The sequence below is a fragment of the Vibrio sp. MEBiC08052 genome, from assembly GCF_001506075.1.
GTDB lineage: Bacteria > Pseudomonadota > Gammaproteobacteria > Enterobacterales > Vibrionaceae > Vibrio.
In genome coordinates, this window is record NZ_KQ947475.1 from 777,142 (window position 1) to 1,007,827 (window position 230,686).

The 230,686-nt window shown below is 46.3% G+C and carries 182 protein-coding genes, 2 tRNA genes, 1 other RNA gene and 4 pseudogenes (1 of these 189 cut by a window edge); 80 read left to right on the forward strand and 109 right to left on the reverse strand.

From position 1 onward, the window contains the following. The 5 genes from VRK_RS03625 to VRK_RS03645 form a co-directional block, all read right to left on the reverse strand. Positions 1-107, reverse strand: the beginning of a protein-coding gene (locus VRK_RS03625; protein ID WP_059120136.1) for a 3-keto-L-gulonate-6-phosphate decarboxylase UlaD. 541 nt of this gene lie to the left of the window's left edge; only the first 107 of its 648 coding nucleotides appear in the window; the start codon lies at positions 105-107; its stop codon lies off the left edge, out of view. 5 nt (positions 108-112) lie between these two features. Further along, entirely contained in the window at positions 113-934 is an 822-nt protein-coding gene (locus tag VRK_RS03630) for a pyridoxal phosphatase (RefSeq protein WP_059120137.1), read from the reverse strand. Between the two features lie 6 nt (positions 935-940). Next, positions 941-1,651, reverse strand: a complete 711-nt coding sequence (locus VRK_RS03635; RefSeq protein WP_059120138.1) for an L-ribulose-5-phosphate 4-epimerase — start codon at positions 1,649-1,651, stop codon at positions 941-943. Between the two features lie 9 nt (positions 1,652-1,660). After that, positions 1,661-2,140 carry a PTS sugar transporter subunit IIA gene (locus VRK_RS03640; protein ID WP_059120139.1) on the reverse strand — a complete coding sequence of 160 codons (480 nt, stop codon included), beginning with the start codon at positions 2,138-2,140 and terminating at the stop codon, positions 1,661-1,663. A gap of 101 nt (positions 2,141-2,241) precedes the next feature. Continuing rightward, entirely contained in the window at positions 2,242-4,002 is a 1,761-nt protein-coding gene (locus VRK_RS03645) for a PTS ascorbate-specific subunit IIBC (protein WP_059120140.1), read from the reverse strand. 379 nt (positions 4,003-4,381) lie between these two features. On the opposite strand from VRK_RS03645, the gene ulaR reads away from it, so the two are divergent. From ulaR to VRK_RS03670, 5 genes are all read left to right on the forward strand, one after another. Further along, entirely contained in the window at positions 4,382-5,137 is a 756-nt protein-coding gene (ulaR, locus tag VRK_RS03650) for an HTH-type transcriptional regulator UlaR (RefSeq protein WP_059120141.1), read from the forward strand. A 126-nt stretch (positions 5,138-5,263) separates the two neighbouring features. After that, positions 5,264-6,331, forward strand: coding sequence for an L-ascorbate 6-phosphate lactonase (gene ulaG, locus VRK_RS03655; RefSeq protein ID WP_059120142.1), 1,068 nt, complete (start codon positions 5,264-5,266; stop codon positions 6,329-6,331). 230 nt (positions 6,332-6,561) lie between these two features. After that, positions 6,562-7,599: a hypothetical protein gene (locus tag VRK_RS03660; protein WP_059120143.1), complete on the forward strand. Its 1,038-nt coding sequence runs from the start codon at positions 6,562-6,564 to the stop codon at positions 7,597-7,599. A 139-nt stretch (positions 7,600-7,738) separates the two neighbouring features. Continuing rightward, positions 7,739-8,044 (forward strand): PTS fructose transporter subunit IIB, encoded by a 306-nt coding sequence (locus VRK_RS03665; RefSeq protein WP_059120144.1) that lies wholly within the window; start codon positions 7,739-7,741, stop codon positions 8,042-8,044. Next, complete coding sequence (locus VRK_RS03670; protein WP_059120145.1) at positions 8,041-8,826, forward strand: PTS sugar transporter subunit IIA; 786 nt, start codon at positions 8,041-8,043, stop codon at positions 8,824-8,826. The genes VRK_RS03665 and VRK_RS03670 overlap by 4 nt, the downstream gene beginning before the upstream one ends. A gap of 56 nt (positions 8,827-8,882) precedes the next feature. On the opposite strand, the gene VRK_RS03675 is transcribed toward VRK_RS03670, so the two are convergent. Continuing rightward, entirely contained in the window at positions 8,883-9,731 is an 849-nt protein-coding gene (locus tag VRK_RS03675; protein ID WP_059122631.1) for a helix-turn-helix transcriptional regulator, read from the reverse strand. Positions 9,732-10,152: 421 nt separating this feature from the next. Between VRK_RS03675 and VRK_RS03680 the strand changes: the two genes are divergently transcribed. Continuing rightward, positions 10,153-12,045: a PTS fructose transporter subunit IIABC gene (locus VRK_RS03680; protein ID WP_059120146.1), complete on the forward strand. Its 1,893-nt coding sequence runs from the start codon at positions 10,153-10,155 to the stop codon at positions 12,043-12,045. A 52-nt stretch (positions 12,046-12,097) separates the two neighbouring features. On the opposite strand, the gene VRK_RS03685 is transcribed toward VRK_RS03680, so the two are convergent. The 6 genes and pseudogenes from VRK_RS03685 to VRK_RS03710 all read right to left on the reverse strand — a co-directional run bounded on the left by VRK_RS03685 (position 12,098) and on the right by VRK_RS03710 (position 14,742). Continuing rightward, positions 12,098-12,385 carry a putative quinol monooxygenase gene (locus tag VRK_RS03685; protein ID WP_059120147.1) on the reverse strand — a complete coding sequence of 96 codons (288 nt, stop codon included), beginning with the start codon at positions 12,383-12,385 and terminating at the stop codon, positions 12,098-12,100. 441 nt (positions 12,386-12,826) lie between these two features. Further along, a complete protein-coding gene (locus tag VRK_RS03690; RefSeq protein ID WP_157371843.1) occupies positions 12,827-13,258 on the reverse strand; it encodes a hypothetical protein in 432 nt (143 codons plus the stop codon). A gap of 284 nt (positions 13,259-13,542) precedes the next feature. Next, a pseudogene (locus VRK_RS03695) lies at positions 13,543-13,722 on the reverse strand (Fic family protein); the annotation flags it as partial. 217 nt (positions 13,723-13,939) lie between these two features. After that, complete coding sequence (locus VRK_RS03700) at positions 13,940-14,239, reverse strand: type II toxin-antitoxin system RelE/ParE family toxin (protein ID WP_059120149.1); 300 nt, start codon at positions 14,237-14,239, stop codon at positions 13,940-13,942. Beyond that, the gene (locus VRK_RS03705; RefSeq protein ID WP_059120150.1) at positions 14,236-14,478 is read right to left on the reverse strand and encodes a type II toxin-antitoxin system ParD family antitoxin; all 243 of its coding nucleotides are present in this window, start codon (positions 14,476-14,478) and stop codon (positions 14,236-14,238) included. Before VRK_RS03705 ends, VRK_RS03700 begins: the two co-directional genes overlap by 4 nt. A gap of 72 nt (positions 14,479-14,550) precedes the next feature. Continuing rightward, positions 14,551-14,742 carry a hypothetical protein gene (locus tag VRK_RS03710; RefSeq protein WP_059120151.1) on the reverse strand — a complete coding sequence of 64 codons (192 nt, stop codon included), beginning with the start codon at positions 14,740-14,742 and terminating at the stop codon, positions 14,551-14,553. A gap of 235 nt (positions 14,743-14,977) precedes the next feature. Here VRK_RS03710 and VRK_RS03715 point away from each other — a divergent pair, with 235 nt between their 5' ends. From VRK_RS03715 to VRK_RS03725, 3 genes are all read left to right on the forward strand, one after another. After that, positions 14,978-15,334, forward strand: coding sequence for a toxin-antitoxin system TumE family protein (locus VRK_RS03715; RefSeq protein ID WP_059120152.1), 357 nt, complete (start codon positions 14,978-14,980; stop codon positions 15,332-15,334). Between the two features lies 1 nt (position 15,335). Further along, positions 15,336-15,737 carry an HVO_A0114 family putative DNA-binding protein gene (locus VRK_RS03720; RefSeq protein ID WP_059120153.1) on the forward strand — a complete coding sequence of 134 codons (402 nt, stop codon included), beginning with the start codon at positions 15,336-15,338 and terminating at the stop codon, positions 15,735-15,737. A 226-nt stretch (positions 15,738-15,963) separates the two neighbouring features. Further along, on the forward strand, positions 15,964-16,341 hold the full coding sequence (locus VRK_RS03725) for a hypothetical protein (RefSeq protein WP_059120154.1): 378 nt from the start codon (positions 15,964-15,966) through the stop codon (positions 16,339-16,341). 364 nt (positions 16,342-16,705) lie between these two features. Here the strand turns inward: VRK_RS03725 and VRK_RS03735 are convergent, their stop codons facing one another. Continuing rightward, a complete protein-coding gene (locus VRK_RS03735) occupies positions 16,706-17,608 on the reverse strand; it encodes a HEPN domain-containing protein (RefSeq protein ID WP_059120156.1) in 903 nt (300 codons plus the stop codon). Positions 17,609-17,832: 224 nt separating this feature from the next. Here VRK_RS03735 and VRK_RS03740 point away from each other — a divergent pair, with 224 nt between their 5' ends. Beyond that, entirely contained in the window at positions 17,833-19,497 is a 1,665-nt protein-coding gene (locus tag VRK_RS03740; protein ID WP_059120157.1) for a ParB N-terminal domain-containing protein, read from the forward strand. Beyond that, the gene (locus tag VRK_RS03745; RefSeq protein ID WP_059120158.1) at positions 19,494-20,480 is read left to right on the forward strand and encodes an HNH endonuclease domain-containing protein; all 987 of its coding nucleotides are present in this window, start codon (positions 19,494-19,496) and stop codon (positions 20,478-20,480) included. Before VRK_RS03740 ends, VRK_RS03745 begins: the two co-directional genes overlap by 4 nt. On the opposite strand, the gene dndE is transcribed toward VRK_RS03745, so the two are convergent. Genes dndE through dndB form a run of 4 tightly spaced genes read right to left on the reverse strand, consistent with a single transcriptional unit; the run spans position 20,475 to position 25,876 of the window. Continuing rightward, a complete protein-coding gene (gene dndE, locus VRK_RS03750; protein ID WP_059120159.1) occupies positions 20,475-20,843 on the reverse strand; it encodes a DNA sulfur modification protein DndE in 369 nt (122 codons plus the stop codon). The two genes, VRK_RS03745 and dndE, sit on opposite strands and share 6 nt — an antisense overlap. Then, a complete protein-coding gene (dndD, locus tag VRK_RS03755; RefSeq protein ID WP_059120160.1) occupies positions 20,840-22,813 on the reverse strand; it encodes a DNA sulfur modification protein DndD in 1,974 nt (657 codons plus the stop codon). Before dndD ends, dndE begins: the two co-directional genes overlap by 4 nt. Continuing rightward, entirely contained in the window at positions 22,810-24,759 is a 1,950-nt protein-coding gene (dndC, locus tag VRK_RS03760) for a DNA phosphorothioation system sulfurtransferase DndC (protein WP_059120161.1), read from the reverse strand. Before dndC ends, dndD begins: the two co-directional genes overlap by 4 nt. Before the next feature lie 37 nt (positions 24,760-24,796). Next, positions 24,797-25,876 (reverse strand): DNA sulfur modification protein DndB, encoded by a 1,080-nt coding sequence (gene dndB / locus VRK_RS03765; RefSeq protein ID WP_059120162.1) that lies wholly within the window; start codon positions 25,874-25,876, stop codon positions 24,797-24,799. A gap of 124 nt (positions 25,877-26,000) precedes the next feature. On the opposite strand from dndB, the gene dndA reads away from it, so the two are divergent. Further along, the gene (gene dndA / locus VRK_RS03770; RefSeq protein ID WP_059120163.1) at positions 26,001-27,125 is read left to right on the forward strand and encodes a cysteine desulfurase DndA; all 1,125 of its coding nucleotides are present in this window, start codon (positions 26,001-26,003) and stop codon (positions 27,123-27,125) included. A 2-nt stretch (positions 27,126-27,127) separates the two neighbouring features. Here the strand turns inward: dndA and VRK_RS03775 are convergent, their stop codons facing one another. The 3 genes from VRK_RS03775 to VRK_RS03785 form a co-directional block, all read right to left on the reverse strand. Further along, a complete protein-coding gene (locus tag VRK_RS03775) occupies positions 27,128-29,110 on the reverse strand; it encodes a DNA phosphorothioation-associated putative methyltransferase (RefSeq protein ID WP_059120164.1) in 1,983 nt (660 codons plus the stop codon). Between the two features lie 288 nt (positions 29,111-29,398). Beyond that, complete coding sequence (locus VRK_RS03780; protein WP_059120165.1) at positions 29,399-30,076, reverse strand: type 1 glutamine amidotransferase domain-containing protein; 678 nt, start codon at positions 30,074-30,076, stop codon at positions 29,399-29,401. A gap of 59 nt (positions 30,077-30,135) precedes the next feature. After that, positions 30,136-31,599: a coniferyl aldehyde dehydrogenase gene (locus VRK_RS03785; protein ID WP_082671300.1), complete on the reverse strand. Its 1,464-nt coding sequence runs from the start codon at positions 31,597-31,599 to the stop codon at positions 30,136-30,138. A gap of 198 nt (positions 31,600-31,797) precedes the next feature. Here VRK_RS03785 and VRK_RS03790 point away from each other — a divergent pair, with 198 nt between their 5' ends. The 9 genes from VRK_RS03790 to VRK_RS03830 all read left to right on the forward strand — a co-directional run bounded on the left by VRK_RS03790 (position 31,798) and on the right by VRK_RS03830 (position 42,841). Then, positions 31,798-32,694 (forward strand): LysR family transcriptional regulator, encoded by an 897-nt coding sequence (locus VRK_RS03790; RefSeq protein WP_059120166.1) that lies wholly within the window; start codon positions 31,798-31,800, stop codon positions 32,692-32,694. Between the two features lie 241 nt (positions 32,695-32,935). Further along, entirely contained in the window at positions 32,936-33,361 is a 426-nt protein-coding gene (locus VRK_RS03795) for a YbaN family protein (RefSeq protein ID WP_059120167.1), read from the forward strand. Between the two features lie 326 nt (positions 33,362-33,687). Continuing rightward, a complete protein-coding gene (locus VRK_RS03800) occupies positions 33,688-35,364 on the forward strand; it encodes a cyclic peptide export ABC transporter (protein WP_082671301.1) in 1,677 nt (558 codons plus the stop codon). Next, positions 35,358-37,193 (forward strand): extracellular solute-binding protein, encoded by a 1,836-nt coding sequence (locus tag VRK_RS03805; protein WP_231735732.1) that lies wholly within the window; start codon positions 35,358-35,360, stop codon positions 37,191-37,193. Before VRK_RS03800 ends, VRK_RS03805 begins: the two co-directional genes overlap by 7 nt. Continuing rightward, positions 37,190-38,245, forward strand: coding sequence for an ABC transporter permease subunit (locus tag VRK_RS03810; RefSeq protein ID WP_059120168.1), 1,056 nt, complete (start codon positions 37,190-37,192; stop codon positions 38,243-38,245). The genes VRK_RS03805 and VRK_RS03810 overlap by 4 nt, the downstream gene beginning before the upstream one ends. Then, complete coding sequence (locus tag VRK_RS03815; protein WP_082671302.1) at positions 38,242-39,396, forward strand: ABC transporter permease; 1,155 nt, start codon at positions 38,242-38,244, stop codon at positions 39,394-39,396. Before VRK_RS03810 ends, VRK_RS03815 begins: the two co-directional genes overlap by 4 nt. Then, positions 39,389-40,930: an ATP-binding cassette domain-containing protein gene (locus VRK_RS03820; protein WP_059120169.1), complete on the forward strand. Its 1,542-nt coding sequence runs from the start codon at positions 39,389-39,391 to the stop codon at positions 40,928-40,930. The genes VRK_RS03815 and VRK_RS03820 overlap by 8 nt, the downstream gene beginning before the upstream one ends. Positions 40,931-40,932: 2 nt before the next feature. Further along, the gene (locus tag VRK_RS03825; RefSeq protein WP_059120170.1) at positions 40,933-41,532 is read left to right on the forward strand and encodes a nitroreductase family protein; all 600 of its coding nucleotides are present in this window, start codon (positions 40,933-40,935) and stop codon (positions 41,530-41,532) included. Between the two features lie 352 nt (positions 41,533-41,884). Next, on the forward strand, positions 41,885-42,841 hold the full coding sequence (locus tag VRK_RS03830; protein WP_059120171.1) for a transposase: 957 nt from the start codon (positions 41,885-41,887) through the stop codon (positions 42,839-42,841). A 12-nt stretch (positions 42,842-42,853) separates the two neighbouring features. Here VRK_RS03830 and VRK_RS03835 read toward each other — a convergent pair whose 3' ends face one another. Together VRK_RS03835 and VRK_RS03845 are read right to left on the reverse strand one after the other, a co-directional pair. Next, entirely contained in the window at positions 42,854-43,489 is a 636-nt protein-coding gene (locus VRK_RS03835; protein WP_197413051.1) for a thioesterase II family protein, read from the reverse strand. 297 nt (positions 43,490-43,786) lie between these two features. Continuing rightward, positions 43,787-46,081 (reverse strand): TonB-dependent siderophore receptor, encoded by a 2,295-nt coding sequence (locus VRK_RS03845; RefSeq protein WP_059122635.1) that lies wholly within the window; start codon positions 46,079-46,081, stop codon positions 43,787-43,789. A gap of 319 nt (positions 46,082-46,400) precedes the next feature. Here VRK_RS03845 and VRK_RS03850 point away from each other — a divergent pair, with 319 nt between their 5' ends. From VRK_RS03850 to VRK_RS03865, 4 genes are read left to right on the forward strand one after another with little or no spacing between them, the layout of a single operon-like run. After that, a complete protein-coding gene (locus VRK_RS03850; protein ID WP_059120174.1) occupies positions 46,401-47,327 on the forward strand; it encodes a TauD/TfdA family dioxygenase in 927 nt (308 codons plus the stop codon). Between the two features lie 36 nt (positions 47,328-47,363). Beyond that, complete coding sequence (locus VRK_RS03855; protein WP_059120175.1) at positions 47,364-54,038, forward strand: non-ribosomal peptide synthetase; 6,675 nt, start codon at positions 47,364-47,366, stop codon at positions 54,036-54,038. Further along, positions 54,035-61,336: a non-ribosomal peptide synthetase gene (locus VRK_RS03860; RefSeq protein ID WP_059120176.1), complete on the forward strand. Its 7,302-nt coding sequence runs from the start codon at positions 54,035-54,037 to the stop codon at positions 61,334-61,336. Before VRK_RS03855 ends, VRK_RS03860 begins: the two co-directional genes overlap by 4 nt. Then, positions 61,333-76,020, forward strand: coding sequence for a non-ribosomal peptide synthetase (locus tag VRK_RS03865; protein WP_059120177.1), 14,688 nt, complete (start codon positions 61,333-61,335; stop codon positions 76,018-76,020). The genes VRK_RS03860 and VRK_RS03865 overlap by 4 nt, the downstream gene beginning before the upstream one ends. 126 nt (positions 76,021-76,146) lie before the next feature. Here the strand turns inward: VRK_RS03865 and VRK_RS03870 are convergent, their stop codons facing one another. Next, entirely contained in the window at positions 76,147-76,689 is a 543-nt protein-coding gene (locus VRK_RS03870; RefSeq protein ID WP_059120178.1) for an RNA-binding S4 domain-containing protein, read from the reverse strand. A 203-nt stretch (positions 76,690-76,892) separates the two neighbouring features. Here VRK_RS03870 and VRK_RS20830 point away from each other — a divergent pair, with 203 nt between their 5' ends. Continuing rightward, a complete protein-coding gene (locus tag VRK_RS20830; RefSeq protein WP_157371844.1) occupies positions 76,893-77,039 on the forward strand; it encodes a hypothetical protein in 147 nt (48 codons plus the stop codon). A gap of 95 nt (positions 77,040-77,134) precedes the next feature. On the opposite strand, the gene VRK_RS03875 is transcribed toward VRK_RS20830, so the two are convergent. Beyond that, positions 77,135-78,679 (reverse strand): methyl-accepting chemotaxis protein, encoded by a 1,545-nt coding sequence (locus tag VRK_RS03875; protein ID WP_059122636.1) that lies wholly within the window; start codon positions 78,677-78,679, stop codon positions 77,135-77,137. Positions 78,680-78,999: 320 nt separating this feature from the next. Here VRK_RS03875 and licT point away from each other — a divergent pair, with 320 nt between their 5' ends. Continuing rightward, the gene (licT, locus tag VRK_RS03880) at positions 79,000-79,854 is read left to right on the forward strand and encodes a BglG family transcription antiterminator LicT (RefSeq protein WP_231735733.1); all 855 of its coding nucleotides are present in this window, start codon (positions 79,000-79,002) and stop codon (positions 79,852-79,854) included. An 18-nt stretch (positions 79,855-79,872) separates the two neighbouring features. Continuing rightward, positions 79,873-81,897: a beta-glucoside-specific PTS transporter subunit IIABC gene (locus VRK_RS03885; RefSeq protein WP_157371845.1), complete on the forward strand. Its 2,025-nt coding sequence runs from the start codon at positions 79,873-79,875 to the stop codon at positions 81,895-81,897. Positions 81,898-82,243: 346 nt separating this feature from the next. Here the strand turns inward: VRK_RS03885 and VRK_RS03890 are convergent, their stop codons facing one another. Continuing rightward, positions 82,244-83,167 carry a DMT family transporter gene (locus VRK_RS03890; RefSeq protein ID WP_197413052.1) on the reverse strand — a complete coding sequence of 308 codons (924 nt, stop codon included), beginning with the start codon at positions 83,165-83,167 and terminating at the stop codon, positions 82,244-82,246. Positions 83,168-83,344: 177 nt separating this feature from the next. Here VRK_RS03890 and VRK_RS03895 point away from each other — a divergent pair, with 177 nt between their 5' ends. Then, complete coding sequence (locus tag VRK_RS03895) at positions 83,345-84,214, forward strand: AraC family transcriptional regulator (RefSeq protein WP_059120182.1); 870 nt, start codon at positions 83,345-83,347, stop codon at positions 84,212-84,214. Between the two features lie 102 nt (positions 84,215-84,316). Here VRK_RS03895 and VRK_RS03900 read toward each other — a convergent pair whose 3' ends face one another. From VRK_RS03900 to VRK_RS03930, 7 genes are all read right to left on the reverse strand, one after another. Then, on the reverse strand, positions 84,317-84,880 hold the full coding sequence (locus VRK_RS03900) for a P-loop nucleotide/nucleoside kinase family protein (protein ID WP_059120183.1): 564 nt from the start codon (positions 84,878-84,880) through the stop codon (positions 84,317-84,319). Continuing rightward, positions 84,877-85,314: a PTS sugar transporter subunit IIA gene (locus VRK_RS03905; protein ID WP_059120184.1), complete on the reverse strand. Its 438-nt coding sequence runs from the start codon at positions 85,312-85,314 to the stop codon at positions 84,877-84,879. The genes VRK_RS03900 and VRK_RS03905 overlap by 4 nt, the downstream gene beginning before the upstream one ends. A 12-nt stretch (positions 85,315-85,326) precedes the next feature. After that, positions 85,327-85,590 carry a hypothetical protein gene (locus VRK_RS03910; RefSeq protein WP_059120185.1) on the reverse strand — a complete coding sequence of 88 codons (264 nt, stop codon included), beginning with the start codon at positions 85,588-85,590 and terminating at the stop codon, positions 85,327-85,329. A gap of 58 nt (positions 85,591-85,648) precedes the next feature. After that, complete coding sequence (locus VRK_RS03915) at positions 85,649-86,491, reverse strand: class II fructose-bisphosphate aldolase (RefSeq protein WP_059120186.1); 843 nt, start codon at positions 86,489-86,491, stop codon at positions 85,649-85,651. Next, positions 86,478-87,851 carry a PTS sugar transporter subunit IIC gene (locus VRK_RS03920; protein ID WP_059120187.1) on the reverse strand — a complete coding sequence of 458 codons (1,374 nt, stop codon included), beginning with the start codon at positions 87,849-87,851 and terminating at the stop codon, positions 86,478-86,480. The genes VRK_RS03915 and VRK_RS03920 overlap by 14 nt, the downstream gene beginning before the upstream one ends. A gap of 98 nt (positions 87,852-87,949) precedes the next feature. After that, positions 87,950-88,243, reverse strand: a complete 294-nt coding sequence (locus VRK_RS03925) for a PTS sugar transporter subunit IIB (protein WP_059120188.1) — start codon at positions 88,241-88,243, stop codon at positions 87,950-87,952. Positions 88,244-88,292: 49 nt separating this feature from the next. Next, positions 88,293-89,273 (reverse strand): 6-phosphofructokinase, encoded by a 981-nt coding sequence (locus tag VRK_RS03930; protein WP_059120189.1) that lies wholly within the window; start codon positions 89,271-89,273, stop codon positions 88,293-88,295. Between the two features lie 340 nt (positions 89,274-89,613). On the opposite strand from VRK_RS03930, the pseudogene VRK_RS03940 reads away from it, so the two are divergent. Next, positions 89,614-90,739 (forward strand): annotated as a pseudogene (locus VRK_RS03940) (IS3 family transposase). Positions 90,740-91,174: 435 nt separating this feature from the next. Here the strand turns inward: VRK_RS03940 and VRK_RS03945 are convergent. The 4 genes and pseudogenes from VRK_RS03945 to VRK_RS03965 form a co-directional block, all read right to left on the reverse strand. Then, complete coding sequence (locus VRK_RS03945; RefSeq protein ID WP_059120191.1) at positions 91,175-91,657, reverse strand: helix-turn-helix transcriptional regulator; 483 nt, start codon at positions 91,655-91,657, stop codon at positions 91,175-91,177. Further along, a pseudogene (locus tag VRK_RS03950) lies at positions 91,642-93,007 on the reverse strand (type II toxin-antitoxin system HipA family toxin). The gene VRK_RS03945 and the pseudogene VRK_RS03950 overlap by 16 nt, the downstream one beginning before the upstream one ends. A gap of 496 nt (positions 93,008-93,503) precedes the next feature. After that, positions 93,504-94,286, reverse strand: a complete 783-nt coding sequence (locus VRK_RS03955; RefSeq protein ID WP_059120192.1) for a metallophosphoesterase — start codon at positions 94,284-94,286, stop codon at positions 93,504-93,506. 652 nt (positions 94,287-94,938) lie between these two features. After that, positions 94,939-95,292, reverse strand: coding sequence for an HVO_A0114 family putative DNA-binding protein (locus VRK_RS03965; protein ID WP_231735734.1), 354 nt, complete (start codon positions 95,290-95,292; stop codon positions 94,939-94,941). 1,558 nt (positions 95,293-96,850) lie between these two features. Here VRK_RS03965 and VRK_RS03970 point away from each other — a divergent pair. Further along, positions 96,851-99,313 carry a toll/interleukin-1 receptor domain-containing protein gene (locus tag VRK_RS03970; protein ID WP_059120193.1) on the forward strand — a complete coding sequence of 821 codons (2,463 nt, stop codon included), beginning with the start codon at positions 96,851-96,853 and terminating at the stop codon, positions 99,311-99,313. Positions 99,314-99,524: 211 nt separating this feature from the next. On the opposite strand, the gene abiEi is transcribed toward VRK_RS03970, so the two are convergent. Continuing rightward, positions 99,525-100,052 (reverse strand): type IV toxin-antitoxin system AbiEi family antitoxin, encoded by a 528-nt coding sequence (abiEi, locus tag VRK_RS03975; protein WP_231735735.1) that lies wholly within the window; start codon positions 100,050-100,052, stop codon positions 99,525-99,527. 693 nt (positions 100,053-100,745) lie between these two features. Between abiEi and VRK_RS03980 the strand changes: the two genes are divergently transcribed. Beyond that, a complete protein-coding gene (locus tag VRK_RS03980; protein ID WP_059120195.1) occupies positions 100,746-101,033 on the forward strand; it encodes a hypothetical protein in 288 nt (95 codons plus the stop codon). Positions 101,034-101,648: 615 nt separating this feature from the next. Beyond that, positions 101,649-102,236 carry a recombinase family protein gene (locus tag VRK_RS03985; protein WP_059120196.1) on the forward strand — a complete coding sequence of 196 codons (588 nt, stop codon included), beginning with the start codon at positions 101,649-101,651 and terminating at the stop codon, positions 102,234-102,236. A 311-nt stretch (positions 102,237-102,547) separates the two neighbouring features. Here the strand turns inward: VRK_RS03985 and drt2 are convergent, their stop codons facing one another. The 4 genes from drt2 to VRK_RS04005 form a co-directional block, all read right to left on the reverse strand. Then, positions 102,548-103,849: an antiviral reverse transcriptase Drt2 gene (drt2, locus tag VRK_RS03990; RefSeq protein WP_231735736.1), complete on the reverse strand. Its 1,302-nt coding sequence runs from the start codon at positions 103,847-103,849 to the stop codon at positions 102,548-102,550. Positions 103,850-104,470: 621 nt separating this feature from the next. After that, positions 104,471-105,466 carry a hypothetical protein gene (locus VRK_RS03995; protein ID WP_059120198.1) on the reverse strand — a complete coding sequence of 332 codons (996 nt, stop codon included), beginning with the start codon at positions 105,464-105,466 and terminating at the stop codon, positions 104,471-104,473. A 2-nt stretch (positions 105,467-105,468) separates the two neighbouring features. Further along, positions 105,469-107,241, reverse strand: a complete 1,773-nt coding sequence (locus VRK_RS04000) for a restriction endonuclease subunit S (RefSeq protein ID WP_059120199.1) — start codon at positions 107,239-107,241, stop codon at positions 105,469-105,471. Continuing rightward, the gene (locus tag VRK_RS04005; RefSeq protein ID WP_059120200.1) at positions 107,241-108,731 is read right to left on the reverse strand and encodes an N-6 DNA methylase; all 1,491 of its coding nucleotides are present in this window, start codon (positions 108,729-108,731) and stop codon (positions 107,241-107,243) included. Before VRK_RS04005 ends, VRK_RS04000 begins: the two co-directional genes overlap by 1 nt. Positions 108,732-108,897: 166 nt before the next feature. Between VRK_RS04005 and VRK_RS04010 the strand changes: the two genes are divergently transcribed. Next, positions 108,898-109,296, forward strand: a complete 399-nt coding sequence (locus VRK_RS04010; protein WP_059120201.1) for a hypothetical protein — start codon at positions 108,898-108,900, stop codon at positions 109,294-109,296. Between the two features lie 129 nt (positions 109,297-109,425). Here the strand turns inward: VRK_RS04010 and VRK_RS21190 are convergent, their stop codons facing one another. Next, positions 109,426-109,575 (reverse strand): hypothetical protein, encoded by a 150-nt coding sequence (locus VRK_RS21190; protein ID WP_000031102.1) that lies wholly within the window; start codon positions 109,573-109,575, stop codon positions 109,426-109,428. 110 nt (positions 109,576-109,685) lie between these two features. Between VRK_RS21190 and VRK_RS04015 the strand changes: the two genes are divergently transcribed. Both VRK_RS04015 and VRK_RS04025 read left to right on the forward strand, forming a co-directional pair. After that, positions 109,686-110,015 (forward strand): hypothetical protein, encoded by a 330-nt coding sequence (locus VRK_RS04015; RefSeq protein ID WP_059120202.1) that lies wholly within the window; start codon positions 109,686-109,688, stop codon positions 110,013-110,015. A gap of 673 nt (positions 110,016-110,688) precedes the next feature. Further along, positions 110,689-111,345: a DNA-methyltransferase gene (locus tag VRK_RS04025; RefSeq protein WP_059122637.1), complete on the forward strand. Its 657-nt coding sequence runs from the start codon at positions 110,689-110,691 to the stop codon at positions 111,343-111,345. 67 nt (positions 111,346-111,412) lie between these two features. On the opposite strand, the gene hsdR is transcribed toward VRK_RS04025, so the two are convergent. The 6 genes and pseudogenes from hsdR to smpB all read right to left on the reverse strand — a co-directional run bounded on the left by hsdR (position 111,413) and on the right by smpB (position 119,585). Further along, a complete protein-coding gene (gene hsdR / locus VRK_RS04030) occupies positions 111,413-113,857 on the reverse strand; it encodes an EcoAI/FtnUII family type I restriction enzme subunit R (protein WP_059120203.1) in 2,445 nt (814 codons plus the stop codon). Positions 113,858-114,026: 169 nt separating this feature from the next. Then, a complete protein-coding gene (locus VRK_RS04035; RefSeq protein ID WP_059120204.1) occupies positions 114,027-116,447 on the reverse strand; it encodes a hypothetical protein in 2,421 nt (806 codons plus the stop codon). Between the two features lie 137 nt (positions 116,448-116,584). Next, on the reverse strand, positions 116,585-116,863 hold the full coding sequence (locus VRK_RS04040; RefSeq protein WP_000115789.1) for a helix-turn-helix transcriptional regulator: 279 nt from the start codon (positions 116,861-116,863) through the stop codon (positions 116,585-116,587). 397 nt (positions 116,864-117,260) lie between these two features. Then, positions 117,261-118,488: pseudogene (locus VRK_RS04045) on the reverse strand (integrase domain-containing protein). A 183-nt stretch (positions 118,489-118,671) separates the two neighbouring features. After that, positions 118,672-119,037: a transfer-messenger RNA gene (ssrA, locus tag VRK_RS04050) on the reverse strand. Between the two features lie 68 nt (positions 119,038-119,105). After that, positions 119,106-119,585 (reverse strand): SsrA-binding protein SmpB, encoded by a 480-nt coding sequence (gene smpB, locus VRK_RS04055; RefSeq protein WP_059120205.1) that lies wholly within the window; start codon positions 119,583-119,585, stop codon positions 119,106-119,108. Positions 119,586-119,805: 220 nt separating this feature from the next. On the opposite strand from smpB, the gene VRK_RS04060 reads away from it, so the two are divergent. After that, the gene (locus VRK_RS04060; RefSeq protein WP_059120206.1) at positions 119,806-120,237 is read left to right on the forward strand and encodes an SRPBCC family protein; all 432 of its coding nucleotides are present in this window, start codon (positions 119,806-119,808) and stop codon (positions 120,235-120,237) included. After that, the gene (locus VRK_RS04065) at positions 120,234-120,581 is read left to right on the forward strand and encodes an RnfH family protein (RefSeq protein WP_059120207.1); all 348 of its coding nucleotides are present in this window, start codon (positions 120,234-120,236) and stop codon (positions 120,579-120,581) included. Before VRK_RS04060 ends, VRK_RS04065 begins: the two co-directional genes overlap by 4 nt. A gap of 71 nt (positions 120,582-120,652) precedes the next feature. On the opposite strand, the gene bamE is transcribed toward VRK_RS04065, so the two are convergent. The 4 genes from bamE to nadK form a co-directional block, all read right to left on the reverse strand. Further along, a complete protein-coding gene (gene bamE / locus VRK_RS04070; protein WP_059120208.1) occupies positions 120,653-121,015 on the reverse strand; it encodes an outer membrane protein assembly factor BamE in 363 nt (120 codons plus the stop codon). 504 nt (positions 121,016-121,519) lie between these two features. After that, positions 121,520-122,089, reverse strand: a complete 570-nt coding sequence (locus tag VRK_RS04075; RefSeq protein ID WP_157371847.1) for a BUD32 family EKC/KEOPS complex subunit — start codon at positions 122,087-122,089, stop codon at positions 121,520-121,522. 390 nt (positions 122,090-122,479) lie between these two features. Beyond that, complete coding sequence (gene recN, locus VRK_RS04080; protein ID WP_059120210.1) at positions 122,480-124,147, reverse strand: DNA repair protein RecN; 1,668 nt, start codon at positions 124,145-124,147, stop codon at positions 122,480-122,482. Positions 124,148-124,322: 175 nt separating this feature from the next. After that, a complete protein-coding gene (nadK, locus tag VRK_RS04085) occupies positions 124,323-125,207 on the reverse strand; it encodes an NAD(+) kinase (RefSeq protein ID WP_059120211.1) in 885 nt (294 codons plus the stop codon). Positions 125,208-125,342: 135 nt separating this feature from the next. On the opposite strand from nadK, the gene grpE reads away from it, so the two are divergent. Further along, positions 125,343-125,954, forward strand: coding sequence for a nucleotide exchange factor GrpE (gene grpE, locus VRK_RS04090; protein ID WP_059120212.1), 612 nt, complete (start codon positions 125,343-125,345; stop codon positions 125,952-125,954). A gap of 108 nt (positions 125,955-126,062) precedes the next feature. On the opposite strand, the gene VRK_RS04095 is transcribed toward grpE, so the two are convergent. Both VRK_RS04095 and VRK_RS04100 read right to left on the reverse strand, forming a co-directional pair. Continuing rightward, positions 126,063-127,982, reverse strand: a complete 1,920-nt coding sequence (locus VRK_RS04095; RefSeq protein ID WP_059120213.1) for a TRAP transporter permease — start codon at positions 127,980-127,982, stop codon at positions 126,063-126,065. Between the two features lie 110 nt (positions 127,983-128,092). Next, the gene (locus VRK_RS04100; RefSeq protein WP_059120214.1) at positions 128,093-129,022 is read right to left on the reverse strand and encodes a TAXI family TRAP transporter solute-binding subunit; all 930 of its coding nucleotides are present in this window, start codon (positions 129,020-129,022) and stop codon (positions 128,093-128,095) included. A 483-nt stretch (positions 129,023-129,505) separates the two neighbouring features. Here VRK_RS04100 and dnaK point away from each other — a divergent pair, with 483 nt between their 5' ends. The 6 genes from dnaK (at position 129,506) to VRK_RS04130 (ending at position 135,983) form a co-directional block, all read left to right on the forward strand. Next, entirely contained in the window at positions 129,506-131,416 is a 1,911-nt protein-coding gene (gene dnaK / locus VRK_RS04105) for a molecular chaperone DnaK (RefSeq protein ID WP_059120215.1), read from the forward strand. Between the two features lie 200 nt (positions 131,417-131,616). Next, the gene (gene dnaJ / locus VRK_RS04110; RefSeq protein WP_059120216.1) at positions 131,617-132,762 is read left to right on the forward strand and encodes a molecular chaperone DnaJ; all 1,146 of its coding nucleotides are present in this window, start codon (positions 131,617-131,619) and stop codon (positions 132,760-132,762) included. Between the two features lie 225 nt (positions 132,763-132,987). Continuing rightward, on the forward strand, positions 132,988-133,506 hold the full coding sequence (locus VRK_RS04115) for a pilus assembly FimT family protein (RefSeq protein ID WP_059120217.1): 519 nt from the start codon (positions 132,988-132,990) through the stop codon (positions 133,504-133,506). Beyond that, positions 133,500-134,156 (forward strand): PulJ/GspJ family protein, encoded by a 657-nt coding sequence (locus VRK_RS04120; RefSeq protein ID WP_059120218.1) that lies wholly within the window; start codon positions 133,500-133,502, stop codon positions 134,154-134,156. Before VRK_RS04115 ends, VRK_RS04120 begins: the two co-directional genes overlap by 7 nt. Further along, positions 134,153-135,457 (forward strand): hypothetical protein, encoded by a 1,305-nt coding sequence (locus VRK_RS04125; RefSeq protein WP_059120219.1) that lies wholly within the window; start codon positions 134,153-134,155, stop codon positions 135,455-135,457. Before VRK_RS04120 ends, VRK_RS04125 begins: the two co-directional genes overlap by 4 nt. Further along, positions 135,447-135,983: a type IV pilus modification PilV family protein gene (locus VRK_RS04130; protein WP_059120220.1), complete on the forward strand. Its 537-nt coding sequence runs from the start codon at positions 135,447-135,449 to the stop codon at positions 135,981-135,983. The genes VRK_RS04125 and VRK_RS04130 overlap by 11 nt, the downstream gene beginning before the upstream one ends. Here the strand turns inward: VRK_RS04130 and fghA are convergent. Together fghA and VRK_RS04140 are read right to left on the reverse strand one after the other, a co-directional pair. Continuing rightward, positions 135,928-136,779, reverse strand: coding sequence for an S-formylglutathione hydrolase (gene fghA, locus VRK_RS04135; protein WP_059120221.1), 852 nt, complete (start codon positions 136,777-136,779; stop codon positions 135,928-135,930). The genes VRK_RS04130 and fghA overlap by 56 nt on opposite strands. 55 nt (positions 136,780-136,834) lie before the next feature. Continuing rightward, on the reverse strand, positions 136,835-137,968 hold the full coding sequence (locus VRK_RS04140; RefSeq protein WP_059120222.1) for an S-(hydroxymethyl)glutathione dehydrogenase/class III alcohol dehydrogenase: 1,134 nt from the start codon (positions 137,966-137,968) through the stop codon (positions 136,835-136,837). A gap of 133 nt (positions 137,969-138,101) precedes the next feature. Between VRK_RS04140 and VRK_RS04145 the strand changes: the two genes are divergently transcribed. Both VRK_RS04145 and tadA read left to right on the forward strand, forming a co-directional pair. Beyond that, positions 138,102-138,989 (forward strand): LysR family transcriptional regulator, encoded by an 888-nt coding sequence (locus tag VRK_RS04145; RefSeq protein WP_059120223.1) that lies wholly within the window; start codon positions 138,102-138,104, stop codon positions 138,987-138,989. 75 nt (positions 138,990-139,064) lie between these two features. After that, positions 139,065-139,595 (forward strand): tRNA adenosine(34) deaminase TadA, encoded by a 531-nt coding sequence (gene tadA / locus VRK_RS04150; protein WP_059120224.1) that lies wholly within the window; start codon positions 139,065-139,067, stop codon positions 139,593-139,595. Between the two features lie 236 nt (positions 139,596-139,831). On the opposite strand, the gene VRK_RS21555 is transcribed toward tadA, so the two are convergent. Beyond that, the gene (locus VRK_RS21555) at positions 139,832-139,963 is read right to left on the reverse strand and encodes a hypothetical protein (protein ID WP_269431942.1); all 132 of its coding nucleotides are present in this window, start codon (positions 139,961-139,963) and stop codon (positions 139,832-139,834) included. Between the two features lie 188 nt (positions 139,964-140,151). Continuing rightward, on the reverse strand, positions 140,152-141,720 hold the full coding sequence (gene mltF, locus VRK_RS04155; protein ID WP_059120225.1) for a membrane-bound lytic murein transglycosylase MltF: 1,569 nt from the start codon (positions 141,718-141,720) through the stop codon (positions 140,152-140,154). Positions 141,721-142,017: 297 nt separating this feature from the next. On the opposite strand from mltF, the gene purL reads away from it, so the two are divergent. The 6 genes from purL (at position 142,018) to VRK_RS04185 (ending at position 153,044) form a co-directional block, all read left to right on the forward strand. Then, a complete protein-coding gene (gene purL / locus VRK_RS04160; protein ID WP_059120226.1) occupies positions 142,018-145,914 on the forward strand; it encodes a phosphoribosylformylglycinamidine synthase in 3,897 nt (1,298 codons plus the stop codon). 319 nt (positions 145,915-146,233) lie between these two features. Further along, on the forward strand, positions 146,234-147,352 hold the full coding sequence (gene ald, locus VRK_RS04165) for an alanine dehydrogenase (protein ID WP_059120227.1): 1,119 nt from the start codon (positions 146,234-146,236) through the stop codon (positions 147,350-147,352). 311 nt (positions 147,353-147,663) lie between these two features. Then, entirely contained in the window at positions 147,664-147,843 is a 180-nt protein-coding gene (locus tag VRK_RS04170) for a hypothetical protein (RefSeq protein ID WP_059120228.1), read from the forward strand. A gap of 174 nt (positions 147,844-148,017) precedes the next feature. Beyond that, positions 148,018-150,225 (forward strand): catalase/peroxidase HPI, encoded by a 2,208-nt coding sequence (gene katG / locus VRK_RS04175; RefSeq protein WP_059120229.1) that lies wholly within the window; start codon positions 148,018-148,020, stop codon positions 150,223-150,225. 370 nt (positions 150,226-150,595) lie between these two features. Continuing rightward, positions 150,596-152,503 (forward strand): methyl-accepting chemotaxis protein, encoded by a 1,908-nt coding sequence (locus tag VRK_RS04180; RefSeq protein ID WP_059120230.1) that lies wholly within the window; start codon positions 150,596-150,598, stop codon positions 152,501-152,503. A 187-nt stretch (positions 152,504-152,690) separates the two neighbouring features. Next, a complete protein-coding gene (locus VRK_RS04185) occupies positions 152,691-153,044 on the forward strand; it encodes a hypothetical protein (RefSeq protein WP_059120231.1) in 354 nt (117 codons plus the stop codon). Positions 153,045-153,149: 105 nt separating this feature from the next. Here the strand turns inward: VRK_RS04185 and VRK_RS04190 are convergent, their stop codons facing one another. From VRK_RS04190 to VRK_RS04215, 6 genes are all read right to left on the reverse strand, one after another. Then, positions 153,150-153,341 carry a DUF4250 domain-containing protein gene (locus VRK_RS04190; RefSeq protein WP_059120232.1) on the reverse strand — a complete coding sequence of 64 codons (192 nt, stop codon included), beginning with the start codon at positions 153,339-153,341 and terminating at the stop codon, positions 153,150-153,152. Beyond that, the gene (locus VRK_RS04195) at positions 153,338-153,547 is read right to left on the reverse strand and encodes a YaeP family protein (protein ID WP_059120233.1); all 210 of its coding nucleotides are present in this window, start codon (positions 153,545-153,547) and stop codon (positions 153,338-153,340) included. The genes VRK_RS04190 and VRK_RS04195 overlap by 4 nt, the downstream gene beginning before the upstream one ends. A gap of 80 nt (positions 153,548-153,627) precedes the next feature. Then, positions 153,628-155,346 carry a proline--tRNA ligase gene (gene proS / locus VRK_RS04200; protein WP_059120234.1) on the reverse strand — a complete coding sequence of 573 codons (1,719 nt, stop codon included), beginning with the start codon at positions 155,344-155,346 and terminating at the stop codon, positions 153,628-153,630. A 92-nt stretch (positions 155,347-155,438) separates the two neighbouring features. Beyond that, positions 155,439-156,143, reverse strand: a complete 705-nt coding sequence (gene tsaA, locus VRK_RS04205) for a tRNA (N6-threonylcarbamoyladenosine(37)-N6)-methyltransferase TrmO (RefSeq protein ID WP_059122638.1) — start codon at positions 156,141-156,143, stop codon at positions 155,439-155,441. Next, positions 156,143-156,613, reverse strand: a complete 471-nt coding sequence (locus tag VRK_RS04210; RefSeq protein WP_059120235.1) for a YaiI/YqxD family protein — start codon at positions 156,611-156,613, stop codon at positions 156,143-156,145. The genes tsaA and VRK_RS04210 overlap by 1 nt, the downstream gene beginning before the upstream one ends. Beyond that, the gene (locus tag VRK_RS04215; RefSeq protein WP_059120236.1) at positions 156,610-156,906 is read right to left on the reverse strand and encodes a hypothetical protein; all 297 of its coding nucleotides are present in this window, start codon (positions 156,904-156,906) and stop codon (positions 156,610-156,612) included. The genes VRK_RS04210 and VRK_RS04215 overlap by 4 nt, the downstream gene beginning before the upstream one ends. An 804-nt stretch (positions 156,907-157,710) precedes the next feature. Between VRK_RS04215 and VRK_RS04220 the strand changes: the two genes are divergently transcribed. Further along, a complete protein-coding gene (locus VRK_RS04220; protein WP_157371848.1) occupies positions 157,711-158,220 on the forward strand; it encodes a GNAT family N-acetyltransferase in 510 nt (169 codons plus the stop codon). Here VRK_RS04220 and VRK_RS20565 read toward each other — a convergent pair. Together VRK_RS20565 and VRK_RS04225 are read right to left on the reverse strand one after the other, a co-directional pair. Beyond that, positions 158,180-158,473, reverse strand: a complete 294-nt coding sequence (locus tag VRK_RS20565; RefSeq protein WP_082671307.1) for a DUF3301 domain-containing protein — start codon at positions 158,471-158,473, stop codon at positions 158,180-158,182. The two genes, VRK_RS04220 and VRK_RS20565, sit on opposite strands and share 41 nt — an antisense overlap. Before the next feature lie 3 nt (positions 158,474-158,476). Then, positions 158,477-159,517, reverse strand: a complete 1,041-nt coding sequence (locus VRK_RS04225) for a DUF3549 family protein (RefSeq protein ID WP_059122639.1) — start codon at positions 159,515-159,517, stop codon at positions 158,477-158,479. Between the two features lie 137 nt (positions 159,518-159,654). Here VRK_RS04225 and VRK_RS04230 point away from each other — a divergent pair, with 137 nt between their 5' ends. Together VRK_RS04230 and truC are read left to right on the forward strand one after the other, a co-directional pair. After that, a complete protein-coding gene (locus VRK_RS04230) occupies positions 159,655-159,972 on the forward strand; it encodes a YqcC family protein (protein ID WP_059120238.1) in 318 nt (105 codons plus the stop codon). Further along, complete coding sequence (gene truC, locus VRK_RS04235) at positions 159,965-160,693, forward strand: tRNA pseudouridine(65) synthase TruC (RefSeq protein ID WP_059122640.1); 729 nt, start codon at positions 159,965-159,967, stop codon at positions 160,691-160,693. The genes VRK_RS04230 and truC overlap by 8 nt, the downstream gene beginning before the upstream one ends. A gap of 136 nt (positions 160,694-160,829) precedes the next feature. Here the strand turns inward: truC and dxs are convergent, their stop codons facing one another. From dxs to xseB, 3 genes are read right to left on the reverse strand one after another with little or no spacing between them, the layout of a single operon-like run. After that, a complete protein-coding gene (gene dxs / locus VRK_RS04240) occupies positions 160,830-162,692 on the reverse strand; it encodes a 1-deoxy-D-xylulose-5-phosphate synthase (protein WP_059120239.1) in 1,863 nt (620 codons plus the stop codon). Positions 162,693-162,713: 21 nt separating this feature from the next. Continuing rightward, positions 162,714-163,598: a (2E,6E)-farnesyl diphosphate synthase gene (gene ispA, locus VRK_RS04245; RefSeq protein ID WP_059120240.1), complete on the reverse strand. Its 885-nt coding sequence runs from the start codon at positions 163,596-163,598 to the stop codon at positions 162,714-162,716. Between the two features lie 6 nt (positions 163,599-163,604). Then, positions 163,605-163,859: an exodeoxyribonuclease VII small subunit gene (xseB, locus tag VRK_RS04250; RefSeq protein WP_038182060.1), complete on the reverse strand. Its 255-nt coding sequence runs from the start codon at positions 163,857-163,859 to the stop codon at positions 163,605-163,607. Positions 163,860-164,444: 585 nt separating this feature from the next. Here xseB and pomA point away from each other — a divergent pair. The 8 genes from pomA to rlmM all read left to right on the forward strand — a co-directional run bounded on the left by pomA (position 164,445) and on the right by rlmM (position 172,525). Then, positions 164,445-165,209 (forward strand): flagellar motor protein PomA, encoded by a 765-nt coding sequence (gene pomA / locus VRK_RS04255; protein WP_059120241.1) that lies wholly within the window; start codon positions 164,445-164,447, stop codon positions 165,207-165,209. A gap of 17 nt (positions 165,210-165,226) precedes the next feature. After that, positions 165,227-166,201, forward strand: a complete 975-nt coding sequence (locus VRK_RS04260; RefSeq protein WP_059120242.1) for a flagellar motor protein MotB — start codon at positions 165,227-165,229, stop codon at positions 166,199-166,201. A gap of 152 nt (positions 166,202-166,353) precedes the next feature. Next, positions 166,354-167,262, forward strand: a complete 909-nt coding sequence (locus VRK_RS04265; RefSeq protein WP_059120243.1) for an aldo/keto reductase — start codon at positions 166,354-166,356, stop codon at positions 167,260-167,262. Between the two features lie 243 nt (positions 167,263-167,505). Beyond that, entirely contained in the window at positions 167,506-168,954 is a 1,449-nt protein-coding gene (gene thiI, locus VRK_RS04270; RefSeq protein ID WP_059120244.1) for a tRNA uracil 4-sulfurtransferase ThiI, read from the forward strand. A 516-nt stretch (positions 168,955-169,470) separates the two neighbouring features. Beyond that, positions 169,471-170,394: a transcriptional regulator GcvA gene (locus VRK_RS04275; RefSeq protein ID WP_059120245.1), complete on the forward strand. Its 924-nt coding sequence runs from the start codon at positions 169,471-169,473 to the stop codon at positions 170,392-170,394. Then, the gene (locus tag VRK_RS04280; RefSeq protein WP_059120246.1) at positions 170,381-171,049 is read left to right on the forward strand and encodes an alpha/beta family hydrolase; all 669 of its coding nucleotides are present in this window, start codon (positions 170,381-170,383) and stop codon (positions 171,047-171,049) included. The genes VRK_RS04275 and VRK_RS04280 overlap by 14 nt, the downstream gene beginning before the upstream one ends. After that, the gene (locus VRK_RS04285) at positions 171,039-171,437 is read left to right on the forward strand and encodes a DUF423 domain-containing protein (protein ID WP_059122641.1); all 399 of its coding nucleotides are present in this window, start codon (positions 171,039-171,041) and stop codon (positions 171,435-171,437) included. Before VRK_RS04280 ends, VRK_RS04285 begins: the two co-directional genes overlap by 11 nt. Then, complete coding sequence (gene rlmM, locus VRK_RS04290; protein WP_059120247.1) at positions 171,434-172,525, forward strand: 23S rRNA (cytidine(2498)-2'-O)-methyltransferase RlmM; 1,092 nt, start codon at positions 171,434-171,436, stop codon at positions 172,523-172,525. Before VRK_RS04285 ends, rlmM begins: the two co-directional genes overlap by 4 nt. Positions 172,526-172,567: 42 nt before the next feature. Here the strand turns inward: rlmM and xni are convergent, their stop codons facing one another. From xni to queF, 5 genes are all read right to left on the reverse strand, one after another. Beyond that, positions 172,568-173,350 (reverse strand): flap endonuclease Xni, encoded by a 783-nt coding sequence (gene xni / locus VRK_RS04295; protein WP_059120248.1) that lies wholly within the window; start codon positions 173,348-173,350, stop codon positions 172,568-172,570. Between the two features lie 84 nt (positions 173,351-173,434). After that, positions 173,435-174,799, reverse strand: coding sequence for a nucleotide 5'-monophosphate nucleosidase PpnN (gene ppnN, locus VRK_RS04300; protein ID WP_059120249.1), 1,365 nt, complete (start codon positions 174,797-174,799; stop codon positions 173,435-173,437). Positions 174,800-175,018: 219 nt separating this feature from the next. Continuing rightward, positions 175,019-176,284, reverse strand: coding sequence for a GGDEF domain-containing protein (locus VRK_RS04305; protein WP_443083410.1), 1,266 nt, complete (start codon positions 176,282-176,284; stop codon positions 175,019-175,021). Positions 176,285-176,643: 359 nt separating this feature from the next. Beyond that, positions 176,644-178,926 carry a tetratricopeptide repeat protein gene (locus VRK_RS04310; protein WP_059120250.1) on the reverse strand — a complete coding sequence of 761 codons (2,283 nt, stop codon included), beginning with the start codon at positions 178,924-178,926 and terminating at the stop codon, positions 176,644-176,646. Between the two features lie 23 nt (positions 178,927-178,949). Continuing rightward, a complete protein-coding gene (gene queF / locus VRK_RS04315) occupies positions 178,950-179,795 on the reverse strand; it encodes an NADPH-dependent 7-cyano-7-deazaguanine reductase QueF (protein ID WP_059120251.1) in 846 nt (281 codons plus the stop codon). A gap of 192 nt (positions 179,796-179,987) precedes the next feature. On the opposite strand from queF, the gene syd reads away from it, so the two are divergent. Beyond that, positions 179,988-180,536 carry a SecY-interacting protein gene (syd, locus tag VRK_RS04320; RefSeq protein ID WP_059122642.1) on the forward strand — a complete coding sequence of 183 codons (549 nt, stop codon included), beginning with the start codon at positions 179,988-179,990 and terminating at the stop codon, positions 180,534-180,536. A gap of 3 nt (positions 180,537-180,539) precedes the next feature. Continuing rightward, a complete protein-coding gene (locus VRK_RS04325; protein ID WP_059120252.1) occupies positions 180,540-181,316 on the forward strand; it encodes a Zn-ribbon-containing protein in 777 nt (258 codons plus the stop codon). 112 nt (positions 181,317-181,428) lie between these two features. On the opposite strand, the gene VRK_RS04330 is transcribed toward VRK_RS04325, so the two are convergent. The 3 genes from VRK_RS04330 to metN form a co-directional block, all read right to left on the reverse strand. Beyond that, positions 181,429-182,238: a MetQ/NlpA family lipoprotein gene (locus tag VRK_RS04330; RefSeq protein WP_059120253.1), complete on the reverse strand. Its 810-nt coding sequence runs from the start codon at positions 182,236-182,238 to the stop codon at positions 181,429-181,431. 72 nt (positions 182,239-182,310) lie between these two features. Beyond that, positions 182,311-182,988 carry a methionine ABC transporter permease gene (locus tag VRK_RS04335; RefSeq protein ID WP_059120254.1) on the reverse strand — a complete coding sequence of 226 codons (678 nt, stop codon included), beginning with the start codon at positions 182,986-182,988 and terminating at the stop codon, positions 182,311-182,313. Further along, positions 182,978-184,012, reverse strand: a complete 1,035-nt coding sequence (gene metN, locus VRK_RS04340; protein WP_059120255.1) for a methionine ABC transporter ATP-binding protein MetN — start codon at positions 184,010-184,012, stop codon at positions 182,978-182,980. The genes VRK_RS04335 and metN overlap by 11 nt, the downstream gene beginning before the upstream one ends. 320 nt (positions 184,013-184,332) lie before the next feature. On the opposite strand from metN, the gene gmhB reads away from it, so the two are divergent. Further along, positions 184,333-184,881 (forward strand): D-glycero-beta-D-manno-heptose 1,7-bisphosphate 7-phosphatase, encoded by a 549-nt coding sequence (gmhB, locus tag VRK_RS04345; protein ID WP_059120256.1) that lies wholly within the window; start codon positions 184,333-184,335, stop codon positions 184,879-184,881. 237 nt (positions 184,882-185,118) lie between these two features. Here gmhB and VRK_RS04350 read toward each other — a convergent pair. The 3 genes from VRK_RS04350 to VRK_RS04360 form a co-directional block, all read right to left on the reverse strand. Next, positions 185,119-185,203 (reverse strand) — tRNA-Tyr (locus tag VRK_RS04350). 73 nt (positions 185,204-185,276) lie between these two features. Then, positions 185,277-185,361, reverse strand: a tRNA-Tyr gene (locus VRK_RS04355). 226 nt (positions 185,362-185,587) lie between these two features. Then, complete coding sequence (locus VRK_RS04360) at positions 185,588-186,193, reverse strand: YitT family protein (protein ID WP_059120257.1); 606 nt, start codon at positions 186,191-186,193, stop codon at positions 185,588-185,590. A 323-nt stretch (positions 186,194-186,516) separates the two neighbouring features. On the opposite strand from VRK_RS04360, the gene glyA reads away from it, so the two are divergent. Further along, positions 186,517-187,767 (forward strand): serine hydroxymethyltransferase, encoded by a 1,251-nt coding sequence (gene glyA, locus VRK_RS04365; protein WP_059120258.1) that lies wholly within the window; start codon positions 186,517-186,519, stop codon positions 187,765-187,767. Positions 187,768-187,913: 146 nt separating this feature from the next. Here glyA and VRK_RS04370 read toward each other — a convergent pair whose 3' ends face one another. From VRK_RS04370 to ybeD, 4 genes are all read right to left on the reverse strand, one after another. Then, positions 187,914-188,243: a hypothetical protein gene (locus VRK_RS04370; protein ID WP_059120259.1), complete on the reverse strand. Its 330-nt coding sequence runs from the start codon at positions 188,241-188,243 to the stop codon at positions 187,914-187,916. A gap of 205 nt (positions 188,244-188,448) precedes the next feature. Beyond that, positions 188,449-189,414 carry a lipoyl synthase gene (lipA, locus tag VRK_RS04375; protein ID WP_059120260.1) on the reverse strand — a complete coding sequence of 322 codons (966 nt, stop codon included), beginning with the start codon at positions 189,412-189,414 and terminating at the stop codon, positions 188,449-188,451. Further along, a complete protein-coding gene (lipB, locus tag VRK_RS04380) occupies positions 189,411-190,058 on the reverse strand; it encodes a lipoyl(octanoyl) transferase LipB (protein ID WP_059120261.1) in 648 nt (215 codons plus the stop codon). The genes lipA and lipB overlap by 4 nt, the downstream gene beginning before the upstream one ends. A 215-nt stretch (positions 190,059-190,273) precedes the next feature. Beyond that, positions 190,274-190,552, reverse strand: coding sequence for a DUF493 family protein YbeD (gene ybeD, locus VRK_RS04385; protein ID WP_059120262.1), 279 nt, complete (start codon positions 190,550-190,552; stop codon positions 190,274-190,276). 405 nt (positions 190,553-190,957) lie between these two features. Here ybeD and VRK_RS04390 point away from each other — a divergent pair, with 405 nt between their 5' ends. Next, a complete protein-coding gene (locus tag VRK_RS04390; RefSeq protein ID WP_059120263.1) occupies positions 190,958-192,865 on the forward strand; it encodes an ATP-binding protein in 1,908 nt (635 codons plus the stop codon). A 132-nt stretch (positions 192,866-192,997) separates the two neighbouring features. Here VRK_RS04390 and VRK_RS04395 read toward each other — a convergent pair whose 3' ends face one another. The 9 genes from VRK_RS04395 to leuS form a co-directional block, all read right to left on the reverse strand. Next, positions 192,998-194,176 carry a serine hydrolase gene (locus tag VRK_RS04395; RefSeq protein WP_059120264.1) on the reverse strand — a complete coding sequence of 393 codons (1,179 nt, stop codon included), beginning with the start codon at positions 194,174-194,176 and terminating at the stop codon, positions 192,998-193,000. A 98-nt stretch (positions 194,177-194,274) separates the two neighbouring features. Continuing rightward, positions 194,275-195,069 carry a septal ring lytic transglycosylase RlpA family protein gene (locus VRK_RS04400; protein WP_059120265.1) on the reverse strand — a complete coding sequence of 265 codons (795 nt, stop codon included), beginning with the start codon at positions 195,067-195,069 and terminating at the stop codon, positions 194,275-194,277. Then, the gene (rodA, locus tag VRK_RS04405) at positions 195,069-196,190 is read right to left on the reverse strand and encodes a rod shape-determining protein RodA (RefSeq protein ID WP_059120266.1); all 1,122 of its coding nucleotides are present in this window, start codon (positions 196,188-196,190) and stop codon (positions 195,069-195,071) included. Before rodA ends, VRK_RS04400 begins: the two co-directional genes overlap by 1 nt. Then, positions 196,190-198,079 carry a penicillin-binding protein 2 gene (mrdA, locus tag VRK_RS04410; RefSeq protein WP_059120267.1) on the reverse strand — a complete coding sequence of 630 codons (1,890 nt, stop codon included), beginning with the start codon at positions 198,077-198,079 and terminating at the stop codon, positions 196,190-196,192. The genes rodA and mrdA overlap by 1 nt, the downstream gene beginning before the upstream one ends. A gap of 6 nt (positions 198,080-198,085) precedes the next feature. Beyond that, a complete protein-coding gene (gene rlmH / locus VRK_RS04415; protein WP_059120268.1) occupies positions 198,086-198,556 on the reverse strand; it encodes a 23S rRNA (pseudouridine(1915)-N(3))-methyltransferase RlmH in 471 nt (156 codons plus the stop codon). 3 nt (positions 198,557-198,559) lie between these two features. Beyond that, complete coding sequence (gene rsfS, locus VRK_RS04420; RefSeq protein WP_059122643.1) at positions 198,560-198,877, reverse strand: ribosome silencing factor; 318 nt, start codon at positions 198,875-198,877, stop codon at positions 198,560-198,562. Positions 198,878-198,998: 121 nt separating this feature from the next. Next, on the reverse strand, positions 198,999-200,024 hold the full coding sequence (gene holA, locus VRK_RS04425) for a DNA polymerase III subunit delta (protein ID WP_059120269.1): 1,026 nt from the start codon (positions 200,022-200,024) through the stop codon (positions 198,999-199,001). A gap of 18 nt (positions 200,025-200,042) precedes the next feature. Beyond that, positions 200,043-200,663, reverse strand: coding sequence for an LPS-assembly lipoprotein LptE (locus VRK_RS04430; protein ID WP_059120270.1), 621 nt, complete (start codon positions 200,661-200,663; stop codon positions 200,043-200,045). Positions 200,664-200,975: 312 nt separating this feature from the next. Next, positions 200,976-203,549, reverse strand: coding sequence for a leucine--tRNA ligase (gene leuS, locus VRK_RS04435; protein WP_059120271.1), 2,574 nt, complete (start codon positions 203,547-203,549; stop codon positions 200,976-200,978). 121 nt (positions 203,550-203,670) lie between these two features. Here leuS and VRK_RS04440 point away from each other — a divergent pair, with 121 nt between their 5' ends. Further along, a complete protein-coding gene (locus tag VRK_RS04440; protein ID WP_059120272.1) occupies positions 203,671-204,147 on the forward strand; it encodes a zinc ribbon-containing protein in 477 nt (158 codons plus the stop codon). Positions 204,148-204,166: 19 nt separating this feature from the next. Here the strand turns inward: VRK_RS04440 and lnt are convergent, their stop codons facing one another. The 5 genes from lnt to miaB form a co-directional block, all read right to left on the reverse strand. Then, entirely contained in the window at positions 204,167-205,684 is a 1,518-nt protein-coding gene (gene lnt / locus VRK_RS04445) for an apolipoprotein N-acyltransferase (protein ID WP_059120273.1), read from the reverse strand. Positions 205,685-205,732: 48 nt separating this feature from the next. Beyond that, positions 205,733-206,608, reverse strand: coding sequence for a CNNM family magnesium/cobalt transport protein CorC (gene corC, locus VRK_RS04450; protein WP_059120274.1), 876 nt, complete (start codon positions 206,606-206,608; stop codon positions 205,733-205,735). A gap of 78 nt (positions 206,609-206,686) precedes the next feature. After that, positions 206,687-207,148, reverse strand: a complete 462-nt coding sequence (ybeY, locus tag VRK_RS04455) for an rRNA maturation RNase YbeY (RefSeq protein WP_059120275.1) — start codon at positions 207,146-207,148, stop codon at positions 206,687-206,689. Beyond that, positions 207,145-208,242, reverse strand: coding sequence for a PhoH family protein (locus tag VRK_RS04460; RefSeq protein ID WP_059120276.1), 1,098 nt, complete (start codon positions 208,240-208,242; stop codon positions 207,145-207,147). The genes ybeY and VRK_RS04460 overlap by 4 nt, the downstream gene beginning before the upstream one ends. A gap of 69 nt (positions 208,243-208,311) precedes the next feature. Continuing rightward, positions 208,312-209,736 carry a tRNA (N6-isopentenyl adenosine(37)-C2)-methylthiotransferase MiaB gene (gene miaB, locus VRK_RS04465; RefSeq protein ID WP_059120277.1) on the reverse strand — a complete coding sequence of 475 codons (1,425 nt, stop codon included), beginning with the start codon at positions 209,734-209,736 and terminating at the stop codon, positions 208,312-208,314. Positions 209,737-210,033: 297 nt separating this feature from the next. On the opposite strand from miaB, the gene VRK_RS04470 reads away from it, so the two are divergent. After that, a complete protein-coding gene (locus VRK_RS04470) occupies positions 210,034-211,191 on the forward strand; it encodes a 2-octaprenyl-3-methyl-6-methoxy-1,4-benzoquinol hydroxylase (protein WP_059120278.1) in 1,158 nt (385 codons plus the stop codon). A 94-nt stretch (positions 211,192-211,285) separates the two neighbouring features. On the opposite strand, the gene crr is transcribed toward VRK_RS04470, so the two are convergent. The 5 genes from crr to cysZ form a co-directional block, all read right to left on the reverse strand. After that, positions 211,286-211,795 (reverse strand): PTS glucose transporter subunit IIA, encoded by a 510-nt coding sequence (gene crr / locus VRK_RS04475; RefSeq protein ID WP_059120279.1) that lies wholly within the window; start codon positions 211,793-211,795, stop codon positions 211,286-211,288. Positions 211,796-211,898: 103 nt separating this feature from the next. After that, the gene (gene ptsI, locus VRK_RS04480; protein ID WP_059120280.1) at positions 211,899-213,623 is read right to left on the reverse strand and encodes a phosphoenolpyruvate-protein phosphotransferase PtsI; all 1,725 of its coding nucleotides are present in this window, start codon (positions 213,621-213,623) and stop codon (positions 211,899-211,901) included. Positions 213,624-213,762: 139 nt separating this feature from the next. Continuing rightward, positions 213,763-214,020 carry an HPr family phosphocarrier protein gene (locus VRK_RS04485; RefSeq protein WP_021019443.1) on the reverse strand — a complete coding sequence of 86 codons (258 nt, stop codon included), beginning with the start codon at positions 214,018-214,020 and terminating at the stop codon, positions 213,763-213,765. Between the two features lie 232 nt (positions 214,021-214,252). Beyond that, complete coding sequence (gene cysK / locus VRK_RS04490) at positions 214,253-215,221, reverse strand: cysteine synthase A (protein ID WP_059120281.1); 969 nt, start codon at positions 215,219-215,221, stop codon at positions 214,253-214,255. 255 nt (positions 215,222-215,476) lie between these two features. Then, entirely contained in the window at positions 215,477-216,220 is a 744-nt protein-coding gene (cysZ, locus tag VRK_RS04495; protein ID WP_059120282.1) for a sulfate transporter CysZ, read from the reverse strand. Between the two features lie 232 nt (positions 216,221-216,452). Here cysZ and zipA point away from each other — a divergent pair, with 232 nt between their 5' ends. From zipA to cueR, 3 genes are all read left to right on the forward strand, one after another. Beyond that, on the forward strand, positions 216,453-217,343 hold the full coding sequence (gene zipA / locus VRK_RS04500; protein WP_059120283.1) for a cell division protein ZipA: 891 nt from the start codon (positions 216,453-216,455) through the stop codon (positions 217,341-217,343). Between the two features lie 100 nt (positions 217,344-217,443). After that, on the forward strand, positions 217,444-219,462 hold the full coding sequence (gene ligA, locus VRK_RS04505; RefSeq protein ID WP_059120284.1) for an NAD-dependent DNA ligase LigA: 2,019 nt from the start codon (positions 217,444-217,446) through the stop codon (positions 219,460-219,462). Positions 219,463-219,513: 51 nt separating this feature from the next. After that, entirely contained in the window at positions 219,514-219,915 is a 402-nt protein-coding gene (gene cueR / locus VRK_RS04510; protein WP_059120285.1) for a Cu(I)-responsive transcriptional regulator, read from the forward strand. 49 nt (positions 219,916-219,964) lie between these two features. Here the strand turns inward: cueR and VRK_RS04515 are convergent, their stop codons facing one another. The 3 genes from VRK_RS04515 to VRK_RS04525 all read right to left on the reverse strand — a co-directional run bounded on the left by VRK_RS04515 (position 219,965) and on the right by VRK_RS04525 (position 222,939). After that, positions 219,965-220,819: a co-chaperone YbbN gene (locus tag VRK_RS04515; protein ID WP_059120286.1), complete on the reverse strand. Its 855-nt coding sequence runs from the start codon at positions 220,817-220,819 to the stop codon at positions 219,965-219,967. Positions 220,820-221,145: 326 nt separating this feature from the next. Next, entirely contained in the window at positions 221,146-221,973 is an 828-nt protein-coding gene (locus tag VRK_RS04520) for an SDR family oxidoreductase (RefSeq protein ID WP_059120287.1), read from the reverse strand. A 45-nt stretch (positions 221,974-222,018) separates the two neighbouring features. Beyond that, positions 222,019-222,939, reverse strand: a complete 921-nt coding sequence (locus tag VRK_RS04525) for a TIGR01777 family oxidoreductase (RefSeq protein ID WP_059120288.1) — start codon at positions 222,937-222,939, stop codon at positions 222,019-222,021. A 331-nt stretch (positions 222,940-223,270) separates the two neighbouring features. Here VRK_RS04525 and VRK_RS04530 point away from each other — a divergent pair, with 331 nt between their 5' ends. The 4 genes from VRK_RS04530 to VRK_RS04545 are packed head-to-tail and all read left to right on the forward strand — an operon-like array spanning position 223,271 to position 225,549. Beyond that, positions 223,271-224,005 (forward strand): DUF1538 domain-containing protein, encoded by a 735-nt coding sequence (locus tag VRK_RS04530; protein ID WP_059120289.1) that lies wholly within the window; start codon positions 223,271-223,273, stop codon positions 224,003-224,005. After that, positions 224,002-224,799 carry a DUF1538 domain-containing protein gene (locus tag VRK_RS04535; protein WP_059120290.1) on the forward strand — a complete coding sequence of 266 codons (798 nt, stop codon included), beginning with the start codon at positions 224,002-224,004 and terminating at the stop codon, positions 224,797-224,799. Before VRK_RS04530 ends, VRK_RS04535 begins: the two co-directional genes overlap by 4 nt. Then, positions 224,789-225,139: a P-II family nitrogen regulator gene (locus VRK_RS04540; protein ID WP_021019454.1), complete on the forward strand. Its 351-nt coding sequence runs from the start codon at positions 224,789-224,791 to the stop codon at positions 225,137-225,139. Before VRK_RS04535 ends, VRK_RS04540 begins: the two co-directional genes overlap by 11 nt. Next, on the forward strand, positions 225,136-225,549 hold the full coding sequence (locus VRK_RS04545) for a CBS domain-containing protein (protein ID WP_059120291.1): 414 nt from the start codon (positions 225,136-225,138) through the stop codon (positions 225,547-225,549). The genes VRK_RS04540 and VRK_RS04545 overlap by 4 nt, the downstream gene beginning before the upstream one ends. Before the next feature lie 43 nt (positions 225,550-225,592). On the opposite strand, the gene VRK_RS04550 is transcribed toward VRK_RS04545, so the two are convergent. From VRK_RS04550 to VRK_RS04560, 3 genes are all read right to left on the reverse strand, one after another. Continuing rightward, positions 225,593-225,868 (reverse strand): Rdx family protein, encoded by a 276-nt coding sequence (locus tag VRK_RS04550; RefSeq protein ID WP_059120292.1) that lies wholly within the window; start codon positions 225,866-225,868, stop codon positions 225,593-225,595. A gap of 197 nt (positions 225,869-226,065) precedes the next feature. Beyond that, positions 226,066-226,581 (reverse strand): regulatory protein ToxS, encoded by a 516-nt coding sequence (locus VRK_RS04555; protein ID WP_059122644.1) that lies wholly within the window; start codon positions 226,579-226,581, stop codon positions 226,066-226,068. 5 nt (positions 226,582-226,586) lie between these two features. Next, on the reverse strand, positions 226,587-227,468 hold the full coding sequence (locus tag VRK_RS04560) for a transcriptional regulator (RefSeq protein ID WP_059120293.1): 882 nt from the start codon (positions 227,466-227,468) through the stop codon (positions 226,587-226,589). A gap of 264 nt (positions 227,469-227,732) precedes the next feature. Between VRK_RS04560 and htpG the strand changes: the two genes are divergently transcribed. Together htpG and adk are read left to right on the forward strand one after the other, a co-directional pair. After that, entirely contained in the window at positions 227,733-229,637 is a 1,905-nt protein-coding gene (gene htpG / locus VRK_RS04565) for a molecular chaperone HtpG (protein ID WP_059120294.1), read from the forward strand. 314 nt (positions 229,638-229,951) lie between these two features. Then, positions 229,952-230,596 carry an adenylate kinase gene (gene adk, locus VRK_RS04570; RefSeq protein ID WP_059120295.1) on the forward strand — a complete coding sequence of 215 codons (645 nt, stop codon included), beginning with the start codon at positions 229,952-229,954 and terminating at the stop codon, positions 230,594-230,596. Positions 230,597-230,686: the final 90 nt, after the last annotated feature.

Sequence of the window (230,686 nt, forward strand, 5' to 3'; positions counted from 1 at the left end):
GTGCCGACCTCAATCACATCGACAAAACTTTCGACACGGCGTGCCACTTCAATGGCTGAGGTCAGGTCGGTCTGGTCTAAAGCAATTTGAATCATGGGTAGGGTCATGAGATTTATCCTTGAATTTTCTGTCGTATGAGATGGGCAATGCCATCGCTGTTATTATCGGTTTGACAGATCTGTTGTGCGTGAGATTTGACGGTGTCGTCAGCATTACCCATTGCCACGCCTAAGCCTGCATAGGTCAGCATTGAGATGTCATTGTGGTTATCACCGATGGCAATGACGTGATTGGCGTCATATCCCAGATTGGCGACATATTCGGCCAGTCGTTTGCCTTTGCTGTTGCCTTTGGCGGCGAAATCGATGCGATTTGACCAAGAGAATTCACCGTTGAATGTCTCTTTCACCCAAGGGTGTTCCGAGAGCCGTTCGACCGAGCTTGGCACCCCTTCGACAACAAACTTCCACACGTGATCTGCCTGTTCTACTAATTGGTGAAATGAATCAATCCGATGGATCTGAGGACGGATGGATTCCGGGTATTGGTTGGCCCATTTTTCGAGTGCTTCCATATACACAATCGGATTATGTTTGGCATAGTTCATCGTATCGGTGACGTACAGAACCATTTTCATTTGGTATTGTGTCGCGAGATCGATGAACTTCCGCGCATCGTCTTTGGCAATCGCGTCGTATTGCAGGACGGTGTCGTTCTGATAGTCATAGACATACGTGCCGTTGCAGCAAATGATCGGTGTATTCAGCCCCAGTTCGAGATAATAGGGTCTTGCTGCGGTATGATGACGACCGGTGACAATCACCACATGGCACTGTTGCTGCGCCGCCTGAATCGCCTGTTTCACTTCAGGGTGAATGGTGTGGTCGTCCGTGAGTACGGTTCCGTCTAAGTCTAATGCAAGCACTTTATACATGTAAGATTACCTTTGTCCGTAGTAAGCATTTACACCGTGTTTACGCAGGTAATGTTTGTCGGAGAGTTCCTGTTGGATGGTGATCCCTTGATTCAAGGAGCGTGTCGCAATCGCCATCGCCGCAACTTCTTCTAACACCACCGCGTGATGTACGGCGTCGTTTGCATCGGCCCCCCATGAAAATGGTGCATGTCCTGCGACAATCACACTGGGGACAGACATCGGTTCAATATGGCGCATGTGAAACGTTTCGACAATCACCAATCCGGTATTCTTTTCATACCTATTGATGATTTCATCACCGGACAGCCGACGAGTGCAGGGGATGTCGCCATAAAAATAATCGGCATGAGTCGTTCCGAGAGCCGGAATATCCCGTTCAGCCTGCGCCCAGATCGTGGCATGGCGTGAGTGGGTATGCACTATCCCGCCAACTTGCGGAAAAGCCTGATAAATTTCCAGATGTGTGGCGGTATCACTCGACGGATTGAGGGTGCCTTCGACCCGATTCCCGGCCAGATCGACAATCACAATGTCATCAACGGTCATCGCTTCGTATGCCACACCGGATGGTTTGATTGCCACCACACCGGCAGCGCGATCAATCTGAGAAACATTGCCCCAGGTAAATGTCACCAGCCCATAACGTGGCAGTTGCAGGTTGTCGTCCAGCACTTGCTGTTTTAACGATTGGAATGAGTCTGACGGTACTGACATGTTGGTTCCTTAAGCTGACGCTTTCGCCAGTGCTGTATCAATGACTTGCAGCACGTCTTCCTGACAACGGCAACGACGGAGTTTGTCGAGATCCACACCGGTTTCGCTCTCGTCGTCATCTAATATCTGAGTGACTTCCATCAGCCCTTCCATATGTTCGTCAGAACTACTGCCGGCCAGCGTGATCAGCACATCAACCGGCTCATCTTCTCCGGTAAAGTAGATGGGTTTTTCCAGCGTGACTAATGCAAAAGCAGTGCGTACCACGCCATTTTCCGGCCGGGCATGTGGCATTGCCAGCTGAGGGGCAATCACAATATAAGGGCCAAGTGTTTCGACACTGCTGATAATGGCGTCATGGTAAGACGGCAGGATCGCCCCAGATTCGATCAGCAGGTCGGTGCCGATTTTGATCGCTGCACGCCAGTCTGAAGCCGATGCCTGTAGCCGGATTGAATTGTTCTCAATCAGTGACTGTTTCAGTCCCATAATCATCTCCGTGAGGGGGCCGTCCTTTGACTGAGATAGGTGAAAAGGACGGGCCCGTAGTCATAGTAAAATGTTCAATGTTTTATGTGGTCGATGTCACCTTACCGATGAGCGGCAAAGTTGTTATTGATGATCTCCAGCAGCTCATCACCGAAAGAATTGGGATTGAGCATGTTCTGTACGCCAAGGACAAACTTCCCTTCTCCCGGATCCATTTCAGAGGACAGGTGTCTGGATGAAACGATAATATCGGTGGTCGCCAGTTTGGATTTGTAGTCAGACACGGCACAGGAGTCCATGACATGCGGAATGCCTTTTTTCTCCAGATATTTGCCGATCTTCATTTTCATCATCATTGATGACCCCTGACCGTTACCGCACACTGCGAGAATGCTGACCGGACGCTGTCCGTCATGTGTTTTCAGGGCTTGTTCTACGGCTTCGAGGACTTCGGGTTCTTCACTGATTTCAACCATACCCTGAGCATCTTCTTCAGCACGCAGCCGTTTGGCCGCGAAAAACATATAGAGGGCAGCCAACCCGATCAGTGCGAAGAAGAACAGTTTCGACATCGACAGACCTTGCATTATCGGAGGGAAAACCAAGGCCCAGTCGGCCATGCCCATCCAGCCGTTGAATGCGACACCATGTTGACTGAATAAGTGGATTGCCCATGCCGACCCGACCACTTCAATGATGCCCATCACAAAGCAGATCTTCATCACCGCACGCCAGCCACCGAAATGGTTGGCAAAAACCCCGATTGTGGCGTTGGAGAAGAACATCGGGATAAAGCCGGGAATAATCATGATTGGCGCATTGAAAGCGAGCATCGCCAGCACCGCGGTAAACTGGCCGATAGCACCCCACATAAAACCGAATACCATCGCATTGGGAGAAAAGGCATAGATAGCAGCACAGTCAATGGCGAGGACTGCATTGGGAATCACGCGTTCCGAAATACCTTTGAAGGCCTCAGACAGTTCAGCAACGAACATCCGCACCCCGGCGACAATCACCTGAATGGCAACTGCGAATTTCAAACCGGTTTCAAGAATATAAATCGTCCAATGGGTTTTCCCGGCCATCGCTTGGAGGTTATCAAGGCCGAAAGAGAGCAGGATAATGCCGAAGAAAACCGTCATAACAATGGCTGTTGCGGCGATACTGTCGTGAAAAATGTGGAGCCAGCCGGGCAGTTTCAAGTGATCGACACTGTCATTCTTATCCCCGAGTTTGGGGGCAACTTTGGTGGCAATCCAAGAGGCGACTTGCTGTTGGTGACCAATCGAGAATCCGGCACCACCGGTGACCGCTTCTGTCGGCTTAAACATAATATTGGATGAGATACCCCAGTACAGCGCCATCAATACCGCTGAACAGAGGATGGTTTCCCACATACCGGCACCGGTGATCAGGTAAAAGACAGCGATCAGACCGGCCTGTTGGAACATAATATGCCCGGTCAGCATGATGGTGCGAATACCGGTATAACGGCGAAATAGCACCAACACAATATTAATCGCCAGTGCCAGTAATACTGCATAACCGACCCATGAATACCGTTCGCCCATGACCTCCATCGTGGCCATCATCGTTGTATATGGATCAATCACCGAACCTGTCAGTCCGTGGTATTCCGAGAGTTTCGCGATCACTGGCTTAAAGCCTGCGACCAGTGTACCTGCACCGACCTGAACCAGCATAAAACCAACGATGGTTTTAATCGATCCTTTCAAAATGGTCGTTGCATCTCTTTTTAGCAACCAGTAACCGATGAGAGTAACCAAACCGAGGAGTAGCGGGGCTTTGGTCATCACTTGGCTGTAAAAAATATAGAAGATGTTATACAAGAACTCCATATCCTTACCCCTAGATATATTTGTATTTGTCGTTAGATGTAGGTCAGAGGGATTCCGTCATGTGATATGCAGGAATCGATGTGTTTTGCTCACGGAATAGACTTTAAAAAATCATTTGTAATCATTCAATGATTGTTTTTGATTGAATTGATTTATATCAATTTTACATGGCATCCGGTGTTACAAATGCTACGCTGATCACTTGATATAATTTATTTTGTTTAAAAACAATGATTTATTATTTTATGCGATTGGGCATTTAATTTTTCATCTGAATCATTTGACATCAATCGGGATGATTAATAGAATCAAAACAAATCAAATATAATCACAAGTAATCACTCAGTGATGACGCTCAGTGATAAATAGGATGATGCTTATGAATGAAGTCCAGAGACATCATGGCATTCTGTCTTTGTTAGAAGAGAAACAATCGATCAATGTGTCTCATATTATCGACGCCTTTCATGTTTCTCCGGCAACCGCCCGACGCGATATCTCAAAACTTGATGAACTCGGTAAACTGAAGAAAGTACGCAATGGTGCAGAACGGATTGTCGGCAAAAAGAAAAAGTGGACACCGCTGAATATTGATAGCACCGAACACTATCGGGAGAAGTCTCTCATTGCGATGCGCGCTGCCGAGCTCTGTCAGCCGGGGGATAGTGTTGTTATCAACTGTGGTTCGACGGCATTTATGCTGGGGCAACAGCTATGCGGGCAGGATGTCCAAATCGTCACCAATTACTTTCCGTTGGCGAGCTATCTGATCCATGAGGATCACGAAGATGTCATCATTATCGGTGGTCAATACAATAAAGCGCAGAATATTTTCCTTAATCCGGCACCGGATGCATTGGGCGGTTATGCCGGTCACTGGATGTTTACCAGTGGTAAAGGCCTGACGGAAAACGGGTTATACAAGGCTGATATGTTAACCGCTGTCGCAGAGCAACAGATGCTGGAACAGATCGACAAACTGGTGGTGGTGGTTGACAGTTCTAAAGTCGGCCAACGGACAGGCATGTTGTTCTGCCCGAGCAGCAAGATCGATATGGTGATTACCGGTAAAGATGCGCCGACCCACGTTGTGAGTGCATTAGAAGCGCAGGGGACACAGGTCATTTTGGTCTAGCCTGATACCGCGCTGAATCGCGCTCCATTCTGAACTGATCATATTTTTAGGTGCCTGGACTTCGGTCCAAGCGCACGGCTCCCTACATGCAAAATTTATAATAAATCAGAAATAAAAGGTGTTGTTATGAGTAAGGTAAACGAAATTACACGCGAATCGTGGATCCTCAATACGTTTCCTGAATGGGGAACTTGGCTCAATGAAGAGATTGAGCAAACCGTAGTTGAACCGAATACGTTTTCAATGTGGTGGTTGGGATGCACCGGCATCTGGCTGAAAACCGAAGGCAATACCAATCTGTCAATTGATTTCTGGTGCGGCACCGGTAAACGCACCCAAAAAAATGCACTGATGAAGAATCAGCATCAGATGATGCGCATGGGTGGTGTGCGTGAATTACAGCCCAATTTGAGAACCTCTCCGTTTGTGCTGGATCCGTTTGCCATCAAAGAAATTGATGCGGTATTGGCTTCTCATGATCATGCCGACCATATCGATGTGAACGTGGCTGCGGCCGTGCTGCAAAACTGTGGTGAGCATGTGAAGTTTATCGGCCCGCAAGCGTGTGTGAATTTATGGATCAGCTGGGGTGTCCCGCAAGAACGCTGTGTGGTTGCCAAAGTCGGTGATTGTATCGAGATCGGCGATGTGCGCATCAAAGTGCTGGATTCTTTTGACCGGACGGCCCTTGTCACCCTGCCGGAAGGGGTCTCATCTTATGACAAATCGATTCTGGACGGGATGGATGACCGGGCGGTGAATTACTTAATCGAAACAACCGGTGGTTCGGTCTATCACTCCGGTGATTCACATTACTCCAATTACTACGCCAAACACGGTAACGAATACCAGATCGACGTCGCCTTACTCTCATATGGTGAGAATCCACGCGGTGTCACCGATAAAATGACCGCTTCCGATATTTTGCGCGCCGGTGAAGCGCTGGATTGCCAAGTAGTGGTGCCATTCCATCATGATATCTGGGCCAACTTCCAGAATGATCCGCGTGAAATTGAAGTGTTATGGCAGATGAAAAAAGAACGCTTACAGTACGGCTTTGCCCCATTCTTCTGGCAGGTCGGCGGTAAATATACCTATCCGACGGACAAAGGCCGGATGCATTATCAGCATTTCCGGGGCTTCCGCGATATCTTTACCGATGAACCCGAGTTACCGTATAAGGCGTTTTTATAATTTGCTGAATGAAGTCTATTTCCGCCCTGTTGCAGGGCAGAAATAGACCATATTCCATCAAATGTTATTCCTGAATTTTCGCATATAAAATTAGTGCGGATAAATGAACCCGGTTACAAGATGAAGTTGAAATGTTCTTGTGTTCTCTTATATTTAATTTTTGATGATTATTTATAGCATGTGGTTTTTATTGTAAGTCATGAGACTGCATGAGAAGGACATTGATTAAAATGGATAGGATTTATCATGCTGCAATTTTGGAAGGAAGCAGCTTTGTCGGCGGAGAATTATATAGAATACTCAGTGATCACCCCAATATAGCGGTTACTTTTATCTCTTCGGAGTCACAAGCGGGTGAATTGGTTGAACGGTATAATGACCGGTTTCGTTACCAGCGTGATCAGCCTATGCTCCGTTATTTACCTTTGGATGAGTTAAATGACCACTATGATCTGATTTTTTCCTGCCTGCCTCAGGAGCAATTATCAGCACACCTACCTTATCTCAACCAACATAGTACATGGATACTGAATCTCAGTGGCGGAGATGGATTTCAGTCGATGGACAGCAATGGCATCTTTACGCTTCAGTCACCGGCCGACTTAGCCGACAATCTCCGCTGCCAGTTTTTTATCCCGGAACTGACTGCACCGGATCCATCGGTATCGATGATCCAAATCCCCGGGGGGATTGCAGCGGCTGCTATCTACGCATTATATCCGCTGATTCACAATCACATGATTTCAGGTGATATTGTGATTGAAGCGAAGCTCGGTTCAACGTTTAATGAAGATATTTCCGCGGCTGTATATGCAGAGCGACTGAATAACTTTGGTTTACATGACGCTTTTCATCACGTGCAGTTACCTGAAATAGAAACACTGAAACAATATACCGATGAACCGTTGGAGATTATTTTTTCCGCATTTGATCTGGATATTCTGCGTGGTGTGTATATCACGGCCTATAGCACGTTGAATGAAGGATTCACCGTAAGAGATGTGAAGCGCACTTATTTTTCTACCTACAAATATTCTCCTTTTATTTATTACCTCATCAATGGCCAGACACCGATGTTAAAAACAGTTTGTGGCACCAATAATGCGGAAGTGTCTACGGTGGTGAAACAGAACAAGTGCCTCTCTATCTGCTCTCTTGATAATCTGGTCAAAGGTGCTGCCGGTCAGGCAGTTCAGGCTGCAAATTTATATCTGGGCATCAAGTTGTCTGCCGGTCTGGACTACCTGAGTTATATGCCGTGGCCGTAACGGTTCTTTTCCGGCTTTAACGCTGAACAAATAAATGCAGCTCTGATGAGTTATTTGTCAATTGAGTTATACTGGTCAGGAAAACATCTCGGTGATAAGTTGCAACCGATGACTATCAGATAAGGGAAGGAAAGAGATCATGAAGGTGGTTGCCGTAACCGCATGTCCGACCGGAATTGCTCATACTTATATGGCAGCAGAGCAACTCCATAAAGCTGCCAGCCAGCGAGGTTTGGCGATTAAAGTTGAGACGCAAGGAGCGATGGGTATCGAAAATGAGCTGACGGTTGCAGATATTGTTGCTGCCGATATCCGGATGATCGTCTCTGATATCGAAATCGAAGAGAAATCCCGGTTTAAAGGCTGTCCGGTATTTCATTTCTCCATTGAAGAGGTTCTGCTCCATGCAGGAGCGGTTTTAGAGCGCTGTCTGAAAAAAGTATGATTACCACCCGGATCACTTTTCTACTCAAGGATAAAGGGCTTCCGGCATGGCAGGCGAATGCGCTGAAACAGCTTTGTCGCTATTTTCGTTCGATTTTTGTCTTCTATAATCTGAGCCGGGGAACGTATACCCCGCTCAGTCAGCCGCTCAATGTTCTGAGCTTGAACAACAGTGCCGATCAGTTGTGTCAGATCGCGATAGAGGGGTTGGATGCCGAACTGGCCTGCATGGTTTTCACCGAATACTTAAGTGAACACGCGATTATGCTTTCAACTTCACACCGTAAGAATCACGCTGCGGAGCAACTCTTTGCCTCCCATCCGGCATTTTCTCTGCCGTTTGCGTACCGCTGGGATTATGAATGCCATGCCGGATTTGCCGATAAGCGTTCAGCACTGGATTATCTTGCCGCCCGAATTGCACCCGGGCGGGTAGACAAACTACTGACACAGTTCTGCCAGCGAGAGGATATCTCGACAACCGCACTCCCGAACCGGGTGGCATTGCCGCATGTGATGAGTGAGGTGGTCGATATACCGGTACTGATGGTGATGCCCCTGACACAGCCTCTGGACTGGCAGTCGGTGTGCGCACCGGTCTCATTACTGATTGGTCTGGTTCTGCCTCAGTCGCTGAACCGGGATATTGTGATGGCGATGACCCGGCTGACCCGCTGGCTGATCGACGATCTGAATACACAGCTTCTGCTTGATGCCAAACGGGAGGAGACACTCAAAGGCATTCTGCTCCATGTGATGGCGAACGGTAATGCAGCACGCTGAGCCTGCCATGCTATCTTTGAGTGATCTTAAGAGTCCCCGGGGATAAATAAAGCGCTTTAATCAAAGCGTGTCCGGTACTCGGAAGGGGTCATGCCGGTTTTGGTTTTAAACACCCGACAAAAGTAATTCACATCCTGAAAACCGCAACGCTCGGCAACCTCGTGAAGGCGGAACCGGTATTTTTTCAGCATGAACTTCGCCCGATCAATTCTGACCCAGGCAATGTAGTCAGCCAGTGTCATGTGCCCCTGCTGATGAAACAGCCGGGAGAGGTGATTGGCAGACAGACTGAACCGTGAAGCAATCGAGTCTCGGGTGATGCCGCGGTGAAAGTTTTCCTGAATATAAATACAGATCCCCTGATAGAGATCTTCACTACGGCTTTTGGCTGAACGTTCCGGCTGACGGAGAATACTTTGGGTGTAGCTGAGCAGCGCGCAAAGCAGGTGTTCGTCCATCGGTGATTTTTGTGCTTCTCTCGCCAGTGCATTGAGGCTTTCCAGAATATTATCGATCGCATAACCGGTGCGCATTTGCACACTATGCTTCTGGACATCATAAAATCCGTCGGTTCCTTTGCGCTTGGCGACAAAGCTGAACCCAATCTGACGGCGGCCATACAACAGACTGAGCACCGAACACTCATTTTCCCAGTCCGGCTTATTCCAGCAATTGGGGGGAATATACAGCGCACTCCCGGCCTGAATCTCAACGGTAGTGATGCCATGCAACGCATCTTCGATATGATTGCTGTAATCACCTTTGAGCGCAATTTCCAGACGAGGAAAGTTGACCTGATAACTAAATGGCGGCGGTGTCTGTTGATCACCGGCAAACCAGATGCGCTGACAACTGTCCCGTTCATCAATAATCGCTTCAATCAGATTGTGAAATACCTGGCTCATCATTTCCTGCCGTCACTCATTCATGCAGAATTGTATGACAAGTCATGTTGTTATCATCATACATTTTTCTCTGTTCCTGAACCGCTGTGTGATTTATTGATATAAATATTATTCATGATTCAAGCATAGAACTTAAGTACCACAGACCGATACAGATCACATTTGAATCATGATGATACAATCCTCCAGTAAATGCATTTTTGTTTCACTATTAACTAACGGGGACAGTCACCACAATATTAGCGATGGGAACAGGCAGTTACGGGGACAGACACCCCAGCGGTCAACGTTCGTTACCTGTTACAGGAATAGTTACAGGGACAGACGCCGTAAAATGCCCGGTTTCTTACGGGGACAGACACTTTTTTCTTCTTTTCTCCCACCAAGAAATGATGACTGACAGAATGAACGGGGAACGAAAATGATTACTCAACTTATCTCATCGCGATTGATTCGGCTGAATCTCTCGTCAACCACCAAAGATGACGTGCTTGCCGAGCTGGCTGAAATGCTGGCCGCGGAAGGACGCATCACCGATCAACAACAATTTTTAGCGGATATTTATGCCAGGGAAGCGCTCGGCAATACCGGTTTTGACGATGGTGTTGCGATTCCTCATGCCAAAAGTACAGCGGTGAGCGAGCCTGCCGTTGTGGTCGGGATCAGCCGTCAGGGCATTGATTACGGTGCTGAAGACGGACAGCCATCGAAACTCTTTTTTATGATTGCTTCTCCCGATGGCAATGCAAATCATCATGTCGAAGTACTGGCGGAGCTTTCTGCCAAACTGATTGAAGAAGGATTTATTGCGCAGTTGTTTGCCGCGCAGACTGAAGAGGATGCGTTGGCGCTGTTGCTGGCGAAGTCAGAACCGACCCCGCAGTCATCCGGAGAAAACGGCTTTCTGATCGGGGTGACCGGATGTCCGACCGGGATTGCTCATACTTATCTGGCGGCTGAATCGCTGGAAAAAGGTGCCGCGGCACTGGGCTATCAGATCAAAGTCGAGACGAACGGATCGATCGGGGTGAAAAACAGCCCGACGGCAGAAGAGATTGCAGCGGCTGACGCGATTATTGTCGCAAGTGACAAGCAGGTATCATTGACCCGCTTCGCCGGTAAAAAACTGATTGAAACCGGCGTCAAAGAGCCGATCCGTGATGCACAAGGTCTGATTCACAAAGCATTGCAGGCTCCGGTTTATCAGCCTGATTCTACTGCGGAAAACCGTGATGCACAGCCATCCCGCAACCGTCCGGAGTTGTATCGTTACCTGATGAACGGTGTTTCGCATATGATTCCGTTTGTAGTTGCCGGTGGCTTGTTGATTGCATTGGCACTGGCGATTGGCGGAGAGCCGACTGAAGCCGGGATGGCGATTCCGCAAGGAAGCCTGTGGAATAAAGTTCTGGATGTCGGTGTTGTGTCCTTCCAACTGATGATTCCGATTCTGGCCGGTTATATTGCTTATGCGATTGCTGACCGTCCGGCACTGGCTCCGGGGATGATTGGCGGCTGGATTGCCAATAACGGTTCATTTTATGATGCCGACGCCGGCACCGGGTTTATCGGTGCGATTATTGCCGGGTTGCTGGTGGGGTATTTCATTCGCTGGCTGACCAGTTTCAATTATCACAAGATGATTCAGCCGCTGGTGCCGATTATGATCGCGCCGATTACCGGTGCGCTGTTTATCTCCGGTCTGTTTATCTTTGTCATCGGTGCACCGATTGCCAGTTTGATGCATGGCATGACCGAACTCCTGACCACGATGAGTACCGGCAATATGGTGTTGTTGGGCATTGTCTTGGGCGGACTGGCCGGATTTGACATGGGTGGCCCGTTCAACAAAGTTGCCTTCTTGTTTTCTGTCGGCATGATTGCCAGCGGGCAGACGCAGTTTATGGGGGCGATGGCCTGTGCTATTCCGGTTGCACCGCTCGGTATGGGTTTAGCCACGGTACTTGGTCGTAAACTGAGCCTGTTTGAGCCATCAGAACTGGAAGCTGGTAAAGCTGCCGGCGCAATGGGGTTGGTCGGGATTTCTGAAGGGGCGATTCCGTTTGCAGCGCAGGATCCGGTGTCAGTGATTCCTGCCAATATGTTGGGCTCAATGGTTGCAGCAGTGATGGCTTTTTCTTTCGGCATCACGGATAGTGTGGCGCACGGTGGACCGGTTGTCGCTTTACTGGGAGCAATGAACAAACCTTTGTTGGCATTGTTCTGTATGGCACTTGGGGCCGTTGTCACTGCGCTCACCTGCATTGCATTGAAGAAAATGCGTCAGGCGAAATTACAGTCGGTGGATATCTGACTTCATAAACGATCCGCACTAGCCTGAGTCGGTGCGGATCACAAATTGATGGTTATGCCATATGGATTTTGGAGAAAATTTTGGATCTTTTTTCCACGATCATTGGTTCTGTTTTCTGATCAAAGATGAGTGAGTGCTCGTTTTTCAAACATTCGTTGAATTCTTCTTCCGAACCGTAGAGCGCATAGAAAAAGACCTGCTTATCTTTATCATTCCAGCAAACATCAAACTGGAGACATCCGGGATCATCCTTCGCGATGTCTGCATTCTCTTGGGCGAGTTTAATAAATGATTCAAATGACTCGGGAACAAGGGTGAAAGTCACCGTCACAACGTACATACATTGCCTCCTGAAACATACAAAACGGACAAAATCACAGACCGGCACAATCTGTACGGTATGATTTCAGCTGTTTTTCTCCTGTGAACAGAACCCGGATAGAGAAGTCAGGTTCTGTATGCATCATTACATCATATTGACATCTTTCGGTGCTATCAATCGTCAGTTGCCGATTTGCATCAATTCTTTTGCTTAGGTTTTATTCAACAGACGGTTAGCTGGCAAACTTCAGCATACTATCCTGTACGTCTGCATTTTTTGTCGCGAATGGTTAACGGTTCAGATGAACTGGCTATCCGTAGTCATTGAGTGATGTCAGACTGGTTGAATCGGGGCAATGGATGCTATCTGTTGTCAATATAGAACCCGTTATCAACACAAAACGCTACCGATAACTATCCGGTAGCGTTCGTTGATCTCATCGGGAATCAGTTTACCTGATTACTGATTGGCTGGTGCGTTAGAAATAATGAAGGGGTCAAACCAACAGTGCACACCACCTCCCAACAATAATCTGATGGAGTATTGATCTGGCCCGCTAGATGCTGCATAAACCTGTCCACCCCATACGGAACCAGAGAACTGAGGATATTGCATCGGATTGATAATATGTGAACCACCAGGAGTACCGATAGCATTTCCTTCAAAACCGATGATGGTGACTTCTGTGGATGGATCGATGGATTGAACGGTCCATACAATCGTTTCACCGGAAGTGACGGTTGTGGTGAGTTCGTGTCCACCTTGTCCACTAGAGCAGTAGCCCGTACTATCAACCATATAGACAAAATTCCCAATGTTGGTATTCCCTGAGGCAGCCTGAACCAACGCTTGTTCAACGTTAACTGCGACTAGCACATTAACTGATGACATAATATTTTCCTTATCTAACTGTAATCATATGAACTACTTCTGAGATTGACATTAATAGACAGAAAACACTTGGCACATATAATGCAGCTATCTCCGAAATAGTTGTCTAAAGGAGCAGGCTGTTTCATATCAGCTGCGACCTTCAGATTGAGTGTAGGAAAGACTGAGGAGCTGTCAATGCCGTATTGGCATTATTATTTGTAAGTGTTGCAGCAATGATCCGCTTCGTTATGATTTATTTATACTTTAACGGATGACAAATTTTTTTTATTCAGCTTTTATTTTCAGTGGTTCAATTTCCAGTAATTTTTACCTGATTCAGTCAGGCGGTATTGCTGTGATTTGCTGTTGGGCTTATCGGGGATCGCCATTTCAATCAGGCCCATTTCCAGCGCCGGTTTCAGATAACGTTCACGGAATGATTTACGATCTTTAAGTGACAACACTTGTTGCAGTGTGTCTCGAACCGTTACTTCTGACTTTTCTAATCATGAAATCAAAGTATTAACTGGGGGGCACTGGTGAGCGTTTCCTGAATGCTCTGAAACATAAATTCAATCAAGGGTGCATTTTGAAATTTTTGAAATTAATGGCAGCTAAGCTAGGGGCTTGAGTTGAAGTGCTAGCAGCATCACTCTAAAAAATAATATAAACGACGACTTAGGGACTTTAATTCGCTGACTACAAACCAAAAAGCGGGTTCACATCCATACTTTTATGTAAAATACGTACCACTCTCACCTGCTGGTTGCCGGTGTCCTGATAAAAAATAATATGGCTGCCTTGAGGAAATTTACGATAACCTGAACGGATGTCATCACATGGTTTACCCAGACTGGGGTTATCGGCAAGCAGCCAGAATGAATCGTCAAATTGCTTTAGATAGAGATTTCGTTGTGCCTTTCCCCAGTGATGTTGTGTAAACAGAGCAATCGCTTTTAAATCCTCTTTGGCCTGAGCGGTGAGGGTAAATGGTTTCATTTTTCCGTTTCACTATCGATCTCATGGATAAGATCATCCAAATCATAGTCAGCATCACCGCTTTGTTCGCCTTCAATCAGATGTTGTCGCAGTGTATTCATTTTGGTCTCCTGATTTTCAAGTAATCGCAGTGCGGAGCGGATCACTTCACTTGCAGAGCCATAACGGCCACTCTGAATCTGGCTGGCAATAAAATTATCGAAGTGTTCGCCTAAGGTAATGCTGGTGTTCTTCGCCATGTTGAATGCCTCTGATACCAATAAATACCTAATTATGGTATTCGTCCATCCAATCTGCAAGCAGAGAAACCATCACGCTCCAATCCTCCCCCGGCACACTTCCTCGGTCAGTGCTTTCAGTTTTTCAACCTCTTCAGCCAGATAGTCTAGCTCTTCGACGGTGATTTCGTAGTGCTCCGAGTAGCGGGCATTGCACAAAATGGTCGCAATGGTATGAATATCTTGTTGTTTCCGCTCGGGAAGATGGTCAAGTGTCTTTTTCATGTCGGTCATCGTACTACGCGGTGAGAATCGGGTAAATGGGAGTTTCGGGGGGTGAGGTGCGTTTTGCGTGTGAGTGCGGTTTTTGGTGTAAATGAGGTGTTGGTAAAGGATGAGAGATTAACGAATGCGTTGGATTTTGGGGAATTGAAAAGTGCGGAACGGCATCATTTGGTGATGAATGACTTCCTAATAGGATTTATTTTGTTATACTCTGGGTATAACATCAGGAGAGCTGATGGAAGGATTAGATATTTTGTTAAGTATGCATGGCACAGTCGTGTACCGGGATGATGGTTATTGGTGGAAAATTGAAGCATGGACGGTTCCGCCAACCAGAGAACGTCCTCACGGGATCCGTTACACCATGACGCTACATAACAGATTTAACAAAAGAGTTTTTGGTTATGACAATGCTCATGCAGTGAAGCCACGGAAAAATAAACGATTCAGCGGCAAACGGTATGACTACGATCATTTGCACCGGACTGCGATTGATCAGGGAACACCCTATGAATTTCAGGATGTTTATACCTTACTACAGGACTTTTTCTCGGGCATTGACGCAACCATCGTAGCAATAGAGGGGAAATAACATGAAAGCAAGAATCGGCATTATGTCTGAAGCACTGATTCGTTTCCGTCTGCTGGCGATTGCACAGGGGAAATATGCACCGCAAGCGGACGAGCCGAAAGTTTGGTACACATCGGTCAATGCGGTAGCACAGATTTTAAGGCCGGAGAATATCGCCTTATTACGCCTGATTGATACGGAAAAACCGGCAAGCCTGACTGAGTTGGCCAAAATCTCCGGTCGGGCCAAATCTAACTTATCCAACACGTTAAAAACGCTTAGTGAAAAAGGTTTCGTCCGCATGGAGCCAACGACCAGTAAGGCTCTGAAACCGGTGGCGATTTATACGGATTTTGAGATTATTTCGGACTCTGCACTTGAGCAGACGTTATTGAAATTAATGGCTTCGATGTCAGCGGCCTGAGGCGAAACGTTCGAAATCGTGCCTAGCATTTTTACCCGGTTAAGATTGTCTCCGCAGTGCGGAGGCAATTGAGCAGAGCGAATCTGAAAATCATTTTAGTCCATTCTCTATTGATAGCATTGTGTATCGCTGGTGGCCGATTCTATGATGTTCTGTGCAAAAAATAACATAACGACTCTCAGGACTTTTGATACGATAAGGCTTTGTCAATCAATCGGTAATACTTATGAAGTTAAAGACGTTAGCTGCTTTGTTGTGTGTTTTTATCGTTATTGTTCTTTCAGGGCTTAACGCTTGGAATATTTGGGGGGATTTTGTAGAAAAGGCGATTTCTTTTACCACAACAGCAATGTTGTTTTTAGTCGTTATGGCTTTGTTTGATGTTTGGCGTGGCGGCAAAAATTTCAAAGTTAATGAGATAAAAGCAATAGCAATATCATTTCCTATTATTACAGTAATTGAATATGTTTATCCTGTAATTAAATACTCAGAACAAAAACATTCAGGCTGGTTATTCTCTATGTCAATGGATTTAATGCTAGCTTTTTTTGTTTCTTCTGTACTATGGAGTTATTTAAAAAAATGTCAGTATTTGGTGGAGTAATTAAAAAGGTAAGTCCTGCCTCTCCATTATATAGTCTTCTGTTTCAAATGTATAAACAGGTAGAGAATGAGAGAGATTCAGACGAAGTATACAGACACGCAATCGTTATTTTAGATGAGCTTCTTCGGCGTGGTTATCGATTTAATACCTCGGAAGTTCAGGCCGTAGTTGAGATATTGAGAGAATTACCAGCACCGGGAGCAAAGGCTCGGAACTTTGAGAAGTTATACCTTCAAGACGAGTACGGATTGAGACGATTACCGCATGACCCGCGGAAACTATATGGTCAAGGATGTTGGCACTGATGATAGGCTTACTGTCAGTTTAGATTGTTCACGCAGTGCGTGAACAATTACATCAATGCTTATTTCTCCCTTTGCGATTCAATATTCTCTCCAATCCTTCCCCGACAAACCTCTTCCGTCAGCACTTTCAGTTTTTCGACCTCTTCGGCCAGATAGTCCAGCTCTTCGACGGTGATTTCGTAGTGCTCCGAGTAGCGGGCATCGACGTAGGCGCGTTTGAGGCGGTGGAAGCTGCGGCGACGGAACTGGTTGTCGGCAGGGAAGAGGCGGGCGAAGCGTTCGTCTTGTCCGGCACAGAAGGCGCGCAGTTTTTCCAGATCGTGGGTTTTCGGCAGATAGTTGGTACACACTAACAGGGTGCAGGCAAGAAAACGTTCTGCTGCCTGATGTAAGAAAAATGCAGCTTGATTAATTCTCGATTTACCCATCGCGAAATCATAGGCATCAACGAACTCTGACGCACTTTCGAACCATTGAGCAAAATGTTTTTCGGCAATCTGCTGACTTTCTTCGGCTGTCAGATCCCCCGGTAGTGCCAGTTCCCGGCCATCGGCGCTGTACAGCTCGATGCCTTGCTCGCGGATATCCCGAAAGAAATAGTGCCCATCGTGCAGCCACTGATTGACTTCACCAAGGGTATGAACAATCAGCCCCAGCGGGGTTTTGGGTATGCGGCGGCTGATACGGTCTTCCGCCAGACTCCACAGCGTGAATTCTTCCACCAGTTCAAAGCGATTGACGATCACCAGCACATCATAATCGCTGACATAGCCGTTGGCCGGGTCATTGACCCAGTTACCTTTGGCATAACTGCCGAACAGGATGATTTTGTGAATTTTAAAACCGGCTTTTTTGCCGCTTCTTCCGGCCACGTATTCATCCACCACATCGCGCAAAATGGTCGCAATGGTGTGAATATCCTGTTGTTTCCGCTCGGGAAGATGGTCAAGTGTCTTTTTCATGTCGGTCATCGTACTACGCGGTGAGAATCGGGTAAATGGGAGTCTCGGGGTTGAGGTGAGTTTTGCGTGTGAGTGCGGTTTTTGGTGTAAGTGGGGTGTTGGTTGAGGATGAGAAATTGAATAGAAAAGTACTTAAAGGAACAAGAGTCTTGTTTTATATTCATTACTATAATAATTTCTTACATAAGGCTGATAATAAGCATAAATGATTATAGGATAAACAAATGTTAACTTTTAGTTACCCCGCAGTTTGTGTACAGCAATCAAAAGAGTCTAATCCTCTGATTTTATTTGGTGCCCCAGCAGTTGAGATTGAGTGTTGGGCTGGCATTCCTCAGAAAAAGAGTTTTAATCCTGAACTGGCAGAAAGTACCGGGTTCCAAAGAACAGAAAATAAAAAGAGACTCGAGCAGTTAGAGCGTTTTTTTAATAATAAGCACAACGTGATCCAAAACAGTTTAATATGTGGTTTGAAAAAAATTGAAGGAGGAAGCGTTGAGTTTTTTTCGGAGAATGGCGTTTCTGGAGATATTGTAATCAAGTTTCCTGATCTATATAAGATGAAGTTAGTCGATCTTTTTGACATGCTGAAAAAAACTTTATATGAAAGAATTGGAGAGCATAAGGATCTCACTGATCATAATTTGATAGATTTTCTTAAGTCAAAAATAAGTTTGTTTTCAACTGAAGATGAAGTTGAAGAAATAGAGAATGATAGTGAGACAGATGAACCAATAGTATTTGAAGAATCACACTTAGAAGACTTTCTAAAAGATGTAATTGCAAGACATGAAATACTTAAAGAGATAACAGATGACTCTACACAGTATGGTGATAGTTTCTTAGGATTTGATAGGAATTCTTTATTATCTTTTTTATTACCAATTACTTTAGTTGATGGTCAGCATCGTTTAAAAGGTGCTATTAGAGATGCATATTCGAGTTTATCAAGAGGAGAGTTGAGAGATTTGGTTGCGCAAAGAATTTCGGATGGAGATGAACCTGAGGAAGTTGAAAAAGAACTTCTGAAAGAAAATTCTCGTTTTTTACCTATATCCTTATTAATGGATGATGATCCGAAAGAGCAAGTTTTTCAATTTGTTGTAATTAACCAGAAGGCGACTCCTATTGTAAAATCTTTATTAGGGACGATAATTTCAACATCACTAACAACAGATGAGATGGATAGTGTGTCTGGTCGGCTTAAAGATTCTGGTATTGTACTTGATGATGCTAGAGCAATTACTTGGGCAGCTAGAAATCCATCTAGTCCATTTTATGAATTAGTTGAAAGAGGGCTAGAAAGCGATAAGAAAGACCTTTTACAATGGAACGTTATGGGGTCTCTTATTCAAATATTTAGAGAGTTGAAAGGTGGTTGTCTATTTCATGCACGTAATGATTATGCAAAAAGTTGGAAAGATAAATACTTGGCACAGAGTAATATTGTTAGTTCTGATGATATTGATGAAGCATTTGAAGAGTGGCGCAGTTTAGATGGTATATGGAGAGATGTCTTTATTGTTTTTTGGAATAAAATTAGAAGTGAATTTTCTCAAGGAGAAAATCCATCTAGATTCAACTATTGGGGGAACCCAAGAAGATCTAACCTATTTAATAAGATATCTCTGACTATATTAGCTGCTGATTTTTTTAAATATATATCAGTAGCAAAGAAAAAAATTGATGATCTTTCTGATATAGAGCCACTTATGGATGAATGGTTAGAGGATGTTAATAGAGAATACTTTGATAGAGATTGGGAATTATCTGGTGTAAAGAAAGACTCAACTGGTATTCGTTCTAGATGGTCTGAAAATTGGGCTGACTATAGAGAAAATCCCGAAACCTTACCTCAAGTTAGAACCTATAGGAATCCCAAAAAATGACTTTCTCTCCTATTAATGAACTTAAACATCTTAGTTCTAGCCTTTTATCAGAAGAAAGTGCTTGGTCATGGAGTGACCAAGTTGAACTTGCTGGGATTAAACCCCCAGATATGTTAATGGGTATCAGAAGAGATTTACTTCAAGGTGATATTTCTAGAGAATGGGTTAAGTGGGTCATAGAACAATTTATCGATCATAAATATCTTAAAAGTAATTGTTCTTACGTTTGGATTTTTTCTGATATTTATAAAAATATTGAAAGTTTAATTGGCTTGCAAGCTTCTAATGAAGTAAAAATGGATATAGCTAAAATAATATCTAAATTAGTCAAAGATAGAATTGATTGGATAAAATCAGAATACAGCCGTAAAAGTTTTTCCGTAAAATTGAAAGAAGATTTATTAGATGCATATATGTCAGAAGGCAAAGTTAGATGTTGGCTTACAGGATATGAATTTTCTAAAGATGCTATTTTTAACTTCCAGTCAACTAAATCTGATAAAGTAAAAATAAATCTACCAGAATATGTTGATAGAATAAGACCAATAGGTCTTACTGAAAATGATTTGAGGATAGAAATAGACCATCTTTATCCTTACTCACTTGGTGGGAATGATTCATTAGATAATTATCGTTTAGTATGTGGCTGGGCAAATAGAGTTAAGAGCAATAATATCAGTGGCTATAGCCTAGGAACAAAAATTAATCAGAAGGTTGGTATTTGGCCAAAGTCATATTACTATTGGATTATTAGACTTATTGGATTAAGACGAAAATGTGAAGAGAAAGGGTGTAAAAATCATCTAGGAAATAGTGAATTAACTGTAGAGTCCATTTTTGGTCCAGATAAGGCAATTACCCCAACTAGTATGAAGGTAGTTTGCTATAAACATAGCAAACTACCTAATCGTTTTATTAAAAGAGAAATATTTAGTAATGATTCTTTTGGTGGGTATGCTAATGAAATTAGAGCATCTTTATAGAGCTAACATTATCAGGTTGTTTATATTTTTTGTTTTATTAGACAAATAAGAAATCCCGCGATGAAGATGTAATTTGAAATAATAGTAAAGTTCATCTTCATTGATTGTTCCATAATCTTGGTAGACGCGCTGTTTCAACATAGCAAGATAAATCTCTGCGAACTCCCCACCAAAGACTTTCCAGGTCATTTCTACGTTACTGTCTGTGACAATCTCTTCATGTGGGGGAAGGCTTTCTTCCTGAAGGGATAGCATCAGCGCCCAACGGCACAACACATTCCAGTTCTCTATTTTGGTGTCTTTTTTTATTTTAATCAGATGCCCTTTGGCTTTTTCTGATAAGCGTACAGTTTCAATACTCATACTTCCTCCGCAAAATATCCGGGGCGGATAGTCGATGTTTTCTGGGACTCGTCATAAGCAATATGGTACTCACTGGCAATATAAGGTTTCAGTTTCTTATAGTATTCACCGGAAATCTCTTCATCGGTTGAGAGTAGGATGACTTGTCCCGCCGCCTGAGGAAAGTAATTCTCGACCAGTTTGGTTCGATGTTTTCCATCAAGCCGTCCCATCGGCGTATCGATAATGGTGGGAATCGCTTTACCTGATTCATCAGCCAGCGCCCAAAGGGTTGCTACTGATAAAAGTTGCCGTTCACCAGCCGAAAGGCGAGCTGAATCAATGGGCTGATTGTTGTTACCTAATATTTGCAGCTTAAAGCTTTGCGTATTGATGTGAACTTTTGAGATTAGTTCTGATTTACGCCCCAGAGAGTCAAATTTACTTTTGATTCGTTTTTCAAGTTTAGAAATATTTTCACGAATGAGCATTTCTTTAAAGTCATCAATGATCGACTTCATTTCAACCAGATGATCGGCAACCTGTTGATTGCGCTGATGCTCGAAGGTCTCTGCATTCTGTTGAACTAACGTTGCATCAAGCCGGGACTCATTTTCATGTAGCTGATTCTGACATTGATTCCGTTCTTCAAGGGTCGCTTCGAGATGCAGTTTACTTTGTTCGATCCGCGCTTCTACATTCTCTTTGGCAGCAATGAGGTCTTTGACCGATTCATAATCCGGTACTGCTTCGAGTTTTTTATCAATGAGAGCCAGTTTTTCAACCAGTTCATTTTTCTGCTTGAGCAGGGTCTGGCTTTCTTCAGCCTCATTGGAGAGTAATGACTGAGCAAACTCAAAGATGGTTGGATTGGTATGCAGATAGATTTCAGCACCTGAGACGTTATTGTCTGTTTCTTGGTGAATTTGTTCTAATAACTGCTGGACGAGGTTTACCGTCTCGGCATTTGCTGATTGAGTTAAACGTGCCATTAAAGCGGTATTTTGTGCCGTAATATGTTTTTGGGCATTGCTTATTTCAGAGGCTTGCTGTTCTTTCTGGGATTGTTGATGAGCAGCCTTGAATAATTTACTCCCAAGACGTAAGGGTAAAGCACCGGAAGCTAATTTACCTAAATGAGAGTCGATGGCGTCTAGTTGCAAGGTCTCTTCTCTTCTTTCTGCTTGGATCTCTGCTAAAGACTCCAATAGGTGAGCGCCTGTACTGTGCATTTGAACCTCTGCGGACTTAAGTTCCTCTTCCAGTGTTTCTCGTCGAGCAATGGTCGCTTTAATTTCTTGTTCGAGCTCTTGCAGATTGTTTTCCAGTGATTGTTTTCTGTCTAAAAGCTCTTGTACGCGCTCACTGGCTTTTTTATCCAGATTTTTTTCCTGACGGCGTTGTCTTTGTGAGTTTAAGTCTTTCGATAACTGACTCAGGAGTTCCAGCCCCAGCAGTGCTTCAATGCCTGTTTTAATTAATTGCGCGGATCGGGACTCATCTGCCAGATCTTCGATCTTCTCACCATCGAAGAAGAACAGCTCTGACATATTTTGCGGAATAAACTCAGAAACAAAGTCGTTCCAGTTGTCGGTTAATAAACGGTCTTGCTCACCGTTGATAAAAACCTGAACTGTATCACTGATCTCTATATTGCCGTTATCTGTCCAAGAACGAACGACCTGATATTGGTTGTCCTTAGTTCCTTGATTGTGTCTGAATGTAAGCGATACTGACGCCGATTTTTCGCTGCTGAAACGGTTAATGCTGCGTTTTAAGTAGTCACTGTATGAGAGCCGCCCGCGATTCGAGCACTTGGCATGTTTTCCATACAGCGCTAATTGCATTGAGTCGAGAAAGGTGGTTTTACCGCCACCATTTAACCCGCCAAACAGGATAATGGGCTTACGATGGTCGCTGCTATTCAGATCAATGGTGTGCTCACCCTGATAAATGCCAAAGTTGTTGAGTTTTACTTGTTCAAAAATCATAACGGTTTCTCCTGAACAATCAGTTGCTCCGGAGCAAGAAGCTTACTATTTCTCTTGTTGTTGTCTTTTTCTTCTTGTGCTTTTTTATCTAACAAGCTGAATGAAAGATCAATTTGCCGGATGTAATAGGCATAGAGCTTTTTCAGCCCCAGTACAATCTCTTTGGCAGTTTCTTGTTCAGCTCCTTCGTCAGTGATTTTTGTATAGAGTGATTTATATTTTTTCACTTTGAACAGGTCTTTTTTGGCATCAAGAATCTGGATGTTTTTGCTGATATTGTTGAGGAATTCGTTGGTATCTCCGGCATCCTCAAGGCGTTTCAGTTTGATCGCATACTCGTTTTTTACCCGGCCAAGCGCAAAACGGCGGGCATCATCAATACTGCTGAAAGCGCCTTTTTCTATCTCAGACTCAAGCTCGTCGGCAATTTTGGCTCGACGTAGTTGGTGTTTGTATCGGTCTTCAATTGAGAGCAGACCACGTAACTGTTGATATTTGAGTTCGTCTTTATCCTGATATGTCGCACAATGTGCTTTCAGTTTGTCGAGGATGCTGTGGTTGAGGATCGGGCTGTAAGCGCGTTTTGGACCCAGGTAATATTTACCAGTCACTTCGCGGTAAATCAGGGGTACGGAATCCTCGGCTTCCTTTTTCTCCTCGACCCAGATGCGACGAATTTCTTCCAGTTCCTCTAAGGGAAGAAGTTCGAGTCTTTTGACTTCATCGGGGCCGGTTTCCTGAACATACATCTGTGCTTCAAGGACTTTGCGTAGCATCTTTTCGCGAAAACTCTGTTTGTACGGACCGCGAACCACATCTGCCGGTAGGTTTTCGTACTTATGTTCAGTCGTATCTTCATACTGAGCTAACAGTTCGAATGGATCTTCGCTCTCTTCCAGCTCCTTGGCGTCGCTGAAATCTTTCATGCTGATATGGACGGTCAGCGAGCCATTCATCCGTCTGAAATCACGATTGCTTTTATCTCGTGCAACTTTATTCGCTTTTACCTGCGGATTGGCATCATTGATATCAATCTCGTTACGTAGTGCAAGCAGGGGAAGCATCCATTCTTTTTCATCATCGTTCGCAATCATGGCCGCCATCGATTTATCTTCACCGACCATGGTACAGACGTAACAACCGAACCGGCTGTCGCCACAGCTTGGAGTCGATTTATCAACCACTAATGGGCATTCTCCGCCTTCTGTAGCACCTTGATACATGCCCAATAGATCGGTGTTTTTATATCCCCAAGGGTTTTTTTCTTGGGTGAGGTATGCCCATACATCATCGTTGGTCCAATCTTCAATCGGGGTATACACCCAGACCCGATCCAGTTGGGTATTGACGTTTAAGCCGTCTTCTTTACGTGTATTATCAAGTTGTTCAATATTTTCCATGCTGGCAGCACGTACCGTACTTTCGTGTTTGCGGGTGCCTAACACGAGAATGGCTTCGCCATTATTTTTGACCACATCCTGAATAAATGTATTGGAAGGGCTGATTTTTAAGCGATCAGTACACCAGCGGAACTTGTAGCGAGGTGCCGGATAGCCGCGTCCGATCAGGTTGACCCAGAAGCGATCTTTGACTTCCGGAGTTAAACGGTGTGGCACAATCGGCAGATCTTGTTCAGCGACTGCTTTTTTCATTTGGTTGAGAGAGCGTTCCACCCACAGAGCAACAATAGGGTTTTCGACCAGAGTATCAGTGCTGATAACGTGCACGGTTTTATGTGCTTTCCCTTCTTTTTTGAGTTCTGTTACGGCAGCCCAGACTAGCTGGACTATCGCCGTTGAATCTTTGCCACCACTATAACCAATGACCCAAGGAATCTGATCTTTGAGATAGATTTCCTTGGTTTTGTCTATCAGGTTACGGATAGCAGGCTTGAACCCGTCAGGTTCAAATGCAGAGTATTTTGCTTCTGCGATATTTATTGTCATTATTGCCTCTGGTTAAGTGATATCACTTAATCTGGTATCAATCGTTTAATTTATCTTCTTCAGCCAGTTCCTTGTTATTTAAAGGAATGTTCAAATGTTTCTTGATTCTGTTGGCTGTTAATTTGACGGCTATCGATGAATTTCTCATTGCGCCATTGACGATACAACGGCCTTCCCAATCGGTTTTATTGGTTCTGGACCAATCGATGTCTTTCAACTTTTTAAGTCTGAGTTTCCACTCGCTGTCATTGGCTAGTAACCATTTCCCAACAGCTCCCAATGCCTGAAAAGTGACTGAGTATGCCAGCACATTTTCTTCTCTCACCTCACCACCGGATACTTGTTCGTTATAGACCAGTTTTAAGGAAGGGATCGCCATAACGACCGATTCCCAATACTCTTTAGCAATTGGAATTTGGTCTGTGTAGGTGTTTTGATCGATTTTATCAAATAGCTCGCACGTTGCTTTGTTGAGTGCACTATGACTGACCAGCTTTTTCGATCTCTGTCCTAAATTGGTTTTTTCCATATGGATCAGCTTTGACAATATTTTACTTTCATAAATAACTGTTTTTGAAAGTAAAGCTGCGGGTTTGTCATCATAGGTAATACTTAATGAACTATCGGTTTTGACCGGATATAAATTCAGATCTTTAAAGATTTTTTGTCTTTCCGCCAAAGATTTATCAGCGAAGAATACAACGGTGATTGTCTCATTACTTAAGGTTGGATCTTGTTTGAGTGCTTCAAGAATTGCGGCATTCCGATGCTGACCGTCAGTAATGAAGACCTCGGCATCTTCATCAATGGTTAAAGTACCGATCTTTTGTTGATGCCCCATATCACCAATAGGTGTGAATTCACTATCGCCTTCGATACAGGCTGTGAGTGCAGAGAATACATAAGCATCACGTTCATTCAGAATGTAGTTTGTGATCTCAGGAATACGTTCCGGGTTCAGGATCCTCTGCGCCCGTTCAGATACGGGGAGTTCCCCTTCATCAAAAGTAAAAATTTTTCTCAATCTTTTGAGTGGACACATCACGGTGTAGAATTCTGCGCCAGCCTGAACTCCCCGAATTGCAGGGAATGAGTTACCCGAAATTATTCTTGTCATTTCTATTAATACCAACGTGTTGTTTGTACGAACAATCCATTATTGTTCTTACGAACAGGAGGCGCTAATATACTTGAATTCTTTTAGTGTGTCTTGCCATTTTCCCCGTCCGAAGGATCATCAAATGACCGTTTATCTCGATACCAATGCAACAACACCTGTCGCAAATTCCGTGGCCGATTTAGTACAAAAGTATTTAGTTGAGGAGTTTGGAAACTCTGGCAGCCGCACTCATGAATTTGGTGCCAGAGCAAAGCAAGCTGTTGAACTGGCGAGAAAACAGGTTGCGGCGGTCGTTGATCTGGATAGCTCAGTGGTCACTTTTACCAGCGGTGCAACCGAGAGTAATAATATCGCGATTTTAGGATTACAAAGCTATGCCGAAGGGCAGCAAAAAAAACATATCATTACCACATCTATCGAACACAAAGCAGTCCTTGAGCCGTGTCAGGAACTGGAGGCCAGAGGATTTGATGTCACCTATTTGCCATGTGATGAAAGTGGCGTGGTGAGTGTTGACTCATTAAAGAATGCCTTGCGTGAAGATACGGTGCTTGTCTCCATAATGCACATCAATAATGAAACAGGTTCGATACAGGATATTCAAGGTTACTGTGATGTTTTGCAGCATCATGATGCATTCTTCCATGTCGATGCCGCGCAAAGTTTCGGCAAATATAGTGATGCGCTGAAGAACGAGAGAATCGATATGATGAGTGTCAGTGGCCATAAAGTTTATGGGCCAAAAGGTGTTGGGGCATTACTGTGTCGGCGACGCGGTTTTAAGAAAATTCCGTTAAAACCATTAGTGTTTGGTGGTGGTCAGGAAAAAGGGTTAAGACCGGGCACATTACCTGTCGCGCTGATTGCTGGATTAGGTGAAGCGTGCCGTTTAGCTGCTGAAAACTGTGACCAATGGGCGCAACACTGTTTGGATATCAAGCAGGATTTAGTTGCAGGTCTAGAAGATGTTGGAGCTCAAATCAACGGGACTCATTCTGCACCACATGTCTTAAATTTCTCTATCCCCGGTCTGAATTCTGAAGCGGCAATGGTTGCTTTGAAAGGGATTGTGGCGGTGTCGAATGGTTCTGCCTGTACTTCTTCCAGCTACACACCCAGCCATGTATTGAAAGGGATGGGATTGTCAGATGAGCGAATAGAAGGAGCAATTAGAATGTCTTGGTCTCATATGACAAAAGAGATACCATTGGTGGAAATTATCGGGAAGATTAGGCAATATCTGTGAGGCTACTCATCTATAAGTGTTGTATATTCTATTCGACTTATGATGGTTTCTTCATCAACGTTATAGCCCAACTTTTTCGCCAACCTCCGATCAAAACTCAACTGTTTCTTATAATCCGGGTGTTCAACAGGGATATATAAATGCCGGTTGAGTAGTGGTGGGCGTTTGTCTGCATCGACATAATCGAAGAAATCAATCTCCTGATCGGCCATTTTGATTTTGATGCGTTCAACGAGAAATGGGACTGACTGTTCGAAATCATCGTAAGCGGTGAGGGTCAACTTCCCTGAGGTGATGTGGATTTTGATCAAGTCGATGGATTCGTCTAATTCCCCGTACATTTGCAATCCGGCTCCGACGTAGACGCGCAGCAAGAGTGGCAGCTCATCAATATAGTTTTTGTGGAAAATCAGCGAGTGTCCTTGATTGAGCACGCTGGCTGGAAGCCGTTGATGGGCTTTCTCACACTGGCTGTGAATCAAATCGGTATCGGCAATGGCAAATAGTAACTCTGTGGCTAAGTTGAGCGCGGTTTTGTAGTCGCCAAACAGCGCTTTGATATCTCGTTTTAAAGACTCCGGCTGTTGAGTATAGGGCTTGCGCTTTTCAAACAGTCCCATCGAGAAATAGAGCAGTAAATCTTCTTTACGGTTCTGCTCTGCCTGTTCGAATGCACGGGTATCAAATAGCTCCCGCAACAAAGTAAATATTTTCTTATGTGAACCGATGAGTTGTCGGACGTTATCTGATGGTTCAAATTCATCATGAGCCGGAATGCGCCCTAGTTCCAGACAGGTATTCCAGAATTGCTCAAATAGCGCCTGATGCTGTGTGATGACGAGTTTGGCTTTGTCTCTGGCATCAATCGGTGATGGTGACGTGAGCTGCTTCCAGACATGGTGACGGGTGTATTTTTTCTGCAAGTATTGTTGTTCTTCGAGCTTATCTTTGAAGATATAAAAAATCCCCGGCGCAACGGTAATCACGTCTTCTTGCAGACTTCTTTCGAGATAAGCTTTGATTTCTGATTGGGCGTAATACTTTTGAAAGGTATTGCGTGAGGTGATCACGCCGTCTTTGTAGGGGGTGAACTGTGCAATATAGCTTTCGTTAGCCAGCATGACCGAGACCACCAGAAATTTACTGGTCAGTTCCCATGCGCCGAGCAGGGCATCGAGCCGTTCATCTTTGTCCTCGATGACGTTCAGCACGAAGCCCAAATTGACGATGTCGGAAGTGACTTTGTTCGTATCCGGGCAGTAAATCGGATCCCAGCCTAATGCGTCGATTCCGTGCGCCTCCAGTTCGCGCAGGTCATCGCCTTTACCGCAGCCATAATCAAAGATCGAATAACTGCCGTCGAGAAAACTGTGTTTGGCTAAAGATTTCATCGGGGCGGAGAGTTCATGGCGGACCAGTGCGGTTTTATGGCGATCGATATTATCCTCTATCTCTTCACTAGGAAGTGCTGAACGGCGGAACAAGCGACCATCAACTAGTTCATAACCATGCTTGTGGATCAGATTTTCCCAGGTTCTCTTAAAACCGATGATGCGGGTGTTTTCGTACAGTCCGGCGTTTTCCCCTTCCTGTGTGATTGCAATAAAGTGTTCGTAGTGTGGATTATCCTTCAGCACCATGGTCTCTTTGCGGTGCAGAATCGGTGGATTTTCCGAGTCATAGTAGGCAATTATTTTATGGGTCAACTTGGACAGATCGACATTCAGACTCTGTTTTAATGCTGGGTAGGAATCGGTATAAAAGTCGGGATAGCTCAGTAGCGAGAGACGGAATTCTTTCTTGAATAATTTAACTAAGTCCCATTGTTCTTGCGGTAAATTGACGGCCTGACCGACGGCCGGAATAAACTTTTGCAGCACTTCAGGCAAGGCGGTAAACGCATCTTTATGGAGGTAGATTGCTTCCGGGAGATGTTTACCTGCGGTGATTTGAGCGACTAAACGAGAAAACTGTTCCTTGTCCATTGAAATACTCCATCGTTATCCACGATGCTGTATTGTATCGGCTTTGCTGTGAGTTTTCTTCCTCTTCTCTCCAATCCCCGACAACCCTCGGCATCCACGAATACATGCACTGTACCCTGCATCGGGAGCACCGGAAATATCTTGATTATCATCGGGTTGAGTTGTTTAAAGGGTTCTGAGAGTCAATTGGCGGCATAAAAAAACCTGCCCATTCCTGAGCAGGTCGAAACAGTATCGTTTGGATATAGACAGTGGATTTTGTTTGAGCATGATTTGCTCAGTTGAGCATTATGCGAGTTTCTTTAACAATGCCTGAGCGACGGCTTCTGAGCTGGCTGGATTTTGGCCGGTGATCAACAGACCATCTTCAACCACATAAGGTGCCCAGTCATCGCCTTTCTCATACAGGCCGCCCAGTGCTTTAAATTCATCTTCAATCAAAAACGGCACCACATCAGTCAGTTGCACAGCCGCTTCTTCGCCATTGGAAAAACCAGTGACTTTGCGTCCTTGAATCAGCGGGGTTCCGTCGGCTGCTTTGACATGACGCAGGACGCCCGGCGCATGACAGACAAAGCTGATTGGTTTGTTGGCGCGCTCAAAGCTTTCAATGAGCTGAATGGAGTCTTGTGAGTTGGTCAGATCCCAAAGCGGGCCGTGTCCGCCTGGGTAAAAGACTGCATCAAAATCTTGTTGTTTGACGCTTGCCAGCTTAACGGTATTGGCAAGAGCCGCCTGTGCTGCCGGGTCTGCTTTAAAACGGTGCGTCAGCTCTGTTTGAAAATCAGGGAGATCACTCTTGGGATCGAGTGGTGGTTGTTCGCCCTCTGGTGAAGCGAGAACCACTTCGGCACCGGCATCGAGGAAGCTGTAGTATGGGGCTGCGAATTCTTCGAGCCAGAAGCCGGTTTTTTCACCGGTGTTGCCGAGTTCACTGTGTGAGGTCAGAACCATTAAAATCTTCATGATTATCTTCCTATTAAAGTTATTGTTGTTTGTGTTTGTTGTTTGAGTCCGGGAGCTTTTTACTGGCTCAGAAACTCTTCCAGTTGAGTCAGTTTGTCGGCATAAGGTGCGCGTAGACGCAGGCTAGATGTGCCTTCCTGACTTTGAATGACAATCGGTTTTGCATGGCTGAAACGACGGAAGCCGTGAATACCATGATACGCGCCAATCCCGGATGCGCCAACACCGCCAAAAGGCAGGTCTTCAATCGTCACATGCGTCATGACATCATTGATGACCAGCCCGCCTGAGGTAGTTTGGTTGGCGAACTGGGCTTGTTGGGTCTGGTTCTCTCCGAAATAATAAGCTGCCAGCGGGCGAGGGTGTTGATTGATGTAGTCAATCGCCTCTTCCAACGCTTGATAGGTTTTGACCGGTAAGAGCGGGCCGAAAATTTCTTCTTGCATAATCGCCATCTCATCGGTGACATCAAGTACCAGATGTGGCGCAATTTTGCGGCTGGATGCATCAAAATCGACTTCTCCCGATGGCGCCAGACTGACGACGCGAGCCCCTTTTTGTTTTGCGTCTTCAAGGACATGAATCAGCCGTTGATAATGTCGTTCGCTGATTATCGCGGTGTAATCCGGGTTTGTCTGTAGCGTCGGAAAGCCTTGTTGCATAAATTTTTGGGCGGCATCGATGAGTTGTTGCTCAGACCCTTGATGGAGCAGGATGTAATCCGGGGACAGGCAGATCTGACCTGCGTTAAATGTTTTAACCGTCAGCGTTCTTGTGATTGCTGTCGGCAAATCAGCATCCGGTGCGATAACGACCGGTGATTTGCCGCCGAGTTCGAGGGTGACCGGAACCAGATTCTCTGATGCTGCCCGCATCACTTGTTTGCCGACTGTGGTGCTACCGGTAAACAGCAGGTGATCAAACGGTAATGAACTGAACTGTTGTGCGATTTTGCTATCGCCCAGCACCACGACAAATTCCATCGGGTCAAAGTAACGTCCGACTAGTTCTGCGACCAGTTCCGATGTTCTTGGCGTCAGTTCCGACGGTTTGAGCATCACGGTGTTGCCTGCAGAGAAAACCCCTGCCAGCGGGCCAAATGAAAGGTTGAGCGGAAAATTCCATGGACTGATGATGCCAACTACGCCCAGTGGCTGAGGCTGAATTCGGGCTTGCATACCTTGTTCAACATCGACTGTTTCGGCGGTCATCCATTCTGCAACATGTTCTGCTGCGTATTGGAGTGCCCGCATTGATGTAACAATATCGGCTACCATTGACTGATAAGTGCTGCGGTGTCCAAAGTCTTCACTCATCGCTTGTGCCAGAGCGACCCGGTTCTCTTTTAGTAAACGAATGGCCCGCAGGAGACGGTCCTGACGTAATTCAGCATCCGCTGGGCCGGATTTCAGATGAGCCCGTTTCATGCTGCTGAGAATTGAGTTCATCTCATGAAAAGATGAGGTATCGGAAGACTCGAGGTTCGCTGCTGTGACCTGAGCGGATGATGTTTGTACAGACATATAGACTCCTTAATAAAGCTGACAGTGTTGGTCGAACATGGCGTGTTTTACAACATCACTTTTTCAACATAACTGAGTCGCTCGACTGCTGTGCTTGAGATGGGAAAAGCATATATGAGAGTGGCCTCATTGGGCTAACAAGGTTATTTTAGATAGGGTATAAATATTTTTATGGCCTTTTGAAGCAAAGGAGTATCGATGTCACTGGTTCGTTTAAGAACGTTTGTGGAAGTTTATCGTCAGCGCTCGATCAGCGCAGCGGCAAGAAATTTGAATCTGACTCAACCGGCAGTATCACAGCATATTGCCGGGCTGGAAGTGGCAGTTGGAAGAAAGTTATTTACCCGCGAAGCCTCCGGGGTTGAGCCGACCACTGCTGCTGATGAACTGGCGGTCGATATCGGCGATAAGTTGGATGCCGTCGAATCAGCGCTCGCACAGGCGCGAGCCCGTTCCGTGAATATGGAGGGGGTACTGCAAATTATTGGGCATGCGGACTTTATGGCTGAGGTGATCGCACCGCGGCTGTTGCCATTATTACAATCGGATATTCGGGTCAGAATGCATGCCGGTGACGGTGATTTGGTGCATCATATGCTGGTGGAAGGGCACTGTGACCTGGGGTTTACCGCTCATCCGGTAACCGATAAACGTCTGCGCAGTGAAACCGTGATGGAAGTAGCGGTGACGGCGGTTGCTGCACCGATAGTCGCGACGCGCATTGCTCAGGCAGCGGATTTAACACAAGCGTTGCTCAATGAGTCAATGTTGACTTACAACCTTGAATTATCAGTGATTGACCGCTGGCTGAAGAAGAATAACATTCATCTGGGCAGCCATCCCCCTGCGTTGGTCAGTCAGGATTTACGGGCACTACGTAGTTTACTGATGCAAGGGTTTGGCTGGACAGTGATGCCGGATTATTTGTGCCACGAACAAATCCTGCGGGGAGAGCTGCAACAGATCAAAGCCCCGATAGCAGACACGCGACTGGAGTATTATATGGCATGGGCTCCCAGCGCCTTACGACAACCGCGGATCGCCCACGCGCGGCAGACGCTCCTTTGGTTGTTGAATCCACAGCACTCAAAGTAAAAGTAAGAGGGACAGGCGCCTCAAAATCTTTTAAGGACAGACATTATCTACCAAGGACAGACACTTGTGTCTTTGTGTCTCTAAGAAGGACAGACACCATATACTTTCTGAGTAGGACGTGGGAGACTGAACACAGCTTAATGCTGAGGTAACATTGTAGTGAATAAACTGATCCGATTAACATCCGGTACAGGGTTGTGGGTTGATTTGGTCTGAATCTCGGAGAATATCGGTAAGTGCAATGACAGAACAGCAGCAAACAAAATCATCAGGGGTGCATCTGTGGGTTTATAAACTCATTGCGGTCGTCAGTTTGATTCTGGCGATTATCGGTGCCATTTTACCGGGCCTGCCCACGACAGAATTTGTGATTTTATGTGCGTGGGCCTCGGCAAAAGGCTCTCCTACGATTCATCGTTTTCTCATGTCAAAGCCCTTTTTCCGCAACATGATAGAGAACTGGCAAAATGGCAAAGTCATTTCCAGAAAGAATAAGATTCTGTCAGCGTTATCGATGTCGGTCTGCCTACTGATTCTACTGTTACACAAGGTGGCTTTCGTCTGGGTCGTTGTATCGACCATCGGTATGTTGATTGGCAGCTACTACATCTGGAGGCGTCCGGAGAAGGTGCCGGAAGCACCGGATCTCAGTCAGGAAGAACGTTAAGCCCGATGAATCAAAGCTTGCAATGTTAGGAGTGGCACATTGTGGCGTCTGTCCCCGCTATTTGTATTTGTTTTCCCACTGTGCCTGTCCTTGCAATCAATCGGTAATCCTGCCTGTCCACGCAATCACGTTATTCACCTTATCGCGTCTGTCCTCGCAATCACCACATCAGTCCCTGTAATTCCGTCTGTCCCCGTAATGCCGTCTGTCCTCGTTATGAATGGCAATGAATTGCGCATCATTGATGCTTTCTTCTCTATCTTTTTACAAAGCACTCGTTCATAATACGAACGCTAATAATTCTTATTTGTTTTCTGGTGTATTGTATGACCTTAGTCTGGACGTTATTGAAGGGAAACACGTTCAAGTTTCTGACGGCGATTTTGTTAAGTGCTTTGAGTGCTGGTGCCGGTGTTGCAGTGATTGCGATGATCAGCTGGGTCTCATCGGCTGATGTGATTACCGGTCAAGATGTCGCTTTACTATTTGTCCTGATCTTCCTGTTATTTGGCTTAAGTTTTTTCTCTCAGGCAATGTTGACATCGTTAGGCCATCATGTGGTGTATCGGCTGCGATTGCACCTGTCTCAACGGGTGTTAAAAACTTCAGTAGAGCGAATTGATCAACTCGGCCAACCCGCCATTCTGGCCGCGTTAACCAAGGATGTGACGTCGATTAGTCAGGCGTTTAACAGCCTGCCATTTGTGGTCTATGGTGCTGCGGTGCTGCTGTGTTGTTATGGCTATCTGTTACAGCTTTCACTGCCATTTTTCTTCTGTACATTGGTGATGACCATTCTCGCGGTGGTGATTGCACGGCAACTGATGTCCGCGTCAAGACAATTGAAGCGTGAAGTACGGGAAAACGATGACCAACTCTATGACCGCTATTCCGGTTTACTACTGGGACGCAACGAGTTGAAACTCAGCCGTCAACGTCGCAGTAGTTTCTTTAGCAACAGTTTAAAACCGATTGTCAGTAAGGCGCTGGGGCTGGAAGTCAAAGCCGATCGATATACGGTCTTAAACGGCAGTTGGGTCAATACGTCCATTTTGCTGTTGATCGCTTCAATTATTCTCATCCACAGTCTGTTTGGGGTGGGTACCAAAGAACAACTCACTACATTTGCTCTGACGATTCTATATTTACGCTCTCCGCTTGCCGGTATGATTGGTTCGCTGCCCAGTTTAATTTTAGGTTCGGTTGCTTACGCCAAAGTACAGCAACTGGCATTGCATGAAGGGACAGACGCGGTAGGAGAGCTGCCGGAGCCCGAAACATGCTGGCAATCGTTACAGATGAAAAATGTGACTTACCAATACCCGTCAGAATCCGGAGAGCCGGGTTTTGGTGTCGGCCCGATTGATTTTGAACTGCAGCAGGGCGAACTGGTGTTTTGGGTCGGAGGGAACGGCAGCGGTAAATCAACGTGTGCCCGGTTAGTGACCGGGCTTTACACGCCACATGCAGGCAAAATCGTGTTTGCCGGTCAGGAGATTAACGAAGAAAACCGAGACTGGTTTCTCAGTCATTTCTCTGTGGTATTTGCTGATTTTTATTTGTTTAAACAACTGATTAACGAATCGGGTGAAAGACCGGATTCGGCACTGGTTGAACATTATCTCAATGCGTTGTCACTGGAGCAGAAGGTGACGGTCAGCGAGGGCGAACTCAGTACCACCAAACTGTCTCAAGGGCAGCGTAAACGTCTGGCACTGCTGCTGGCCTATTTAGAGAATCGTAGCATTATCCTGTTGGATGAGTGGGCAGCCGATCAGGATCCGGCATTCCGTAAAGTCTTTTACACCGAGTTGCTTCCCGAGTTGAAAGCCAGAGGAAAAACTGTGATAGCGATTACGCATGATGATCACTATTTCTACATGGCTGACAAAATCTACCGGATTGATCAAGGACATATCATGGTGGACGATGAAACGGCCCACGATTACCCATCTCACCTTCAGAATCATACCGCTGATGAAAAGGAAGACGTAACATGCTGAGAAAAACACTGGGCGTACTGATGCTGGCGAGCAGTTGTCTGAGCCAGCCTGTTGTGGCGAATGAAGTGACCCACGCTGTTTCCCTGTATGGACAGCCGAAATATTCTGCCGATTTTGACCATTTTGCCTATGCCAATCCGAATGCACCGAAACAAGGAGAATTGGTGATTGCGGAAATCGGTAGTTTCGATTCGTTGCATCAATTTATTAATCTGGGCACCAAGCCCAGAGGCTTGTTCTGGCTTTATGACAGTCTGACCGATCGCGGCCACGACAAAGATGAAATCAAAACCCGATATGGTGCCTTGGCAGAAACGATCACCATTGCTGATGATGATTCGTGGGTGACTTATAAACTGAGAAAGAATGCCCGTTTCAGCGACGGTCAACCGGTCACCGCCGAGGATGTGGCATTTTCCGTCAAACAGTATCAAACAGTAGGTCTGAGTAATATCAAATCCCGCTTTCAGAGCGTACAGTCGGTTGAGGTGCTGGGGCCGCGGGAAGTGAAGTTTAATTTTGGTAAGCACGGCAGCCGTTTACAAATCCTCAATTCCGGTAATCTGCCTGTCCTGCCAAAGCATGTTTGGCAAGGGAAAGATTTCACCAAACCATCGTTAGACATTCCGATTGGCTCCGGACCTTATCGGATTACCTCAGTCATTCCGGGACGAAGTATTACCTATGCATTACGGGATGATTATTGGGGGAAAGACCTGCCGGTCAATCGTGGCAAATATAACTTCAAAACGATTCGGGTTGAATATTTCCGTGACCGCAACGCAGCTGTGCAAGCGCTAGCAGCCGGTGAAGTGAATTACATTGCTGAGTCTAACCTGGCTCGCTGGCAAAAACTCTATCAGGGTAAGGCATTCGATACAGGGACAGTCGTTAAAGACAGGATTGATTATCAGGCACCGTCATTTGTGACTGCGTTACTGTTCAATCTGCGTGAAGAGAAGTTTGCCAACCCGAAAACGCGTGAAGCACTGGCGTATGCATTCGATTTTGAGTGGTTAAATCAACGTGCTTTTCAAGGCAAATATCAGCGTGCGGAAAGTCTGTTTAACAATAGTTTTCTCGCCTCTGAAGGGCCTGTTTCTTCATCAGAAGCCGCGGTGTTAGCACCGTTTAAACAAGAACTGCCACCGGCATTGTTCTCTGAAACCTTTCATTGGCCGACCACCGATGGCTCAGGTAATGATCGGGCGAACCTGATTAAAGCAAAGCAACTGCTTGAAGCCGCCGGCTGGAAAACCGAACAGGGGCGGTTGGTTGATGCCAACCATCAACCGTTTGTGATTCACTTTCTGGTGCCGTCTCCGGCGATGAAACCTGTCCTTGGTGCCTATGTGCAAAATTTGAAACGACTGGGAATTGAAGGACAGATCGCGGTGCGTTCAGGTACTGAATTCTATAAGCAGTTGATGCAACGTCAGTTTGATATGACGCCCATTCAGTACAAAGTGCGTATTCCGCCCAATACCGAAGTCCGTTCTGCTTTATTGTCGTCATTTGCTGATGTGGCAACCAGTAATAATATTGCCGGATTTAATGACCCGGTGATTGATGCGTTGGTTAATGATTTAGTGCATGCCGACAGTTATGAGAGAACCGAAGTCTACGGCAGAGCATTGGATCGGGTCTTGAAGTGGAAATACTACTTTCTCCCGTTATGGGCCCGTAACTTCCAGCTTGTTGCACATGCCAATTATATTCACCGGCCGAAAGTAGATCCGGCCTATGGCTATGAAATCGAATTTTGGTGGGACAGTCGGAATAGCGGGGACAGTCGGAATAACGTACAGCAGGACAGCGCCCACCCATGATGCGCCAATATATAGTCAAACGGTTGTGCCTGATCATACCGACCTTGCTGGCGATTGTGACACTGAATTTCTTTTTGTTGCAGTGGCTGCCGGGCGGACCGCTTGATGCGGTTCTCGCCCAAATGGGGGGAATGGATACAGGCACGACGTCTCTGTTTGAAAGTGAGAACACCCAGTTGGACGGGCAGCAGATAGATACCCAGTTGCGCCAGAAAATCGCCAGACAGTATGGGTTTGATCAGCCGCTTTGGCAACGCTATACCGAGACTGTATGGCATTATCTGACGCTGGACCTCGGTAAAAGTTATTTTAGTGGTCATTCGGTGGCTGCATTAATCGGGAGCAAATTGCCGACATCTTTTTCCATCGGCTTTTGGAGTTTGTTGATTACCTATGTGGTCGCGATTCCTCTCGGGGTCTGGAAAGCGCTCAATCGCGGTGGATGGCTGGATGCAGTGACCAGTTTTGTGCTTTTTCTTTCTGTCGCGTTGCCAACATTCATTATTGCGATTTTGTTGATGATTCTAGTCGCCGGTGGCGGCGTGTTTGACTGGTTTCCACTGCGGGGGCTGGTTTCTCCGGGATTTGAACAGATGACGCTGATGGAACAGATAAAAGATTATCTCTGGCATATTTTCTTACCCGTGATGACTTGTGTCGCTGGCGGACTGGCTCCGATTACGGTCTTGATCCGAAATTCAGTGGTCGATCAACTCAATCAACCTTATGTCGAAACGGCGCTCAGTATCGGTGAAAGCCGTCAGAGTGTGTTGTTTCGTCATGTATTGCCCAACAGCTTACTGGTACTGATAGCCCGAATTCCAGCTGATTTACTGGCATTATTTATGGGCGGGGCTTTGTTAGTGGAAATTATCTTTTCGCTTGATGGTGTCGCGCTACTGGCATTTGAATCGCTGTTGCAGCGGGATTATCCGGTGGTGTTGGGGATTATTTATGTCTATTCGCTGCTTGGGCTGATGATGACTTTACTGGGTGATATTCTGTACCGCCTGATTGACCCGCGGATGACGTTTGAGGCGGTGAACGGATGAGATTACAGGACAAACAGTTTAAAGTTGTCAGAAGAGGCAAAATTGCAGCGATGCTCCTTGCCATGATTTTTCTCATCAGTTGTCTGTCCCCCTTACTGGCCAACGATCAACCATTACTGATCGTGTATCAGGGGCAATGGTATTTCCCATTGCTCCATGCTTACCCTGAAACAGCATTTGGCGGTATTTTTGATACAGAAGCAAACTATAAAGATGCGTTTGTTGCCAAAGAAATTACCCAACATGGCTGGTGGTTATGGCCACCGGTGCATTTCTCGTTTGATACGATTAGTTATGATGTGAGTTTTCCGTCTCCTCCCTCAGCGGTCAACTGGCTGGGTGTCGATGACCAAGGTCGGGATGTGCTGGCCCGAATTCTCTACGGAACGCAAATCAGTTTATTGTTTGCGCTTGGGTTGACCATCATTGTCGCTTTGCTGGCACTATTTTTTGGTGCCTGTCAGGGCTACTTCGGTGGCGTTGTTGATCTGCTGGGACAGCGGATTACGGAAATCTGGGGCGCGATTCCGGCTATCTTTATTGTCATGATTATGGCAAGTCTGGTGCAGCCGGGCCCTTGGATGCTATTGCTTATCTTGTCACTGTTAGGCTGGCATCATTTGGCACAGCAGGTTCGGGCGGAAGTATTGCGGATTCGTCAGCTTGATTACGTGCAGGCTGCGATCATTGCCGGTGTTTCCGACCGACGTATTATTTTCACCCATATTTTGCCGAATGCAGTCGTTGCTTTGATCAGTAATTTACCGTTTATTTTTGCCGGGGCATTAGGCGCGCTGATCACGTTAGATTTTCTCGGCTTCGGCCTGCCCGCCGGTTACCCCTCATTGGGAGAGTTGCTAGCTCAGGGGAAAAATAACCTACAGGCTCCTTGGCTGGGCATGATTGGATGCACCTATATTTTAATGCTGGTGACCTCGGTGGTTTTAATCGGGGAAATGGTTCAGGAACTGGCGGCAAGACGGAGCTCTGTTAGAGGGACAGGCGTTGCAGTAACCGTTGAAGGCGTTGCAGGGACAGACGCTTTTACGGATGAGGATATTAAAGGGACAGACACCTCAACAAAAGCTGTTCATTACGGGGACACACCGAATTCTGACTCCGAAACGAAAGAGGGAGACGGGCGTGCTTAAATGTTGTGAGCTTTCATTCTCGATTGGTTCTCAAACGTTGTTAAAGGATGTCAGCTTTGAACTGCCTGCCGGTAAGACGCTTGCGATTGTCGGGGAAAGTGGGGCCGGGAAGACGCTGTTATCGAAATTGATGACGGGGCTTGCACCGAGTAACGGTTTGCACAAGGGACAAATTTTCTTTGAGCATCAGGATCTGAGCAAGATTACCGAAAAGCAATGGAGATCACTGCGCGGTAGTGTCATTGGCCGAGTGTCTCAGGAGCCTCTGTCAGCTTTAAACCCGGTCAAACGAGCTGAATGGATACTCACTCGGGCTATTACGCTGCATCAGTCAAATCACCAACTGTCTAAACCCCAACTTCGTCAGCGTGTTGATGAGCTGCTGCTTCAGGTAGGATTGCAGCCTGAACATCGAAAACGTTTTCCTCATCAGTTATCCGGCGGGCAAAGGCAGCGTCTCCTGATCGCCATTGCGCTCGCAAACTCACCGCAACTCTTGATTGCTGATGAACCGTCAACAGCGTTGGATGAGCAAACTCAGCAGCAAATTTTACGGCTCTTGAAACGTTTGCAGCAAGAGCTGAACATTGCGATGGTGCTTATTTCTCATGATTTACAATTGGTTCGTGATATTGCTGATCAAGTGTTGGTTCTGAAACAGGGCATGATTGTCGAACAGGGCAGTACCGAACAAATTTTCTCAGCGCCGACGCAAGACTACACGCGGATGTTGTTAGAACATGAGTCATTCGGACGCCCCGAAGCTATAGTTTCTTCTCCGCTGTTACGTGTAAACGATCTCTCGGTCAGTAACATTATCGATGGTATTCATTTCGAACTGGCCTTGGGAGAAAATCTAGGGATTATCGGCGAGAGCGGGGCGGGGAAATCGACTCTGGCGAAAGCGTTACTGAGGCTTATTCCCGCCGGGGGTATGATCGAATTCGATGGCATGGACTGGCAGCGTCTGTCCCGCAAAGAACTGCGTGCACAACGCGGTAAGATGCAATTTGTATTTCAGGATACAACATCCAGTTTTAATCCGCGTCTGACCATTTACCAATCTCTGAAGGATGCTTATTTGGCTCAGAACCGTGGACAGACCGATACCGTTGCACAAAAGCTCACTCAAGCGATGCAAGACGTCGGTCTTGATGAGTTGCTGCTTGAACGTTACCCCCATGAACTGTCTGGCGGGCAACGGCAGCGAGTGATGATTGCCAGAGCGTTAATTGTGTCACCGAAGCTGTTGATTCTCGATGAGCCGACGACGGCACTGGATCAAGTCAATCGCCGTCATATTATGACGTTGCTGCAGCGTTTACAGGCCGAGCGACACTTCAGCCTGATTGTGATTAGTCATGATCAGGGTCTATTAGAGCGTCTTTGTCATCAGTATCTGGTGTTATCTCAAGGCCAGCAGCGTGCTTGGGGTGAATATTCTGATTTATGTGATGCACGGGACTGCTCTTCTGGTGAGTATCCTGAAGAACAACACCACAACAGAAACCAGACATCATTACAGGTTGTTTAATTATGGAATCTTTAGCGCCTTTATTATCCAGACGTTCTTATTGTCGGAAAAAACTCATTCATCCGGCTCCCGACGATCAAGAATTGCATCGCTTATTTGAGTTGGTGATGACCACGCCTGATCATGGCAATTTGAAACCTTGGCGTTTTCTGATTGTAAAAGGCGATAAAATGCAGGTGCTGGCAGATGCCACATTAGAAATGTATCGTCGGCAGCTCCCGAATGGTGAACTGACCGAAAAGGCTCGGCGCTCCTGTCAGGAAATCGCCAATACCCCGATGATGATCATTGCTGTGACAGACTTAAAACCAGAGCACCATGTGTCATTGTGGGATCAGTGGTTATGTGGTGGTGCAGCGGTACAAAATATTATGACGGGCCTGCATCTGATGGGATACGGCGGTTTTTGGTATACCTTTCTGGCAGGCGATGAGCTTAAACCTGTTCTGGGAATGCAACCGGAAGATCAGGTACTTGGCGCGATATCCGTCGGCACACCGAAAGAACGGTTTGTCCGCCCCGTAGAGAGGCCGTCTCCCAATCAATACTGCTTTGAATGGCAGGGGTTGGCAGAACAACCAACGCCATATTTTGAAGATTAGGCTAAGATTCGGCTTACGGGGGGCTTACGGGGACAGGCCGATTATTTTGTTGGCCGATTGTTCGATTGTTCGGGGGACACACAGTTTAGGTAGGTGTTATGGGTGTTATGGGTGTTATGGGTGTTATGGGTGTTATGGGTGTTATGGGGACAGACTGTTTTGTTATCTGGACACACAAAATAAACCACACAAAATAAGCTACATCGCCTTAAATCCAGCGAGTATGTCATTCTTGAGCAACATAAAAGTTACATAGAAAAAAGTTACATCACACGTAACCTCGCCAGAGAACTCTTTTTCTACGTTCTTACTTGCGGCAGACTCATGTCATCATTTTTTGACCGGAATTTTTATGACGATTGCCCGAACACAGCTCGTTTCCCCTGACATCACTTCGTTCTACCATTGTGTGTCACGCTGTGTTCGGCGCTCTTTCCTCTGCGGTGATGATCCCCTCACTGGTGTTTCTTATGAACATCGTCGCCATTGGGTTGAGCAACGTATATTGGCTTTGGCTCAAATTTACTGTATCGATATCTGTGCTTATGCAGTGATGAGTAACCATTATCACTTGGTTGTTCATATCAATCGCGCCAAAGCCCTGCAACTTTCTGAAAGAGAAGTGATTGCGAGATGGGAACAAGAGCATCAACTGCCACCATTGATACAATCCTATCTTAAAGGACAACTCTCAGCATCTGAGTATCCTGCATGTCTGAAGCTGATTCATCTTTGGCGGGAACGTCTTTATTCGCTCAGTTGGCTGATGAAAGAGTTGAACTATCATATTGCCTTACGGGCTAATCAGGAGGATCAGTGTCGCGGACATTTTTGGGAGGGGCGATTTAAATCTCAGGCACTGTTAGATGAAAAAGCCTTGCTGGCAGCTATGACGTATACCGATTTGAATCCTGTCCGAGCTAATATCGCCGAAACGCCAGAGACATCAGAATATACATCGTTCAAGCAGCGTGTTGACGCATTGAAAAATAATCAAGAGACTCCTTTGGGTTTGTTTCCATTTATCGGTGATATACATCAGGATCAAACGAATGGTATTCCATTTCGTCTGATCGATTATATGGAATGGGTTGATTTTGTGGGGCGTCAAATGCGGGAAGGAAAGCCGGGGTATATCAAGCAAACACATCCCAGTATCATCAGCCGCTTATCTTTGAATCAAATTGACAGTATCCATCTTTGTACTCGTCTTGAAAGAGAGCGTGGTTTATGGATTGGCACTAAACAACGCCTTCAGTATGTGAAATCTCTCCTGAACAGACAAAGGCTGCATGGGATCATGGTGTGAAAGTTTTATCCCTTAGAGCAAGCGAATCAAATTCTCGATAAATACCTTTAAATTCTGCTGGAAATAAAAGTGATCACCCGGGCAGTTTATATGTTGATAATCAGAGGGATACTGATTCCACTCTTTTACTTTTTCTTGTTTAACGACCGGGTCGGAGAGGCCGTGAATCGTGGTGATTGGACAAGACAACGGGGTAATATCTTGCCGAGTATAATTGTCATTCAGCGCGAGATCAGAGCGGATAATCGGCAAAAGAAGCTCAAGTAGTTCACGATGTTCCAGCACTTCATTCTTTATCCCTCCCATCTCTTTTAATAAAGCGATAAGTGCTTGTTCTGAAAGATCACTTTTTAGCTGAGTATCTCCTCGCAGATGAGGTGCATGGCTGGCAGAAATCACCAAGCTTTGTGGTGAGTCAAGGTCGGGTGTCTGTTGGATTTTTAACGCTAATTCGTAAGCGATAAGACCGCCTAAACTATGACCAAATAAGTGATATTGTTCATGAGAAGGAAGTGTCGTTCTAAGCTGTTGTATCAAGTCATCCACCAGAGCCGGAATACTCGTCGGCAATGGTTCAGTAAACCGTCTTCCCCGGCCTGGATATTCAGGGCAATAAAGCGTGATATTGTGTGATATTGTGTGCTGCAAGAAGTGGTTTCCAGTCAGAGTAGAGTGAAGATGAGCTACCGGAAGACGGTAGGCATATCAGTATTGCCATATGATTTCCTAAAATGATTGTATAAATTATGCCTGTCTAACGTCTGTCCTACGAATACCTTGTATCCATCTATTTTAAAAGCATCTGTCCCTTTAGCTTTCCCTTTAGCTTGGAGTGCCTGTCCCTCGAAGGAAATCGCTAATTTATTTGCCTTCAATTTCCAAAAGAAAATAAAAGAAAGGCCGTCTGTCCCCCCAAACGGCCTTCTCAAACAAAACACTTGTTAATCAGAACTTATAATTCGCTTTCAGAGATACCGTTCTGGGTGACCCCAGATATACCGCATTCTGTGACGAGTCTGAAGATGAGGCATAGTAGTCTTTGTCGAACAAGTTGGCGACACTCAGTTGGACACGCAGATTTTTATCAGCAAAGGCTGGCTGATACCAAGCCGTCATATTCACGAGAGTATACGCATCAAGTGTATAATCATAGCCTTGGCGTCGGTTACCTGCGCGTTCTCCCACATAAACGACGCCTGTCCCTACACCCCATTGTTCATTGATATCATAGAACAACCATGCACTGGCATTATGATCTGGCACGTTCACTGGTTTGGCTGTCGTATCCGGTGCATTGACAAACTCGACATCGGTATAGCCGTAAGAGAAGATAGCCGTAAGTTGATCGGTAATGGTGTAATCACCGTCAATTTCAAAGCCACGGCTGCGCTGTTTATACACATCATAGCTACCGGTGACATCCCCTGCATACGCGACGTTATCCAAGTCAATCCGATACGTTGAGAGCGTCAGGTTGAGGTTTTTATCCAATAGGGCTAGTTTTGTGCCGATTTCATATTGGGTTCCTTTCTGAGAATCCACCCAATGATTGGCGACCGAGTCATATTTATCATTCGGCATATAGGATGTCGCGATATTCGAGAACCCGGAAACATTGTCAGTGAACTGGTATAAAGCACCTAACTGACCACTGACGTTTGTTTCATAAGGTGTCTTTGTATCGCTATCTTCTAACTTCCTCAGTGCTGAGACTGCAGACTGCAATGTGTCATCATAGTTTAATGTATATTTACGTGAATAACGGTCAGCGCGCAGGCCTGCAACAAAGTGCCAGTTACCGTATTCAATCAAATCATTCAGATAAATCCCATATTCAGTTAATGTCTGGGATTCATCTTGAATCTTGAACATATCATTGGGGTTGGAAACATTGGTAAAATTGTCTGAATGATAGTCGTAAGCACCACTATTCGGATCAGCAGTTCCCAAAAAACGTCCTGAATACACGGTTGTTAATGCATTTAAACCACTCCAACTGGCTGAAACGCTGGTTGTTTTATCTTCTTTGTAGCGGGTTGCATCAACCCCCGTGGTGATTTGATGGTAGGTCTGACCGATATCAAAGGTCAGCTGGTTTTCCCAAGAAATCACATCGGTACGGCTTGAAGTATTCTCTCCGCCGATATATCGGTTGATTGTCCCGTCGAACACATTTTTGTTCTGATCCTGGCCATAAATTGGGACACCCGCGATTTTACCTCGGGAAGCAGCCGATGACGCATAAAAATGGACACGCGTGCCATCATAATCTCGTTTTTGATGGCGCAGTTTCAGCCGAGTGGTCCACATATCATTCATATAATGCTCGATATCCAGCCCCCATTTTTGCGTGGTTCTCTCTTGCGAAGAGAATCCTGCCCCGAGCCGTTTGCTGCCGATATCAAGGAATCGCCAGTCACCGTTCGATGAATTGAGCACCGCCAAGGTACCACGGTCAAAAGGCACTTTTTCCTTATTGTATTTATAAGAGAAGGTAAGGCGTGTGTCCTCGTTAGCAATCCAAGTTAAAGAGGGGGCGATATAGGTTTGTCTGCTGTCGGAGTCATCACGCCATCCTTCAGAATCATCGGCCACACCGACAAGGCGATACAGCAGCGAACCATCTTCGTTCACCGCACCGGTGCTGTCGAAGCTGACGCGTCGTTTGCCATGTTCGTCAAGATTCAAACTCACTTGTGAGCTTTGCTCCGCTTCGGGTTTTTTACCGATAAGGTTAATCAGGCCGCCCGGATTCATGTTGCCGTACAGAATCGATTCAGGGCCTTTTACGACCTCAACGTATTCAATATCTTCCAAGACAGCTTTATCTGAGGCCAAGCCATAAATACGGGTTCCATCTTCGTAAACGCTGGCTTTAAAACCCCGAATGGTAAATTCGTCGCGTGTTCCACCGTAGTCGTTATCTTTTGAGACATTACTGATATTACTCAGTACATCGCTCATATCGACCACATTTTGTTGTTCGAGTAAGTCGCGGTTAAGCACTACCGCTGAACGCGGAATCTCTGTCAGATCCGCTTCTGTCCGCATCGTAGATTGCGCAATATTGGAGGTCAGCGTTTGTTTAATACTGCTACCAGTAACCACCATCACATCCGCATTGTCCTGGTCGGTTTCATTCGTTGCGGCAAAAACTGGAGAAGCGGTGAATCCAAGCACCAGAACATTACGGGGGTGGAGCAATGCACGAATGATTTGAGCTAGAGGTATTTTATTCATGTTGATGACTGCTTTTTCCGATGAAAGTAATTCGAGATAACCTGACAATTCCGTGTGTCCTTTCTATAGGAATGCAATTCATTCCATATTTATTACAGACAGCTATCTCACCATTGCATGTTAATTGAGCGCAATAAATGTAAACAATTCTATATACAACTGTAAAGTTCTAATGATAATTATTTTCAATATCACTATCATTTAGATTATGATAGCGTTCGATTTTTAATTCATAGAACAATTATGCATATACCCCATAAAGTGTATGTGTTTATCGTGCAGAGATAACCGACAAAAAATAATCACAGGAGATATCGCGATGGGAATTGAATTACCCCTGGAAGTCATCATGCAAAACCCGGAAGGCTGGAGAACGGATCTGGATAATATGCATCGGATTGTTGCAGACAATCTTCATCGGCATGGCGGTATTCTGTTCCGTGGATTCGATATTCTGGGCGAGACTGAATTTCAAGAATTTGCCCGATCATTCGGATTTCCGCTGCTCAACTATGAGTTTGGCTCAACGCCTCGCACCGATCTTGGTGAAGGGGTCTACACCACGACAGAGTATCCTGCCCATCAGGTTATCCCCCTACACAACGAACAGGCTTATACCCTCAACTGGCCGATGAAAATCTGGTTTCACTGCATTCAACCGGCGGAGACGGAAGGTGAAACGCCGATTGCCGACAGCCGTGAAGTGTATCGTCGGATCCCGACTCGGATCCGTGAACGTTTCGAAGAGAAAAAACTGATGTATGTCCGCAACTATGGCAACGGGCTGGATTTACCGTGGGAAAAAGTGTTTGCCACCAGTGATCCGAAACAGGTGGAAGCATTCTGTCGTGCCCATCAGATTGACTTCACCTGGAAAGGGGATGGTGAACTGAGAACCCGGCAAGTCTGTCAGTCCGTTGCCAGACATCCCGTCACACAGGAGATGGTGTGGTTCAATCAAGCGCACTTGTTCCATGTGTCCAATCTGGAAGCCCATATCCGGGAAACGCTGCTGTCTATTGTTGAAGAAGAAGATTTACCCCGGAACGTTTATTACGGGGATGGCTCACCGATTGAAGATGGCATTCTCGATGAAATTCGCGGTGTGTTAGATGAATGCATGGTGAAATTTCCGTGGCAACAAGGGGATGTACTGATGCTGGACAACATGTTGGTTGCCCATGCCCGCTCTCGCTTTACCGGACCTCGCAAAGTGGTCGTTGCGATGGCAGAACCCAACTGCTAACCCTTGTTTTGAGCGCTAGGTGAGGAAAAAATAACGATGAATACGATTTCTCTTGAACAGGCAAACGCAAACCAGCGAGTGTCACTCAATCAGTCCGCGCTGTGGTTTTTATACCAGCTTGCACCGACTTCTACCGCATATAACGTTTACTTTGTCAGTGAGCTAGGTCAGCCGGGCGAACCGCCTTTACAGTTGGATGAACTGGAAAAGAGTTTTTATCAGGCTGTCGAAAGTCATGAAATTATGCGTACCGGATATTTCCAGCAAGGGGAGCAAGTATGTGCGCGACTGTTTGCCGCGACGCAGGCGGAATTTACGGTCGAACATCAGATATGCGCTGATGCAGAACGGCCGGATTGGGTGAAACGTTCAGCCGATAAACCGTTCCAACTTGAAGCCGGAAACGTGCTGCGCGCCAGTCTGTTGATTGGTGAAGATGCTTCCTATATCACGGTCACTGCGCACCACATCGCTGGTGACTTTTACGGTATGGAGCGGTTTATGCAGACTTGGGCTGAGTTTTATACTCACCTGACGACGGGGCAACCGGCACCAGAGATCCGCGAACAGTTTTCTCACTGGCTGGCACGTCAGGAGTCATGGCTGGCAAGTGAATCGGCAGCCAAAGCAACAACGTTCTGGCAAAAGACCATCGGTGATGTGCCCGAAGGATTAAATATTCCAACGGACTTCGAGCGCCCTGAAGTCCGTTGTTTTGCCGGTGATGAGTGGATTTGTCAGGCTGACAGCCGCCTGAGCGATACTATTATGGCCACTGCAAAAGCGTATCAGGTCACACCGTATATCTTGTTGCTAAGTGCGTTTCAGTATTACCTTCACCGCTTGAGTGGACAGACGCGCTTTCTGATCGCGTCCCCCACATCCGGTCGGCGTGGACGACGTGATCGCGATGTGGTGGGTTACTGTGCGAACCCGATACCAGTGATGGCCGACTTTTCGCAATCCATCAGTTTTGCTGAATTGATGCAACAGAACACTGCCTTTCTCAAAGCTTCACTACCGCACCAGAAGTTACCGTTTGCCCGGCTTGCTCAAGGGCTGATGAAAGAGCGCAGTGCTGATCGCAGCGGACTGGTGAGCCATATGCTGACTTACACACCAACCCATACACTTGATTTTTGTCGTCCGATCATTGGTCAGATGCTGGAAACCGGACAACGGGGTGCCGCCCACGAACTTAATCTCGGTGTGTATAAATCTCAGAGCGGGGAACTGTCATGCCACTGGCGGTTTAATACCAGTTTGTTCCGCGAGGAAACCGTCGCCGCAATGGCTGATGACTTCTTTGCTTTGCTTGACTGCCTCACTGACAATCCGGAATGTGCGCTGCAATCTTTACCTGTGATGGCATGGATGAACGCATCAGACAGCAACAATGAGGTCGGTGACTATCAACCTGATCCGCAGGCAACAGCGCTGGGGCTCTGGCAGCAGCGTGCTGACGATGAAGTTGCGTTATTACATCACGAGCAAGTTATCACCGTCGGTGAATTGAACCGAACCGTCGCTAGAATACACTATGGATTTGAACAGCAAGGGTTCAGCCCCCGAGGGCAGGGCTCACTCGCAGTGTTGCTACCACGGGGACAGACACAGGTTGCTGCGATGTTGGCGGCATGGCAATTCGGAATGCCTTATGTCCCGTTTGATGACAAACTGCCGACCATGCGTTTACAAAGCATGATGGCGGATGCACAAGTGCGGGCTTGCGTGGGACAAGGCGTGCGTCCGGCATGGCTGGCCGATAACATCGTGTGGCTGGATGTGGACGATATCGCGTCTTTCTCAGCACAAGTGGCTGAATTACCGGCCAATCCTGCTTCAACCGCTTATATGATCTTTACCTCTGGCTCGACCGGCACGCCAAAAGCGGTGGCTGTCGGGCATCAGGCTTTAGCTGCTTATGTCACAGCTCTCAATCAGCGTTTGAACCTGCAACCCGGCAGTGTCTACGCCAGTCTGGCCAGTATTGCGACCGACTTGAGTTATACCGCACTATGGGGCGGATTGCTGGGTGGGTTCCCTGTCCGGGTACTCGATGAAGAGTGGATGCTCGACGCCGAAGGACTAGCGGATCATCTGCACACCTATCCGGTTGATATGCTGAAAGTCGTGCCGTCACATCTGCAAGGATTGCTGGCCTCGGAGCGATTGGAAATTCTGCCCCGGCTCGCTTTAGTACTCGGGGGAGAAGGTGTCACGGATGCATTGTTGCAACAGCTATGGCAAACCGCGCCGAACCTGACCGTCTTTAACCACTACGGGCCGACAGAAACAACTGTCGGCGTTCTCGCCGGTCAACTGATCGCTGATCAGCCGGTTTCGCTGGGAACGCCTCTGGCCGGTAACCGGATTTATGTACTGGATGATGCCATGTCTCCGGTTCCGACCGGCGCGGTCGGTCAGCTCTATGTGGCCGGTCGTCAGCTTGCTGAAGGATACTGGCAGGATGCTGAAAAAACTGCACAAAGTTTTATTGCCCATCCGTTGATCTCCGGTGAAACGATTTATCGCACCGGAGACCGGGTTCGGCGCTTACCCAATGCGTCGCTCCAGTTTATCGGTCGTGTCGATGGACAAGTGAAAATCCGCGGTTACCGCGTTGAACTGGCAGAAATTGAGCGCAAGCTGGCACAACTTCCGTCGGTTCGTGAAGCGGCTGTCCATTTTGAAAGGGGTGAGCGGCGCGAATCACTGGTCGCATTTGTCGTCTCAGACTATCGCCATGATCAGCTTATTACCGCACTGGAAAGTGAATTGCCCGGTTATATGTTACCGCATTTCTGGCAGTCTCTTGACCAGCTACCGCGTCACAGTAACGGCAAGGTAGACCGTAAGGCTTTGCGGGAGCTGGCGCAAACGTTCATTGCCGGCTCGAGCTTAGCGGGACAGACGAGCTTAGCGGGACAGACGGATTTAGAGACTGGCGACAAGTTAAAGGGACAGACGAATTTAGAGGGACAGGCAGCGTTAGCGGGACAGACCGATATAGCCGCGCCACAGCATCAGTTTGTCAGTCAGCTACAGACGCTCTTTGCGCAAGTGCTGCAACTGGAATCAACATCGATTGACCCGCAGGCGGGATTTTTCGCGCTGGGAGGCGATTCAATTCTGGCATTGCAACTGGTCGCGACTGCCAGAAAGGCATCATTGCCACTGACACCTCAGATCATCTTCCGCCATCAAAGCCCGGCAGCGCTGTCAGCATTCCTTGCTGAACAACAGGCAAAAGAAGCTGTGAATACCACTGCTGAGGTTACTGATAACCGGACAACATCATTACAACCCTCGCTTTCACGGCGTCAGATGGCATCACTGCCGAATACCATCGAATGTGGTGAGGTGACTGCTGATCTCAGTCAACCGGATCTGACGCAAATCATCGCTCAGATTGACGCGAATGTGATTGAGGATATTCTGCCGTTGTCTCCCGGTCAGCAAGGGATCTTCTATCATTGCCTGCTGGAAAACGATCCGAGCTTGTATACCAATGTGACCGGGATGTCACTTGAAGGACGGATTGAACCGTTCGATTTTCTCCGGGCATGGCAAGACGCTGCACAACGTCATGATATTCTGCGCAGCCGGTTTATCTGGGAAGGGCTGGATCAACCGGTGATGGTGGTGTGTCGCGGGCTGAAAATCGCGACGGACTATCAGGACTGGCAGCATCTGAGTGATGCGGATCAGGGGAGTGCATTTGCGGCGCTGTTAGCCCATGAGGCGGACAACGGATTTGATATCGGCACGGCACCGCTGATGCGAGTTACTTTAGTGCACTTTGGTCAAGCGCAGTTCCGCTTAGTCTGGACGCGTCATCATCTGGTGGTTGATGGCTGGACATCTGCATTGATCGCAGGAGAAGCGATCGCGCTCTATCGTCAGGAAACGCTGGCCGAAGCCCCGACATTACAAGCGTATAGTCAATGGCTGGCCGATGCAGATGAGTCACAAGCGTTATCCTACTGGCAACAGACGCTGGCTGGTGTGGAAGCTCCGACGACGCTGTCATCATCGGTTTCGGCTGACGGTAGCCATTACGCGGAAGATGACGGTGAGAGTTCCGGGTTGCAAACCAACTATCCGCAAACCAACTATCTGAAAACCCAGCTCGATAGCTCGTTACAGACACAACTGACGCAGCAGGCCCGGGCTCATAATCTGACGGTCAATACCTTACTGCAACTGGGATGGGCACTGACCCTTAACCGAGTCACAGGGCGCTGTGATGTGATCTTTGGCAGCACCACATCCGGGCGGAGTGATGCGGTCACTGCGATTCAGCAAACCGCAGGAATGTTTATCAATACATTGCCACAGCGCGTGATATTGCAAGCAGATATGTCGCTGCAAGAACTCGCTCAACAAGTGCAGCTCAGTGCGTCGGAATCACGCCATGCCGATTTTCTCTCGCTGGCACAGATCCAGTCATCGTTATCTCTGCCACCGGGCGAAGCCTTATTTGATTCGGTGCTGGTGTATCAGAACTATCCATTCCCACCGGTGCTAGCCGAACTTGATGATCCCAAAATCGAATTACTGTCGATTCTCGAACACAGCAACTTACCGTTGATGCTGCAGGTCGAGCCCGGTGAAACGCTGACGTTACACTGTCGGTATGACCGCCAGCGCATCAGCGAAACACGGATAGCAACCTTACTGACGATCTTTGAACAGGCATTAATTCAGCTCGGTCAGTCGTTGACGCAGCGGATCGATACTTGTCTGTCAGCCTTGATCGCACATGACAGTGAACTGGCAATATGCAAAGGGCCGATGACTGCCACACCATCCGATCCGAGTTGCGACTTGATCCAGCAAATCCATGTTCAGGCCAGTCAAACCCCCGATAAACCCGCGCTGATTGCCACCGAGCAAACCTACACTTATGCCGCATTGGTTGAGGCCGTTGAAAAACGTGCCGCGGTACTGACCGGGCTGGTCGCTGAACTGACGGACGAACTTACGGGGACAGACGCTTTTACAGACGTGCCGGTTACAGGGACAGACGCCCTGACACCGGACAGCCTTACGAGGACAGTCGCGGTCGCGTTGCCGCGAGATGCTGAGTTGGTGATTAACCTGCTGGCGTTGTACCGCGCCGGTATCGCCTATATTCCCCTTGACCCGGGGCATCCGGCGGAGCGGCTGGAGAATATTCTGCAACAGTCTGATGCGAGTTGTTTGCTGGTGGCGGAGCCTCTGGCGCTCAAGACTGCAGTTCGCCAGGTGACGATTGCAGAATTACAAACGGCTGATGTCCCGGCAGCAAACTGCATCGCCATGCCAACATTGGATGAGACCATTCCGGCCGAGGCGATTGCCTATAGTATTTTTACTTCCGGTTCAACGGGGCAGCCGAAAGGGGTGCAGATCTCAAGAGGAGCGTTACAACACTTTATGCGTGTGATCGCCAACGAGATTCCTGTTTCTGCCCAGAGCCGCTTACTAGCCGTGACGACTGTCGGATTCGATATTGCTGCGCTGGAACTATTCTTGCCGTTGTTACACGGTGGTTTGCTGGTACTGGCCGGAGATGACGATTGCAAAGATACCCAGTCCTTGGTGCAGCAGATTATCAATCATGACATCAACCTGTTACAGGCGACACCAGCCACTTGGCAGGGATTGGCTGAATATGACGGGACATGGTGGCAGAAGCTCGATGTTTTATCCGGCGGAGAAGCGTTGTCGAAAACGCTGGCTGCCACATTGCTGTGGCAAGCCAACCGGGTATTTAATCTGTATGGTCCGACAGAAGCAACGATTTGGGCCAGTTGCGAGCCGGTTTCCTGTGCGTCACTGGACAATCTGTCAACCAATCATGTCGTGATTGGTCAGCCATTTGCCGATACCGAGTTTTATGTGTTGGATGAGATGCAACATCCGGTGCGGCTCGGTGTTGAAGGGGAGCTGTATATTGCCGGTAACGGTCTGGCTCAAGGCTACCTGAACCGGGCTGAACTGACGGCAGAGAAGTTTGTCGCCAATCCATTTCGGGATGAACCGGGAGCGCGGATGTACCGGACCGGTGACCGGGTGATGATGGATGAGCAGCAGCGTATCCACTACCTCGGACGAATGGATTTTCAGGTCAAACTGCGTGGTTTTCGCATTGAACTCGGCGAGATCGAAGCGCTGTTGCTCAACCATGAGGCGGTCAAAGAAGCGGTCGTGGTTTTATGGGATGGACAGCAAGATTCAGCCTTTATTGCCGCTTATGTTTCACTCCGCCACGGACACAGTGAGTCAACGGATTTAACCGCATATCTGGCTGAGCACCTGCCGGGCTATATGGTACCGGCCTCTATCCAGATCATGGAGCACTTACCGCTGAATACCAATGGCAAGATCAACCGACAGGCATTGCCTTATCCGGCAGCGAGAGAAAGCCGTCATTATCGTCAGCCGGAAACGGCAACCGAGCAGCGTCTGGCGGAAATCTGGCAACAAATACTGAATGTTCCAGAGATGAGCGTTGACGACAATTTCTTCCATTTAGGTGGAAACTCGCTCTCTGTAACGCGCTTACAGGCCCGGATTCAGCGCACTTTCAATCAACGCCTGCCGTTGGCTGAAATTTTCCAGAACCCAACAATCAAAGCACTGGCAGACAAACTGACCGCTGACACTTCACAGCAAGATGATTTAGCGATGATGGCTGCCCTGTTAGATGAGTTTGAATTATGAGTCATGCCGAATTGAACCAACAGAATACCCTTGATGCCAGCAAGTCGGATGCAACCCCGCGTCCGAAACCGGAGAACCCGCTGGATCCATATCATATCGCTCAGCGTCTGGCGCAGCTGCCTCCGGAGAAAAAACAGCAGTTCCGGGCATTACTGCAATCGAAGCAGATTGACAGTTGGCAATTGCCGATTGTCCCGGTGTCACATCCAGACAATCGTGCGGTGCTCTCCAGTGCGCAGCAACGCTTGTGGTTTATTGAACAGTATGAGCAGGGACGGGCGTTGTATAACCTGACCGGACGGCTGGTTCTGACCGGACAACTTGACCAACAGGCGATGCAACGGGCGTTTGCCAGTTTGCTGCAACGTCACCATATTTTGCGCAGTACCTATCAGACCGATGCGGCTGGTCAGGTCTACCAGCAGGTTGAGCAGGACTATCAACTGCCGTTCGAGATTCACACCCAAGTCACCGATATTGAGCAGCGCTGTGAACAGATCAGTAATCAGCCGTTTGCCTTGGATCGCGATCTCCCTGTCAGAGTGGCGTTACTCTCTCTGGCAGAAGATGCTTGTGAAAAGCGTCTGTCCTCAGAAGCTATGTCTTCAGAAGCTGGGGAAGCAGAAAAGTGCCTGTCCCCGGAAGAGAACCAAGCCTGCCTGTCCTCCGAAGAGCGCTCTTCGCAAGGGCGTCTGTCCCCGCAAGGGGAGCCGTCTTCAGCAAGCAGTCACAACCAGCGCTGGCACTTACTGTTTGTCATTCACCATATTGCGTTTGATGCGTGGTCTGAATCTGTGCTGATTCAGGAGTTGGCCGCATTATACGATCATCATCTCAATCATCCGGGCGAAGAAGCAGCACCGCCGCCATCGTTGCAATATGCAGATTATGCGGTTTGGCAGCAGGAATGGCTGATGAGTGAGAAGGCCGAACAACAGCGTGAATTTTGGCAGGCAACCCTAGCCAACGCCCCGAGTCAGACACAGTTACCGTTTGATTTTCCCTACCCGAGCGTGGCTCAGCGTAATTATCAGGGCGCGCAACAAAGTCTGACACTGCCTGCTGCTGTTCTTCAGGCTGCACAGAGTTTTGCTGCCCGGGAAGGCACCACGTTATATAACGTCATGCAGGCTGCGTTCTTGCTGCAACTCAACCGGCAAGGCGCCGGAGCCGATATCTGTCTGGGGACGTCAGTCGCCAACCGGCAACGGCCTGAGCTGGAGACGATGCTCGGATTTTTGGTCAATACACTGGTGTTGCGTCATCAGTTGCCGCCACAAGTCACATTCCGGCGCTTGGTCTCCCAAGTGTCGCAGACTACACAATCGGCGTTTGAACATCAGGATCTGCCTTTTGATCTGGTGCTGGATGCATTGGATGTTGAACGCGGGCAGGCATGGAGCCCGCTGTTTCAGGTGCTCTTTGTCTATCGCAATGTGCCGCGTAGTTCTCTGTCTCTGACAGATCTTTCGATTGACGTGGTGGAACGTGAACTCAAACAGGCGCGTTTCGATATGACCGTGCGTTTAAATGAGATTGAGCAAGCTGACGGTGAGGCCGCGTTACGCATTGACCTTGAATACAGCACCGAGCTATTCCGTCAGGAAACGATCCAAACCTTACTGGAAGCGTATCTGCAAACCCTGACACAAGTGTTCGAACAGCCCGATCAGCGATGGGATATTCGTGAACGAGAGCTGGCTGAACCAGTGTCTGCCGATGATGCTACGGTTTCCGAGACGCTTTCGTCAGCGGACAGCGCTGAGGTGATGCAACTGGCTGAACAGATTGCAGCGGGATACCGTGAAATGTTACGCAAAGATGTGACACTGCATGACAGCTTTTTCCAGCTTGGTGGCGATTCGATTCTCTGCTTACAATTGGTGGCGTTGCTGAAAAAATCCGGAGTAAAACTGACACCGAAACAGGTTTTTGCGCAGCAAACCCCGCTGAAGATTGCCCGGGCACAATTACAGGTTGAGTCAAGTGATACCGATGATGTCATGAAACTGGCCGAACAGATTGCCGCCGGATATCGCACTATGCTGAACAAAGATGTGACGCTGCATGACAGTTTTTTCCGGCAGGGGGGCGATTCGATTCTCTGCTTACAACTGGTGGCGTTACTGAAAAAATCCGGGATAAAACTGACACCGAAACAGGTTTTTGCCCGGCAGACGCCAATCGCACTGGCCCGCGAACTTATCGGTGGCGTTCCGGCAGCAACTCAGGTTGAGGCGACCGAGCAGAGACGGTCCAACATTCCGCTGGCACCGATTCAGCACTGGTTCTTTGACCAACATCTGGCGCAAGCCGATCACTGGAATCAGTCGGTGTTGTTAAGTTACACCGACACGATTGACCTGTCATGCCTGCGCCAAGCGGTATCACAAGTGTTCGCGCTGCATCCTCAGTTATCTGCGCGCTACTTTGTTGCTGATGAGGTGAGCATCGTTGCGGGGACAGACACCCTAACAGGGACAGACGTTCTTGCAGGGACAGATGGTGTTACAGGGACAGACGCTTTATCTGAGACCGATTTGCTTACGGGGACAGACACCCGAGCCGCGAATGCCCATGCTGAGAAACAACCAGTATTGCAGCAACTTGGCGAGGGGCTGTGGCCGGTCGAGGCTCATTCGTTGCCGGCTGATCAACTTGATACCTTATTGCAGGCGCAGCAATCATTACTCAACTTACCGAATACCGCTCCGATTCGTGTCGATGTGATTGATTTTGATGATCAAGCCGGTGGGCGGATCTTGCTGACCGCTCACCATTTGGTGGTTGATGGTGTGTCTTGGCGAGTGCTGATCAGCCAGTTATGTCAGGCTTATTTTAGTCTTTTAGGCGGAGCGCAAGCTGAACTGCCTGAACCAAGCGCTTTATACGGGGAGTGGGTTCGCAGCCTGCAACAGTGGCCGGAATCCCACAAGCGTGCCGCCAGACAATACTGGCAGCCGCTTGCAAGGACAGACGCCGCAACGCAGTACCAGTGGGGGCGTTTGCCAGCCTCGGTCGGGGAGATCGATTTCACCCAGCCAAACCGTTTGGCGGATACCGAGAGTATTAATGTGCAGCTTGAACCTGTGCTCACCCGGAAATTAACCACGACCGCACTGCAAACTTATGATCTCGGCATTAATGACCTATTACTTGCGGCACTGAATGGCACCATCGCAGAATGGCGTGCAGTACCTGAAGTTCTGATTGAACTGGAAGGCCACGGTCGGCAACACGAGACATTGGATTTATCGCAAACTGTTGGTTGGTTTACCAGCCGTTATCCGGTGCGTTTGCAGTGCCATGCGCATTTCGTTACGGGGACAGACGGTGCAATGTCTTCTGTTACGGGGACAGACACGTTAGGAAAAGACGTTGCATGGACAGACGCCACAATGCGTCATTTGATTCTGGATACCAAAGCGCAGCTGCGTCAGGTGCCGGATCAAGGGCAAGGTTTCGGTGTGCTGAAATATCTGGGCGGTGAACTGGGTGCGCTGGTCACCCCCTCGATTGTATTTAACTATCTCGGTCAGTTGGATCGCGGTTTAGCGATCGGCGATATCTCGCTCGCGGATGAAACGGTGCCTGAACAGCGACATGGCAGCAATGCCCGCAAGCAGTGGCTGGATATCAATGGGATGATTAAGAACGGTGCGTTAACCGTGCACTGGCAGTTTAACCACAATGTGCAGACGCCTCACATGATCCGGCAAGTGGCAGAGCGTTTTATCACTGTGTTATCCGCATTGATTGAGCACTGTGAGCAGGCACAGCCAACCCTGTCACTGAGCGATTATCCGTTGGTGGTTGACGCTGTGGATTCTCAAGCGGCATTCGAGCATCTGAGCGACCAGCTTCCGATTGATTCGGATGCGCTGGAAAATATTTACCCGCTGACCCCGACACAACAAGGGATGCTTTTCCATAGCCTTGCTGAACCAGGCAAGGGATTATATCTCAATCAGAGTGTGATCGACTTTCATGGTGAACTGGACGTACAGGCGTTACAGAATGCCTGGCAGGCGCTGCTCGATCACCATCCGGTACTGCGCAGCGGTTTTCACTGGCAAGGGCTGGATTCCCCATTGCAATATGTGGCCCGCACCGTGCCACTGGACTGGCAAGTGGTGACACTTCGTGACGACACACCGCCGGAGCTGCAAGTACATGAGCTGGCTCAGGCTGCATTGACCCAAGGATTTGCGCTTGATCATCCCGGGTTAATGCGTTTCCAGTTAGTGCGTCTCAAAGCCGATCACCACTGCCTGATCTGGACCCGTCATCACTTGATTGTCGATGGTTGGTGTACCGGCCAGATGGTAGCCGAAGTGCGCCGCTCTTATCAAAGTTTGGTTGCGGGACAAGGCGTAGCTGATGCGGTGAGTGTCGGTGAATTCGCTGATTTTGTTGCCTGGTTGCAACAGCAAGATACCGCGGCCAGTTTAGATTACTGGCAACAGTTGTTGACCTCGACCAACGCGGCAGATAGTGCAAAACTTCCCCGGCCATTCAAACCGGAGCAAGGGCAAGCACCGACAAATGCTGCAATAGGACAACAATATACTCAGGCGTTGTCTCCGGCATCAGTCACCGGGCTGAAAGCATTGGCGGCCCGGAATCAATTAACACTGAACTCCTTGTGTCAGGCGGCTTGGGCGCTGATTCTCAAGCGTTACACCAATCATGACACCGTCACCATGGGCATCACCAGCGCAGGGCGACCCGATGCGCTGGAAAATGCACAGCAGATGATGGGCGTGTTTATCACCACCATTCCGTTAGTTGCACAGCTCGATGAATCGCAATCATTGGTGGATCTGGCGCATCATTTACAAAGCCAGCTGATGGACAGCCGTGAACATGAGCATGTGCCATTGGTTGAAATCCAGAAAACAACTGGCGTGGCAGACGCGCTGTTCGATAACTTACTGGTGTTTGAAAACTACCCCGGCGAACAATTCCAGATGGATGATGCTTTGCAGTTTACCGTGCGGGAAACGCTGGAGCGCAATAATTACCCGTTAACGTTAGTGTTGGTGCCGCATCAACAGTTAGATATGCGTCTCACTATCGATTCGAGTCAAGTTGAGCCGTTAGTTGCGACAGCGATGTTAGCGGATTTTGTCACGCTACTGACCCAGACTGCGACGGCTGAACATGATATTCATGGAGACAAATTTATCCGTGCGCTGGCAAGTGAGTATCAGCAACCGGGCCCGTGGCAGTGGAACCAGACCGGACAAGTCTATGATGTGCCAGTCACGTTGGATGCTTATCTTGCAAGGCAGGTTGAACGGACACCGACGCACGTAGCATTGGTGTGTCCGGCTGACATTGTGTCACCGATTTATCTGGAGGCTCTTGGCGCAAACGGCAGTGACTGGCAACCGGGTCAAGATCTAACGCTGAGCTATCAGACGCTCGATGCGCTGGCGAGCCGGTTGGCGCATTACCTGCGCCGGTCACACCAATGTCTGCGTGGTGAGCGCATCGGTTTATGTATGCGTCGCTCACCGGAGATGGTGATTGCTATGCTGGCCTGTGTGAAGCTCGGCTGTGCTTATGTACCGCTCGATCCGGATATGCCGGCTCAGCGTCTGGCGATGATCGTTGCCAGTGCCCGGCCGAAGGTGGTTCTGGCACAGCAGAATGTGATGTATCTGCTCGAAGGACAGACGCCTGAAGAGCCGGTATTAACGGGACAGACGGTGCTGGCGGTAGAAACCGTTCTTACTGAAAGTCACAACTATCACGGACAACCATGGCAGCCAACGGACAGCCAAATCGTGCAGGCCGATGATATTCTGTATGTCCTCTATACCTCCGGCTCGACCGGCAAACCCAAAGGCGTTGCCGTTCCTCATGCCGGGATCGTCAACCGGATTGCATGGATGCAGGAGACATTTGGCTTGCAGCATGATGACGCGGTGTTACAGAAAACCCCGTATGGTTTCGATGTTTCAGTCTGGGAGTTCTTCTGGCCGCTGGTTAGTGGTGCCCGATTGGTAATGGCTGAACCGGATGCGCATAAAGACAGCGGCAGACTGTCTGAACTGGTACGGGATTACGGGATTACGACCATGCATTTCGTGCCTGCGATGCTGCATGGTTTCCTTGAATCCTTCGCAGAAAATTCCTTAGCGGGACAGACGCCTGAAGGAGAGGGATCCTTCGCGGGACAGACACCGCAAGCGCCTTCTCAACATGCAATCGCCTGTCCGCATCCTCAGTTACGCCGGCTGATTTGTAGTGGCGAAGCACTGCCTTACCACGTGCAGCAACACTGTCTGAAGTTATTGCCGCATGTGGGGCTGTATAACCTGTACGGCCCGACTGAAGCCTCGATTGATGTCACATGGTGGGATTGCCGGGCGAAGAATATCGTCAACGAAGTGCCGATCGGTTATCCGATTGCCAATATGCAGACGTGGATTCTCGACCGTCAGCTCAATCCCGTACCGATCGGGGTTGAAGGGGAATTATATCTTGCCGGGGTCGGTCTGGCGGCCGGTTATCTGGGACAGCCTGAATTGACTGAGTCGGTGTTTATTGCCAATCCATTGGCCGCCAAAGCAGCCCCTTCAGCCACAACTCAACCGACCAGCGATGCGCAGTATGCCCGTTTGTATCGTACCGGTGATCTGGCGCGCTATCGTGCTGATGGAGCCATTGAGTATCTGGGACGAGCTGACTTTCAGGTCAAAATTCGCGGGCAGCGGATTGAACCGGGAGAAATCGAAGCGGTGCTGGCAACCTATCCGGCGATTCGCGAAGCCGTGGTTCAGGTGCGCTCGCGAGGGCAGCAAGATGCATTGGTCGGCTATGTGGTCTGTGAGCAACAACTGCCGATTGAGCCGTTGATGACTTTCCTGCAACAGCGCTTGCCCGTTTATATGGTGCCGGATCAGATTGAGATCTTAACCGCATTGCCGCTGACCCATAACGGCAAAGTGGATCGTAAAAATCTGCCGGAGCCGAGCTGGCAGCTTGTGGCATTCTCCGCACCGCAAACCCCGACCGAACAACAACTGGCAGCCCTGTGGCAGAGTTTATTGGGTATCGAGTCTGTCGGACGTCACGACAACTTCTTCGCACTGGGGGGCCATTCATTATTGCTGACCCGTCTGGTGAACCGAATCAATCAACAATTTAACCTGAATCTTCGTTTGGCACAGCTGATGGAACTGCCGGATCTGTCAAGTCTGGCCGCTTATGTGGATATGCATTGTCATACCTGCCAAGCCGAACCAACGACCGACCACGAAGATGAAAGGGAGAGCTTTGAATTATGAGTATTGCCGTACTTTTAGCCGAGTTATTCCGGCGTGATATTCGCTTACATCTGGAAGATGGCAAATTGAAAATTGATGCCCCGAAAGGGGCATTTACTGCCGAGATCAAGCAGACATTACAGGCGAGAAAAGCGGAAATTATCGCGCATCTGCAACAGCAGCAACAGTCCCGGACATGGCCGGCACTGACCCGGGTCAACCGCGCGGATGAGGCGTTGCCACTCTCTTTTGCTCAGGAGCGGATGTGGTTTTTGCAGCAGTTTGAGCAAGCGAGCGGCCAATATAATGTCAATGCACTATTGGCGGTAAAAGGTCAGGTTGATCTGGCGCTGTTCCGGCAGATCTTTGGTCAGTTAGTGGCAGAGCACGAAATTTTCCGGACCACATTTTCAGCAGCGGCTGATGGTCATCCGGTTGCCCATGTACACACTGCACAAGCGATCATGGATGCATGGCAGATTCGCGAGATCGATTTAGGTGCTATCGAACAGCCAGCCGATGATGAGGCTTATGATTCGGCACTGAAAGCCGTCATGAGTGAACCATTTGATCTGGCAAAGCCACCGCTGTTTCGTCTGACACATCTGAAATGTGCAGCGGGAGCTTCCCGGTTGCTGCTGACTTTTCATCATATTCTGGTCGATCACTGGTCGTTACAAACCCTGACGAGCATGATGGTGGAAAAAGCCAATCAGTTGACCCGTCCGTCAAGTTCGCAGCAAGTTGTATCGTCACCCGAGCTGTTTCAATATATCGACTACGCCCAATGGCAGAAACAGTTACTCAGCGGCGATATCTACGAGCAACTGATGACTTACTGGCGCAACACACTGGAAGATGGTGATTATCACCTTGAGTTGCCGATGCGTCGTCCGGTTGAAGCGCAACTTGTGACAGCCAGCGAAGCAGACACCGGAGATGATGAAGGGGCCCGGTACCATTTCTCACTGACCGAGGCCGATTATCAGCAATTGAAACGCGTCTGTGAAACGTATCGGATGACACCTTATACGGTGTTGCTTGCCGCTTATCAGTGGATGTTGAGCCAGCGCACCGGACAGCAAGATATCCGGGTTGCGTGTCCTGTGGCGGAGCGTTCTCTGCCTGAATTCGAAAATATGCTGGGACTGTTCGTCAATACCTTGGTGATTCGTTCACAACTCAGCACTGAAACCACTGCCGAAAGTTGGTTACAAACGGTTCATCAGGCGCTGGCAGGCGCGCAGAGTCACAGTGCGATGCCGTTTGAGAAACTGGTCGATACACTGGTTTCGACACGAGATATCAGCCATGAACCGCTGGTGCAGACCATGTTCAACTATCTGGATGATGCGTCATCCGGTCAGGTGACGTTGGGTGATATGGTGATTGAATCGCTGCCGGTGCCTGAATTTACCGCCAAATATGATCTCTCTTTATTTGCCGTTCATCACAATCAACAACTTGGATTGTCATTCCAGTATCGGACGGCCTGTTATCGCACAGAAGATGTGGCGCAACTGGCTCAGTTTTATCTGAGCGCGCTGCGTGATTTATTGCAATGTCTGACCGATGAACCGACCCGGCCATTACGCACCATGTCCGGTCTCAGTGAGGCAGAGTGGCAGATGCTATGGCAGTGGAACCAAACCGAACAACCGGCTTTTCTGCCGCCACAACTGGCACATGCTACGCTCGGTGAAGCCTTAGCGGGACAGGCACGCAAAACACCGCAGCAGCGGGCTTTAGTCTTTACCCAAACCACGGCGCAAGGGCCACAGCAAGTCTGCTGGGATTATCAAACGCTCAATCATAAGGTGAATCAGCTAGCCCATTGGATCCGCAAGCAAGGGGTGGCACCGGAAAGCCGGATAGCTATTTGTATGCCAAGAAGTGCCCAGATGGTGGTCAGTTTGCTGGCCACGGTGCAGGCCGGGTGTGCTTATGTGCCGGTTGACCCTGAGCATCCGCCGCAACGGCTGGAATTAATAGTCCAACAAGCACAGCCCACTCTGTTGCTGACAGTGCCTGAGCTGGAAAACTTCACGACGGAATTTGCCGGAGAAGTACCTTGTCATACGCTGGATGATGAGTGGTCACTGGTGGCACAAGAAGCGACGGACTGGCAGGTGACAAGCCGGATTGAACCGCAACATCTGGCGTATGTCCTCTTTACTTCCGGTTCGACAGGCAAACCAAAAGGGGTTGCTGTGCCGCATGTCGGCGTCATAAACCGGATTCTGTGGATGCAGGAGCAGTATCCCCTTGACGGGACAGACGTGGTACTGCAAAAAACACCGTACAGCTTTGATGTCTCGGTCTGGGAGTTTTTCTGGCCGTTGATGGTGGGCGCGACACTCGTCGTAGCACCACCGGAGGCACATAAAGACAGTCAGAAATTGGTCGATTTGATCCGTCAGCATACGGTGACCACGCTGCATTTTGTCCCGACGATGCTGCAAGCCTTTTTAGATCATCAGCACGTGGCGGCTTGTACCTCGCTGCGACGGGTGTTTACCAGTGGCGAAGCGCTCTCCTTTGCTTTGAAAGAGCGATTCTTTTCTCAGTTTTCTTGTCAGTTACATAACTTGTACGGTCCGACGGAAGCTTCAATTGATGTGACCTACTGGGATTGCAGCACCCCGTGTCCGGCAATCGTGCCGATCGGTTACCCGATTGCCAATATGCAAACCTGGATTCTCAATGCTGATCTGAACCCGGTGCCGGTCGGCGTCGCCGGTGAGCTTTACCTGAGTGGTCCCGGTCTGGCGCGCGGCTATTTCGGCCGGGATGATCTGACAGAACAGGCATTTATCGCCAATCCGTTTTATGAAGATTACAAGGACAGACGCCTGAAGACCGGTGGCCGTTTTGATGAGGATGTTTACAGGGACACACGCTGGTATACGCGCTTGTATCGCACCGGTGATCTGGCGCGCTACCGCGAAGACGGCAGCATTGAATATCTGGGGCGGACGGATTTTCAGGTTAAAGTCCGTGGTTTACGGATTGAGTTAGGGGAAATTGAAGCTGCGATTCTCGCGCTGGACTTCGTCAAAGAGGTGCTGGTGACCGCTCCGGATCAGCAGACGTTAGCCGCTTATGTGGTGATTGACGGCGATGAGCCTGACTGGGCGCAGTGGCAGACACTACTTGCCCCTCATTTACCGGCTTATATGATTCCGGCGGTGTTTGTCCGTCTGGACGCGATGCCGGTCAATGCCAACGGCAAAGCGGATCGTAAAGCCCTGCCTGAGATTGATCTGGCACGTCAGAATGCCGGTGAGTATGTTGCACCACAGTCTCCGCGTGAAGTACAACTGGCACAAGTGTTTGCTGAGGTACTGCGGCTTGATACGGTCAGCATCGAAGATAATTTCTTTGCGCTGGGCGGTGATTCGATCATGAGTCTTCAGGTGGTCGCCAAAGCCCGGGCGCACGGATTAGCGATTGAACCGAAGCAAGTGTTTCAATATGCCACGGTCAAAGCGCTGGCCACTGTTGCCCGTGTCAGTGAACAGACTGATTTTGCGGCTGATACGTATTATGGGGACACACAACCGAGTGCGATTCAGCACTGGTTCCTCACGCAGAACCTGCCCAATCCGAACCAGTTCAATCAGGCTGTTTTACTCGCAAGCACAGCCGATATTCAACCTGCATTGGTAGAACAGACACTGACGGGGCTGTTACAGGCGCATCCGCTGCTTGCTGCTTGCTTTACCCGGAATTCGGATGGTCAATGGATTCAGTCGATTCCTTATCCAAATCAGATCACCGCCGAACAACTGGCGTTTCAATCCCTTGAATGGCAGAGCTCAGCGGAAGAATCACTCCAAGTCCGCATCGACCAACTGTGTCAGCAAACGCAGTCGGCGCTGTCGATCGAAGAGGGACGGCTGTTCCGGGCGGTATTGGTGCGTATTGTCGATGATGCAACAGCGGCTTGTTCGTACCGACTGTTACTGGTGGCACACCATCTGGTGATTGATGCCGTTTCGTGGCGGATTTTATTTGAGACGTTAAGCCAAGGATATTCACAACTAGCCGCTGATGCCGACGGGCAAGGGGGGCTGTCCTTACCGGGACAGACGGCGCAACAGGTGCTTCAGCAAGGCGGGATTTTCCAAGCTCAGACCTTGCCATATAAAGGCTGGGTGGCGCAGTTTGCCGCGTGCTTCGGCTCTCCTGCCACGGCTACCGGCTTACAGGGACAGACGCCAGAGCAAGAAGACTTGCAGGGACAGACGGTTGAACTGGCGGATGAACAAAACACCGGACTGAACGCATGGCAAGCGTGGACGGCACAGCCCGAGGTTCAGCAGGCCTTACAGGTCAATTATCCGCTGGCGACGCAGCCGCTGTTTCCGCAGCAACCCATTGGGATCGCAGCGCTGGAACGGTTTGAACTGTCGCAACACACCACGCAAGCGCTGTTTGAGCGCATTGCTCCGGCGGTGAAAGCCAATGGCGAAGAGGTTTGTCTGACGGCCTTGGCGCACGCTTTGTGGCAATGGAGCGGACAGCCGAACCATCTGATCCAGTTGGAAGGTCATGGCCGGGATCAATTGGATCTCGATGTCAGTCAGACTCTGGGGTGGTTTACCCGGATTTATCCGGCGCTGATTAGTGCCGCGGTGACACCGGATCAATCGTGGCACCAAGCGTTGCTCTCGAATCGCGCGGCACTGAGCCATAACCCGGAACGTCAACAGGCAGTGCCATTTCTATCGATTCAGTCACAACTGACCGAGTTGTCTGCGGCACAGGGGCAACCGACGTTGGTATTCAATTATCTGGGGCAACTTGATCTGATATCCACAGAGCGTGACGGGGAGGCTTTGTTCTGCAAAGCGCCTGAATCGTTATCGGCATTCCGGGATGAACAAAATCCCCGTTATTGGCCGATCGAAATCAATGCGTTTGTCCAGCAGGGACAGTTGGTGGTCAATATTCAGTATGCCGCACAATGGTTATCTCAGACTGAAGCACAGCGGCTCGCAACGCTGCTGGCTGACAGCCTTCAATCTCTGGCGGATAGTAATGAGACGGCGACTGGGGCTATTGCCGCAGATTACCCATTGGCGAAGGTCAATGATGCACAGGTGCAGGTGATTGTCCGTCAGGCTGAACGTCAGGGAATGGCGGTTGACGATTTGTATACTCTGTCTCCGGCGCAGCAGGGGATGTACTTCCACTGTCTTGATTATCCGGATGCTTACATCAGCCAGAGCGTGGTGACATGCCGGGGGCCACTGCACAAAATGCATTTTCAGCAGGCATGGCAAAATGCAGTCAACCGCCATACCGCTTTGCGGACTTGCTTTATTTGTGACGGAGTTGATGAGCCGCATCAATTGGTGCTACGGCCATTACGGGGACAGACGCCTAAAGGTCAGTCTTTACAGAGGTTACAAGGACAGTCGTTACAGGGACAGACACCGCAAATGCCGTTGGTGTTTGACGAATATGATGCATCATCACTGACCAAGTCTGAGCGTCAGCAACAGTTACACCGGTTGCAGCAACAAGCGCGGGAACAGTTGGATCTCGAACAAGCGCCGCTGATGCGACTGGCGCTGGTGCGCTGGCCCGATACCGCAGACGGACAAGCCGATTATCGGCTGATCTGGACGATTCACCATTTGATTATGGATGGCTGGTGTCTGCAACGGCTGGTGGGGGAAGTGATGGCGGATTACCGTGCGTTGGTGAAAGGCGAACCTTTACCTAATATCGCCGGATCGGCTTATCGCGACTTTATTGCATGGCTGGGTGAATCTGAACGTACCACCGATGCAAAAGCATATTGGCACCATGCGCTGGCAGGGTTCGAGCAAGGTAAATCACTTCCCGCACCCATGGCAGATGTGTCAGTGCGTTCAACAGCAACGTTCCATACGCAGTCGCTGGGTGAGTCACTCAGTGCTTCACTGAGCAACTGGGCGCGAACCCAAGGGGTCACGCTGAATACTGTGATTCAGGGATTGTGGGGGCTGGTCTTATCTCGTTATCTGGCAACCGATGATGTGGTGTATGGGGTGACAACATCCGGGCGTCCGGCGGATCTCGCCAATGCAGACGGGATTATGGGCGTCTTTATCAATACTTTGCCGCTGCGCTTACGGACTGAGGCCGATACCTCGCTGGGAGACTGGCTGGACGCATTGCAAGATCAGAACCTGCATATGCGTGATTACGAACAGACACCGTTGGCGAATATTCAGCGTTACGCAGCGCTATCCGGCAACGGCCCTCTGTTTGACAGCCTGTTGGTGTTTGAAAATCTGCCGGTGTCCGATTCGACACCGATTGACGGACTCTCTCTCACTCTGGATGCGCATCATGTGGAGAATAATTTTCCGCTGACATTACGAGTGGTGCCAAGAAAGAATCTGCAATTTGATCTGCTGATGAACCCACAGCAGGTGGATGCGGCATTGATGCCCGGGCTGGTCAGTCAGTTGATCCGTTGGATTGAGCGCGTGACTACTGATCCGCAATCACAGCAGCAATCGCTGATAACCTTGATACGTCGCTGGTCTGAGGCGCAATCTTCATCTACGGCACAGATGACGCAAGAGGCGCTGGATCATGCCAGTCCGGTACAATCCCTCAGTCTAGTACAATCTGAACATGCACTGGCACGGATACAAAAGCAGGCAAGGGAGGCGACTGCGCTGACGTTTTATTCCGACCACACAGCGCTGACGCAATGGTCGTATCAGACGTTGCTCTCTCAGGCCGGACAACTGGCGCAGCAATTACCTAGGGTAAATCGGCCCGAGGTGAATGGGGCTGATGTGAATGGTGATGCGCCGGTCATCGCTATCTGTATGCCAAGACAGATGGAACAAATTGTCGCGATGCTGGCGGTCTGGTATCAGGGGGCTGCGTGGGTGTGTATTGACCCGGAACTGCCATTTTCCCGGATTCAGCACATCATCGACGATGCGCGGCCTGCTTATATTATTGGCGGTGAAATGCCAAGCTGGGTCAGTGACTGGGGAGACGGCCGGTGGGGCGTCTGTCCTCGCAACGATTCCTCCGGTGATTGGGGCGTCTGTCCCCGTAACGACGCTGGTCAAGTGCTGTCGCATCATTCATGTGCGTGGATCGATATCATGGCACTGAATTTAGGCGATGATGTGACACCATCACCAATGTCGTTGCCACCATTGCCGCAGTTAACCGCGCAGGACACCGCGTATTTGGTTTATACCTCGGGCTCAACGGGTAAACCGAAAGGGGTACAAGTGAGCCACGGCAATCTGCTCAGTTATGTCGATGCTTTGTTTGAGCGCGTATCACTGACAGCGGATGCGACGATGACGACGTTTGCGACCGTGGCAGCGGATCTGGGCTTCACGTGTGTACTGGCCTCGCTATGCAGTGGCCGGACGTTGCGTTTGTTGCCTCCGAATGATTATTTTGATCCTGAAGCCTTGGCCGGGCGGCTGGCACAACACCCGGTGGATGTGCTGAAGATTGCTCCGTCACATCTGAAAGCGCTTCTGGCGGTTGCGGAGCCGCAACGGTTATTGCCGCAGCAGTGTCTGATTGTCGGCGGAGAATCCTTGGATGTGACACTGTGGACACAATTACGTGCGTTTGCACCGACGATGACTATCGTCAATCACTATGGCCCGACAGAAACCACCATCGGTTGTTGCGCGACTGAGCTCCGCTCGCAGGCTGACCTCGGCTCTATTGGGACCCCCTTGAAAAACAGTGTGGCTTATGTGGTTGATGAAGCCGGATTACCCGTGGCTAACTGGGTGGCTGGTGAGCTATGGATTGCGGGGGCCGGGGTTGCATCTGGCTATTTGAACCGGCCGGATAACACCGCCAGACAGTTCAGCCGTACCGATGTGCTGGGTTTGAGTGAGCCATCTATGGCATTGCCGCTGTATAAAACCGGTGACCGCGTGGTGCGAGGGGCACAGGGCGAACTGCGCTATCTGGGGCGTCAGGATGATCAGGTGAAAATCCGCGGCTTCCGGGTTGAGCTGGGTGAAGTGCGTGCCACGTTACAAGCGATGCCTGATGTTGAAGATGCTGTGGTGCTGGCGGTTGACGGACCGAGTGGTCAACGTCTGGCTGCGGCTGTGATATTAGCCAATCAGGACGAATCTCAGCCGCGCCGGTTAAAACAGCTCGAAATTGCGCTGGAAGGATTACTGCCGGATTATATGGTACCGCGATTGTGGCAAGTGTTGACTCAGTTCCCGTTACAGAAAAACGGCAAACTGGATCGACAGGCACTGGCATCAAGGATGGTGGCACCTGACGTGACATTTTCAGATGAAGCGGAGACAGCTCAGACGCAACCTGACAGCGAACCGAAGTTGCCGGCTAAAGCTGCAACCGATGTGGTGCTCAGCGATCTGTGGGAGAGCCTGCTTAAGATCCGGCCACAAGCGGAAGATAACCTGTTTGCGCTGGGCGCGGATTCAATTGTCTGCCTGCAATTTATTGCCAAAGCGCGCCAGAACGGTTTCAAACTGACACCGAAACAGATTTATGCCGCCCCGACAGTTGCCGCTTTAACGACCCTTCTGGCTGAGCAAGCCGGTGAGTCTGACTGCGCGACACCGGAGACAGCACCGGCCGAGAGCAAGCGCACAGTTGATGTTCCGGTTGGTAAGAAGGCGTCCGTTGCTGAGGGGAGCGTAACTGCAGCATCCGTAACTGAAGCATCTGTTGCAGCATCATCTCCGGAGAGTGAGACGCCATCGATTACGGAGACATTGCTGTCTCTCTGGTCTGCATTACTCCGGCAACCGGTGTCTGTTAGCGATAATTTCTTCACCCTCGGCGGAGATTCAATTATTGCCTTGCAACTGGTGGCCCGGGCGCGTCAGCACGGGCTGGTGATTACGCCGAAAATGCTTTACGCGACACCGACCATTGCTGAACTGGCAGTGACACTCGGTGAAACAGCGCAACCTGCGGCTGAGCCTGAAACTGTAGCGGCTGACACACCAAAGATAAGCGCGATGCCTGATCAGCAGCGCCTTCTGCCGCTGTTACCGATTCAGCAGTGGTTCCTTGAACAGCCACAGCCTTACCCGCATTACTGGAATCAGGCTGTGATGCTTCGGGTTCCGACGCGGATTGTCCATCGTGTGATGAGTCAGGCGGTTGATGTCGTCTTGCATAAGCATCCGTTACTGACGGCGCGTTTTGAACATCTGGATACACCACAACAGGCCGGTTATTGGTTGTCTCATGAAACTGCGGCCGTTTATGCCGGATTTGACGGACAGGATCCGGCCGGATTAACGGCTTTAGTGGCCGCAACTCAGCAGAGTCTGAATCTGACTGAAGGGCCATTATTCAAAGTGGTTGCTTTCAATTTGGCTGACGGTAGCAGTCAACTGTTGCTGGTTGCCCACCATCTGGTGGTGGATGGGGTGTCCTGGCGAGTGATCGGCCGGGAACTGCATCAGACCTATCAGACACTGTTGCATGGCGGAGAGGTCACACCCGATAAGGAAGAGACCACCGCAGCGCAGTGGCAGCAGCAGTTACAGCATTTGCCGGATGAAAAACTCACCGCTGCCGGGCAATACTGGCAGCCGATGGTCAATCGGTTTGATAGCGGGATCCTGATTGCCGGTGCCCAGCCCGGAACGGTCGGCGCCGTGCATACTCAACACCAGACATTCTCCTCCCAACTGACCGCCCGGTTGCTGGGTTTAGGGAACTTACATCAGCGCTCGGCTTGTGAAGTTGCCATGCTTGGCGCGCTGACTCAGGCGGTTCAGTCACAGTTTCCGCGTGATCAGTTATTGATTGAGATGGAGAGCCACGGGCGTTGTCCTTGGCTGGCTGAGCAAGATTTGAGTGAGACGGTCGGATGGCTGACCAGCCGTTTTCCGGTTCGTTTTGACACTGCATCTGAAGATCTGGACAGTATCGCCCGCCAACTGGCAGCAGTGCCTGATCTCGGTATTGGTTATGGCGTGTTACGTTATCTGCATCAGCGGCTGGCATTTCCGGCTCCGCAGATCCTGTTCAATTATCTGGGTCAGATCGGCACGCTTGATATGGACTGGCAGTTGATTGACGGTGCCGGACAAGCGCGTCATCCCGACAGTCTTCGCCGCCAGTTGATTGAAGTGACCGCGCAGATCCGCGATGGTATTTTGACGGTGGTGTGGCAGTATCCGCCAGCGCTGAAGTCGCAGCTCGACCCCGTTGCTGATGCGTTTGCACAGCGGCTTGAAGGTATTGCGTCCTTCGCAGGACCGTCCTTCGCAGGACCGTCCTTCGCAGGACAGACGCCTTTAGCGGGACAGTCGCAACAACAAGCGTTGCGGGGACAGACGCCTTTAGCTGGACAGTCGCAGCAACAAACGTTGCGGGGACAGACGCCTTTAGCGGGACAGACACAGCAACAAACGTTACGAGGACAGACGGCTCAGCCGGCGGCAGGATATGCGTTGACACCGGTGCAGCAGGGGATGTATTTGCATAGTTCTGCACTGCAAGGGGCAACACCGGATGAGTCGCTGTACTTTAATCAGACTGCGGTCGCGATTGAAGGGACGTTGGATGCTGAAGCGTTTGTGCTGGCGTGGCAGCAAACGGTTAATCGTGAGCAGGCATTGCGGGCGCATTTTCAAGACGATCAACAGGGCGAGCCGCGTCAATACTTTGCAGCGCAGGTGCACTTACCGGTAGACATCCTGGATTGGTCCGGTGATGCAACCACACAACAGCAACAACGTTTTGAGGCGTTGTGTCGGGCTGACCGGGATAAAGGATTTGATCTCAATATGCCGCCCCTGATGCGTCTGACGCTGATTCGCATCGCGGAGCAACAGCACTGGTTGATCTGGAGTCGTCATCATTTGATTGTGGATGCGTGGTGTTCGGCCTTGGTGATTCAGGATGTGATGTGCCGTTATCGTCAGGCGATGGGAGATACCTCGATTCAACTGACTCCGCGGCCGGATTTTTCGCTCTATCTCGATTGGCTGGCACAGCAAGACCTTGATGCATCCAAAACGTTCTGGAAAAACTATCTGCGCGGATTTGAAACACCGGTAGCGTTACCTGCCGGAACGCCCGGTGACGCATTTGAGCTGTTTGATCATCGTCTGAGTGAAACGCTTACCTCAGGGGTGAAGTCGCTGTGTCGGACACATGGGGTGACTTTGAACTCAGTGCTTCAGGCCGCGTGGGCTCTGACGCTCTCTCATCACAGCGGACAGCACGATATTGTGTTCGGCATGACTACGTCCGGGCGTCCTGCTGAGTTGCCGCAAGCGCAGCGAATTATTGGTATTTTCATTAATACTATCGCAGTGCGAATGACGTTACAGGCCGATCAGACGCTGGCGCAACTGCTGGAACTGGCACACCGTCAGGGCGTTGAGCTACGTGAGCATGAATGTCTGCCGCTGGTGGACATTACCGCACAGAGTGAGTTGGCTCAGAACGGCTCATTGCGGGGACAGTCGCTTTTTGATGCGCTGTTGGTGTTTGAAAATGAAGCGCTCGGAGAGGGGGCTGGCAAGACGGGGAATCACGGTTTGTCAGTTACACCGTTACAGGCCTATGAGCGGAATAATTACCCATTGACACTGACGGTAATGCCCCATGACGCGCTGATAATGCGGATGGGGTGCGACGGCAAACGGGTTTCTCTTCAAGCGGCGAAGGCGATGCTTTCGACCTTGGAACAAGTTCTGTCTGCTTTCACCACGGCTCAGGGCTGTGACATGTTGGCGGATATTGGTCGCCAGTGGATTGCTTCTGATGTCGGTTTCCGGGGCGAAGCGGTTACGCTGGATCAATGGCATCTTGGTGCGGGAATTTTGTCTGACTGGACACGTAAACGAGAGCGTGTTGCGGTGTCCGGTGCGGACGGACAGCTGACTTATGGTGAGCTGCTGGAACGGACGTTGCACCTCGCCCATGCATTACGATGCCGGGGCGTTGATAGCCACAGTCGAGTGGTGGTGTGTCATGCTCGTCAGACTGACATGTTAGTTGCGTTGCTGGGCGTTTATGCGGCCGGTGCCAGTTATGTGCCGCTGGATCCGTCTCAGCCTCAAGCACGCTTGCAACTGATCCTTGAAGAGACGTCACCGGACTTGATCTTGAATGATGGTTCAGTGACGCTCGGCGATATTGATCTCAACCATAGCGTTGCATCACTGATTGCGGCCACGCCGTTCAGTGACGCTGATCGCGAGCAAGCGTTGACACGTTTGACGCAGCAAGATCAAGGCTTGGCCTATACCATCTTCACTTCCGGCTCAACCGGGCGGCCGAAAGGCGTCCAGATCCCACGGACGGCACTGAGTAATTTCTTGCACAGTATGGTATCAGTTACTCAAATCACGGAAGCCGATAAATTACTGGCGGTCACCACCGTCGGGTTTGATATTGCGGTGTTGGAACTGTTCGTGCCGCTGCTTGTCGGGGCGCAGGTGGTAATTGCTGATGAAGCCATGGTGCGTGATGGCGCGGCGTTATCTGCATGTCTGCAAAAACAGGGAATTTCCATCATGCAGGCGACACCGATGACGTGGCAGATGTTAATGGATCAACCGTCGCAAAACTGGTCGCACTTAACGGCCTTGGTCGGCGGGGAAGCACTGCCTCCCGCCTTAGCTGAAGCGATGATCTCTCGTGGTGCTCGCCTGCTGAACATGTATGGCCCGACGGAAACCACAGTCTGGTCATCTTGTGCCGAAATCACGCCGGATAATATGGCACAGCCACCGCTGGGCCGGCCGATTACCAATACACAATTGTATGTTCTGGATGCATGGCACAATCCGGTGGCTTTCGGCGCAGAAGGGGAGTTATACATCGGTGGTGACGGGGTGTCGCTGGGGTATCTCAACCGGGCAGACTTGACTGCCGGAGTTTTCCTGCCGGATCCGTTTGCGCGCCGTGCTGACGCAGTCATGTATAAAACCGGGGATCGGGTGCGATTGTCGGTTGATGGCGAACTATTCTATGTCGGCCGGACTGATTTTCAGATCAAGTTGCGCGGTTACCGGATTGAGACCGGTGAGATTGAAGCGCGGCTCGGCGCTATCGAGGGGATTCGCGAAGCAGTGGTCAGCCTCTGTTATGCTAATACCGAGAAAGTGTGTTTAGTCGGTTATGTCACCGTTAATGCCGCTGTTAATCAGGCTGATGATGTGATGAGCAGCGAGTCTATTTTGTCATCGCTTAAGCGTGTGCTGCCTGCGTATATGGTGCCTCAGCACATCGTTTATCTGGCGCAGATGCCGCTCAATGCAAACGATAAGATAGATCGCAAAGCCCTGCCTGAACCACAGTTATCAGGCGTTATCTCGGCAAAGAAAACCGCGCCGCAGACACCGGTTGAGATCGCGCTTGCTCAAGCTTGGCAGTTACTGCTTGGTACTGAAACAGTCTATCGGGAAGATGACTTCTTTACGCTGGGCGGCAACTCGCTACTGGCCGGCCGGTTGGTGGCGATGCTTCGGCGTCAGTGGGCACTGACATTGCCACTCACGGCCGTGTTCCGTCACTCTGAGTTGCAGGCATTAGCGCTGCATGTTGAAGCAGAACCGATACAGGCGGAGGTTAACAAGCCGGACAACGAATGCCACGCAGACGCAGCACTACTGGTTCCGATGAATGCTCAGGCTGAAACCAATTTGCTCACTTGTCAGGCGCGGGATAACGTATTTCTGCTCCATCCTGCCGGCGGGATTGTTCGTGCTTATCAGGCGATGGTGCAACAGTTCGGTAATCGTTTCCCGGTTTATGGTATTGAATCACCACAACTGCATGGCCTCAGCGCATCTGATTCACCAAATCTTGAGCAACTGGCTGAACGCTATGTCACGCTGATTCGCAGTGTACAACCTCACGGGCCTTATCGCTTGGTGGGCTGGTCTTTCGGTGCATGGCTGGCAATGGCAATCGCACATCGGCTCGAAACGCTTAATGAGATGGTCGAGCCGGTGACGATTATCGATGCCCGGGCCGATGTCGATAAAGCGCGTTTGCAAGTGCCGGAACTCAACCAGATCTCGCGTTATTTGGCCTGCCTCAATCATCGCCATCGGACGTTATTGCTGGACAATCATCTGGCGGAACTGACATTGCTGGAGCAGACGTTAACTGGACAGACGCTGTTGGCAGGACAGACGCTGTTAGCAGGACAGAGGGTGCAACCGGATCCGGAACCATCATCAGGTGGGGGATTATCGCGTCTGTCCCCGCAAGATTCGCAGGGCTTTGAGGCGTCTGTCCCCGTAAGTGCATCTCTCGGCATTAAACCGTCTGTCCCCGCAAGCACGGAGGCAGCGCAAGGGTGTCTGTCCCCGCAAGAGCAGGACTTGTTTGTGTTCGATACGCTGGCGCAGTTGTTGGGTGAGACGGCGCTTTTGGATAATGAAGCAGCAGACCGGACGTTACGCTTGATGCAGATGCAGTTATTGATGCAAAGCCATCGGTTGATGCGTGAACATGTGCTGCGGCCGGTTGCCGCACCGTTGCAGGTGTTTTGGTCGAGTCAGACGCTTGAGGGATCCCGCTATCAGCAAGGCGCGGATGCCGGAGAGTGGGATGGTTATGGTCAGGTACAGTCGCAAGTGTTCTCCGGGGATCATGACAGCATCGTGCGTGAGCCGCGTGTCGCTGAGCAGATACTCGCTGGTATCCTGAATTCAGCTATCGCGGTCAGTGATGATATGAGCTAAGTGATATTCTGAGCTTGTGTATGACTCAAGAGAGCCCGACCATGTCGGGCTCTCTTGATAACTGCTATCACCAGCTCTTCATTACCAATGCGCTGTGACTTCATCAGCCAACCCCACGTCATCGCATTAGAAAAATTTAATCGAGTTGCGTCCACTAACCGCATCACGTTCAGTGGTTTTTTTATCCGGTTCAGGCTGATTATTTTTTCCCGTGGTTGAGCTATTCGGATTGGTCTTTTGCTGTTTTGGCTGCGGTGGATTTTTTTTCGCTGTGGGACTTTTCGCTCGGTTATTTTTGCTTTTACGCGGCGAAATATTTTCTGAATCTGTTGTCTGAGATGTCTTTTTACGAGCCGGACTCGGCTTCTTCCGAACGGGCGCAGACTGAGATGGCTCAGCCACAGGGACATCACAAATCACCAGATAATACTCACCGTTAAACTCGACGAGATCACCGTCATAGATTTTACAGCGTTTGCGCCGTTCGACCTCACCATTGACCACAACATATCCCTCAGCAATCGCATATTTGGCTTCTCCGCCACCACTGAGCACATTGGCTAATTTCAGAACTTTATATAGTTCTATGGGCTGATGGTTGACTTCAATGCCAATCGCTTCGATTTCAATTTCTGCCGCTTCATCAGCGTGGTTGTCATGGTTTTGCATAGCTAAATTCTGAGAGATGATTTTGGGGAGAGTGTATCGGTTTGTCGGAGAAAGTGACAATGCTATTTATCGAAAATAGTAATAGTGGTCGGGAGAGATATTTTTCACATTTTAATTATTTGTTTTAAAAGTAATTTTTGTTTTAGATATTCACTTGGTTTATTATTGGACTCCTTTTATTTAACACAATATATGGCGTGAATATGAAGAAACAAGTAAAAGTACAAGTGGCAGCAGGAAGTGAAGCATTTTTGAATACCGATGGTCAGGTGTCGCTGTTCTATTCAACGAACACCACTGAGAATACCGGGGGACATCAGGTGAGCTTTAGTCGCGTTAATCTTGATTAAAGTATTGGTTAAGTGACGTTTTGGTTCAGCCTCTGATAAAACGTCAAACATCCGGATAGCGGTCATGCTGTCCGGATGTTTGACGCTGAGTATGATTACGAATGACTAAATTGTTGCACCAGTCGTTGCAGGCTTTCCAGACGAGTTACAAGGGTATGCGTCCGTTCAACCGATGATGATGAGAGTGATTTTGTCGATTGAATCGCATCATTCATCCGCATCACATGTGCGTTGATCCCTTGGGTCACTTGTACTTGTTCGGTGATGGCTTGTGCCGTGTACGCACTTTGCTCGCCGATGGAGACTAAATCACTCACTATTGCCTCGAATGATTCCTTGCTTTGTTGTGATTTGACGACGCTTTGTTCTGAAGCCTTGACGCCTTCCGTCATTAACTGTCCCGTCTTATTGACGGTGGTTTGCAGCACTTCAATCTTTGAGCGGATGTCTCCGACAGACGTACTTGTTTTGGCTGATAAGGCACGGACTTCATCTGCGACCACCGCAAAGCCCCGCCCATGCTCACCGGCTCTGGCTGCTTCAATCGCAGCATTGAGGGCCAATAAGTTGGTTTGCTCTGCAATGCCTTGAATCATTTCCAGAATCGTTTCGATGCCATCAACATCGCTATACAGTTGGTCCAGCGCAGTTTTTGAATGTTCTAAATGTTGACTCAACAGATGAACGGTCCGGACTGCTTCATCAATGGTCTGAGTGCCTTCCTGCGCTTTGTTTTGTGCATCGTTCGCAAATTCTGCACTCTGTTTCGCCTGTTTGGAGACTTCATCAATTGAGGTCTGCATTTCTTCAGCTGAAACGGCCATCGCACTGGTGGCTATTTCCTGTTCGTTCAGCTCTCGATCAATCAACTGGCGGTTGTGGACTTCTTCATTGGCTGCCTGAAGCAGAGTGCCGGACGTTTCTTTGGCTCGTGCGGTTACCGCTCTCAACTCTGCACGCTTCATCAGCAGTGCCAGCTCAATGCGGGAGAGATCATCACAATGGCCTGTATATGGTTGTTCCATGAGGGGGTTGTTGTAATGATCCTGAGCCAGTTTATTCAAGGTGGTCATGCGTTGTTTCAGTTGCAATGAACAGGCAATCTGGAGCAGAAACAATGGGAGCATCACCCCGAGCGTGATGGGGAGCGAAAAGAGCTTAAACGCGAAAGCAAGCAGGGTTGCAAGTTGTATGAATGTGACTCCCAGCAAGAGACTGAACCATGGGATACGTCTAATGGTGACCGGGCCTTTTTTCAAGCGCTGATACAGAGAGGTTGCCCGTGAAATCTGCTCATCCGTAGGCTGTGTTCTGACGGATTGATATTCGTAGATTTTCCCATCTTTGCCCATAATGGGGGTGACAAAAGCAGAGACCCAATAATGGCCGGAATTTTTACACTGATTCTTGACCAGTCCCATCCAACTTTTACCCGATTGGATATACTCCCACAGCTGGCTAAAAGCTGCCCGCGGCATGTCATGATGGCGAATGACATTATGTGGTTTACCGAGGAGTTCCGTTTGTTGATAACCGGCAATGCGGCAAAAATCGGCGTTGCAGTCGGTGATATGGCTGTCGGGGGATGTAGTTGATATGAGGCTGTCATGCTCTGAAAAACTGACTCTTTTATCTGTCATCGTAATCTCTTTACTATCGATCTGTCCGTGATGATTCATGCAGTGTTTTGTGTTTAAGCGCATTCATTTGCATAGAGTTATAATTCTATCAAATAAACATGACAGGATGTTGATATGGGTCATCAAGTGGATCGCTATTTATACTGTGCTGTGCAGCACAGTTAAATGGTCTTTCATTGATAGTGTCCCAAATTACATGCTATGTTGACACTGAACATGGATTGCTAATGCATAAGCATGCAAAACCTGAAGATTTCAAAGCATTTGCGACCCGCATTGTTTTGCAATCTTCAGGTTTTTTTATATAAAAACGAGTTTGGATGAACATGCAGGTTGAAAAAGTACTCAATAATAATGTGATTATCTCTGTTGATGAGCATGGGCACGAAGTAGTGGTGATGGGCAAAGGGATTGGCTTTCAAATGAAGAAAGGCATGCCGATTCATCAACAGCTGATTGAAAAAGTATTTACCCTGACCAAGACTGACGATAAAGCACTCGACGCGCGTTATCACGAACTGCTGGGAAAAATTCCTTTAGAACTGCTTTCTGTGACGGAATCAATCGTGAGCTTAGCAGAACGGGATTTACCGGGACAGTTACATCCGAGTGTACGTATTTCATTGGCTGATCACTTGTTCTTTGCACTGGAGCGAATGGTGAAAGGGCAGCAGATCAAAAATGCGATGTTATGGGAAATCCGGCAACTTTATCCGCAGGAATACCGGGTCGGCCTTGAAGCATTACAATTATTGAAGGAAGCTTCGGGGATTCAGTTTGATGAAGATGAAGCGGGCTTTATCTCGTTGCATTTAGTGAATGCGCAGCTCAATGAAGATATGAACAATACCATCAGTGTGACTAATCTGATTCGTGATATTGTGCAGATGATCCAGTACCAGATGCAAATCAGTCTCGATGAAAATAGTACCGATTTTCAACGATTAGTGACCCATTTGAAATTTTTTGCGCATCGACTCATTCATAAGACAACAATTCAATCAGATGATGACTCACTGTTTATCTCTATTAAAGAAAAATATCCACAATCATTTGATTGTACAAAGAAAATTGGGCAGTACGTCGCGAAAAAATATCAACATGAGATGACTTCAGAAGAGATGATGTTTCTGACGATACATATAGAGCGGGTCAGACGGGCAGCTCATCCATGATTGCAGAGAAAAGATGAAATGAATCATTATCAGCAACTGGCGAGCCAGATTCTTATCTTTGTCGGTGGTGCGAATAATATTAAAAGTGTCGTTCATTGTACGACACGTCTGCGTTTTGTGTTGAAAAATGAAGAGAAAGTCGCAGGTGAAAAACTCCTTGAACTGCCGGATATTGTCACGGTGATGAAGAGTCTGGGCCAGTATCATGTTGTGCTCGGTGGGCATGTCGCCCCAATCTATCATGAGCTACTGGTGCTGTTAGGTGAAAACGTAGAAGAGAAGCACGTTCACGGATTTTTTAACCAGTCCATCGATATCATTACCAGCATTTTTACACCGTTACTCGGATTGTTAGCGGGTGCCGGCATTCTCAAAGGGATGTTGACGTTATTTTCCACACTCGGTTGGCTCGACACGGATAGCGGTGTGTATCGTTTACTGAATCTTGCATCGACATCAACCTTCATCTTTCTGCCGATTTTTCTGGGCTTTACCGCTGCCAAAAAATTTAAGGGACGTCCGTTTGTGGGGATGGCAATCGGTGCTGCCATGGTTCACCCTGATATTACCAGCACCGCCGGTTTATTTTTCTCACCAAGTGCTTATAGCAGTCAGACGCTCGATACGTTTTTAGGCTTACCCATTTATTATATTGATTATTCATCGAGTGTTCTGCCAGTGATACTTGCGGCTTGGATGAATGCGAAACTTGAGCGTTGGCTCGCGAAATACATAACGTTTTCTTTTGCAGATTTACTGATCCCCATACTGTGTCTTGCTGTGACTGTCCCGATGACGTTTATTTTGATCGGACCTTTTTCATCCTGGATCGCCTTTGAAATATCATGGCTGATTATTTCTCTGTATCAGGTTGGTCCCGGGATTGCCGGATTACTGATGGGGGCGATTTGGGAAATCCTTGTTGTGTTTGGCATCCATTGGGGGCTGGTGCCAGCAATAATGAATAATCTTTCTGTCTATGGCTATGATGTGTTGGTGCCTTTGCTGATGACCGCAGTCTTCGGGCAGGCCGGTGCTTGTCTCGGACTGTTTTTTCGTGAAAAAGATCGGAAGCGGAAAGGACTATTGGGTTCTGCTTCTGTCACGGCATTTTTTGGGATTACGGAGCCTGCGGTGTATGGATTTACGTTACCTAATAAACGGCCTTTTCTGTTTGGGTGTCTGGGCGGTGCTTTAGGTGGGTTGTTGGTCGGTCTTTATCAAACCAAAGTGTATTCCATGGGAATCATGAGCCTGTTTACTATGGCACAAATTATTCCTGAACATGGGATTGATGCCACCGTTTATGCCGCTTTAGCTGCCAATATCATTGCCGCATTATCTGCGGGGTACTTGAGTTATTATTTTTCCGGTCAGCCTGCTTTGAAAGCGCCTGATCCCCGGAATAACGCTGATGTTAACAAAGATCATGCGCAAGCCAGCACATGCTCACCAGAGCCGGAAGTCCAGCATACTTCTGAGACATCAGCAGTTAAGACACAACCAATTAAGCAGCAACTAATTAAGAAAAAATCGAAATCAATGGCTGCTGATGAATCGGTTCAAAGTGCATTCAGTGAAACAATTTTTTCTCCTTTATCCGGAGAGATTCTTCCGCTGGAAGAGTCGGCAGATTCGATTTTTGCGATGGGGATTTTAGGGGCGGGAATTGTGATTATTCCTGACAGCGGCACCGTGTATGCGCCGATCGATGGTGAAGTGGTCTCCGATTTTAATGGCGGTCATGCGATTGGTCTCAAAACTCAGCAGGGCGTGGAAGTCTTTATTCATATTGGCATTGATACGGTAAAACTGGAAGGGATGCATTTTTCCGCGGCATTGCCAAAAGGAACGCAGGTGAAGCAAGGGCAACCGCTCATCGATTTTGACTATGCGGCGATTTCTGCGATGGGATATGACTTAGAGACGGTGGTGATTATCAAAAATGCCGAGGAGTATGCTGCTGAAGTGATATGTCATGCTCAGAAGGGAGACCCGATTGAACATGGCACAATGTTACTGACCATTCGGGCCGAGCATTGATGATTACAGCTTCAGAAGCTGTTTCCGTGTGGGATAGACGAAGTGATCACAGGAATAGATATCACCATTGTGTTCAATGGCAAGAGTTCAATGGCAACGGCCTTACCGCAGACTGCACATTGACACACTTCTGCGATTCGTGATTAAACATAATCGAGATGATATTTTCAAAACTGATCAAACGGTACATTCAACAGTATTGTGCGTGTTTGTCTGTAAATTGTTACTGTCAGTATAGTCAGAGCTTTCTACTTTCAGAGCTTTCCGTCACTGTATGCCGTTGCATGGTCGGGAAAGCTCATCAAGACGAGAGAAATGCTCGATGATTTCTCGGGAGCCGGGCAAATTAATTCATGATGGTTTCTCGTCGAGGCTTCGGCACCGTTTTAAATTTAAAAAACATCACGATATTACCGGACAGAATCAGCACTAAGCCAATCACGGCTGTTTGCGTCCAGAGATAGCCTTCAAATAGCGTTGAGATTGATAACGCCACTAACGGAAATAATATCGTCGCATAAGCCGCAGAACCTGTACCGATGCGCCCCACCAGCGCAAAGTAAGCGCCAAAGCCAATCACGGTGCCAAAAATAGCCAAATAAAATAAGGCGCCGATATAGCTGACGGTTGTTTCAATGGTGAAATGCGTGCCGGTGACCCCAATGATCAGTAGCATGGTGAGTGCGCCATAGAGCATCGCATAGGCATTGGTTGATAATACATCGAGCCCTCTTTTTTGATGGCGGGCACTGATCATATTACCGATCGAAAAGCCGTAGGTTCCCAGCAAACACAGGCTGATGCCGAACAGGGTTGATGTATCAAAATCATTGACTAATAAACTCTCCCAGAACAGACAAACGATCCCTGAGATACCGATCAGACTTGCAAACACGAGTCGATAGGTAATCCGTTGGCCGAGAAATATCACACCATTGATCGCGTTAAACACAATCGCCATTGAAAATAAAACCGATTCTAAGCCACTGTTGATGTAGTGATTGGCTGAGTAAAAACATAAGAAATTCAAACAAAAGACGCACATCCCCTGAAGCAGACAAAAGAGATGATCGCGTCGATTGATGGCTTGCAGTTTGCCTGACCATTTCAGGATGAGCATGAGCAGACAGGAAGCAATTGCAAAGCGGTAGAATACCGAAATCATCGCGGGGACGTCGCCCGTTTGGAGTGCAATCGCAAACCAGGTTGTCCCCCAGATGAGGACAGTGATGAGATAGAGTGAGCCGTTGACCATGTTGGTTTTATCCATTTGAACTGTATTGCGACGATTTTAGCGGGGTTGCCATCATTGGGATTACAGGGGCTTGCTGATAATTTACATATTCTTGCGCATTTTTACGACCAGTCCGTAGCGATCGGTTTGCCTGCCCTGATGATAAACCATAAACTAGTCGATGACTGAGGTTGACAGCGGAGAAGATGAGCCATGTCTAAGCCGTACCAGATGATTGAGTGCTTGCAAAACCATAAGGCGCAGCGATTAGATTCAACTGTACTTGAAAACGGGACCGGGGTGACATCCTGGACGAATCAATATGCGATGATTGATGTGAATGCACCGGATCATCATACCTTGAGTTTATATATCAAAGATGGTTACCAGTCCTTCCTGAAAACCCCGCACGGCTGGCGCAACGGTGGCAAGCCGGATCGGTTGTGTCTGATGCCCAAAGATTATTCGTCCATCTGGGATATTCGCGGGTCATTATCGTTTGTTCACTTTTATTTTACTGACCGGCACTTAAAACAGGTGGCGGAATCGGTCTGGGATAAAAGTCCCTACGGAATTAGTATCGATGAACGTATTTTTGTCGATGATCCGCAAGTTACCACGCTGTATCGGCAATTCTTATTGAATCTGAGTTGGAATGATTCCGCTGACCGCTTAGCGCTGAGTTCAGCGACGACATTATTGTTAACGCACTTAGTTCGCCACTACACCAATTTTAAATGGAATCCGGTACAAGTCATCGGTGGACTTGCGCCTTTCCAGCTCGCCAGAGTGAAAGCCTATATTGAGGCGAATCTCAGCGACGGCATCCAACTTTCTGATTTGGCCGCAGTGGCGAATTTAAGTGAATATCATTTTGCACGAATGTTTAAACAATCCGTCGGGCTGGCACCGCATCAATACGTGATGCAGCAGCGCTTACTGTTGGCAAAAACATTGCTGAAAAAAACCGACCTGTCTTTAGTGACCATCGCTTTGCAGTGTGGCTTCAGTTCATCGGGGCATTTTTCCAATCGGTTTAAACTGGCCAGCGGATGCACCCCAAGCCAATACCGGTACCGTTAGATCCATCCGTAACAAGTGATACGAGTCTGTAATGCCATCGGGTTCAGTCAACATGTCATATGTGGATGCCCCACGATAGCAGGGCGGTTGGGGATCGTTCTGTTAATAGTTGATGGTTTGTTTGACGGGGGAGAGGGTTGCCATCAGTGCGGTGATCTCGGACAACAGCTCGGTGTGACTCGGTGTGTCATCCTGATCCAGCCAAATCAGCTCACCAATGTTCATCGGTTTCGCTTGTTGGGCTAACGTTTCAAGTTCTGGCAGATATTCAGCACCGGGGTGACCTTTGCGTCGGTAGGGTAAACGCTGCTTATAACGTTCAACCACCGTCTCCGGAGACACTTGGTTCCACACTTCGATCACATGATGAATTTTGGATTCATCCACATACCGGAGCAGTTCCTCTTTGGGGCGGAAACCAAACCAGGCATCGACCACATAAACACATTCGTCGGGGGCTTGGGCTATTGTGTTCCAAATGACTTGATAAGCGGCCTGACCGAGTCTGCGGTTGAGTTTGCGATCTACATCGCTATAGAGACCCATAAACGGCTCTTTAATGGTATCGATCGACAGATAGGGGCAGGTAAAGTATTCGGCAATTTTTGTTGCAGTCGTACTTTTGCCTGAAGCTGGGATTCCATTAACAAGAATGACAGTTTTCATAGTAAATTCAGCACCTCTTCTTTCGTCGTCGCATGTTTTAATTTATCTCGAATTTTTTCATCGCTAAGCAGTTCAAAAATAGGTCGTAGTCCGTGTTCGATATGACTGTGACCATCTAAAGCACACAACATGATAATGAGATCAACTTCAGGACTTGATTGGATGGTGAGCGGATGTTTGAGTGTGACTAAACTAAAACCGAGGCGGTTTACACCGTCTTCAGGTCGCGCATGGGGTAACGCAAAACGTTCATCTTCAAAAACGTAATAAGGCCCGGTTTCTTCAGTCGTCGTTTTAATTGCATTTAAATAAGAGAGATTGATAAATTGATGATCCAACAGTGGGCGAGCCGCGATATCGAGTGCATCTTGCCAGTCTTTCGCATCCACTTGTAATTGGATCGCATCGGCTTCAACTAAAAGCTCTTTCAGCATAATGTTTCCTTCTCAGAAATTTTTCCGCGCAGCATTTCTAAGTTCGTTCATTTTGTTAAAAATATCGTTGACGCTATCTTTGTATGAAGGAACTTGCGAATAAATCGAGGCAGCTTGTGTATATTTAACTAATAGAGTTCGCTGTAGCGTAATATCATCCGGTTCTAAGGCATACCGCTCTTCTAATTGCAAAATTTCCTGATGAATTGCAACTGCCTGACTTTCGGTCATCTCATTCTTTTCATGACCGGCGAATAACTTTTTAAGGAATTGCATACGTGCCCTCCTCAATTGCCCCACCGGAGTGGGGCACATAATCGTGATTTAAGTTATGTTATTGAAATAAACGCATCTTCTCAGCAATGACTTCTCTGACGGCTTTACGCGCGGGAATAAAGAACTTGCGCACCGAGTCGTCTACTTTGCCGCTGGAGAAGGTATCCTGACAGTGTTTCACCCATTGAACATTCATTTCGGTGCCGACATTGACTTTATCCATCCCGTGACGAATGACATCACGCATATCTTCATCACTGACACCGGTACCGCCATGGAGAACCAGAGACTTGTCTACGGCTTGATGGATTTCTTCCAATAGTGCGTGCTGAATATTGGTTTTTGCGGTGTAAGACCCGTGCACCGTGCCGATACTGACGGCCAGCATATCAACATCAGCCTCACGGACAAACTGAGTCGCCTCCGCTACCGTCGTAAAAGCGATGTCACTGTCGGCAACGGCTTTACCATCTTCCGCACCGCCAATGGCGCCTAATTCTGCCTCGACAGTGACATTAAACTGACGAGCGTATTCCAGAACGATATTGGTATTGGCAATGTTTTCCTCTAACGGTAAATGTGAACCATCGTACATCACACTGCTGAAACCACTGTCGATGGCTTTTTTGATGTCATCGATATTTGAGCAGTGATCCAGATGTAAACAGGTTGGCACATCGTGTGTTTCAGCCAAGGCTTTGATCGAACCAACCAGTAACTCACGGCCTAAATATTCCGCAGTGCCCGTTGAAATTTGGATCATCAACGGTGAGTGAGTATCGAGCGCTGCTTCAAAATAAGCGGGTAGCATTTCAAGGCAGTGCAAGTTAAATGAACCCACCGCATGAAAACCACGTCGTTGTGCAATGGGAAAGAGTTCTTTGAAATTAAACAGTTTCATTGGCGATATCCTTTTTATCTTCAGAGCGAGAAAGAGATTTGTTCACGAAATAGGTAATAGCGATAACAAAGACGATGAACGTCACCACAAATCCCCAGTTGCCGTTGAAAGCGTTGCCGAGCAGCAAACCGGATGAAATGACATCGGAGTCACTGAAGGTCACACCGACAAAACCATAGGTTTCGAGGAGAGGGATCAGAATGGCTGGCAAGAAAGTGATGAATAAGCCGTGGACGACGCCACCGATAATGGCACCACGTCTGCCGCCAATTGCGTTACCGAAAATGCCCGCTGTACCACCGGCGAAGAAGTTGGTTAATAATCCCGGCAGGATCATGGCGAGCCCGAACATCGGGAACAGCAACATACCAATCACCGTGCCCACGGTGGTGGACAGGAAGCCCAAAATGACGGCATTCGGTGCATAAGGGAACAGCACCGGGCAATCTAATGCAGGCTTGGCATTGGGCACCAAACGCATCGCGATACCTTGGAATGCAGGGACCAATTCTTGCAGTAACAGGCGTACCCCGGAGTAGAGCACAAAGACACCGGCGACAAATACCATCGCTTGCATAAACGCATACATCAGGTAATTCATGCCGTTAGAGTATTTCGCAATGTATTCAGGGCCTGCAGCGATTGCAGGAATGAGATACATCGGGATCATCACCACGGCCATCGACAAGTAGGTATCATTCAAAAAAGAGAATGCTTTCGGCAGTTGAATGTCTTCGGTTGACTTGGAGTTTTTGCCGACTACTTTCGCGACAGCGGCCTGAACCATATAACCAATGGTACAGAAGTGCCCCAGCGCGATACTGTCGTTACCGGTGATACGGCGTACCACGGGTTGTGCGATAGCGGGCATGGCAACCGCCATAATGCCGCCAAAAATCCCACCGGTCAGGATCAGGGGGAGTCCGGTTAATCCGGCTTTGTAGCCAATGACGGCACCAATGGTACTCATCCATAGCAACGCCTGACCGGTGAGGAATATATATTTCCAGGGCGTGAAGCGGGCGATCAAAATATTGGTGGCAAATATCACCAAGAGTGTTAAAGCCACTTCACTACCTAACTGTTTGTTGGCAACACCCGCAATCGCAGCGACATCGGTAATATAGCCAGACATCCCGAAGCCCGTGGTAAAAATTTGGTTTAGAAAGGTAAGGGTTTCGACAATAATATTAATGCCGGCCATCATCACTAAAAAGCCAAGCATAGTTTTGAATGTACCTTCAAAAATTTTGCCGTAGGTTTTTTTCTGTAATATCAGACCCATCATTGCAATAAATGCGATGAGTATTGATGCCTGACCTAATAAGTCTTTAACAATAAATTCGAAAAAGGCGCTCATAATATGTGCTCCATTTTAAATGATAGGGTACCAATAGCTTAATTTTGCATTAAGCTATGTTTAGGTGTTATATAAATAAAACAGGTGGAGAAATATTATTATTTGTGATTAAAAAATTTATTTAATTTCTCTTCCATTTCATTACTATCTGTAAATTTCTGGATGGTAATTATCTTCTCGGCATCCTCAGGAGAGGCGCTTGCTTTTATTGCGTCGGAGAATGAACTTGAGGTAATAATCGCATCAGGTTTTAATGCTAAAACTTCTGATACAGTTGTATGGTTTAAACTAAAATCAATACCGAGCTTTTCTAGTACGGGCTTTGCTGTCATTTCTAACGCAAAACTAGAGCCTAAACCACAACCGCACACACACCATATGTTATAAGTCATGAGCTAATCCTTCTTCATGTTCTACCTTTCATCACGTAATATTATTTTTTCATATAATTTCTAATTGTTTTGCTAATTTAAAATAGTGACCTTCCTTATCAATTGTCCGGTTTTGCATTGTATTGAGGTCAACCGGTATCGGTTTATTACTGGAGTTGATAACAATCACTTTGTTAGCCATTCCACTCTTTATACAGCGTACGACTTCGCTGGCGGCAATCGTACCTTGATAAATTTCTTCAGTTGTCGGATTTCCGTTTCTTAAACCAAACCCTAATGTGGTCTTTCTTATTCTGATACCAATTAACGGTTCTAACTGTTCTGCCACGGTATCAATAGCACCCTGAAATCCGGGGGTATATTCATGGGTATAACTTTCGGCACATAAAATAATTACGCTATTTTGAATGGCTAATTTCTCTTTAATTCGACTGGCTAATTCTTCAGTCGGGATCATATGCTCAGGAATTAAAGCAAAATCAGCATTCGATTTTATCGCGGACTGAAGGGTTAATTCGCCACAATACGCTCCGAGCACTTCAACCAGAAATACCCGATTAGGGAGAGCCCGACCTGTGTTTCTTAATTTGGTGACTTCATGTAAAACTTCTTCACAGGCGGTTGAAAATCCAATCGTATATTCAGACCCTTCCAAATCATTATCAACCGTCATTCCGACGCCGAAACAGTTCACACCGTATTGACTGAGTTTGTGGAGAAACTTCATCGAACCGTCCCCGCCCGCCAAAATCAGCACGGATATTTTTTCCTTCTTCAAACGTGTTGCGATGAGGTCATATTCTTTCGGGTTTAAATACCGCTCAGAACGACCTGAAGAAATAATCGGCATTGAAGAAATCGAGTAATCAATCAAATCACGGTAGCTGATATCAATCTTGCTGCCGTTAAGCAGCCCGTAGATGCCGCCGTTAAAAATCGTAATATCCGCACCGGATAGTCTAGCCACCTGAAAGATAAAGTTATTGATACCAGCGCCATCTCCGCCGCTAATCACGATACCAATTTTCATAGGTTTCTCCTTATTTTGTTATGGCTTGATTATTAAACACTCAATAAGGGTTTGTTGTGATCTAGATCGACAAAAATCAGATCAAAAAATAATCTATGGATAAAAGAGATCTAGATCACTGCTATTTATTGTGACTTAAATCACGTAAATATATTGTTTGTTATTGAGTTGTTAAATTTGGTGGTGATGCATATACGAGGAAGTATGGATTGATGGGGCTGAGTTTCTCCAAACAAGTACAACATATATCAAGTGGTGATCACTTTTACGATTTATACTGATCCGCACCAGCAGTTTTGGACACTGAGTTAAGTGAGTAAAATCACTAACGAGGTGAACTATGACAAACAAGAAAAAACGTATTATCCATTCTCCTGAATTTAAAGCCGAAACTCTGACGCTAGCAGAGAAAGTGGGAGTCGCTGCGGCAGCAAGACAGCTCTCCTTACATGAATCTCAGATCTATGCTTGGCGAAAGACTGTAAAGAAATACACCACAGCCAGTCAGCGAGAACAAGAGCTAGCCGCTGAAGTAGCCAAGCTCAAAAGACAGTTGGCAGAACAAGCGGAAGAGCTAGATATCGTAAAAAAGGCCGCCACCTACTTCGCGAAAAATCTAAAGTAGATTGCTATGAATTCATGCTCGAACACCTGCTGTGCTTCAGTGTTGTCCGCATGGTTAAGGTGTTCAAGGTCTCTCGAAGTGGGTTTTATTATTGGATTAAGCATCGCCACAAGGCTATTCAACTCGCCAAGAGTTTGAGATGCTTTTGACAACAGTAAGGGGCGAGATGGTTCAAGGCGCATCCAGAAAGAGCTGGCTGAGAACGGTGATAGTCATAATGTTAAAACCATTGCAGCTAGCATGAAGCGTCAGGATTTAACGCCGAGCGGCACGCAAGTTTAAGTGTACAACGGACAGCAAGCATAAGATGCCTGTAGCTCCAAACTTGCTAGCTCAGGACTTTAATGCAACGGGCCCGAATCAAAAATGGGCGGGAGATATCACGTACCTTGCCACAAGCGAAGGCTGGCTATATTTGGCTGTTATCATTGACCTTTACTCACGACAAATAATCGGTTGGTCGATGGATACGAGGATGACGGCAACACTGGTCTGCGATGCATTATCAATGGCTCTGTTCCGTCGAGGCTTCCCAGAGGAAGTTATTGTTCATAGTGATCGTGGTAGCCAGTATTGCTCGAAAGATTATCGAGACCTCATAACTGCTTATAATCTAAAACAAAGTATGAGCAGGAAAGGAAACTGCTGGGACAATGCTTGTGTTGAGAGCTTCTTCCATTCTATGAAAGTGGAAGCGATTCAATACGAACCGATAATGACCAGAGATGAGATGCGCCAAACGGTCTTCGAGTACATAGAGGTTGATTATAATCGGATGAGAAGGCACAGTGCTCTTGGGTATCTAAGCCCAGTTAACTTTGAACAACAAAATGTCGCTTAATGAAGTGTTCAGTCTAGCTGGAGCAGATCAATGATGTTGTTTGTCTTGCCATAGGGATACTCTTTTAGGAACACTGAAAACGGGAATTTTGGTTGGTGTTCCTAAAAATGCTGGATTTTGCAAATCTAGTCTGGACTGTTAAAGACTATGATGCATCGTAAGTCATTGATTTTAGTTGTTACAGGCAAGAAAAAAGACGCCCGAGGACGTCTTTAAGCTTTGATTTGGTGGGCTGGCGGGAGTCGAAATGTTTTCTCAATTTTTATGAATTCAGTAACTTATATCGATGTTACCAATTTGGTGTTGCATCAAATGTTACATCAATTTCCTGCTTCAAAAGGAACTGAACCCGCGTCCACATATTTCTAATTCATTTAAAAAGATTGAGTTCTTATGACAATTCAATCTAAAACAAGAAAGCTGATACAGGACATTTTACCCAGCCTCACCATCTATGAGTAGCGATTTTAACACATCGGGAGAAGAGGGGAGCAGTCCGACTTTTAAGCCAAATGGTTTGAATACCTTGTTGAGAATCTCTGTATTGTAGCTGCCCCGATCATTCTCTATATCTGAGAGTGTTTTTCTTGAGACATCGACAAGTCTTGCGAACACATCCTGTTTGAGTCCCAGTATATTAATGCGTAAACTTTTCAACGCTTGGCCTTGTGTTAGCTCTCCAAGCAATAAGTGTTTGATGATTTTGTTTGCCTCGGTTTTGCGTTCTGCTGCACTTACTGCTTTGGCGTTTTTTGAGGTTTTCGATCTAGTCGGAGTATTAAGTTGCGATCGTTCTTTGGTCGAATGAGTTGCATTCGTCCCAGTCTTGGGCTGATGTTGATTTCGGTTTGCTCTTAGACGAGCCACCGTATCTTGTACGGACTCTTTATTGCTTGGCTTATTCATAGTAGCCCCCATTTAGTGAGCTTTTCTGGATATATGAATTAAGTCCAACAGGCTGGCATCTCCAAGATTTGTTCTGGTACTCCTCGTAACGCTAGTCTCTGCTTTAAGTCAATGCATTTACTTGCAGTAACCTCTAGCTCTTGTAATAACACTTCTTTTGGCACGAGATCAGATAAGGTGTCCGCTATTCCGACGAAGTCGTAAGTTCCGCCAACCTCTAGTGGGGCTTTCCATTTTGTTGTTCTTGGAATGCCTTCAGGATCAGCTTTCATTGGTGCGAAGTCGTAAACGGGAGCAAGCTTTATGACTCCATCACCTTTTAAGAATGAAGTGTTTCTGCCATGGTTATCACTATTACCAAACAAGATGTTGAGTAGATCTCTCTTCACCCATTCAATGACGAAAGCCTGGGTATCAAACCTATACCTTTGGTGTTTAACCATATTGCTTTCAGTAATTTTTTCTATGAGAGTTCGGATTGTTGTTTCGTGATCAAGAGTGACCCCAGCGCCTTTGTTCAAAATGGAATACACAGATTCCATGCCAAATCTCTCTATTTGTTGCTCAATTAATTTGAACATCAAATCGAGGAAGCCACAAGGAAGGGTAGTTTAATCCTTCCTCCAAGCGCATACCGTCGGTGGAGATCGTTTCAACTCCCATTTCAGTTAGCTCGTGGTAGAAGTAGAACTCAGCTCTTAGAATATTACAGTCGATGGTGCTTCTTGAGCCTCTAGGGTACTTTACTAAGTAATGTAAGTCGTGGTTGCTATTGTCATCTTGGTATGGATCAATCCATATTTTTTCGCTGCCAGATCCATGATCGAAACCACATCTGAGGATCAGTTTTGGCGCTTCACCTCCAGCCCCAGTTGCACCACCTGCGGCTGCCCCTCTTTGCTGTGCGTAGTCGAGGAAATCACCTGCTCGATTTTTAACATCATCAACAGAGAAGTAGAGGTTGTCTGCTACTTCGTAGCGCTCAGGAAGAGAGTCTTTTACTCTTAAGTTACCAATAGGCGACATTGTGCCAAACTTGAGCAAAACATAGTCTTGTTCATCAGAACTAAGGTCTTCAATATCTAGGTGTTTGACCCAGTATCGTCTACTAGCGCCACTAGGCATAATATCGTCTAGAAACTTTAACCATCCAGGTTTACCCATGTCATCAAAAAAGAATGAGACAGGGTGGTTTAGTGAAACAGCGTGAAAGTCATCTTTATCGTGATGTTCTAGCGCATAGTCGCTGAGGTAGTTGAGTTCAGTCACTCGGAAATTATGTTGGCTACTTTTAGGGAATGAGATGATACCAATATCTATCCATTCACCTCTGATAAAAGCTTCTAGGGTTAGTTCTTCCATCGACAACACCTCTACTTATCAATGAGTAAAACTTTACTCTTAAAGTTATTTTTTTTCAAGTTATGAGTAAAATCTTACTCATTAGTGTGTAAGGAAACTCTTTATAAGTAAATAATTACTCATAGCCTGCAAGTCAAAATTGTTGATGAGCAGAATGGATTGTTTTAGCTGTGAAAGCTGCGATAGGGAGTGGGGCGTTAATTGTTTGTTCAGTGATGCAGGTTGTTCATAATAAATGAACAGTTGCCTTAAATGAACAAAATGAATGAGGAGATTAAGAATGGCTGCTACATACAAAAATACAGTTTATACACTTTAATGCGCGTAAAAGTGTTTGATAGTTGCTTTTTAATGCGCATAAAAGTGTTGATGACTGTGCAGATAGATGATGAATCTGTACATAATTCCTAGGGCCTTATTCACAAGGTGATCAATGCTCGAAGTTAAGAAAGCCCTAGCGGACTTTCAGATGCCGAAGTCTATTGTTGGCTAGCTCTTATAGGTAATAAGCTTTATTAGTAAGTAATCCACTGGTTAAGCGGACAGAACCCTTGGGGTTAGAAATGAATGTGGTACTACCGTCAGCGATCACTTTCTCTACAGCATCATGTTGATGCCCTGCAACCCAATACCTAGCTCTTGAGATCAACTCATTACTCAACCCTGCATGATAATACGGAGCATAATCGCTGCTGGCATTTTGCTCGAAAGCAAAAGCTTCTTTAGAGGGAAGGTGGTGAGATATTGCTAGATCAACTTTCTCTGGAAAGTTGTTAATGAATGCTTTGTGCTGCTCTTCAATCATAGAGCGGCCAATAAACTTAGTGTCGTTCATCAACTCAGAATATGCATTTACAAGCTCGACCGAATAGGTGTGAATGGGAAACCAAAGGGTTCCACCGAAGATAGTGTATCCGTCCAACTCAATCGACTCATTATTCAAAAAGAACAGGTTTTCAGTGGTATCGCTATGAGCCTTAAGCTTTGCTAATACTGAACTCTTAGAAACGTTGAGAGAACCTGAGTTAGTACTAGATTCGCACTCACTTGTATATCGGTAGGATTTACTCGTATTGCTATACCATTCATGGTTTCCTGCAATCATGATGACCGCCTTAAAGTGGCGGCAAAGTACATTCTTTACGTATGCTATGCCTGATAGACCGTTTGCCGTGTCACCAGCAACGACCAACGTGGCTTCTTTATCGAAGTCATGCCAAAAATCGCGGCGTATTCCGTGAATATCCAAGTGTAGGTCAGAAACAACGTAAAACTTCAAACTATCATGGCCTTAAGATTGATTGACTACTCCATGGTACATTGGTTAGTTGGATTAGAGAAGTGAGCATATACGCTAAGTATTTTAACACCAGTAGCTTCAAGTGGAGCTTCTATGCAGGGTAATGACTGGACGCTTTGTTTGATTTATCGGCACTAAGATTTAGACACTAACTTTTAGTGTCTAAATCTTAGTGGTTTATAACCATTTGAAATTAATAATTTTTATTGAAAATTATTAAGGTTCTTTGCTGAGGCAACTTCTCAGAGGCTGGCGAGAGTGTAATTGTGCTACAGCCGTGTGTACGGCAGGCATTTTTATGAGCGAGGCTGATATGAAGAGCGAGGCTAAGGCTACAAGAAGTGATAACGAGCAAGCCGACTTAAATGATAGTGACGTTGCGCTAGATGGAATTATCAACTTGCTCGATTACGGTATCTCTACCAACACAGGCAAGGTAATTTGAAGTAACTGAAGCCCTCACAGAGCAGTTGGAAGAGATCATTGGTGACGAGCAGGTTGACCTAGACGGAAAGTATTAGAACAACCCCTATTTGAGGCTGCACAGCATAAAACTGTTCTTTTTAAGCGGCATACGCCGCAGTAACGAGTGATGGACATCATGCACAATAGCTTTCTTGCAGTGTATTCTCTAATTCTTTGCCGAGAATAATCTCAAAGTCAGTAAATAGAGCGATAGGTCGGCAAGCATCCCCTTTCCCTCGAACTGGATAAATCCTTTTGATGATAAGGCGTCGATTTTTCGTGACAGTTCGTGGATATGATGACCGCTAATCTCCGCAAGATCAGCTAGAGTTTCAGGCTTTTCTCTACTGATCAGCAGCATTAGTTCGATATTCTCATTACATAGTAGCTTTGAAGCTTCATTTAGTGACGTGAACCAAAATGTAGGTAGATGCTTATTATGGCTAATGTTGCCTGCGGCCACACTAATCATGTGCCTACGAATGAGATCTTCCGATGCAACCCCAATGCGAGCTGTCATGAGTATCCTTCTCAGAACGAAGTAATAGAACCCTAGTGTATACGACGCTGTTCTGAAAGAAAAAGTGGATAGTTATATTCGCTATGTGAATGGACGCCACTTTCATGACAGAGAGGTCAAGAGAAACAACGATATCCTATTCTCATCGATCCCCTTTCGATTCAGCGACCTAAGGTCTACGAGCGATCGTATCCATAAAAGCCCAGGTACAGGAGCGAGCAGAACGAGATACGTTAGCGGTTAGATGGAATAGAAGAACAACGATACCAAAGCACTGTAAATGGTTATTAACTAACTGATATTAATAGAAATTGTGATATGTTGCGATCACGTAACCTTTGACCGATCATAAACATCGTTGGGTCAGATTCAAAAATCTATCTTAGAGGTCAAGGAAAACAACGATACCAGTGGACGCCACTTTCATGATCGAGAGGTCAAGGAAAACAACGATACCAGTGAATGCCACTTTCATGATCGAGAGGTCAAGAGAAACAACGATGTCCTATTCTCATCGATCCCCTTTCGATTCAGCGACCTAAGGTCTACGAGCGATCTCTAAAAGCAAATTTCTATGGTCTAGGAGTGATCCTCTTCCTGATGGGTGTGACCATAACCTATTGTATTTAAAATATTATTTATTAAAAAAGATCCTGATCTACGTGCGATCTCAAGAAGCAATTTTCTGTGGTCTATGAGCGATCCTCTTCTAGATGGATGTAGTTATAAACTATTGTATTTACTTTGTTATTTCTTTAAAGTCTTTTGGTCTACGAGCGATCTCAAGAAACAATTTTCTGTGGTCTATGAGCGATCCTCACCATAAAAGCCCTGGTGCAGGAGCGAGCAGAACGAGATACGTGAGTGGTTAGATAGAATAGAAGAACAACGATGCCAAAGTACTGCAAATGGTCATTAACTAACTGATAGTAATAGAAAATGTGACATTTTTCGATCACGTAACCTTTGACCGATCATAAACATCGTTGGGGAAGGTTCAAAAATCTATCTTAGAGGTCAAGGAAAACAACGATACCAGACGACGCCGCTTTCATGATCGAGAAGTCAAGAGAAACAACGATATCTGAATAGCCACCGATTTTATAGACATGCTTCGGTTAGACTCGTTTCTGCCCCAAACCGTTTCAGAGCACGTCGTTTTGTCAATAGAACTAGCTAATGTGCAAAATATGCACATTGCTTATCAATCAACTACCGAGTATTCCTCGGCAGTTGAACTGTTGCAATGGTTGTTTGAGCAATGAGAAAGTTCAGTTGTTGCAGAATCAGCAACAACTTATATCTGCCCCAAAACGTGCTGACCCTAATAAAACCAACTTCACTGATCCTAATATTTGCATAACGAAAGCTAATGAGTAGGCAAGAATCAAGATCTGACCCCAGTATGTGCCTCGTGATATTTCAGTGGAGCTTAAAACACTGTGCAAATTTGTGCCTACCACATCGCCCTTAGCCCATAATCTGTAGTTTCCAATATCCACCAGAATATCGTAAAATCATGAGATTATTCGTTTTATTGCATAATTTGGAGATGAGCATGATCAAGTGCTTCCTATCACATAGCTCAAGAGATAAAGAATTTGTCCGATCTGTTGCTTCTGGGTTACGTAAAGAAACTAGAATTTTTGATGAGCAAACCTTCGAAAAAGGTATGTCTCCAGCGGAAGAAATTATCAATGGACTTGATGATACATCACTGTTTGTTTTGTTCCTTTCTGATTCAGCTCTAAATTCCGAATGGGTTAAGGAAGAAATTAGACTGGCTAAGACAAGAGTAGATGAAGGTAACATACAACGCATTTACCCTATCATTATTGATGATAATATTGATTACACTGACGAAAGAATTCCTCTGTGGATGAAAGATGGTTTCAACATCCAGCCTATCAAGAAAGCTAAAGTTGTAGTAAGAAAGATCAATGCTCGACTTCGGGAAATCGCATTTAATACTCACCCAACGTTAAAAGAAAGACAAAAAATTTATGTTGGTCGAAATGAGAAAACAACCAATGTAGAGCAACGCTTTGATGACTTTGACAAGCCAACGCCAGTAGTATTTGTCGCATCAGGATTAAATCACATAGGTAGGAAGTCGTTCATCAAAAATGCTCTAACTAAATCATCTGTTATCAGAGAATCATATGATTTCCCTATTATTCAAATGGAATCGACAGATAGTATTGAAGATTTCATTCTCAAGATTGATGACCTCGGTTTAGCTGATGTTGGCGAAATTTGGAACTTAATGACAACATCAATCAGCGACAAAGTCGATATTGCCGTAAGATTAATAGAAAGCATTGTCGAAGAAAAAGAACGCATTTTAATTGAAGATAAAGGGGCTATAATCCAACCAGGCAGTTCCGTTGTTAGTTGGTTTGTTGATATTGTTGACCGTATTAAACCTTCAGAACATCTCACATTCTGTATTGCTTCACAGTTCAGAGGTAATAAATCTTTTTCAAATAAAAATCCAGAATACTATTTTGAAGAAATACCAGAACTCAATATTCACGAGCGCCGTGGCCTTTTAAAGCGGTATTCTGAATTCAAAGGATTGGAGTTAAATCGTGAGGATCTCAAGTTTATCTCTGATCTATTGTCAGGTTATCCCGAGCAGGTATTATTTGCTGTTGACAGTATTTTTGATACAAGCCTTTTCGCAGTTAAGAAAGACCCTCACCTGATTAGAGAATATGCGGATGATAAAGCTAGAATTGTTGTGGAAAGCTTTGCTAAAGATGAGAAAAAACTGAGTTTTTTATACTTCTTAGCTAAATTCGAGTTTATAAGCTACGAATTTCTATTCTCACTTGTCAATGAAGATGAATTCTATCCAATAACACAAAGCTTCATTAACATGTCAGTTTGTGACCAGTTAGGTGTAAATAATGATTATATTAGAATCAACCAAGTCGTTCAAGAATACATATCTAGAAGCAGATTTGGCACATCATCAGAGTATGATAGCATCCTAGATGAGCATATTAAAAAATTCATTTCTGAGTACTCAGATGACAACCGTGATTTATCTGAATATATTTTCTCAATACAAGAAGCTATAAAATCAGGTAAAGATATTGATAATCGCATTTTGGTACCATCGTACTTTGTGAAAACGATAAAAGCACTATATGAAAAAGGCGGAACGTCAAATTATAAAGAGGCGGTAAAGTTAGCTGATCGTGTGTTGGACAATTCTCGATATATGCATGAAAGTGTTATCGATCACATCTTATTTATGAAATGTCAGTCATTAGCTAGGTTGCATGATCAAGACTTCTTTGGTGCAGTTAGGAAAATAAAGGAACCTGAAAGTTCATTTCTTCACGGTTTCTATTTCAGAATTACTCGTCAAAGAAAGAGAGCTATTGAGAGCTACAAGCGAGTTTTAGAGATGCGGCCTAACGATCAAAGAGCTAAAGGTGAACTCGTTTTGTTGTACTTACAGAATGACGAATACGAACTTGCCCTTGGCTTAGCCAAAAGTGTGTATGAGCGACAAAAGAACAACCCAATCAACGCTAACAATTATCTCAATTGCTTATTTTACAAAGATAAAAGTAATGTTGATCAAGAGGTTGTTGAGGAGATTATTGAGAAGCTTAAGTCTAACCCAGCGCAACGATCACAAGAAATATATTGTTCTGCTAAAGCAAAAGCACTTGCCAAGTTTGATAATAAAGTCGATGAGGCTTTCGAAGTTATCGAAAAAGGCATTCTTGACTTTCCTGAAATCAAGTATCCCGTACTAACACTTTGTGATCTTTCTATCCAGTATAGAAAACTAGACAAGCTTGAATATGCAATAAGTATACTTGATCGAACAGATTCACCAAAATCACAAACTTACAGTAGCTTTATTCGCTTTAAAGCTACTTATTTAGCGCTATCAAACAGACTAGACGAAGCTAATGCGCTCTGCCGAAAGGAATTACGCGAGTTAACCGCTCAAGAGCTTGAGCAATTATTTGAAATATTGGCTCAATATCAGAGATAGTAGAGAATTCCAACTTCTGATAAATGCAATAAAACTAACGCTAAGTTCGGTAGAAGTTATCACTACAAGAACAAAATGCCTCATACTTTTCGAGGCATTTTTCGAAAAACCAATTGCTCATAGTTATTTGCCAATTGCTAATTTAGTAAACTCACTGACTCATTTCTGTCCAAAAGTGAGTTGTGTGGTTTTTGGGAGTGCCTGCATCTGCCTACTTGTGATTCGTCACAATTAAGTGTTTGTTTCTGCCAACCCTCTTCAAATCTCGAATGGCAGTCTCTTTACTAGCAATCCGCAGAGGCCGATCTGAAGTTATGGTATTGCTGATAATGTCAATATCATCACGTTTGGTATGCGTGAACTCGATAACGCCGTAGGAGGTTCTAAATTCCCCTTTACGCCCCGTTGTCATGATAGTAATTCGATCGGTCATCACCTGAGAAATGACACTGTATTCTGAGAGTGCCGATTCTAGAGAGATGTAATTGTACTCTCCCCGTCGCAAGCATTTAGCAATATATTCAATAGTATAACCACTTCTATGACGGCTGTACGAGAATACATAAACACCGTTACACGCTCGCTCTATTACTCCTGCTTTTACTAAACGTGGCAGGCTTTGTTGGAATGCTGTAAGTGAATCATCAAAAAATAACCTTCTGAGATCACTCTTCCGATAAACATGTATGCCTTGTTTGTCAAACCTATGCAGGCGCTCTAATGCAGTCTTAATCTTCATCTCAATGCTCATAAGTAGTCACAAAAAGTAAGTATGACATATATTTTTGTCCACTTGAGATTGAAGTTAAAGCATCGGTAGTCGCTGATACCCTAGTGATTCCTGACTTATTTGTCCGAGCTAGGATCCTAACTCGGAACTTATGGGGATGATTCTGGTTGCTTTGAGGTGAGGAAATGGCAGCACTAATCGTCAGATGCGATGTTCATTCTCGGTTAGGATCCTAACTCGGAATTTATGGGGATGATTATGGTTGCTTTGAGGTGAGGAAATGGCAGCACTAATCGTCAGATACGATGTTCATTCTCGGTTAGGATCCTAACTTGGAATTTATAGTGATGGGCGTGGTTGCTATGAGGCTAGGGGAAATAGCAGTACTAATCGTAGCTAGAATCCGATGTTCTTTCTCGGTTAGGATCCTAACCGAGAATTCATGGTGATGAATATGTGGTTCTTTGAGGAGAGAAATCGCATCACTAATAGCCCAGAATCTGATCTTTTCATTTTTAGGTAGAAGTTTAACTAATTATTATTTTTCTAATTTAATAATTAAAAAACAAACGGTTTTTATTTAATAATTAAATGTTAATGTGATTTTTAAAATAGTGATTAAAGGTCCTTTACAAAGATAATATTACTTGATAAATATAATAGTCATTGACTTTATCTATATATATCAAAAGGGTTGTCGATATGTCTCAAGTTTTGGTTTATTCTAAACGTAATCGTGAAATGAGTTATCTATCTACAAAAGAAGAACGTGAAACTAAGTCGAATGGATTTCAAGTCGTTTATAACGACATTTCCGATGAAGAAGCATTGCGTAGAGCAAATTCTATTAATTTAGATGAAAAGAACAATGTTCCCCAAGTTCGTTTAAAAAGACAACCTATTAAGGAAGAGAAAGAATGCCGAGTGCCTGGTTTATATGGTTGTAACCGTTATAAGTCAAGAAGAAATGAGACATTCAACGTGTTCTAACGTTGTTCTTTTTTTGCACAACGTTAAAGCTTGTGAGCTTGTATAAGGCAAGTGATAAAAGCCTTAAAAATTCCGTCATTAAAGCAGGTGGCAAGAGAATTTGCCAAGATTGGCAATCAATGTGCCATTGCTGGCGTTGAAAGTACCAGTAGTGGCAGAAGAATTTTTGCAATAAATTAAGCTTGTTTCGGATTAACCTTCATTTTTTAAAAGGCCAACCTTATATTAGAATTATAACTTTATAAAAGTTATAATAGTTATATCATGAAAAATTGAATAAATAAAATTTAATTTTTCATGTTGGATTTTAATGTCAAGGTGTTTTTAAACTGAATTTGTTTTTAATTATATATAAATAACTTTAGAGTAATGATATTTGCCTATGCGTATTAATTTATTTACTCGATTTTTATTAAGGCAAAGGTGGTTTGCCAAAATTATTGACTTAACTAGTCAACTTTAGCGAGATGTAAACACCCCTGTAGTATCAACAAACATCCTTTTTCTGACACCAGAAGGGAGTGAGCTGTTTGCAGTCTCATAAAATAGGGTTTGGATTTTTATGATACCCAACTGATTGATGATACTAGTTGTGATACCAAAAAGGAGAGTATGATGGGACGGACATTCGCTTATTGTCGTGTATCGACTAGCGAGCAAACAGTTTCAAATCAGATTTTAGCCATTCGGAATGCTGGCTACGATATTCAGGAGCACCGAATTGTTCATGAGACGGTTTCGGGGAGTGTACCTGCAACTGAACGACGTGAGTTCAAAATGTTGATTGAGCATAAACTTGAACCAGGGGACAAACTGGTGGTACTCAAGCTTGATCGACTTGGAAGAGATAACATCGATGTTCAGCATACGATCAGTATGCTGTTAGAAAAAGGTGTTACGCCAATTTCTCTGGATCTGCCGACCGCTGATCTAAGCTCAGCGGAGGGACGATTGATGCTGCAAATGTTCTCAGCATTTGCTGAATTTGAGCGAAACCGAATTCGAGAGCGAACATTGGAAGGGCAGGCCAGAGCTAAATCTGAGGGTAAGCGGATTGGCCGACCAGAAGCTCTCAGTACAACTCAAAAAGTTCAAGAATGTAGGGTAAGAGGACTGAGTCAATCCAAAACAGCAAATGCTCTAGGCATTTCCGTCCCCACGGTCAAGCGCCATTGGAACAAGCGGCTAACTGAAAGTATTTAATGAAGAACAATGTTCCATGATACCGAGAGCTACCAGAAGTAGTTATTAGCTAAGAGGTTTAAACGATATTGTAGGAACCTTGTTCTCGCTTAGCTTATCGAATAATACCAAGTTCTCTCGCCGACATTCAGTAGAATGTCTTATCTTTCGCTAGCTTTGAATAAGCAGCTAATTGATACGTGATAATCATCTGCTCTTTACTCGGAACAATGTTCTTATGCTAATCTTGAAATAGTAAAGATTGGTTATTTGAATAATCAATAAAAAACAGAAGCATAAGAAACGTGTTCTAATTACTGGTATCCGTCTCGTTATTTGCTTATTTCGTCTTGAAGTCGTTGCCATAGAGGCTTCAATTGTCTTTTGATACTTTTTGAGTTCATAATCTTGGCTGCTCGGTAGCCGTATGAGAGGAAGTTTCTTTTGCCTCTGTAAGAATACAGGCGATGGAGCTTTCTCTTGTAAAGCTGATCTTGTTCTGGTTCGTCTTTACTTTTACGTATTCTGTTCTCTTTCTCCATCGTTTTCTTAGCCAATTTAACACCGCCTTTCATTTTTTCTGAGTAGCGAGCGAGGGCTGTAGAACGAAGAAAGATAGAATGTCCATCGAACAAGAAACCTAGATATTGAAGCGGCTTCTGTTTGCCAAATTCGTCAAATGAACAAAGTTGTCCATTTTGGAATTTAAAATCTCTGATTTCTGTTTTATCGCTGTTTATCTGCACCTTTAGTGCTGCTATTTTACTATTAGCGAGCTTCTCAACAGTATCTCGATACTCTGATGGAACAATAAACAGCATATCGTCACAATATCTAAAGTACTTTCCTCCGATAGAGTCAACATAACTCTTCATGTGTTCATCAAATGAGAACATGTAAATGTTAGAAAGTAATGCGCTGATTGGAGAGCCTTGAGGGATGCCCATAGCACCATTTGGATTTGGTTTTATCAAACCAGAACCACGAACTTTTTCTCTGAATTCTATTGGGTTACAGACACGATTTCTTCCATTAGCCTTTGGGTTGTACTGAGATATCTCAAACACTTTGAAAAGCTCTTCTCGATCGACAGTCGAAAACTTGGTTAGTGATCGAAAAACGTTATAGTGATCTTTTGGTAGGCTGTTGACCTGAAGAAGCTTGCTCCATTCCTCTTTAAGGATTTTATGATCAAGAGTGTCAAAAAACTTTGAAAAATCTAGTGCTATAACCGAGCACTCTCCATTTTCACGTATGTAGTTAAACGCATCGTCAGCAAAATGAATATTACTTTTACCATCAAGTTTTCTGAACGCTAATACAGACTCATGCAACCCAAACTTTTCAACTTTATGTTCATATAGGCTTGATAGCTGACTAGCGTAGTAAGCATAAATGTGACTATCTATATGAGAAGAGTAGGCTACACCTCTTGGTTTGGGTTTACGGTAGAGCTTGCCTGTAGAGCGGTCTCTGTCGAGTTTGGTGAGCTGGAAACTGTAGGAGATAAAAGGGAAAAATGCGTGCCTGGCAACAGATGTTGCACTCGTTACGATCTTTTCTGCTTTGGTTCCAGATACTGGTACATCAAAGTGAAGGTAATTTCGTTTTGTATACCAGAGTGGAACGGACATCTTTTTCATACTTTGAGCGCACAAGTTCTAGCAAAACCCAAGAGGAGTGGACATGCGGCCTTTCCGTATATCCCCTTGGGCTTTAACTAACTGGCCTAACCAATCATCTGGCCCCGAAAGGCACTCGCCGCGATCTATTAGAAATGATGTATAATGTAATCTGCGATGGAGATTATATGATGATAATCGTACACCTCATGACAATGTTGTTGTCTTGGCTCAGCAAGCGCAACGGCATTGACAATCTGTCACAAACCTCCACGCCTTTCGCGTGAAGCTTTAACAGCATATTGATTTTTATATATGCAATCAAGCCTTTCTTGGTGTCTTATTCCTAATCACATGCTGCTTTATGTTTCTTGTGTGGTTAGACTTTCTCAGTCGCCTTTGCTTGAAAATGAGCTTGAAATTTCCTATTCACTCTAATTTTCAAAACAGAGAACAATGTTCTCTGAGTAACGAGTTGTTGTAACAGGGGATTGGTGAGCTGGCTATTGATACTGCGAGAACATTGTTCTCGCTTAAATTATCAAACCTAAAGATTGAGTATTTAATTAACAAATAAAAAATGCTTTGAGTAGAACTATGTTCTACTCAAAGATTGGTGTTTGTGTAATCGAATCAGTCTACTTTCTCTACAACCATGCCACTTTGCTCTGCAAAGTGAATCAATCGAGTGATATTGCTGAGGCTCCACTGGTTGGTGATGGTTATCACCTCGTCGTTAGGCAGCGTAATCAGCGCGTCCTCATCGCTGTGGAAACGGCGAATTCTACCTTGAGGTATATCATCCGCTAGGATGGCAATTCGTCGTCTTACTGGCTCGTTAAATGCGTTGAGTATATCATTCAAGCTTTGTGGTTGATGCTTCTCGATCCAGTCCGTGACTAACGCGAGCGCGAGGTGACGCTTTTTATAGGTATGACCGTTATAGCGGTACTCCGAGTAATCTTTTTCGCCTTTTTGAACGCTTGTGCGCTGCTCGGCACGCTTCTCGCGGAACTTTACCTGGTACTCTTCCACCTCGGGTACAGGGATGATCTGTTCAGCATTGATCAGTACATCTTCTTTGTAGCGGTAGGGCGTGAGGCGCACACAACTGATATCGATGCCTTTGTCACGCAACCACAAGACCGAAGTGGTGAGTTCTTTACCGAAGTCTGCTGAGGCTAAAACGATTCGAACATCGTTACCAAAGTCATCCAAGCTGTTTTCATCAAGATCAACAAACTCCAGAATGGCTTCGCGGGCCTCAATCTCTAGACCTTCTTTCTTCAAGTACTGGGCATAGTAGTCACACGCTTTATCGAACGTCATGGTAGAGATCATCGCGGCATAGCGTAGAGCTTGCAGTTCCATATGCGCACCGATTTCATCCCGCTTAAGCTCGATGACCACTAAGTTGGCATTCTTGTCGATGGCTAACAGGTCGATACGGCGACGGCTGTCTTCCCAGTCTGAAAACTCTTCTGATATCACCAAACAATCAGGAGCGATGGCATCAATACAGCCTTTCAGCGCTTCTTGTAAATCGTGTCGCTCTTGCAGCCCTTCGGCTGCAAAAGTGGTCGGTGTCAGTGCGGTGAGGTTTTTATTGGAGATATTGTACAGGCTCATGACTACACCGCCTGTTTAACAATAGTATCTGTAAGTTGTAATTGGGTTGATTTGGACTCTTTCAATCGCACTTTTAGCTGGTTGCAAATGGAGAGTAATTTATCGACTTTGTTGATAATGCGCAGCTGCTCCTTGATGGGAGGTAATACAGTAATAAGAGAACTTATATGGGTCTGGTTGACAGTTTTTTGTCCAGCAGTGCTAATAAATAAATCGGCAATTTTTTCTCGTATAATTGATGAAGACCCTAATAGTGACAAAAATGAAGGCATATAACACTCTACTGGAAACCTCATTCTTATGAAGTGATCGCAGTAAATTGCATCATAGTCCTCATGACATGTCACAAATCTTCCCACGATATCAGCACTTCCGTTTACACGAATTATTAACACATCCCCTTCTTGTAATGAGTAACGCTCGATGGATTTCCGCTCGATAACAATACTTCGAGTATCATCCAGAGAAATCTGCCAATCTTTAATATCGGCTAATCTCAATACTACGATTTCATTACCTTCTTTGTCTCCTCGGCTTGACGCTCCATTTTGAAATTGAGGCAGTAGCTCGCCAAGGCGACAAATCTCCCACCCACTCGGCAGTTCAAACGGCTTTTCATCTTCAGAAATCGGTGGCAGCGCTTTTTGCTTCTTGATTTTCTTATCTTTGACTAACTGCGCTTTTTCTTCCGCTATTCTTTTCAGTAACTCAGCCGCTGGCTCGTCGCTTGGGTCTTGTGGAACTAGTTTACCCATCACCGCCAGTTGTAGGATGGTTTGTTTAAGCTGGTCGATACTCTCTTCGGTGGTGAATAAGGTATCGAAATGCTCACTGATTCGCGCCCAGTTTTGCATTAACTCGTCAGCATCGGCAGAGTTGGTGAGTGTGTCCAACAGAGTTGTTACCAGCATTTGATGCGCTTCGATACTGGTTTCGGTTTGTTGCTCTAGCTGGTCGCAGAGCGCCATTAGCTCATCGACTTTGGCGACGATACGATGTTGTTCTGCAATTGGGGGGATTGGGAATTCAAACATTTCGAGAACTTTTTTGCTTAACCCTTCAATTGCCATCCCCACCTGTCTACCCCAGACTAGCTGCTGTACCATAGGAGACAAAATGCCCAAATGAATAAATTGGTTCATTTGAGACTCGATCAATCGAATGATTGTAACGTGTTGACTTACGTTTGCTTCCACAAGATTTGAAGGGAATATGGTTGATCGTCCCAGCGATGCACCAGTGATGTTTAAAAGAACATCCCCTGGCAACACCTTAGTGTTTTCCATTTTTTGATGGATTTCGTCAGAGATATAAGCAATATCGTCGAGCTTTATACCTTCATTTCTCACATTCTGTGAGCGTAAGAATGGGATGCCTTCAGAGGTATAAGCATTTTTGCCTCCTCTTGGAGTACTTCCAGACCCTAATTTAGAAGTTAACTCTCCCAGTCTAACGACTGCCCAGCCGCTCGGTAGGTCTATCGGTAACTCATCTTCGTTGATTGGCGGTAAAACCTTTGTGCGGGGGATAAGTTTATCCTTTACCAATCGTTTTTTTTCTTCAGTAATACGCTCAAGCAACAATGAAGCTGGCTCATCATTAGGATCTTGAGGAACAAGCTTGCCTCGCACAGCTAACTCCAGAATTAGCTCACGCAGCTTCTTAACACCGTAAAGCTCCAGTTTCTTGCTGCTACCGCGACCAGAGGTCGATTTGGTCTTTACTGCGGAAGTCCAAATATCAATATGCTCGGTAATCAGGTTTTCTACAGCCATTATTGTGCTCCACCTTGCTTTTTACCTTGAATGGTAGAGCTAAGAGCATCGCCGAGAATGCCTTTCAGTTGGTCACGCAGTGCTTTGATGTCTTGTTGCTGTTGTTGATAGTTCGCCAGCAACTCTTCAGGGTCATGGCTGACGACTTCGTCCTGATGCGGGTTTTTAATATCAAGGTTAAAGTTGCGCTCGATAATATCTTCAATCGACACTTTCCAAGCTTGCTTGGTCTCGATACGGCTAGCGAACCCATCGGCCTCATTACCCCACCAATCGATCTCTTGCTGGAACTCCTCAAACTTCATTGGTTTGGTTTTGCTGTAGTTCTTCACGCCTTCTGGGTAAGGGTGCTCATAGAACCACACTTCTTTGGTCGGTTGGCCTTTGGTGAAAAATAGAATGTTGGTCTTAATGCCCGTGTATGGGTTGAACACGCCATTAGGTAAGCGAACAATCGTGTGCAGGTTACACTCTTCTGTCAGCATCTTTTTGATTTTGGTTTTTACACCTTCACCAAACAAGGTGCCATCAGGCAATACCACACCAGCGCGACCATCTTTGTCCAAGACTTCAACAATAAGCTGCAAGAACAGATCTGCCGTTTCACGAGTTTGCATTTCTGCTGGGAAGTTCTTTTCAATCCCGTCCTCTTCGGTGCCGCCAAACGGTGGGTTAGTCGCAATCACATTGATATTGCTGTCCCAGTTTGAAAGCGGCTTGTTAAGCGTGTTGCCATGCTTGATCTGCACAGGGACTTCGATGCCGTGGAGCATCATATTGGTGATGCACAGCAAATGTGGCAGTTGTTTCTTCTCTACACCATGGATTTGCTTTTGCAGTGTTTGGTGGTCGGCTGCGCTTGTCACGTAGTTCTCTTTGACGTGATCGAACGAGCAAGCTAAGAAACCACCCGTGCCGCAGGCGGGATCCATAACTTGCTCGCCTAGCTTTGGATCCAGTCTGTTGACGATAAAGCGAGTCACCGCGCGAGGGGTATAGAACTCACCCGCGTTACCTGCACTTTGTAGGTCACGTAGGATTTGCTCGTAGATGTCACCAAACAGGTGGCGTTCTTTAGAGTCAGTAAAGTCGATTTCGTTGAGCTTGTTAATCACCTGGCGCAGCAGTGTGCCATTTTTCATGTAGTTGAAAGCATCACTAAAGGCTTCTTTCACCACGAAACCGCGTGGGTTGGTGTCTTTCGGTGCGGTTAGGTTTTTTAAAGTCGGGAATAGGTCATCATTGATGAATTCCAGCAGCTCGTCACCTGTAATGCCTTGGTTATCTGCCGCCCAGTTACGCCATAGGTATTTCGCTGGGATGGGTTCGCGGTAATCATCTAACTCGAACTCTAGCTCTTCCTCTTGAGCATCAAACACTTTAAGGAATAAGAGCCAAGACATTTGGCCTAGACGCTGCGCGTCACCATCCACACCCGCATCTTTACGCATGATGTCTTGAATAGACTTGATAACTGAACTGATTGACATGGAGTTCTACTGCTAACTGACTGAAAAAATTAGGGCTGATTATAGCAGAATTGACATGAAAAACGTGAATTAGTGCATATGCAAAAGGGTGGTTATTTATGGCTCGATAAACAATAATCAAATGATTATTAAATTAATAAATTGAACAGTAGGTTGTCTAGGTTTCATGAAAATAGAATGCCCCCATTGTCAGACTGACAATGACATCGAATTTGCCGAAAATATTGCGTGTAAAGAGTGTAAGAAGAGCTTTAAAGGTTTCAAGTTCAGCAAACGTAAACTTGTGTCCGCGAGTACTGATTTGATCGTTGGGGCAATCGGTGGATACAAGGTCAACACGGCTTTGGATGAAGATCGTTACCCATTGGAAGTTGAATATGCCATCGTCGATACCTGCATAAACTCAGCAAAAAATATGGTATCGGTAAGCTGGTATGAGAGTAAACGAGAAACGTGTTTATGTGCTCTTACTGAAACAGAAAAATCCGTACCGTATTCAGACTATAAATCGGATCAAAAGCTGTTCTTGAGTCATTTTAAGTTGAAGGCCAAAGGGTGTTCGTAGATAGAAAATGAGGCAGCGAATGCTGCCTCTGGTTGTTACTTGCGTTTAGGTGTATTACCACGACCTTTACCAGAAGGCTCGCCAGTTTTGCTTGGGTAGTTAGGATTTTCTTTGCTCATGTTTATCTCCTTACTTACCTTGTTTTTGGTTATTAGCAGCTGCGCGTTGAGCACGGGCAGCGAATGAATCTTTAGAGACTTGTCCGCCATTTTGCTTTGCTTGATTCGCTTGAATGCGAGCAGCGGCTTCTGGGGTCATTGGTGCTTTGTCTTTTGACATAATATTTTCCTTTTCGTTTATGAATGATTGTCTCCGCTGAGACCATTGCATAGTAACTAGTAGGGTAGGGACAAATGGGGACAGCCCAAAAACAAAAGTAAATTCGAACCATGATGGATGCGTTAGGTTGGAGCCATAAGCAACTGGCCGATGTTCTTTACGAAGAACTTCAGTGTTCTGAATATGAAGACATAGAAGATGCTTCCCCTGAGGAAATTCGTAAGTTTAGAGAGTCTCTCAAGAAGCAGTTACAAAGGGACTCTACACCAGAGAGTCGGCTTGAACAGTACGTGAAAATCATTTCGGATCACCCAGATTTTGTTGCATTGGGGTTGCATGTCGTGGTTCCAAAATACGTTAACCATAGATGCTTGAATGAGGATTCGCTTGCAGGTTTAGCAGAGATATCCAGTTGGCTGTATGAAGATAAGAGCCGTTAAAGACGGATGCGTTTGACGTAGAATTATTTTTTCTGACTTTTACTAATAAATTATCGTTATTAAGAGGAGCGCAGGATGTACAAGGGGCATTGGTATGATGTTGTCGGGAAAGAGAGGACAGATCTCCGAGCAATGAGTCTCGACTTCGACTCATTAAAGTTGGCTGTCGATGAAGCAATGAGCGTTTTGCCTGATACACGACTAATCGTAATGAATGAGAATTTAGATTGGGGTCTCATCTCTATCGAGGAAACCAAAAGAATGCTCATTTGTAAGGATTAGAAGGTGACAAGCTAAGATGAACTTTGTTGCTTTCCTCACTGTTTGCTTTATAAGCAGTTAGTATCATAAAGTGTCTTTGATACTAAAGAGGTGCTTTGCATGACATGCAGTTGTTGTAATAAACGTTTGAACGTAGGGATGATACACAAAAGAGATCCCCATACAGGCCAAAAATTTAAGTCCTGCCCTCACTGTTCCGATGCGAATGGAGGAGAGCACGTTTTTCATCCATATCCATCGTCCTTTGGTAAAACACCTGCTAGAGTGACTGCTCGAAACCCTGAAGGATACCAAAGCTACTGTATAGATTGTCGTCACCTGGATAAAGGAGTGCAGTCTCAAACCTATATGAATGGGAAAACATGCAGTAGTCTTGTCGAATAGAACACTGATGAACTTATTTCAAGAAGATGCAGTAAAATGGTTGTCAACGCTCGATGCTGCGAGCGTTGATCTATTAATCACCGACCCTCCCTATGAGTCTTTAGAAAAACACCGAACAATTGGGACAACCACTCGGCTTAAGGTTAGCAAGGCGTCAAGTAATCAATGGTTTGAGATTTTTCCTAACGATAGATTTGAAGCGTTACTCAGTGAGGTCTATCGTGTGCTTAAGAACCACTCGCACTTTTACCTCTTCTGTGACCAAGAAACGATGTTTGTCATTAAGCCGATAGCGGAGAAAATCGGCTTCAAATTCTGGAAACCTATTGTATGGGACAAAGTGAGTATTGGTATGGGGTACCACTACCGTGCTCGACACGAATACATACTGTTTTTTGAAAAGGGTAAGAGGAAGCTGAATGATTTGAGCATACCTGACATACTGACTCATAAACGGGTCTATAGAGGGTATCCAACTGAAAAGCCAGTAAGTCTCTTGGAAGTTCTGGTCGCTCAAAGTAGCAGAGAAGGCGAGCTAGTTGTTGATCCGTTTTTTGGCTCTGGCTCGACCTTGGTTGCAGCTAAAAACTTGAATCGTCAGTTCAAAGGAAACGATATTTCCTCATCTGCCCATGAGCATATTCGTCAGCGTTCGGATTTTTGAACCTAAAAGGCGAATACAGTTAACGGCTACCTGAAGGTAGCCGAGTAGCAATGCGGGGTTGTGGTGATTAGGCTGATTGATAAATCTCAGCTTCCAATTCAGAAATCGCTTCTAAGTATTGCTCTTTACCACCAAAGCACTTTTTGACGATCTCAGCAGGACGTCCCATCTCGTCAAAAGGCTTCACTTTGAGTACATGAATATTTTCAATCTCTTGAACGCCTTCGTCTGCGTACTTGTCTAGTAAGTTGTTCAACACCTGCTGAGCCGTTTCACCGTACTTAGTGAAGTAGTTGCGCTTTTTGACGTTGTCAGCGCGTTCTTTTCTGGTGAGTGCTGGTTGGTCATACACGACATGACAAATCATGTCGAATGGGTCGAGATCTTTGCCGACTTCCAGCTCTAATGCTTCCCAGATGATGCCTTCCTCTGCCAGTTCATCAATGATTGCTTGCTTTTTATCGGCATCTTGCCAGCGCTTAACAAAGTCATCCATAGAGGTGAACTGTTTTGCCATCGTCTTGCGGGTATAGTCTTTGAACGATTCGGTTACGAGTTTACCGTCGGCATCGTAGTATTGAACACGTTCGGCAATGGCTTTCACCGTCACACCGTTGACATGGAACTTTCTAACTCGGTTTTCATCCTGCCAATCATCATCGGAATTGCTACCGTCAGAAGGAGATGAACCTGAGTCGTATGAAGCCTCTGGTTCATGGATGCTTTCAGGGTCGATATCTTCCCCTTCAAATGGATCATCTTGTTCAAGTTCATCCTCACCATCAATGATCTCATCGAGTCCTTCATCGGTATCGAAGTCTTCTGGTTTTGTCTCTTTAACTCGCTCTGGTACACCATCAAAGCGCTCATCAGCGAACAGTTCAGTCGCCTTTTTAAAGTCGAGAATGGTAAACCATAGCTTTCCGTAACGATCATCAATACGAGTACCACGACCGATGATCTGCTTAAACTTGGTCATCGACTGAATGCCCTGGTCAAGAACAACCAGTTTGCAAGTTTTTGCATCGACACCTGTTGTCATAAGTTCTGAGGTGGTCGCGATAACAGGGTAAGCCTTTTTGGGGTTGATGAAGTTATCAAGCTGAGCTTTGCCGATTTCATCATCACCAGTAATTTTCATTACGTATTTTTCATTTTTAGCAACTTGCTCAGGGTTGCAGTTGATCAGCGCTCGACGCATACGCTCTGCGTGGTCAATGTCATTACAGAACACAATGGTTTTAGCCATCGGGTCGGTACGCTTGAGGTAGCTGGTGATGGTCTGTGCAACAAGTTCTGTTCGCTCATCAATGACCATAGTTCTGTCGAAGTCTTTCTGGTTATAGATCCTGTCTTCGATAACTTCACCATGTTTATCGACTTGCCCTTTAGTTGGTCGCCAACCTTGTAAATCTACATCGATGTCCACACGCACAACTTTGTAAGGGGCTAAGAAACCGTCTTCAATACCTTGCTTTAGAGAGTAGGTATAAATGGCGTCGCCAAAGTACTCGGTGTTAGACACGATATCGGTTTCTTTTGGTGTCGCGGTTAGTCCTATTTGAGTCGCTGAACCGAAATACTCAAGAATCTCGCGCCATGCGCTGTCCTCAGCGGCACTGCCACGGTGACACTCGTCAACAACAATAAGGTCAAAGAAATCAGGATCGACTTGTTTGTATGCTTTTTGGTGCTCTTCTGGGCCAGTCAGAGCTTGATATAGAGCTAGGTGGATTTCGTAAGCGGGATCGACTGTTCGACCAGTGACTTTGGTCATAGCGGGGCCAAACGGCTGGAAGTCGTTGGTCTTAGTTTGATCGACCAGAATGTTTCTGTCCGCTAAAAACAGGATGCGTTTTTTAGCTCGGGACTTCCATAGTCTCCAAATAATCTGGAATGCAGTGTAAGTTTTGCCCGTACCCGTTGCCATAACCAAGAGTACACGGTTTTGTCCTGCTGCGACCGCTTCCACGGTTTTGTTTATCGCTTGTAGCTGATAGTAGCGCGGAGACTTACCGCTACCATCATCATGGTAATCTTGAGTAATGACTGGAAGGTGCTCGGTTTTGTAGCCTTTCCAAACGCAATACTTGTCCCATAGTTGCTGAGGTGATGGAAAGTCTTCAAGTCTAATTTCTGTTTCGAGCTGAGCAGGATTGGTTTTATCGTGGAAGATAAAACCATCGCCGTTTGAGGCAAAGACAAAAGGGACTTCGAGCAGGCTGGCGTAATCTAGTCCTTGTTGCATACCTTTGCCGATTTCATGCTTATTCGCTTTTGCTTCGACAACGGCTAGAGGCATGCTCGGTTTATGGTAAAGGACGATGTCCGCAGACTTAACCTTTTTCCTCGCCGCTGCCTGACCACGAACAATGACCTTACCGTCACGCAGTTTTACCTCTTGACGGATTTGAGACATATCATCCCATCCCGCATCTTTGATAGCTGGAAGAATGAATTTTGTGATGATGTCGGTTTCAGATAGCTTTGATTTATTGATTGTCGATTCCATGCGATTAGCCAGCTCAGTACAAATGCATTACATGACTATACCAAAGGATGCATAAAAGCAGAAAAGATACTGACTTATCAGTGAAGTGGGTAACGGTATGTATGAAATACCAGAGGCCATTCGTGGAAATAGCTATCCCGTTATGCAATAGAGCATAACGGGAAGTCAGTTAAGCAACGATATCTAGAGACTCGGTACTTGATCTAGTGTAGCTACGCGCCCTTTGAGTCAGAGAGATTTTCGCTTTATTTGTTGTTCCGCTAAATCTACCGATTTCAAAACCCAGAGACTTCATGAGTTGCCGAAAATACAGCATCTTTTTATTTGTCGTGCTGTTGGTTTTGAGTGATAGGGGGATGTGAGTATCTTTGTGCAGTGTCCAATTGACTAAGTCCCGACTTTCGATCATCAGATTAATAAACCCTAAAACCTGCTCCCGATGGACCATGATAGAAGGTGATTGAGAATTAAGCTGGTGTCCGTTGAACAGACCCTCATTGATTAAATTCGCCAAGCGGCGATATGTTGAGTACTTGCTGTTATCTTCGTTTGGCGCTGGAATCGAAAACAGCTTATCGAAGAGCTTTCTGTTCTTGGAAAACAGGAAATGAAACTCGACATCCTCTTTCGTGACTTCATTCAACTGATAGTAGCTTTTGATTGTATGTTTCCAGATAGCAGCGTTGTCACTGGCTGTGCGCTTATCTACCATCATAAGCCGTTTCACGTCATGCTGGCTTAAATCGACAGCTTGCATAATGGCATTGATTAACGCTTCTCTGTAAGCTTTTAAATATTGCTTGTTTGCTTTTGACCCATAGCTCTGTGAGTACACAGAGGATGGCAGCGAATCAACATGAAAGCCGAGTTCCTTCAATGTTAGCCATAGATGTAGCCCCAGAGGGGCGGTGAACCGTGATTTCACGTTACCGAATGCAATCTCTAGGTGGTCTGTTGGCGCTGAGTGAATATTCGCATTGTAGACTCTTTCTCTTGTCGGTCGGCAGAAGAAGTCTTGATGGGCATCTACAGTAAACCAAATCTCCTTTGCTTTGCGGAATCGACGTGCGAAGTTAACTAGTTCAAATGGATTTAGTGTTTTGTCACAGAATACGATAACTCTATTAGCGAAATCTTTGACGATTGAGAAGCCTGACCCTAGACAGGGAGAAGCGATAATCGCTTTGTATTTGGAGATTTCTTCATTCGGGTTAGCCAGAAAAGCACGTTGTGCGTCCATTCCTTTATTCTCCCCGTGAATGACTAGCACACCATCGTTTAGAGCCGCAGTCTCACTATCTAAACCTTGCTTGTCCTCATAACCAAGTTGTTTAACAACGCCTCGAAGCGTCACTAGTGAGTCAAAAAGAAACACCTTGTCCTCCAATAGTTTGGACTTGAGATCACCCTGACTATAAAGGTACTGATTTTTATCTGTGATAACTGCTTCAATTCCCATATATGGGTTTTTGTCGCAGTGGATTAAAGTCACGTCACCTCGTAAATCCTTCAAGAAGCCTAAACTAATATCGGAAAGATCAGCATCCCCCACAATGACTTGTGGAATGGAGCGAATAATATCAGACAAGCAATGAAAGACGCGTTGTTTGGGCATTTGTAGTGAATGCTCCGAGCACACAACTGTTGAAATTACTTTCTCAAACTCATCGATAATCAAGGTATCAGCATTGTGGCAATATGCTTGGATATGTGCTTTCCACACACTATTGGCGACTAATCCCATCGCTTTCGACTGTTCAAGCTGAGTTAAGTTTTGAGTGGTATAGCTGACCGCATGATTTTGAATGCAGTATTGTTCTACTAAAGCCATCAGGTGAGAAAGATATACCACGGATTTATTGTTTTGCTCAGCTAGCTGAGTAATGGGGCCAAAGACGTGTTTCGTTTTACCAGTGCCTGTTGCAGATTTAATCGCAAGGGTTCGCTCATTGGCTAGCGCTTCACACACTTCTGGACAGTCGAGAGTTGAAGTACGGATTGTTTTCGTTGGCGTTCTAAGTTTCATAAAATCTTGAACTGACGAATGGTAGTGATGTAGCTGCAGTTCAAGGCAATCTAAAACTTTGCTTAGGAAATTGTTGTCTTTGTGAAGGTAGAAACGGTAAGTGCTCAAGCATGATTTAGCATCGGGGCAGATCAGAGGAATAGTACGGACTAATTTTTTAGCTAGCCAGTCAATGATTTCGTCACCCCGCATGCCGCAATTCGTCAACTGATAGCAAAGAGATAGATACTGGATTGTATCGTTGTAGTCTTTCAGACTGTAGAGTCGCTTTGACGCTAAATCATAAAGATCACACCTAGCGTCGCGATAATTAATCATCATGAAATCTACAGCTTGAGCAGGGAGCTTTTTTGAATCAATGATTAACTTGATGTTATTGAAGCCAGCATCACGGTAATAGCGGATAACTTCAGCCAGGTTGTTTTTGTCGTTGCGAACAGCAACGACTCTGTATTTGTCATGATCGAAGCTTAGAGACTCGCCGCTAAGAATAGCGACTGAACAGGACTCTGTTGAACGAACCAGTGTATGTTCTGAAACTTGAGATTGCGCGATAACGTTCATTTATTCTTATTCCTAGTAGAACGTAAAAGTGCAAAGTTTCTAAGTAATATATATAACTAAAGAACTCTGCACTTTTACCAGCATGCTAAAGCATGCAGTAAACAATTGATTTATTTGTGCTTAGTGAGAGTTTTTAGTTATGCGGCTAGTGCATAGAGACTGTTGTCGAAAAGAGACTGTCTTTGCTCAACAAGATGAGAAACGGTTTGCTGTAGATCTTTGCCCAATGCCATCGCTGCGATAATTGCATCGACTTCGTGAGATAAGAAACCAACAGAGTTTGCGCCTAAAGGAATTGACGGTGGGAAAGTTCCATCATTGATTTTGCGATGGAGAGTCGCTCTTGAGAATGGAACGCGCTGTAGAACGTCAGATTTACGTACGATTTTTAGAAGAGGAGTTGTATTTACAGACATAACGATAACCTACATTAATTCATGTCTAGTACTAACTTTATATTCCAATACTTACACTGATCCACGGAAGTTTATTATCAGTGAAGGAACACCTAGATGGGACTGAAGCCTATTGGGTTACAGACTCATTCCTTAACAATTAAAGGAAGGTATTCGTATGTAATGGAATAGTGAAGTCTTCAAAAAAAGGCTCCGAAAGTTAAGTTAATACCAAAACAATAAACAAATAGTTAAACCGAAGTTTAACGGAAATAAGTACCGTTGCCGCAGGGCGGGCTTTAAGTGTCTGTTTCCTATGTGAAAATTAAATATTTAGACGCGATTTAAAATAATGTGGATGATTCTCATCGTCAATATAAAATCATCCACATCTCATTAAAAGTGTGATTTGTGTCACTTAATTTCTTGGTTTTGCTATAGTGTTGGCGTTTTTAGAAGCATCAAGTATGAAATTACTCCACCAATCCATGATCTTTCGTCGCTCTTCCAGATATTCAGCGTTGTTGTAGATGTCACGAATCGTGTTCTTGTCTACGTGAGCTAGACACAGCTCAATAGCATCTTTGTTAAAGCCCTGTTCGTTGAGCGCTGTACTGCCAATTGAGCGTATACCGTGGCTCACTAACTTTCCTGCCATACCCGCACGTTTCAGTGCGGCGTTGATACTTTGACTGTTCATGTGTTTGTCTGCTGAGCTAGCGCTTGGGAAAACATATCGTTGACCGAATGATATAGGCTTCATAAAGTTCAATAGCTGTAATGTAGCGTCTGAAAGAGGGATCTTATGGTCGCGTTTCATTTTCATTTTATCTCGACCAATGATCCAAAGCCTGTTTTCGAAATCTATCTCATTCCATTCGGCTCTAGCGCACTCATTTGGGCGGGTTAGCGTGTGAAGCTGAAACTCAAAGGCGCACCTAGTGGTAAGCTTGATATTTGCCAATGACATTTTTTGCATAAGAATATGTAGCTCATCAGGCTTTATCGTAAGCATGTGTTCACCTTTTGGCTTTTTGAAAGCTTTCCAGATGTTTTCGAACCGATTGAATTCAACTTTGCCGCAGTGTTGTGCATATGTCATAACTTCATTCAAGCGCTGACAGACGCGTCTTACTGTTTCTAAAGCTCCTTTCGCTTCAATTAGGTCGTAATGTTTGAATCACTGTTTGAGTAAGTAATTTGTTAACAGGCATATTTCCTAAATTGGGGAAAACGTGAAGCTCAAGAGAGCGCCAAATGTCATCTGCATAATCATCTGACACATCGTGTTTCTTCACTTCAAACCATTCTTCAGCGACAGCTCTTAACGTGTGAGACTGTGCTACCTGAGCAGTAAAACGTTGGTTATCTCTGTGAGTTTTAGGATCGACACCTTCCGCGACTAATTGTCGCATCTCTCTTGTTTTTTCTCTCGCGGAAGCGAGAGTGATATCAGGAAATGCGCCGAGGCTGATGTTCTTGCGTTTTTTAGTTACTGGATGGATGTAGTTGAAAATCCAAAGTTTTGCGCCATTGGGCTTTACACGTAAGTACAGACCGTTGCCATCGGCAAGCGAATATTCTTTCTCTAAGGGCTTAGCTTTGGTTACTTGAGTTGATGATAAAGGCTTGATTTGCTTAGCCATTTTAATGGTTCCTTTCTGATGTAACACCAATTTGTGTTGTTATTGGTTAGTGTTACGCAGAATGTTACTAAATGACTGAGATTAAGTGAATCTCGATGAGACGCCCTGAAGCACTTAAAGCTAGATATGACAAGGGCTTAGAAAAGAAAACGGGACGTCCTGAGACGTCCCGTTACTAGTGATTGGTGGAGCTGGCGGGAGTTGAACCCGCGTCCGAAAATCATTCATCTTTGGTACTACATGCTTAGTCGATCTTTAATTTCACTACCACCTGCGAACCGACACGCGAATGAATAGCTAACCTGAATTATCTCTTACGCTTCATCCCTCAGGTGGGGGAATCCACGCCAGCTTGTTTTGGTTTGACCATCTGAACTCCCCGTCCTACAAGCAGAGGCTAGGGCAGATGGGCTCTCAGCAGGTTATTAAGCTGCTAGTGCGTAGTTTTCGTCGTTTGCGACTATTTTTTTGCGGTTTGTTAACGAGGCCTACCGCACCTCGGCATGCACCTCAGACTGCAAAATTCCCGTCGAATCCTGAATCAGCCCCAGAGGTAGAGTGTGCATACTACCAGAATTGTTCCTAGTGTCTAGTGCTGCACAATCATATGGTTAAGTTTAGCGCAGTGCGCTCTTCATGACGCGGTCTTTTTGGCGCTGCCAGTCCCGATCTTTGGCCGTATCCCGCTTGTCGTGCATCTTCTTACCTTTCGCAACCCCGACTTTAATTTTGACCCATGAACGAGACCAGTACAGCGATAATGCTATTAAAGTCATCCCTTCACGATTGATCCGGCCGAATAGATTATCGAGCTCCCGACGAGAGAGCAGGAGTTTGCGTACCCGAGTCGGGTTGGCAATCACATGTGTTGAAGCTTGTTGCAGCGGAATGATGTTCATGCCGGAGATAAATGCTTCTCCGTCACGCAAGAATACATAACTTTCTGCGATATTTGCTTTGCCCTGGCGAAGTGACTTCACTTCCCAGCCCTGAAGCTCTAGACCAGCTTCTATTTCATCTTCAACGAAATATTCGTGGCGAGCTTTTTTGTTCAGAGCAATCGTGTTGCTCCCTGCTTTTGATTTTTTCTTTGCCATAGTGGGGCGTATTATACGGATTGCGTGTGGGTTGGGAAATCCTTTTGTTGGTATTGGTGCAAAATATGCACAATTGATTGATAAATCTGCGATTGTTGTCATTGTGAGGTGATTAACTGGCTACGCAACGCTGGTGGATTGACGGACGCTGACCTTGAGCTCACCGATGTATCACAGTAAAATCACAACGCTTGGGTGTAAAGAGGAAGAAGGAGCATCAATGAAGCAGGTGAGTCGTTCTGCACTGGTATCGTTTAGCGCTGAACAGATGTTTAATTTAGTCAATGATGTGATGCGTTATCCTGAGTTCTTGCCGGGTTGTTCCGGTGCGAGAGTGATTGAGTCAAATGCTGACAAGATGGTTGCTTCTGTTGATATCTCTAAAGCGGGGATCAGCAAAACATTTACCACGTCGAATCAGTTAAAAACGGGTGAAGCTATTTTGATGGATTTGGTAGACGGGCCCTTTAAAATGCTGCAGGGTGGATGGTACTTTACACCGCTTGATGAATGGGCTTGTAAAGTTGAACTGAAGCTTGAATTTGAGTTTTCCAGTAAGATGATTGAGCTGGCATTCGGCAAAATTTTTAATGATCTGACCAATAATATGGTCAATGCTTTCACCAAACGAGCCAAGCAGGTGTATGTATGACGGATGAAGAGAATTCTACTCACGTTGAAGTGGTGTATGCTCTGCCGCATGAGCAGCGTGTATTATCGCTGGTGGTGTCGCCATCGATGACTGTGGAAGAGATTATCCGCCAATCCGGTGTGTTGAATATGTATCCGGAAATTGATTTGGCAAAAAATAAAGTCGGTATTTTTAGTCGACCGGTGAAGTTGGATACGACGGTACGGGATCGGGATCGAATTGAAATTTACCGACCGCTGCTGGCAGATCCGAAGGAAATTCGCAGAAAGCGAGCAGACCAGGCAAAAGTAGCGGGGAAAGCCGACTCGGTAACGGGCGGTAAATTGAATCCACTTAAAAAATAATCGATATCCCGATGCCCGATAGTAAAAAAGCTCGCAATGCGAGCTTTTTTACAACTGTTGGTTTTACAAGTTTACTGGATGCTTTCAAAGAAGTGATCGCTGTTATGAAAATCACCGGCCAGATGAATGAGTGAGCCTCTTTTGTCAAATTTGACAATCAGATTCTTCTGCACCGGATCTTCATGGCCTGAGACATGATGATAAATGTAGTACCAAGTATCGGGATAACCATTTTCAACTAGCATCGGAGAACCAAGTACATAGCGGACTTGTTGTTTGGTCATACCGAATTTCAGCTGATCAACCTCTTGTTGATCAACGTAGTTGCCTTGGTTGATATCAATCCGGTAAACCAACATATCGGTAACCGATGAACATCCACTGAGGACAAGTATTGCTAATGACGCGGTGATGAGAGACTTCTTAAATTGCATAGTTTGTTTACTACATTGTCATTTAGAGTGAAAGCTTGGCTGATAATAAACAAGCTTGGTGAAGAAGTAAAAGGGTTCCCCACCATCTTATCCCACACTCAGACTACAAATTTTGGATTTTGTTGCATCGGATCGATTTTTTTTCAACATTCGGTATCAATTATAGACCCTGAGGAAAATGGCTGCGGATTTCTTCCGGGTCTACATAGGTGAGTGTGATGCCCCGGGAAGTATTGAGTCGGATGGACGGCTTGCTTGATATTTCTCAGAAAACAGAAGAGTGTTGCCACAAAGATGAGGCTGTTTGAGAGCACCATGTCTGGTGGTAGCGGTGCCGTCTTCAGGACGAACCATAACCACAATAAAATTAATTATTTATTGTGGTTATTGATGAGTCAATATAATCCGTATTAACGTTTATATTTTAATGGGAAATTAATTGATTAGTGCAGTATTGATGAATATAAATAATTTATTTTGATGAATAATAATAAGCTGAACTAATTATAAAAATGTATCAAATAAATTGCATGTTTCCAGAAATTGCCGACTTAATTTATTGTTCTTTTTAAAGTATAAAACACCATGAGCAAGCAGTTTGAATTTACGCAAGAGTTGATGGATTTCTAACAAACTTTGCCAGTGTTCATCAGAAACCTGCTGTTTCCAATAACATAATATGCTCCGTTTTTGTTCAATGGTGACCTGTTTGATACGACATAGATCCATCAGTAATAGATAAATGTCTCTTGCTTTGAGTTTCGGACTCGCATGCATGATGGACTCTTCAAAGTCAATCAGGCTAAGCCGATTATGCTGATCGATTAATATATCGCGAAGTGCCGGGCGCCCGTGAGCAATATCCGCATTGTGTAACTTAATAAATAAAGTGATGAGTTGCATCAATACATCATCGGTGATGCGTTCAGCTTCAACTTGAGAGAGCGGCAGGCCTTGATCGGGAGTAACAAAGAAACGTTCCCCTTCCAGCGCGATCCGAGGTACCTGAAATCCAATCGAATTTAAATAAAGCAACATCGATTTTTCATGTTCAAAACGGGACCATGAATTCATCGTTGCTTTCGACTGAAAGCATGAAAATAAATTTAACTTGCCAGCGAGTGATGATATTTTCCGGATAAAGTTAGATTTATCCTCTCCACCAATTTTTAGCCAGTAAGTTTTCTTTTGGTCAGTGATTTTAATAACACCATTGATGTTTTTATTAATTTTCTTTATGCATTGTTCTCTTAACATAACATGAATATATTATTTGTATGAGATCTTGAATGGGCAATAATGAATTGCGGTACATTCTATCCATTTTTTGTTAAGTTAAGATCAAATGCAGAAAAAATCAAAATAAAATATCGGGCTGAATATAATTTCATCAAAATGCCCGATATCTATTATAAGTGGTGATATTCAGACGGTGGATAATAAAATAAGTTAATTTGAAAGTAGTTATGCAGCAACGAGCAATAACTCTTTTGCATTGGCTAACGTGGTTTCAGTGATTTGACTACCGCCAAGCAACCTTGCTAATTCTTCAATCCGTTGCTGATTATCCAGCTTGAGCATCTGTGTTTCTGTTTTTCCGCCTTTCGTTTGCTTGGCAACAAAAAGTTGCTGATGCCCACAACCGGCAACCTGTGGTAAGTGGGTCACACACAATACTTGAGTCGATTCGCCCAATTGACGTAGCATTTTCCCGACGACAGCGGCTGTCGGGCCACTGATGCCGACATCAACTTCATCGAAGATCAAACTTGGAGTTTCGACTTTTTGCGCAGTAATCACCTGAATCGCGAGTGATATCCGCGAAAGTTCGCCGCCCGAAGCGACTTTGGTCATCGGTTGCAACGGTTGTCCCGGGTTGGTGGAAACCATAAAGTTCACTGAATCGAACCCGAGCGGAGACGGGTGTTTGTCATCATAATGAATATCCATTTGGAACTTGGCTTTTTCCATGCTCAGTTCATGCATACTCTGACTGATTAATTTATTGAGTTCTTTGGCGTAACGCATTCTGGACTGATGCAGTTTTTCAGCGCGGTGAACAAATGACTGATACGCCTCTGCCACCATATTCTCCAGTTGTTCAAGCTTCTCATCGGAATAGTCCAGTGCGGTGATCTGCCGGAGCAGGTTTTGGTGATGCTGATAGAGATCTTCCGGGAGAACATTATGTTTACGGGCCAGCGACATAACTTTGGAATAGCGGCTTTCAATATACGCCATTTGTTCCGGATCGACTTCAATGCGATCCAGATAGTGACGGAGTTCGCTGTTTGCTTCTTCCAATTGAATCAGAGCTTCCGCAATCATTGTGGGCAACATCGCCATTTTTTCATCCAGTTCGGCTAACTGAACCAGAACCTGACTGGTTGACTGAAGTAAACCGATGGCATTGACTTCATCGCCTTCATTTAATAGCTGGATTGCATTTTGGCTCAGTGTGAGTAATTCACCGCTGTTACTCAGGCGCTTGTATTCCTGTTCCAGTTCGGGGAACTCATCTTCACCGATCGATAATTCGTTCAGTTCTTTGATTTGATATTCCAGCAACTGGAGTTGGGCCTGATTCTGCTGACTGTTTTCACGGATCTGTTTTAACTCATTACTGGCCTGACGCCAGTTTTGGTAAGCCAGCCGTGTCTTTTTCAACAAATCCGCATGACCGGCATATTGGTCCAACATAGTAAGTTGGTGCTCACTTTTCATCAGTTGTTGATGAGCGTGTTGACCATGGATATTGACCAGTAACTGACCGAGTGATTTGAGTTGTGAAATCGGGACCGGATTACCATTGATAAATGCGCGTGAACGGCCTTCTTTGGTAATAACTCGGCGGAGAATACACTCGCTGCCGTCCAGAAGTTCATTATCTTCGAGCCACCGGGTGGCGTGCAGATTGTGATCGAGAAGAAATGCAGCACAGACTTCGGTTTTTTCTTCACCTTGACGCACCATGCCGGCTTCCGCTCTGCCACCGAGACACAGACTGAGTGCATCGATAGCAATGGACTTCCCTGCACCGGTCTCTCCGGTAATGGTGGTCATTCCCTGAGAAAGTTCTAACTGTAATGATTTTACGATTGCAAAATTATTGACACTTAAATGAGCCAGCATGTTCACACCTGTACGTTTTACCAATACTGTATAAAGAAACAGTATATACTGTTTCTTTATACAGTAAAGATGTTTGGTGATTTTATTTTCACCAATATATCAGGCAAGACCACAGGGCTGAATCGATGGCGTATTCAGTTTTGGCAAGTGATAATGAATACCAGCTATCGGGGCTCTAGAACAACTTACTTGACCAACCTAATTTGTTTCTCAGCACATGGTAGTAGCTGTAATCTTTGGGATGAATCAGATGTAACTTATTTGGGCTACGGTAGATCAGCACTTCATCTCCGGGAGAGACGGGGAGCGAAATCTGCCCGTCACAACTGATTTCTTGTGTGCCTCTGTTATTCGGTGAGACAGAGAGTTTAATGCGGCAATCTCCATCAACCACCAAAGGACGGGATGACAATGTGTGTGGAAACATCGGGACAAGTGATATGGCGTTTAAGCTCGGTGACAGAATCGGGCCGCCACCTGAAAGTGAATAGGCGGTTGAACCGGTCGGGGTTGAAACAATCAGACCGTCTGAGCGCTGGGAAAACGCGAAAGCATCATTAATGTACACCTCGAACTCAATCATATGGGCGATTTTCCCCGGATGGAGGACGGCTTCGTTTAAGGCGGCATTATGACTTTTGATCTGCCCGTGGCGGTGAATTTCGGTTTCCAGCAGAAAACGCTCTTCTTCAATATATTCGCCTTCGAGTACTTTTTGTAAAGCGACCTGAAAATCTTCGGGGTTTAAGTCGGTGAGAAAACCCAGGCTGCCGCGGTTGACACCGATCACCCGAATTTCAAAACGGGATAATACTCTGGCTGCGCCAAGCATGTTGCCGTCACCGCCGACGGCAATTGCCAGATCGGCTTTTTTGCCTAACTCAAGTAAAGATGAAAAACATTGGGGCGGAATGTCAGTGAGAATATTACTCAGCCGATCATCGATAAACACTGAATATCCTTGCTCTGATAACCACTGGTATAATTCGCGATGGGTTTGTATCGCAGACTGGTCCCGAGGTTTACCAATGATGGCAATTACGCCAAAAGATTTTTTCATAATGTTTCCAATCGAATTAGGCTTGAATCAGGAATCTTCATCCCCATAATAAAGGCAAGTTATGCTTTTATGCGAATGTTTAGTGTGTTGAATGTTGATCATCAATACAAAAGATCATGGAACTCTGGAGATATCATGAGCAACGAAGAGAATAAAGTCAAAGAAGAAGAGCTGCAGCAAGAATCGGTAGCACAAGAACAGACTGAGGCTGAAGTCGTCGGTAGTGAGGCTGATATCGAGTGGAATGAAAGCGATGCCCCAGAGGATGAGCAAGACGCGAAAATTGCCCAATTGGAAGCAGCGCTACTGACTAGTGAAAGTAAGGTGAAAGAGCAGCAAGATGCAGTCTTGCGTGCCCACGCAGAGGTTGAGAATATCCGTCGCCGGAGTGAGCAGGAGATTGATAAGGCGCGTAAATTTGCCCTGAGTCGTTTTGCGGAAGAGCTACTGCCGGTTATTGATAATCTTGAGCGCGCCATTCAAGCGGCAGACGCTGAGAATGAAGTGATCAAGCCACTGCTGGAAGGGGTTGAACTGACTCATAAAACCTTTATCGGTACCATTGAAAAATTTGGTCTCAAAGAGATTAATCCTGAAGGGGAAGCGTTTAATCCGGAATTACATCAGGCGATGTCGATTCAGGAAAGCCCTGATCATGAATCAAACACAGTGATGTTTGTGATGCAAAAAGGTTATGAACTGAATGGCCGTGTGGTTCGTCCTGCGATGGTGATGGTTGCCAAGTAAGTGCAACGTTGTCATGAGATGACCATTTGATTCAATAAAATAAAAAGGTTGGCTCTGCCAACCTTTTTTTATGCACATTAAAACGGTGTGTTTAATGGTTCCGTCTGACTATTTTTCCTGCGGTGCAGCCGGAGAATGATGGGGGGTAAGGCGGCTTCTTTTCCACTCCCATATCATCATAACAGCAATGCACACTATGCTGATCAAGCGATAATTATCGACAAGAAACAGTGTTGCGGCCGCGAGTAACAGAAAAACCAACCGGTAAAGCGCTGACATCGGACGGAACAGGTAGCCTTCGAGCCCGCCGGCAAAGGCAAGAATTAAGGCGATACATCCGAGGATGGATTCCACAAATGCCAGCAGCGTTTCTGTCTGCGTCCAGATCAGGCCGGAAAATGCCATCATTGCCGGGATCAGGAAAAATCCCTGTGCCAGTTTGAAGGCCTGAACCGCCGAACGCATCGGTGAGGCGTTGGCGATGCCAGCCCCGGCAAAAGCGGCTAATGCGATGGGCGGTGTGACATTGGAGGTCTGAGAGAGCCAGAAGACGATCATGTGTGCGGTGAGCAGCGGCACACCGAGATCCATCAAGGCTGGAACGGCCATCACCGACAGCACGATATAAGCAGCGGTGACCGGAAGCCCCATGCCCAGAATGACGGCTGCGATGGCAATAAACAGTAGGGCAGACCAGAGGTGACCACCGGATAGTGAGGTCAGAAACTGGGTAAATTGCAGGCCGATCCCCGTCTGTCCGACCACCCCAACCACAATACCTGCGGTTGCACAAGCAATCGAGATTGGCAACGCGAGAATTGCCCCTTGTTTCATCCCTTCCAGCACGAGTCTGATACTGATTTGGGTATGCTTGCGTGTCAGCGCTGCGATGAGTATGGCTGCGCATCCGGCAATCCCGACTAAAATCGGGGAGTAACTCATAATCAGCAAGGTGGTGATGATCACCAATGGCAGCAGGAAGTGCCATCCCTGTTTCACAATACGGCCGATTTTCTCCGTTTCACTCATGCCTTGCAGATTGAGTTTACATGCCATCAGATGGACGTAAAGTAATGTACAGGCAAAATAAAGGATTGCCGGTGCAATCGAAACCAGAATGATTTCACTGTAAGGAATCCCGGTAAACTGCGCCATGACAAATGCGCCTGCCCCCATGACCGGGGGCATGATTTGTCCTCCGGTTGAGGCTGCGGCCTCGATTCCGGCTGCTTGTTCAGCTTTGTAACCGAGCCTTTTCATCATCGGTATGGTGAGGGAGCCGGTGGTGACGGTATTGGCAATGGCTGACCCCGAGATTGATCCCAAAGCCGCAGAGGCCAGCACACTGGCTTTGGCCGGGCCACCTTTTGATTTGCCTGCAATTGCAAACGCAGCATCGATAAAAAATTGCCCGGCACCGCTGACTTGCAGAAAAGCCCCGAACAGGACAAATACGAAAACGACGCCGGCTGCGATTGCCAGCGGTGCACCGAAGACACCGTTGGTGGAATAAATATGAAAGCGGACCATCTCTTCCAATGAAAAACCTTTACTGGCGATAGCGTCCGGCAGGACATTGCCGAATAATGCATAACTCAGAAATATGGCCGCTACGAAAACCATGACCATACCGACCGTCCGGCGGGTTGCTTCTAAAAGCAGAAGGATCAGTAACAGTCCGGCGTATTGGTCCTCCGGCTGTAATCCGTCCAGCAGAAAACTGATATCATCATAATCAAATGGAATCACCCGGCTGGCCGCCCAGCAAGTGAGGATAATCAACACAATATCGAGACATCGCAGTACCACATATTTAGCCTGTGAAGCGGTGTCAATGTGTGCGAAGGGAAATGCCAAAAAAACAAGGATTAGGACCCAGCTGAGATGAGTGGGTCTGAATACGGTTGCTGACAGATCGGCGGTGATGCCTTGCCATATCTGGAATACAGTCAGCAAAATTGCGATCAGGCCGGTCACGAGCGTGAGACTATTGGCAAATGTCGTGTGACGGGATAAAACCTGAGTCATAGCTAACTCCAAATGTCATGATATAAAGCACAAAATAGATAAAGCACAATCAGATGACATATTTGACGCTTTACTGTCATCTGATTGGTTGAATCATCGTGGGAATGGTTTTATTGGTGATGCTCTTGGTAGTATTTCATTGCACCGGGATGAAGCGGCACGCCTTCCAGCTTCGGCATATTATCGATAGTCATAAATTTCGTGACGCCAACCGCCTGACGGATCTTGTCGATGTTTTCAAAAGCAACTTTGGTCATTTCATAAGCCAGCTTGTCATCCATTTTTTGATTGGTTACCAGAACGTTCCAAACGGCCGGCACCTCGAATGCCGGGACATTTTTATAACTGTCAGCCGGGGCGTTGAATGCTTGATAGGATGGGTTGGCAGCTGAAATTTTCTTCAGTTCCTCTGGGGTGAAAGAGAGGATCCGGATCTTGCGGGTCAGTGCCAGCTCCGTGATCGCACCAACCCCGAGACTACCGACAATCACGCCCGCGTCAATTTGTCCGTTCGCCAGCGCACTCGTGGTCGCGGTATAGTTTAGTGACTGTGCCCTGACATCATTTTCAGTGATACCGAGTATTTTCAAAATATTCACAGCGCTTACCCGTGTACCGGAACCGGGCGCACCGAGCGAAATCTTTTTGCCTTTCAAATCACTGATGGTATGAATATCGGAATCAGCAGGAACCATGAATTGAACGACATTGGGATACAGGACGAAGAGAACCTGAGTCGGCATTTTTCTCGGAAACGGCTTTTCTCCTTCGTAGGCTTTCAGGGCGACATTCCCCATTGCGATACCGACCAACTGTTTTTGCGTAGCGACTTTGATGATATTTTCCACCGATGCAGCGGTGACTTCAGCGCGCATATTGAAATCAGGGATGTTTTCACTCCAGATTTTAGCCAGTGTGCCGCCAAGTGGATAATAGGTACCACTCTGACTGCCTGTTCCTATGGTGTAGTTATCCGCAAAGGCTGGCAGCGCAATACTCAGCCCAAGAATCATCACCCCTTTCTTGACGATGTTATACATAAGAAACTCCCTGTTTTTCTGCTGATATAAAAGGTGTATTTACATTGAGTGCGTCCATCACCATGCCGAGCATGAACAATGGGAATAAATGTGAATATAGTGTAAATGTGAATGTCGTGTATCAGTTTTGATATCACGATGTTGACGTCTCTGGGTATAGTGGAATTGACAAAATACTGGTTAGGTCACCAAACCGAGGGTAACTTTGTGAAGTGTGAGTAAATTGCACTTTGAAGGTCGTGATTCATTTGGGTGATTATCCGGTGTTTGAGCCGTGCTGAATCACTATCTCCGGTCAGAAAATAAGGAAATTTGTATTTTTTTCATTTTTCCCCTTGAAAAGGTATTTTCTGCCCTTATCTAAGGGGCATAGAGAAGCAAACTTCGTTTGTTGAGCGGTGAGTCAGGGGTTGAAACCCGATTCTCCAACCCCATATATGGGGTACTGGCAAAACGACAATAGAATTATTCGGAGATGTCCTGATGGGTAAGATCATTGGTATTGACTTAGGTACTACAAACTCTTGTGTTGCTGTACTGGACGGTGGAAAACCTCGCGTGATTGAAAATGCTGAGGGTGAACGTACAACGCCATCTGTAATTGCTTATACAGATGGTGAAACGCTTGTTGGTCAGCCAGCAAAACGTCAAGCGGTTACAAACCCTGAGAATACATTATTTGCAATTAAGCGTTTGATCGGTCGTCGTTTTGAAGACGAAGAAGTTCAACGTGATATCGAGATCATGCCTTACAAAATTGTCAAGGCTGATAACGGTGATGCATGGGTTCAGGTTAAAAATGAAAAACTGGCAGCACCACAGGTTTCTGCTGAAGTTTTGAAAAAAATGAAAAAAACCGCAGAAGACTATCTGGGTGAAGCCGTCACCGGTGCCGTAATTACCGTACCAGCGTATTTTAATGATGCGCAGCGTCAGGCAACAAAAGATGCGGGTCGTATCGCGGGTCTGGAAGTGAAACGGATCATCAACGAACCGACCGCTGCGGCGTTGGCTTATGGTCTCGACAAAGAAGGCGGTGACCGTGTTATCGCTGTATACGACTTAGGTGGTGGTACATTCGATATCTCTATCATCGAAATTGATGATGTTGAAGGCGAGAAAACATTTGAAGTACTTGCGACCAACGGTGATACACACTTAGGTGGTGAAGACTTCGATACACGCATGATCAATTACTTGGTTGATGAGTTCAAGAAAGAGCAAGGCATCAACCTGAAAAGTGATCCGTTGGCAATGCAGCGTCTGAAAGAAGCGGCTGAGAAAGCGAAGATTGAACTGTCTTCTGCACAACAGACTGACGTGAACCTGCCTTATATTACGGCAGATGCAACGGGTCCTAAACACATGAATATCAAAGTGACTCGTGCAAAACTTGAGGCTCTGGTTGAAGATTTGGTGCAGCGTTCTCTTGAGCCGATGAAAGTTGCGCTGGCGGATGCGGATCTGTCTGTTAATGATATTACTGACGTGATTCTGGTCGGTGGTCAGACTCGTATGCCAATGGTTCAGAAGAAAGTGGCTGAGTTCTTCGGTAAAGATGCTCGTAAAGACGTGAACCCGGATGAAGCGGTTGCTGTTGGTGCTGCGGTTCAAGGCGGTGTGCTTGCCGGTGAGGTGAAAGACGTTCTCCTGCTTGACGTGACACCACTGTCGCTGGGTATCGAAACCATGGGCGGAGTGATGACTAAGCTGATTGAGAAAAACACCACGATTCCAACCAAAGCGAATCAAGTGTTCTCAACCGCAGAAGATAACCAGAGTGCTGTAACGATTCATGTATTGCAAGGTGAACGTAAACAGGCGACATACAACAAGTCTCTGGGGCAATTTAACCTGGAAGGCATTCAGCCTGCACCGCGTGGTATGCCACAAATCGAAGTCACTTTCGATTTGGATGCAGATGGTATTCTGCACGTTTCTGCAAAAGATAAGCAGACCAACAAAGAGCAGAAGATAACAATTCAGGCATCTGGTGGTTTGAGCAACGATGAAATCGAAAAAATGGTTCAAGAAGCTGAAGCCAATAAAGAAGCGGACAAAAAGTTCGAAGAGTTGGCGACCGCTCGTAACCAAGCTGACCAAATCGTCCATGCAACTCGTAAACAGGTAGATGAAGCCGGTGACGCACTGCCTGCGGAAGATAAAGCACAAATCGAAACAGCGATCAGTGAACTTGAAGCTGCAAGTAAGAGCGGTGACAAAGAAGAAATTGATGCCAAGACACAGGCACTGATGACAGCGTCTCAAAAACTGATGGAAATTGCACAGCAGCAAGCGCAAGCGCAGCAAGCTGGTGGTACAGAGCAAGCGTCTGGTCAGGAAGATGATGTTGTTGATGCTGAATTCGAAGAAGTCAAAGACGAAAAAAAATAATCAGTGAATAGTAATTCACTGATATGACTTCAGATCTTTTCAGGTATGATACGGGCGTTTGGGGGGACTCTGACGCCCGTCTGTTTGTAATCTTGGTGTCGATTTAGGTCATGTTTCATCATTGTGTGAAATATCATCTATATCGATACATCTACCGGGCGACAAGTGTCGCTTGCAGTAATTAATTGGTGACGAAGAACATGTCAAAACGTGATTTTTACGAAATCTTAGGCGTAAGCCGTGATGCCTCTGAGCGTGATATCAAAAAGGCCTATAAACGCTTGGCGATGAAATTCCATCCCGACCGTAATCCGGGCGATGAAACTTCAGCTGATAAGTTTAAAGAAGTAAAAGAAGCGTATGAGGTGTTAACCGATCCTCAGAAAAAAGCCGCTTATGATCAGTATGGTCATGCCGCATTTGAACAAGGCGGTGGTGGTTTTGGCGGAGGCTTCGGCGGCGGTAACGCTGACTTTGGTGATATCTTTGGCGATGTGTTCGGGGATATCTTTGGCGGTGGCCGTCGCGGTGGTGGTCAGGCCCGGGCGCAGCGCGGTGCGGATCTTCGCTACAATATGGAACTCACTTTAGAAGAAGCTGTCCGCGGTTGTTCGAAAGAGATTGAAGTCCCGACCATGGTGCATTGCGATACATGTAACGGCAGTGGTGCGAAGAAAGGGACCTCTCCTGAAACATGTGGTACTTGTCACGGACATGGTCAGGTTCAGATGAGACAAGGCTTTTTTGCAGTGCAACAGACTTGTCCAACTTGTCATGGTAAGGGAAAAATCGTCAAAGATCCTTGCCGTGATTGCCATGGTCAGGGCCGCAAGCAACAACGCAAGACTCTCAATGTGAAGATTCCTGCCGGTGTGGATACGGGGGACAGAATTCGTCTTACCGGAGAAGGTGAAGCCGGTGAAATGGGCGCGCCAGCCGGTGATTTGTACGTTCAGGTTCATGTGAAAGAGCACCATATCTTTGAACGTGAAGGCAATAACCTGTTCTGTGAAGTCCCTGTTAGTTTCTCGATGGCAGCACTCGGTGGCGAAGTTGAAGTGCCGACACTGGATGGGCGTGTGAATCTGAAAGTGCCGGAAGAAACGCAGACCGGCAGAATGTTCCGGATGCGCGGTAAGGGCGTGAAGAATGTCCGTGGCGGTGCCGCTGGTGATTTGATTGTACGTTTGGTTGTTGAGACACCGGTGAACCTGAGTTCGCGTCAGAAAGAATTGCTCCGAGAGTTTGAAGAATCCTGTGGCGGTGAAGCGGCAAGTAAGCACAAGCCCAAGTCGGAAGGTTTTTTCAGCGGCGTGAAGAAATTTTTTGATGATCTCACGAGCTGATAAAGACATATTGATTCAAATAAAAACCTGCTTCGGCAGGTTTTTTTATGTCCGCTCACCCGACTTGTCAGCTTTGGAGAGGAATGTCTCGGAACAAATGTGTAATTGTTATGTTTATCATGTGGTTATTTATTTGATGTCACTACGAGATAGTTGCCTCATAGCCAAATGAATTGCTTTATTTTTTTATCATAGGGGGAATGAAATCAACCGATTGGAAAAAATATGCGCACAGGATTCTCTTTGCTTGAACTTGTTGTGGTCATCGCATTACTGAGCCTTTCACTGTTACTGATTGTGCCTCAATTCTCCCAACAAATGGAAAAGGAACAGTTAAAAACGGCGGTCAGTGATGTTCAGGCATTTATATTACAAGCAAGGTCACTGGCAATCACTCACCATCAAAATCTGTGGTTACATCTGATCTCTCAGTCATCATCATCCATTGACAAAGGTGTATCACCGGATTGGCAGTTGCGGGTGAGTACCTCTGAAGACCGCCACCAAGGTCAGCGTTTACTGACGCTATCCGGACAACGCTATCGGAAAATTATCGTTCGTTCCGGATTCCCTCAAGATCGGCTATTTATTGATGGTCATTCCGGCAAACTCGGCAATGGCAGCATCACGCTTCTGGCCCGCAATACACCGGAACGACAAATCAAAGTCATTACTTCTTACGGTGCGGGGCGAGTTCGCCATTGTAGCGTTGGTACTGCGATATATGGTTATCCGGCATGTTAGTGAGATCAGCACATTTCTATCATGCCCAGCGAGGATTGACACTGTTGGAAGTCCTGTTGGCCAGTGTTATCAGTAGTGTTTTAATTCTTATGGTGAGCCGGTTGATCGTGAGCGAACTCCGGGTGACTGAACACTTGAGTCGCAAAATTCAATTACATCAACAGTTACGGGCATCATTAGTCTTAATCAAACGGAGCCTGTTCATGGCCGGATTGAATGCTTCACCGCAAAAGTCTGTGTTTTTGCAAGGAAGCCGGACGCTCACCGATGTCCGAAACGATACCCAAGTGGGGTATGTATATCAGGGAAGTCCCACTGCTGAGAACGATTTCCACCATGTTGTCTACCAGCTCACAGCAAATCAAGTCGGAGAGCGGGCCTTACGATTGTGCGAGAAGCAGCATGATCGTCGATTCACATTTGAACAAGCGGCATCTTCCGGTGAATCAGGGCCATGCTTCTCGCTTTTCGATACAGACTGGATTCGTGTTGATGCATTCCAGGTTCGCTATTCCCCCCTCCGAGCCAGAACAGGAGCGCAGATCAATACAGGATGGATAGCAATACACCTGAGTTTATCTTTGGTGCAAGACCCGTCGATTCATGAATCTGCTGATTTTGCATTTTTACAGCGGCATTGGTCGTTATGAAGTGGTTCTGTCTTGGTCAGTCATCGATTCGGCAACGGGGCGCTGCGACATTGTTGTTGACGACACTGATGGTTAGTCTCATGTTGATTGTGGTGGGACGCGCTACACTGCTCAGTCGTTATCAATTGGCTGAGGTTCAGCATGAAATTGAGCGTCGCCAGTCTTTCTGGCTGGCTGAAGGTGAACTTGAGTGCCTGTGGACACAAGTCCGTTCAGTACAGGCAGGGGAAAGCTTACCTTCAGCGTGTCAGCAAATTGCGCATCAAGTCCGGTGGGCGTCTCCGCGGGATCGACAACTGACAGCGACCGTCGGCACAACGACGCTACACAAGCGCTACCGTTTGCCCTTACCGGATTCTGCCGGTGTCGTTAAGACCAGCAGTCGTTTAATGCTGATGAAACATGCCGCGTTTGCCCCGGATCTGGCTCGTTTATCCACTGAAAACGGTTGGGAATGTATTGCTTTGCGCTATAAGTATGATGTCTATGCTCCGTCGCTAACCACCTATCATCCGGACCAGTTGCCTTATCGGCTATATCAGGGGTTTCCGAGTGATTCAGGACGGTGTGCCGAGTCGTATCACTCCGTCGATTTATCAGCAAAAAGCGCGAGATCTGACTATCAGTATTCGCCAACGTTATCACCTTTTCGGGATCTGTTTGGTGTTGCGGTGCAGGATTGGTTTCAAGTGATGTCAAATCCTCAGGTTGGGCGGATCCCGGCATCACTGAATGAAGCCAGCGGTCAAATTCGCTATCAGAATGCTCTTGAGTTACCACACAGTCAGTTGAACCCGGAATGTGCTTCTCAAATTGAAGATCTCATCTGGCAGGGGAAAATGATCATCTGGGTCTATGGGGGTTGTGTGCTGTCCGATCTGGATATTCAACGGATTAATGTTGCGATTCAGGCACAATTTTCTCAGCAGGGCATTATTGTGCTGATTCAGGATGGGCTCGTCGGAATTGAAAGTCATCACCCGTTACAGGGAATGCTCTATCAATTTATTTCACCGCAACATGCGAATATGGTATTTCAAGGCTGGGCCGACACAGGATTACAGGCGGCACTGATTAAATCTTTGGCTCAAGCCCCGCAATACAACATCTCTCCGGAGCAAGTGAGTTACTTTCAACTCGGCTCTTTCTATCCGGCGGGAGGGCTGGTGTTGGATGCAGATAAACGTTTTGCTGTGGTTCAGGGACGCATTGATTTTCATTATCGACGCGATCTGATGAGCAAACCGCTCAGCCTGATTCGTCCAGCCGAGTGGCGTGGGGAAAGCTGGCATGAACCGTAGCGATGTGAACCGATATGATCAACGCCATCATCGGGGGAATACGTTACTCGAAGTGATGATTGCTTTGGTGATCTTGAGCATTGGTATACTGAGTGTGGGGCAGCTACAGCGTCTGACGATGTTTCAGACTCGGGATATTTTTCAGCGAACCCAAGCGTTGGACCTTGCCAGTACAACATTGGAACGTTTACGGACGCACGGTACACAGGGGACATATGGTGCACAGGCAACTGGCGTGACGAAGCCAGATGAGACGGTTGGTTCAATTGATTTTGAGCAGATCAAGACCAGTCAGAATTGTGATGCTCAGGATTATTTTTGTATCCGGATTCAGGTGAGCACACCGCTATTTCACGGTGATCTGAAGCCGGTTCGTGTGGTTGTGAGTTGGTCGGGGCAACAGGGGAAAACGCATCAGGTTGCGCTTTCCACCATGATTTCACGATTTAACGAATTTGAATCGCGTATGCCTAAGAGCGCTGTCCCAACAGATATAACGCGTGGAATTGTAGATGTGACGCAATGAAGCTTTGAATAAAGTAATAGCTGTGATCATAACCGGGATGAGACTGATAGGTCAGTTCACAATGTTGGTGATCTGCGACTTCGAGCAAATCCCAAGGTTTCAACTGCTCTTCCAAAAATGGATCCATTTCACCTTGATCAATCAAAATGGGAAGCGCGCAGCCTTTTTGTCTCAGTAGCTCCGTTGCATCATAGTTTTGCCACAGTGCCTGATCCTCTCCCAAATAAGCCTTCAGGGCTTTTTGTCCCCAAGGGCAGGCTACAGGATGACAAATTGGGCTGAAGGCTGAAATCGCACGATAGCGATCCGGATTTTTGATGCCGATTGTCAGCGCACCATGCCCGCCCATACTGTGTCCTGAAATAGAACGCTCAGCGGTCACTGGAAAGTTCTTCTCGATAAGCGAGGGCAGCTCATTGACGATATAACTATACATCTGGTAATGCTGGCTCCAGGGCGGTTGAGTCGCATTGAGGTAAAATCCGGCACCGAGTCCCAGATCATAGTCTCCTTGCGGATCATCCGGAACGCCTTCTCCTCTCGGGCTGGTGTCCGGTGCAACAATCGCAATACCGAGCGAGGCTGCTTTTTGGAGTGCTCCTGCTTTCTGCATGAAGTTTTCATCCGTGCAGGTGAGGCCGGATAACCAGTAGAGCACGGGAACCGGATGACTGTCACTGGCATCTGGTGGCAGGTAAATTGCGAATCGCATTGTACAGTTGAGCACATCTGAAGGGTGTGTGTACTGTTTATGCCATCCACCAAATACTTTTGATTGGCTGATTTGTTCTAACATGTCGGGCTCCTTTTCCCGTCTCCGGAGCAGATGAACCAGAGACGGGCGCATAAAATTATGGTTTGAAGTGAACCACAGAACGAATACTTTCACCGGAATGCATCAGGTCAAATGCATCGTTAATTGCTTCTAACGACATGGTATGCGTAATGAACTCTTGCAGACCAAATTCACCGGCAAGATATTGTTCAACGATGCCGGGCAGTTGTGAACGGCCTTTCACTCCGCCAAATGCACTACCACGCCATACCCGGCCGGTCACAAGCTGGAACGGGCGGGTTGAGATTTCTTGTCCTGCACCGGCTACACCGATGATGACTGATTCTCCCCATCCTTTATGACAGCATTCCAGCGCCTGACGCATCACATTGACATTACCGATACATTCGAAGGAGAAGTCCACGCCGCCGTCGGTCATCTCAACAATCACTTCCTGAATCGGTTTGTCGAATTTTTGCGGATTGATACACTCTGTCGCGCCCAGTTGCTGAGCGAGTCCAAATTTCTTCTCGTTAATATCGATACCGATAATTCGGCTGGCCCCGACCATTTTAGCGCCGATAACCGCGGATAAACCGATTCCGCCCAGTCCGAAAATTGCGACGGTGTCACCTTTTTGAACTTTGGCGGTGTTCATCACAGCCCCCATACCGGTAGTTACGCCACATCCGAGCAGGCAAACCTCTTCCAGCGGGGCTGCTTTGTTGACTTTGGCCAGCGAAATTTCCGGTAGGACGGTATACTCGGAGAATGTGGAGCATCCCATGTAGTGATAGATTGGCTTGCCGTCTTTGTAGAAACGGGTTGTTCCATCAGGCATGAGACCTTTGCCCTGTGTTTCGCGAACCGCCTGACACAGGTTTGTTTTGCCTGAAGTACAGAACTTACATTCACCGCATTCTGCGGTATAGAGTGGAATCACGTGGTCACCGACTTCAACGCTGGTTACGCCTTCGCCAACCATTTCAACAATACCACCGCCTTCATGACCAAGAATGGACGGGAATATTCCCTCCGGATCTTCACCAGACAGTGTGAATGCATCGGTATGACAGACACCGGTTGCGACGATGCGTACTAAAACCTCACCGGCTTTCGGGTACATGACATCGACTTCTTCAATGCTGAGTGGCTGATTCGGCCCCCAAGCAACAGCAGCTTTGGACTTGATAAATTTCTGCTCTGACATTTTCTTCCTTTCCTGTCTATAAGGTGATCGGGATCGTGTGATAAACCACAGTGAAACTGAGTATAGTTCTTTTCTTATATTTTATAATCAAGTAAAAAAGAGAATGACTTTTACATTATGGTAATAATCAATTATGGCGATATGGGACGGTGTCAGCGAATTTGTCGCCGTTGCTGAGACGGAAAGCTTTACCCGGGCGGCACAAAAATTAACCACGTCGGTGGCGAATGTCAGTCGTCGAGTTGCAGCGTTAGAAGAACGTCTGGCGATTAAGTTGTTGTTGCGTACAACACGGAAGGTGTCATTGACGGAAGCCGGGCAGGTCTATTACCAACAATGTAAACAGTTGGTGGAAGGTCTGGAACATGCCGAGCGTACCGTGACGCAAATGCAGCAGATGCCGATCGGACGGTTGAAAGTGACGGCACCGGTGACCTACGGTGAGCAGAAAATCGCCCCGTTGTTGCATGATTTTTTACAATTGTATCCGAAACTGGAACTGGAGCTGGTGCTGACTAACCGCCAGTTGGACTTGATCGAAAACGGTGTTGATCTGGCGATTCGACTCGGGCAATTACATGATTCCAGCTTTGTCGTCAGGAAGTTAAGTTCCAGACGGTTACATGTGTGTGCAGCGCCGACTTATCTGGCGCAGTATGGTGAACCGTACACCTTATCTGAATTATCCAAACATCAGTGTCTGGTCGGAACCTATGATCACTGGCGTTTCAAAGATAATCATCATGCCCGTTCTCTGGGAATTCGCGGACGCATTCGTTGTAACAGTGGCGTGGTATTGCTTGATGCAGCATTAAAAGGGATGGGGCTTGCTCAGTTACCGGATTACTATGTTGAATCCTATCTTGCGAGCGGCCAGCTTGTTGAAGTCTTGACGCGTTATCGGGATGATCGGGAAGGCGTCTGGGCGTTGTATCCGCAAAATCGTCATATTTCACCGAAAGTCCGTTTACTGTCTGACTATCTCTATGAGTCCCTTTCAGACAAGGGCAAGCACAGGTGATATCAGCGTACAACATCTGGCAATGATTCAGGGTATAATGCGGTGAAGAATAAGATACCAAGAGACAGAGGATTCATGCAGGCGCAACATTTTTCTGCTGACGATGAACGGTTTATGCGTCGGGCGATCCAACTGGCACATCAAGCGGAGCTGGAAGGGGAAGTTCCGGTCGGAGCCGTATTGGTCAAAGACGATCAGATTATTGCAGAGGGCTGGAATCGGTCAATCACCACCCATGATGCGACAGCCCATGCGGAAATTCAGGTCTTGCGCAAAGCCGGGCAAGTGTTGGAAAACTATCGGCTGGTGGATTCGACGCTGTATGTCACACTGGAACCTTGCCCAATGTGTGCCGGAGCTTTATTGCACAGTCGGGTCAAACGGATTGTTTTTGGTGCATCGGACTTGAAAGCTGGTGCAGCAGGTACCGTGATGAACTTATTTGAGAGTGATGCAGCTTATCATTATGCGCAGATTGAACCAGGATTACTCGAAACGGAGTGCCGTGAACAACTGCAAGGTTTTTTCCGGCGTCGGCGTCAGGAGATTAAAGATACCAAGCGTCAGCAACGGGAAAATCATCAATCCGATGAACCGTCAGCCTGATAGTGATATCAGCCTATGGCGCAGATATAGATTGATCCACGGTACACAAAGCCAAGTATAAAACAACTGAAGTAACAAAAGTAAAGTAACAACTGCCGGTCGTAAATGAGCATTAAATTGTCGTAGGGCGTTTTGGAAGAATGCTGTCTCCTTCTTTTGGTTTTGGGAAGGAGACGTCTGTGGTTACTGGATATTCCCGTTGTGGGATAGTGATTCAGACTGCAGAGTCAGTACGCTCAGGCAGTCTGATGAGTAAAAGCCCGGTGGCGAGCAAAAACTTTCTTTTTATTGTTCGCGAGCTTACGTTTGCGGTGAATCGCTGCTGTTGTCCGCCATAAATGCTTGGACTTCAATCTTTTTTTCAGCATGGATTAACCTCCTTTCAAAAATACCAATAAATAGTCAGTACAATCTCTTCTTGAGCGCCTTTCATCGGCTTCAAGGTTCAGACAATTGTCTTTTACAGATGTATTATGACCGGAAGATGAACCCGACGAACGTCGGGTATCTCTAATATGTAAGGGTTTCCATACCAAAAATCAAGCCTTGAGTCCGGTTATTGTGTTGCCGCCTCGCTGGCATCGGCGGTTGTGGCTGTATTTTCATCGGATTCAATATCTTCAACAGCCGGATCCGGTTCTGTGGCCTCATCCGCATCAGGAATCATTGCCTGAATGACCGTGAGATCATCTACACTGGTACTATCGCTATCTGCGGCTGTTTTCGCGTTGATGTGACCAATCATACTTTGGTAATAGCGGCGGATATTTTCGACATAGGCGAGCGCTTCATCACCCCGGGCGTAACCGTAACGCGTCTGGCTGAAATAACGACGCTTTCTCAGCAGAGGAAGGCGATCTTTGACCTCTCCCCAAGCGTTCGGATCTCCGCCTTGTTGTTTGGTTAGGTGACGAGCATCCATCATGTGTCCGTAACCCATATTGTAAGATGCCAAAGCGAACCAGATTTTTTCATGATCGGGAATTGAATCAGGGACGCGACTGACCATCCGACGCAGATATCTGACACCGCCTCGAATAGACTGTTCCGGATTGAGCCGGTTGGTGATCCCAACGGATTTCGCGGTCGTTAACGTGAGCATCATCATCCCCCGCACACCGGTCGGTGATTTTGCTCTGGGGTTCCAGTGAGATTCCTGATAAGACAATGCCGCGATGAGACGCCAGTCAAATTCACTCGCATATTTTTGGAATAGTGGCATCCACTGAGGTAGCCTGCTGTCCAGCGCACGAATAAACGCTCTGGTATCCACATAATCAAACGTTCCGATATGGCCGATATATTTTTCTTCAAGCGAAGCTATGGTACCGGCTTGTTTCTGATTGCCGAAAAATTCAATCATCAGTGCATAGAGGCTTTCATCATCCGAACGACGAATAAACCAAGAGATGGGCTGATCATCGGTAATTTCAAATGCCGTGGCTAAATCGGGATAGATGCGTTGTGCCAGAGAGATTTCAACCGAGTCAGCGATGGTAAACATCAATTCTCCCTGAGAGACTTCTTTCAACAAATCATGAACATCTGAATCTGCTTTTATCTGAAACTGAAACTGAGGATATTTCTTTTTGAGTCTCACCAGTGTTTGTTCAAAGTGAGAATCATCGACAACATTTAATACCTTGTGCTGTTCTGGTGTGTTTAACAGCTCTTGCTGTTTTTGAATCAGTTGATGCATGTTACGGGGGTGCCACTGACCCTGACGGTAAACAATTTGCTGACTGACATAGTAATAAGCAGGGCCGGGCCGGAATTTTTGGATGCGTTGGGTATTTTGGATCTGACCTGCGGCAATAATATCGATTTCTCCTTTTTCCAAGGCAGGAAAAAGCGCAGCAACACGATAAACGGGTTTCATTTCCAGTTTGACGCCGAGGGATTTGGCGAATTCGCGTGCCAGTTCATAATCCATGCCCGATGGTCCTTCCGGCCCGATAAAATAGGAGAGCTGATTGTTCAGGGTGCCGACACGTAACACACCTCGCTCACGGATCTGGTCGAGTTCGCTTTTTGGTTTGGAGTCGATCTGACAGCCGCTGAGTAGGGTTACCATGAATACAAAAGCGAGGATGCTCCGGGCCTGACGTTGGAATATTCGGATCATGTACAACTTATCTCTTCTCATCATGATGCTTTTATATCAAAGCACCACCGAATCGCAACTTTTTGATGTATAAAATGGTAAATTATGTCGCTGGGAATGACATGAAAGCGAGAGATTTCAAAATTCATAAAAAAAATGACGCAAACGGTTGCGTTTGGTGTTACATCACAAAAATAATTCCTTTATAATGCGGCCGCACAACATAGGTAAAATTGGTATGTATTCAAGCTTTTTCAATTTAATTGTTTGAATTTATTCCAATACTATCTTAACCAACAGCAACAGAGACCTAAGCACATGAGAATTTTCCGTGGCTCCCCAGCGCTTTCTGAATTCCGAGTAAACAAACTTCTTGAACGGTGTCGCGAGCTGCGTTTACCCGTGACCGGTATTTACGCAGAATTTATGCACTTTGCTGATTTGACAGCCGATTTGGATCGTCAAGAAACAGAGAAGTTAGAAAAATTGCTGACTTATGGCCCGACGATTGAAGAGCATCAGCCAGAAGGTTTATTGTTGCTGGTTACGCCGCGTCCGGGCACCATTTCTCCGTGGTCATCGAAGTCGAGCGATATTGCACATAACTGCGGTCTTGATAAAGTCAAACGTTTGGAGCGGGGGACGGCCTATTATATTGAGTCCTCGGCAACATTGACTGAAGCGGAGCACATCGTACTACAAGGTTTACTCCATGACCGCATGATGGAGGTGGTCTTCGCCGATCTGGAGTCGGCTGCTCAGCTATTCCACAGTGCGACACCGGCAGCGGTTACCGCAGTTGATGTACTTGGCGGCGGACGTAAAGCATTGGAACAGGCCAACCTTACACTGGGTTTGGCGCTGGCTGAAGATGAAATCGACTATCTGGTGGAGAGCTTTATCAAACTTGGCCGGAATCCCAATGACATTGAATTGATGATGTTTGCGCAGGCAAACTCAGAACATTGTCGGCACAAGATTTTTAATGCGGACTGGACGATTGACGGGGTTGAACAGGAAAAATCCCTGTTTAAGATGATTAAGAATACCTATGAAACAACGCCGGATTATGTGTTGTCTGCTTACAAAGATAATGCGGCGGTCATGACCGGTTCTAAAGTTGGTCGTTTCTTCCCTGATCCGCAAACACGTCAGTACAACTACCATACGGAAGATACCCATATCCTGATGAAGGTGGAAACTCATAACCACCCGACTGCTATTTCGCCTTGGCCTGGCGCTTCAACCGGAAGCGGCGGTGAAATTCGTGATGAGGGCGCCACCGGGATTGGCGGTAAACCGAAAGCCGGTTTGGTTGGTTTTACAGTTTCTAACCTGCGTATTCCGCATTTTGAACAGCCATGGGAGACCGATTTCGGTAAACCGGGTCGTATCGTCAATGCGCTGGATATTATGATTGAAGGCCCATTGGGCGGCGCGGCATTTAACAATGAATTTGGTCGTCCGAATCTGTTGGGCTATTTCCGTACCTATGAAGAGAAAGTGACATCTCACGCCGGAGAAGAAATCCGAGGTTACCATAAGCCGATCATGATTGCCGGTGGGATGGGGAACATTCGCGCAGATCATATTCAGAAGAAAGAGATTCCGGTCGGCGCGAGCCTGATTGTATTGGGTGGCCCGGCGATGAACATCGGTTTGGGCGGCGGCGCGGCATCTTCGATGGCTTCCGGCCAGTCGGCTGAGGATCTGGACTTTGCTTCGGTTCAACGGGAAAACCCTGAGATGGAGCGCCGTTGTCAGGAAGTGATTGACCGTTGTTGGCAGTTGGGAGAAAACAACCCGATAGCCTTTATTCATGATGTCGGTGCCGGTGGGATTTCGAATGCGTTGCCGGAGTTGGTCAATGACGGAGAACGCGGCGGTAAATTCCAGTTGCGTGATGTGCCGAATGATGAGCCGGGCATGAGCCCGCTGGAAATCTGGTGTAATGAATCGCAGGAGCGTTATGTTTTGGCGGTTGCGCCTGAGCATATGGAAGCCTTTGATGCGATCTGTCGTCGTGAACGTGCTCCTTATGCGGTGGTCGGTACTGCGACGGAAGAACGTCATCTGACACTGGAAGATTCACACTTTAACAACACACCAATCGATATGCCGATGGATATTCTGTTGGGTAAACCACCGAAAATGCATCGTGAAGCCACAACCCTGAAGGTTCAGGGGGCAGCGATAGACCGCAGTGGTATCGAGTTAAATGAGGCGGTTGAACGCGTCCTGCGTTTACCTGCTGTAGCTGAAAAAACCTTCCTGATTACGATTGGCGATCGTTCTGTAACCGGTATGGTGGCTCGCGATCAAATGGTTGGTCCGTGGCAAGTGCCGGTTGCCAACTGTGCGGTCACCACGGCCAGTTTTGATACCTATTGCGGTGAAGCAATGTCGATGGGCGAACGGACACCGGTGGCGTTGCTTGATTTTGCTGCATCAGCTCGTCTGGCTGTTGCTGAGTCGTTGACCAATATTGCTGCAACTGCGATTGGCGATTTGAAACACATTAAACTATCGGCTAACTGGATGTCTCCGGCCGGTCACCCCGGTGAAGATGCCGGCTTGTATGAAGCGGTAAAAGCGATCGGTGAAGAGCTATGTCCGGCCCTCGGGCTGACCATTCCGGTCGGTAAAGACTCGATGTCGATGAAAACCAAATGGCATGAAGATAATGGTGAGCAGAAAGAAGTGACGTCACCATTATCACTGATTATTACCGCTTTTGCCCGGGTTGAGGATGTCCGTAAGACCGTGACACCTCAACTGCGTACAGATTTGGGGACGACCCGACTGATTGCGATTGATCTGGGGAACGGCAAAAATCGCCTTGGTGCAACGGCGCTGGCGCAGGTATACAAGCAGTTAGGTGATCAGCCGGCTGATGTTGATGATGCGATGCAACTGAAAGGCTTTTTTGATGCGATTCAGGTACTCGTTCGTACGAATAAGCTGTTGGCATACCATGATAAAGGCGATGGCGGTCTGTTGGTCACATTGGCTGAAATGGCATTTGCGGGTCACTGTGGGGTCAATGTTGACATTGCTGGATTAGGTGATGATGTACTCTCGGTTCTGTTTAACGAAGAGCTGGGCGCAGTTATTCAGGTGCATGAACAGGATGTTGATGCTGTTCTGGACACACTGGCACAACAAGGTCTGCAAGACTGTACTCACGTGATAGGAACAGTAGAATCTTCTGACCGTTTCGTGGTGACGCAACAGGGTCACGTTGTTTATGAACGTTCCAGAACGGAGCTCCGAACCATTTGGGCCGAGACCACCTATCAGATGCAGGCGCTGCGTGATAACCCGGATTGTGCTCAGCAAGAATTTGCAGCGAAGCAAGATAATGCCGATCCGGGGCTGAATGTTCATTTGAGTTACGATATTCATGAAGATGTGGCCGCACCGTTCGTCAATACCGGTGTCAGACCGAAAATGGCAGTGCTGCGTGAGCAGGGCGTCAATTCTCATGTTGAGATGGCTGCAGCGTTTGAACGGGCTGGTTTTGATGCGATTGATGTCCATATGAGTGATGTGTTGTCCGGTCGGATTACATTCGAACAGTATCAGGGATTAGTCGCTTGTGGTGGTTTCTCTTATGGGGATGTTTTGGGTGCCGGTGAAGGCTGGGCAAAATCAATTCTGTTTAACGCTCAGGCAAGAGAGATGTTTGAAGGGTTCTTTAACCGTCAGGACACTTTTGCCCTTGGGGTTTGTAACGGATGTCAGATGTTGTCGAACCTCAGAGAGTTGATCCCGGGGGCTGATTTATGGCCGCGGTTTGTTCGTAACGAGTCTGAGCGTTTTGAAGCCCGCTTTAGTTTGGTTGAGGTTCAGCCATCTGATTCAGTTTTCTTTAGTGGTATGGCGGGATCCCGGATGCCGATTGCTGTTTCTCACGGTGAAGGCCGGGTCGAAGTGCGTGATAATGCTCATTTGGCTGCAATTGAGCAATCCGGTACAGTTGCTATTCGTTATGTTGATAACTATGGGCAACCGACTCAGCAGTATCCCAATAACCCGAATGGTTCACCGAACGCTATTACCGGTCTGACAACCACAGATGGCCGTGTCACCATCATGATGCCTCACCCGGAACGAGTTTTCCGCACCGTCGTGAACTCATGGCATCCTGATTCGTGGGGTGAAAATGGTGCTTGGATGCGGATGTTCCAGAATGCCCGGAAAAATCTTGGCTAACGGCTGAGTCAGCACATCGCAAATACGAGAGAAATCCCTTGTCAGTCGGCGAGGGATTTTTTTTGCTCATTTTATGTTGTTAATTTGTTTCAGAAGTAAATGGCTTGCTCACTTTTTTTTACATATTTTCTGGCGGCATCTGCTAAAAAAATAATTAAAATTAATATTATTGTCTTAATTATTTTTAATTTTTGATATTTAAATCTGAAATTGAGCTGGATCATTGGTTTTTAATACTTATTTTTATTGATTTGTTGGTTTAAATCACTGTATTGTCTGCATACTATAACAACGTTAATTTTTTGCAGAGGATAAGGATATGTTGATCGGTGTACCAAAAGAAATTAAGAACCATGAATACCGCGTTGGGATGACGCCTGCGAGTGTTAAGGAATTAACCCAAAGAGGGCATCACATCTTGGTTGAAACATTAGCCGGTGCCGGGATTGAGTTTTCAGATCAGGATTATATTGATGCAGGCGCAACGATTAGTCCTGATGCCGCGAAGATTTTCGCGGAAAGTGACATGATTGTGAAGGTGAAGGAACCTCAAGCGAGTGAGCGTGCGATGTTGCGGGAAGATCAAATCCTGTTTACCTATCTTCACCTCGCACCAGATGCGGCTCAGACTCATGATTTAATTCAAAGTAAAGCCGTGTGTATTGCTTATGAAACCGTTACCAGTCCAAATCGGACATTACCCCTGTTAGCACCGATGTCCGAAGTCGCCGGACGGATGTCTATTCAGGCTGCGATGACATCATTAGAAAAATCACACGCAGGTCGTGGCTTATTACTGGGTGGTGTTCCGGGCGTTGAACCGGCCAAAGTGACCGTCATCGGTGCCGGGGTCGTTGGACGCAATGCCGCGCAAATGGCAGCAGGGCTAGGGGCTGAAGTGGTGATTATCGATAAAAATATTGATGCTTTGCGCGATATTGATGCAATTTATCAAGGAAAAGTCACCACGGTTTATTCCACGGCTGATTCGATTGAAAAGCATGTTTTATCTGCCGATGTCGTGATTGGTTCGGTGCTGCTTCCCGGTGCTGAAGCCCCGAAACTGATTACGGCAGATATGGTGAAGAAAATGAAATCAGGCGCTGTTCTGGTTGATGTTGCGATTGATCAGGGCGGATGTGCCGAAACATCGAAGGCCACAACTCATCAGGAGCCGACCTATATTGTCGATGATGTGGTGCATTACTGTGTCGCGAACATGCCCGGTGGCGTAGCCCGGACATCAACTGTTGCGTTAAATAATGCCACGCTGCCTTATATTATTGCGCTGGCTGAAAAAGGTTATCGCGCAGCATTGCTTGCTGATGAGCACTTCCTGAATGGGCTGAATGTATGCCACGGTCAGTTGACAAACCGCTTTGTCGCAGAGAGCCACGGTTTAGATTATGTCGATGCAAAAGTTGTTTTAGCGGGTTAACGGCTGCTTAATCATTGCAGCGACACTTCTGATTGCTGTCAGTGAGCGGTTGAATCTCAATCGCTCACTTTGCTTCCCCTCCCTGCACAATACACCGAGCTGATTTTCAAACCGTTTATCCCATGCGTCATTTTTCCATCGCTGTCACATGACCTCCATCGGTAAATTCTTCTCAGGCTTGCTCAATTTTCTATAGCGGATAATAGGATAGATTTCCTCTATAGAATGGATAGGTCGAAACCATTATCACTTTCAGTGGTCTATTCCTATACTGGAACCTGATTGAGCAGATTGCAAAAGAAGGATTCCTTATGTCTGAGCCGTTGCGTGAAAAAATAACCAGTATTGACAGTCAGGTTGCAATAGAAGCGCTTTCTCACTACGAAAGTGAAGCATGTCAATCCTTTGCATGTCATCAATACTTATTGGTTGAATCACTCGCCAGTGAAACGCCTCAATCATACTCATTCTGGGATATGTTCTTTTTTTAATTTTTCGGTTGAAACATGTTGGATGGAACGTTTCAGGTCATTGAGTGACTGATTGATAAGTTGTTTTTATTCATCATACTGACGTCCCATTTTTCATGGGTGCAAAAGTCACTCATTAGAGTATCGAGTTCAATAAATCAAAACGCTAAAACGCTGCGAAGCAGGAGACAGACAATGGAACAGAATAAAATGTCAGGAAAATGCCCCGTCATGCATGGTAGTCATACCCGTGTCGGAGGAAAAGGAACCAAGAATGTCGATTGGTGGCCGAATCAGCTCAATCTCAAAATCCTTCATCAGAATGATGAAAAATCAAACCCGCTCGGTGAAGATTTTGATTATGCGGCCGCTTTCAGCACGCTTGATTTAAGCGTCGTTAAGCAAGATATTGAGGCCGTTCTGAAAGATTCAAAATCATGGTGGCCGGCTGACTACGGACACTATGGTCCTTTTATGATTCGGATGGCGTGGCATGCTGCGGGTACTTACCGGACGGGTGACGGTCGTGGTGGTGCATCAACAGGAAACCAACGTTTTGCACCATTAAACAGTTGGCCGGATAACGCGAATCTAGATAAAGCGCGTCGTCTTCTCTGGCCGGTGAAACAAAAATATGGCAACAGCCTCTCTTGGGCGGATTTGTTCATTCTGACTGGTAATGTGGCTCTGGAATCGATGGGATTAAAAACCTTTGGTTTCGGGGGCGGGCGCAAAGATATCTGGGAACCGGAAGAAGATATTTACTGGGGCGCAGAAGATGAATGGCTCGGTAATGACAATCGTTATACCGGAGAGCGGGATTTAGAAAATCCTCTGGCTGCGGTTCAGATGGGACTGATTTATGTCAATCCTGAAGGTCCGAATGGCAAATCTGATCCACTGGCTTCAGCGCGTGATGTTCGTGAAACATTCGCCCGGATGGCGATGGATGATTATGAAACCGTAGCTTTGACTGCCGGTGGACATACGTTTGGCAAAACCCATGGTGCAGGCGATGCTGCACTTGTCGGGCCAGAACCGGAAGCAGCATCACTTGAAGAAATGGGACTTGGCTGGAAGAGCACCTACGGCAGCGGCAAAGGGCGCGATACGATTACCAGTGGTCTGGAAGGTGCGTGGACACCAACACCTACTCAGTGGGACAACAGCTATTTTGATGTCCTGTTCGGTTATGACTGGAAACTGGTGAAAAGCCCTGCCGGTGCGACACAGTGGGTTCCCGTTGATCTGGCTGATAAAGACAAAGCCCCGGATGCTGAAGACAGTGCGGTGAAAGTCGGGATCATGATGACTGATGCGGATATGGCAATGCGTGAAGATCCAATCTATCGGAAAATTTCAGAGCACTTCCATAAAAATCCGGATGAGTTTGCCGATGCGTTTGCCCGGGCTTGGTTTAAGCTGACTCACCGGGATATGGGACCGAAAGTTCGCTATCTTGGTCCTGAAGTACCTCAGGAAGATTTAATCTGGCAAGACCCATTACCAGCGGTCGATCATGGTTTAGTTGATGCGCATGATGTCTCGGCATTAAAAGCGGAAATTCTTGCTGCTGATTTGACGGTATCCGAATTGGTCTACACTGCGTGGTCTTCCGCTGCAACATTCCGTGGTTCGGATAGTCGCGGTGGCGCCAACGGGGCGCGGATTCGTCTTGCACCACAGAAAGACTGGGAAGTCAATCAACCAGAGCAACTGCAGAAAGTATTACGTGTGCTGGAAGGGATTCAACATAAGTTTAATGTGGCACAGAGCGGCAACAAGAAAATCTCGCTGGCCGATTTGATCGTACTCGGTGGTTCTGCTGCCATTGAGCAGGCAGCCCGTCTGGCTGGTCATTCGATTACTGTCCCGTTTTCGGCAGGACGAACTGACGCGACCGATGAGCAAACGGATGCTGAATCATTTGCGGTACTTGAACCGATTGCTGATGGTTTCCGTAATTATCTGAAGCGTGCTTATACTGTTTCATCTGAAGAGTTACTGCTTGACCGTGCTCAGTTGCTGACTTTAACGGCACCGGAGATGACGGTTTTGGTCGGTGGGATGCGGGTACTGAACGCGAACTTTGGTCAGTCACAGCACGGTGTGCTGACGAAAACTCCGGGCGCTCTGACCAACGATTTCTTTATTCACTTGCTGGATATGGAAACTGAATGGAAACCGACATCTGAAGCGGCTGATATTTTTGAAGGTCGTGATCGCCAGACAGGGGCTGTCAAGTGGACCGCTTCCCGGGTCGATTTAGTGTTTGGTTCTAATTCTCAGTTACGTGCATTGTCTGAAGTTTATGCCGGCAATGACGCGGGAGAGAAATTCATCCGTGATTTCGTCAAAGCATGGGTGAAGGTGATGCAAGCTGATCGGTTTGATTTAAAATAATCCAACGTTATATGTGCCATGTGAAATCCCCCTGTCTGTTGATGGGGGATTTTTTTATAGATTGATTCGATTTCATGATTGAATATTTTCTATGTATTTTTCTTATCAATGCCTACATTTCGCGACTTATCTTGCATTTTTATCAACTCATCGTACCTGAAGCTTGCTTTTCATATTTAACCGCTTTGTAAAAAGAATAAGTAAGTTGTTGTATGTGCAACAAAATGTGCTATCATTTCTCACTTGTGAGACATTTTTACTATTGACTTAATGGGTTTTATCTGATCTGTTTTTTGTTTGGATCAGTCAGTTTTTCGGGTCAGTAACTTTTACTTTTGTGTGTTTGAGTCGGTGTTTAGTGTGGGTGTTTATGAAACAACTTGGATTAAAAAAATTGCTAATTTTATCCGTCATGTTGCTGGTCGGTATGTCGGTTTCAATTACCAGTTATGTACTTTATTCTCAGGAACAAACAATCCTGACAGACAATGTTTTTCAGTCGAGTGAAAACTATGTTGCATCAAAAGCGGTGGTGATAGAAACCATTCTGCAAGAGAAAATTAATGGCATTCATCGACTGGCTCAGCAGTATCAGCATCAGGAGATCACGAAATCTGAAGATGAGCTGATTGAATTAACGCTGTCGCTGGCAGCTGCTATGAATCTGGATAGTTTTGTGATTGGTCTGGATGATGGCAGAGCCTATTGGAGTATGGAAAATCAGGCTTGGCCGAATCATCGACTGAAAGGTGACTCCCGGGAAACACCTTGGTATAAGCAGGGACAGATGTCTGATATTGTGAGTGTGACGCCACCATACCTTGGTTCGTCGAAACAAAAATACTGGGTCAGTATTCTGGAAAAGATCAAGGGTGGTGTGATCACGACTGATATGGAGCTCGATTTTTTAAGTCGAATCGTGAAAGAGTCAAATAAGATCCCGGGAGCCGTGGCGCTCATTCTTGATGAGGATAGCCGGATTTTAGCAACAACTTCATCTGCATTGAAACTTGGTGATCGTCTCAGTGATAAAGCGTGGGGGCGTCCTTTAACCTCACATATGGTAGATCATGAGTCCAGCTATCTTGATTATGTGCTTGATGGGACCGACAAACTGATGTTTTCACATCGGATTCATTTAGGGCAGAAAAACTGGTACTACATGATCGGTTTGGATAAATCGATTGTTTTTGAGCAGTTAACCAAAGCAAGAAACAGTGCGATTATTTTCTCGCTACTGGCTTGTTTCGTGAGCGTCATTATCACTTATTTCCTGATTCAGGTGCTTTATCGTCCTATCTTATCGTTAAAAGAAACCATTCAGGGGCTGGCCAGCGGAGAAGGTGATCTGACCCAGCGGCTGAAAGTCGAAACGAATGACGATTTAGGCCAAATTTCTCAGGGGGTGAATCAGTTTATTGAGAATCTGCAGCACATGATGTTGGAGATTCAGAATTATTGCCACGCACTACAAGCAAATGTTGAGCATATGCTCAGTCAGTCGGAAAAAAATAGTTCAATTTTGAAAAAACACGTTTCGGAAACTGAACAGGTTGTGACAGCAATTGAAGAAATGAGCTCGACGGCTGACTCGATGGCAACGGATGCGGCAAATACAGCCAGCCTCGTGGCTCGAACCAATGAAACCAGTCTTGAATCTCGTGACACCATTGATCGTTCGAAACATACTGTTTCAGTCCTGATTGATGATGTGGAACACTCTGTTAGCGATGTACATAATATGACGCTCGAAACTCAGAAAATTAACGAAATACTCAGTGTTATCGGTGAAATTGCAGAGCAAACCAATTTACTGGCTTTGAATGCTGCGATTGAGGCGGCTCGTGCCGGAGAACAGGGGCGAGGATTTGCGGTCGTCGCTGATGAAGTTCGTAGTCTTGCCAGCCGGACCAAAGATAGTACCACGGAAGTTGAGCAAGCGCTGAAGAGCCTCGCAAATGGTAACCATGCGGTGGTGAGTTCGATGGAACATACGCGAACTCGTTGCCAGGAGACTGCCGAAGGTGCAGGTCAGGCCGCGGATAGTTTGGAATCGATTTCCCGGCATGTGATGGAGATTCATGATCTGAGTTCTCAAATTGCGACAGCGGCTGAAGAGCAAAGCTGTGTGACTCAAGAGCTGAGCCGTAATATGTCAGCAATCAATGATATGGTTGTTGAACTGGAGTCAATCGGTATCCAGTCGATGAAAGATATGGGCGATATTGCTGATATCAATAACAATCTGACAGCAATTGTCTCACGTTTCAAACTGTAAGATAGCGATTGCCGATACTGAGTGAATGTGCTCGGATGATTCGTTCAGGCCGCATCAATCTATATCCATAAAGACCGAAGCATCTGCTTCGGTTTTTTGATCAAGGTAAAAGACTTTCAAGTGCATATTTTTACACCTGCTGATATGATGCTTAAAAAATTTAACCCCACGTCAGACAAGGCTCTCAATGGATAAAGTGCAATTTTCCGTCGGTCATATCACCTTCTTCTATCAGTTGACGCCAGAGCAGCAAAAACTGGCATCTTTAACCGAAACAACGACGCTTGATCTCAGTGAGTGGCCTCAGTTTTCAGAACAATTTACCAGTGCGATTCAATCTGCAATTCCTGATGAATTGAAGTTACCGACAGAGAGGCAGCTGAATTATGCGCGGCGTATTGCCACTGACCTAAAGGTCGAACTTCCCGACGGTTATCAAGATAGTGCCCTGATTTGTTTGTCATTTTTTGCTGAACATAAGCCTGCCCATGATCGTATGCTGGCAATTTATAAAGGCATTAAAGGGAACTTATTGGGATAAATCAGGTGGCGATGACAGGAAGAGGTGTGAATATTCACTTCCTGTCAATCAGGGGTGGAATCTTGTTACGGAATCAGCGTTTATGGCAGTCGTGGACAAATTCCGTTAGCGGAATTGACCAACTTCCGGAAGGAATTCAAATCCAGCGCTCGCAAGACGGTCGATCAGTGCTTGTTTATCGAGATCGTAATAAGACGTGAGCTGATCCAGATCACCGGCAAAATCATCCCGTAATTTCGTATTGACTAAACTGAACAGCAGAATCGGATCCATTGTGGCAAAGTTGGCAAGACTCATGATTTATCCTCAAAATCTGAAATCAATAAGTTAGCAGCGGCAAATGCGGCTTGCTCACGCGCTTCCTGTGGGAGAGATGCATCGGCGGCGATACTGTTGAGTGCGCGCAGAGCACAACTAATCGCCTGAGGGATGTAAGCCTGATCGCCACTGCCAATCTGGGCGTATCGCTCACGGATTAAATCACAGCAATCGTATACTTTCATAATGGGTATCCTTGCAATTGTTTTTGAGTCATGCCAATGAAAAAGGGCTGCCGGAGCAACCCTTTCGAACAGACCAGCCGTTATCGAGTGAGCTGAGTTTGAAGATGTGCAACAACTTCACCCATCGCTACCGGGGTTTTTTCACCGGAACGACGGTTTTTGTATTCGAAATTGCCTTCATCCATACTGCGGTCACCAATAATAACCATGTGTGGAATACCGATCAGTTCCATATCGGAAAGCATCACACCGGGGCGTTCTTTACGATCATCAAACAGGACATCGATCCCTTGTGCTTGCAAGTCAGCGTACAGTTTTTCTGCCGCTTCCTGAACGCGCTCGGATTTATGCATATTCATCGGTACGATCACAACTTCAAACGGCGCAATGGCATCCGGCCAGATAATGCCATTCTGGTCATTATTCTGTTCGATTGACGCTGCCACAACCCGGGTACATCCGATCCCGTAGCATCCCATTTCCATGGTCACGCTCTTACCATCCGGTCCCAACACATTGGCTTTCATCGACTCTGAATAGTTGGTGCCCAACTGGAAGATGTGGCCGACTTCAATGCCGCGTTTCAGCAGGAGTGTGCCTTGTCCGCATGGGCTTGGATCGCCTTCAACCACATTACGTAAGTCGGCAACTTGTCCGAGTTCAACGTCACGACCCCAGTTAATTCCGAAGTAGTGTTTATCATCGATGTTCGCACCTGCCGCAAAATCGCTCATCACGGCGGCAGAACGGTCAACCACAAACGGTAATTTCAGACCGACAGGCCCCAGAGAGCCGGGACCTGCACCAATCAGGGCTCGAATCTCTTCTTCGGTGGCAAACGTCAGTGGCGCTGCAACTTCAGGCAGATTTTCGGCTTTGACTTCGTTCAGCTCGTGGTCACCGCGAATCAACAAGGCAATAATTGGTGCCTCAAGGTGATCAGACGCTTTGACGTAAAGTGTTTTGACAGTCTTTTCAATCGGCAAATGAAACTGTTCAACCAACTGTGCGATTGTTTTGGCATTCGGCGTATCGACCAGAGTCATGGCTTGAGTCGGTTCAGCACGAGGTGTCGTTGGTGCCAGAGCTTCTGCTTTTTCAATGTTGGCCGCGTAATCTGAATCGGTAGAGAAAGCAATTAAGTCTTCACCACTTTCAGCCAGCACATGAAACTCTTGTGAACCGCTGCCACCAATAGCGCCCGAATCAGCCAGCACAGGACGGAAATCGAGACCCATGCGATTGAAAATATTACAGTAAGCGGTGTGCATATCCTGATAGGTTGCTTCCAGACTCTCCCGATCGATATGGAAGGAGTATGCATCTTTCATGATAAATTCTCGTGAACGCATCACGCCGAAACGAGGACGAACTTCATCACGAAACTTCGTTTGAATCTGATACAAACTCAAAGGCAACTGTTTATAGGATTTGACTTCATTGCGAACCATGTCAGTGATGACTTCTTCATGAGTCGGTCCCAGTACAAACGGTCGATCGTGGCGGTCTGCAATCCGCAGTAATTCAGGGCCGAATTTATCCCAGCGGCCGGTTTCCTGCCAAAGTTCGGAAGGTTGGACAACCGGCATTAGCGTTTCTACGGCACCGGCCTTGTTCATTTCTTCCCGGATAATATTCTCGACTTTACGCAGTACACGCAGCCCGGTGGGTAACCAAGTATAAAGGCCGGAAGCGAGTTTCCGAATCATACCAGCCCGTAGCATGAGCTGATGGCTGACGATTTCTGCGTCGTTTGGTGTCTCCTTCAATGTTGAAAGAAGATATTTACTGGTACGCATGATGGTATCCATTCATTAAGTTATACAACAACCCTCGGATGATTTGAGGGCGGATTCAATTAGCCGTCAATAATATCAGTCATTTTCGTTTGTCAAAAGCGTTCTATTGCGGTAACCGTGATGATCGATTGACTGACTCTGAATTTGACGTTGAGATCGAACAAATTCACCGCATATTCTTTCTCATCAGGCTTCTCTTTCTTATAAGCCGGGCGCGGATCTTGCGCTAAAACCTGAGTAATGACGGTTTCAATCTCATTCGCACGAGGATGTGCGGCTAGTGATTGGCGTGCGGCATCACAGAAACTAACATCGGTAGAGGTCGGTTCGCTGTCAGCATCCCCGCCGTGGGCATGTTCAATTCGATCAGCATAAGGGAGATAAGGTTTAATATCGATAATCGGTGTGCCATCCACCAGATCAACACTGCCGACATCGACCCATGTTTGGTTGCCTTCTTGCCGGATACCGTGTAATTCAACGGCTGACATACCAATGCCATTGGGACGAAAGGTTGAGCGAGATGCAAATACGCCAATCCGCTCGTTACCCCCCAATCGGGGCGGACGAACGGTTGGTTTCCAACCGGCACTGAGATTCTGATCGAACAGGAACAGAAGCCATAAATGACTGAATTGCTCGATACCGCGGACAGACTCCGGACAATTGGCTTCACCAATCAGTTGAATTTGAGCGGTTGCCGCAGAGACCAGCCGGGGTTGCCGCGGCACCGCAAATTTCTCTTGGTAAGGACTATGAATGATGCCAATCGGATCGAGCGTATGACCGGTTGTCATCATGATTGTGGCCCTGATGCAGCCCGGGTTGATTTGGCTAAAATCCGATCAAGGTGATTGGCAAAGTCACGGCGTTCGGCCTGACTCATGACCGGAGGCCCACCGGTTTGAACACCGCTGGCACGCATGGTCTCCATAAAATCGCGCATGGTGAGTCTGGCTTTAATCGTATCGAGGGTAAACCAGTCGCCTCGCGGACTTAATGCCATGGCTTGATGATCCAAGACTTCACTGGCAAGCGGAATATCGGATGTGATCACCAAATCATCGGCTGCAACGCGGCGGACAATTTCGTTGTCGGCAATATCAAAACCGCTTTCTACTTGTAAGAAGCGGATATTGTCCCGGCGGGGCAGTGGAATGACGTGGTTGGCAACAAAAGTACATGTAACACCGGTGCGCTCGACAGCCCGCAGGATGACTTCTCGGATGACTTTCGGACAGGCGTCGGCATCGACCCATATATTCATAATTTCTGACCTGACTGTTGTTCTAGTTGTGCCACACGGGAGACGAGATCAGCAACCTGCTGTTCAAGCCGGGCAATTCTTTGTTCGGTTGCAGACGCTGAAGGTTGGACCGCGACTTCGACTTTGGGAATTTGCTGAGATGATTTCCAGCGTTTGATCGTAGTAACAATTGCGGGAATAGGGATTTTGGAATGCAGACGTGCTTTGATAAGTGCAACCGTCGGTTCCTTGCCTTCATCGACCAATTGTAGAATCACAGATTCAAGCTCTTGTGATATGTCTTTTGTCAGCATAGATATCCTTTTTTGAGACCTTCAATGTATACGCTGTTGTAAGACGATTTTACGCTGGATAGGGTAGCAACAAAAGCGCTAATTGGTTTGTAAGAGATCGCTTACAAGTGCTGTGAGATATAGCGGTATTTGTGATGGTGTAAATGCTTTAACTCAGTTTAATTTATTGATTTATATTGTTTTTATTAGGTTGTAATGCGACAGGCTATAAAGTGAGCAGACCAGTGTGTTGTCGGAAAAATGCAAACGTCGTACATTGAACGGGTCGGCAGGGAACGACATGGATAAAGCATTAAGGAATGATGTCTTCGGGAATGAAGATGAATGTCTGGGATGCATTCAGGCTGGAAAGCTTAGGACAGCGTAGGGAAGCGACAACAGGCGTAATGTCTGTTGCAGGATGCGTAAAACGATCACTTTGAACAACCATCACTTTGCATAAAATGATGCCAGCGTGATTGAAAATCATCAGGATGATGAAGGAAACCGCTTAAGGACGAGTGATGTGTACTGGCTATCGGAAAGCCAGTGTTACGGATAACTGAGGACACCGCTTGGATGCGATGCAACAAGGATAGGTTGAAGGATTAGCCTTCGTTATGGATGATGCAGGGAGCTCTTATTGGTGGCCGGATCGCTACTGTTAAGACTGAGCCCCGATGCCATTATGGTGTCGGGGCTTTCCGCCATTTCTATTCCGAGACTGGCATTCGCCATACCTGTATATTTAATCAATCTTGATTGATTTAACATTGACGTTCGCAGCGAATCATCAGGTTCGGGCGAATGGGACAAGGATGAATTGTGACAATAGCAACGCAAAGAATGCTTTTGCTGCCTTATACAGATGAATATGAGTTCGATTTTCTATCGCTGTTATGCTCTCCGGGGAACCGATTGTTTCATCAGCAGCCGTTCAGCGTGTCCAGTGCCCGGGCTAAGTTTCATCAAGTTTTAGCGGATTCAAATGTCTACGCAATGGCCATTGTCGATAATGAACATCGTGAATATATGGGACACCTTGCTTTAGATTTACATGAAAAAGGCGTTGGGGAACTCCAGTTTATCCTCAGTCGTCTTTATTGGGGCAAAGGTTATGGCACGGAGGCATTGGGTGCTTTCTTACAAAATGTGTCTTTACGCCTCTCATTGAAAAAAATCCGTATTTTTGTGAATGAACAGAATCAGCCTGCAGTCGCTTTAATGCGAAAACTGGGGTTTATCTCTCGCCCCACATTATCGCAAACCCCGGAGACACTCTATGAGTATCAACTCACAGTCGATGGACCGGCACAAAAAATTTGGCAGGGGTGAAGCGGATCATATCCAAATACCCTTCATAACAATCATCTCCCAAGGATGAAAACTCGAATGTGTATCTGGTGTGCCAGTGCCATCGCTGTTGTTCATCAATCAGACGGTGTCTGAACGTAATGCTGACCACTTGCAATTCCAGTTGCCGGCATTTTTTTTCAATCGTCTGTCTGGCAATTTCGGCCTGACGCCGTTGCTGCCAGAATAAGAAGCAGCCAAAGCAAACCAACAGAATCGTCATCAAGTCCTGCATGGCTTATCGGCTTCTGGTTTGTTGCTGGAGCGTTGCCAGTGCGGTTACCAGCTCTTCAGATGCCGTTGTGTGCAGCATTGGCAGTAAGATCACCCTTAACTCCGGAAGCATCACTAAATCAGCAAAGAGTTGATTAAATAGTGTCTGCTGACCGGTTTGAGCCAGTCGGGTCAGGAACAACTCGGCTTGCTGTGGATCAGTGAGTGCTGACCAGCTGCGACCGACAATGCCGATTAATATTTCGGCATGACACAGTTGCGGCTGTGCCAGCAGGTTGGCAACGGTTTTTTCCAATTGCTTGCCCGGTGCGCCTGATAGAGCTCGGAGTAAGGCTGAAAGGAAAAACAGATCAGGGGTTGCTTGCTGCATTTCTTCATGCGCCATTGTTTGTAGTTTATCGGCAATTTTTTCAGTCAGAGGCGTGTGTTCTAAAGCCCCCAACAGCGCATAGCAAGGTTCTGACGGGAGATGATTCAGAGCTTTGAGCAGGTTTGGTGCGTTTTGTTCTTGCCCCAGCCGGGCGCATATGTCGGTAATACCTTGTAATCCGATCGTTTGCCAATTGTTCCAGCCGAGACTTCCCTGAAAATAGCATTGTGCATGTTCATAGTACTGGCTGGCCGGTAATTTGAGCATTGCTCTCACCTGACTATGAAACACCGCCATTTTTTCTTCCGGTGGGGTGAAGGTATAGGGGTTGTTCGCCAGTTTCTGTTGTTGTTCTTCCGTCAGGTTCTGCTGAATCCGGGTGCCCATCGCTTCCAGCATAAAACGGATGAATTCACTGATATCTGTGGGTTGCAGCAATCCTCGTTCATCCAGTTCAAACTGCAAAAACCAAATCCAGGGCTGCTTGGTTGCATTCCAGTAAACAATCGCCAGTCGAGCCGTTCGTCGGAGCGGATAAGGATATGCTTGTTGTGCTTGTTCTATTCTGGCAAAGCTCTCAGGAGCTATGGATTGAATGCGGCGTCCGAGATCAACAACCTGATATTGGCAACCACTCTGCTTCAGAAGCTCGGTCAGGGTATATATTGTTTTCATAAGTTCCATTCTTGTCAGGCTAATGTTGTCGAAGAGGATTCCTGTTGGAATCACAGCCTCTTAGCCGCTGGGATAAGTTTAGTTTTGTCTTCAATACATGGTACCCTATCTGCCGATTTCAAGCCGTTTTTTTCTTTATGTCAAAATATTACCAATTAAATCAATCATTAAATGAACTCGAAGGATGTCTTAAAATGTTGCAGCTATGGCAGGACAAGCCGCCATCAGTGCAGGATTTGTCGAGTCAGCAGCCATTTGCGGTGGATACGCTATTACCGCAACAGTGGCTCCAGTGGATTTTTATTCCGCAAATGCGACAACGAATTGCTGCCGCCACGGTTCCGAGCGGGTTTGAAATGACACCGTACTTTATTGAAGCCTGGCGGGACAATCCGGGTTATCAGTCGGTGATTGCCACATTAATCAAGATTGAGGAGCACTGTCGTGGTGCTTGAGATTATTTATCGGGACGAGTTTCTGATTGCAGTCAATAAGCCTGCTGGAATGCTGGTGCACCGTTCGTGGCTGGATAAACATGAAACTAACTTTGTGATGCAGACGTTACGTGATCAGATTGGGCAGCATGTTTTTCCCTTACATCGGCTTGATCGGCCGACCTCCGGGGTATTGGTATTTGCGTTATCCAGTGAAGTGGCCGCACAGGTGATGCCATTATTTGCCAGCCATCAGATGGAAAAAACGTATCATGCGGTGGTGCGGGGATGGATTGAAGAAGCGGCTGTGCTTGATTATCCGCTCGTCGAGGAACTGGATAAGATCGCCGATAAGCACGCAAAAACCGATAAACCGGCGCAACCGGCCGTCACGGCTTATCGGCCGTTGGCAAAAGTCGAAGTACCGTATTCCACCGGACGTTTTCCGACCAGCCGTTATGCGTTGATTGAAATGCAGCCTCAGACTGGGCGTAAACATCAGCTACGACGGCACATGCATCACTTAAGCCATCCGATTATCGGTGATACGACTCATGGAGACGGTAAACAGAATCGTCTGTTTCGGACATACTATGATTGTCACCGACTGTTACTTCATGCATCGCGCCTCAGCTTTGTTCATCCAGTGACCGGAGAGCCTGTCACGATTCAGGCTTCATTCGATGAATCATGGCAACAGTTATTCGATCATTTCGGTTGGTCCGGTGTGGTTGAACGGTGAGATAGTCAGTCACCATAAAAACGAAGCAATAAAAAAACTCCCCCCTGGGAGTTTTTTTATTGCGGGTTATCCATGCCAATCAGTTATCTATGCCAATCAACAAGGAGCTCAGTCAGCTGATAATCCCATGACCGCTTTATTGAATGTAATCGCGAATGGCCTGCTCAATTCCGGCAGCATCTAATCCGAGTTCGGCATGTAATTCGCTTTGTGTTCCCTGATGAATAAAGTGGTCCGGCAATCCCAGATTCAAAGTGGGTTTAAGCAGCTTTTCTTTCATCAGCAATTCAATCACACCGGTACCGGCACCGCCGGCAATCGCATTTTCTTCCAGCGTGACGAGCACGTCATGGTGCTGAGCCAGATCGCGAATCAGTGTTTCATCCAGCGGTTTGACAAAGCGCATATCCGCGACAGTTGCATCCAGCGTTTCTGCTGCTGTCAGCGCGTGTGGCAGCAAAGCGCCAAAATTGAGAATAGCCACTTTTTTACCCTGTCTCACGATGCGGCCTTTACCGATTTCCAGCGCAGTAAACTGATGCTGGATTTCAGCACCTGTACCTGTGCCTCTCGGGTAGCGCACCGCACTTGGTCCTGAATGCTGATGACCGGTATAAAGCATTTGCCGACACTCATTTTCATCACTCGGTGCCATAATGACCATATTGGGAACACAGCGCAGAAAACTGAGATCAAATGCACCCTGATGGGTTTGTCCATCGGCACCCACCAGACCGGCCCGGTCAATGGCAAACATGACCGGCAAATCCATAATGGCCACATCATGAATCAACTGGTCATAGCCCCGTTGCAGGAAGGTTGAATAGATAGCGACAATCGGGTGATAGCCACTAATCGCCATACCGGTTGCTAGGGTCACTGCATGTTGCTCAGCGATAGCGACGTCAAAGTATTGGTCAGGATAGGCTTTGGAAAAGCCCACCATGCCGGAGCCTTCTCTCATCGCAGGAGTGATGGCCAGCAGTTTCGGATCAAGTGCTGCCATATCGCAGAGAAAGTCACCGAAGACTTTTGAATAGGTTGGGAGTGCCCCGCTATTTTTAGGCAGTGATGTATCGTTTGGATCAAACTTCGGTACCGCATGATAGCCGATCGGATCTTTTTCGGCTTGCTCATAACCTTTGCCTTTTTTGGTCATGACATGAAGAAATTGAGGGCCTTTGAGCTCACGCATATTTTTCAGCGTTTTTGCCAGCTCAACGACATCGTGCCCGTCAACCGGGCCGATATAATTGAACCCGAGTTCTTCAAACAAGGTGCCCGGAACGACCATCCCTTTCAGGTGTTCTTCGGTTTTCTTGGCAAACTCTTTGATCGGTGGCAGGCCGGAAAGGACTTTTTTACCGCCTTCACGGATCGACGTATAGAAATGACCGGAGAGCAGTTGTGCCAGATGATTATTCAGGGCACCGACATTTTCTGAAATAGACATCTCATTATCGTTGAGAATGACCAGCATATCAGGATGCAGATCGCCTGCGTGGTTCATCGCCTCAAACGCCATTCCCGCAGTAATGGCACCATCCCCAATGACACTGACGACTTTTCTTGATTTTCCTTCTTTACTGGCACAAATTGCCATCCCCAATGCGGCACTGATCGAGGTAGACGAGTGACCGACTGACAATGTGTCATATTCGCTCTCTTCACGCCATGGGAACGGGTGAAGACCATCTTTTTGGCGAATCGTCGGCATGGCCTCGCGTCTGCCGGTCAGGATCTTATGGGGATAGGCCTGATGACCGACGTCCCAGATCAACCGATCAAAAGGTGTCTCGTACACATAGTGAAGCGCAACAGTCAGTTCGACTGTTCCTAAACCGGAGGCAAGATGTCCACTGGACTGACTGACCGAGTTGAGCAAGTAAGTTCTCAGTTCTTCACACAATTTCGGTAGCACGTCTTTCGGCAGCGTTCTCAGCTCCTGAGGCGTATTTGCCAATGCCAGTGTCGGATATTTTGAAATATCAAGGGTCATTATTTTATGCTTATGATCTTATTAACTTTTCCGCTCAATCACATATTGAGCGAACTGTTCAAGTAAATCAGTATTATAAGGAATAGATGCCAGAGCCTGAATTGCTTCATTCAATAAAGACTGTGTTTTCTGCTCCGCTCCGTCGAGTCCCAGTAGTGAGGGATAAGTACTTTTGTGATGCTTGGAATCCGAACCTTGCGGTTTCCCCAGTGTCTGGGTATCACTGACAATGTCCAGAATGTCATCCTGAACTTGAAATGCAAGGCCGATTGCGTCGGCATAGCGATCTAAATAGGGCAGAATTGCCTGACCTTTTTCGCCGGCTGACAATGCTCCGAGGCGTACGGCACATCGGATCAGCGCGCCCGTTTTATGGCGATGAATCTCTTCTAATTCGCTCAGCATCACTTGACGACGTTCGGCCTCGAGATCCAACGCTTGCCCCATACACATCCCCATCGCACCGGAGGCGTGCGCCAAAGCCTGCACCATTTTGACCCGGTAAGGTTCGGCATTCTCTGCCAGCGAGCCTTCAGCAAGAATCGTAAAAGCCAGCGTCTGTAAGGCATCTCCGGTCAGAATCGCGGTTGCTTCGTTAAAGCGGATGTGACAGGTCGGCTGCCCGCGACGCAATGCATCATCGTCCATGGCCGGCAAATCGTCATGGATCAGGGAATAGGCATGGATACACTCAATCGCCGATGCGGGCGTATCGAGTTCTTCCTGTTGACATCCCAGCATCAGCCCGGTGATGTAAACCAGATAGGGACGAATACGCTTGCCGCCCAACAACAATCCGTAGCGCATCGCTTCAATCAAGGATTGATTCTGATGCGGAAATTGCTCAAGCCAGCGATTTAACTGCTGGTTATTCCGAGCCTGATAAGTGCTTAGGGTGGTTATCATATGAACTTATACTTCTGATTGATCATCAGATTCGACAAAATCACTCAGGGCAGCTTCATCACTATCACTGAGCAAAATTTTGACTCGTTGTTCAGCGTCGTTGAGTTTCGCTTGACCAGCACGGGCCAGAGCAATACCCCGTTCAAATGTTTTCAATGCGTCATCCAAAGGCAAATCGCCATTTTCAAGTTGGTTGACTAACGTATCCAACTCTTCAATTGTGGCCTCATATGACATATTTTCAGGTTTTTTGCTCGCCATAGAACTTCCAATCGGTGAGGAATGGGGGAAAGTTACCGCAGGGCGTGAAGATGGTCAAATAGAACCGGAATAATTTACTCCCACAACACAATTTTGCTCTCGAATTTGAAAAAATCAATTGCTAAAAAGACTGTTCTGAAGTTTTTATCGGATGGCGTGTGTGGCATGCGGTTGCTGCAAATGTTCGAACTGACATGATTCCGACAGATAACCTGTTTACATTAAATCGCCCCTTGTTTCTTTTTTACGCGATGTGCACTTCAATGTCATAAGTTTTGCCAGAGATCATAAATATCGGGCTTTGGTAAGGATTCAGGAGAGCATCTATGATTTTCTATTGGTTTTCGGTATAAACTTATACGCAGTTACTCTGAGGCTCCGACTTCAGAGCTCATCAGGTGTTGACGTGACGGATTTCTGTTGTCGCTGCATCTTGAGATGATTGTAGGAATGAGTTTGGTAATATAAAGACTTTACTGCATTTTTTACGGGCAGAGTCCATAATTTAGTTAAAGATTTGATACCGTTGCCGATACCCTGAGTCAGAGAACTCTCAAAATTGAATGGTTGCATGAGGAGTGTTTCGTGGATTTAGCTACACTGATTGGTTTGATAGGTGGTTTAGCCTTCATTGTAATGGCCATGGTTTTGGGTGGTGGTCTGATGATGTTCGTGGACATCACCTCGGTGTTAATCGTTGTGGGTGGTTCAACATGCGTTGTCATGATGAAGTTTACTTTCGGGCAATTTTTTGGGGCAGGGAAAATCGCAGCCAAAGCGTTTATGTTTAAGGCTGATGAACCGGAAGATTTGATTGCCAGAATCGTTGAAATGGCAGATGCGGCCCGGAAAGGTGGATTTCTGGCCTTGGAAGAGATGGAAATCAGTAACAGCTTCATGCAGAAAGGGATTGACTTGTTGGTTGATGGTCATGACGCTGACGTTGTTCGTTCGGCACTCCAAAAAGATATTTCACTGACAGAAGAGCGTCACGAAGCCGGGACTGCGGTATTCAGAGCCTATGGTGATGTCGCACCTGCGATGGGGATGATCGGGACACTGGTCGGTCTGGTGGCGATGTTGTCAAACATGGATGACCCGAAATCGATTGGTCCGGCGATGGCAGTGGCATTGTTGACGACACTTTACGGTGCGGTCATGGCAAACATGATTTTTTTCCCGATTGCGGATAAGTTGGCTCTACGCCGTGAGCAGGAAATGTTGAATCGCCGTCTCATTATGGATGGCGTTTTGGCGATTCAGGATGGACAAAACCCTCGCGTGATTGACGGTTATTTGAAAAACTATCTGAATGAAGGCAAGCGAGCGATGGATGTGGACAACGAGTAAGCACGGGGAAGTCAACGATGGATGAAGAGAATAAATGTAAATGTCCTCCTCCGGGCGCACCGGCGTGGCTGGCGACATTTTCTGACCTCATGTCTCTGCTCATGTGTTTTTTCGTGTTGCTCCTCTCTTTCTCCGAAATGGATGTCCTGAAGTTTAAGCAGATTGCCGGTTCGATGAAATTTGCTTTTGGGGTTCAGAACCGACTGGAAGTGAAAGATATTCCGAAAGGCACCAGTGTGATCGCTCAGGAATTCAGACCGGGGCGGCCGGAACCGACGCCAATCGATGTCATCATGCAGCAAACCATTGATATTACACAGCAAACGCTTGAGTTCCAGGAAGGCGATGCGGATCGTGCGGGTGGAACACAACGTGAAGAAGGAGACCTGACCGGCGGGCAGTCTCCGGAAACATCGACGCAGGATAATCAGAATGATGAATCGGTTGACCAACAACAGCAAGCGCAATCCCCAAGCACGGAAGAGATGGAGATCGTCTCAGAAAATCTACAAAAAGCATTAGCGACAGAAATTGAGCAGGGCGCTGTCGAGGTTGAAAATCTCGGTCAGGAAATTGTGATTCGTATTCGTGAAAAAGGCGCATTCCCCAAAGATTCTGCATTTTTGCAACCGAAGTTCCGACCGTTGGTGCGGCAAATCGCAGAGTTGGTTAAAGATATCCCCGGGATTGTCCGGATCTCCGGTCATACGGATAATCAACCGCTTGACTCTGAGTTGTATCGTTCAAACTGGGATTTATCTGCGCAGCGAGCTGTATCGGTGGCTCAGGAAATGGAAAAAGTCCCCGGTTTTAATCATGAAAGAATGGAAGTCCGCGGTATGGCTGACACACAACCGGTTGCTTCGAATGATACAGCCAAAGGACGTGCTCAAAACAGACGTGTAGATATCAGTATTCTGCAAGGGAAACCGACTTATAGTGATGAAGTACCATCGGTACAGCAACCGACTTCTGGCAAACAACAACCCTAGAGAGTGATCATTCAGAGATAACTATCGAGATCAAGTGAAGGCTGTACCCTGCGTGATAAAATCATGATAGAAATAAAAAGTAAGCCAATATGGCTTACTTTTTTTATCACACTTTCTTTATTGAAATGACCCATTGATTGGACGGAGGATATATGGTGAATCAAGTAACCATTGCAGAACAGGGACCGGCGTTTTCAGAAATTGCTCAGGGGTACTGGCGGCTGGCCGAATGGCAAATGACTCCTCAGGAGCGGTTGTCTTTCTTAAAACAGCATGTTGAACTCGGGATTACCACGGTTGATCATGCGGATATTTATGGTCAGTACACCTGTGAAACACTGTTTGGTGAAGCTTTGGCGCTGGACCCTTCGGTGCGGCAGTATCTTCAGGTTGTGACCAAGTGTGACATTCAATTATGCAGTGATGCTTTTCCACACCGACAAATCAATCATTACGATACAGGCAGAGCTCATATTCTCCAATCGGTCGATAACTCACTGATGCGTCTCGGTATTGATGAAATTGATGTGTTGTTGATTCATCGTCCTGATGTGTTGATGAATGCCGATGAAGTGGCGGAGGCGTTTGCAACATTACACCAAGCCGGCAAAGTCAAACATTTCGGCGTGTCTAATTTTACCCCCTCACAATTCGAGCTGTTACAGTCTCGTCTTGATAAACCACTGGTCACCAATCAGGTTGAAATCAATCCGCTCAATTTCGACGTTGCCCATGATGGCACCTTAGATCTGATGCAAATGCTCAGAACCCGGCCAATGGCTTGGTCATGTTTGGGAGGCGGTGCTATTTTCAACGGTGAGAGTGAACAGGCACGACGTGTCCGTCAGACCCTCACAGAGATCGGGCAAGAAGTGGGGGCGCAAAGCATTGATCAAGTGATTTATGCTTGGGTCAGACGTTTGCCCGCGTTGCCCATTCCGATCCTCGGTTCCGGAAAAATCGAGCGGGTCAAAGCCGCTGTCGCGGCGCTGGAAATCGAGTTGAGCCGTGAGCAATGGTATCGTATTTGGGTTGCATCCAAAGGTCATTCGGTCCCCTAAATCGACGGGATACCCGTCCGAGCATCAAATGATGTCACTCAGAGACTATCACGCTATCTGAGTAATCCTTTCTCATGAATACTTACCGAGAACCGCTGTCAGGCAGAATAGATGTTTTCCCTGTCAGTGCTTCTCGTGTATAATTCTGCGCCTTTCATTGCTGTTTGTTGATGCTGTTAACAGTTAACAGCTAAACCGTGTAAACCAGACAGTGACGTATTAATCTGAGTTGCGAATGATCCTATGAAATTTATTGTTAAGCCCCATCCGGAAATTTTTGTTAAAAGTGAATCGGTACGGAAACGTTTTACCAAAATTCTCGAATGTAATATTCGCAATATTATTAAACGACGGACAGAATCGGTTGCGGTTTTTAACCGTCGTGATCATATCGAAGTCACCTCAGAGAGCGATCGATATTATGCTGAAACACTGGAAATTCTGACCCATACACCGGGTATTCATCATGTACTTGAAGTGCTGCAGTCTGAGTTTCGCGATCTGCATGATATTTATGAACAAGTATTGGCTCACAGCCGGCATAAGATTGAAAATAAAACCTTTGTGGTTCGTGCCAAAAGACGCGGCCAGCATGACTTCACCTCAATTGAGCTGGAACGCTACGTCGGTGGCGGGCTGAACCAAGCGGTTGAAAGTGCCCGGGTGAAACTCAACAACCCTGATATCGTGGTTCGGGTCGAAGTGTCAGGCGATAAACTGAACCAGATTATTGCTCGTCATCGTGGGTTGGGCGGCTTCCCGCTCGGGACACAAGAAGATGTGCTGAGCCTGATTTCCGGTGGGTTTGATTCTGGTGTTTCCAGTTATCTGCATATCAAACGCGGTTCAAAAGTCCATTATTGCTTTTTTAATTTAGGCGGCCCGGCGCATGAAATTGGCGTGAAGCAAGTGGCTTACTATCTATGGAATAAATTTGGTTCGTCGGCCAAAGTTCGCTTCATTGCGGTTGATTTCGAACCGGTTGTGGCGGAAATTCTGGAAAAAGTCGATGACGGGCAGATGGGCGTAGTACTGAAACGGATGTTCATGCGGGCAGCAGGGATGATCGCTGAACGATTTGATATTCAGGCGCTGGTCACCGGTGAAGCGTTAGGGCAGGTGTCGAGTCAGACACTGACCAACTTGCGTCATATTGATGGTGTGACTGAGCGTTTGATTTTACGTCCGCTGATCAACTGGGATAAAGAAGACATTATCAATCTTGCCAGAGATATCGGTACTGAAGATTTTGCTAAAACCATGCCGGAATATTGCGGGGTGATTTCTCGCCGTCCGACCGTCAAAGCGGTTCAGGCAAAGCTGGAAGCTGAAGAAGCGAAGTTTGATTTTGCCATTTTAGATCAAGTGATCCACAGTGCGCGTCAAATGGACATCCGCAATATTGCTCAGGAAACGGAGCTACAGGCACCGGAAGTTGAATTGGTTGATGCGATTCAGGAACATGCCGTCGTATTGGACATTCGTAGCCCGGATGAAGAAGATGAGCATCCGTTGGTTCTGGAAGGGGTAGAAGTGAAACACCTGCCTTTTTACAAGCTGGCAACTCAGTTCGGTGACTTGGATCAGTCAAAAACTTATTTATTGTACTGTGCTCGCGGTGTCATGAGCCGTTTGCAAGCGTTATACCTCAAAGAACAGGGTTTTGAGAACGTGAAGGTTTATCGCCCTTAAAACCGCTCTGTCCGATAAGACCAGCCGCAGTAACATCCCGGCTGGTTTTTTTTATTGGGGCTGATCGAGTCAAAGGTGAATGTTCAGAGCGGAACAAGAGCGAAGTCCTGAAGTATCGCAGCGGAAGTGTCGTAGTAAATCCGTAGCTTGATTTGTGAGTGTTTTTTGACACGATTATGAATCTTGGTTGATTGAACAGCAGAAAAACCATAGAGCAGATAAAAATACACCGCCCATCGGAAGGCGGTGTGAAATATTTGACAGACAGGTCAAAATAAATACAGGAAGTATGCTTTGTGGCTGGGAGCCACAGAACAAGTGGTGAAACACCACATACTCGAAATACGAGTTTGCAAACACAACATCGCAACACAAAGTCTATTGATCCTAAGGAGAATCAAGTCATTCAGACTTGTCTGCGGGACAAAATATAGGTTTTTTCTGGCAGGTAAACAATGGACAAATTATAATGCTTCGCATAAAAAAAACTAATCCATTTCAGTTAAGGATCATGGTGTGAACAAAAGGTTGCCTCCCCTGAATGCATTGCGGGTTTTTGAGTCCGCAGCTCGTCATTTAAGCTTCACGCAAGCTGCAGAAGAGTTATATGTCACTCAGGCCGCTGTGAGCCATCAAATCAAGTCGTTAGAAGAATTTCTCGGGTTGAAGCTATTTATCCGAAGAAATCGCTCTCTTTTGTTAACAGAAGAGGGACAAAGTTATTTTTTTGAAATTAAAGATATTTTTACAGCGATTCAGGAATCGACGGATAAGCTCCTATCCCGCAGTGAAAAGGGGACATTAACCATCAGCTTGCCACCAAGTTTTGCAATTCAATGGCTGGTTCCTCGTTTGGCTGACTTTAATCAGCAGCAACCGGATATCGATGTTCGGATAAAAGCAGTTGATAGAGAAGAAGGCTCTTTAGTGGATGATGTTGATGTCGCCATTTATTACGGCAAAGGACTGTGGCCGGGATTAAGAACAGATAAACTTTATCAGGAGTTCTTGATTCCGCTCTGTTCGCCATTATTGCTGGCGCAGGGAAAACCACTTCATTCACTGGAAGATTTATCTCATCATACGTTGTTGCATGATACCTCCCGGCAGGATTGGAAAACCTTTGCCCGGGAAAATCATTTGTCAGGCATTGCGGTTGATCATGGTCCGATTTTCAGTCACTCGACAATGGTATTACAGGCTGCTGCTCATGGTCAGGGTATTGCACTGGGCAATAATGTGTTGGCTCAGCCGGAAATTGAAGCCGGGAGGCTGGTGCCCTTATTTGATAAAGTGCTGATGACCGATAACGCTTTTTATCTGGTTTGCCATGAAAAACAGGCCAATACCGGACGGATTGCTACATTTCGCAACTGGATGTTGAACCGCGCCCGACGAGAACAAGAGGTCATTTTAGATGAAAACTATGACAGCGAGTAACAGTGTGGACAGCAACGTATACCAACCGGGTAGTGCACATGTACAGCTGAACGGGCCCGATGATGGCCCGGTATTTATTTTTGCCCATGGTGCCGGGGCGGATATGGATCATGATTTTATGGCGCATATTGCGTGTGGATTGGCCGACAAAGGCATTCGCGTGGTTCGTTTTAATTTTCCGTACATGATCCGCAGAGCACAGGAAGCGAAGAAGTTTCCACCGGATCGTGCCCCGAAACTGATGGCTGCTTTTGAGTCTGTCATTCAACATTATGCGACTCAACCTGTGGTGATCGGTGGGAAATCCATGGGCGGGCGTATGGCGAGCCTGTTCACTCAGCATGAGTTGGTGAAAGGGATTGCTTGCCTCGGTTTTCCGTTTCATCCCCCCGGTAAACCGGAGAAACAAAAAGGCGAGCATTTAGCAACGTGTGAAAAGCCATGTCTGATTTTACAGGGAGAACGGGACTCGTTTGGCTGCCGAGAGGAAGTGATGGCAATGCCGATGAGTCCGCAGGTTGAGGTGGTTTATGTGCCCGATGGCGACCATAGCTTTAAGCCCCGCAAAAGTTCAGGTTATACCGAGCAAGACAATCTGGCCTCGGTGGTGGAACAATTAAGTGAGTTTATCCGGAGCATTCATGATGAAAAGTAAATCGCTATTTCTTTTTGCCGCCTGTTTTGGGGCGTTTGGGGTGGGGCTGGGCGCTTTTGCTTCCCACGGTTTAAAAACGATTTTATCCCCGAATTTTCTCGGGGTTTTTGAAGTTGGCGTTCGCTATCAGTTTATTCACACCTTAGCCTTATTAGGATGTGGGGTGATGATGATGCTTTCATCGCACCAAACGGTGCAGAAATATTTTTATCGGGCCGGAATCTGTTTTATTATCGGCATCTTTTGCTTTAGCGGCAGCCTGTACGCATTAGCGTTGACCGGCGTGAAATGGTTTGGTCCTATCACGCCTTTCGGCGGAGTCTGTTTTATTGTTGGATGGGTGCTGATGTTTGTCGCTGCATGGAATATGAAAGAGGTGAATCAGTGAAGCAGGTCATGCTCTATTGCCGTGCCGGTTTTGAGAAAGAATGTGCCGGAGAAATCCAAGACAAGGCAAGCCGAATCGAAGTGTTTGGGTTTCCCCGTTTGAAGTATCAGACCGGATATGTGCTGTTTGAATGTTATCAGGAGGGGGATGCCGATAAGCTGATTCGTGAGATCGACTTTCAGAGCCTGATTTTTGCCCGCCAGATTTTTGCAGTCTGTGTGACGTGTGAATCCTTACCGACAGACGATCGGATTTCTCCGATTCTCCAGTCTTTGGCTGAGATTGAAGGGATACCTCGCTGTGGTGATCTGCGGGTCGAAACACCGGATACCAATGAGGCCAAAGAGCTACTGAAATTTTGCCGTAAATTTACGGTACCGCTGCGTCAGGCATTGCGGGGAAAAGGCATTCTGTTTGGCAAAGACGAGCCGAAGAAACCGGTGTTGCATGTCTGTTTTATTGCCCCCGGCCATTGTTATATCGGCTATTCATATACCAATAATAACTCACCGTTTTTCATGGGGATTCCCCGTTTGAAGTTTCCGGCGGATGCACCGAGTCGTTCGACCCTGAAGCTGGAAGAAGCATTTCATGTCTTTATTCCCCGTTCGGAATGGGATGAACGTTTAGCCTCGGGGATGTGGGCGGTTGATCTGGGGGCATGTCCCGGTGGATGGACGTATCAGTTGGTGCAACGTTCGATGTTTGTGCATGCGGTCGATAATGGCATGATGGCTGAGAGTCTGATGGACACCGGACAGGTCAAACATCATATGGAAGATGGCTTTAAATTTGAACCACCGCGTAAGAATGTGACTTGGTTAGTGTGTGATATGGTCGAAAAGCCGGCTCGGGTCGCACAACTGATGGGTGAATGGTTGATCCGCGGATGGGCAAAAGAGGCACTGTTTAATCTGAAGCTGCCGATGAAGGGACGTTATGATGAAGTGTTGCAGGATATCGATAACCTGAAACATTTTCTGAAGGATAACCATGTCAATTTTCGGTTACAGGCCAAGCATCTTTATCATGATCGGGAAGAAATTACCGTGCATGTTCGGAGTTTGTCCAATATTTCTCCTCACTGAGTGAGTAGTAGCTTTGATTTCCAGATGCTGGGAGCGTGTCGATTATGACTCGCTCTCCGGTGGCTGAAAGCGAATATCTTGCAGGTTAAATCCCAGCTGAATATCGGTTTTGAGGGTTGCGACGGCTTTGCACTGACGTGCCAATTCAATATGTTCTGTGAGTTTTTTCTGATATTTCTTCGGCAGCTCCGTACTTTGGTAGGCTTGCTCAATATCGCTAAACTGATTAAGAATTTCCTTCGCCGCTTTAGGGCCAATCCCCGGTACACCGCTGACTTGACTGGAATGAATGCCAGTGAGCGCCCAGTAGTCACACAGCTGTTCGGGACGTACGCCGAATTCTTGAGTGATAAATTCCTGATCCAACCACCGATGCTGGAAATAATCCCGAATTCTCAGGGTCGGAGAGAGCAACTGACAGTAGCCTTTATCGGTTGAAATGATGGTCACTTGTTCCTGATGACTGGCAACCTTGGTCGCCAGCGTGGCAACCAGATCATCGGCTTCGTCACCACTGGAGAGGAGAGAGTCGATACCGATTTCCCACCATGCCTGTTGAATGGTGTCCATATTTTGTCTCAGAGCATCGGGCATCGGTTGCCGTTTTTCTTTATATTGAGGCAGCAGTTGTGCACGCCAACCGCGATCATCAGAATCATGATCAAACACAGCAATGATATGCGAGGGAGACGTCTCTTGAATGATTTTGGCTAAAGTCCGGCTGGTTGTTTGGCACGTTCGTTCAATATCTTCAGCATTGGGTTGTGCTGAGTGAACGCGGCGAATCAGGTTGAGTGCGTCGATAATGACAAGGTGTAAAGACATCAGCGTTCTTCGCTCAGGAGAATATTAAAATAAGGGCCGAAGCCCCTATTCTAGTGGATAATGACGTATTCGGGCAACCCATGCTTAATTGTTGGCAATTTTATAGCAGGGCTCATAAGCATGTCCGCCGGGCAGCTTCATGCGGTTCTGTTGGACGAAATCCTTCAAGAGCTTGTCCATTTTTTGCATGATTGCCCGCTCTCCATCGATGATGAAAGGACCATGTTGTTCGATTTCCCGAATGCCTTCTGCTTTGACATTTCCTGCTACAATTCCTGAAAATGCCTTGCGTAGGTTGGCAGCAAGCACTTCCGGTTTCTGGTTCATGTGCAGATCAAGATTCGCCATCGCATGATGATTTGGCACAAATGGCAACTGAAACTCCGGATCAATTTTGAGTGACCAGTTGAAACTGTAAGCATCACCATGCGCTTTTCTAAATTGACGGACAACGGGCATTGCCTCATTCATTTTGCGCGCGACTCTCGCGGGATCATCAATGATAATCTGATAGTGTTTGCAAGCCGCATCTCCCAACGTTTCACTGATAAACTGATCGATTGAGTTGAAATAGTCTTCGCTGCCTTTCGGGCCGGTCAGAATAATCGGTAGCGGTTGCTCGGCATTGTCCGGATGCATCATGATGCCGAGAATATATAATAGTTCTTCAGCCGTGCCCGGACCACCGGGAAAAATTATAATACCGTGCGCCATGCGAACAAACGCTTCCAGACGTTTCTCGATGTCTGGCATGATGATCAGCTCGTTCACGATCGGGTTTGGTGGCTCGGCCGCGATGATTGAGGGTTCGGTCAGGCCAATATAGCGTGCATTTTTATAACGTTGTTTCGCATGGCCGATTGCCGCGCCTTTCATCGGACCTTCCATGGCTCCCGGGCCACAGCCGGTACAGATGTTGAGCTCACGCAGTCCGAGTTCATTGCCGACTTCGCGGGTGTACTGGTATTCAACCGGATTGATTGAATGACCGCCCCAGCAGACCACTAGGTTCGGGGTGAGTCCGGGCACGAGTGTCCGGGCGTTACGCAAAATATCGAAAACTAAATTGGTGTTATAGACGGAATCGGTCAGATTATATCGTTTGCTGTCTGCGACATGCATGTTGACATAAACAATATCGCGTAACACGGAACAAAGGTGTTCTTGAATCCCTTTGATAATTTCGCCATCAACGAAGGCATGTTCAGGTGGTTCAATCAATTCTAGTTTGATGCCCCGTTCCCGTCTGAGGACGTTGACGTCAAAGTTCTGATATTTATCCAGTAGCTCTTTAGAGCTGTCGGTATGGCTGCCAGAATTCAAGACAGCAAGTGTACAGTTTCTGTAAAGTTGGTACAGATCCCCGCTGGATGCAGTTTTCTTCAGGCGTTCCACTTCAATCTGCGAGAGCAGATCCATACTTCCGGTCGGGCTGATATGAGTAATCATGAATGCCTCCTTGATAATAAGTACGGAATAATATGTTTTTCTAATAGGTTGAGGCTAATGATAAATAAATATAATAACTATATGATTTTACAGTAACAATCTAGTCCGTAGATGATCAACTAGGGAACTGAAACTGTTCAATGATGTGATGTTTATCACTCTATTGTGTTGGATTGGTTAAAAAACACTCACCTCTGCGGGGGTTATGCTTAAAACGTTTTATTGCCAACTGACTTGATTTGAGCCGGCTTTTTTGGCTTTTTGTAATGCATGATAAACTCGTTCCAGAAGCTCTTCCGGCGTATCACCTTCTTGAAATGCGACACTGGCAGCACTTAGTGTAATGGTGAGATGTTTATCTTTAAATTTGAAAGGAAGCCGCTCGACTTGACGTAAAATGGTTTGCACTAGCAGATAACTTTCCTGTTCGGCACGGTCCGGCATGATGATCATGAATTCTTCACCGGAAAAACGAGCGACCGTATCGGTATCAGACAGTTCTTTTTGAATTGTTTTGGCAATGATTTTCAGGGCTTTATCGCCGGCTGAGTAGCCAAAATTTTTGTTGAGTCCCTTAAAGTTATCGATATCGAGTAATACGACTCGCAGGGGATGTTGGTTTTTGATCCACCGATGGTATTCTAATTCCAGACGGTTATGAAAAGCTGCTCGGTTATACACTTTGGTTAATGGGTCTTGCAGCACTCTCTGCGCTTGATCTTCGAGCCGGCAGCGATAGTCTTGGGTCGATTCGTATAGTGACTCGGCTTGATTGCGAGTGTACTCCATCCGTTCAATCAATGCTTTTTCACGCAGCTCAGCATGAGTGAGACGTTCTGATAAAGTCGTCAACTGAGCCAGTAATGGCATTAAACCGGATTTGAGTGAAGCATAATCCTGTTCTTCTTTCAGAATTTTGTTACTTCGGGTCATCAGCGTGTTGAACTCTAGATTCATTTCCTGACGGTGTGACAGATAACTCTGATTCTGTTGAATGCTCTGCTTGGTACTTTTAAGATGCATAGCCAAAGAACTATTGATCTGCTCAAGGAATTGTTCTGATTTCTTACGCTCATAGGTTGTCCCCTCAACGACCAGTCGCAGGACCTCCAGCGTTAGCTCCAATAGTGTATTGGGCGTAACACCGACCAATAACTTGGCGCGGATATCCATCAGCACCTCTCCGGATTCGCCTTCAAAATCCAGCTCGGTGATCAGTGTTTGCAGCTCATCGGATAATTTTTTGTGCAGTGCTTGTTCTGCCGTATGACTCATGGCATTTGAACGGTGTGGATTCGTTGCAATAATTTTGACCGAACGCTCATAAAGGCCCAGCAATTTTACCGCTTGCTCTGATTTTGGCGATGAATGAACAGAAGAGACGTTCAATAGATCGCGAAGATCCCGTTTTACCTTTGAGGGCAACCCGGGAATTCTTAACAAAGTCTCTCCGCCATGACGAATGTGGCGTTCAAGATTGGTCATTGTTTTTTCCATAGTCAACGTCTGTTGTTTCAGTATTTGTCAATCACAGCAAATCCAAGGGAATCCGTGTATTTACGTTGTTGTTGTTTTGTTTGTTCTGCCAATATAACCACTGGTCATTTGGCATGTCATTGTCACGTTAGCAGATGACAGAAAAATGATACATCGTTTCAGTACGCTGTTCTCTCCCCTCGATTTGAACCGAAGTTGCTTTGTGTGTCAAACGAACTTTATTGAGTTGGGATCTGAACGGGTCAGATAGGATGATGATGTAAGTGGTGCTCACCATGAATGATCGAATCGATGAGCCGGTATTCTATCAGTTAAAATCATCAGTGAAAGTGCGACTGATACAGTGTTTATGTATCCTTGAGCAGATTCTTGATGCTTTCTTCATTTTTATGTGAAGAATGCACTTTAATCAGTCCTTGGCTAATTGCCTGTCGGCAGGCTTGACGAATATCATCTGTTGCAAAGCTGGCCGCCGGGGCATTGTCGATTGCTTTCAAATAAACCCAATGGCTACTCTGTTCCGTGATGCTGAGCTCTCTTGACGCGCTGGTCGCCATCAGCAGGATATCCAGTAACTCTTTCTCATTGATTGCGGTATACGCTTTCGGTAAAAACGGGTAATCGGTGATGCCGATTCGAATGATCCGATTCAAATGACTGGATGGCTGAAACTCATTCACCCACGTTTGAATTTTTTCGAACAATGCTTGCGGAGACGTTTCATCGTTCTCATCGGCTTGTATGTGATTGTTTTCCACATAGACAAGGTTGGCATCCGTAAAATGAAACAGGCGCATGTGTTCGTCCAGTTTGTCTTTCAGGTATTCGCCAAATGCTAACTCAAGCTTGAGACCTTCTGTGTAGCCATGCTCAAGATACATATTGCGTAAGAAAGGAATATCGATCATCGCAAATCGTAATCGATCACTGAGAGGCTCATGGATCAACTCACCGATATGCCATTGTTCATAGGTATGGCTGCTCTTTTGTAGAGAAGAAGAGAGGTCTTCATTAAGCATCCGTAGATTATTCAAATGAGAGCGAGAATGCATGAATAAGTGATTATTGAGATATTCGATCTCTTCGTTCTGCTGTCGAATAATGTAACCACGTCGTAAAATGAGTAGAAAGAAAATGAACCCAGTCGCAAAAAGGCCATAAGAAATATTTTGTAAATACCGATAATGTTTTTCTTGTTGCTTCAGCGCCCGATCTTGACCTGCCAAATGTAATGTTTGCTCGACAAACATTTTTTGCTGTTTGAAAGCTTCTTCGCTGATGTGATTCAACTGATTTTGCTGTCTTTGACTCAATTGGTTGTACTGACGTGAATAGTTGAGCGCTTCCAAATAGTGGCCTTGCTTCTCAGATGACTCGGAGAGTAACTTAAATGCCTGCATCAATGTTTGATCATCCTGAGTCTTGCCCGCCAGAACAGCAGACTGACGTGCCAGTGCAATTGCCCGAGACGTATCCTTTTGATAAAAAGCGATCCCGGCTTTCAGGAGTAAGGTCTGTCCCTGAAGCTGGGGAAAGTTAAACTGCGCCAGTAATGGCTCAATCGCTGACAGATAATCTTCGGCCAGCGGGTAGTTATAGAGCTGCATATAGGTTGATGCCAAACGAATCCGTATCGCGATGAAAAGCTGCATGTCGTGCTGTGTGACCGAGTGATCCAGCACGTTCAGGTAGTAGACGAGTGCCAGATTGAACTTACTTTGTTGGTAGTAGATATCGCCCATACGTTTGAGGATATCCACCAGTACAGGGGATTCCTCATAGGCATCATAAAAATCAGCGGCCTGAGCCAGATACAGAAGCGCTCTATCGAGTACCTTACGTTCATAAAACAGTTGTGCCAAGAGCGAGTTAGTCATCGCCAGTAATGCACTATCATTGGATTCTAATGAACTCCAATAAGCGGTCAGCAGCTCTGACAGTGCTTTATTATAACGCTTGTGATTCAGGTAGTGCTTGCCGACCTGAATATGATACTCGATCTGTCTTTTGACGGATTGCGTTTCGCTGATGTAGGCTTTGGCTTCTTCATAATGGCTTTCTGCCAGCTCATTCTCATCAGATTTTGAGGCAATTTCAGCTAGAAGCATCAAAATATTATAGTGAATTCGTTTGCCAAGCTGTTCAGCATTTTTAAGCTGGGCTAATGCGGTGGAGAGTTCTTTGAGCTGAGTCCGTGCCTGTTGTGTGTCATGATTGAGGAGCCAGTTCAGACGGATTTCCAACTGACGAACCTCGATTTCCAGATAAGGCAACTGGTATTTTTGGGTTAATGCGATGGCACTTTTCAGATAGCGCAGTGCTTCATCATAATACCCCTGGCGAAACAGTGCCTGAGCCAGGATCTCCATGGCCTCAACACTAGAATTCGGTGTGCGGATGAGGTTGTCTGAGCTTTCATTGGTGATCTTCGACGGGGTTTTCTCATTCGTATCCGATAAGGTTCTTTTGGTCAGATAAGCCGACGTGAGTGACTGTGCTTCCTTCGGCGAAATATCCAGAAGTAGATTGGCTTCTTCCAAGGTGGGAGAGGTGTAAACACTAGCAAGCACCATATGGCAGCTACTGAAAAGCAACCATAAAGGTAGCGCATTTCGGATGGTTTTGATCATCTGAACGGTGACTCCCAGCCTGCTTATTGACGTGCCATACGCAAAACACTGGCCGGCTGGCTATCTTCCGTTGAGCGGTAAGGATTTATATCCAGCCCTCCGCGACGGGTATACCGTGCATACACGGTTAATGATTGTGGTTCGCAATATTTCATCAGATCGGTGAAAATCCGTTCCACACACTGTTCATGAAATTCATTGTGTTCACGGAAAGAGATCAGATAACGCAAGAGTGCTTCGCGATTGATCTGTCTGCCACGATAACGTATTTCAACGCTGCCCCAGTCCGGTTGATTGGTGATGAGACAATTGGATTTCAAGAGGTGACTATGCAGGGTTTCTTCAACAAAGGTATTTCCGGTTGCTTGTTCCAGATAGGCTGCGTTGAATGCATATTGGTCGATTTCAATATCCTGTTCATCAATACATTCACCTTCCATTGTGATGATGTGTTGGTGAGTGAAATCATTGACATGTCTGAGATTAACCGTGACTTCTTCGCCGGCACAGTCAGATAAATCAGCACTGAGTCTGGCATGAACCGACTGCCAATCGTCAAATTTTGTCTGATTAAAACTGTTTAGATAAAGTTTAAATGATTTGGATTCGATCAGATTCGGGCTGGTGGCAGGGATTGAAACATATCCGATTGCGACTTGCGGTAACCCTTTAGCGTTAAGCCATGATAGCTCATAAAGCGTCCAGAGGTCACACCCCTGAAACGGCAGTGGCTCCGATAACTGCAGGTCATCTCGGTTTAGGCTTCTAGGGACTGCTTGCAGCAGCGAAGGATCATAATGACTTGCATAGATAGTATCTTGGCCTAACTTAAGGTCAGCCAAGGCTTCGGTATCGGAATATTTGCTCATGCTCAGGACTAAATTCGTTTAGAATACGGAGAATTTTACGCAATCCACCCGCCAATGTCATTAGGCGCGGGCTGTCTTCGTGAAATGATCGATAAATTATCGGAGAAAACCGATAATCTGCGGAGCGCGATTGCTTTCTTTGGCCCGGGCCGGAGAAAATGGCGGTATCACAGTGATAATTCGGAGAATAACATGAGTGAAATGGTTCTATCATCATCCCTGACGCACTTTTGTCAGCGTTATATATTGGCGTATCAACAGAAACATGGTTGTTTGCCAATGAATACCGAATTAGCGGATTGGCCCTCGCCTTGTATTGATGCTACACAAGGTGACATTGTGTACTGGCAGCCAGTCAGTCGAAGTGAACCCGCTGACTTTGCAAGCGCTGAGCAGGCGATTGATCTGAATTTACATGAGGATATTAAGGCATTTTACGGCACACAGTTTTGTGCCGATATGGGAGCTCGCTGGCAAGGTGAGTCATTAACGTTACTGCAAGTTTGGAGTGAAGACGATTTTGCCCGGTTGCAGGAGAATATTTTAGGCCATTTGGTGACCCAACGCCGTTTGAAACTCAAACCCACTGTTTTTATTGCTTCCACCGATGCGGAACTCGATGTGATCTCGATTTGTAATCTGAGTGGTGAGGTTATTTTGGAGCGCCTCGGCACATCAAAACGGGACATACTGGCACCGACGCTGGATGCTTTTTTAGAACAATTAGAACCGATGGTGTAACTGATGTACGTTGTTGAACTCCAGTTTGAATGTTTTGATAACACAACGGTTACAGCCGTTGAAGGTGTGATTTCGGGGTTACTGGAAGCATTACGGTTTAACGGGCAGATTCTGGGACGTGAATTTCCTGTTGTCATGGGAGACGGTGAGTTTTTTGTCCGGGCGGTCTGTGCGGAGAAACAGAGTCTGCACCCGGATTATCACTCCGATTTTGTCCGCCGATGTATCGCAAGACTGGCTGAGGCCAGTTTACTCGCCCCGAAAGTGCGTGTCCTTGGGCGAGATATGCACTCGGAACAAACGGACCCCGATGAACCGCGTCAATGGCAGGTGCTTTATACCACCTATGTTCATACGTGTTCGCCATTGCGCAATGGCAAAACGCTCCTGCCAATTCCTTTGTATCGGATTCCTGCGACATTCAATGGTGATCATAAAGCGATAATTAAGTGGCAGACGGAATGGCAGGCTTGTGATGAGCTACAGATGGCCGGCGGGTGTCAGGCTGAACATGCAGCTCTAAAAGAAATCATGATGCCGGATAGTGATTTGTTCCGGCGTGGCTGGGATTTGCGAGGGCGCATTGAGTATTTGACGAGAATCCCTACTTACTATTATCAGTACCGCGTCGGTGGAACCAGTTTGGAAGATGAGCAGCACCGTTGTTGTCCGAAATGTGGCAGCGAATGGCGGCTAGCCGAACCTCTGCACGATATTTTCCATTTCAAATGTGATTCGTGCCGGATTGTTTCGAATCTGTCGTGGGATTACCTGAAGTAAGTGTTCATCAAAATGAAGCAATAAAAAAGGGCATTGAATGCCCTTTTTTTATTGCCAAGACAAATGAGTACCGAGACGGATGTTGTTATCGTGTTGACTGTAAAATTTGGTTTTACCAGCCTTTTACAACACCGTCATTGAAGATTTTCATCGCTGCGTTATAAACTTCATCAGTCTGATAAGCTTTGACAAAGTTTTGCACGTTTTCATCATTGACGTTATTTTCACGCGCAACGATCAGGTTGACGTATGGTGATTCTTTGTCTTCGACAAAAAGGCCATCTTTTTCCGGAGAAAGGTGTAGTTGGCTGGCGAAAGTTGTATTGATAATCGCGATAGAAACATCATCCAGTGAACGAGGCAGTTGTGCCGCATCTAATTCAAGGATTTCTAACTGTTTTGGATTTTTCACAATATCTTGTACAGTTGCTTTCAGTCCGACACCATCACGTAAGGTAATCAGACCTTGCTGCTGAAGGAGGATCAGTGAGCGACCAAGGTTAGTCGGATCATTTGGCACGGCAATCCGATCACCATCTTTCAGCGCATCAACTGATTTGATTTTTTTGGAATATCCTGCAATCGGATAAACAAACGTATTGCCGGCAATCTCTAATTTGTAACCACGATCTGCAATTTGCTGATCCAGATAAGGTTTGTGCTGGAATGCGTTTACATCCACAGAACCATCATCAAGTGCTGCATTGGGCGTGACATAATCGGTGAATGTGATCAGCTCGACATCAAGATTGTATTTATCTTTTGCCACTTTTTTAGCAACTTCAGCAACCTGTGCTTCTGCACCGGCAATCACACCCACTTTGATTTTGTTATTATCGGCAGTTTTATCACCACAACCGGCCAGCACAAGCGCTGAAGCTGCTGTAGCAATCGTTAGTAAACCCTTTAAACTTAATTTCATAAACTTCTCCTTGGCTTAATCCTGAGCGATGATCATCAATCATCGATGTTTTTATTGTTTATCTGTTATCAACTATCTGTGATCAACTCGGCGTACGACGGCATCGCCAATTGACTGAATAATTTGAACGAGAACAATGAGCATGATAACAGTCACAGCCATCACAGTAATGTCATAACGGTAGAAACCATAACGAATCGCTACATCACCGAGTCCGCCGCCGCCGACGGTTCCGGCCATTGCCGAGTAACTGACCAGTGTCACCAGCGTAATGGTGACTGAATTGAGAATGGTTGGCATCGCTTCCGGCAACAGAACTTTGGTGATGATTTGCAGCGGTTTCGCTCCCATCGCTTGGGCAGCTTCAACGAGACCGGCAGGGACTTCCAGCAGCGCACCTTCAATCAGTCGGGCCACAAACGGAATTGCACCGATAGTCAATGGGACGATTGCCGCTGTTGTGCCGATAAACGTGCCGATCAAGAGTTTGGTGAACGGGATAATCGCGACCATCAAGACCAAGAATGGCACCGAACGACCGATGTTGACCACTGCACCCAATATACGGTTAAGACGTCGGTTTTCCAGCAACCCTTTCGGTTTTGTGATATGCAGAATAACACCGAGCGGAATGCCGACGAGAAAGCCGACCAGACCGGAGATTGCAACCATATAGACTGTTTGCCCGGTGGCATTCAAAATCAGATGATTGTTTTGACTGATCCAGTCAACGATGAGGTTAATTGACATACCCAAGGACCTCTACTTTTACATGCTGTGAACGGAGATATTCAATCGCTGCCTGATCGTTGGCATCTTCTCCGAGGAGTTCTGCGACCAACATGCCAAATTTGACACCACCGGCATAATCGAGATCCGAACTGAGAATATTCACATCCATATTAAAATCCCGTGAGATATGTGAAACCAATGGGGCATCAACCGTGGCGCCGGTAAACTCCATCCGAACGAGCGGATAACTGCCCGGCACGCGTTGCGGATGGAGACGACTTTCATAATCTTCCGGAATCGATAAATCCAGTGTCGAGCGAATAAACTGGTGAGCGAGCTCTGTTTTCGGATGGGCAAAAATATCGCTGATACTGCCTTTTTCAACCAACTCACCGTCACCGATGATGGCGACTTCGTGACAGATACTTTTAACGACATCCATTTCATGCGTAATCAGCAAAATCGTAATATCTAACTGGCGGTTAATCTGTTTGAGCAGTTGTAAAATCGATTGGGTCGTCGCCGGATCCAATGCACTGGTGGCTTCATCACATAACAGCACTTTGGGATCACTCGCCAATGCGCGTGCGATAGCAACGCGTTGCTTTTGTCCGCCACTGAGGTTAGATGGATACGCCTGTTTTTTGTCGGTAAGGCCGACAAGTGTCAGCAATTCATTCACTTTATTATGGATATACTGCTGATTCTGACCTGCAAGTTCCAGCGGTAAAGCAATATTGTCAAATACAGTTCGGGATGATAGCAGATTAAAATGCTGGAATATCATGCCGATATTGCGTCTGGCCTGACACAGCTGAGCTGCGCTCAATTTGGTCAGATCAACACCGTCAACAATCACTTCACCGCTGGTGGGAGACTCCAGCATATTGACACAGCGTATCAGCGTACTTTTCCCTGCACCGGAAGAACCGATCACACCAAAGATCGTCCCTTGCCGGATATGGAGATTAATGTCTTTCAGGGCGAGTATCTGATTGTCGCCTTGACCAAACATTTTATTGACGTGATTTATTTCAATCATTAGAAACCCTGACTAGGAGTACTTAGCTTATTCATTGAATTCCACCTCAGATGACGAATTGTATGCTGAGGTATGGTGTGTTGATAGATGAAATTGTATTCAACCCGAACAACACCTGCGATTTGGTAGTGGATGCTATGGCTTCATGATAATGAAGTCAATCATTTTCGACGTCTAGACGTCTAAAGTTAATATTGTGGCGATTTGTTGGGAAAAAGCAATTAAAAATCTGTAACGAGATACAAAGGGGATTTGGGTGTATCTCCGACAGTCAGTTTGAGTATAATAGCCGACATTAATCAGTCGGATGGGGTAAAGCTTTGGCCAAACCAGCAGTGTTTCTGGATCGCGATGGTGTGATCAATATTGATAGTGGTTATGTTCATGATGAGCATGATTTTCACTTCATTGATGGGGTTTTTGAAGCGACAAAACGCTTGAAAGATATGGGGTATCTTTTAGTCGTGGTCACGAATCAGGCAGGTATCGCCCGAGGTTTGTTTACTGAAGATCGCTTTTTGAGCCTGACTCAGTGGATGGACTGGAACTTCATTGATCACGGAGTTGAGTTGGATGGGATCTATTATTGTCCGCATCATCCTGAGCATGGTCACGATAAATATAAACAGGACTGTGACTGCCGAAAACCTCAGCCCGGAATGTTTATTTCTGCGCGTGATTTTCTTAACATCGATATGGCCAATTCGGTGATGGTTGGTGATAAACCTTCAGATTTGGTTGCAGCTCAGGCCGCGGGGGTTGGTACTTCAATTCTGGTCCGCACCGGAAAACCGGTGACTGAAGCCGGTGAATCACTGGCTGATGTGGTGCTTGATAGCATCAAAGATGTACCAGCCTATTTGGCTTGATGGCTTTTTATCGGTACAGCTACGTACAGAAAGTAAGCTTGAATTGATGAAATGATAAAATAAAGCAGAGAGGCGATTTATCTGTCTGAGTCGCTTTGCTTTGGGTGATTGTCATTTGGGTTATCGTAATAATAAGTGGCATGTTGAATCGGACATTGCCATTGTAAGAAATCCGAAGCGAATCAGTTGCCTGAATGGCGATAGAAAAAAAGCCAGCGATACGCTGGCTTTTCTATATGGTGGAGGGGGACGGATTCGAACCATCGAAGGCGGAGCCGGCAGATTTACAGTCTGCTCCCTTTGGCCACTCGGGAACCCCTCCGGAGTGTTTTGTCATGCCTGAATTACTTTATCAAACCATTGCATGGAATTAAATAATTCAACCATGTTGAATATGGTGGAGGGGGACGGATTCGAACCATCGAAGGCGGAGCCGGCAGATTTACAGTCTGCTCCCTTTGGCCACTCGGGAACCCCTCCAGGGTGTGCACTTTATAGTGAAGAAATATTCCCGATTCATCTCTTCGGTGCGGGGCGCATCATAGCAAACCTATACGGCCTGTAAAGCCTTTTCTAATAATTTATGACTGAATGATGTCTTTTTGGACAAATGTGCTATTTCTTGTTCAACATCAGGTTATGTAAGACAAAATACTCTGTACTTTATCGTTTATAATCACCAATCACCTTTATAATGACCATCCGTTTATGATGAACCGTAAGTGACAGAATATCGGGATGGTTTATGGTTCATCGCAAGTACCACGTTGAGTACGGCTGCGCTGAGTACTGAAACAGCAATCGTCGTTGTGGAGAGGTAAAATAACGATGCACAGACAATTGACGCATCAATACATAATTGTGTCTTACCTACAGAAATCCCTAATTTATCCTGAATAAATAAGCACAAAACGTTGAACCCGCCTAAGCTTGAACGGTGGCGAAAAAGGATCAACATCCCCAGCCCCATGAAAAGCCCTCCCGTGATCGCACAGTAAATAGCATTGACATGTGTCAACTGAATTAGATGTGAAAATAGATCGGTAAACAGAGAGACCAGTAGTCCGGAAATCAGACTGTTCAGCGCGAATCGGCGGCCAAACCGTTTCCAGGCGAGCAAATAAAAAGGGGCATTACATAGCAGATACAGCACCCCAAAGGAGTAGGGGGTGAACTGATTGAGTAATAGTGCTAATCCTGCCGTTCCGCCGGTAATAGCATGGGCCGCTTGCAGAAACATAATTCCCTGAGCAACCAAAAAGCTACCGGTAATGATGGCAATGATATCTTCCTGAAATGTGTGCTTTTCCATCGATAGTCAAAAAGTATTGGGATAATTTGCGGAGAATACTAAAGAAAAGGTGACGTTTTCGGTAGCTAGAAACGATAAATTCAGGTAAACCTATGTCTTTGGTACTTTACATCATGTAAACCTGAAAGTTGACACTCATGATTGCTATCATGGTGTGACTTTTCGGTATCATGAAAAAACTGCATGATAATTTGTATATTTGGGCTTTATGACATAAATCAATTTAGGTAGAATACGCGCCAAATTAAGTGACGAAAACGTTTGCGTTAAGTCAGAATGTAGTTTTATTAAACTTTCCAGTCAATCTGAGTCAGGAGATACAGATGCTTAAGCGTGATATGAATATCGCTGATTATGATGCGGATCTTTTCGCAGCCATTCAAGAAGAAACTCTTCGTCAGGAAGAACACATTGAACTTATTGCTTCAGAAAACTACACCAGCCCACGCGTCATGGAAGCTCAAGGTTCTCAGCTGACCAATAAGTATGCAGAAGGCTATCCTGGTAAGCGCTATTATGGTGGTTGCGAGTATGTCGATAAAGTTGAAACATTAGCGATTGAACGCGCATGTGAACTGTTTAACTGTGAATATGCAAACGTTCAGCCTCACTCAGGTTCTCAGGCTAACAGTGCCGTGTACATGGCATTATTGAATCCCGGTGATACGGTTTTAGGGATGAGTCTGGCTCACGGTGGTCACTTAACGCATGGTTCTCCGGTTAACTTCTCAGGTAAACACTATCATGTGATCCCTTATGGGATTGATGAAACTGGTCAGATTAACTATGACGAAATGGAATCGCTGGCTGTTGAACATAAGCCGAAAATGATTATCGGTGGATTCTCTGCCTATTCACAGGTTGTGGATTGGGCTCGGATGCGTGAGATTGCTGATAAAGTCGGTGCTTACCTATTTGTCGATATGGCACATGTGGCAGGTCTGATTGCTGCCGGCGTTTATCCAACGCCTGTTCCGCATGCTCACGTTGTTACCACCACAACACATAAAACACTGGCTGGCCCTCGTGGTGGTTTGATTCTGTCGAACGCTGGTGAAGAGATGTACAAAAAACTGAACTCTGCTGTATTCCCCGGTGGTCAGGGTGGTCCTCTGATGCATGTGATTGCGGCAAAAGCGGTTGCGTTTAAAGAAGCGATGGAGCCTGAATTTAAAGCATATCAGGCTCGCGTTGTGCAAAATGCCAAAGCGATGGTTGCTCAGTTTCAGGCGCGTGGCTATAAAATCGTCTCGAATAGTACCGAAAACCACTTGTTCCTGGTTGATCTGATCGACAAAGATATCACCGGTAAAGAAGCGGATGCGGCACTCGGTGCAGCGAATATTACCGTCAATAAGAACTCTGTACCCAATGATCCACGGAGTCCGTTTGTGACTTCAGGCATTCGTGTCGGCACGCCAGCGATTACCCGACGTGGTTTCACGGCCGATGATGCAAAAGAGTTGGCAAACTGGATGTGTGATGTGCTGGACAATATCAATGACCCAAGCGTGATTGACGCGACGAAAGCAAAAGTTCTTGAAATTTGTAAGCGTCTGCCTGTCTACGCATAAGCTATCTGCATTGCGATGATAAAAATAAACCCGCTTTTAAGCGGGTTTATTGTTTTGAGATAAAGTACATTCACAACCAAGCAAGAGATTCAAAAGTGCCGGCTAAACAGTAAAGTGACAGAAAACATCACCTCAAAATGCGGGGATTAATCTTTAGAGATACTTAGTGTGGTGCCTGACTTACATTTGAATAAGTAGTAGCTTTCACTCTCAGTAAATTTGCCCAACCCTTCGCCGTCACAGTAGTCAATGTTGATTCCACGCATCACTTCAAGTGTGCTTTCTGATTTGAGGGCAAATTTAGAGCCGTCGGCACAGACGATGCGGACACGTCCTGCATTATCCAGCGAGTAGACTTTCACGTCGGTATTACAAAGTTCAAAAGACGCTTCACGGTAGTTATCTTCTTTGGTATTTGAAGCACAACCTGCGAGTGTGACCGCGAGTCCAATGCCCCAGATAGTGGCAGTTTTCATCATATATATCCTTACATCGACAGTGAATTCAAGTTGCTCTCTAGACTATAGAACAACAATCATAGATTCAATATTACAACTCAAATTATGGCAATTGTTTCACATTTGCAATGAAGGTTATTTCTGAGCGAATCCAAAGCATTGATGTGAGAGAGCGTGCCGCAGAGAGAGTAATCAGGCCGGTGCAATGCACCGGCCATCGGGATTATTTTACTTCAACACCTTTGGCTTGCAGATCGGCATGATAGGATGAACGAACAAACGGACCACATGCAGCATGCGTAAAGCCGAGTTCAAGCGCAATCTCTTTCAGCTCATCAAACTCTTCCGGTGGCACATACCGTTCAACGGGTAAGTGATGGCGGCTTGGTGCCAGATATTGACCCAGCGTCAGCATAGTTACACCATGTGCACGCAGATCTTTAAGCACTTCGACAATCTCTTCTTTGGTTTCACCCAGTCCCATCATCAGGCCTGATTTGGTCGGGATGTCCGGGTGTTGCTGTTTGAATTTTTGTAATAATTCAAGAGACCATTTGTAGTTTGCGCCGGGTCTGACTTTCCGGTACAAGCGCGGTGCGGTTTCCAGATTGTGATTGAATACATCAGGCGGGTTATCTTGCAGGATATCCAGTGCGGTATCCATCCGGCCTCGAAAATCAGGCACCAGCGTTTCGATACGGATATCAGGGTTGAGCGTCCGGATTTCTCGGTTACAGTCCACAAAATGTTGGGCACCGCCATCACGTAAGTCATCCCGGTCAACCGATGTGATCACAACATATCTGAGTTTCATATCCCGGATAGTCTGCGCGAGTTTATGAGGCTCTTGCGCATCCGGTGTTAAAGGACGCCCATGTGCGACATCGCAGAAAGGGCAGCGACGCGTACAAATCGCCCCCAGAATCATAAAGGTTGCGGTACCATGATTAAAGCATTCTGCCAGATTGGGGCAGGACGCTTCTTCACAGACAGAATGTAGATTATTCTTGCGCATAGCAGATTTAATATCCTGAATACGCTGACTATCTGTTGGGAGTTTAATCTTCATCCACGCGGGTTTACGCAGTTGCTCTTTCTGTTCGGTCGGCATGTTTTTGACCGGAATCAGTGCCATTTTATCAGCGTCGCGATATTTGACGCCTTTTTCCATTTGAATTGGTTTGCTCATGATATTGCTTCTGTTCTGAATTCTATATGCTCGTAACCCAGTGTTGTTACAAGCGTTGTGATGAGTTGTTCTTCGACGGTTTGCATGTCGGACGGACCACCGAGTTCACTGACCTGAACCATCTCCATACCTTGGTAGCCACAAGGGTTGATTCTTAAAAATGGTGATAAATCCATATTGACATTCAGAGCCAGCCCATGAAAAGAGCAGCCTCTGCGAATTCGTAGTCCCAGAGAACAGATCTTTTTATTCTCGACATACACACCGGGCGCATCTGCTCTGGCCCGTGACTGAATATGAAATGTATTCAGTGTTTCGATGACAATATTTTCAATGTGTGTGACGAGTTCTCTGACACCGAGTTTCTTACGTTTTAAATCGAGTAGAAAATAAACAACCAGTTGCCCGGGGCCATGATAGGTGACTTGCCCGCCGCGATCACTCTGGACGACGGGGATGTCTCCCGGGTTGAGAATGTGTTCTGCTTTTCCGGCTTGACCCTGAGTAAAAACAGGATGATGTTCAACCAGCCAGACTTCATCACAGGTTTTATCCGTTCGCTGGTTGGTAAAATCGTGCATCGCTTGCCAGATAGGCTGATAGTCCTGTTGACCGAGTCGTTTGATAACGAGTTGGTTCTCCATAGTATGACTCATCCGCGATAAATAAAGTATTTGGATTATAAACTGCTTCGAGCAATGGAACTACTCAATGATGATAAAAAATGGCCGCATCTTTGGATGAGCCATTCTAACGATTTGATTGATAAGGAAAGATTACCGTTGTTGTCTTTCAAAAAAAATTGAATTTTTCAAAAAATAATAGAATTTATGGATGTGTATCCGGCTATCTGTCTCGCTTACAGAACCATACGCACAATATCGATCTCACCTAGCTCTTTATAGAGTGTTTCAACCTGTTCGATCGATGTTGCGGTGATATTGACGGAAACTGAATGATAGTTCCCTTTCGCGCTAGGCTTGATGGTCGGGCTGTAATCTCCGGGGGCATGACGCTGTATAACCTCAAGAACTAGTTCTGGTAACTCCGGTTTTGCATGACCCATAACCTTGTAGGTAAACGAACAAGGAAATTCAAGCAAGTCTTTTAGTTTAGCATCTGAGTTTATTGTTAACATAAGTGCAACTCCGGCTGAGGTCGATAGGTAAGGAAGGGAATAATACTGATTAATGACATGGATCTCAAGATGCACTTTTATGTTCAAATTGTGCGTGTTTGTGTGGTTTCACGCAAACTTTAGCGGTTTATTGAATGACTTTAGTTATATAAAGTGAGTTGGTATTTTTATTATGAATTTACCAGAATGCTGCTTTAGTGAAGGGAGTAGCCCTAGAGAAAAAATAAATGTATAAAGATTAATGTGTTAGTGAAATGCTATGCAGATGAGGGTGATCGACCGCGGTAAATTTTATATTGAGCGTATCGTTTATGCAACTAATTGGTATATGCTGAAACTGCATCTTGGGGTTATTTTGATAGAGATGACATTGTTTTTGTCGTGAGTTTAGTAGGTTAAGAAATAATGCAGCAGATTGCTAAAAACGCTCATCGTAAAGGGTTGCGTATTAAAGAAACATGGAAATTTGTCCTATTCAGTTGTGTGTATGTGATTTCCTGTATTTCTTTTGTTGCATATCTTTATGTACAAGCGAAGCAGTCGATCGAAGATGATCTGAATAATCGGCTCTATCACGGTGCTTTGGTTGCCTCTGCAGTTCTGGGAGAGCATTACCATGATGGATTAGTCAATAAGCACTCTAAAACTGAAGCAGAAGATTGGCATGCCATCGAGCGATTGACCGAATATAGCAGAAAGATGGATCTGACTTATATTTATACGGTGATTGAGCGGGGTGGGCAGGCTGTCCTCGTTTCATCCAGCGCGTCCGAAGACGAGTTGAAAAATAATACCTATGTTCGTTTTTTCGATCCCTATCCTGATGCCAGTCACCAATTACTGACCGCATTACATGAAAATCGCATTATCTGGGCAGATTATGATGATCATTGGGGCGATTTTCGTGCTGTTTTTGTCCCGATGTATTCCGCTGATGGTTCACGTTATGTTGCCGCGGCTGAGATGTCGATGAGGGAGTATTATGCACACCAGAAGGCAGAAGAAGGTGAGACCCGGCTTCGGTTGGCAGGGTTTTCTATTTTTCTCTTCATTAATTTCAGTATATTGGTGGGGGTTTATTTAACGTATATCCGACATAACTTGATGCAGTTACGCCGAAGTACAGCTGCACTACAAGCGGCCAGAAAAACAGCCGAGTCCGCCAATCGGGCCAAAAGTAAGTTTGTTGCTGTCATGAGTCATGAAATCCGGACACCGTTGAATGGTATTCTCGGGGCAACCGAACTTCTGAGTCATTCTCGTCTGGATACCAAGCAGCAGGAGTTTCTTAATATTATTGAGTCTGGCGGGAGTTCTTTACTGGCGATTGTGAATGATATCCTTGACCTGTCGAAAATCGAGGCGGATAAAATCACCTTTGAGCCTGATAACTTTGAACTTCGTCCACTCATATCGACTGTGATTGATTTAATTCGTCCACAACTAAAATCTTCGGAGATTCAACTGAGTTACGAGATCGGCGATTTTGTGCCTCAATATATCCGCAGCGACCCCAAAAAACTGCAACAGATTTTGATTAATTTGTTAGGCAATGCAGCCAAGTTTACTTATCACGGCGAAATTCATCTTAGCGTGAGTTTAGCGTGCAGCGATAGTGATCCCCGTCTTGTGTTTAAAATCAAGGATTCAGGGATCGGCATTGAACAAGAGCACCTGAAACGTCTGTTCCAGCCTTTTATGCAAATCGGCTCTCATGTGGGCGGGACGGGGTTAGGACTCTCGATTTGTAAGAGCTTTGTTGAAATGATGGGGGGAGATATTCAGGTTGAAAGTATGCCCGGACTCGGTGCAACATTTTGGTTTGATATTCCCTATCAGGTGGTCGGGCAGGTCGGTGGTCAGTCAGATAAAAGCGGCCAATCGATCCCGCATTGTACCCCGCTGAATATTCTGGTGGTCGATGACAGTTCTCTCAATCAGTCATTAGCACGATTTATGTTGGAAAAGTTAGGTCACCGGGTTTATACCGTCGAAGACGGCACTCAAGTGCTGAAGGCGGTACAAAACAGCAATTATGATGTGATCTTAATGGATATCTACATGAGTAAGATGAACGGGATGGAAGCAACACGTGAAATCCGTCGTCAGACTGAGATGAAACAGCCTTATATCGTTGCTTATACGGCTAATGCCAGTGAAGAAGATATTGAGCAGTACAAAATCTGTGGGATGGATGATGTACTGCCCAAACCTGCGCAGCTTAAAGATATCGAAAGAGTTTTGCGTCGTGAGTCATTACTCTGGCCAAAACGGTTGTCCGCGCAGGGTGAGCAATCAACAACCAGTATATAGCCTTGGGTGAATTGCTCGATAGAACGAGATGTGGATTGTATCAAAATAAAAAAGTCCGCCAAAATAAAAAAGCCTGATATTAAATCAGGCTTTTTTATTGAGAGTGAATGCTACATCACATTATGATCCGGATTAGAATAATCCTTTAAATAACAAGATGATGTAATCCCATAGACGACTGAAAATACCACCTTTTTGGACATCTTCCAGCGCGATTAACGGATATTGGGCAACATCTTTACCTTCTAGCTGATAATACAGTTTACCGACGACGTCACCTTTTTTAATCGGTGCTTCCAGCTCTTTCTCTAAGACGAAGCTGGCTTTCAGGTTTTTCGCTTGCCCTCTTGGTAACGTGACATAAGTATCTTTATCAACACCTAATGCAACGGTGTCTTTGTTACCCATCCAGATGCGTTCGTTAATAAACGTTTCTCCGGCTTTATGTGGTGCTACCGTTTCAAAGAAGCGGAAACCGTAGCTGAGCAGTTTTTTACTTTCTGACTTCCGTGCATTCGTACTTTTTGTTCCCATCACCACAGCAATCAAACGCATGTTGCCTTCTGTCGCTGAGCTAACGAGGCTGTAACCAGCATGGCTGGTGTGGCCGGTCTTGATACCATCAACGTTCATGCTCTTATCCCAGAGCAGGCCGTTGCGGTTATATTGGGTAATGCCGTTATAGGTGAATTTCTTTTCAGAATAGAGTTTATATTCGTTCGGCACATCGCGAATCAATGCTTGTGCCAAAATCGCCATATCATAAGGGGTTGAATAGTGATTGCCGTGGTCCAGTCCATGCACATTCTCAAAATGGGTATTCTTCATACCGATAGTGTTGGCCCAGGCATTCATCAAATCGACAAACGCATCTTCGGAACCTGCGACATGCTCAGCCATGGCAACACAAGCATCATTGCCGGATTGGATGATGATACCGCGGTTCAAGTCTTTCACTTTCACGGTCGTTCCGACTTCGATGAACATTTTGGAGGAATCCGGAAAGTTTTTCGCCCAGGCGTTTTTACTGATAACCACATCGTCATCCGGGGAGATATTGCCACGGGCTAGTTCTTGGCCGATGACATAACTGGTCATCATTTTGGTCAAACTGGCTGGGGGCAGTTTGGTGTTCATCTCTTTTTCTGCAAGGACTTTACCTGAATGATAATCCATCAGAACATAGCCTCGGGCTGCAATTTGAGGTGCATCCGGAACCACTATCGGAGAGGCTGAAGCAGTGAATGTAAATATCGCCGCTAAGGCAATAAAAGGAGTAGAAATCGACTTCAAAAGTATTTTTTTATTCATGATAAATGCAGAATTTTACAATTAGTTATGTATATCTTAACAGAAACTCATTTTCTCAAGCCAGACCCAAAGGGCGATTCGGCCAGATTTTCCGGTATTTATTGTATCAGCCGGTGTTTCCTGATAAAGGCGGTGCTGTAGCCCAGTTGTTTCACCTGTTCCAGTGTCTGTTGAGTCTGGGAGTAGTCATGAAATGGTCCAAGGAAAACCCGATGACTACCGTTTAGGCTATCGATATAACTGGTCACAGATAACTTCTGACTCAAATCTTGCGATAAAGTTCGGGTTCTTTCCAAATGTGTTGAAGAAGAAACTTGAATGACGTAGTCAGATTGGTGTTTTTTCGGGGGAGCCGCCGCCGTCATGGTTGGGCGGTCATAAGTGAGTACCTCTATTTTGACGGGGGCCGTGCCCGTTCGGATTACGTCAAGCTTGAATGCCGCGGCATAGCTTAAATCGATAATTCTTCCGGTGTGGAAAGGTCCGCGGTCATTGACGCGAACAATAGCCGTTTTACCATTATTCGTGTTGGTGACCCTGACATAGCTGGGAATCGGTAACGTTTTATGGGCTGCGGTCATGGAGTACATGTCATAAATCTCGCCATTGGAGGTTTGATGGCCATGGAATTTTTTGCCATACCAAGAGGCAAGCCCTTGTTCTTTGAATCCATTTGGATTTTTGATGATATGGTATTTCTTTCCTCTAACAGTATAGTCTCTGTTTCCGCCAAGACTATAAGGTTCGTACTTTGGATGGGCATCCTCAATATTATCAACGGAGATGGGTTGTTTGGGGGCCACATCATTACGGATATCATAACGGCCGGAAGAGCTACAGCCAGCCATGAATAGAAGGATTGAGCTATAATATAGAAGCAGTCGAACGCTCATCAGATTGCCTTTGAAAATGCTTTTCGGTGAGTATGAATTGACATCAGAATGCCAAAGCCTGCCATGAGGGTAACCATGGATGTCCCACCATAACTGATTAATGGCAGCGGAACGCCAACAACAGGTAAAATTCCACTCACCATACCAATATTGACAAATACATAGACAAAAAAGCTGAGTACGATACTGCCCGCCATCATTTTTCCGAAAGCGGTTTGGGCATTACTGGCCAAATAAAGGCCGCGTCCGATGATAAACAGGTAAACGGATAGCAAAGCAACAATACCAATCAGTCCCCATTCTTCGGCAATCACGGCAAAAATAAAATCGGTATGACGCTCTGGCAGAAATTCAAGTTGTGACTGAGTACCGTGTAACCAGCCTTTCCCCAAAATACCACCGGAACCAATGGCGATCTTACTCTGAATTATGTGATAGCCGGCTCCTAATGGGTCGGACTCCGGATTGAATAATGTCCGCACACGTACTTTCTGGTATTCACGCATTAAAAAGAACCACAGAATCGGAACAAAAGCCCCAGTGGCAAAAATAGCTGCAAAAATGATACGCCAGCTAATGCCAGCGAGGAAGATGACAAAGATACCGGAAGCCGCAATCAGAATCGATGTTCCTAAATCGGGCTGTTTTGCGATGAGAATCGTCGGCACAAAGACCATGATCAACGAAACACCGAGAGTTTTGAATGACGGGGGGAGTGGATGTTTACCGATATAGCGGGCGACCATCAGCGGGACCGCCAATTTGAGCAGTTCTGACGGCTGAAAACGAATCACGCCGATATCGAGCCAGCGTTGCGCACCTTTCGATACTTCTCCGGCGAGCAGAACTCCGAAGAGTAGTAAGACACCGCAGAAAAACAGGAAAGGTGCCAAAGATTCATAACTTCGGGGTGATAACTGGGCAAGGACAACCATAATTGTGAGTGCTAAGACCATCCGCATCGCTTGGCGTTCCATCATCGCCAGATTTTGACCACTGGCACTATACATCACCACCAGTCCAAACCCCATTACCAGCAGCAGACCGAGTAATAGAGGAAGATCAATGTGCAAACGTTCAAAGAATGCTCGGCTTTGGCCTGTAGATGGATCGAATTCCATTAGTCTTTCTTCTCTTGTTGGTCTTCATCTAGAATAATGTGATCAAATATCTTTCGCACCACGGGGGCACCATGATTGGAGCCGCCTCCCGCATTTTCCAATACGATAGTAACAATAGCTTTCGGGTTATCGACGGGTGCAAATCCAGTGAATAATGCATGGTCACGCAGGTGTTCTGCAAGATCGTCTGCATTATATTCTTCCCCTTCTGCGAGGCCGAAGAGCTGAGCCGTACCTGACTTACCGGCACTTTTATATTTGAGATTTTTGAATGCATGACGTGCGGTTCCCCGAGGGCCATGATTCACCAGATACATGCCATTGATTGCGATATCCCAGTATTTCTTCGGTACACCGGTAATTGGCGGATAAGTTTCAACTTCTGCTATCTGCTGTTTGTCAAAGGGCTCTCCGTTTTCAATGGTTGCCCGGAGAAAATGTGGAGCCAGAACCTTACCATGGTGAATTAAGACCGATATTGCTTTCGTGATTTGCATCGGGGTTGCTGTCCAATAGCCCTGGCCGATACCGACGGGAATGGTGTCTCCCTGATACCAAGGGGTTCGGTGGCGAGCCATTTTCCACTCTCTGGTCGGCATATTGGCTTTACTTTCTTCGAAGATATCAATCCCGGTATATTCTCCGTAACCGAACATTTTCATCCAGTGAGACAGCCGATCAATGCCCATATCATAAGCAACTTGATAGAAGAACGTATCAACGGACTCTTCCAGTGCTTTTGTGATGTTGACTTTACCATGCCCCCATCTTAGCCAGTCCCGGAAAGGTTTGGTTTTTGAATTGGGAATACGCCAGTAGCCCGGATCATTACGGGTGGTATTTGGGGTGATGACGCCTTCTTGTAGTGCTGAGACGGCAATTAACGGTTTGACTGTGGATGCCGGTGGATAGATTCCCAATGTGGCTCGATTGACCAAGGGATGGTCTTTATCTTCCAACAGGGCCCGGTAATTTTTACCGGTAATGCCGTGGACAAAAGCATTGGGGTCATAGCTTGGGCTGGAAACCATCGCCAGTACACCATTGTCTTTCGGATCGAGTACGACCGCTGAGCCTTTTTTGCCATCAAGTAAATGATAAACGTAACGTTGCAGGTTAACGTCTATATTCAGAACCAGATCTTTGCCCGGTACCGGAGGCACATATTTGAGGGTGCGGATAACGCGTCCGCGGCTGTTGACTTCAACCTCCTGATAACCCGGCATCCCGTGTAAAATATCTTCGTAATAGCGTTCGATACCTAACTTTCCGATATCACGGGTTGCCTGATAGTTCGCCTCTTTTGCTTCTCGTTTTAGTCGTTCAATATCACGGTCATTGATCCGGGATACATAGCCGATTACATGGGTCAGCATTTTGCCGAAAGGATAGTAACGTTTCAGGCGTGCAGTGACAGCAACCCCCGGGTATTTGTATTGATTGACCGAAAATTTGGCGACTTCTTCCGGTGTCAATTGTGTCAGAATCGGTACGGAGTTGAAGCGTCTGGTTTGGCGTAATTCTTTGCGGAAAGAAGCGACTTGTTCCGGTGAAATATCAATGATTTGTCTTAAACGCTGGATGGTTGCATTCATATCATCGACTTGTTCCGGTGTAATCTCCAAATCGAAGATAGGGCGATTTTCTGCCAGCAAGACACCATTGCGATCATAAATCAGCCCGCGGTTCGGGGCGATTGGGACAATTTTAATCCGGTTATCGTTAGAGCGGGTTCTGTAATCCTGAAATTGCACGACCTGAAGGGTATATAAGTTTGCGATTAGCACACCAACCAGAATGATAATCGCTAAAAACGAAATAATAGCCCTGTTTCGAAACAGATTGTCTTCTGACTTGTAGTCTCGGATCTGACTGCGTTTGCGAAGCATCTCGTACTATTCTCGATGATAAGGATGGTTGGTTGTGACGCTCCAGGCTCGGTACAAACTTTCAGCCATCACAATACGGACTAAAGGGTGAGGGAGCGTAAGGGGTGATAAAGACCAGCTTTGTTCTGCGGCTTGTTTGCAGGCCGGTGATAACCCTTCGGGCCCACCAATTAAGATCGAGACATTCCGGCCATCTAATTTCCAGCTTTCCATCTGTTGTGCCAACTGATGGGTATCCCAGCGTTTTCCCGGAATATCGAGTGTGACAATCCGATGCCCTTTCGGAATTGCAGCAAGCATCGCTTCCCCTTCCTTATCCAGTATTCTGGGGATATCTGCGTTTTTACCACGCTTGCCTGCGGGGATCTCAATAAGCTCTAAAGGCATATCATGCGGGAAGCGACGTTGATATTCGTTGAATCCCTGTTCAACCCATTGGGGCATTTTTGTGCCCACAGCAACTAGCTGAATCTTCACACTTTAGCTCCAGAGTTTTTCAAGCTGATAGAGCGATCTCTGTTCTTCCTGCATGACGTGTAACATTGATGTTCCCATATCCAGAACGACCCATTCTCCCTCTGAGTTACCTTCAATCCCTAGGGGAGATATGCCTAATTTTTTGGCTTCGCTGGCGACATGATTGGCAATGGATGATACATGACGTTTTGATGTTCCGGTGCAAATCACCATATAGTCTGTAACACTTGATTTCCCGGTTACATGAAGTGCTGTGATATTTTCGGCTTTCATATCATCTGCTTTATCAACTAAAAAATTTTTCAGTTCTTCGTGTTGCAATGAAATTTCCTCTAACTTTGTCTTTACTTTTAAACGACTCATTTTTATCAGCAGATTTGAATTACTCAAGTTTTCGAATCTGTTTTAAGTTTTTCAAACCTACTTAAAGTATATCATGCTTTTAATCAGGCAAAGCGGACGTCAAACCAGCTTGGGTAAATTGTAGGCTGAATGCTTGAAGCAACGGCCATGGATTGATGTCATAGCGAGTTTTTACCGAGAGTTCAATGTGAGTCAATGTCTGGATCAGCATGTATAGTTGGTCTGCACTGAGTCGGTTTAATGCATTCACATAAAGTGAACGCTTATTTTTCCAGATTCGATGTTTATCCATCAGTGAATGAAGCGATGCGTCTTGCTGCTGTGCATGAAGGGTGGTCAGTAACCGCAATTCTTTCTGCACTGAACGTAGCAGTAATACGGGTTCAGTGCCTTCGGCTTCTAGCTGACGTAAAATGCGCTGGCAACGGTTGGATTTTCCATCCAGCAAAGCATCCGTCCAGTTGTAGACAGTAAAATGATTATGCCGGGACAGCGAAGCTTCGACTCGGATCAGTGTCAGTTGACCATCAGGATAGAGCAACGCTAGCTTTTCCAGACTCTGGGCAAGAGCCAGCAGGTTTCCCTCATGCCATTGTGCCAACATCTGTAAGGCTTCAGGATCGGGAACTAGTTTCAGCTTCCGGCAACGCTGCATGACAAATTGTGGCAGACGATTGAGATCCGGTGTCAGGCAGTTTACCAAACAGCCTTGTGTGGCTAAGGCTTTAAACCATTTGGTATTTTCCTGCGCTTTGGTGAGTTTATTGCCGATCACGACCAGAATCGTATCCGGATGCAACATCTCTCCCAGCGCAAGTAACTGCCCGCTTAGCTGAGCGTTCATATTACCGTCAGGGAGCGTTAGCTCGACCAATTGTTGGCTTGAAAACAAACTAAATGCCTGAAAATGGTCAAAGACTTGGTGCCAATCCAGTGTACTGTCCGCCTGATAGCGGTAGATTTCAGTAAAACCTTGCGCTTTGGCTTTCTGGGCAATTGAGAGCCGGGACTCTTGCAATAATAATGGTTCATTTCCGAATAGGAGATAAACGGGCATCAACTGATGTTGAAGATGTTCCGGCAATTTTTCCGCAAATATACGCATCAAAATCTCAGTTAAACTCTATTGGTTTATCGTGTGCTGATCCGTTGAAACCTCAGTGGTTGACACATGACTATTGTTATCACCCTGCTCAGATATGTTGCGTTGCCGTGAACGCGCTGAACGTTCAGACAAAGTCAGATCTGGTTTTAAACGAGCCATGAGACGAATAATCTGAGATGAAGCAAGTTGACGCATCTCGTCAATGAGCATGGCACTTTCCATCGACTTCGCCAAAGCTGTTAACGGGTTGTCCAGATAACTACGGGTGACAGTCGTGGTGAACGTTTTGGTACCGACGTCAGGAACTGTGACTCGGAAAGTCGCATTGAGAGTCAGTTCTTTTTCCGCTGCGATCGTGTTTTGATAAATAGACAATGTCCTTGATGAGATCGTTTCGCTGACTAGATGTAAATTAGGAATGTCTTTAGTCGGTTCAACGATCTCAATCTCATTCAGTCTCAGCCGGTTTTTAACCATTCGGGTAAACTGACTGTATTGGTCGTAGCTGGTCACAGATAGCTTATCTAAAGCTTCCGGAACATCATAATCTCCCCGTAAATGAAAACCGCAGGCCGTCAACGAGAGTGTCAACAATGCCAGGAAGATATGTCGTAATAATGAGGGATGAAGTGAACGCATTCGAGTCCTATTTTAATCAATTGAACAGAGATAGTTCCAGACAATCACACCGTAGTGACAAACCATCGATGATGTGAAATATCCTGTTCTTAAATCACAAGAGTCAGTAAACATCATAAACTTCTGTTTACTGACTCGTATCAAGTGATTTAGTTCATCACAATTAAAGATGTGGTGTTATTCTTGGAGTAACGCACAATCTTTTAGTCACGTACAACTTGCATGTGCAAACATGTTGTTGTTAACCGGCAAATTCATTTATAACATGCAATTCGTTGTTAACATACAATCGGTTGTTAATAGACAATCCGATTAGTTTGCCACAATGCTCAGTAGTTTACCCGGAACATAGATCACTTTCCGGATCGTTAGGCCATCCGTAAATTTCTGCACATTCTCGTCTTGAAGTCCTAAGCTTTCAACTTGTTCTTGGGGTGCATCTGCGGCAACGGTCAGTTTACCACGTACCTTACCATTGACTTGTAGAACAATCAGTTTTTCATCTTCGACCAGCGCTTTTTCATCGTAGGCCGGCCAAGGGGCATGATCGAGATCCGAACCGCCTAAAGCTTGCCACATTTCAAAGCAGATATGCGGTGTAATTGGCGATAGCATCACCACAATGGCTTTGAGTGCTTCGTCCAGTATGGCGCGATCCTGAGGATTTTCCTGCGGCGCTTTACCCAATTTGTTCATCAATTCCATGATCGCGGCGATCGCGGTGTTGAACGTCTGGCGGCGCTCAATATCGTCGGTGACTTTCGCGATGGTTTTATGAACTTCTCGACGGAGCGCTTTTTGTTCGTTATTCAATGACTGCGGTTCGACGGCAGGCGCTTCGCCTTGACTGGTGTGCTCAAGTACCAGTTTCCAGACACGTTTCAAAAAGCGGTTTGCCCCTTCAACGCCCGACTCCTGCCATTCCAAAGTCATATCTGCAGGGGAGGCAAACATCATAAACAGTCGGACAGTATCTGCACCGTATTTATTGACCATTTCTTGCGGGTCGATACCGTTATTCTTCGATTTTGACATTTTGACCATGCCGGAATGTTCCACCTGACGCCCTTGGGCATCGACAGCTGAGGTGATACGCCCTTTGCCGTCACGCTCAATTTTAACTTCAGTTGGTGAAACCCACTCTTTACCACCTTTTTCATTCTGGTAGCTGAATGCGTCAGCCAGAACCATACCTTGACACAACAATTTCTTGAATGGTTCATCAGAAGAGAGATAACCGGCATCACGCAGAAGTTTATGGAAGAAACGCGAATAGAGCAGGTGCATACAAGCGTGTTCAATCCCGCCTACATATTGATCGACGGGTAACCAATAGTTGGCTTGCTCGGTATCTACGATTTGATCCGCTTGCGGTGAACAATAGCGAGCGTAATACCATGAGGATTCCATAAACGTATCGAAAGTATCGGTTTCACGCAGTGCGGGTTGACCGTTATAAGTCGTTTCAGCCCATGTTTTGTCTGCTTTAATCGGGCTGGTCACGCCATCCATCACGACATCTTCCGGTAGCAGTACGGGTAATTGATCGGCGGGCACCGGGTGAATTTCACCGTCTTGTGTGGTGACCATCGGAATTGGCGCACCCCAGTAGCGTTGGCGAGATACCCCCCAGTCACGCAAACGGAAGTTGACCGTCTTGTGTCCTTTGCCTTGTGATTCGAGTTTGGCGGCAATGGCATTCAGCGCTTGCTCGAAGTCTAGTCCATCAAATTCACCAGAGTTGAATAAGACGCCTTTATCGGTATAGGCCGCTTCAGAAATGTCAAGAGCGCTGCCGTCTGCTGGTTGAATCACCGGCTGAATATCTAGGCCATATTTAGTCGCAAATTCAAAGTCCCGTTGATCGTGTGCCGGAACAGCCATGACCGCCCCAGTGCCGTAATCCATCAGAACGAAATTAGCAATGTAGACTGGCACTTCACGTCCGTTAAGCGGATGAATCGCTTTCAGACCTGTGTCGATACCTTTCTTCTCCATCGTTGCCAGTTCGGCTTCTGCGACTTTGGTGTTTTTACACTCATCAATGAATTTCTCGATTGCCGGGGTATTCTGCGCAGCAATTGCTGCTAGCGGGTGGCCCGCTGCGATACCGACATAAGTGACACCCATCAACGTATCCGGACGAGTCGTATAGACTTCCAGTGCGCCATAGTTTGGTACATCAAACTGTAACTCAACTCCTTCTGAGCGGCCAATCCAGTTACGCTGCATGGTTTTTACCATTTCCGGCCAGCCGTCCAGTGTGTCCAGATCGTCAAGCAGTTCCTGAGCGTAAGCGGTAATTTTGATAAACCATTGCGGGATTTCTTTCTGTTCGACGGGGGTATCACAACGCCAGCAGCAGCCGTTCTCTACCTGTTCGTTGGCCAGCACTGTTTGATCGGTCGGGCACCAGTTGACAGAAGAGGTTTTTTTATAAACGAGGCCTTTTTCATAGAGCTTGGTAAAGAATTCTTGTTCCCAGCGGTAGTATTCAGGGCGACAGGTTGCAAATTCCCGGTTCCAGTCATAACCGAATCCCAGTAATTTCAACTGGTTTTTCATGTATTCGATATTTTCATAGGTCCATGGTGCCGGCGCAGTTTTATTTTTGACGGCCGCATTTTCAGCCGGAAGACCGAATGCATCCCATCCGATTGGCTGCATGACATTTTTACCTTGCAGGCGTTGAAAGCGGGAAATCACATCACCGATCGTGTAATTACGTACGTGTCCCATGTGTAGTCGGCCACTTGGGTACGGAAACATAGATAAACAGTAAAATTTTTCTTTGCTGGGATTTTCTGTAACAGTAAAGGTTTTGCTGTTTTCCCAATACGCTTGAACTTTGGGCTCAATTTCTTGTGGATTATATTGTTCTTGCATCGATGATGTCCGATTATCTTGGATTTGTGAGTTCAGTTAGAACAGGTACGAATAGATCGACATAGAATACCTAAAGCGAGAGTACACAACAATAGTCAATCTAGTTTGGAAGAGGTTTGTCATGTCAAAACATAAATCGGGATATGAAACTCTGTTGCAAGAGGTGATTGAAACCGTAAAACAGAGTCCGGAAGGGTTGCAGAATGCTATCGAAACATCGGAGAAAGTGGTTCAGGCTGCGTCTGATATGACTAAAGATGAATTGGCACTGATTTCTGCCTATATGAAAGCCGATTTGCATGAGTTTGCTGAGCATTATGAGGAAAGCAAAAGTGGTCCTTTTTCAGTGATGATTTCTAACTCAATCTGGGAAGCGTTGGCATCGATTACGGACAGAACGGCTTTAGAATGGGCGGAACTGCATCATGAACTGGATCATCAAGGGTCATACCGAGCAGGCGATGTGATTGGCCTTGGTGTACTGGTTTGCGAGCACTGTGGCCATAAAATGGAATACAACCACCCGACAGAAATTATCCCTTGTACGACCTGCGGTCACGATCAGTTCAGCCGGGTTTCTGTTCACTCAAAAGCGTGAGAGAAAGGCTGAATCTTTTTCACTCGTCACGTGAGCGGGTGGTGATAAATCCTAAGCATAAGCTGAACGCTATCCAGCCATAAAGTGGCCACGATCCCAACATGCGATAAGGCGTTTCTCCTTGGGTCGGTGTCAGCGTTGCTTTGAGAACGCCAGCTTCAAATTGCGGCAACCGATGGGTGATCTTTCCCCGATAGTCGGTGATGGCTGTTACCCCATTATTGGTTGAACGAATCAGAGGGATTCCCAGTTCCAGAGCCCGCATTCTCGCTATTTCCATATGCTGGAGCGGGCCGATAGAACGTCCGAACCAGGCATCGTTTGATAAGGTTAGCAGGAAGTCGGTCTGGTCTGTGACGTTTTCCCGGATCTGCTCATTAAAGACGATCTCATAGCATAAGGCTGCGACAAAGAAACGGCCATTTGCCTGAATATTCGACTGAATATAAGGGCCCGGAGAAAATGATGACATTGGAAGATTGAACAGCGGAGCCAGTGGTCGTAGCCATTGTTCAAACGGGACAAACTCACCGAATGGCAGGAGATGGTGTTTTTCATATTTAGGTCTGTTTGTACTTGGGTATGCCGGCGTTCCCTCGCCGAGCGCAAGAATACTGTTATAGAAAGTACGATTATTCGGTCGGGTTAATATTCCCGTGAGCAGCGCCGAGTGATTTTGTCGGGCAAGTCCATCCAAAGAGCCGAGATAGGCTGGGACTTCATGTTCAAAAGCTGGAATTGCTGCTTCCGGCCAAATAATAATATCTGCACCCCAATTTTCTTGTGTGTAATCTGCATATTTCATCAGCGTCGGCCAGCGCTCACTGGGACGCCATTTGAGAGCTTGATCGATATTGCCTTGAACAAGAGCTATGGTGGTCTGACGGTCTGGTTGTGGCGAAACCCAGTGAACAGAATTGAGGCAAGCTGCAATCCCATAAATCCCGAATGGGACGAGCAGGCTAAGCCATTGCCGTTGCAAAGTTAGGTATGTCATCGCGGCTGAGGTTAAGGCAATCGCCAGTGTGACCAGTTCAACGCCACCGATGGGAGCATAATTTGCCAAAGGCGTGTCGATTTGACTATATCCGAGCCAAAGCCATGGGAATCCGGTGAAAACCCATCCCCGTAGCCATTCGTTGACAAGCCAAAGGGCAGGGATCACTAACAGATAGCGGATTGCGGACTCTCGAGGAAAATATCGGTTCAGGACGTAACCAAACAAGGCCGGATAAAGTGCCAGATAAGTGGAGAGTAACCCCATCAACAGGATACTGACCACTTTCGGAACACCACCAAACGTATCAATACTGACGTGAATCCAGTAGACCCCGTGACCGAAGAACCCCAGCCCCCAAAATAGGCCCAGTAGGAAAGCTTGTTTTGCTGAGCGCTGGTGTAACAGGAGAAATAAGAAATACAGCGAAAAGAATGCTAACGGCCACAGTGCGTAGGGTGCAAAAGCAAATGACCCGATGGCACCAGAAAAAACGGCCATTAGTGGCCGTATAAAACGAGAATAGTTTGAATTAGACATCAGCTTATTATTATTTTGCTCGATAGAGGGTGATTACTGATTATATTACTATTCCTGAAACTCTTCTGAAACGGTTTCAACGTCAGGAATTGTGACTTGTAGTTGAACAACGCGTCGGTTATCCGCACTGGTCACCTTAAACTGATAGTCTGCCAATTGCACTACTTCACCCCGTTCAGGGAGGTGACCGAATGCTGTCATCACCAGCCCGCCAACAGTATCTACTTCGTCATCGCTGAAATTAGCACCGAATGTCTGATTAAAGTCTTCAATCGGTGTCAGTGCGTTGATGGAGAACGTATGTTTGCTGAGCTTACGGATATCCTGTTGTTCTTCATCATCAGTTTCATCTTCGATATCCCCGACGATTTCTTCCAGTATATCCTCGATTGTAACAAGCCCGGACACACCACCAAATTCATCGACAACAATCGCCATGTGATAGCGTTCTTCCCGGAACTCTTTCAATAACCGATCGACACGTTTACTTTCAGGGACAATAACCGCGGGACGGATGACTTCATCGATATGAAATGGTGTACATGTTGAACCGAGATATTTGAGTAGATCTTTTGCCAGCAAGATACCATCAACATGGTCTTTATCTTCACTGATGATCGGATACCGTGAATGTTGGGCATCTGTGATTAAGGTGATTAGTTTGTCGAGAGAGGCATCTCTGTCAATCGTCACCATTTGATAGCGGGGTATCATGATATCCCGAACCCGCATTTCAGAAATTTGAATGACCCCTTCCAACATTGCTTTTGTATCGTGGTCGATCAGGTCATTAATTTCCGAATCCCGGATAACTTCTACCAATTCCTGTCGATCTTTGGGGTCGCCCTGAAAAAGCTGACCTAAACGTCCGAAAAAGGACTTCTTACTCGGACCTTCAGAATTCTGCGAATTGTCTTCGTTCATTGTTACTCTATTCAGTCACGCTATCAGACGTGTGATAGCACACATCGTAGAACAGGGGAATGCTGCTCATCTGCTCTACTATTTCTCTGTTAAATATGGGTCTTGATAACCCAATTTCAACATGATTTCTGTTTCGAGTGACTCCATTTCTACAGCTTCGTCATCGTCGATATGATCATAACCTAACAGATGAAGGCTACCATGTACAACCATATGCGCCCAATGAGCGAGCAACGGTTTATGCTGCTCATCGGATTCTTGTTCGACAACTTCGCGGCAAATCACCAGATCACCTAACAGATCAAGTGTTACACCCGGTGGTGATTCAAACGGAAATGACAGCACATTGGTCGGTTTGTCTTTTCCGCGATATTGATAGTTTAGCTGCTGACTTTCAGCATGGTCAACAATTCGAATGGTGACTTCTGTCTGGGTCTGAAAAGGGGATACAGCAGCCGTGAGCCAACGAGAAAAATCCGCTTCAGAGGGAATGGTTTCCGGATGTTCTACTGCAACTTGTAAATCAAGTACAATACTCATGACTGGTCAGACTCCGGTACGGTTGGTGAAGCGTCTTGCTGCTCTTCAGCTGCGCGGCTCTGTTGTGTTTCGCGGCGTCTTCTCTCGTATTCTTTTCGCTCTTTTTGATCCTGAGCTTCCCATTTTTCATAAGCATTGATAATCCGGGCAACAACTGGATGACGAACGACATCATCTGCTTGGAAGAAATTAAAGCTGATTTCATTGACCTCACTCAGCACTTCTACCGCGTGACGAAGCCCTGATTTGGCACCACGAGGCAAGTCAATTTGAGTGACATCACCGGTGATGACTGCTCTTGAATTGAAACCGATACGGGTCAGAAACATTTTCATCTGTTCGACCGTGGTATTCTGACTTTCATCCAGGATAATAAATGCATCGTTGAGTGTCCGGCCTCGCATATAGGCGAGAGGAGCCACTTCAATCACGTTTCTCTCAATCAGCTTTTCAACCCGTTCAAAGCCAAGCATTTCAAACAGAGCATCATACAGTGGTCGCAGGTAAGGATCGACTTTCTGGCTGAGATCACCCGGGAGAAATCCGAGTTTCTCACCCGCTTCAACTGCCGGGCGTGTTAACAGAATACGGCGAATTTCTTGTCGTTCGAGTGCATCAACGGCAGCAGCCACGGCAAGATATGTTTTCCCTGTCCCGGCGGGGCCGACACCAAAAGTAATATCATGCGTCACCATATTCATCAGATATTGCGCCTGATTCGGTGTTCTGGGTTTGATCATCCCTTTCTTCGTTTTGACGAAGACTTCTTTCCCGTGCTCAAAGGAAGATTCAGTATTCTGTTCCAGAATACCGGACTCTTTGATAGCTAGGTGAATTTGTTCAGGCTCAATATCCGGAATCTGTCCCCTGAGCGGCGCCGTATTCACATAAAGAGTTTTGAGAATATCGATGGCGGCCGTTGCGGTATGCGGTTTACCAACGACGGTGAACTGGTGGTTTCGGTAATTGACTTCAACGCCCAGACGACGTTCAAGCTGCTTTATATTATCGTCAAACGGCCCACACAGACTTGCAAGGCGACGGTTATCGGATGGTTCTAGGCTGATTTCCAGTGTGATAATTTTATTACTCAATGTGACCTCTCATGTGCCATCCGCGGGTTTCCGATTTTGACCGGAAACCGGATGGTGAATTGTTCGAGACTAAGGGGTAAACGTAGCAACTCCCAGTTCATTTTCTCGACGTGTCTTTTGGATTATCTCCAGCGGAGAAGTGACAACGCGTAGATCCATTTCTTGCTCGGTACGAATTAATTCACCGCGCAGAGAGTTCGGGAAAACATCTACAATTTTGACATCAACAAACTGACCGATCAGTTCTGCTGAGCCTTCAAAATTCACAACGCGATTGTTTTCTGTTCTACCGCGTAATTCCATTAAATTCTTTTTCGACGGGCCTTCAACCAGAATACGTTGCTCGGTACCTAACATCAGACGCGAGTAGCGCATGGCCTGACTATTAATGGTTTGCTGTAATTCATAAAGGCGCTCTTTCTTAACTTCTTCGCTCAGATCACAAGGGTAATCTGCTGCCGGCGTACCCGGGCGAGGAGAGAAGATAAAACTGAAACTCATATCAAAGTCTACATCTCGAATCAGTTTCATCGTGTCCTGAAAGTCTTTATCTGATTCTCCGGGGAAGCCGATGATAAAATCAGAGCTGATTTGAATATTCGGACGTGCTTTGCGAAGTTTGCGAATGATGGATTTATATTCAATGGCCGTATGTGGGCGTTTCATCATTGTCAAAATACGATCGGAACCACTTTGTACGGGTAGGTGCAGGAAGCTCACCAATTCAGGAGTATCTTCGTAAACCGCAATAATATCGTCGGTAAATTCCAACGGATGGCTGGTGGTGAAACGGATTCGGTCAATACCATCAATCGATGCGACCAAACGCAATAGTTCTGCAAATGAGCAAATCTCACCGTCGTGTGTTGCACCGCGATACGCATTGACGTTCTGGCCGAGCAGATTGACTTCACGAACACCTTGTTCGGCAAGTTGAGCAATTTCATACAGCACATCATCCATCGGACGACTGACTTCTTCACCCCGCGTATATGGTACTACACAGTAAGTGCAGTATTTTGAACAGCCTTCCATGATGGAAACATAGGCTGTTGCCCCATCAGCCCGAGGTTCAGGCAGACGGTCGAATTTTTCAATTTCCGGGAATGAAATGTCCATGACGGGCGCTTCGGTAGATTGAGACTGCTTAATCATTTCCGGCAGGCGGTGCAGGGTTTGTGGCCCAAATATAACATCAACGAATGGTGCCCGTTCACGGATATGATCACCTTCTTGAGTGGCAACACAACCACCGACGCCGATGACAACGCCCGGTTTATTATCTTTTAAATTTTTCCAGCGACCTAATTGATGGAATACTTTTTCTTGAGCTTTTTCTCGGATTGAACAGGTATTCAATAGTAGGACATCTGCTTCCTCTGGTTCTTCTGTTAACTCATAGCCACTCGCTGCATTGAGTAGGTCGGCCATTTTGGATGAATCATATTCATTCATTTGGCAACCCCAGGTTTTAATTAGCAGTTTCTTACTCATCTCACTTTCGCTCGTTTTGTCTGTCTGAATGCTTTGGAGCCCATGCCCCTAGTATATACTGAAATTACCGTACTGACGGTAAGCGGCGTATTGTACTGTTTTCAAAACCTGCTGACCAGTGTTTAACACTGATCACAATATACAATGAAAACAGCCATCAGAAGTTCGGCATTATTTACTGTTAAATCATTCGCAATATCTTGGTCTTACCGAGTGAATAAGACAAAATCAGTTCTCAAGATGACCGTGAATCCGTACAATCACAGATGTCAAAATTAGTCATAAGTAGTCAGCATTATGGAAACATATCAAGTTGCTGTTGTCGGTGGTGGCATGGTCGGTGCGGCCTTAGCCTTGGGGCTGGCAAAGCAGGGTAAAAAAGTTGTTTTACTGGAAAGCCATCAGCCACAGCCTTTTGATGCCGCTCAGCCTATGGATGTTCGGGTGTCCGCTATCTCAATGGCTTCGGTCAAACTGCTTGAGTCATTGGGAGTGTGGCAACACGTTGAGTCGATGCGGGTGTGTCCCTACCGTCGGCTTGAAACATGGGAATCTGTTGAATGTAGAACCAGTTTTGCTGCCCACGATATCGGGTTGGAACAGTTGGGTTATATGGTTGAGAATCGAGTCATCCAGCTCGGTATCTGGCAGGCGTTTTCGCAATATCCTAACTTGACGGTGCAGTGTCCGAGCCGATTAAAGCACATTGATTTTGGTGAGCAGGCGAATTGCTTACATCTTGATGACGGTCAGGTGATTCAGGCTCAGTGGGTGATCGGTGCGGATGGTGCTCATTCTCAGGTGCGTGATTTCGCCCATATCGGGGTTACTGCATGGGACTATCGTCAACACTGTATGTTGATTCATGTAAAAACGGCACTGCCACAACAGGATGTCACCTGGCAACGCTTCTATCCCTCCGGTCCGCGTTCATTTTTACCGTTGAGTGGTCATCAGGCTTCGCTCGTTTGGTACGATACGCCGCAGCGAATTCGTCAGTTGAGTCAGTTATCTGCCACACAACTGGCGCAGGAAATCCAAGCGTATTTTCCCAAAGAGCTTGGTGAAGTTGAGGTGGTGCAGCATGGTTCATTTGCTTTGACGCGGCGGCATGCACATCAATATGTTGCTAAGCGGTGTGTGTTGATTGGTGATGCGGCTCATACGATTCATCCACTTGCAGGACAAGGCGTGAATCTCGGTTTTAAAGATGTCATATGTTTGCTCAAGCAGCTTTCAGAAGCGAGTACGCTCGACGAAAGTGTTTTTGTGCGTTATGAACAGCGCAGAAGAGCGGATAATTTACTAATGCAAACAGGAATGGATATATTCTATAAAACCTTTAGCAACAGTCATACAGCAGTCAAAATCGTTAGAAATATCGCTTTAAAATTGGCAAATCATTCTGGGATGCTTAAAAAACAAGTGTTGCGTTATGCGATAGGTCTGTCGTGAAAAGCAGAATGAGATATCGAGATACATGACATATAAAAAACGCTGCTTTTGGGGCAGCGTTTAATGAATGAACATTCTCATTATGTTGTTGAGTTTATTTGGTCACACGTAGTACTGGTGTTTCACCAACAACAACTGAACCAGAGAGTTTGTTCAGTTCTTTGATTTCATCCATGTTTGAGATCACAACAGGCGTTAGCGTTGATTTTGCTTTCTCTTCCAGAAGAGCAAGATCAAATTCAATCACAGTGTCACCCGCTTTTACAGGTTGACCTTCTTCTGCGATACGCTTGAAACCTTCGCCTTTCAGTTCAACAGTATCGATACCGAAGTGAACGAACAACTCGACACCATCTTCTGATTCAATAGAAAATGCATGATTGGTTTCGAAGATTTTACCAATTGTGCCGTTCACAGGAGCGACCATCTTATCTCCAGATGGTTTGATAGCAATGCCATCTCCAACGATTTTTTCAGCGAAAACGACATCAGGCACATCTTCAATATTTACGATTTCACCGGATAGCGGTGCAATAATTTCAATTGCGCCTGTGTCAGCACTGTCGTCAGATACTAACTTTTTAAGTTTGTCAAACAGCCCCATTGTGTCAGCTCCTAAAGTTTGAATTTATTCTTTCGGGTTATAGTATACTAATGATATGCAGTAGGCGACCACTTTTGTTCACCCACTGCAAATGCTTATATCATTATTGTGACTTTTCTGAGATAAACTTCTCTACACAAGCATCAATTTCTTTTGCTGTAGGGAGAGAGAGTGCTTCCTCCGCCATCGCTTTGACTGCTTTATAGTCTACTTCACGAATCACTTTTTTCACTTTCGGGATAGAGATTCCGCTCATTGAGAATTCATCAAGTCCCATACCCAAAAGAAGTAATGTTGCCCGTTCATCACCGGCAAGCTCACCACACATCCCAGTCCATTTCCCTTCTGCGTGAGAAGCATCAATCACTTGCTTAATCACATTCAGCACGGCTGGAGACAGTGGGTTATATAGGTGAGAAATCATTTCATTGCCACGGTCAACGGCCAGCGTATATTGTGTCAGGTCGTTGGTACCGATGGAGAAAAATGAAACTTCTTTTGCCAGATGGTGAGCAATCGCTGCTGCTGCTGGTGTTTCTACCATGACACCGACTTCAATCGATTCATCGAAATCATGACCATCTTCACGCAGTTCAGCTTTATAAGATTCAATCGCATCTTTTAATTCTCGGATTTCTTCAACAGAAATAATCATCGGGAACATAATACGTAGCTTACCGTGAGCTGAAGCTCGCAGGATCGCACGAAGCTGATCACGTAAAATTTCACGGCGGTCCAGACTGATTCGAATTGCACGCCAGCCAAGGAATGGGTTCATCTCTTTTGGCAAGTCCATATATGGCAAATCTTTATCGCCACCGATATCCATGGTTCGAATAATGACTGATTCGCTCTGCATGGTTTCTGCAACTTCTTTATAAGCTTCGTACTGTTCTTGCTCGGTCGGCAGAGATGTGCGATCCATGAACAGGAATTCAGTACGGTACAGACCGACACCCTCACCACCGTTACGCATCACACCGTCACAATCTTTCACGGTACCGATGTTACCGCAGACTTCAACACGGTGTCCGTCAAGAGTTTCCGCAGGTAAATCTTTCAGTTTGGCCAGCTCTTCTTTTTCGGCAAAGAACTTTTCACGAACGCTTTTTGCTTCAGTGAGTTCATCTTCCGAAGGATTGATGACGATCTTATTGTTGATCGCGTCTAAAATGAGCATGTCGCCATTTTTTACATAACTGGTGATATCATTAGTACCAACGACCGCTGGCAGCTCAAGAGAGCGGGCCATAATCGATGTATGGGATGTCCGACCACCGATGTCTGTTGCGAAACCTAAAACATAATCGAGGTTGATTTGTGCTGTTTCTGAAGGCGTCAGATCGTAGGCAACAAGAATGACTTGTTCGTTGATCGAACTTAGATTCACAATATTGATACCCAATGCATTTTTAACAAAGCGGTTACCGATATCGCGAATGTCAGTTGCACGCTCTTTCAGGTATTCATCATCTAATGATTCCAGAGCCGCAGCCTGTTCTTCGATAACGGTATGAATAGCGTTGTCAGCAGGGAGCTTATCGTTTTTGATGAGGGCTAAAATTTCTTCTTCCAGCTCTTCATCTTCAAGCAGCATGATGTGGCCTTCGAAAATAGCTTCTTTTTCTTCGCCAAATGTCTCAAGCGCTTTTTGTTTAATTACTTCCAACTGCGCTTTGGATTTATCGCGTGCGTCGTAGAATCGTTGTACCTCAGTTTCTACTTGAGCGTCTGAGATAGTGTTGGTGTTAAGGACGATTTCGTCTTCTTGAAGTAGTAATGCTTTACCGATAGCAATACCAGGAGATGCTAGGATGCCTGAAATCATAGCCATACCTTAAACTGGTCAATTTTATTGAGAGATTACAAAACTAAATGCTAACAATATCGTTAGCATTTGTCATATATCATGAACAAAAGCCATTCTACAATTATAGTAAAATGGCTTCAAAATTCAGTGCTTCGAATTATTCAAGGTGATCCATCAAAGCAACGAGGTGATCAACAGCTTGTTTCGCTTGAGCACCTTCAGCAGAGATGGTAACAACAGTACCTTTGACAAGGCCGAGTGTTTGTAGTTTGAATAGGCTTTTCGCACTGGCGCTTTTTCCGTTTGAAGTGACGGTAATTTCAGCATCAAATTCTTTTGCTTCTTTCACGAACTGTGCAGCAGGACGAGTGTGAAGGCCGTTTTCAGCAGTGATTTCTACTTGCTTCTCGTACATTGTATATACCCCAATTTAATTTATTTTTTTCTTAGTTTAGAACCAAATGAAGCTTAGCTGTTGTCACCTCATTACGCTAGTTTGCGAGACAGAAGATAACACAGTGCTTCTTGTGTTCTTTATTTCGAACCTAAAAATAAAGCAAGTCTGATATTACCAAAGGCTGGGCAAGGATCAACAAAAAAGCCCCGATTAGGGGCTTTTTTCATAGAAAAATTGATTTCACCACATATTACTGTTGGTTCTCTTTCTCTGTAAATATCCCTGCAAATAGTGCGGTACTGAGGTAACGTTCACCGGAGCTCGGTAGAACTACGACGATTGTTTTTCCTTTAAATTCAGGGAGTTCTGCCAGACGATTCGCGGCAACAACGGCTGCACCGGAAGAGATTCCAGCGAGAATGCCTTCCTCTTCCATCAGGCGACGCGCCATCTCAATTGCATCTTCAGAAGTCACGCGTTCAACACGGTCAATAAGAGATAAATCGAGGTTACCCGGGATAAAACCTGCCCCGATACCTTGAATCTTATGAGGTGCGGGTTTAATTTCTTCACCGGCTAAAGCTTGAGTAATGACTGGTGACTCTTCTGGTTCAACGGCAACAGAGATAATCGCTTTACCTTTCTCTCCTTTGATGTAGCGGCTGGTTCCTGTCAGTGTCCCACCGGTTCCGACGCCTGCGACGAATACATCAACTTCACCGTCAGTTGCATCCCAGATTTCCGGTCCTGTGGTTTTTTCATGAATTTCTGGGTTAGCCGGGTTATCAAATTGTTGCAGCAGTAGATATTTGTCCGGGTTACTGGCAACAATCTCTTCAGCTTTGTTGATTGCACCTTTCATCCCTTTTGCTGCTTCAGTCAACTCGAGGTTAGCCCCCAGTGCTTTTAGCAGTTTACGGCGCTCTAAACTCATCGACTCCGGCATCGTCAGGGTGAGTTTGTAGCCACGGGCAGCAGCAACAAACGCGAGTGCAATACCGGTATTACCGCTGGTTGGTTCAACAAGTTCAACACCCGGTTTGAGTTTGCCGGACTTTTCAGCTTCCCAGATCATGTTTGCACCGATACGACACTTCACACTGAAACTTGGGTTACGGGATTCTACCTTAGCGAGTACGTTACCCTGACTAACTTTGTTCAGACGGACGAGTGGGGTATTGCCGATGGTCAGAGAGTTGTCTTCGAAAATCTTACTCATTGTTATATTCCTTTATTGCACATTTTCGTGTTGTTTTATTGAGCGAAAACACGTTTTTTGTGGAGACCTGTAGAGCATAGGATGTCCGCTAATATGATGAAAGGATTAAAAAGTTATATCTTATAGGGGTTGTTGAACTTTACTGTCCAAGCTACACCACTCGGTTTAATTGTACGAATACTTAAATATGCCGAGCTATATTTTCATTCTATTGCACTCATCAAGTTTTTGCGGAATCCATCGGTTTCATCTTTGTCATTTGAGTGTTTCGGCTTTAAATTCATTGACCCACATGGCCGTCGCACCGCAGATCGCTGCCGGCATCACAATTAAGTTGATGATCGGGATGGTCGTAAATATCGTGACCAGCATACCAAAGCCATAAGCACGCCCCTGTTTGCCTTTCAACTGCATACGCATGGTGTTAAAGCTGACTTTGTGATTATCAAAAGGATAGTCACAATACTGGATTGCGAGCATCCAAGCCGTGAAAATGAACCAGACCAATGGCCCAATGGTTTGTCCTATTCCTGGAATCAGCAGCAGGATAAATAAGCCGAGCATTTTCGGAATGGTGTAGCGTAGCTTGCGCCATTCACGGGCAAATACGCGGGGAATATCTTTGATAAAACTCCAGAAGCCTTCATTATCTACGGAATGACCATCAAGCAGTTTTTCAACTTTCTCAGCCAACAAACCGTTGAATGGGGAAGCAATAATATTGGCAATCGCGCTGAAGAAATACATCGTTACAAAAAGTATCGATAGGACAGCCAGTGGCCAAATGATGTAGTTCAGCCATGACAGAAAGTCAGGCACATAAGACATCAGTTGATCGAGCCAGTTTCCCATCTGCGTAAACACATAATAGAGTGCGCCTCCGAGCAGCAGCACATTTGCCAGCAGAGGAAGTATCACAAATCTTCTGATTCCGGGGGTGACCGCCAGTTTCAAACCGAAGAAGAAATAGCCGAATCCTGAACGTTTCTTTAACGTCATTCTGTTTCCCTGTGTTGTTGTTAAAAAGAAAGTGAAGCGTTTGTATGTATTCTAACTGACCCAACATAGAATGAAAGTCAGAAAAATCCCGCAGTTCTAACATTAATTTGTTCAAATGTAGGGGTGACTTTTGCTAAAGTGTGTGGATCAGTGGAGAGAATCTCTGAGCATGACATTCTTACTTAAGCGATTCTGTTCAGAAGCAAGTTATCGGGAAGACTGAGAGTTAAAGATGCAAGAATTGCGATTCGTACTCATCATCGTTGGCGCACTCGCCATCGCCGCATTACTTTTTCATGGGCTGTGGACCAGCCGGAAAGAGAGTAAGTCGAAATTTGGAGATAAGCCATTAGGCAAAATAGAGGAACAAGCATCATCGATAAAAAATACCCGAGCTTTTCAGCAGGATAGCGAGCACAAAAAATCGCGTAAGGAACCGGACTTTTCACTGGACGATAACACGGCTGACCCATTCATGGATGACTATGCGCATCATGATAAAGTCGATCCACTATTTTCTGGGTATGTGCTTGAAGAAGAGAATCGGTCATATGATTTGGAACATCGGACCATCGCTGATATTGAAGCTGAGCATGGGGCGGAAATTGGTATCGAATCGAATATGCGCCAGCATGTTGAACACGACGAAGATATTCAACCAGCCGATCCTGCGCAACAAACTGACAGTGGTAGTGATGAGCCGGGTTATCAGGTGATTGTACTCAATGTACATTGTGCCGGTAGCGAATCTTTCGTTGGCACTAAGCTGTTTGACAGCTTGCAACAAAACGGTTTGCTCTATGGTGAAATGGACATTTATCATCGACATGCTGATTTGTCCGGAACGGGGAAAGTGTTATTTAGTGTTGCCAATATTATGCAGCCCGGCACGTTGAAACATGATAATCCGGACGAGTTTACCACCAAGGGTATTTCATTTTTTATGACGCTTCCTTGTTACGGCGATCCAGAACAGAATTTTAAGTTAATGCTGAAAACAGCACAGCAAATTGCCGATGATTTAGGCGGGAATGTCCTTGATGATCAACGCTTGTTGATGACGCCGGACAAACTTGCAGATTATCGGCGTCAGATTCAGGCATTTAAAGCCCAAGCTGTTTAATTGTATAGAGATACTCAAACAACAGCTTGATTAAGTTGTTTGAGTATCTGGTGAGGAGGCTCCGGCATGGAGCCTTTTTTCATGAATCCGAGAAGTAAACATGCAGACCATAGAACAAAAAATTCAAGAATTGCGGGACACGCTCCACCATCACTCTATTTTATATTACGTTGAAGATAATCCGTCGATTCCTGACGCAGAATATGATCGTCTGATGAGAGAGCTGATCGCGTTGGAAGAAGCGAATCCCGGGTTGATTTCTCCGGATTCTCCGTCGCAGCGTGTCGGAGGAATGCCACTCGATGGTTTTGAAACGGTTCAACATGAGATCCCGATGCTATCGTTAGATAATGCATTTGACGATCAAGAATTGGACAGCTTCTCGCGGCGCATAAATGAGCGTTTAGCCGGACAGCGTATTGCACTGTTCTGTTGTGAACCCAAACTGGACGGTCTGGCCGTCAGCTTGCTTTATGAGAATGGTGTTTTGGTGCGGGCCGCAACTCGTGGCGATGGAACCACTGGGGAAAATATCACCGAAAATGTGAAAACGATTCGTGCAATTCCGTTAAAACTCAGAGGGGATGACTGGCCGGTTCGCATTGAAGTTCGGGGGGAAGTGTTTATGCCCAAAGCCGGATTTGCAGCACTCAATGAAGCTGCAATGAAGAAAGGTGAGAAAACTTTTGTCAACCCGAGGAATGCAGCCGCCGGTAGTTTGAGACAGCTTGACTCACGAATTACAGCAAAACGCCCGCTTAGTTTTTACGCTTATGGTATCGGTGTGATTGAAGGTGCAACTTTGGCATCTTCACATTATGAACGACTGGCCCAGTTAAAGCAGTGGGGACTGCCGATGTGTCCTGAAACCGCTCAGGTCGCGAATCTCGATATGGTGAAGATGTACTATCAAGACATATTGCAACGTCGGGAAAATCTGGCTTATGAGATTGATGGTGTGGTGATTAAGGTCGATGATCTTGCGTTACAGGAACAACTCGGATTTATCTCAAAAGCGCCACGCTGGGCCATCGCCTATAAGTTTCCTGCTCAAGAAGAAATGACTCGGCTGAAAGATGTTGAATTTCAGGTCGGTAGAACAGGAGCGATTACACCGGTTGCGAAACTGGAACCGGTATTCGTCGGTGGGGTGACGGTAAGTAATGCGACATTACATAATGCAGATGAAATTGCCCGATTAGGCGTTCGTATCGGTGATACGGTGGTGATTCGTCGCGCCGGTGATGTGATTCCGCAAATTGTTTCTGTTGTTACGGAACAGCGGCCTGACGACTGTCGGGAGATTGTATTTCCGTCACATTGTCCGATTTGCCATTCTGATGTTGAACGGGTTGAAGGAGAAGCCGTTACACGCTGTACCGGTGGTTTGGTGTGTCAGGCACAGCGAAAAGAAGCACTGAAGCATTTTGTCTCCCGTAAAGCGATGGATGTCGATGGCTTAGGAGATAAGGTCATTGAGCAACTGGTGGATAAAGAGATGATCAAAACACCGGCTGATTTATACCGTCTTTCTGCGGGCCAATTAACTGTTCTTGACCGGATGGGCCCTAAGTCAGCACAAAATGTGGTGCAAGCTTTACAACAATCGAAGTCAACCACCTTACCCCGCTTCTTATATTCACTGGGTATTCGGGAAGTCGGTGAGGCGACAGCCAACAATTTAGCGCGCCATTTTCTAACGTTGGAGAATGTCCGCCATGCCACACACGAGGCGTTGATCGAAGTGAACGATATTGGTTCGATTGTCGCGAGTCATATCATTGCTTTTTTCTCAGAAGAGAATAATCAGCACGTCGTTGATGATTTACTGTCGATGGGGATTACATGGCCGGAAATCGTTACCGCTGAAGTACCGGATGCGTTGCCATTGGCTGGGAAAACGGTAGTCTTGACCGGTACGTTGACTGAGTTATCTCGTCAGGATGCCAAAGCTGCCCTTGAAGCGATGGGGGCAAAGGTCACGGGTAGTGTGTCTAAAAATACGGATATGTTATTTGCCGGTGACAATGCCGGTTCTAAACTGACCAAAGCACAGGAGCTCGGTATCGAAGTGAAATCAGAACAAGATCTCATGGCCTTGATGGCGTCAGTTTCCTGATCACACATACATCATGCCGTTATTTGAATGCTACGGCATAGGGAGGTCTCGGTGAATATTAGTGAAGTGTCAAAGCTGACCGGTTTGACAGCCAAATCAATCCGTCTTTATGAAGAAAAAGGCATCTTATCTCCACCGCTGCGTGGGGAGAATGGCTATCGGGTTTATCAGCAGTCACACATCGATGATTTACTGTTGATCGCCCGAGCAAAACGAGTTGGTTTCAATCTTGAAGAGTGCAAGTTACTGGTTCATTTGGCAAATGATCCGAGTCGCAAAAGTTGTGCGGTGAAAGCTGAAGCTCGAAAAAAACTGACTCAAGTGACTCGTAAGCTGAATGAGTTACAGCTCATTCAGTCTCAGTTGGAACAATGGATTGCTGAATGTCCCGGTGATGATAACAGCGACTGCCCCATTATTGATGATTTAAAAGGGCAGTCCTCTCATCGGTGAACCGTGAATGTGATCGCTGGTAGTTCACGCGTCGGTAAACTGCGTAAGATCAGTAGAGCAGAGAATAGAGTTTGCGACGATACTGACCCGCTAGTGGATTCCCTTGTCCCAGCGCACTCAGAATATCCATGAATATTTTTTTCATCTCCCCGTCATGCGTATTGAGATCAGCGCTTAAAAATGACCAAAGAAGAGTCAGTGCTTCTTCATCCCGCTGCACCTGATGGTATTGTGCCGCTAATTCGCAGGCGAGTTTCATGTCTTGTGGCGAGCGCTGAAATGCGTCTTCCAGTGCAACAATTTCCGGGCTATTGGCGGCTTGATGATGTAATTCCAATTTAGCGAGCAAACTTTTGTACTCGTTATCCTGAAACTCTAACGGAATATGTTGTAAGAGCGCTTCCGCTGCTTCAAATTGCTGGGTTTCGAGCAGGCAATTGGCTAAGGCAAGTTTGACTTCGCCTTTATTTTGTAGCGTTTCAGGGAGTGCTTGTAACAACGTCAGCGCCTGAGCATACTCTTGCTGTTCTATCATCGTCAGTGCTTGTTGCAAATTCATTTCATCCTGACTGGGAAGATGTTTCTCAAGCATAGCTGTGACTGACTCAATGGTTTGTGGCCCCCCTAATCCATCCACAGGACGGCCTTGAGAAAATAGCGCTAGAGTCGGGATCGACTGAATGCCAAACTGCGCCGCGATGGCTTGTTCTTCCTGACAATTCAGTAAAGCGAGTGTAAAAGCTCCCTGATATTTCTGCACTAATCCTTGTAAGGGCTGGATCAGTACCGCACTGGATTCGTCCATCGGTGCCCAAAAATAAAATAGGATCGGTGCAGAAAAAGAGCCCTCTAATAGTTCTCGGATATTTTCTTGGGTGACATCAACGTGAAGTGGTGTATGCATACGGTGAACTTCCTGAATTCAATGGGCGATAGGGTATAAGTATGGGCGGGTGATTAAAAATCAAGTGAAATCGAAATATCCATGGATAAATATGTGGCAGTCAGCGCTGAAACTGATGTGATGGTGGCTTTTTGCCTGAAAGGGACACGATTAAAACATGATTAGAAAAATAACGACAACACAAATACTTAGCCAGTTTAGCTGATTGAGACTCATTTTTACCTATTCCAGAAGATGTGGCACTCTCGGTCGAGAACAATGAGCATATTAGAAGGTGATTATGAAACAATCATGACAGCCTTCCTCTATTCTTTCTTCTTAGTCTTCTAAGCCGCTTTATTGAGAATGGCATCAAGCCAGCGGGTTGGCAGTAAACGTTTAAGCACCGCAAACACTTGCGTCGGTCTGGTAATTCGATAGCGGATTTTGGGCGTGGGGCTTTCTAAAGCATGAAGAATTGAAGGCAGACAATCTTCCGGTGGTAGTGTGAACCGGTTGTTGGATTTTTCTTGATTCAGACGCTCAATCTGTTGTTGATACGCTTGCGCATGAACGCTGTTTTGTGGAGAGACCCAACGTAAGAATGCAGCCAGTGCATTTTCGCGAAAGTGCGTCTCTATTGGCCCGGGTTCGAGAATACTGATATGAATGTCGGTCTGTTTTAGTTCGAGACGCAGCGTATCACTCCAGCCTTCGATCGCAAATTTTGAGGCATTGTAGGCACCGCGATATTTCATTGCAGCAAATCCCAGTACCGAACTATTCTGAATGATTCTGCCATGCCCTTGCCGCCGAAATTGCGGCAGCAGTTTGGTGGTGAGATCATGCCAACCAAAAAAGTTAGTTTCGAATTGCTCTCTCATTGCTTGAGTGGATAAATCTTCCAGCGCACCGGGTTGACCATAAGCACCGTTATTAAACAGCGCATCGAGATGGTGATTGGTCAGTGACATCACTTCCTCGATCGCTGTGTCAATGATTGCTGGATTGGTGACATCAAGATGAATGGCGGTCAGGCCTTCATTTTGAAGCCGCTGTACATCTGCAATGTGTCGGCATGAGGCGATGACCTGATAGCCCCTTTGGTGTAAAGCATGAGCAGTGGCATAGCCGATACCCGATGAACATCCGGTGATGAGTATTGTTTTAGACATGTTTTCCTCTTGGGTATGCCGTCATTGCCACACAATCGATTGATGTTATGGCAATACCTGTAAAACCTGTTTGAGTGCCGGTTCCAGATGAGAGTACTGAAATTTAAATCCGAGTTCAGTTAATTTTTTGGGTTTGGCACGAGTACTATCGAGCAGTAGTGCAGCGGATTCTCCCATGAGTAGCCGAATTGCCCACGCAGGAACCGACATAACGTGTGGCCTGTGTAGTGTTTTTGCGAGGGTTTTACTGAATATTTTGTTCGGTACCGGATGTGGTGCACAGAGGTTGAATGGCCCGTGAGCGTAGGTGGTTGCTAATAAAAAGAGAATTCCTTGAACCATATCATGAATGTGAATCCAAGGAAGATACTGATTGCCTGAACCTATCGGACCGCCGCAACCGAATCGATAGGGCAAGAGCATTTTTTGTAATGCGCCACCATCCGATGACAGAACGACCCCCGTTCTGAGCAGGCAGACTCTGGTGTTTTCTGATTCGGCTTTTTTGGCAATATTTTCCCAAGTTACACACACCGAATGAGAGAATTCATGACTTTGAACCTGGAGGCTTTCATCAATCGGATGATCCTGTTGATCGCCGTAGAAGCCAACGGCAGAACCGCTGATGAACACGGATGGCGGGGATGAACTGGCATGAATGAGCTCAACAAGCTTTTCGGTAATTTGCCAGCGACTCTGGCAAATTGCTTGTTTCTGGGCATCTGTCCATCGTCGGTTGGCGATCGGTTCGCCAGCGAGGTTAATCACAGCATCGAAATGGTTGAGATCATGGAGGTTATCTAAACTGGTGATCAATTCAAGTGGATAATGGTTGAGATGATTGAGCTTTTCTCGAGTTTGTTTCTCTGAGCGAGTCAAGACAACAATTTCATGTTCATGGGTGATAAGCTGCTTGATCAATTCTTTGCCGATGAGTCCCGAACCGCCGGTGATAAGTATTTTCATATCCTACCCATTTCATGTTGATCGAATATACCAGTGATGGTTTGAGGTAATTCTATCCGTTGGTTTTATTCATTATATTTCATCATATATAGAATAATCATAAATGATTTCAGAAAGTAGCGAGACGATGCCGGTGAGGTGTTGATGTTATATTTTTGTGATTGATTCTTGGTTTTAGTCGATGAATTTAGCAAAGTCACACGCAATCTTGTACGGATCTGTCATCATATAATCAAGCTATTCCATACCATGCAGGTTATCGAAGGTGCCTGTTACCAATACCTTTTCCTCTCTCGGATTGGGGTTGTCAAGTTGGCTCAAGTGAGGAGAAATGAAAGCATTCATTGCATTACTCAAAGTAATGCTGGGAAGTTTTAAAGATCTACTCCCGATTATTTTGGTCATTGCATTTTTTCAGTTGATCATTTTGCAACAACCTCTCCCAGATTTGATTTCAATTTTGGGTGGGTTGTTATTCGTTGTTCTCGGTTTGACGTTTTTTATTTTTGGTCTGGAAATGGGATTGTTTCCAATCGGTGAAAGTATGGCTCAGGCACTTGCCAAGAAAGGGAGCTTGCTGGGGTTATTAGGATTCGCTTTTTGTTTGGGGTTTGGAACCACGATTGCGGAGCCCGCTTTGACCGCTGTCGCAGCTGAGGCCGCAAAAGTCGCAGCGTCTGGGGGGGTGATTGAGATGACTGCACAATCTATGAACGACTATACCATGGGATTACGATTAACGGTGGCTTTGTCAGTTGGCCTCGCCATCGTTTTAGGGGTATTGAGAATCCTGAAGGGGTGGTCGATTCACTTGATGATTATCTTTGGTTACTCGTGTGTCATGATCCTGACCGTTTTCGCGCCTGAAACCATTATCGGGATAGCTTATGATTCCGGCGGGGTGACCACATCGACGATTACGGTTCCTTTAGTGACCGCATTAGGGGTTGGGCTGGCCTCTTCGATTAAAGGGCGAAATCCCATGGTGGATGGGTTTGGGCTGATTGCGTTTGCATCGTTACTCCCGATGATTTTTGTGATGATTTTCGGGATGACGATAGCATGATAACCATTGCCCATTTCTTCCAAATTCTATGGACCACAATTCAGGATGTATTACCGATTGCAATCATTTTGTTTGTGTTTCAGTTGGTTATATTACGTAAACCGGTTGCACGTTTACCACATGTGATTCTTGGCTTTGGATACGTGATTCTGGGACTGTCTCTTTTCTTGATGGGGCTGGATGCTGCGTTGTTTCCGCTGGGGGAAATGATGGCACAGCAGTTGACCGCGCCCTCATTTCTTGCTCAGGTCCGCTTGAATGATGCAGACCCTCAACATTGGATCAATTACTATTGGGTTTATCTGTTTGCATTTTGTATCGGATTTAGTACGACGATCGCGGAACCGTCGTTGATTGCCGTTGCGATTAAAGCGAATAAAGTATCTGGTGGTTCTATTGGTGTGAATGGTTTGAGGGTTGCTGTTGCTCTAGGGGTGGCATTCGGTATTACGTTGGGGAGTTACCGAATTGTCGTGGGTGACCCGTTGCACTATTACATCATTATCGGTTATTTGCTGGTTGTGATTCAGACATTTTATGCCCCCAAAATGATTGTTCCTTTAGCTTATGATTCCGGAGGCGTCACTACATCAACGGTCACTGTGCCTGTTGTTACGGCGCTGGGGTTAGGACTCGCATCAACGGTTCCGGGGCGGAGTCCGTTGATCGATGGATTTGGTTTAATCGCATTTGCCAGCCTTTTTCCTATGATATCTGTCATGGGATATGCGCAAGTGACACAGTGGTTGAACCGTAAACGTTCTCTGATGGAGAAAAAAGACAATGCGCTTTAAATTAATCGTTGCCTTTGTTGAAGATAGCAAAACCGACAAAGTATTAGACGCCGCCAGACAAGCAGGAGCGACAGGTGCGACAGTGATCAACAATGCCAGAGGAGAAGGACTCAATCAGAAAACCACCTTTTTTGGCCTGACATTGGAAGTACAGAAGGATATGGTGCTCTTTGTCGTTGAAGAGCATTTGTCTCGTCAGATTTTGGAAACAATTAATGAAGTCGGGGAGTTTGAAACCGAATCAGGGCAGGGAATCGCCTTTCAGATTGATATTGAAGATGTCGTCGGCATCTCTCATCAGGTTGAAAAGTTAACTAAATACGTTGAGGACGAATTATGAATAGGCATGATAGCGTGAGAGTCCGTGATGTAATGACCGATACCTATGCCCTTGTTGATGGTTTGATGACGGTCTATGAAGCGATTCGGATTGCGAAGCAACAGCAGGTTAAAGCTTTGATTGTCAATAAACGTCACGATGATGATGAATTCGGGATTGTGTTGATGAATGACATTGCCAAAAAAGTGCTCGCCAGTAACCGTTCATCAAAGCGGACCAATATTTATGAGATCATGACCAAACCTGCGCTGTCAGTGGATCCTGATATGAAGGTTAAATATTGTGCTCGTTTATTTGAGCGGTTTGGCATCAGCCGGGCACCCGTCATTGAACATGGAAAAGTGATTGGCATGGTTAGCTACAATAATATTGTCGTCAATGGGATGCTTGAAGAAGACGATCTTGAGTAGGGCGCTTTGGCTCACTGGATACGGGAACTGCCCGAAGAGCAGTCTATCGATCAATATGCCCCAGATTCCGTTCGGGATCGAACACATTCCGAACGCGTTGTTTCAACGTTTTGGCATCGGGGAATCCTTGGTCTTTCTGACGCTCCCAAATCTGAATATCATTACAGAATATTTCAAAACGACCGCCTGTATCCGGGCAGAGTGAAACTTGCTCGATCTCTTCGCTGAATGTATGGAGTAGCTCTTGCGCTAACCAAGATGCGCGCAGCATCCAATTGCATTGACGACAGTAGAAAATACGAATATTAATTTTTTGCACGAATACCACTCTTAAATGGGGATAACCGGGTGAATGTGAGCGTATAAAAATACATCTAAAAAGCAAAAATCTCACACAATTTCTTTTTCTGGCTGAGTTGAAGCTTTAGTTGACTAAAGTGCACGATGCGCCATCAGTTGACGTACATTGCATGAGTCAGGGGACTGATTGAATCAAGCCCCCTGACTTCAACTGACTTAGTTTTTAAAGAGGATGGTTGAGTCGTGATTCAGACTGGTCAGCAGGAGCGTTTTACTATCAATGACATCAACACGTCTGCTCTGCTGGGCATCCATTTTAAAAAACTGCTTGATCAGATTTAATTGCTTCGGCGTAAAATCTTTACTCTCGCTAGAAGAAACATCTTTAAACTCTGTCGGGGAGATCAGTAGATAGTTTTCACTGAGTTCCCAAGTACCGGTTTCTGATATGTCGATTTTACTCTCCGGTTCTTTCCCATTAGCATATAACTGAATCACGGAGACGCGGATATACGTTTTGTTGGGAAGATATTTTACATTCGAGAGTACATCGACCCGACGGAGCGGACCAACAGAGGCGACTTCATTTTTACTTTCGATCAGGGTGACGACTTTTGACTGCCATTCACTTGATGTCAGCAGTTGCTTGAGTTTCAGATCACTGCCCCAGTATAGCCAAGCGCTTAGAACAATAGATGCAAGCAGCGTGATCGTCGCAATGCGTTGGTTCATCTTTTTCACTGGCATACCTTCGTGAGATCCTCTTGATTGACAACAATGTTCAAGGTGGCATTTTTATCACTATGTTCAATTGGGTAGACATAGTTCAATATCATTTTGTTGTCTTGGCCATTGGTTGCGATGACCTGACTTGGGGGCGCATCCATCGAATGCGCTGCCCGGTATCTTTTCACGCAGAGTTCAATTGATGGCAGCCACGAATTCAAATCAGGATGATTTTTGGGGGTATTAATCGGAATGTCATCAATAATCGTTAAATTACGGAACTGAGAATAAGTTGGCCCGTGATACGTGACTGCGATGATGGGCAAAATGAATGCGATCAGGAAACACAGTTTGGTTTTCCAACTTGCTTTTTGAGAAGATGGTTGTGCCGTCGATAGCGTCTCTTGACCGGACACTATATCGAGCGAATTCTTTTCAAACTCAGCAACAGCATGGGCCGATTCGACCAATGCTTCTTCCTGAAGTGTCAGCAACTCCTCCGACTGATCTTGAGGCTCATCTTTGTCTGACTTAGCCGGACTGATGGCAGGAAGAGGCTCTACACTAGCGATCAACTGATAACCACGCTTAGGAACGGTTTTGATATAGCGCGGTGATTTGGTGGAGTCATTGAGCATTTTTCTGAGCGTCGAAATCGCTTGGGTGAGACTAGAATCATCGACTTCAAAGCCTTGCTTGCGCCACACAAAATCATGGAGCTCATTACGACGAATGACCTCATTGGGATGCTGGGCTAGCATCAATAGAATTCTACTTTCGTTACTGCCTAGCCGAATAGTTTCATTATCATTTTCTTTATCGACCAACGAGTTATTGTTGGGAACGAATGTAAAACGTTCAGCCAGGATGAATTTTGAGCTAATGGTATTCATCAATGTCTTCTTTTTATGTATTGAATACTGACGATTTGTTTCGTGATTATCTCAACGTTTGAGTTAAGGGCGAGTTAAGTTTTCTTGATGCCATTTAGATATATTGAGATTTCTTGAGCACAGGATAATAAAATTTTTAGAAAAAAACACTGTTTTTAGATTGTCTAACCTTGAATTCACTTTCATGACCCATATTTTACTAGCAAGCAAGAATATTTGTATACATTATGAATCGGTATGAATGCATTAAGTCATGGAGCTAGTATGAGCGAAACGGTTACGAATAACAAAGAAACTCGTGGTTTTCAGTCAGAAGTAAAGCAGTTGCTGAACCTGATGATCCATTCTCTCTATTCAAATAAAGAGATATTTTTACGGGAGCTGATCTCCAATGCATCTGATGCGGCTGATAAATTGCGCTTTCAGGCGCTGTCGAATCCGGAGCTATATCAAGGAGATGCCGACCTTGCTGTACGTCTGTCTTTCGATAAGGAAGCGAAGACGCTCACGATATCAGACAATGGTATTGGTATGAGCCGGGACAGTGTAATTGATAACCTCGGGACAATTGCTAAATCTGGTACAAAAGAGTTTTTTGCCAAACTATCTGATGAGCAGGTCAAAGATTCACAGTTAATTGGTCAATTTGGTGTCGGTTTCTATTCTGCTTTTATTGTCGCCGATGCAGTGACTGTTCGGACCCGTGATGCCAGCCTTTCTGCGGATGAAGGGGTTTTATGGCACTCTCAAGGAGAAGGGGAATATACGCTGGAAACGATTCGCAAAGAGAGTCGTGGTACCGATATTATTCTGCATTTGCGCGAAGAGGGTGAAGAGTTTTTATCTGAATGGCGTTTGAAAGAACTGGTTTCTAAATATTCTGACCATATTGGTATCCCTGTTTATATTCAAACGGTGAAAACTGACGAAGAAGGTAAAGAAACCGGTGAGACCGAATGGGAAAAAGTGAACAAAGCCGAAGCGCTATGGACACAACCCAAATCGGAGATCAGTGAGGAAGAATATAAAGCATTTTATAAGCATGTTTCTCATGACTTTGCTGATCCACTTGTCTGGAGCCACAACAAGGTTGAAGGGAAGAACGACTATACAAGCTTGCTGTATATTCCTTCTAAAGCACCGTGGGACATGATGAACCGCGATCATAAAAGCGGTTTGAAACTGTATGTACAGCGCGTGTTCATTATGGATGATGCGGCGCAGTTCATGCCTTCTTATCTGCGGTTTGTCCGAGGCCTGATTGACTCAAATGATTTGCCGTTGAACGTATCCCGTGAAATTTTGCAGGATAATAAAGTGACTCAGTCACTGCGTAGTGCATGCACCAAGCGCGTGTTATCGATGCTAGAGCGCATGTCCAGCGATGAAGAAAAATATCAGACATTCTGGAAAGAATTTGGTCTGGTGATGAAAGAAGGGCCTGCTGAAGATTTTTCAAACCGTGAGAAAATTGCCGGTTTGCTGCGATTTGCCTCAACACATACGGAAAGTTCTGAGCAGAACGTCGCGCTGAAAGCGTATGTTGAGCGGATGAAAGAAGGTCAGGATAAGATCTACTATCTGACCGCAGACAGCTATGCGGCAGCGAAGAATAGCCCTCACTTAGAACAGTTCAAGTCTAAAGGTATTGAAGTTATTCTGATGTATGACCGTATTGATGAATGGCTGATGAACTATCTCACCGAGTTTGACGGAAAACAGTTCCAATCAATTACCAAAGCCGGACTTGATTTGAGCCAGTTCGAGGACGAAGCTGAGAAAGAAAAACATAAAGAGACAGAAGAAGCGTTTAAAACAGTTGTCGAAAGAACGCAATCTTATCTCGGTGACCGCGTTAAGGAAGTTCGTACAACATTCAAACTTGCCTCGACACCTGCGGTCGTTGTTACCGATGATTATGAGATCGGTACACAAATGGCGAAGTTATTAGAAGCTGCAGGACAAGCCGCTCCGGAAGTGAAATATATTCTGGAGTTAAATCCGGAGCATGATCTGGTTAAGAAAATGGCTGATGAACCGGATGAAGAGCAGTTTGGTCGTTGGGTCGAGATTCTGTTAGGTCAGGCGATGTTGGCAGAAAGAGGTTCAATGGAAGATCCCGCTCAATTCCTGAGTGCGGTCAACCGACTCTTGACTAAGGTTCAATAAGTTTGTTGGTATTCAATAAGCCCGCATTGCGGGCTTATCTTTTTCATTCATGTAACTTTATGAAAATAATTGATATTTTGTATCATATTTGTCACAGAACATTAGGTTTCTATCAATCTTTAGTCGTACCGGACGTTCAAAAATGAATCCTTATGGTAGAATTCCAGACTTGAATGTCTTAGGGAAGGCGTGTATTTTGCTCGCCTATTGAATGGTCTGATGACTTGAATTACACGTTTATACCGAAACTTTCCGTGACAACGAGAATGCAGTGAGTTTCGGTATAATTCATCATTTTCTAAAGAGGATTAAACATGCGCATCATTCTTCTGGGTGCTCCAGGTGCTGGTAAAGGGACACAGGCTCAGTTCATTATGGAGAAATATGGTATTCCACAAATTTCTACCGGTGACATGCTTCGTGCTGCAATTAAAGCCGGCACTGAACTTGGTAAGCAAGCCAAAGCAGTTATCGATGCTGGTCAGTTAGTTTCTGATGATATTATTCTGGGATTGATTCAAGAACGCATTGCTCAACCTGACTGTGAGAAAGGTTTCTTGCTTGATGGTTTTCCTCGGACAATTCCTCAAGCAGATGGTCTGAAAGCGATGGGAATTGAGATCGACTATGTGATTGAGTTCGATGTGGCGGATAAAGTGATTGTTGAACGGATGGCTGGTCGCCGTGCTCATTTAGCGTCTGGACGGACTTATCATGTGGTGTATAACCCACCGAAAGTTGAAGGTAAAGATGATGTCACGGGTGAAGAGCTTGTCATTCGTGATGATGACAAAGAAGAAACTGTTCGTTCACGTCTGGCTGTGTATCATGAGCAGACGGCACCGCTGATTGAATACTACAGCAAAGAAGCAGCGGCAGGGAAAACCCAATATCTGAAATTGGATGGGACCAAACAGGTTGCTGAAGTCAGTGCCGATATTGAAAAAGCATTAGGATGATCCCCTCTGGTTTATCGCTGACTGATGGTCATCGATAACGGGATATCTTGACGGATAGAAATCCAGAGTCTTTCGAGGCGCTGGATTTTT

Excerpts from the sequence above, each read along its gene's own strand:
- VRK_RS03710 (WP_059120151.1), bottom strand. The coding sequence starts at position 14,742 with ATGAAAAAGACACTTGACCATCTTCCCGAGCGGAAACAACAAGATATT.
- VRK_RS03980 (WP_059120195.1), top strand. The coding sequence starts at position 100,746 with ATGTCTCAAGTTTTGGTTTATTCTAAACGTAATCGTGAAATGAGTTAT.
- VRK_RS04520 (WP_059120287.1), bottom strand. The coding sequence starts at position 221,973 with ATGTCTAAAACAATACTCATCACCGGATGTTCATCGGGTATCGGCTAT.
- VRK_RS04060 (WP_059120206.1), top strand. The coding sequence starts at position 119,806 with ATGAAGCAGGTGAGTCGTTCTGCACTGGTATCGTTTAGCGCTGAACAG.
- tadA (WP_059120224.1), top strand. The coding sequence starts at position 139,065 with ATGCAGGCGCAACATTTTTCTGCTGACGATGAACGGTTTATGCGTCGG.
- bamE (WP_059120208.1), bottom strand. The coding sequence starts at position 121,015 with ATGCAATTTAAGAAGTCTCTCATCACCGCGTCATTAGCAATACTTGTC.
- VRK_RS04555 (WP_059122644.1), bottom strand. The coding sequence starts at position 226,581 with ATGAACCAACGCATTGCGACGATCACGCTGCTTGCATCTATTGTTCTA.
- VRK_RS03700 (WP_059120149.1), bottom strand. The coding sequence starts at position 14,239 with ATGAAACCATTTACCCTCACCGCTCAGGCCAAAGAGGATTTAAAAGCG.
- VRK_RS03845 (WP_059122635.1), bottom strand. The coding sequence starts at position 46,081 with ATGAATAAAATACCTCTAGCTCAAATCATTCGTGCATTGCTCCACCCC.
- VRK_RS03995 (WP_059120198.1), bottom strand. The coding sequence starts at position 105,466 with ATGAGCCTGTACAATATCTCCAATAAAAACCTCACCGCACTGACACCG.
- VRK_RS03920 (WP_059120187.1), bottom strand. The coding sequence starts at position 87,851 with ATGAGCGCCTTTTTCGAATTTATTGTTAAAGACTTATTAGGTCAGGCA.
- drt2 (WP_231735736.1), bottom strand. The coding sequence starts at position 103,849 with ATGTCCGTTCCACTCTGGTATACAAAACGAAATTACCTTCACTTTGAT.
- VRK_RS04000 (WP_059120199.1), bottom strand. The coding sequence starts at position 107,241 with ATGGCTGTAGAAAACCTGATTACCGAGCATATTGATATTTGGACTTCC.
- VRK_RS04325 (WP_059120252.1), top strand. The coding sequence starts at position 180,540 with ATGTACGTTGTTGAACTCCAGTTTGAATGTTTTGATAACACAACGGTT.
- VRK_RS03800 (WP_082671301.1), top strand. The coding sequence starts at position 33,688 with ATGACCTTAGTCTGGACGTTATTGAAGGGAAACACGTTCAAGTTTCTG.
- abiEi (WP_231735735.1), bottom strand. The coding sequence starts at position 100,052 with ATGAAGATTAAGACTGCATTAGAGCGCCTGCATAGGTTTGACAAACAA.
- VRK_RS03870 (WP_059120178.1), bottom strand. The coding sequence starts at position 76,689 with ATGCAAAACCATGACAACCACGCTGATGAAGCGGCAGAAATTGAAATC.
- holA (WP_059120269.1), bottom strand. The coding sequence starts at position 200,024 with ATGCGTATATTTGCGGAAAAATTGCCGGAACATCTTCAACATCAGTTG.
- VRK_RS04230 (WP_059120238.1), top strand. The coding sequence starts at position 159,655 with ATGTCAAAATATTACCAATTAAATCAATCATTAAATGAACTCGAAGGA.
- zipA (WP_059120283.1), top strand. The coding sequence starts at position 216,453 with ATGCAAGAATTGCGATTCGTACTCATCATCGTTGGCGCACTCGCCATC.
- grpE (WP_059120212.1), top strand. The coding sequence starts at position 125,343 with ATGAGCAACGAAGAGAATAAAGTCAAAGAAGAAGAGCTGCAGCAAGAA.
- VRK_RS04280 (WP_059120246.1), top strand. The coding sequence starts at position 170,381 with ATGACAGCGAGTAACAGTGTGGACAGCAACGTATACCAACCGGGTAGT.
- VRK_RS04195 (WP_059120233.1), bottom strand. The coding sequence starts at position 153,547 with ATGAAAGTATACGATTGCTGTGATTTAATCCGTGAGCGATACGCCCAG.
- VRK_RS03925 (WP_059120188.1), bottom strand. The coding sequence starts at position 88,243 with ATGACTTATAACATATGGTGTGTGTGCGGTTGTGGTTTAGGCTCTAGT.
- VRK_RS03715 (WP_059120152.1), top strand. The coding sequence starts at position 14,978 with ATGGAAGGATTAGATATTTTGTTAAGTATGCATGGCACAGTCGTGTAC.
- VRK_RS03645 (WP_059120140.1), bottom strand. The coding sequence starts at position 4,002 with ATGGAGTTCTTGTATAACATCTTCTATATTTTTTACAGCCAAGTGATG.
- ald (WP_059120227.1), top strand. The coding sequence starts at position 146,234 with ATGTTGATCGGTGTACCAAAAGAAATTAAGAACCATGAATACCGCGTT.
- VRK_RS03640 (WP_059120139.1), bottom strand. The coding sequence starts at position 2,140 with ATGGGACTGAAACAGTCACTGATTGAGAACAATTCAATCCGGCTACAG.
- VRK_RS21190 (WP_000031102.1), bottom strand. The coding sequence starts at position 109,575 with ATGTCAAAAGACAAAGCACCAATGACCCCAGAAGCCGCTGCTCGCATT.
- VRK_RS03680 (WP_059120146.1), top strand. The coding sequence starts at position 10,153 with ATGATTACTCAACTTATCTCATCGCGATTGATTCGGCTGAATCTCTCG.
- katG (WP_059120229.1), top strand. The coding sequence starts at position 148,018 with ATGGAACAGAATAAAATGTCAGGAAAATGCCCCGTCATGCATGGTAGT.
- VRK_RS03885 (WP_157371845.1), top strand. The coding sequence starts at position 79,873 with ATGAATCATTATCAGCAACTGGCGAGCCAGATTCTTATCTTTGTCGGT.
- purL (WP_059120226.1), top strand. The coding sequence starts at position 142,018 with ATGAGAATTTTCCGTGGCTCCCCAGCGCTTTCTGAATTCCGAGTAAAC.
- VRK_RS03815 (WP_082671302.1), top strand. The coding sequence starts at position 38,242 with ATGAGATTACAGGACAAACAGTTTAAAGTTGTCAGAAGAGGCAAAATT.
- nadK (WP_059120211.1), bottom strand. The coding sequence starts at position 125,207 with ATGAAAAAATCTTTTGGCGTAATTGCCATCATTGGTAAACCTCGGGAC.
- VRK_RS20565 (WP_082671307.1), bottom strand. The coding sequence starts at position 158,473 with ATGCAGGACTTGATGACGATTCTGTTGGTTTGCTTTGGCTGCTTCTTA.
- dnaK (WP_059120215.1), top strand. The coding sequence starts at position 129,506 with ATGGGTAAGATCATTGGTATTGACTTAGGTACTACAAACTCTTGTGTT.
- VRK_RS03805 (WP_231735732.1), top strand. The coding sequence starts at position 35,358 with ATGCTGAGAAAAACACTGGGCGTACTGATGCTGGCGAGCAGTTGTCTG.
- VRK_RS20830 (WP_157371844.1), top strand. The coding sequence starts at position 76,893 with ATGAAGAAACAAGTAAAAGTACAAGTGGCAGCAGGAAGTGAAGCATTT.
- dnaJ (WP_059120216.1), top strand. The coding sequence starts at position 131,617 with ATGTCAAAACGTGATTTTTACGAAATCTTAGGCGTAAGCCGTGATGCC.
- VRK_RS04370 (WP_059120259.1), bottom strand. The coding sequence starts at position 188,243 with ATGAAAACTGCCACTATCTGGGGCATTGGACTCGCGGTCACACTCGCA.
- dndD (WP_059120160.1), bottom strand. The coding sequence starts at position 22,813 with ATGATTTTTGAACAAGTAAAACTCAACAACTTTGGCATTTATCAGGGT.
- ligA (WP_059120284.1), top strand. The coding sequence starts at position 217,444 with ATGCAGACCATAGAACAAAAAATTCAAGAATTGCGGGACACGCTCCAC.
- ppnN (WP_059120249.1), bottom strand. The coding sequence starts at position 174,799 with ATGATTACTCATATCAGCCCGACCGGAAGTATGGATCTGCTCTCGCAG.
- VRK_RS04260 (WP_059120242.1), top strand. The coding sequence starts at position 165,227 with ATGGATGAAGAGAATAAATGTAAATGTCCTCCTCCGGGCGCACCGGCG.
- VRK_RS04535 (WP_059120290.1), top strand. The coding sequence starts at position 224,002 with ATGATAACCATTGCCCATTTCTTCCAAATTCTATGGACCACAATTCAG.
- VRK_RS04130 (WP_059120220.1), top strand. The coding sequence starts at position 135,447 with ATGAACCGTAGCGATGTGAACCGATATGATCAACGCCATCATCGGGGG.
- mltF (WP_059120225.1), bottom strand. The coding sequence starts at position 141,720 with ATGATCCGAATATTCCAACGTCAGGCCCGGAGCATCCTCGCTTTTGTA.
- VRK_RS03910 (WP_059120185.1), bottom strand. The coding sequence starts at position 85,590 with ATGCAATTCCTTAAAAAGTTATTCGCCGGTCATGAAAAGAATGAGATG.
- VRK_RS03785 (WP_082671300.1), bottom strand. The coding sequence starts at position 31,599 with ATGTCTGTACAAACATCATCCGCTCAGGTCACAGCAGCGAACCTCGAG.
- VRK_RS04335 (WP_059120254.1), bottom strand. The coding sequence starts at position 182,988 with ATGTCAATTAACCTCATCGTTGACTGGATCAGTCAAAACAATCATCTG.
- proS (WP_059120234.1), bottom strand. The coding sequence starts at position 155,346 with ATGCGTACCAGTAAATATCTTCTTTCAACATTGAAGGAGACACCAAAC.
- VRK_RS03895 (WP_059120182.1), top strand. The coding sequence starts at position 83,345 with ATGTCTAAGCCGTACCAGATGATTGAGTGCTTGCAAAACCATAAGGCG.
- dxs (WP_059120239.1), bottom strand. The coding sequence starts at position 162,692 with ATGACCCTTGATATTTCAAAATATCCGACACTGGCATTGGCAAATACG.
- VRK_RS03630 (WP_059120137.1), bottom strand. The coding sequence starts at position 934 with ATGTATAAAGTGCTTGCATTAGACTTAGACGGAACCGTACTCACGGAC.
- VRK_RS04400 (WP_059120265.1), bottom strand. The coding sequence starts at position 195,069 with ATGAGCGTTCGACTGCTTCTATATTATAGCTCAATCCTTCTATTCATG.
- VRK_RS04440 (WP_059120272.1), top strand. The coding sequence starts at position 203,671 with ATGTCAAAACATAAATCGGGATATGAAACTCTGTTGCAAGAGGTGATT.
- dndB (WP_059120162.1), bottom strand. The coding sequence starts at position 25,876 with ATGACAAGAATAATTTCGGGTAACTCATTCCCTGCAATTCGGGGAGTT.
- VRK_RS04430 (WP_059120270.1), bottom strand. The coding sequence starts at position 200,663 with ATGCGTTCACTTCATCCCTCATTATTACGACATATCTTCCTGGCATTG.
- VRK_RS03900 (WP_059120183.1), bottom strand. The coding sequence starts at position 84,880 with ATGAAAACTGTCATTCTTGTTAATGGAATCCCAGCTTCAGGCAAAAGT.
- VRK_RS03690 (WP_157371843.1), bottom strand. The coding sequence starts at position 13,258 with ATGTCATCAGTTAATGTGCTAGTCGCAGTTAACGTTGAACAAGCGTTG.
- VRK_RS04470 (WP_059120278.1), top strand. The coding sequence starts at position 210,034 with ATGGAAACATATCAAGTTGCTGTTGTCGGTGGTGGCATGGTCGGTGCG.
- adk (WP_059120295.1), top strand. The coding sequence starts at position 229,952 with ATGCGCATCATTCTTCTGGGTGCTCCAGGTGCTGGTAAAGGGACACAG.
- VRK_RS03670 (WP_059120145.1), top strand. The coding sequence starts at position 8,041 with ATGATTACCACCCGGATCACTTTTCTACTCAAGGATAAAGGGCTTCCG.
- smpB (WP_059120205.1), bottom strand. The coding sequence starts at position 119,585 with ATGGCAAAGAAAAAATCAAAAGCAGGGAGCAACACGATTGCTCTGAAC.
- VRK_RS04010 (WP_059120201.1), top strand. The coding sequence starts at position 108,898 with ATGAAAATAGAATGCCCCCATTGTCAGACTGACAATGACATCGAATTT.
- VRK_RS03860 (WP_059120176.1), top strand. The coding sequence starts at position 54,035 with ATGAGTCATGCCGAATTGAACCAACAGAATACCCTTGATGCCAGCAAG.
- VRK_RS04065 (WP_059120207.1), top strand. The coding sequence starts at position 120,234 with ATGACGGATGAAGAGAATTCTACTCACGTTGAAGTGGTGTATGCTCTG.
- VRK_RS03720 (WP_059120153.1), top strand. The coding sequence starts at position 15,336 with ATGAAAGCAAGAATCGGCATTATGTCTGAAGCACTGATTCGTTTCCGT.
- VRK_RS03780 (WP_059120165.1), bottom strand. The coding sequence starts at position 30,076 with ATGAAGATTTTAATGGTTCTGACCTCACACAGTGAACTCGGCAACACC.
- VRK_RS03795 (WP_059120167.1), top strand. The coding sequence starts at position 32,936 with ATGACAGAACAGCAGCAAACAAAATCATCAGGGGTGCATCTGTGGGTT.
- VRK_RS04395 (WP_059120264.1), bottom strand. The coding sequence starts at position 194,176 with ATGAATAAAAAAATACTTTTGAAGTCGATTTCTACTCCTTTTATTGCC.
- VRK_RS03915 (WP_059120186.1), bottom strand. The coding sequence starts at position 86,491 with ATGAAACTGTTTAATTTCAAAGAACTCTTTCCCATTGCACAACGACGT.
- VRK_RS03890 (WP_197413052.1), bottom strand. The coding sequence starts at position 83,167 with ATGGATAAAACCAACATGGTCAACGGCTCACTCTATCTCATCACTGTC.
- ybeY (WP_059120275.1), bottom strand. The coding sequence starts at position 207,148 with ATGAGTATTGTACTTGATTTACAAGTTGCAGTAGAACATCCGGAAACC.
- VRK_RS04025 (WP_059122637.1), top strand. The coding sequence starts at position 110,689 with ATGAACTTATTTCAAGAAGATGCAGTAAAATGGTTGTCAACGCTCGAT.
- VRK_RS04035 (WP_059120204.1), bottom strand. The coding sequence starts at position 116,447 with ATGAACGTTATCGCGCAATCTCAAGTTTCAGAACATACACTGGTTCGT.
- VRK_RS04310 (WP_059120250.1), bottom strand. The coding sequence starts at position 178,926 with ATGATCAAAACCATCCGAAATGCGCTACCTTTATGGTTGCTTTTCAGT.
- hsdR (WP_059120203.1), bottom strand. The coding sequence starts at position 113,857 with ATGGAATCGACAATCAATAAATCAAAGCTATCTGAAACCGACATCATC.
- VRK_RS04545 (WP_059120291.1), top strand. The coding sequence starts at position 225,136 with ATGAATAGGCATGATAGCGTGAGAGTCCGTGATGTAATGACCGATACC.
- VRK_RS04485 (WP_021019443.1), bottom strand. The coding sequence starts at position 214,020 with ATGTACGAGAAGCAAGTAGAAATCACTGCTGAAAACGGCCTTCACACT.
- fghA (WP_059120221.1), bottom strand. The coding sequence starts at position 136,779 with ATGTTAGAACAAATCAGCCAATCAAAAGTATTTGGTGGATGGCATAAA.
- dndC (WP_059120161.1), bottom strand. The coding sequence starts at position 24,759 with ATGACAATAAATATCGCAGAAGCAAAATACTCTGCATTTGAACCTGAC.
- VRK_RS04190 (WP_059120232.1), bottom strand. The coding sequence starts at position 153,341 with ATGAGTCTTGCCAACTTTGCCACAATGGATCCGATTCTGCTGTTCAGT.
- VRK_RS03970 (WP_059120193.1), top strand. The coding sequence starts at position 96,851 with ATGATCAAGTGCTTCCTATCACATAGCTCAAGAGATAAAGAATTTGTC.
- VRK_RS03675 (WP_059122631.1), bottom strand. The coding sequence starts at position 9,731 with ATGAGCCAGGTATTTCACAATCTGATTGAAGCGATTATTGATGAACGG.
- VRK_RS04015 (WP_059120202.1), top strand. The coding sequence starts at position 109,686 with ATGATGGATGCGTTAGGTTGGAGCCATAAGCAACTGGCCGATGTTCTT.
- VRK_RS03745 (WP_059120158.1), top strand. The coding sequence starts at position 19,494 with ATGACTTTCTCTCCTATTAATGAACTTAAACATCTTAGTTCTAGCCTT.
- VRK_RS03775 (WP_059120164.1), bottom strand. The coding sequence starts at position 29,110 with ATGGACAAGGAACAGTTTTCTCGTTTAGTCGCTCAAATCACCGCAGGT.
- corC (WP_059120274.1), bottom strand. The coding sequence starts at position 206,608 with ATGAACGAAGACAATTCGCAGAATTCTGAAGGTCCGAGTAAGAAGTCC.
- dndA (WP_059120163.1), top strand. The coding sequence starts at position 26,001 with ATGACCGTTTATCTCGATACCAATGCAACAACACCTGTCGCAAATTCC.
- VRK_RS03875 (WP_059122636.1), bottom strand. The coding sequence starts at position 78,679 with ATGACAGATAAAAGAGTCAGTTTTTCAGAGCATGACAGCCTCATATCA.
- VRK_RS04560 (WP_059120293.1), bottom strand. The coding sequence starts at position 227,468 with ATGAATACCATTAGCTCAAAATTCATCCTGGCTGAACGTTTTACATTC.
- VRK_RS04530 (WP_059120289.1), top strand. The coding sequence starts at position 223,271 with ATGAAAGCATTCATTGCATTACTCAAAGTAATGCTGGGAAGTTTTAAA.
- ulaG (WP_059120142.1), top strand. The coding sequence starts at position 5,264 with ATGAGTAAGGTAAACGAAATTACACGCGAATCGTGGATCCTCAATACG.
- metN (WP_059120255.1), bottom strand. The coding sequence starts at position 184,012 with ATGATTGAAATAAATCACGTCAATAAAATGTTTGGTCAAGGCGACAAT.
- syd (WP_059122642.1), top strand. The coding sequence starts at position 179,988 with ATGAGTGAAATGGTTCTATCATCATCCCTGACGCACTTTTGTCAGCGT.
- rodA (WP_059120266.1), bottom strand. The coding sequence starts at position 196,190 with ATGGAATTCGATCCATCTACAGGCCAAAGCCGAGCATTCTTTGAACGT.
- glyA (WP_059120258.1), top strand. The coding sequence starts at position 186,517 with ATGCTTAAGCGTGATATGAATATCGCTGATTATGATGCGGATCTTTTC.
- VRK_RS04005 (WP_059120200.1), bottom strand. The coding sequence starts at position 108,731 with ATGTCAATCAGTTCAGTTATCAAGTCTATTCAAGACATCATGCGTAAA.
- lipA (WP_059120260.1), bottom strand. The coding sequence starts at position 189,414 with ATGAGCAAACCAATTCAAATGGAAAAAGGCGTCAAATATCGCGACGCT.
- VRK_RS04125 (WP_059120219.1), top strand. The coding sequence starts at position 134,153 with ATGAAGTGGTTCTGTCTTGGTCAGTCATCGATTCGGCAACGGGGCGCT.
- VRK_RS04145 (WP_059120223.1), top strand. The coding sequence starts at position 138,102 with ATGGCGATATGGGACGGTGTCAGCGAATTTGTCGCCGTTGCTGAGACG.
- VRK_RS03830 (WP_059120171.1), top strand. The coding sequence starts at position 41,885 with ATGACGATTGCCCGAACACAGCTCGTTTCCCCTGACATCACTTCGTTC.
- licT (WP_231735733.1), top strand. The coding sequence starts at position 79,000 with ATGAACATGCAGGTTGAAAAAGTACTCAATAATAATGTGATTATCTCT.
- VRK_RS04525 (WP_059120288.1), bottom strand. The coding sequence starts at position 222,939 with ATGAAAATACTTATCACCGGCGGTTCGGGACTCATCGGCAAAGAATTG.
- VRK_RS03985 (WP_059120196.1), top strand. The coding sequence starts at position 101,649 with ATGGGACGGACATTCGCTTATTGTCGTGTATCGACTAGCGAGCAAACA.
- VRK_RS04040 (WP_000115789.1), bottom strand. The coding sequence starts at position 116,863 with ATGTCTGTAAATACAACTCCTCTTCTAAAAATCGTACGTAAATCTGAC.
- VRK_RS04115 (WP_059120217.1), top strand. The coding sequence starts at position 132,988 with ATGCGCACAGGATTCTCTTTGCTTGAACTTGTTGTGGTCATCGCATTA.
- VRK_RS03930 (WP_059120189.1), bottom strand. The coding sequence starts at position 89,273 with ATGAAAATTGGTATCGTGATTAGCGGCGGAGATGGCGCTGGTATCAAT.
- VRK_RS04305 (WP_443083410.1), bottom strand. The coding sequence starts at position 176,284 with ATGACCAATCTTGAACGCCACATTCGTCATGGCGGAGAGACTTTGTTA.
- ybeD (WP_059120262.1), bottom strand. The coding sequence starts at position 190,552 with ATGTTAACAATAAACTCAGATGCTAAACTAAAAGACTTGCTTGAATTT.
- leuS (WP_059120271.1), bottom strand. The coding sequence starts at position 203,549 with ATGCAAGAACAATATAATCCACAAGAAATTGAGCCCAAAGTTCAAGCG.
- lipB (WP_059120261.1), bottom strand. The coding sequence starts at position 190,058 with ATGGAGAACCAACTCGTTATCAAACGACTCGGTCAACAGGACTATCAG.
- VRK_RS04075 (WP_157371847.1), bottom strand. The coding sequence starts at position 122,089 with ATGAATTCATGGTCCCGTTTTGAACATGAAAAATCGATGTTGCTTTAT.
- cysK (WP_059120281.1), bottom strand. The coding sequence starts at position 215,221 with ATGAGTAAGATTTTCGAAGACAACTCTCTGACCATCGGCAATACCCCA.
- VRK_RS03685 (WP_059120147.1), bottom strand. The coding sequence starts at position 12,385 with ATGTACGTTGTGACGGTGACTTTCACCCTTGTTCCCGAGTCATTTGAA.
- VRK_RS04225 (WP_059122639.1), bottom strand. The coding sequence starts at position 159,517 with ATGAAAACAATATATACCCTGACCGAGCTTCTGAAGCAGAGTGGTTGC.
- VRK_RS03865 (WP_059120177.1), top strand. The coding sequence starts at position 61,333 with ATGAGTATTGCCGTACTTTTAGCCGAGTTATTCCGGCGTGATATTCGC.
- htpG (WP_059120294.1), top strand. The coding sequence starts at position 227,733 with ATGAGCGAAACGGTTACGAATAACAAAGAAACTCGTGGTTTTCAGTCA.
- VRK_RS04120 (WP_059120218.1), top strand. The coding sequence starts at position 133,500 with ATGTTAGTGAGATCAGCACATTTCTATCATGCCCAGCGAGGATTGACA.
- tsaA (WP_059122638.1), bottom strand. The coding sequence starts at position 156,143 with ATGACAACCGGTCATACGCTCGATCCGATTGGCATCATTCATAGTCCT.
- VRK_RS03705 (WP_059120150.1), bottom strand. The coding sequence starts at position 14,478 with ATGGCGAAGAACACCAGCATTACCTTAGGCGAACACTTCGATAATTTT.
- VRK_RS04210 (WP_059120235.1), bottom strand. The coding sequence starts at position 156,613 with ATGAATATATGGGTCGATGCCGACGCCTGTCCGAAAGTCATCCGAGAA.
- VRK_RS04330 (WP_059120253.1), bottom strand. The coding sequence starts at position 182,238 with ATGAAATTAAGTTTAAAGGGTTTACTAACGATTGCTACAGCAGCTTCA.
- VRK_RS03905 (WP_059120184.1), bottom strand. The coding sequence starts at position 85,314 with ATGCTGAAAGAGCTTTTAGTTGAAGCCGATGCGATCCAATTACAAGTG.
- VRK_RS03660 (WP_059120143.1), top strand. The coding sequence starts at position 6,562 with ATGGATAGGATTTATCATGCTGCAATTTTGGAAGGAAGCAGCTTTGTC.
- mrdA (WP_059120267.1), bottom strand. The coding sequence starts at position 198,079 with ATGCTTCGCAAACGCAGTCAGATCCGAGACTACAAGTCAGAAGACAAT.
- VRK_RS04140 (WP_059120222.1), bottom strand. The coding sequence starts at position 137,968 with ATGTCAGAGCAGAAATTTATCAAGTCCAAAGCTGCTGTTGCTTGGGGG.
- queF (WP_059120251.1), bottom strand. The coding sequence starts at position 179,795 with ATGAGCAAATATTCCGATACCGAAGCCTTGGCTGACCTTAAGTTAGGC.
- crr (WP_059120279.1), bottom strand. The coding sequence starts at position 211,795 with ATGGGGCTGTTTGACAAACTTAAAAAGTTAGTATCTGACGACAGTGCT.
- miaB (WP_059120277.1), bottom strand. The coding sequence starts at position 209,736 with ATGAGTAAGAAACTGCTAATTAAAACCTGGGGTTGCCAAATGAATGAA.
- xni (WP_059120248.1), bottom strand. The coding sequence starts at position 173,350 with ATGTCTTTACACCTTGTCATTATCGACGCACTCAACCTGATTCGCCGC.
- VRK_RS04515 (WP_059120286.1), bottom strand. The coding sequence starts at position 220,819 with ATGCATACACCACTTCACGTTGATGTCACCCAAGAAAATATCCGAGAA.
- VRK_RS04285 (WP_059122641.1), top strand. The coding sequence starts at position 171,039 with ATGAAAAGTAAATCGCTATTTCTTTTTGCCGCCTGTTTTGGGGCGTTT.
- VRK_RS04100 (WP_059120214.1), bottom strand. The coding sequence starts at position 129,022 with ATGTATAACATCGTCAAGAAAGGGGTGATGATTCTTGGGCTGAGTATT.
- lnt (WP_059120273.1), bottom strand. The coding sequence starts at position 205,684 with ATGTCTAATTCAAACTATTCTCGTTTTATACGGCCACTAATGGCCGTT.
- VRK_RS21555 (WP_269431942.1), bottom strand. The coding sequence starts at position 139,963 with ATGCTGAAAAAAAGATTGAAGTCCAAGCATTTATGGCGGACAACAGCA.
- VRK_RS04265 (WP_059120243.1), top strand. The coding sequence starts at position 166,354 with ATGGTGAATCAAGTAACCATTGCAGAACAGGGACCGGCGTTTTCAGAA.
- VRK_RS04185 (WP_059120231.1), top strand. The coding sequence starts at position 152,691 with ATGGATAAAGTGCAATTTTCCGTCGGTCATATCACCTTCTTCTATCAG.
- VRK_RS04180 (WP_059120230.1), top strand. The coding sequence starts at position 150,596 with ATGAAACAACTTGGATTAAAAAAATTGCTAATTTTATCCGTCATGTTG.
- VRK_RS04215 (WP_059120236.1), bottom strand. The coding sequence starts at position 156,906 with ATGCTGACAAAAGACATATCACAAGAGCTTGAATCTGTGATTCTACAA.
- VRK_RS03725 (WP_059120154.1), top strand. The coding sequence starts at position 15,964 with ATGAAGTTAAAGACGTTAGCTGCTTTGTTGTGTGTTTTTATCGTTATT.
- VRK_RS04540 (WP_021019454.1), top strand. The coding sequence starts at position 224,789 with ATGCGCTTTAAATTAATCGTTGCCTTTGTTGAAGATAGCAAAACCGAC.
- ulaR (WP_059120141.1), top strand. The coding sequence starts at position 4,382 with ATGAATGAAGTCCAGAGACATCATGGCATTCTGTCTTTGTTAGAAGAG.
- cysZ (WP_059120282.1), bottom strand. The coding sequence starts at position 216,220 with ATGACGTTAAAGAAACGTTCAGGATTCGGCTATTTCTTCTTCGGTTTG.
- VRK_RS04095 (WP_059120213.1), bottom strand. The coding sequence starts at position 127,982 with ATGACTCAGGTTTTATCCCGTCACACGACATTTGCCAATAGTCTCACG.
- VRK_RS03850 (WP_059120174.1), top strand. The coding sequence starts at position 46,401 with ATGGGAATTGAATTACCCCTGGAAGTCATCATGCAAAACCCGGAAGGC.
- VRK_RS03635 (WP_059120138.1), bottom strand. The coding sequence starts at position 1,651 with ATGTCAGTACCGTCAGACTCATTCCAATCGTTAAAACAGCAAGTGCTG.
- VRK_RS03855 (WP_059120175.1), top strand. The coding sequence starts at position 47,364 with ATGAATACGATTTCTCTTGAACAGGCAAACGCAAACCAGCGAGTGTCA.
- VRK_RS03735 (WP_059120156.1), bottom strand. The coding sequence starts at position 17,608 with ATGAAAAAGACACTTGACCATCTTCCCGAGCGGAAACAACAGGATATT.
- ispA (WP_059120240.1), bottom strand. The coding sequence starts at position 163,598 with ATGATAACCACCCTAAGCACTTATCAGGCTCGGAATAACCAGCAGTTA.
- VRK_RS03665 (WP_059120144.1), top strand. The coding sequence starts at position 7,739 with ATGAAGGTGGTTGCCGTAACCGCATGTCCGACCGGAATTGCTCATACT.
- xseB (WP_038182060.1), bottom strand. The coding sequence starts at position 163,859 with ATGGCGAGCAAAAAACCTGAAAATATGTCATATGAGGCCACAATTGAA.
- VRK_RS04360 (WP_059120257.1), bottom strand. The coding sequence starts at position 186,193 with ATGGAAAAGCACACATTTCAGGAAGATATCATTGCCATCATTACCGGT.
- VRK_RS04170 (WP_059120228.1), top strand. The coding sequence starts at position 147,664 with ATGTCTGAGCCGTTGCGTGAAAAAATAACCAGTATTGACAGTCAGGTT.
- ptsI (WP_059120280.1), bottom strand. The coding sequence starts at position 213,623 with ATGATTTCAGGCATCCTAGCATCTCCTGGTATTGCTATCGGTAAAGCA.
- VRK_RS03810 (WP_059120168.1), top strand. The coding sequence starts at position 37,190 with ATGATGCGCCAATATATAGTCAAACGGTTGTGCCTGATCATACCGACC.
- VRK_RS03825 (WP_059120170.1), top strand. The coding sequence starts at position 40,933 with ATGGAATCTTTAGCGCCTTTATTATCCAGACGTTCTTATTGTCGGAAA.
- VRK_RS03965 (WP_231735734.1), bottom strand. The coding sequence starts at position 95,292 with ATGACAGCTCGCATTGGGGTTGCATCGGAAGATCTCATTCGTAGGCAC.
- dndE (WP_059120159.1), bottom strand. The coding sequence starts at position 20,843 with ATGAGTATTGAAACTGTACGCTTATCAGAAAAAGCCAAAGGGCATCTG.
- VRK_RS03945 (WP_059120191.1), bottom strand. The coding sequence starts at position 91,657 with ATGGGGGCTACTATGAATAAGCCAAGCAATAAAGAGTCCGTACAAGAT.
- VRK_RS04390 (WP_059120263.1), top strand. The coding sequence starts at position 190,958 with ATGCAGCAGATTGCTAAAAACGCTCATCGTAAAGGGTTGCGTATTAAA.
- thiI (WP_059120244.1), top strand. The coding sequence starts at position 167,506 with ATGAAATTTATTGTTAAGCCCCATCCGGAAATTTTTGTTAAAAGTGAA.
- VRK_RS03740 (WP_059120157.1), top strand. The coding sequence starts at position 17,833 with ATGTTAACTTTTAGTTACCCCGCAGTTTGTGTACAGCAATCAAAAGAG.
- recN (WP_059120210.1), bottom strand. The coding sequence starts at position 124,147 with ATGCTGGCTCATTTAAGTGTCAATAATTTTGCAATCGTAAAATCATTA.
- VRK_RS03790 (WP_059120166.1), top strand. The coding sequence starts at position 31,798 with ATGTCACTGGTTCGTTTAAGAACGTTTGTGGAAGTTTATCGTCAGCGC.